Annotated in this window: 198 protein-coding genes, 1 tRNA gene, 1 other RNA gene, 3 pseudogenes and 1 other annotated feature (2 of these 204 cut by a window edge); of the genes and pseudogenes, 111 read left to right on the top strand and 92 right to left on the bottom strand. The window is 52.1% G+C overall.

Going from position 1 to position 230,686, the window contains the following annotated elements:
- The 3 genes from ppiD to fadM all read left to right on the top strand — a co-directional run.
- On the top strand, positions 1-1,139 hold the 3' portion of the coding sequence (gene ppiD / locus GHC22_RS17675) for a peptidylprolyl isomerase (RefSeq protein ID WP_003831016.1). The gene continues 736 nt to the left of window position 1, outside the view; only the last 1,139 of its 1,875 coding nucleotides appear in the window; its start codon lies off the left edge, out of view; its stop codon occupies positions 1,137-1,139.
- Positions 1,140-1,285: 146 nt separating this feature from the next.
- Entirely contained in the window at positions 1,286-1,660 is a 375-nt protein-coding gene (locus tag GHC22_RS17670; RefSeq protein ID WP_008783945.1) for a helix-hairpin-helix domain-containing protein, read from the top strand.
- A 106-nt stretch (positions 1,661-1,766) separates the two neighbouring features.
- On the top strand, positions 1,767-2,165 hold the full coding sequence (gene fadM / locus GHC22_RS17665) for a long-chain acyl-CoA thioesterase FadM (protein ID WP_003021636.1): 399 nt from the start codon (positions 1,767-1,769) through the stop codon (positions 2,163-2,165).
- 105 nt (positions 2,166-2,270) lie between these two features.
- Here the strand turns inward: fadM and queC are convergent, their stop codons facing one another.
- The gene (gene queC / locus GHC22_RS17660; RefSeq protein WP_153753653.1) at positions 2,271-2,966 is read right to left on the bottom strand and encodes a 7-cyano-7-deazaguanine synthase QueC; all 696 of its coding nucleotides are present in this window, start codon (positions 2,964-2,966) and stop codon (positions 2,271-2,273) included.
- Between the two features lie 65 nt (positions 2,967-3,031).
- Positions 3,032-4,732 carry an SgrR family transcriptional regulator gene (locus GHC22_RS17655; protein ID WP_153753652.1) on the bottom strand — a complete coding sequence of 567 codons (1,701 nt, stop codon included), beginning with the start codon at positions 4,730-4,732 and terminating at the stop codon, positions 3,032-3,034.
- Between the two features lie 144 nt (positions 4,733-4,876).
- Here GHC22_RS17655 and cof point away from each other — a divergent pair, with 144 nt between their 5' ends.
- Positions 4,877-5,695, top strand: coding sequence for an HMP-PP phosphatase (gene cof / locus GHC22_RS17650; protein WP_048235970.1), 819 nt, complete (start codon positions 4,877-4,879; stop codon positions 5,693-5,695).
- 49 nt (positions 5,696-5,744) lie between these two features.
- Here cof and GHC22_RS17645 read toward each other — a convergent pair whose 3' ends face one another.
- Positions 5,745-6,800 carry a PLP-dependent cysteine synthase family protein gene (locus tag GHC22_RS17645; RefSeq protein ID WP_224759886.1) on the bottom strand — a complete coding sequence of 352 codons (1,056 nt, stop codon included), beginning with the start codon at positions 6,798-6,800 and terminating at the stop codon, positions 5,745-5,747.
- Positions 6,801-6,916: 116 nt separating this feature from the next.
- On the opposite strand from GHC22_RS17645, the gene decR reads away from it, so the two are divergent.
- From decR to amtB, 5 genes are all read left to right on the top strand, one after another.
- Positions 6,917-7,375 (top strand): DNA-binding transcriptional regulator DecR, encoded by a 459-nt coding sequence (gene decR / locus GHC22_RS17640; protein ID WP_003831023.1) that lies wholly within the window; start codon positions 6,917-6,919, stop codon positions 7,373-7,375.
- A 44-nt stretch (positions 7,376-7,419) separates the two neighbouring features.
- Complete coding sequence (locus GHC22_RS17635) at positions 7,420-9,192, top strand: SmdA family multidrug ABC transporter permease/ATP-binding protein (RefSeq protein WP_153753651.1); 1,773 nt, start codon at positions 7,420-7,422, stop codon at positions 9,190-9,192.
- Positions 9,185-10,963: a SmdB family multidrug efflux ABC transporter permease/ATP-binding protein gene (locus tag GHC22_RS17630; RefSeq protein WP_008783952.1), complete on the top strand. Its 1,779-nt coding sequence runs from the start codon at positions 9,185-9,187 to the stop codon at positions 10,961-10,963. The genes GHC22_RS17635 and GHC22_RS17630 overlap by 8 nt, the downstream gene beginning before the upstream one ends.
- 248 nt (positions 10,964-11,211) lie before the next feature.
- The gene (glnK, locus tag GHC22_RS17625) at positions 11,212-11,550 is read left to right on the top strand and encodes a P-II family nitrogen regulator (RefSeq protein WP_003021657.1); all 339 of its coding nucleotides are present in this window, start codon (positions 11,212-11,214) and stop codon (positions 11,548-11,550) included.
- 31 nt (positions 11,551-11,581) lie between these two features.
- On the top strand, positions 11,582-12,868 hold the full coding sequence (gene amtB, locus GHC22_RS17620) for an ammonium transporter AmtB (RefSeq protein ID WP_008783954.1): 1,287 nt from the start codon (positions 11,582-11,584) through the stop codon (positions 12,866-12,868).
- A 50-nt stretch (positions 12,869-12,918) separates the two neighbouring features.
- On the opposite strand, the gene tesB is transcribed toward amtB, so the two are convergent.
- Positions 12,919-13,779, bottom strand: a complete 861-nt coding sequence (tesB, locus tag GHC22_RS17615) for an acyl-CoA thioesterase II (RefSeq protein ID WP_003831027.1) — start codon at positions 13,777-13,779, stop codon at positions 12,919-12,921.
- A gap of 212 nt (positions 13,780-13,991) precedes the next feature.
- Between tesB and GHC22_RS17610 the strand changes: the two genes are divergently transcribed.
- Entirely contained in the window at positions 13,992-14,561 is a 570-nt protein-coding gene (locus GHC22_RS17610) for a YbaY family lipoprotein (protein ID WP_003021666.1), read from the top strand.
- 31 nt (positions 14,562-14,592) lie between these two features.
- Here GHC22_RS17610 and GHC22_RS17605 read toward each other — a convergent pair.
- Positions 14,593-14,982, bottom strand: a pseudogene (locus GHC22_RS17605) (MGMT family protein).
- A gap of 84 nt (positions 14,983-15,066) precedes the next feature.
- On the opposite strand from GHC22_RS17605, the gene ffs reads away from it, so the two are divergent.
- The 3 genes from ffs (at position 15,067) to GHC22_RS17590 (ending at position 15,828) form a co-directional block, all read left to right on the top strand.
- Positions 15,067-15,163: signal recognition particle sRNA small type (ffs, locus tag GHC22_RS17600), an RNA gene on the top strand.
- Between the two features lie 198 nt (positions 15,164-15,361).
- Positions 15,362-15,613 (top strand): hypothetical protein, encoded by a 252-nt coding sequence (locus GHC22_RS17595; RefSeq protein ID WP_003831029.1) that lies wholly within the window; start codon positions 15,362-15,364, stop codon positions 15,611-15,613.
- On the top strand, positions 15,610-15,828 hold the full coding sequence (locus GHC22_RS17590) for a hypothetical protein (protein WP_008783956.1): 219 nt from the start codon (positions 15,610-15,612) through the stop codon (positions 15,826-15,828). Before GHC22_RS17595 ends, GHC22_RS17590 begins: the two co-directional genes overlap by 4 nt.
- A gap of 59 nt (positions 15,829-15,887) precedes the next feature.
- Here the strand turns inward: GHC22_RS17590 and GHC22_RS17585 are convergent, their stop codons facing one another.
- Positions 15,888-17,312: a PLP-dependent aminotransferase family protein gene (locus GHC22_RS17585; RefSeq protein WP_153753650.1), complete on the bottom strand. Its 1,425-nt coding sequence runs from the start codon at positions 17,310-17,312 to the stop codon at positions 15,888-15,890.
- 86 nt (positions 17,313-17,398) lie between these two features.
- On the opposite strand from GHC22_RS17585, the gene GHC22_RS17580 reads away from it, so the two are divergent.
- On the top strand, positions 17,399-18,028 hold the full coding sequence (locus GHC22_RS17580; RefSeq protein WP_032942547.1) for a YitT family protein: 630 nt from the start codon (positions 17,399-17,401) through the stop codon (positions 18,026-18,028).
- Between the two features lie 64 nt (positions 18,029-18,092).
- Positions 18,093-18,446: a DUF1428 domain-containing protein gene (locus GHC22_RS17575; RefSeq protein WP_008783959.1), complete on the top strand. Its 354-nt coding sequence runs from the start codon at positions 18,093-18,095 to the stop codon at positions 18,444-18,446.
- A gap of 51 nt (positions 18,447-18,497) precedes the next feature.
- Here the strand turns inward: GHC22_RS17575 and GHC22_RS17570 are convergent, their stop codons facing one another.
- A complete protein-coding gene (locus GHC22_RS17570) occupies positions 18,498-20,051 on the bottom strand; it encodes an EAL domain-containing protein (RefSeq protein ID WP_153753649.1) in 1,554 nt (517 codons plus the stop codon).
- 188 nt (positions 20,052-20,239) lie between these two features.
- Between GHC22_RS17570 and GHC22_RS17565 the strand changes: the two genes are divergently transcribed.
- Positions 20,240-20,500: a type B 50S ribosomal protein L31 gene (locus GHC22_RS17565; RefSeq protein ID WP_153753648.1), complete on the top strand. Its 261-nt coding sequence runs from the start codon at positions 20,240-20,242 to the stop codon at positions 20,498-20,500.
- A 1-nt stretch (position 20,501) separates the two neighbouring features.
- Entirely contained in the window at positions 20,502-20,642 is a 141-nt protein-coding gene (ykgO, locus tag GHC22_RS17560; protein WP_005125190.1) for a type B 50S ribosomal protein L36, read from the top strand.
- Between the two features lie 77 nt (positions 20,643-20,719).
- On the opposite strand, the gene GHC22_RS17555 is transcribed toward ykgO, so the two are convergent.
- The 6 genes from GHC22_RS17555 to acrA form a co-directional block, all read right to left on the bottom strand.
- A complete protein-coding gene (locus GHC22_RS17555; protein WP_020996574.1) occupies positions 20,720-21,190 on the bottom strand; it encodes a YlaC family protein in 471 nt (156 codons plus the stop codon).
- A gap of 116 nt (positions 21,191-21,306) precedes the next feature.
- On the bottom strand, positions 21,307-21,858 hold the full coding sequence (gene maa, locus GHC22_RS17550; protein ID WP_003835924.1) for a maltose O-acetyltransferase: 552 nt from the start codon (positions 21,856-21,858) through the stop codon (positions 21,307-21,309).
- A 181-nt stretch (positions 21,859-22,039) separates the two neighbouring features.
- Complete coding sequence (locus tag GHC22_RS17545) at positions 22,040-22,258, bottom strand: HHA domain-containing protein (RefSeq protein WP_002892050.1); 219 nt, start codon at positions 22,256-22,258, stop codon at positions 22,040-22,042.
- 27 nt (positions 22,259-22,285) lie between these two features.
- Entirely contained in the window at positions 22,286-22,660 is a 375-nt protein-coding gene (gene tomB, locus GHC22_RS17540; protein ID WP_003021733.1) for an Hha toxicity modulator TomB, read from the bottom strand.
- Positions 22,661-23,148: 488 nt separating this feature from the next.
- On the bottom strand, positions 23,149-26,298 hold the full coding sequence (acrB, locus tag GHC22_RS17535) for an efflux RND transporter permease AcrB (protein ID WP_008783964.1): 3,150 nt from the start codon (positions 26,296-26,298) through the stop codon (positions 23,149-23,151).
- Positions 26,299-26,320: 22 nt separating this feature from the next.
- Positions 26,321-27,514 carry a multidrug efflux RND transporter periplasmic adaptor subunit AcrA gene (gene acrA, locus GHC22_RS17530; protein WP_020996573.1) on the bottom strand — a complete coding sequence of 398 codons (1,194 nt, stop codon included), beginning with the start codon at positions 27,512-27,514 and terminating at the stop codon, positions 26,321-26,323.
- A gap of 141 nt (positions 27,515-27,655) precedes the next feature.
- Between acrA and acrR the strand changes: the two genes are divergently transcribed.
- Positions 27,656-28,306: a multidrug efflux transporter transcriptional repressor AcrR gene (gene acrR, locus GHC22_RS17525; RefSeq protein ID WP_003831045.1), complete on the top strand. Its 651-nt coding sequence runs from the start codon at positions 27,656-27,658 to the stop codon at positions 28,304-28,306.
- A gap of 128 nt (positions 28,307-28,434) precedes the next feature.
- Positions 28,435-31,800: a mechanosensitive channel MscK gene (gene mscK / locus GHC22_RS17520; RefSeq protein ID WP_032942551.1), complete on the top strand. Its 3,366-nt coding sequence runs from the start codon at positions 28,435-28,437 to the stop codon at positions 31,798-31,800.
- Positions 31,801-31,839: 39 nt separating this feature from the next.
- Here mscK and GHC22_RS17515 read toward each other — a convergent pair whose 3' ends face one another.
- From GHC22_RS17515 to priC, 3 genes are all read right to left on the bottom strand, one after another.
- A complete protein-coding gene (locus tag GHC22_RS17515) occupies positions 31,840-32,763 on the bottom strand; it encodes an Rpn family recombination-promoting nuclease/putative transposase (protein WP_048214781.1) in 924 nt (307 codons plus the stop codon).
- A gap of 69 nt (positions 32,764-32,832) precedes the next feature.
- Positions 32,833-33,000, bottom strand: a complete 168-nt coding sequence (gene rsmS, locus GHC22_RS17510; protein WP_065772037.1) for a pleiotropic regulatory protein RsmS — start codon at positions 32,998-33,000, stop codon at positions 32,833-32,835.
- 14 nt (positions 33,001-33,014) lie between these two features.
- A complete protein-coding gene (gene priC, locus GHC22_RS17505) occupies positions 33,015-33,542 on the bottom strand; it encodes a primosomal replication protein N'' (protein ID WP_008783968.1) in 528 nt (175 codons plus the stop codon).
- Positions 33,543-33,611: 69 nt separating this feature from the next.
- On the opposite strand from priC, the gene GHC22_RS17500 reads away from it, so the two are divergent.
- The 8 genes from GHC22_RS17500 (at position 33,612) to hemH (ending at position 41,852) form a co-directional block, all read left to right on the top strand.
- Entirely contained in the window at positions 33,612-33,989 is a 378-nt protein-coding gene (locus tag GHC22_RS17500) for a DUF454 family protein (RefSeq protein ID WP_008783969.1), read from the top strand.
- A gap of 193 nt (positions 33,990-34,182) precedes the next feature.
- A complete protein-coding gene (apt, locus tag GHC22_RS17495) occupies positions 34,183-34,734 on the top strand; it encodes an adenine phosphoribosyltransferase (RefSeq protein WP_003021759.1) in 552 nt (183 codons plus the stop codon).
- Positions 34,735-34,944: 210 nt separating this feature from the next.
- Positions 34,945-36,873 (top strand): DNA polymerase III subunit gamma/tau, encoded by a 1,929-nt coding sequence (gene dnaX, locus GHC22_RS17490; RefSeq protein WP_003831049.1) that lies wholly within the window; start codon positions 34,945-34,947, stop codon positions 36,871-36,873.
- Positions 36,206-36,270: a sequence feature (DnaX frameshifting element), on the top strand. Its footprint overlaps the gene before it by 65 nt.
- Before the next feature lie 57 nt (positions 36,874-36,930).
- On the top strand, positions 36,931-37,260 hold the full coding sequence (locus GHC22_RS17485) for a YbaB/EbfC family nucleoid-associated protein (protein ID WP_003021764.1): 330 nt from the start codon (positions 36,931-36,933) through the stop codon (positions 37,258-37,260).
- Positions 37,260-37,865 (top strand): recombination mediator RecR, encoded by a 606-nt coding sequence (gene recR / locus GHC22_RS17480; protein WP_003831050.1) that lies wholly within the window; start codon positions 37,260-37,262, stop codon positions 37,863-37,865. The genes GHC22_RS17485 and recR overlap by 1 nt, the downstream gene beginning before the upstream one ends.
- A 110-nt stretch (positions 37,866-37,975) precedes the next feature.
- Complete coding sequence (gene htpG / locus GHC22_RS17475) at positions 37,976-39,850, top strand: molecular chaperone HtpG (RefSeq protein WP_032942554.1); 1,875 nt, start codon at positions 37,976-37,978, stop codon at positions 39,848-39,850.
- 231 nt (positions 39,851-40,081) lie between these two features.
- Positions 40,082-40,726, top strand: a complete 645-nt coding sequence (gene adk, locus GHC22_RS17470) for an adenylate kinase (RefSeq protein WP_003021773.1) — start codon at positions 40,082-40,084, stop codon at positions 40,724-40,726.
- Between the two features lie 163 nt (positions 40,727-40,889).
- The gene (gene hemH / locus GHC22_RS17465) at positions 40,890-41,852 is read left to right on the top strand and encodes a ferrochelatase (protein WP_003831052.1); all 963 of its coding nucleotides are present in this window, start codon (positions 40,890-40,892) and stop codon (positions 41,850-41,852) included.
- On the opposite strand, the gene aes is transcribed toward hemH, so the two are convergent.
- Positions 41,849-42,808 (bottom strand): acetyl esterase, encoded by a 960-nt coding sequence (aes, locus tag GHC22_RS17460; RefSeq protein ID WP_153753647.1) that lies wholly within the window; start codon positions 42,806-42,808, stop codon positions 41,849-41,851. The genes hemH and aes overlap by 4 nt on opposite strands.
- A 152-nt stretch (positions 42,809-42,960) precedes the next feature.
- Here aes and gsk point away from each other — a divergent pair, with 152 nt between their 5' ends.
- The gene (gene gsk, locus GHC22_RS17455; protein ID WP_003021781.1) at positions 42,961-44,265 is read left to right on the top strand and encodes an inosine/guanosine kinase; all 1,305 of its coding nucleotides are present in this window, start codon (positions 42,961-42,963) and stop codon (positions 44,263-44,265) included.
- A 45-nt stretch (positions 44,266-44,310) separates the two neighbouring features.
- Here gsk and ybaL read toward each other — a convergent pair whose 3' ends face one another.
- Entirely contained in the window at positions 44,311-45,990 is a 1,680-nt protein-coding gene (ybaL, locus tag GHC22_RS17450; protein ID WP_048214776.1) for a YbaL family putative K(+) efflux transporter, read from the bottom strand.
- Positions 45,991-46,215: 225 nt separating this feature from the next.
- Positions 46,216-47,436 carry an MFS transporter gene (locus GHC22_RS17445; RefSeq protein ID WP_088902648.1) on the bottom strand — a complete coding sequence of 407 codons (1,221 nt, stop codon included), beginning with the start codon at positions 47,434-47,436 and terminating at the stop codon, positions 46,216-46,218.
- A 174-nt stretch (positions 47,437-47,610) separates the two neighbouring features.
- Here GHC22_RS17445 and ushA point away from each other — a divergent pair, with 174 nt between their 5' ends.
- Positions 47,611-49,263 carry a bifunctional UDP-sugar hydrolase/5'-nucleotidase UshA gene (ushA, locus tag GHC22_RS17440; RefSeq protein WP_057067773.1) on the top strand — a complete coding sequence of 551 codons (1,653 nt, stop codon included), beginning with the start codon at positions 47,611-47,613 and terminating at the stop codon, positions 49,261-49,263.
- Positions 49,264-49,370: 107 nt separating this feature from the next.
- Here the strand turns inward: ushA and ybaK are convergent, their stop codons facing one another.
- The 10 genes from ybaK to GHC22_RS17390 all read right to left on the bottom strand — a co-directional run bounded on the left by ybaK (position 49,371) and on the right by GHC22_RS17390 (position 60,917).
- On the bottom strand, positions 49,371-49,850 hold the full coding sequence (gene ybaK, locus GHC22_RS17435; protein WP_003831056.1) for a Cys-tRNA(Pro)/Cys-tRNA(Cys) deacylase YbaK: 480 nt from the start codon (positions 49,848-49,850) through the stop codon (positions 49,371-49,373).
- 201 nt (positions 49,851-50,051) lie between these two features.
- Positions 50,052-50,846, bottom strand: a complete 795-nt coding sequence (locus GHC22_RS17430) for a TraB/GumN family protein (protein WP_153753646.1) — start codon at positions 50,844-50,846, stop codon at positions 50,052-50,054.
- A gap of 153 nt (positions 50,847-50,999) precedes the next feature.
- Entirely contained in the window at positions 51,000-53,501 is a 2,502-nt protein-coding gene (gene copA / locus GHC22_RS17425; RefSeq protein WP_153753645.1) for a copper-exporting P-type ATPase CopA, read from the bottom strand.
- A gap of 147 nt (positions 53,502-53,648) precedes the next feature.
- On the bottom strand, positions 53,649-54,419 hold the full coding sequence (locus tag GHC22_RS17420) for a heme ABC transporter ATP-binding protein (RefSeq protein WP_153753644.1): 771 nt from the start codon (positions 54,417-54,419) through the stop codon (positions 53,649-53,651).
- Positions 54,416-55,408, bottom strand: coding sequence for an iron ABC transporter permease (locus tag GHC22_RS17415; protein ID WP_048235958.1), 993 nt, complete (start codon positions 55,406-55,408; stop codon positions 54,416-54,418). Before GHC22_RS17415 ends, GHC22_RS17420 begins: the two co-directional genes overlap by 4 nt.
- Positions 55,409-55,459: 51 nt before the next feature.
- On the bottom strand, positions 55,460-56,083 hold the full coding sequence (gene chuY / locus GHC22_RS17410; protein ID WP_153753643.1) for an anaerobilin reductase: 624 nt from the start codon (positions 56,081-56,083) through the stop codon (positions 55,460-55,462).
- A complete protein-coding gene (gene hutX, locus GHC22_RS17405; protein ID WP_032942563.1) occupies positions 56,083-56,577 on the bottom strand; it encodes a heme utilization cystosolic carrier protein HutX in 495 nt (164 codons plus the stop codon). Before hutX ends, chuY begins: the two co-directional genes overlap by 1 nt.
- A 12-nt stretch (positions 56,578-56,589) precedes the next feature.
- Entirely contained in the window at positions 56,590-57,927 is a 1,338-nt protein-coding gene (gene hutW / locus GHC22_RS17400; protein WP_111465977.1) for a heme anaerobic degradation radical SAM methyltransferase ChuW/HutW, read from the bottom strand.
- A gap of 18 nt (positions 57,928-57,945) precedes the next feature.
- On the bottom strand, positions 57,946-58,770 hold the full coding sequence (locus GHC22_RS17395) for a hemin ABC transporter substrate-binding protein (RefSeq protein WP_111465976.1): 825 nt from the start codon (positions 58,768-58,770) through the stop codon (positions 57,946-57,948).
- Between the two features lie 2 nt (positions 58,771-58,772).
- Positions 58,773-60,917 carry a TonB-dependent siderophore receptor gene (locus tag GHC22_RS17390; protein WP_153753642.1) on the bottom strand — a complete coding sequence of 715 codons (2,145 nt, stop codon included), beginning with the start codon at positions 60,915-60,917 and terminating at the stop codon, positions 58,773-58,775.
- A 290-nt stretch (positions 60,918-61,207) separates the two neighbouring features.
- On the opposite strand from GHC22_RS17390, the gene cueR reads away from it, so the two are divergent.
- A complete protein-coding gene (cueR, locus tag GHC22_RS17385) occupies positions 61,208-61,618 on the top strand; it encodes a Cu(I)-responsive transcriptional regulator (RefSeq protein WP_008783984.1) in 411 nt (136 codons plus the stop codon).
- On the opposite strand, the gene GHC22_RS17380 is transcribed toward cueR, so the two are convergent.
- The 4 genes from GHC22_RS17380 to GHC22_RS17365 are packed head-to-tail and all read right to left on the bottom strand — an operon-like array spanning position 61,615 to position 65,837.
- The gene (locus GHC22_RS17380) at positions 61,615-62,331 is read right to left on the bottom strand and encodes a DUF3142 domain-containing protein (protein ID WP_153753641.1); all 717 of its coding nucleotides are present in this window, start codon (positions 62,329-62,331) and stop codon (positions 61,615-61,617) included. The genes cueR and GHC22_RS17380 overlap by 4 nt on opposite strands.
- Positions 62,301-64,445, bottom strand: coding sequence for a hypothetical protein (locus tag GHC22_RS17375; RefSeq protein WP_153753640.1), 2,145 nt, complete (start codon positions 64,443-64,445; stop codon positions 62,301-62,303). Before GHC22_RS17375 ends, GHC22_RS17380 begins: the two co-directional genes overlap by 31 nt.
- A gap of 19 nt (positions 64,446-64,464) precedes the next feature.
- Complete coding sequence (locus GHC22_RS17370; protein ID WP_032942572.1) at positions 64,465-64,923, bottom strand: NfeD family protein; 459 nt, start codon at positions 64,921-64,923, stop codon at positions 64,465-64,467.
- On the bottom strand, positions 64,920-65,837 hold the full coding sequence (locus tag GHC22_RS17365; RefSeq protein ID WP_003831073.1) for an SPFH domain-containing protein: 918 nt from the start codon (positions 65,835-65,837) through the stop codon (positions 64,920-64,922). The genes GHC22_RS17370 and GHC22_RS17365 overlap by 4 nt, the downstream gene beginning before the upstream one ends.
- A gap of 133 nt (positions 65,838-65,970) precedes the next feature.
- Between GHC22_RS17365 and fetA the strand changes: the two genes are divergently transcribed.
- Together fetA and fetB are read left to right on the top strand one after the other, a co-directional pair.
- Positions 65,971-66,648, top strand: a complete 678-nt coding sequence (fetA, locus tag GHC22_RS17360) for an iron ABC transporter ATP-binding protein FetA (RefSeq protein WP_057067790.1) — start codon at positions 65,971-65,973, stop codon at positions 66,646-66,648.
- Positions 66,635-67,414 (top strand): iron export ABC transporter permease subunit FetB, encoded by a 780-nt coding sequence (gene fetB, locus GHC22_RS17355; RefSeq protein ID WP_008783989.1) that lies wholly within the window; start codon positions 66,635-66,637, stop codon positions 67,412-67,414. Before fetA ends, fetB begins: the two co-directional genes overlap by 14 nt.
- Positions 67,415-67,519: 105 nt before the next feature.
- Here the strand turns inward: fetB and GHC22_RS17350 are convergent, their stop codons facing one another.
- From GHC22_RS17350 to tesA, 3 genes are read right to left on the bottom strand one after another with little or no spacing between them, the layout of a single operon-like run.
- Positions 67,520-68,374 carry a co-chaperone YbbN gene (locus tag GHC22_RS17350; protein ID WP_032942575.1) on the bottom strand — a complete coding sequence of 285 codons (855 nt, stop codon included), beginning with the start codon at positions 68,372-68,374 and terminating at the stop codon, positions 67,520-67,522.
- A gap of 58 nt (positions 68,375-68,432) precedes the next feature.
- Entirely contained in the window at positions 68,433-69,203 is a 771-nt protein-coding gene (locus tag GHC22_RS17345; protein ID WP_003835790.1) for an SDR family oxidoreductase, read from the bottom strand.
- 28 nt (positions 69,204-69,231) lie between these two features.
- The gene (tesA, locus tag GHC22_RS17340; RefSeq protein ID WP_003021850.1) at positions 69,232-69,858 is read right to left on the bottom strand and encodes a multifunctional acyl-CoA thioesterase I/protease I/lysophospholipase L1; all 627 of its coding nucleotides are present in this window, start codon (positions 69,856-69,858) and stop codon (positions 69,232-69,234) included.
- Between tesA and ybbA the strand changes: the two genes are divergently transcribed.
- The 6 genes from ybbA to GHC22_RS17310 all read left to right on the top strand — a co-directional run bounded on the left by ybbA (position 69,826) and on the right by GHC22_RS17310 (position 77,066).
- Positions 69,826-70,512 carry a putative ABC transporter ATP-binding protein YbbA gene (gene ybbA / locus GHC22_RS17335; RefSeq protein WP_008783992.1) on the top strand — a complete coding sequence of 229 codons (687 nt, stop codon included), beginning with the start codon at positions 69,826-69,828 and terminating at the stop codon, positions 70,510-70,512. The two genes, tesA and ybbA, sit on opposite strands and share 33 nt — an antisense overlap.
- The gene (gene ybbP / locus GHC22_RS17330) at positions 70,509-72,923 is read left to right on the top strand and encodes a putative ABC transporter permease subunit YbbP (protein WP_153753639.1); all 2,415 of its coding nucleotides are present in this window, start codon (positions 70,509-70,511) and stop codon (positions 72,921-72,923) included. The genes ybbA and ybbP overlap by 4 nt, the downstream gene beginning before the upstream one ends.
- A gap of 186 nt (positions 72,924-73,109) precedes the next feature.
- Positions 73,110-74,243: a porin gene (locus GHC22_RS17325; RefSeq protein WP_153753638.1), complete on the top strand. Its 1,134-nt coding sequence runs from the start codon at positions 73,110-73,112 to the stop codon at positions 74,241-74,243.
- A 260-nt stretch (positions 74,244-74,503) separates the two neighbouring features.
- Positions 74,504-75,334, top strand: a complete 831-nt coding sequence (locus tag GHC22_RS17320; protein ID WP_003831083.1) for a MetQ/NlpA family ABC transporter substrate-binding protein — start codon at positions 74,504-74,506, stop codon at positions 75,332-75,334.
- 63 nt (positions 75,335-75,397) lie between these two features.
- Positions 75,398-76,414, top strand: coding sequence for a virulence-associated ABC transporter ATP-binding protein SfbB (sfbB, locus tag GHC22_RS17315; RefSeq protein ID WP_032942581.1), 1,017 nt, complete (start codon positions 75,398-75,400; stop codon positions 76,412-76,414).
- Positions 76,407-77,066: a methionine ABC transporter permease gene (locus tag GHC22_RS17310; protein WP_003831085.1), complete on the top strand. Its 660-nt coding sequence runs from the start codon at positions 76,407-76,409 to the stop codon at positions 77,064-77,066. The genes sfbB and GHC22_RS17310 overlap by 8 nt, the downstream gene beginning before the upstream one ends.
- On the opposite strand, the gene mnmH is transcribed toward GHC22_RS17310, so the two are convergent.
- Positions 77,067-78,161, bottom strand: coding sequence for a tRNA 2-selenouridine(34) synthase MnmH (gene mnmH / locus GHC22_RS17305; protein WP_153753637.1), 1,095 nt, complete (start codon positions 78,159-78,161; stop codon positions 77,067-77,069). It lies immediately after the preceding gene.
- A 69-nt stretch (positions 78,162-78,230) separates the two neighbouring features.
- Positions 78,231-79,157 (bottom strand): HTH-type transcriptional activator AllS, encoded by a 927-nt coding sequence (gene allS / locus GHC22_RS17300; RefSeq protein WP_003831088.1) that lies wholly within the window; start codon positions 79,155-79,157, stop codon positions 78,231-78,233.
- A 227-nt stretch (positions 79,158-79,384) separates the two neighbouring features.
- Here allS and allA point away from each other — a divergent pair, with 227 nt between their 5' ends.
- The 10 genes and pseudogenes from allA (at position 79,385) to glxK (ending at position 91,238) form a co-directional block, all read left to right on the top strand.
- A complete protein-coding gene (gene allA / locus GHC22_RS17295) occupies positions 79,385-79,867 on the top strand; it encodes an ureidoglycolate lyase (RefSeq protein ID WP_153753636.1) in 483 nt (160 codons plus the stop codon).
- 75 nt (positions 79,868-79,942) lie between these two features.
- Complete coding sequence (allR, locus tag GHC22_RS17290) at positions 79,943-80,764, top strand: HTH-type transcriptional repressor AllR (protein ID WP_228553195.1); 822 nt, start codon at positions 79,943-79,945, stop codon at positions 80,762-80,764.
- An 84-nt stretch (positions 80,765-80,848) separates the two neighbouring features.
- A complete protein-coding gene (gene gcl, locus GHC22_RS17285) occupies positions 80,849-82,630 on the top strand; it encodes a glyoxylate carboligase (RefSeq protein WP_128317156.1) in 1,782 nt (593 codons plus the stop codon).
- A 12-nt stretch (positions 82,631-82,642) separates the two neighbouring features.
- Positions 82,643-83,419, top strand: coding sequence for a hydroxypyruvate isomerase (gene hyi, locus GHC22_RS17280; RefSeq protein ID WP_153753634.1), 777 nt, complete (start codon positions 82,643-82,645; stop codon positions 83,417-83,419).
- 101 nt (positions 83,420-83,520) lie between these two features.
- Positions 83,521-84,399 (top strand): 2-hydroxy-3-oxopropionate reductase, encoded by an 879-nt coding sequence (gene glxR / locus GHC22_RS17275; RefSeq protein ID WP_137377108.1) that lies wholly within the window; start codon positions 83,521-83,523, stop codon positions 84,397-84,399.
- Positions 84,400-84,467: 68 nt separating this feature from the next.
- The gene (locus GHC22_RS17270) at positions 84,468-85,718 is read left to right on the top strand and encodes an MFS transporter (protein WP_153753632.1); all 1,251 of its coding nucleotides are present in this window, start codon (positions 84,468-84,470) and stop codon (positions 85,716-85,718) included.
- 97 nt (positions 85,719-85,815) lie between these two features.
- Positions 85,816-87,276 (top strand): annotated as a pseudogene (locus GHC22_RS17265) (putative allantoin permease).
- 74 nt (positions 87,277-87,350) lie between these two features.
- Positions 87,351-88,712: an allantoinase AllB gene (allB, locus tag GHC22_RS17260; RefSeq protein ID WP_153753630.1), complete on the top strand. Its 1,362-nt coding sequence runs from the start codon at positions 87,351-87,353 to the stop codon at positions 88,710-88,712.
- Between the two features lie 58 nt (positions 88,713-88,770).
- Entirely contained in the window at positions 88,771-90,069 is a 1,299-nt protein-coding gene (locus GHC22_RS17255; protein ID WP_153753628.1) for a uracil/xanthine transporter, read from the top strand.
- A gap of 20 nt (positions 90,070-90,089) precedes the next feature.
- Positions 90,090-91,238 carry a glycerate 3-kinase gene (gene glxK, locus GHC22_RS17250; protein WP_153753995.1) on the top strand — a complete coding sequence of 383 codons (1,149 nt, stop codon included), beginning with the start codon at positions 90,090-90,092 and terminating at the stop codon, positions 91,236-91,238.
- A gap of 79 nt (positions 91,239-91,317) precedes the next feature.
- On the opposite strand, the gene allE is transcribed toward glxK, so the two are convergent.
- From allE to allD, 3 genes are read right to left on the bottom strand one after another with little or no spacing between them, the layout of a single operon-like run.
- Complete coding sequence (allE, locus tag GHC22_RS17245; RefSeq protein ID WP_153753626.1) at positions 91,318-92,103, bottom strand: (S)-ureidoglycine aminohydrolase; 786 nt, start codon at positions 92,101-92,103, stop codon at positions 91,318-91,320.
- A 10-nt stretch (positions 92,104-92,113) separates the two neighbouring features.
- A complete protein-coding gene (gene allC, locus GHC22_RS17240) occupies positions 92,114-93,349 on the bottom strand; it encodes an allantoate deiminase (RefSeq protein WP_128317151.1) in 1,236 nt (411 codons plus the stop codon).
- A gap of 21 nt (positions 93,350-93,370) precedes the next feature.
- The gene (gene allD / locus GHC22_RS17235; RefSeq protein ID WP_137377115.1) at positions 93,371-94,420 is read right to left on the bottom strand and encodes an ureidoglycolate dehydrogenase; all 1,050 of its coding nucleotides are present in this window, start codon (positions 94,418-94,420) and stop codon (positions 93,371-93,373) included.
- Positions 94,421-94,736: 316 nt separating this feature from the next.
- On the opposite strand from allD, the gene GHC22_RS17230 reads away from it, so the two are divergent.
- From GHC22_RS17230 to GHC22_RS17215, 4 genes are read left to right on the top strand one after another with little or no spacing between them, the layout of a single operon-like run.
- Positions 94,737-96,404, top strand: a complete 1,668-nt coding sequence (locus tag GHC22_RS17230) for an acyl-CoA synthetase FdrA (protein WP_153753624.1) — start codon at positions 94,737-94,739, stop codon at positions 96,402-96,404.
- A 9-nt stretch (positions 96,405-96,413) separates the two neighbouring features.
- Positions 96,414-97,673, top strand: a complete 1,260-nt coding sequence (locus GHC22_RS17225) for a DUF1116 domain-containing protein (RefSeq protein WP_071692488.1) — start codon at positions 96,414-96,416, stop codon at positions 97,671-97,673.
- An 11-nt stretch (positions 97,674-97,684) separates the two neighbouring features.
- Positions 97,685-98,494, top strand: a complete 810-nt coding sequence (locus GHC22_RS17220) for a DUF2877 domain-containing protein (protein WP_153753622.1) — start codon at positions 97,685-97,687, stop codon at positions 98,492-98,494.
- 3 nt (positions 98,495-98,497) lie between these two features.
- Entirely contained in the window at positions 98,498-99,391 is an 894-nt protein-coding gene (locus GHC22_RS17215) for a carbamate kinase (RefSeq protein WP_126955892.1), read from the top strand.
- Between the two features lie 35 nt (positions 99,392-99,426).
- Here the strand turns inward: GHC22_RS17215 and purK are convergent, their stop codons facing one another.
- The 4 genes from purK to ppiB all read right to left on the bottom strand — a co-directional run bounded on the left by purK (position 99,427) and on the right by ppiB (position 102,458).
- Positions 99,427-100,494, bottom strand: a complete 1,068-nt coding sequence (gene purK, locus GHC22_RS17210) for a 5-(carboxyamino)imidazole ribonucleotide synthase (protein ID WP_008783999.1) — start codon at positions 100,492-100,494, stop codon at positions 99,427-99,429.
- On the bottom strand, positions 100,491-101,000 hold the full coding sequence (gene purE / locus GHC22_RS17205; RefSeq protein ID WP_153753620.1) for a 5-(carboxyamino)imidazole ribonucleotide mutase: 510 nt from the start codon (positions 100,998-101,000) through the stop codon (positions 100,491-100,493). The genes purK and purE overlap by 4 nt, the downstream gene beginning before the upstream one ends.
- Before the next feature lie 238 nt (positions 101,001-101,238).
- Positions 101,239-101,961: a UDP-2,3-diacylglucosamine diphosphatase gene (lpxH, locus tag GHC22_RS17200; RefSeq protein ID WP_153753619.1), complete on the bottom strand. Its 723-nt coding sequence runs from the start codon at positions 101,959-101,961 to the stop codon at positions 101,239-101,241.
- Between the two features lie 2 nt (positions 101,962-101,963).
- A complete protein-coding gene (gene ppiB, locus GHC22_RS17195; protein ID WP_003021875.1) occupies positions 101,964-102,458 on the bottom strand; it encodes a peptidylprolyl isomerase B in 495 nt (164 codons plus the stop codon).
- Positions 102,459-102,631: 173 nt separating this feature from the next.
- On the opposite strand from ppiB, the gene cysS reads away from it, so the two are divergent.
- Positions 102,632-104,017, top strand: coding sequence for a cysteine--tRNA ligase (gene cysS, locus GHC22_RS17190; protein WP_153753617.1), 1,386 nt, complete (start codon positions 102,632-102,634; stop codon positions 104,015-104,017).
- Positions 104,018-104,094: 77 nt separating this feature from the next.
- Here the strand turns inward: cysS and GHC22_RS17185 are convergent, their stop codons facing one another.
- The 3 genes from GHC22_RS17185 to folD all read right to left on the bottom strand — a co-directional run bounded on the left by GHC22_RS17185 (position 104,095) and on the right by folD (position 105,825).
- Positions 104,095-104,619, bottom strand: a complete 525-nt coding sequence (locus GHC22_RS17185) for a metal-dependent hydrolase (RefSeq protein ID WP_153753615.1) — start codon at positions 104,617-104,619, stop codon at positions 104,095-104,097.
- A 125-nt stretch (positions 104,620-104,744) separates the two neighbouring features.
- Positions 104,745-104,957: a ribosome-associated protein YbcJ gene (gene ybcJ / locus GHC22_RS17180; protein WP_003831111.1), complete on the bottom strand. Its 213-nt coding sequence runs from the start codon at positions 104,955-104,957 to the stop codon at positions 104,745-104,747.
- Position 104,958: 1 nt separating this feature from the next.
- Positions 104,959-105,825, bottom strand: coding sequence for a bifunctional methylenetetrahydrofolate dehydrogenase/methenyltetrahydrofolate cyclohydrolase FolD (folD, locus tag GHC22_RS17175; protein ID WP_153753614.1), 867 nt, complete (start codon positions 105,823-105,825; stop codon positions 104,959-104,961).
- A gap of 575 nt (positions 105,826-106,400) precedes the next feature.
- Between folD and fimA the strand changes: the two genes are divergently transcribed.
- From fimA to sfmF, 6 genes are all read left to right on the top strand, one after another.
- Positions 106,401-106,955 (top strand): type 1 fimbrial major subunit FimA, encoded by a 555-nt coding sequence (gene fimA, locus GHC22_RS17170; protein WP_032934356.1) that lies wholly within the window; start codon positions 106,401-106,403, stop codon positions 106,953-106,955.
- Between the two features lie 77 nt (positions 106,956-107,032).
- Positions 107,033-107,566, top strand: coding sequence for a type 1 fimbrial protein subunit FimI (gene fimI, locus GHC22_RS17165; protein WP_048214759.1), 534 nt, complete (start codon positions 107,033-107,035; stop codon positions 107,564-107,566).
- A gap of 41 nt (positions 107,567-107,607) precedes the next feature.
- A complete protein-coding gene (gene fimC, locus GHC22_RS17160) occupies positions 107,608-108,300 on the top strand; it encodes a type 1 fimbria chaperone FimC (protein ID WP_008784004.1) in 693 nt (230 codons plus the stop codon).
- 7 nt (positions 108,301-108,307) lie between these two features.
- Positions 108,308-110,929, top strand: a complete 2,622-nt coding sequence (locus GHC22_RS17155) for a fimbrial biogenesis usher protein (protein ID WP_153753612.1) — start codon at positions 108,308-108,310, stop codon at positions 110,927-110,929.
- Between the two features lie 4 nt (positions 110,930-110,933).
- A complete protein-coding gene (fimH, locus tag GHC22_RS17150) occupies positions 110,934-111,941 on the top strand; it encodes a type 1 fimbria D-mannose specific adhesin FimH (RefSeq protein WP_153753610.1) in 1,008 nt (335 codons plus the stop codon).
- A 34-nt stretch (positions 111,942-111,975) separates the two neighbouring features.
- Positions 111,976-112,470, top strand: a complete 495-nt coding sequence (gene sfmF, locus GHC22_RS17145; RefSeq protein ID WP_153753994.1) for a fimbria assembly protein — start codon at positions 111,976-111,978, stop codon at positions 112,468-112,470.
- A 49-nt stretch (positions 112,471-112,519) separates the two neighbouring features.
- On the opposite strand, the gene fimZ is transcribed toward sfmF, so the two are convergent.
- The 3 genes from fimZ to fimW form a co-directional block, all read right to left on the bottom strand.
- Positions 112,520-113,152, bottom strand: a complete 633-nt coding sequence (fimZ, locus tag GHC22_RS17140; RefSeq protein ID WP_003831119.1) for a fimbria biosynthesis transcriptional regulator FimZ — start codon at positions 113,150-113,152, stop codon at positions 112,520-112,522.
- 586 nt (positions 113,153-113,738) lie between these two features.
- On the bottom strand, positions 113,739-114,461 hold the full coding sequence (locus GHC22_RS17135) for a fimbriae Y protein (RefSeq protein WP_100272813.1): 723 nt from the start codon (positions 114,459-114,461) through the stop codon (positions 113,739-113,741).
- A 386-nt stretch (positions 114,462-114,847) separates the two neighbouring features.
- Positions 114,848-115,441: a fimbria biosynthesis transcriptional regulator FimW gene (gene fimW / locus GHC22_RS17130; protein ID WP_008784010.1), complete on the bottom strand. Its 594-nt coding sequence runs from the start codon at positions 115,439-115,441 to the stop codon at positions 114,848-114,850.
- A 34-nt stretch (positions 115,442-115,475) separates the two neighbouring features.
- On the opposite strand from fimW, the gene GHC22_RS17125 reads away from it, so the two are divergent.
- Both GHC22_RS17125 and GHC22_RS17120 read left to right on the top strand, forming a co-directional pair.
- Entirely contained in the window at positions 115,476-115,655 is a 180-nt protein-coding gene (locus tag GHC22_RS17125; protein ID WP_048235938.1) for a hypothetical protein, read from the top strand.
- 39 nt (positions 115,656-115,694) lie between these two features.
- Positions 115,695-115,771: transfer RNA gene (locus tag GHC22_RS17120), tRNA-Arg, on the top strand.
- Positions 115,772-115,808: 37 nt separating this feature from the next.
- Here the strand turns inward: GHC22_RS17120 and torS are convergent.
- The gene (torS, locus tag GHC22_RS17115; RefSeq protein WP_153753608.1) at positions 115,809-118,574 is read right to left on the bottom strand and encodes a TMAO reductase system sensor histidine kinase/response regulator TorS; all 2,766 of its coding nucleotides are present in this window, start codon (positions 118,572-118,574) and stop codon (positions 115,809-115,811) included.
- 82 nt (positions 118,575-118,656) lie between these two features.
- On the opposite strand from torS, the gene torT reads away from it, so the two are divergent.
- Positions 118,657-119,688 carry a TMAO reductase system periplasmic protein TorT gene (gene torT, locus GHC22_RS17110; RefSeq protein WP_153753606.1) on the top strand — a complete coding sequence of 344 codons (1,032 nt, stop codon included), beginning with the start codon at positions 118,657-118,659 and terminating at the stop codon, positions 119,686-119,688.
- On the opposite strand, the gene torR is transcribed toward torT, so the two are convergent.
- The gene (gene torR / locus GHC22_RS17105) at positions 119,661-120,353 is read right to left on the bottom strand and encodes a two-component system response regulator TorR (RefSeq protein ID WP_020996565.1); all 693 of its coding nucleotides are present in this window, start codon (positions 120,351-120,353) and stop codon (positions 119,661-119,663) included. The two genes, torT and torR, sit on opposite strands and share 28 nt — an antisense overlap.
- 131 nt (positions 120,354-120,484) lie before the next feature.
- Between torR and torC the strand changes: the two genes are divergently transcribed.
- Genes torC through torD form a run of 3 tightly spaced genes read left to right on the top strand, consistent with a single transcriptional unit; the run spans position 120,485 to position 124,804 of the window.
- On the top strand, positions 120,485-121,663 hold the full coding sequence (gene torC, locus GHC22_RS17100) for a pentaheme c-type cytochrome TorC (protein ID WP_003831126.1): 1,179 nt from the start codon (positions 120,485-120,487) through the stop codon (positions 121,661-121,663).
- Positions 121,653-124,193: a trimethylamine-N-oxide reductase TorA gene (gene torA, locus GHC22_RS17095; RefSeq protein WP_153753604.1), complete on the top strand. Its 2,541-nt coding sequence runs from the start codon at positions 121,653-121,655 to the stop codon at positions 124,191-124,193. The genes torC and torA overlap by 11 nt, the downstream gene beginning before the upstream one ends.
- A complete protein-coding gene (torD, locus tag GHC22_RS17090) occupies positions 124,190-124,804 on the top strand; it encodes a molecular chaperone TorD (RefSeq protein WP_020996563.1) in 615 nt (204 codons plus the stop codon). The genes torA and torD overlap by 4 nt, the downstream gene beginning before the upstream one ends.
- A gap of 55 nt (positions 124,805-124,859) precedes the next feature.
- Here the strand turns inward: torD and uspF are convergent, their stop codons facing one another.
- Positions 124,860-125,288, bottom strand: a complete 429-nt coding sequence (gene uspF, locus GHC22_RS17085; protein WP_003831130.1) for a universal stress protein UspF — start codon at positions 125,286-125,288, stop codon at positions 124,860-124,862.
- A gap of 530 nt (positions 125,289-125,818) precedes the next feature.
- Between uspF and GHC22_RS17080 the strand changes: the two genes are divergently transcribed.
- Positions 125,819-126,913 carry a NapC/NirT family cytochrome c gene (locus GHC22_RS17080; protein ID WP_153753602.1) on the top strand — a complete coding sequence of 365 codons (1,095 nt, stop codon included), beginning with the start codon at positions 125,819-125,821 and terminating at the stop codon, positions 126,911-126,913.
- A 20-nt stretch (positions 126,914-126,933) separates the two neighbouring features.
- The gene (locus GHC22_RS17075; RefSeq protein WP_032942601.1) at positions 126,934-129,378 is read left to right on the top strand and encodes a trimethylamine-N-oxide reductase 2; all 2,445 of its coding nucleotides are present in this window, start codon (positions 126,934-126,936) and stop codon (positions 129,376-129,378) included.
- Between the two features lie 69 nt (positions 129,379-129,447).
- Here GHC22_RS17075 and GHC22_RS17070 read toward each other — a convergent pair whose 3' ends face one another.
- The 5 genes from GHC22_RS17070 to cusR all read right to left on the bottom strand — a co-directional run bounded on the left by GHC22_RS17070 (position 129,448) and on the right by cusR (position 133,787).
- Complete coding sequence (locus GHC22_RS17070; RefSeq protein ID WP_153753601.1) at positions 129,448-130,251, bottom strand: MBL fold metallo-hydrolase; 804 nt, start codon at positions 130,249-130,251, stop codon at positions 129,448-129,450.
- Between the two features lie 83 nt (positions 130,252-130,334).
- Positions 130,335-130,838 carry a hypothetical protein gene (locus tag GHC22_RS17065; protein WP_008784020.1) on the bottom strand — a complete coding sequence of 168 codons (504 nt, stop codon included), beginning with the start codon at positions 130,836-130,838 and terminating at the stop codon, positions 130,335-130,337.
- A 372-nt stretch (positions 130,839-131,210) separates the two neighbouring features.
- Positions 131,211-131,537 (bottom strand): copper-binding protein, encoded by a 327-nt coding sequence (locus GHC22_RS17060; protein WP_153753993.1) that lies wholly within the window; start codon positions 131,535-131,537, stop codon positions 131,211-131,213.
- Between the two features lie 125 nt (positions 131,538-131,662).
- The gene (locus GHC22_RS17055; protein ID WP_032942607.1) at positions 131,663-133,114 is read right to left on the bottom strand and encodes a Cu(+)/Ag(+) sensor histidine kinase; all 1,452 of its coding nucleotides are present in this window, start codon (positions 133,112-133,114) and stop codon (positions 131,663-131,665) included.
- Positions 133,104-133,787 carry a copper response regulator transcription factor CusR gene (gene cusR / locus GHC22_RS17050; protein WP_003831137.1) on the bottom strand — a complete coding sequence of 228 codons (684 nt, stop codon included), beginning with the start codon at positions 133,785-133,787 and terminating at the stop codon, positions 133,104-133,106. Before cusR ends, GHC22_RS17055 begins: the two co-directional genes overlap by 11 nt.
- A 195-nt stretch (positions 133,788-133,982) precedes the next feature.
- Between cusR and GHC22_RS17045 the strand changes: the two genes are divergently transcribed.
- The 4 genes from GHC22_RS17045 to GHC22_RS17030 all read left to right on the top strand — a co-directional run bounded on the left by GHC22_RS17045 (position 133,983) and on the right by GHC22_RS17030 (position 140,270).
- On the top strand, positions 133,983-135,365 hold the full coding sequence (locus GHC22_RS17045; RefSeq protein WP_048226188.1) for an efflux transporter outer membrane subunit: 1,383 nt from the start codon (positions 133,983-133,985) through the stop codon (positions 135,363-135,365).
- A 32-nt stretch (positions 135,366-135,397) separates the two neighbouring features.
- On the top strand, positions 135,398-135,745 hold the full coding sequence (gene cusF / locus GHC22_RS17040; protein ID WP_057068636.1) for a cation efflux system protein CusF: 348 nt from the start codon (positions 135,398-135,400) through the stop codon (positions 135,743-135,745).
- 77 nt (positions 135,746-135,822) lie between these two features.
- Positions 135,823-137,115 (top strand): efflux RND transporter periplasmic adaptor subunit, encoded by a 1,293-nt coding sequence (locus GHC22_RS17035; RefSeq protein ID WP_153753600.1) that lies wholly within the window; start codon positions 135,823-135,825, stop codon positions 137,113-137,115.
- 11 nt (positions 137,116-137,126) lie between these two features.
- Positions 137,127-140,270: a CusA/CzcA family heavy metal efflux RND transporter gene (locus tag GHC22_RS17030; protein WP_153753599.1), complete on the top strand. Its 3,144-nt coding sequence runs from the start codon at positions 137,127-137,129 to the stop codon at positions 140,268-140,270.
- A gap of 52 nt (positions 140,271-140,322) precedes the next feature.
- Here the strand turns inward: GHC22_RS17030 and rclR are convergent, their stop codons facing one another.
- Positions 140,323-141,177: a reactive chlorine-specific transcriptional regulator RclR gene (gene rclR, locus GHC22_RS17025; RefSeq protein WP_137377130.1), complete on the bottom strand. Its 855-nt coding sequence runs from the start codon at positions 141,175-141,177 to the stop codon at positions 140,323-140,325.
- Between the two features lie 237 nt (positions 141,178-141,414).
- On the opposite strand from rclR, the gene rclA reads away from it, so the two are divergent.
- From rclA to GHC22_RS16995, 6 genes are all read left to right on the top strand, one after another.
- On the top strand, positions 141,415-142,740 hold the full coding sequence (rclA, locus tag GHC22_RS17020) for a reactive chlorine resistance oxidoreductase RclA (protein WP_153753598.1): 1,326 nt from the start codon (positions 141,415-141,417) through the stop codon (positions 142,738-142,740).
- A gap of 172 nt (positions 142,741-142,912) precedes the next feature.
- Complete coding sequence (gene rclB / locus GHC22_RS17015; RefSeq protein ID WP_063941373.1) at positions 142,913-143,143, top strand: reactive chlorine resistance periplasmic protein RclB; 231 nt, start codon at positions 142,913-142,915, stop codon at positions 143,141-143,143.
- An 11-nt stretch (positions 143,144-143,154) separates the two neighbouring features.
- Positions 143,155-143,715, top strand: a complete 561-nt coding sequence (gene rclC / locus GHC22_RS17010) for a reactive chlorine resistance membrane protein RclC (protein ID WP_008784029.1) — start codon at positions 143,155-143,157, stop codon at positions 143,713-143,715.
- Positions 143,716-144,285: 570 nt separating this feature from the next.
- Positions 144,286-144,981, top strand: a complete 696-nt coding sequence (locus GHC22_RS17005; protein WP_008784030.1) for a flagellar brake protein — start codon at positions 144,286-144,288, stop codon at positions 144,979-144,981.
- Between the two features lie 21 nt (positions 144,982-145,002).
- Positions 145,003-145,584: a LuxR family transcriptional regulator gene (locus GHC22_RS17000; RefSeq protein WP_194841949.1), complete on the top strand. Its 582-nt coding sequence runs from the start codon at positions 145,003-145,005 to the stop codon at positions 145,582-145,584.
- 100 nt (positions 145,585-145,684) lie between these two features.
- Entirely contained in the window at positions 145,685-146,452 is a 768-nt protein-coding gene (locus GHC22_RS16995; RefSeq protein WP_003831149.1) for a bifunctional diguanylate cyclase/phosphodiesterase, read from the top strand.
- 144 nt (positions 146,453-146,596) lie between these two features.
- On the opposite strand, the gene GHC22_RS16990 is transcribed toward GHC22_RS16995, so the two are convergent.
- The 3 genes from GHC22_RS16990 to GHC22_RS16980 form a co-directional block, all read right to left on the bottom strand.
- Positions 146,597-155,917 carry an autotransporter outer membrane beta-barrel domain-containing protein gene (locus GHC22_RS16990; RefSeq protein WP_153753597.1) on the bottom strand — a complete coding sequence of 3,107 codons (9,321 nt, stop codon included), beginning with the start codon at positions 155,915-155,917 and terminating at the stop codon, positions 146,597-146,599.
- A 197-nt stretch (positions 155,918-156,114) separates the two neighbouring features.
- Entirely contained in the window at positions 156,115-156,693 is a 579-nt protein-coding gene (locus tag GHC22_RS16985; protein ID WP_008784033.1) for a LuxR C-terminal-related transcriptional regulator, read from the bottom strand.
- A gap of 617 nt (positions 156,694-157,310) precedes the next feature.
- The gene (locus GHC22_RS16980) at positions 157,311-158,486 is read right to left on the bottom strand and encodes a DnaJ family molecular chaperone (protein WP_032942620.1); all 1,176 of its coding nucleotides are present in this window, start codon (positions 158,484-158,486) and stop codon (positions 157,311-157,313) included.
- A 299-nt stretch (positions 158,487-158,785) separates the two neighbouring features.
- Between GHC22_RS16980 and GHC22_RS16975 the strand changes: the two genes are divergently transcribed.
- From GHC22_RS16975 to GHC22_RS16950, 6 genes are all read left to right on the top strand, one after another.
- Positions 158,786-159,871: an SMP-30/gluconolactonase/LRE family protein gene (locus GHC22_RS16975; protein ID WP_153753596.1), complete on the top strand. Its 1,086-nt coding sequence runs from the start codon at positions 158,786-158,788 to the stop codon at positions 159,869-159,871.
- Positions 159,872-160,017: 146 nt separating this feature from the next.
- Positions 160,018-161,412 (top strand): phenylalanine transporter, encoded by a 1,395-nt coding sequence (gene pheP / locus GHC22_RS16970; protein ID WP_153753595.1) that lies wholly within the window; start codon positions 160,018-160,020, stop codon positions 161,410-161,412.
- A gap of 180 nt (positions 161,413-161,592) precedes the next feature.
- The gene (locus GHC22_RS16965) at positions 161,593-162,834 is read left to right on the top strand and encodes an MFS transporter (RefSeq protein ID WP_153753594.1); all 1,242 of its coding nucleotides are present in this window, start codon (positions 161,593-161,595) and stop codon (positions 162,832-162,834) included.
- Positions 162,835-162,849: 15 nt separating this feature from the next.
- Positions 162,850-163,878 (top strand): sugar phosphate isomerase/epimerase, encoded by a 1,029-nt coding sequence (locus GHC22_RS16960; RefSeq protein ID WP_057066485.1) that lies wholly within the window; start codon positions 162,850-162,852, stop codon positions 163,876-163,878.
- Positions 163,875-165,026, top strand: coding sequence for a Gfo/Idh/MocA family protein (locus GHC22_RS16955; RefSeq protein WP_153753593.1), 1,152 nt, complete (start codon positions 163,875-163,877; stop codon positions 165,024-165,026). The genes GHC22_RS16960 and GHC22_RS16955 overlap by 4 nt, the downstream gene beginning before the upstream one ends.
- Before the next feature lie 77 nt (positions 165,027-165,103).
- Entirely contained in the window at positions 165,104-166,084 is a 981-nt protein-coding gene (locus GHC22_RS16950) for a LacI family DNA-binding transcriptional regulator (protein WP_003831159.1), read from the top strand.
- A 3-nt stretch (positions 166,085-166,087) separates the two neighbouring features.
- On the opposite strand, the gene GHC22_RS16945 is transcribed toward GHC22_RS16950, so the two are convergent.
- The 4 genes from GHC22_RS16945 to GHC22_RS16930 all read right to left on the bottom strand — a co-directional run bounded on the left by GHC22_RS16945 (position 166,088) and on the right by GHC22_RS16930 (position 169,120).
- Positions 166,088-167,332, bottom strand: coding sequence for a mechanosensitive ion channel family protein (locus GHC22_RS16945; protein WP_153753592.1), 1,245 nt, complete (start codon positions 167,330-167,332; stop codon positions 166,088-166,090).
- Between the two features lie 65 nt (positions 167,333-167,397).
- Positions 167,398-168,051, bottom strand: a complete 654-nt coding sequence (nfsB, locus tag GHC22_RS16940; protein ID WP_003831162.1) for an oxygen-insensitive NAD(P)H nitroreductase — start codon at positions 168,049-168,051, stop codon at positions 167,398-167,400.
- 119 nt (positions 168,052-168,170) lie between these two features.
- A complete protein-coding gene (locus GHC22_RS16935; protein ID WP_008784040.1) occupies positions 168,171-168,539 on the bottom strand; it encodes an MmcQ/YjbR family DNA-binding protein in 369 nt (122 codons plus the stop codon).
- Entirely contained in the window at positions 168,539-169,120 is a 582-nt protein-coding gene (locus tag GHC22_RS16930) for a TetR/AcrR family transcriptional regulator (RefSeq protein ID WP_071445801.1), read from the bottom strand. Before GHC22_RS16930 ends, GHC22_RS16935 begins: the two co-directional genes overlap by 1 nt.
- 190 nt (positions 169,121-169,310) lie before the next feature.
- Here GHC22_RS16930 and GHC22_RS16925 point away from each other — a divergent pair, with 190 nt between their 5' ends.
- Both GHC22_RS16925 and GHC22_RS16920 read left to right on the top strand, forming a co-directional pair.
- A complete protein-coding gene (locus tag GHC22_RS16925; protein WP_153753591.1) occupies positions 169,311-170,423 on the top strand; it encodes an MBL fold metallo-hydrolase in 1,113 nt (370 codons plus the stop codon).
- Positions 170,424-170,440: 17 nt separating this feature from the next.
- Positions 170,441-170,782 (top strand): RamA family antibiotic efflux transcriptional regulator, encoded by a 342-nt coding sequence (locus GHC22_RS16920; protein ID WP_003021996.1) that lies wholly within the window; start codon positions 170,441-170,443, stop codon positions 170,780-170,782.
- A gap of 21 nt (positions 170,783-170,803) precedes the next feature.
- On the opposite strand, the gene GHC22_RS16915 is transcribed toward GHC22_RS16920, so the two are convergent.
- Both GHC22_RS16915 and GHC22_RS16910 read right to left on the bottom strand, forming a co-directional pair.
- Positions 170,804-171,052 carry a DUF1158 domain-containing protein gene (locus tag GHC22_RS16915; RefSeq protein ID WP_008784044.1) on the bottom strand — a complete coding sequence of 83 codons (249 nt, stop codon included), beginning with the start codon at positions 171,050-171,052 and terminating at the stop codon, positions 170,804-170,806.
- 66 nt (positions 171,053-171,118) lie between these two features.
- Positions 171,119-172,237: a YbdK family carboxylate-amine ligase gene (locus GHC22_RS16910; RefSeq protein ID WP_153753590.1), complete on the bottom strand. Its 1,119-nt coding sequence runs from the start codon at positions 172,235-172,237 to the stop codon at positions 171,119-171,121.
- A 143-nt stretch (positions 172,238-172,380) separates the two neighbouring features.
- On the opposite strand from GHC22_RS16910, the pseudogene GHC22_RS24720 reads away from it, so the two are divergent.
- Positions 172,381-173,070 (top strand): annotated as a pseudogene (locus GHC22_RS24720) (GNAT family N-acetyltransferase); the annotation flags it as partial.
- Positions 173,062-174,078: an alpha/beta hydrolase gene (locus tag GHC22_RS24715; RefSeq protein ID WP_370458820.1), complete on the top strand. Its 1,017-nt coding sequence runs from the start codon at positions 173,062-173,064 to the stop codon at positions 174,076-174,078. The pseudogene GHC22_RS24720 and the gene GHC22_RS24715, both read left to right, overlap by 9 nt.
- Here the strand turns inward: GHC22_RS24715 and entD are convergent.
- Together entD and GHC22_RS16895 are read right to left on the bottom strand one after the other, a co-directional pair.
- Positions 174,068-174,721, bottom strand: a complete 654-nt coding sequence (entD, locus tag GHC22_RS16900) for an enterobactin synthase subunit EntD (RefSeq protein ID WP_153753588.1) — start codon at positions 174,719-174,721, stop codon at positions 174,068-174,070. The two genes, GHC22_RS24715 and entD, sit on opposite strands and share 11 nt — an antisense overlap.
- Positions 174,722-174,770: 49 nt before the next feature.
- Positions 174,771-177,065 carry a TonB-dependent siderophore receptor gene (locus tag GHC22_RS16895; protein WP_153753587.1) on the bottom strand — a complete coding sequence of 765 codons (2,295 nt, stop codon included), beginning with the start codon at positions 177,063-177,065 and terminating at the stop codon, positions 174,771-174,773.
- A gap of 253 nt (positions 177,066-177,318) precedes the next feature.
- On the opposite strand from GHC22_RS16895, the gene fes reads away from it, so the two are divergent.
- The 4 genes from fes (at position 177,319) to wzz(fepE) (ending at position 184,035) form a co-directional block, all read left to right on the top strand.
- Complete coding sequence (gene fes, locus GHC22_RS16890; protein WP_153753586.1) at positions 177,319-178,536, top strand: enterochelin esterase; 1,218 nt, start codon at positions 177,319-177,321, stop codon at positions 178,534-178,536.
- A gap of 30 nt (positions 178,537-178,566) precedes the next feature.
- Positions 178,567-178,785 carry an MbtH family protein gene (locus GHC22_RS16885; RefSeq protein ID WP_109421421.1) on the top strand — a complete coding sequence of 73 codons (219 nt, stop codon included), beginning with the start codon at positions 178,567-178,569 and terminating at the stop codon, positions 178,783-178,785.
- Positions 178,782-182,672 (top strand): enterobactin non-ribosomal peptide synthetase EntF, encoded by a 3,891-nt coding sequence (gene entF / locus GHC22_RS16880; RefSeq protein WP_153753585.1) that lies wholly within the window; start codon positions 178,782-178,784, stop codon positions 182,670-182,672. Before GHC22_RS16885 ends, entF begins: the two co-directional genes overlap by 4 nt.
- A 229-nt stretch (positions 182,673-182,901) precedes the next feature.
- Positions 182,902-184,035, top strand: coding sequence for an LPS O-antigen length regulator Wzz(fepE) (gene wzz(fepE), locus GHC22_RS16875; protein WP_153753584.1), 1,134 nt, complete (start codon positions 182,902-182,904; stop codon positions 184,033-184,035).
- 46 nt (positions 184,036-184,081) lie between these two features.
- Here wzz(fepE) and fepC read toward each other — a convergent pair whose 3' ends face one another.
- Genes fepC through fepD form a run of 3 tightly spaced genes read right to left on the bottom strand, consistent with a single transcriptional unit; the run spans position 184,082 to position 186,872 of the window.
- Positions 184,082-184,879 (bottom strand): iron-enterobactin ABC transporter ATP-binding protein, encoded by a 798-nt coding sequence (gene fepC, locus GHC22_RS16870; RefSeq protein WP_032941813.1) that lies wholly within the window; start codon positions 184,877-184,879, stop codon positions 184,082-184,084.
- On the bottom strand, positions 184,876-185,868 hold the full coding sequence (gene fepG, locus GHC22_RS16865) for an iron-enterobactin ABC transporter permease (protein WP_194841948.1): 993 nt from the start codon (positions 185,866-185,868) through the stop codon (positions 184,876-184,878). The genes fepC and fepG overlap by 4 nt, the downstream gene beginning before the upstream one ends.
- Positions 185,865-186,872 (bottom strand): Fe(3+)-siderophore ABC transporter permease, encoded by a 1,008-nt coding sequence (gene fepD / locus GHC22_RS16860; protein WP_032942654.1) that lies wholly within the window; start codon positions 186,870-186,872, stop codon positions 185,865-185,867. Before fepD ends, fepG begins: the two co-directional genes overlap by 4 nt.
- A gap of 109 nt (positions 186,873-186,981) precedes the next feature.
- Here fepD and entS point away from each other — a divergent pair, with 109 nt between their 5' ends.
- Positions 186,982-188,217, top strand: coding sequence for an enterobactin transporter EntS (gene entS, locus GHC22_RS16855; RefSeq protein ID WP_003831193.1), 1,236 nt, complete (start codon positions 186,982-186,984; stop codon positions 188,215-188,217).
- A 60-nt stretch (positions 188,218-188,277) separates the two neighbouring features.
- On the opposite strand, the gene fepB is transcribed toward entS, so the two are convergent.
- A complete protein-coding gene (gene fepB, locus GHC22_RS16850; protein ID WP_153753582.1) occupies positions 188,278-189,234 on the bottom strand; it encodes a Fe2+-enterobactin ABC transporter substrate-binding protein in 957 nt (318 codons plus the stop codon).
- Positions 189,235-189,421: 187 nt separating this feature from the next.
- Here fepB and entC point away from each other — a divergent pair, with 187 nt between their 5' ends.
- Genes entC through entH form a run of 5 tightly spaced genes read left to right on the top strand, consistent with a single transcriptional unit; the run spans position 189,422 to position 194,281 of the window.
- Positions 189,422-190,597, top strand: a complete 1,176-nt coding sequence (entC, locus tag GHC22_RS16845) for an isochorismate synthase EntC (protein ID WP_153753580.1) — start codon at positions 189,422-189,424, stop codon at positions 190,595-190,597.
- Between the two features lie 31 nt (positions 190,598-190,628).
- Entirely contained in the window at positions 190,629-192,239 is a 1,611-nt protein-coding gene (entE, locus tag GHC22_RS16840) for a (2,3-dihydroxybenzoyl)adenylate synthase EntE (RefSeq protein WP_153753578.1), read from the top strand.
- 13 nt (positions 192,240-192,252) lie between these two features.
- Positions 192,253-193,110 (top strand): isochorismatase, encoded by an 858-nt coding sequence (locus GHC22_RS16835; protein ID WP_153753576.1) that lies wholly within the window; start codon positions 192,253-192,255, stop codon positions 193,108-193,110.
- The gene (gene entA, locus GHC22_RS16830; protein ID WP_153753575.1) at positions 193,110-193,865 is read left to right on the top strand and encodes a 2,3-dihydro-2,3-dihydroxybenzoate dehydrogenase EntA; all 756 of its coding nucleotides are present in this window, start codon (positions 193,110-193,112) and stop codon (positions 193,863-193,865) included. The genes GHC22_RS16835 and entA overlap by 1 nt, the downstream gene beginning before the upstream one ends.
- 2 nt (positions 193,866-193,867) lie before the next feature.
- Positions 193,868-194,281: a proofreading thioesterase EntH gene (entH, locus tag GHC22_RS16825; protein ID WP_003022055.1), complete on the top strand. Its 414-nt coding sequence runs from the start codon at positions 193,868-193,870 to the stop codon at positions 194,279-194,281.
- Positions 194,282-194,319: 38 nt separating this feature from the next.
- On the opposite strand, the gene GHC22_RS24840 is transcribed toward entH, so the two are convergent.
- Positions 194,320-198,729, bottom strand: a complete 4,410-nt coding sequence (locus tag GHC22_RS24840; RefSeq protein ID WP_153753574.1) for an autotransporter outer membrane beta-barrel domain-containing protein — start codon at positions 198,727-198,729, stop codon at positions 194,320-194,322.
- Between the two features lie 498 nt (positions 198,730-199,227).
- Between GHC22_RS24840 and cstA the strand changes: the two genes are divergently transcribed.
- Together cstA and GHC22_RS16810 are read left to right on the top strand one after the other, a co-directional pair.
- A complete protein-coding gene (gene cstA, locus GHC22_RS16815; RefSeq protein ID WP_008784063.1) occupies positions 199,228-201,333 on the top strand; it encodes a pyruvate/proton symporter CstA in 2,106 nt (701 codons plus the stop codon).
- Between the two features lie 63 nt (positions 201,334-201,396).
- Entirely contained in the window at positions 201,397-201,594 is a 198-nt protein-coding gene (locus tag GHC22_RS16810) for a YbdD/YjiX family protein (protein ID WP_008784064.1), read from the top strand.
- Between the two features lie 109 nt (positions 201,595-201,703).
- On the opposite strand, the gene GHC22_RS16805 is transcribed toward GHC22_RS16810, so the two are convergent.
- On the bottom strand, positions 201,704-202,792 hold the full coding sequence (locus GHC22_RS16805) for an oxidoreductase (RefSeq protein ID WP_153753573.1): 1,089 nt from the start codon (positions 202,790-202,792) through the stop codon (positions 201,704-201,706).
- Between the two features lie 132 nt (positions 202,793-202,924).
- Here GHC22_RS16805 and GHC22_RS16800 point away from each other — a divergent pair, with 132 nt between their 5' ends.
- Entirely contained in the window at positions 202,925-204,085 is a 1,161-nt protein-coding gene (locus GHC22_RS16800; protein WP_153753572.1) for a pyridoxal phosphate-dependent aminotransferase, read from the top strand.
- Here the strand turns inward: GHC22_RS16800 and GHC22_RS16795 are convergent, their stop codons facing one another.
- The 4 genes from GHC22_RS16795 to dsbG all read right to left on the bottom strand — a co-directional run bounded on the left by GHC22_RS16795 (position 204,086) and on the right by dsbG (position 207,929).
- On the bottom strand, positions 204,086-204,703 hold the full coding sequence (locus tag GHC22_RS16795; RefSeq protein ID WP_032942666.1) for a ParB/RepB/Spo0J family partition protein: 618 nt from the start codon (positions 204,701-204,703) through the stop codon (positions 204,086-204,088).
- A complete protein-coding gene (locus GHC22_RS16790) occupies positions 204,688-205,911 on the bottom strand; it encodes a phosphoadenosine phosphosulfate reductase (protein ID WP_032942667.1) in 1,224 nt (407 codons plus the stop codon). Before GHC22_RS16790 ends, GHC22_RS16795 begins: the two co-directional genes overlap by 16 nt.
- Positions 205,912-206,076: 165 nt before the next feature.
- Positions 206,077-206,979: a LysR family transcriptional regulator gene (locus GHC22_RS16785; protein WP_153753571.1), complete on the bottom strand. Its 903-nt coding sequence runs from the start codon at positions 206,977-206,979 to the stop codon at positions 206,077-206,079.
- Between the two features lie 203 nt (positions 206,980-207,182).
- Positions 207,183-207,929, bottom strand: a complete 747-nt coding sequence (dsbG, locus tag GHC22_RS16780) for a thiol:disulfide interchange protein DsbG (protein ID WP_032942669.1) — start codon at positions 207,927-207,929, stop codon at positions 207,183-207,185.
- A gap of 374 nt (positions 207,930-208,303) precedes the next feature.
- On the opposite strand from dsbG, the gene ahpC reads away from it, so the two are divergent.
- The 6 genes from ahpC to GHC22_RS16750 all read left to right on the top strand — a co-directional run bounded on the left by ahpC (position 208,304) and on the right by GHC22_RS16750 (position 214,953).
- Positions 208,304-208,867: an alkyl hydroperoxide reductase subunit C gene (gene ahpC / locus GHC22_RS16775; RefSeq protein WP_002894394.1), complete on the top strand. Its 564-nt coding sequence runs from the start codon at positions 208,304-208,306 to the stop codon at positions 208,865-208,867.
- Between the two features lie 154 nt (positions 208,868-209,021).
- Positions 209,022-210,587 carry an alkyl hydroperoxide reductase subunit F gene (gene ahpF / locus GHC22_RS16770; RefSeq protein ID WP_020996553.1) on the top strand — a complete coding sequence of 522 codons (1,566 nt, stop codon included), beginning with the start codon at positions 209,022-209,024 and terminating at the stop codon, positions 210,585-210,587.
- 223 nt (positions 210,588-210,810) lie between these two features.
- Positions 210,811-211,365, top strand: coding sequence for a molecular chaperone (locus GHC22_RS16765; RefSeq protein WP_153753570.1), 555 nt, complete (start codon positions 210,811-210,813; stop codon positions 211,363-211,365).
- A complete protein-coding gene (locus GHC22_RS16760) occupies positions 211,362-213,632 on the top strand; it encodes a molybdopterin-dependent oxidoreductase (RefSeq protein ID WP_048235898.1) in 2,271 nt (756 codons plus the stop codon). Before GHC22_RS16765 ends, GHC22_RS16760 begins: the two co-directional genes overlap by 4 nt.
- A complete protein-coding gene (locus tag GHC22_RS16755) occupies positions 213,629-214,186 on the top strand; it encodes a 4Fe-4S dicluster domain-containing protein (RefSeq protein WP_008784074.1) in 558 nt (185 codons plus the stop codon). Before GHC22_RS16760 ends, GHC22_RS16755 begins: the two co-directional genes overlap by 4 nt.
- The gene (locus tag GHC22_RS16750) at positions 214,186-214,953 is read left to right on the top strand and encodes a DmsC/YnfH family molybdoenzyme membrane anchor subunit (RefSeq protein WP_153753569.1); all 768 of its coding nucleotides are present in this window, start codon (positions 214,186-214,188) and stop codon (positions 214,951-214,953) included. Before GHC22_RS16755 ends, GHC22_RS16750 begins: the two co-directional genes overlap by 1 nt.
- Positions 214,954-215,022: 69 nt before the next feature.
- On the opposite strand, the gene uspG is transcribed toward GHC22_RS16750, so the two are convergent.
- Positions 215,023-215,451 (bottom strand): universal stress protein UspG, encoded by a 429-nt coding sequence (gene uspG, locus GHC22_RS16745; protein WP_003022101.1) that lies wholly within the window; start codon positions 215,449-215,451, stop codon positions 215,023-215,025.
- Positions 215,452-215,634: 183 nt separating this feature from the next.
- Positions 215,635-216,045, bottom strand: coding sequence for a nucleoside diphosphate kinase regulator (gene rnk / locus GHC22_RS16740; protein WP_003831264.1), 411 nt, complete (start codon positions 216,043-216,045; stop codon positions 215,635-215,637).
- Positions 216,046-216,320: 275 nt separating this feature from the next.
- Between rnk and GHC22_RS16735 the strand changes: the two genes are divergently transcribed.
- On the top strand, positions 216,321-217,151 hold the full coding sequence (locus tag GHC22_RS16735) for an alpha/beta fold hydrolase (RefSeq protein WP_153753567.1): 831 nt from the start codon (positions 216,321-216,323) through the stop codon (positions 217,149-217,151).
- A 96-nt stretch (positions 217,152-217,247) separates the two neighbouring features.
- Positions 217,248-217,871, top strand: coding sequence for a flavin reductase family protein (locus tag GHC22_RS16730; protein ID WP_153753565.1), 624 nt, complete (start codon positions 217,248-217,250; stop codon positions 217,869-217,871).
- Positions 217,872-217,912: 41 nt separating this feature from the next.
- On the opposite strand, the gene rna is transcribed toward GHC22_RS16730, so the two are convergent.
- From rna to citC, 8 genes are all read right to left on the bottom strand, one after another.
- The gene (gene rna / locus GHC22_RS16725; protein WP_153753563.1) at positions 217,913-218,719 is read right to left on the bottom strand and encodes a ribonuclease I; all 807 of its coding nucleotides are present in this window, start codon (positions 218,717-218,719) and stop codon (positions 217,913-217,915) included.
- Between the two features lie 110 nt (positions 218,720-218,829).
- On the bottom strand, positions 218,830-220,293 hold the full coding sequence (gene citT, locus GHC22_RS16720) for a citrate/succinate antiporter CitT (RefSeq protein ID WP_003831271.1): 1,464 nt from the start codon (positions 220,291-220,293) through the stop codon (positions 218,830-218,832).
- Positions 220,294-220,318: 25 nt separating this feature from the next.
- Positions 220,319-221,224: a triphosphoribosyl-dephospho-CoA synthase CitG gene (citG, locus tag GHC22_RS16715; RefSeq protein WP_153753562.1), complete on the bottom strand. Its 906-nt coding sequence runs from the start codon at positions 221,222-221,224 to the stop codon at positions 220,319-220,321.
- Entirely contained in the window at positions 221,193-221,747 is a 555-nt protein-coding gene (gene citX, locus GHC22_RS16710) for a citrate lyase holo-[acyl-carrier protein] synthase (protein ID WP_153753560.1), read from the bottom strand. The genes citG and citX overlap by 32 nt, the downstream gene beginning before the upstream one ends.
- A gap of 3 nt (positions 221,748-221,750) precedes the next feature.
- Positions 221,751-223,283, bottom strand: a complete 1,533-nt coding sequence (gene citF, locus GHC22_RS16705) for a citrate lyase subunit alpha (RefSeq protein ID WP_008784078.1) — start codon at positions 223,281-223,283, stop codon at positions 221,751-221,753.
- Positions 223,284-223,292: 9 nt separating this feature from the next.
- Positions 223,293-224,201 carry an aldolase/citrate lyase family protein gene (locus GHC22_RS16700; protein ID WP_003831275.1) on the bottom strand — a complete coding sequence of 303 codons (909 nt, stop codon included), beginning with the start codon at positions 224,199-224,201 and terminating at the stop codon, positions 223,293-223,295.
- The gene (citD, locus tag GHC22_RS16695) at positions 224,198-224,494 is read right to left on the bottom strand and encodes a citrate lyase acyl carrier protein (protein WP_003831276.1); all 297 of its coding nucleotides are present in this window, start codon (positions 224,492-224,494) and stop codon (positions 224,198-224,200) included. The genes GHC22_RS16700 and citD overlap by 4 nt, the downstream gene beginning before the upstream one ends.
- Entirely contained in the window at positions 224,491-225,567 is a 1,077-nt protein-coding gene (gene citC, locus GHC22_RS16690) for a [citrate (pro-3S)-lyase] ligase (RefSeq protein WP_003831277.1), read from the bottom strand. Before citC ends, citD begins: the two co-directional genes overlap by 4 nt.
- Positions 225,568-225,958: 391 nt before the next feature.
- Here citC and dpiB point away from each other — a divergent pair, with 391 nt between their 5' ends.
- On the top strand, positions 225,959-227,620 hold the full coding sequence (gene dpiB, locus GHC22_RS16685; protein WP_153753558.1) for a sensor histidine kinase DpiB: 1,662 nt from the start codon (positions 225,959-225,961) through the stop codon (positions 227,618-227,620).
- Positions 227,589-228,269, top strand: coding sequence for a two-component response regulator DpiA (dpiA, locus tag GHC22_RS16680; protein ID WP_003831279.1), 681 nt, complete (start codon positions 227,589-227,591; stop codon positions 228,267-228,269). The genes dpiB and dpiA overlap by 32 nt, the downstream gene beginning before the upstream one ends.
- Positions 228,270-228,385: 116 nt before the next feature.
- Here the strand turns inward: dpiA and dcuC are convergent, their stop codons facing one another.
- Positions 228,386-229,771, bottom strand: a complete 1,386-nt coding sequence (dcuC, locus tag GHC22_RS16675; RefSeq protein WP_003022136.1) for an anaerobic C4-dicarboxylate transporter DcuC — start codon at positions 229,769-229,771, stop codon at positions 228,386-228,388.
- Between the two features lie 462 nt (positions 229,772-230,233).
- Between dcuC and pagP the strand changes: the two genes are divergently transcribed.
- Positions 230,234-230,686, top strand: the 5' portion of a protein-coding gene (gene pagP / locus GHC22_RS16670; RefSeq protein WP_003831280.1) for a lipid IV(A) palmitoyltransferase PagP. The gene runs 111 nt beyond the window's last position; 453 of the gene's 564 nt are visible here — the first part of the coding sequence; the start codon lies at positions 230,234-230,236; its stop codon lies beyond the right edge, outside the window.

Below are 230,686 nucleotides of genomic sequence, written 5' to 3'. Positions count from 1 at the left end.
CGGCCAGCGATGCTGATATTCAGTCTTACTATGACCAGCATCAGGATCAGTTCACTCAGCCGCAGCGTAACCGCTACAGCATCATTCAGACCAAAACGGAAGATGAAGCCAAAGCGGTACTGGACGAGCTGAACAAAGGCGGTGATTTTGCTGCGCTGGCGAAAGAAAAATCTGCCGATATCATCTCTGCCCGTAAAGGCGGCGATATGGGATGGCTGGAAGATTCCACCACCCCGGATGAGCTGAAAAATGCTGGTCTGAAAGAAAAAGGCCAACTGTCTGGCGTAATTAAGTCTTCCGTTGGTTTCCTCGTTGCGCGTCTTGACGACGTACAGCCTGCGCAAGTTAAACCGCTGAGCGAAGCCCGTGACGAGATTGCGGCAAAAGTGAAGCAGGAAAAAGCGCTGGATGCGTACTATGCGCTGCAGCAGAAAGTCAGCGACGCGGCCAGCAATGATAACGAATCTCTGGCGGGTGCAGAGCAGGCTGCGGGTATGAAAGCGGTTGAAACGGGCTGGTTTAGCCGTGACAGCCTGCCGGAAGAACTGAATTTCAAACCAGTCGCTGACATCATTTTCAATGGTGGTCTGGTTGGTGAGAACGGTACGCCTGGCAGTAACTCCGATATCATCACCGTGGACGGCGATCGTGCGTTCGTGCTGCGTATTGCAGAGCACAAAGCCGAAGCCGTGAAGCCACTGGCTGAAGTGAAAGAGCAGGTAACTGCGCTCGTTAAGCACAATAAAGCAGAGCAGCAGGCGAAGCTTGATGCCGATAAACTGCTGGCGGATCTGAAAGCCGGTAAAGGCGATGAAGCGATGAAAGCGGCGGGTCTGAGCTTTGGTGAGGCGAAAACGCTGAGCCGTACGGGTCAGGATCCGCTGAGCCAGGCTGCCTTTGGTCTGAGCCTGCCGGCGAAAGACAAACCGAGCTACGGCGTCGCGAACGACATGCAGGGTAACGTTGTTCTGTTGGCGTTGGACGAGGTGAAAGCTGGTTCTATGCCTGAAGCGCAGAAGAAAGCGATGGTTCAGGGGATCACTCAGAACAACGCGCAGATTGTCTTTGAAGCGCTGATGAGCAACCTGCGTAAAGCTGCAAAAATTAAAATCGGGGATGCGCTGGAACAGCAGCAATAACCGAGGCAGTTCGCAAAAAATTGCAAAAAGTTGTATCTACCAAAGGCCGCTTTCGCGGCCTTTTCCATTTCTGATATTTGCCGTTTGTCTGCCGTTCTGCACCTCGCTATCGTGATTCCACTGTTAACAAACAAGGAGAAAACAGTATGAAACATGGAATCAAAGCTCTGCTTATCACTCTTTCATTGACCTGCGCTGGTATGGCCCAAACCGCATTGGCGGCTGAGCCTGTCGCCAAAAGCCAGGCGACTCAAACCAAAGCGGAAAACCCAGGGGCGGCACAAAGCAAAGCCACACAGCCCGCTAAAGCAAGCGACGATGAGGGCACCAGGGTAAGCATCAACAACGCTTCTGCGGAGGATTTAGCGCGAGTTATGAATGGCGTGGGTCTAAAGAAAGCGCAGGCGATTGTGAGCTATCGTGAGGAGTACGGGCCGTTTAAAACGGTGGACGATTTAAAGCAGGTGCCGGGCATGGGCAGTTCACTGGTTGAGCGTAACCTGGCAGTTTTAACACTTTAATAACTTGCAGAGCGCTGAAAGTTTGCCAGACTGTAGAGGTCATACCAGTTATGACCTCTTTACCCAAAAATCTGTTCCTATAAAAACAACGTAAGGCTCCTGCGCTATGCAAACACAAATCAAAGTTCGTGGTTTTCATCTTGATGTCTATCAGCACGTTAACAATGCCCGCTATCTGGAGTTTCTGGAAGAAGCCCGCTGGGATGGTCTGGAAAACAGCGACAGCTTTCAGTGGATGACAGCACACAACATCGCTTTTGTGGTCGTGAATATTAATATCAACTACCGACGACCTGCGGTGCTGAGCGACCTGCTGACTATCACCAGTCAGGTTCAACAGTTAAATGGCAAAAGTGGTGTGTTAAATCAGACCATTACTCTGGAGCCGGAAGGGCAGGTGGTGGCAGACGCGCTGATTACGTTCGTCTGTATTGATTTGAAAACGCAAAAAGCGTTGCCGCTGGAAGGGGAGTTGCGCGAAAAACTGGAGCAGATGGTGCAGTAGTGGCTGCGACTGCCGGAAGGCGACGCTCAAGCGTCTTATCCGGCCTACAAGAGTTGCTGCAACTTCATGTAGGCCGGATAAGCAAAGCGCCATCCGGCAATACAATCACTTTAACCCGGTTTTCTGCTTCATTGCCTCCATCACTGCCGGTTTATCCGCCAGATAATGGTTCAGGCCGTTGGCACGCAGATTACACGCCGCACAGTGACCGCAACCGTCACCTTTGATGCCGTTATAGCAGGTCAGCGTTTCTTCGCGTACCAGGTCCAGCTTGCCCCAATAATCGGCCAGTGCCCAGGTTTCGGCTTTATCGATCCACATCAGTGGGGTTTCAAAGCGAATATCTTTCGCCATCCCCAGGCTTACAGCATGGTTCAGGGCTTTAACGAACTCATCGCGACAGTCCGGATAGCCGGAGAAATCGGTCTCACAAACGCCGGTAATGACCGCCTCTGCCTGCACCTGGTACGCGTAAATTGCTGCCAGCGTTAAGAACAGAATATTGCGTCCTGGCACAAAGGTATTGGGAATGCCGTTCGCATCCGGTTCGTAATCGGGTACCGGAATGTTATCGCGGGTCAGGCTGCTGACAGCCAGTTCACTGAGCAATGTGACATCAAGCACTTTGTGCGCGCGCGCGCCAAGTTTTAAGGCCAGGTCACGTGCGACATCAATCTCAGCGCGATGGCGCTGACCATAATCAAAGGTCACGCAGTGTACTTCATCATACTGATGCAGCGCTTGCGCCAGACAAGTCGTGGAGTCCTGACCTCCACTGAATACAACAACGGCACGTTTCATGGCTTTTCCTGACAAAATAACGAAGCCCTTATGGTAGCGCCTGGGCGTGCCGTCGACCAGCTTCTTCACGCGGAAGGAGGTGGCAGCCAGGCTTCGGTAAACTCGAACCAGCCACGAGGATTCAGGCGTACGCCGTTCACGCCCGGTGGCGCGCTGATGCGATAGTGATAATTGAACAGTGGCGTCAGGGTAGCGTCATGCATTAGCGTGGCGAAAACTTGTTGTAAAGCCGCGTGGCGATCGTCCTCATCGGCCTGAATTTGAAGGGCATCCAGGGTCGTTTGCAAATGTGTGTATGTTGGCGCATTCAATACATGTGACCAGAGCTGATCGCAGCGCAACCACTGTTCGAGAGTATATTCAGGTGCCTCACCAATCAGCCTGTCGCCCATCATCAGGTCGGCCTGGGCTAAGGGATGATCGCCATCCCAGTTTTTAGCATTATGAAAAATAAGCGTTAATTCACAGCCGAGCAGCGCCAACGCCTGGCGAAGCTGTTCAGCCATAGCGTGAAGTTCTACCGGCAGGTGATAAGCCAGCGTCAACTTTTCCGGCAGCGCTACCTCGTCGAGTTCATCCCATTGCGGGATAGTCCATCCGGGGAGCAGTGCATTGCTTGGCGTGATCAGATTTTCATCCACTTCAAGCGTTTGTAGCAGGGAAGAACGGTGGATGATATTTATTAGTCTACGGGCCTGCTGCGTATTCAGGCGCGCGCTTTTTCTGAGCGTGAGATAGCAAAAACCAAGACTGATCCCGCTGCTTACCTGGCTTAGCATAGGCAACTCTTCGGGTTTACCAATCGCAATTTGCACCGGATGGCGACAGCTGGTGCCCAGATCCTGGGAGAAGAGCTGCGGGGTTATCCAGTATTCAATGGCTTTTAGCAGCGGATGACTCAGATGGTAGTGATCGTGACTCTCGATACGCACCAGCTCAGGAGTAAACAGCGTCAGCCGGAACGGGCCGGTACCCACAAACGGGTGCTCAGGATGCGCCAGGTGACTGCTGTAGCTTGCCAGACGGTGCGCCAACCAGAAGTCGGGACGATGCAGAATAAAGGTCAGACACTGGGGATGCGTCACCTCAATGCGCTTTACGCTGATAAACAGCTTATTCAGCGCGGGGAGTTCTAACAGCTTCAGCAACTGCTGATGTAGCTGTGTGCTGCTGACCGCATCGCCGTTATGCCAGTACAGGGTGGAACGAATATAGAGATCCCAGCGCAGGCCGTCAGCGGAGATATTCCAGTGGTGGGCTAAGTCTCCACAGGGACGTTGCGTAGTGCTGTCAAACCGGGTCAGGCCAGAGAAAACTTGTCCAGCGAGGTGTTGCTCCGCGCGACCGGGGAGAAAACCGGGGTGCAAGGGGTCGAGCGGGCGGTAATAGGGTATACGCAGGGTTGGCGTGTCGTTTTGCCACTGACCGCCCATAAACGGTTGTAACAGTGTTCTTAATTCACCCGGCGCCAGCTGAGCCAGTTCCAGTACGCTAAGCTGCTCGCCCTTTTGCAGGGCCTGTTCCATCATGGTGTTGCGCAGTGAATCTGGCGTCACTAAAAACCGCAGCTGCCCGCGTTTCCCGCGCCCCGACTGGGCATGCCACTCCAGCCAGCCTGCATCCTGCGCTTGCTTTAGCAGGGTACGCACATGGCGTTCGCTACAAAAACAGCGTTCGGCCAGTTCCCCGACGGTCACCGACTGCGGTTCGCCGTTCGAGGGCAGCCACAGGCGTTGGTACTGGTTCAGGCGATTAAGCAGACGCATTGATACTTTTTCCTTCAGGATGTTCGTTAACGGTTTATGCGTAGAGAAACCCGGAACAATTCATTTTATCTATTCACTATTACTTCCGTATATCTCAGGTGATACTGGATCACAAGTTAACCGCGTCACAGTGTGGAGAAAGAAATGGCTCGTCTGGCTGCATTTGATATGGATGGCACCCTTTTGATGCCGAATCACCATTTAGGTGACGAAACGCTTTCAACGCTGTCGCGCCTGCGTGAACGCGATATTACTCTGACATTTGCTACCGGTCGCCATGTGCTTGAGATGCGTCATATTTTAGGCTCGATCTCACTGGACGCCTTTTTGATCACGGGTAATGGCACGCGCATTCACTCTCTTGAGGGCGATGTGTTACACCGTCAGGATCTGGATCCGAATGTCGCGGACATTGTGTTGCATCAGAAGTGGGACACTACCGCCAGCATGCATGTCTTTAATGACAATGGCTGGTTCACCGGACAAGAGATCCCCTCGCTGCTGCAGGCGCATGTATATAGCGGATTTCGCTATCAGATCGTCGATGTGAAACGTATTCCGGCGCATCAGGTCACCAAAGTCTGCTTCTGCGGCGATCATGACTCTCTTATCCAATTGCGCATTCAACTGAATGAAGCGCTGGGTGAACAGGCGAATCTCTGTTTTTCCGCGTTTGATTGCCTTGAGGTGCTGCCGCTGGGCTGTAATAAAGGATCGGCATTGGCGGTGTTGAGCGACCATTTAGGTTATTCAATGGCCGAGTGTATGGCGTTTGGCGATGCCATGAACGATCGCGAAATGTTAGGCAGCGTTGGGCGCGGGCTGATTATGGGTAACGCGATGCCGCAACTGATTGCTGAACTGCCTCATTTATCGGTGATTGGGCATTGCCGTAATCAGGCAGTGTCACACTTTTTGACGCATTGGCTGGACAATCCACATCTACCTTATTCCCCCGAATGAGAGATCCCTTCCAGCAAGCCAGACTTCGCGTCTGGCTTTTTTTATCCCATTAATGGGTGTTCAGTAGTTGGGCAAGCTCCGCTTTCCACGGCGTTAAATCACCGATGTGTGCATCGACCCACTGTGGGTTGTAGTAGGTTTCCAGATAGCGTTCGCCGCTGTCACACAACAGCGTCACCAGTGAGCCGCTTTCTCCGGCATCGCGCATACGGGCGGCAAGTTGCAGCGTTCCCCACATATTGGTGCCAGTTGAAGCGCCGACCTTGCGGCCCAACTGCGTTTCCAGCCAGTGTGCGGTGGCCACGCTTGCGGCATCCGGCACGCGCAGCATTTCATCGACCACGTCAGGAATGAAAGACGGTTCGACACGCGGGCGGCCAATGCCTTCAATTTTACTTCCTACCGGACTGCGTAACGTGGCATCGCGATCCTGCCAGAAGGGCAGAAAGACCGAGTTTTCCGGGTCTACCACCATCAGTTGAGTATCGTAGCCCTGACAGCGAATATAGCGGCCAATGGTTGCTGAGGTGCCACCGGTTCCGGCGCTCATCACAATATGGCGGGGAACGGGGTTGGGCTCGCACTGCATCTGACGAAAGATGCTGTCGGCGATATTATTATTGCCGCGCCAGTCGGTGGCGCGCTCAGCGTAAGTGAACTGGTCCATGTAATGACCGTTCAGCTCACGCGCCAGTTGCTCAGAGGCCGCATAGATTTCGCAGGCGCTTTCCACGAAATGACAGCGACCGCCGTAAAATTCAATCTGTTCAACTTTACGTTTTGCCGTACAGGAAGGCATGACGGCAATAAATGGCAACCCTAACAGTCGAGCGAAATAAGCCTCAGAGACCGCCGTTGAACCGGACGATGATTCAATGATGGTGGTGCCTTCTTTGATCCAGCCATTGCACAATCCGTACAGAAACAGTGAGCGTGCCAGACGATGCTTCAGACTCCCGGTCGGATGCGTGCTCTCATCTTTTAAATAGAGCTGAATGCCCGGGAACGCCGGTAGCGACAGGCGAATGAGATGCGTATCCGCAGAACGCTGATAATCCGCGTTGATTTCATTGATGGCGTTTTTAACCCAGGAGCTATTCATCATTAATAGATATCCATTTGTCATTTTGTGCCCAGAATAGCGAAAAGCACGGAAAAAATTGTTGCCATTTAGCCTTTAAAATAGAATGTAAGGAGAAAATTCTTCTCTGTGGAGTGGATATGTTAGACAAAATTGACCGCAAGCTACTCGGCTTACTGCAACAGGACTGCACCCTTTCTTTGCAGGCATTAGCAGATGCCGTTAATCTGACTACCACCCCTTGCTGGAAACGTCTCAAACGACTTGAGGATGACGGTATCCTGCTGGGCAGAGTCGCCCTGTTGGATCCAGAAAAACTGGGGCTGGGACTCACCGCGTTTGTGCTGATCAAAACTCAGCATCACAGCAGCGAATGGTATTGCCGCTTTGTCACTGAAGTGACCGGAATGCCCGAGGTTCTGGGGTTCTGGCGTATGGCAGGGGAGTATGACTACCTGATGCGAGTGCAGGTTGCTGATATGAAAAGCTATGATGAATTCTATAAGCGCCTGGTGAACAGCGTACCGGGCCTGTCTGACGTCACCTCCAGCTTTGCCATGGAACAGATTAAATACACAACTGCTCTACCTATTGAATAATTCTCCCGGCGCTTATTGCCGGAAATCTTGTCAGGATATAACGCGTGCGATTATTTGCTCAATTAAGCTGGTACTTCCGCCGGGAGTGGCGTCGCTACCTCGGGGCAGTGGCCTTGCTTATCATCATCGCTATCCTTCAGCTTATTCCGCCGAAAGTGGTCGGGATCATTGTGGATGGCGTGACGACTCAACGCTTCACCACCGAGCGGCTGCTGATGTGGGTGGGGACAATTGCCCTGATTGCCGTGGTGGTTTATTTGCTGCGTTATGTCTGGCGCGTGCTGCTGTTTGGCGCATCCTACCAACTGGCGGTTGAACTGCGGGAAGATTATTACCGTCAGTTGAGTCGCCAGCATCCAGAATTTTATCTGCGGCACCGTACGGGCGATCTGATGGCACGGGCAACCAACGATGTCGATCGCGTCGTATTTGCCGCCGGAGAAGGGGTGCTGACGCTGGTGGATTCGCTGGTAATGGGGTGTGCGGTGCTGATCGTGATGTCAACGCAGATAAGCTGGCAACTGACGCTCATTGCGCTGCTGCCGATGCCGGTGATGGCGTTGATGATCAAACGTTACGGCGATCGACTCCATAACCGTTTTAAGCTGGCGCAGGCGGCGTTTTCCAGTCTCAACGATCGTACTCAGGAAAGCCTGACCAGTATTCGTATGATCAAGGCCTTTGGGCTGGAGGATCGGCAGTCGGCATTATTTGCCGCTGATGCTGAAGATACCGGTAAGAAAAACCTGCGTGTGGCGCGCATTGACGCCCGCTTTGATCCTACGATTTATATCGCCATTGGTATGGCTAACCTGCTGGCGATTGCCGGGGGAAGCTGGATGGTGGTTCACGGCTCGCTGACGCTCGGGCAGCTCACCAGCTTTATGATGTATCTCGGTCTGATGATTTGGCCGATGCTGGCGCTGGCCTGGATGTTTAACATCGTCGAACGCGGCAGCGCCGCGTATAGCCGAATTCGCGCCATGCTGGCAGAAGCGCCGGTAGTGGATGACGGTACTGAACCGGTGCCGGAAGGACGCGGCGAGCTGGCGGTGGCGATTCGCGAATTTTGTTACCCGCAAACCACCCTCCCGGCGCTGGAAAATGTGAATTTCCAGCTCAAACCTGGACAGATGCTGGGCATCTGTGGTCCGACCGGCGCGGGAAAAAGTACGGTGCTGTCGCTGATCCAGCGTCATTTTGATATCACCCAGGGCGATGTGCGCTTTCATGATATCCCATTAACGCGCTTACAGCTGGATAGCTGGCGCAGCCGACTGGCGGTTGTCAGCCAGACGCCATTCCTGTTTTCCGATACCGTCGGTAATAACATCGCCTTAGGACGTCCGCAGGCCACGCAGGAAGAGATCGAGCATGTGGCGCGCCTTGCCAGCGTTCATGAGGATATTTTACGTCTTCCTCAGGGCTACAACACCGAAGTGGGCGAACGCGGGGTGATGCTGTCTGGCGGGCAAAAACAGCGTATTTCTATCGCTCGAGCGTTATTGCTGAACGCTGAAATTCTGATTCTGGATGATGCGCTGTCGGCGGTGGATGGTCGTACCGAACATCAGATCCTACATAACCTGCGCCAGTGGGGCGAAGGCAGAACCGTGATTATCAGCGCACACCGTTTATCGGCTCTGACGGAAGCCAGCGAGATTATCGTGATGCAGCATGGGCATATTGCTCAGCGCGGTGAGCATGAATCTTTAGTGCAACAGCCCGGTTGGTATCGCGACATGTACCGCTATCAGCAACTTGAAGCGGCGCTGTCTGATGCACCAGAGATAAACGAGGAGGCGGCTAATGCGTAGTTTCGGGCAATTATGGCCAACTCTGAAAAGACTGCTGGCGTATGGTTCCCCATGGCGAAAACAGCTGGCGATTGCGGTAGTTATGCTGTGGGTGGCGGCTGCGGCGGAAGTCAGCGGTCCGCTGCTGATTAGCTATTTTATCGATAACATGGTGGCGAAGAACAATCTGCCATTGGCGATGGTTGCCGGGCTGGTTGCGGCTTATGTCGGTCTGCAACTGCTGGCGGCAGGTCTGCATTACGCGCAGTCATTGCTGTTTAACCAGGCGGCGGTTGGCGTAGTACAACAGTTACGCACCGACGTAATGGACGCTGCGCTGCGCCAGCCGCTCAGCGCTTTTGATACTCAGCCCGTCGGGCAGCTTATCTCCCGCGTGACCAATGATACTGAAGTTATTCGCGACCTTTACGTGACGGTGGTCGCAACGGTCCTGCGCAGCGCGGCCTTAATCGGCGCGATGTTGGTGGCAATGTTCAGCCTGGAATGGCGCATGGCGCTGGTGGCAATGGCCATTTTCCCAGCCGTGCTGGTGGTGATGGTGATTTACCAACGCTACAGCACCCCGATTGTGCGTCGGGTGCGCGCTTATCTGGCGGATATTAACGATGGCTTTAACGAAGTCATCAACGGCATGAGCGTTATCCAGCAGTTCCGCCAGCAGGCAAGGTTTGGCGAGAGAATGGGCGAGGCCAGCCGCTCGCACTATATGGCGCGTATGCAAACCCTGCGACTGGATGGTTTTTTGCTGCGTCCGCTGCTGAGCCTGTTCTCGGCACTGATCCTCTGCGGTTTGCTGATGCTGTTCAGTTTTACCTCTGGCACCTCCATCGAGGTTGGCGTGCTGTACGCGTTCATCAGCTACCTCGGCCGTTTGAACGAACCGCTGATCGAGCTGACCACCCAGCAATCAATGCTGCAGCAGGCGGTTGTCGCTGGTGAGCGAGTGTTCGAACTGATGGACGGGCCTCGTCAGCGCTATGGTGAAGACGATCGCCCGCTCAAAAGCGGAGACATTGAGGTGGATAACGTTTCATTTGCCTATCGCGACGACAATCTGGTGCTGCAAAACATCAGTCTGTCTGTGCCTTCGCGCAGCTTTGTGGCTTTGGTCGGACACACAGGCAGCGGCAAAAGCACGCTGGCAAGCCTGCTGATGGGATATTACCCGCTGACGCAGGGGGAAATCCGCCTTGACGGACGTCCGTTGTCTTCTCTGAGCCACGGTGCGTTACGTCAGGGCATCGCGATGGTGCAGCAGGATCCGGTGGTGATGGCGGATACCTTCCTGGCAAACGTCACGCTGGGGCGCGATATCTCAGAAGAGCGGGTCTGGCAGGCTCTGGAGACCGTGCAACTGGCAGAACTGGCTCGGGGTTTGAGCGAGGGGATTCATACCCGGCTGGGCGAGCAGGGCAATAATCTCTCCGTTGGGCAGAAACAGCTGCTGGCGCTGGCGCGGGTATTGGTTGAAACGCCGCAGGTGCTGATTCTCGATGAAGCCACGGCCAGTATTGATTCCGGTACTGAACAGGCCATTCAGCACGCGCTGGCGGCGGTCCGTGAACACACTACGCTGGTGGTGATTGCGCATCGGTTATCGACGATTGTCGATGCGGATACCATTCTGGTGCTGCATCGCGGTCAGGCGGTTGAGCGTGGTACGCACCAGCAATTACTGGCGGCGCAAGGCCGTTACTGGCAGATGTATCAGCTGCAGCTGGCGGGGGAAGAGTTAGCCGCCAGCACACAAGAGGATTCTGTTATCGCCTGACGGCGCAGTGCTTATCCGGCCACGCGGTATCGTAGGCCGGGTAAGGCGTTTACGCCGCCATCCGGCAATCAACAATCTGGTGCAAAAATGTAACGCACTATGCACCGTTATAGTGCGTTTTTTCTTTTTCTCTCCCGGCAGTACCCGGCGAACCTGAATCATTCCGCGTTTTTCATTCCTGGCACACCCCTTGCAATATTCCTCTCGTGTATCTGCAGCCACTACTGAATTCTGACTGGAGGGGATCTATGAAGCTGGTTACCGTGGTAATCAAACCGTTCAAACTGGAAGACGTCCGTGAAGCACTGTCGTCTATTGGTATTCAGGGGCTGACCGTCACCGAAGTGAAGGGGTTTGGCCGACAGAAAGGTCATGCTGAGCTGTACCGTGGGGCTGAATATAGCGTCAATTTTCTGCCAAAGGTGAAGATTGATGTGGCGATTGCCGACGACCAACTGGATGGCGTGATTGATGTCATCAGTAAGGCGGCATACACCGGAAAAATTGGCGACGGCAAAATCTTCGTCGCCGAGCTGCAACGTGTGATTCGTATTCGTACCGGCGAAGCCGACGAAGCCGCACTGTAACTTCTGGCACACAGTGATAGGAAACCAAAAAATGAAGATAGCAACGATGAAAACGGGTATTGCTTCACTGGCGCTACTGCCGGGACTGGCAATGGCGGCACCGGCGGTTGCGGATAAAGCAGATAACGCTTTTATGATGATCTGTACCGCGCTGGTGCTGTTTATGACTATCCCTGGCATTGCGTTGTTCTACGGCGGTTTGATTCGCGGTAAGAACGTACTGTCGATGCTGACTCAGGTGACGGTGACATTCGCTCTGGTTTGTATTCTATGGGTGGTTTATGGCTACTCACTGGCCTTTGGCGAAGGGAATAATTTCTTCGGCAACTTCAACTGGGTATTGCTGAAGAACATCGCGCTGACGGCGGTCACGGGGAGCTTCTACCAGTACATTCACGTTGCTTTTCAGGGATCTTTTGCCTGCATCACCGTTGGGCTGATTGTCGGGGCGCTGGCTGAGCGTATTCGTTTCTCTGCGGTGCTGATTTTTGTGGTGGTGTGGTTAACGCTGTCGTACATCCCCATTGCACATATGGTCTGGGGCGGCGGATTGCTGGCTTCTCACGGCGCACTGGATTTTGCGGGCGGGACGGTCGTGCACATCAACGCAGCGATTGCCGGTCTGGTTGGCGCGTATCTGATTGGCAAACGCGTCGGTTTTGGCAAAGAAGCCTTTAAACCGCATAACCTGCCGATGGTCTTCACCGGTACCGCTATTCTCTACATTGGTTGGTTTGGCTTTAACGCCGGTTCAGCGGGAACGGCGAATGAAATTGCTGCACTGGCCTTCGTCAATACCGTGGTCGCCACCGCTGCCGCCATCCTCGGATGGATCTTCGGTGAATGGGCGCTGCGTGGTAAACCGTCTCTGCTGGGCGCCTGTTCCGGTGCTATTGCAGGTCTGGTGGGCGTAACACCTGCATGTGGCTACATCGGTGTCGGCGGGGCGCTGATTATCGGTGTGGTTGCGGGGTTGGCTGGTCTGTGGGGCGTAACCATGCTGAAGCGTTTTCTGCGCGTGGACGATCCGTGTGACGTGTTTGGCGTGCACGGCGTGTGCGGTATTGTTGGCTGCATCCTGACCGGGGTTTTCGCTGCCAGCTCTCTGGGCGGCGTGGGATTTGCTGAGGGTGTTACCATGGGGCATCAGCTGCTGGTGCAACTGGAAAGCGTGGCGATCACCATCGTCTGGTCCGGCGTGGTGGCCTTCATTGGCTATAAGCTGGCGGATATGACGGTGGGTCTGCGCGTACCGGAAGAGCAGGAACGCGAAGGTCTGGATGTGAACAGTCACGGCGAGAACGCTTACAACGCTTGATGTTTCAATCTGCCGGATGGCAACGCTTTTGCGCCACCATCCGGTAATTCTTAATTGCGATTACGCATTACCCCTTCCTGCACGGTAGAGGCTACCAGCACGCCGTCCTGTGTATAAAACTCCCCGCGTACAAAACCTCTGGCACCGGAGGCAGAAGTACTCTCGACGTTATACAACAGCCACTCATTAATATTGAACGGACGGTGGAACCACATTGAATGGTCAATGGTGGCGATCTGAATCCCTTTTTCCAGAAAACCAATCCCGTACGGTTGCAGCGCTACAGGCAGGAAGTTCAGGTCTGAGGCATAACCCAGCAGATATTGATGGACGCGCAGATCGTCCTGCAGCTCGCCGTTTGCGCGGATCCATACCTGGCGTGCCGGAGGTGCGACGTGACCTTTTAAGGGGTTATGAAATTCAACCGGGCGCACTTCCAACGGACGATCGTTGATAAATTTTTCTTTCAACAGCGGCGGCAGCAAATGCGCCACTGAGCGGGCAATTTCTGTTTCTGATTTCAGCTCATCGGGACCCGGCGCATCCGGCATGGTTTTCTGATGTTCAAATCCGTCTTCCGGTGCCTGGAAAGAGGCGGTCATGTAAAAAATGGGTTTACCATTCTGAATTGCGGCAACGCGGCGCGCGCTGAAGCTGTTACCATCACGCAAGACTTCTACATCATAGATGATGGGTTTTTGGCTATCGCCGGGGCGTAAAAAGTAGCTGTGGAAGGAGTGCACCAGACGCTCTTCCGGTACGGTTTCTTTGGCGGCATACAGCGCCTGACCGACAACTTGTCCCCCAAAAACCTGACGTAACCCTAAGTCTTCACTTTGGCCCCGAAAGAGTCCTTCTTCAATTTTTTCCAGATTTAACAATGTCAGCAAATTTTTCAGCGCCAGACTCATACGTGCTCTCCAGGTTATATCGATCTCGCAGCGAGGTAGGCAGAGTATAACGCAATTTTGAAAGTGGTCCGATGGGTGCAATTGTCTGAATTAAAGGCCTATTACAGGCAAAAACAGCTGTCTTGTGCCACACTTAGTCACGTTATGTTTTTGTTAACCACTCTTCTGGCGAGGAAAGTTCTCGCTGGTGCATAGATGATAAGGAGAATTTAATGAAACTCGTGCACATGGTAAGTGGTTTAGCGGTTGCGGTCGCTCTGGCGGCCTGTGCTGATAAAAGTGCAGATATTCAGACACCTGCGCCAAGCCCTAATACGTCAATTGCTGACACACAGTCTAAAATTCAACAGCCAAATGTTTCTGGTACGGTATGGATCCGCCAGAAAGTGGCCTTGCCACCCGATGCGGTGCTGACCGTCACGCTGTCAGATGCGTCGCTGGCCGATGCACCGTCAAAAGTGCTGTCGCAAAAAGCAGTCCGTACTGAAGGTAAGCAGGCGCCATTCAGCTTTGTATTACCATTTAACCCGGCAGATATTCAGCCTAACGCCCGTATTCTGCTGAGTGCGGCAATTACGGTTAATGACAAACTGGTCTTTATTACTGATACCGTTCAGACGGTCATTAATCAGGGTGGTACGAAAGCCGATCTGACGCTGGTTCCTGTACAGCAAACAGCAGTACCGGTTCAGGCAAGCGGTGGGGCAGCCACCACGGTGCCGTCAACGTCACCAACCCAGGTGAATCCTTCTTCTGCCGTTCCTGCTCCCACGCAGTACTAAGGCAGTCGTAACCCTCTCCGCCTGGAGAGGGTTAGTACACCCAGCGATAGCGCTGTAAATCGATCTGCCCGCTTCCTGAAACCACTATTCCTTCTGCCAGCAACGCCTGACGCTGCCGTTGTAAGTCGGGGCCGGTCAGCGAAATGGCACCATGACGATTAACCACCCGATGCCAGGGCAAAGTGCTGCCTTCGGGGAGACGCTTAAGCACGCCGCCGACCTGGCGCGCAGCGCGCGGCGAACCGGCAAGCCTGGCAACATCGCCATACGTGGTGACGAAACCTTCGGGGATTGACGCGACGATTTGCCAGACGCGTTGGGGGAAAGTGTCTTGTATATCCATTATTTATTCCTGCGCTAATCCTCCAGCATAATGCCGAATGGCGAGGGAGTGAAGCCGCATTGCACAAGAAAACAGCATCCGATGCTGGATGGGTTGCAATTACAGGGTGCAGCAGTGATAATGCGCCTGCGCGTTGGTTAACAACGCTCTCAATGGGGGCTCTGTTGGTTCTCCCGCAACACTACTCTGTTTACCAGGTCAGGTCCGGAAGGAAGCAGCCAAGGCAGATGACGTGTGTGCCGGGATGTAGCTGGCAGGGCCCCCACCCAATTCTGCCGTCCGGCAATTTCCCTTCTTCTTATCTTCTTTTCTTTGTCATCGTATTGTCATTTTATTGTCATCAAATGCTGTCAATGTGTTTCGGGGATGTTATTTGTTGCTTTTGCCGCCGCCATCGCGCTGTAACGACAGGGTCTTACATCCGGTGTGTTTTGGCTGACCACAAGGATTTTCTACGATGTCGACCGCTGTATTGAATGTCAAAATTGATGAGGCGCTAAAAGAAAAGCTTCGCCATTACGCTGAAGTGCATAACGAAAATTTAAGTGTTGCGACGGAAAAACTGCTGCTGATTGCGTTTACCGCCGTTGAAGAGGCAGGAGTCTCCGCTGAGGATATCGATAGCCAGCATACGGAAGAGTCCGTAGTTGAAGCACTGACTCCTAAAGAAATCAAAGCATTGCGCAGACTACTGAAGAAGAAAAAATGAAACAACAACCGCTCTCAACCGCCAGTAATTACGGCGAAGCTTGTGATTTACTACGCTCCGGTTATGTGAAACATGTCCGCCTGAGCTGGAATGTCGGCAGCGACGAGTTCTTCCGTATTGCCTCCGACTGGTGTGATGCTGGGGCAAAAATTAAGAAAGACGGTGAAAATTTCGTGATTTCACTGAAGGGTTTTCCGGTTCCCCCTCAGCGGTAATATCACCGGGACTCTTTCATCCATCCCGGCTTATAAGGGCGAGTCCTTTGACTCGTCGCTTAGATTATTTTGCGTACTTTCCCGCTGCTGGCCTGCAAACGCAGGTTATCCCAAATGGGTTGTAACACCCTGAAGGCGGCACGCGCTGTGTCATCCGGCAACGTGAAAGGCATACGCAAAAAACGATCGAATGCGCCATCAAGCCCAAACCGCGTACCGGTTCCTAATTGAATGCCTACGCTTTCGGCGCGCGTAGCGAATAGCGTTGCCAGCGTATCGGGCAGTTCAACCCAAAAAGAGAGTCCTCCCTGTGGCTGGGTAAACTGCCACTCCGGGAAATGTGCGTTCATCAGGCTCGAGCACAGATCGCGCTGCGATGTGAGTAGCCGTCTTCTGTCAGGAAGAAAGTCGGCGGCGTTATCCAGCAGCCAGCTGGTGGCAAGTTGTTCAAGCACCGGGGAGCCTAAATCGAAGGTGTCGCGGGTTTGTACCAGCGCCGCAATGGTTCGCGCCGACGCCCGGATCCAGCCCAGACGTAATCCCCCCCAAAAGCTTTTCCCGGCTGAACCCAATAGAATGATCGGCGCGTCGCGATTGAATGCGGCAAGCGGCGGCGGCGGGGCGTCATACCACAGGTTCACCATCGTCTCATCGACCACCAGGGTAGTGCGGGTTCGTTCGGCAATATCCGCCACGACCTGGCGAGTTGCAGCGTCCATGCAACGCCCGGTCGGATTGTGAAAGTCCGGCATCAGGTAGGCCATTCTCGGTGCGGTTTGCGCGATGGTGGCGACCAGACCCGCGGTATCCCAACCGTGCTCGGGTAGCGACACGCCGACGGGGCGACAGGATGCGCCTTGAATCGCGGCAATCGCCAGCGGATAAGTGGGGTGATCGACCACTACGCGATCGCCGGGGCCGGTGAGCAAACGCAGGATCAGCGCCAGGCCGCTGACTGCACCATTCACGACCATGATTTCATCGGGCTGCGTCGGGAGCCCGCGATCGCAATAATGCTGAGCGATGGACTCACGCAATACCGACAGCCCCTGCGGCAAATACCCGGAGCTCAGCAAATGCTGTGGCATAGCAAACAGCGCCTGCTGGTAAGCCTGATGAATTTCGGGACCGGCACTTAGTGCCGCCGTGGACAAATCAAGCGCTGTGCCGGTGCTGGTCCGGGTTGGCACATGGCGAATATGTTCCGGCAGGATCACCCGTGAGCCGCTACCATGACGGCTTTCCAGATATCCCTCTTCACGCAGTTGCGCCATAGCGCTGGCGACGGTAGTTCGACTTACTTGCAGGACGACGGCGAGCTCGCGTTCACCCGGTAAGCGGCTATCCAGCGCCAGCCGACCATCGAGAATAAGCAGACGTAACGCTTCTGCCAGCTGTCGCCAGATGGGCGTTCGCGAGGGGCTTTCCAGCCAGTGTCCGAGCAGGCGTTGCAAAGACTGACTTCCATAACGGCGAGATGACATAACAGTCCACTTTTTGAAAACTGGACATTAATCATAGTGCCAATTGCGGTGAAGATGAAAGTTATCCGAGAGTGGGAGGGAAATGCATGCTGCGTCGTTTACTTCAGTTATATATCGGGCTGGCGCTGTACGGTGTATCGACGGCCATGTTTGTCCGTGCTGATTTAGGGGCCGATCCGTGGAACGTGTTTCACCTGGGTGTAGCCAATTTATTGTCGATGAATATCGGCGTGGTGATTATTGCCGTTGGCGTGTTGGTGTTGTTGGCGTGGATACCGCTGCGCCAGCGTCCAGGCTTTGGCACGCTGAGCAACGTGATTATGATCGGGCTGGCGGCAGATGCCGCGCTGCTGGTGATTCCTGGATTTGAATCTCTGCTGGCGCGCAGCGGGCTGCTGGTGTCAGCGGTAATATTGAATGCGTTAGCAACCAGCCTGTACATTGGCGCAGGTTTTGGCGCCGGTCCGCGTGATGGTCTGATGACCGGTATCCACGCGCGTACCGGCTGGCCAGTACGACGAATTCGAACCGCAATCGAAGTGTCGGTGCTGCTTATCGGTTGGCTGCTGGGGGGAACCGTGGGGGTTGGTACGGTGCTGTATGCCTTGGCAATCGGGCCGCTCATTCAGCTTTGCCTGCCGTGGTTTCGGCATCAGCCGCAGTCACGTACGCGTATCAGGAATGCACCTGGGGCGCGATCGCCTACTGGCGACTAAACTTAACCTCGACTGACGCGGCCGGAATCGGCTTGCCGCGCAGTACACTTCGGAGGTTTTTCTCATGAAGTATGTTGATGGCTTTGTGGTTGCCGTACCCGCTGAAAACAAGGAGGCGTACATTGCGATGGCGGCAAAAGCAGCTCCGCTTTTCAAGGAGTTCGGTGCATTGCGCGTAGTGGAGTGCTGGGCAGATGATGTCCCCGACGGCAAACTGACCGATTTTCGCATGGCTGTGAAAGCACAGGAGCATGAAGAAGTGGTATTCAGCTGGATTGAATACCCTTCCAAAGAGGTCCGCGATGCGGCGAATCAGAAGATGATGTCCGATCCCCGTATGAAGGAGTTCGGTGAATCTATGCCATTTGATGGCAAGCGAATGATCTACGGTGGATTTGCGCCCATTATGGAAGAGTGATGTGACTGGCTGTGCGGCGTGCCGCCAGCCATCTCAACATCAACAGCAATGTTAAAGCCGTTTTTCTGCCCACAGAATAAATTCCGCCTTCGGCAGGGCTTTGCTGTAAAGCCAGCCCTGACCGTACTGGACGCCGTGCTGGCGTAGCCAGGCTTCCTGATTCTCGGTTTCGATACCTTCCGCCACCATCTCCAGCTTCAACGTTTTCGCTATCTCGATAATATGTGGCGTCACGTTGTTGTACTCCAGTGCATCAACGAACGATTTGTCTATCTTCAGGATATCGACATCCAGATCCTGTAAATAGCTCAGGCTGGAATAGCCGGTGCCAAAATCATCGATATAGATCGAGTGGCCTGCCTGACGGTATTTAGCAATAAACGGCGCGCTGTTTTTCGGGTCGGCAAACTCGCGTTCGGTTAGTTCCAGCGCGATTTGCGTAGGCTTAAGTTGCCAGTGGTTCACTTTCTGACTTAACAGAGCAGGAAGCGTTTCGGAGGCCAGATCGGCTGACTCAAGGTTGATGGATATATGCTGCTCCGGATGCTGACGCAGCCATTTACCTAAATCTTCAAATACGCTTTCAATAATCAACCGTGTGAGAGGCTCTGTCAGCCCGGTTTCTTGCGCCAGCGCGACGAAAATTTCCGGCGACAGATAACTTCCGTCAGCCTGTTGCCAGCGAGCCAGTGCTTCAGCCCCGACGACTTTTCCCGTTTTGAGCGAGATAATCGGTTGGTAGTAGACCTTGATATCCCGATGCTGGATAGCGTCCTGTAATTGGTGATGGGGCGACTGTAAGCGGCGCAAAATGCGCAAAACAAAGGCGGCGGTGAGCAATCCGATAAGAATGCCTGCCGGAAGCCAGATCAGCGCCTGTCGGTGCCAGGTTTTTTGTAACGGCTGGGTAGATGCCCAGGTTACGATCGTGATACCCAGTTCCGGGAAGGGGCGAGCGTTAAAAATATTACCATCCTTCTGAAAATGGGTAATCGAGCTCTCTTGTTTTACATGCTGCAAAACGTCCGATGGCAGATCGGCGCTACTGGCAACCACGACGTTGCGCACGGTGCCAATGATAGTCACTTCAATCGGCCATGAGCCAAAAGGGATGACGTCAATGAAAGAACCCGGATCGACCATCACAACATAATGTTCGCTCCCTAATGCTGCCATAAAGCGCTTGATGCCCAAATCATTTTGCGTGGTAAGCCATGCGCGATATCCATCAGGCGTGACTTTCATTGCGGGTGGAAATGCGTCTGCCTGGCTTCTTTTTTCCAGAGATGAGCATTGCGGAACATTATCTTTGAGGTACAGCACTTCCTGAATATAGCGGTAGCTATAGGACAAACGACGCATTTCCAGCAAATGCTCGTCACTGCAAGGCACTCCCTGAAAAGCTTCAATATTGCGTAATGCTTTTTTCGCCTGCTCGCCTACGCGTTCCGTACGTAATGCGACTCGAGTTGAGAACATATCGAGTTCATCGATAAATTTCGTTTCGACCTGACGATGTGCCAGCCACAGGCTTAAACCTACAGGCGCGAGGATGGAAAGGAACAGTACCCCAGCCACCAGGCTTATCAAATGTCGTGTTGTCACAGTGATATCCTTATTTACACAGCGTAGGGAAAGTATATCCGAAACCCCAAAAAGCTATTCGATTGGCATCATATATTTACGGCCACTTATCCTCCCGTTTGACTCCCTGTAGCGTAAATCAGGTTGTGGTTTGTACAAGAGAGGTGTATTTTGATAGTTATGTTATAACGTAACAAATTGAGGTTGCCATGAAACCGGATATTCATCCTTTTTACCGTACCGTCGTGTTTCACGATACCAGTGCCAATGAATTCTTTAAGGTCGGTTCGACCATCAAGACTGAGCGTGAAATTGAGTTTGAGGGGAAAATGTACCCGTACGTGACCCTCGATATCTCTTCTAAATCACATCCGTACTATACCGGGAAACAAAAAAACTTTGATAATGAAGGTAGTGCAGCACGTTTCCAAAAACGTTTTGGTCATTTTATTGGCGTTAAGCGGGGTTAAAATGCAGGTACTCAATTCACTTCGCAGCGCAAAACAGCGCCATCCTGACTGCCAGATAGTAAAACGCAAAGGGCGTTTGTACGTTATCTGCAAAACGAATCCGCGCTTTAAAGCAGTACAGGGGCGTAAAAAAAGACGTTAGTTTCTTTGCCAGCATTTCAGGGATTAAAGTGCGTTACCTTCGCAGGAACGCACTTTTTTATCTGTGCTGAGATGCCGTTACTGGCTGGTCTGGGCGCGGGTAAGCGTAAAAACATCGTAAAACGAGAGTTCGCCTTTGCGCGATATCATCTTTTGCAGCTGTGCTTTATGTTCGCTATCCACGGACGGTGAGTGCAGGATAGTATCGATGAGAGAGGAGGGGACAAAGCGAGTGTTGTACCATTCTCCGTTATAGCAAACTCTAAAATCCAGAACGTCGATATCTTCAAAGCGGTATCGTGGCGCAACGTCGAAAAAGAAAAAGCCGTTGAGTACAACGAACAGCACCACCAGCAGCCATACTGAATCGACTAACGTTTCTGACTGTAGCATCACCGCCAACGTGGCAAACCACGCAACATACATGCCGATAAACAGCCCTGGGTGTTTGCGAATAAAGCTGATGCTAAAGCGCGGTTTGTTGTCGCGCTTCTCGCGAATATTTAAGTCGTCGATTGTTTCAGTAAGCAGGCGCTGTATTTCTGTCATCTCTTGCCTTCGTGATATCTGCAAAATTCAGGAGGGATCGCCCTATTTTAAAAGGGGATACCCTTTGATGAAAGTAACAGATTAACCGCAATTTAGCATAACAGTTACATTTAAGATCACAGCGTTTTGATGATCCTTGCGGGATTGCCCCCAACCACGGTGTTTGCCGGAACGCTTTTAGTGACCACTGCGCCTGATGCCACAACCACGTTATCGCCCAGCGTGACGCCGGGATTGATCACTGCACGGCCACCTATCCAGACATTATTGCCGATAGTCACGGGCTTTCCGAACTCCAGGCCACTGTTGCGCTCGGTAGCATCCAGCGGATGGGTCGCGGTGTAGATATGAACGCCTGGTGCCAGCATGCAGTTGTCGCCAATATGAATTGGACAAACGTCGAGCATAACGCAGTCGAAATTAGCGTAAAAGTCTTTACCAAGATAGATGTTATAACCGTAATCACAACGGAAAGAGGGTTCAATATAGGCTCCCTCACTCTGACCTAACAGATCGTGCAGGATTGCCTGACGCTCATTTTTTTCATCGGGAGCGGTGAGGTTGTAGCGATGGATCAACTGACGAGCGCGTAGTCGGTCACTGCGCAGCGTTTCATCTGCCGGGCGATAGTATTCGCCGGCGATCATTTTTTGCTTTTCATTACGCATTACGAATTCCCTGTGTACTGAAGGTTATTTCAGCACAGTAAAACGTAATGCAAACAAGGGGAACGTTCCCGCTTCTTTGCTGTGATCATAGTCACGCGATTTGAATTAAATAACCATTGTAAATACGAAAATGGTCAGCCAGACAACGGTACCGCTATACCTGACTTAACCTTGAGTGCAATTAGCGAATGAATTTCCAAACAGAAGTTGGAATCTTGTCGTAAAGCTTATTCATGGTCAATTCAGCAAGGCGATGATCTGCTGCTGAGTAAAATACAGCCAGTTCGTTGTCGGACAATTCATATTTATTTTTTTCAATAACGCGCTCTAGCGTATCAATTGTCTGGCAACGTCGCAGGCGCATCAAATAATCTGTTTTAGTTAATGGTTTATCGGACATAACTCTTACCTATGATTGTAATAATTTTTAACAAGACAAACTAACAGGATTAGCCCTGGTGGCATTGACAAAACAGCGAAACAGTCGATTACCTGACTTCCGCCATTTCTGCAGATCCTGCGTATTAATACCATAACTGCTGAACAACATAAAAGTGTCATCCAGGTATTCATCTATCTGCGCGATCAGCTTATTGTCCTCATTGTACTTAATTTTATAATTAAGTGCGAAGGTTGCAATATGCTCTATCAGTTCATTGAGCTGCAAGCTGGTTGCAGAGGTAGGGTCATTAACCCAGCCATGGTTACTTTGTTCAAGGTTTGCAAGACAGTCATGATACAGAGTTTCGCAGAGAAATTTAAGCTGCGCGATATCATGTCTTTTGGGTGAGTATTCATCCATAACGCATCCCCTTCTTAGTGGCTTAAACTAACCGAACACCTTTCGGGATGGATACAACAACTACCTGGAACTTGCCCGCGACTCCTGATGATTTAACTATAATCTACTCTAAAAAAGATTTCATCGTCATATCACGAAAAATTACAATTATGTAAAATTATGATGCTACGTCATTTTTACATTTTAACAGATAAATGCCGCTATTCGAAATGGGACAATTTCTTTATTCTTCGGGCAATCATCGGGTTATCTTGTTTAGGTTTAGCAACGAAAGGCAACAACCGACAATGTGAACCAGTGGATAGGATTAATCTTAATATTTATTAAAGTAAATAAGAACTCTCGCTGTTTTTTTAAGAATAGCCTTTAAGGCTGCAAGGATTATATCGCTTATTTATCCGATAGAAAATAAACGGAATGGCAATAAGTGATTTTTATGATTTTTCCAGAAAAAAGGCCGCTTGCGCGGCCTTATCTTTAGAGATGTATCAATGATGCTCTACTGAGTGGCTATGCTCAATATCTTCATTTTTGCGGCTAAAGCGGCGGCGTACCACCACAAAGAACACCGGAACAAAGAAGATCGCCAACACGGTTGCCGTCACCATCCCGCCCATTACGCCAGTACCAACGGCGTTCTGTGCACCGGAACCTGCGCCGGAACTGATGACCAGCGGCATTACGCCCAGAATAAAGGCCAGTGACGTCATCAGGATTGGACGTAAACGCATGCGTACTGCGTCCAGCGTCGCCTCTATCAGACCTTTACCCTCTTTATCCATCAAGTCTTTGGCGAATTCGACGATAAGTATCGCGTTCTTCGCCGACAACCCAATGGTTGTGAGCAGGCCTACCTGGAAGTAAACGTCGTTGGTCAGGCCGCGGAACGTTGCTGCCAGCAATGCACCGATAACACCCAGCGGTACAACCAGCATTACGGAGAACGGAATTGACCAGCTCTCGTACAGCGCTGCCAGACACAAGAACACGACGATCAATGAAATGGCATACAGGGCAGGGGCCTGGTTGCCGGACAGTCGTTCCTGGTAGGACATACCGGTCCAGTCATAACCGATACCGGATGGCAGTTTGCTGGCCAGTTGCTCCATCATGGCCATGGCTTCACCGGTACTTTTACCCGGAGCGGCCTGACCTAAGATTTCCATGGACGGCAGACCGTTATAGCGTTCCAGACGCGGTGAACCGTATTCCCAACGTGAGGTAGAGAAGGCGGAGAACGGTACCATCTGTCCATCGCTGCCGCGGACATACCAGTTTCCAATATCTTCCGGCAACATACGGTATTTCGCTTCAGACATGACGTAAACTTTCTTCACACGACCACGGTCGATGAAGTCATTCACGTAGCTTCCGCCCCATGCTGCACCCAGCGTTGTATTAATATCACTAATGGAAACGCCCAGAGCCTGCGCTTTTTCCTGATCGATATCGATCTTGAACTGCGGCGTATCTTCCAGACCGTTAGGACGAACACCGACCAACAGATCAGGATGCTTCGCGACTTCACCAAACAGTTGGTTACGCGCCTGAGTCAGCTTCTCATGGCCCAGACCTGCCTGGTCAATCAACTGGAAGTCAAAACCGGTCGCGGTCCCTAACTCCACAATCGCTGGCAGGTTAAAGGCAAAGACCATCGCGTCTTTGATCTGCGAGAATGCGCCCATTGCACGTTGAGTAATCGCTTCAACTTTGTTCTCTTTACCTGGACGTTCACTCCAGTCTTTCAAAGAGACGAATGCGATACCGGTGTTCTGACCACGACCTGCAAAACCGAAGCCGTTAACGGCAAACACCGATTCAACGTTCGCTTTTTCTTTGGTCAGATAGTAATCCGTCATTTCGTCCAGCACCTTCTGGGTACGCTCTTGCGTTGCACCCGCTGGCAACTGAGCCATAGACAGGAATACCCCCTGATCTTCATCTGGCAGGAACGAACTTGGCAGACGAACGAACAGATAGGCCATGCCCACAACGATGATCAGATACAGCGCCAGATAACGACCGGTGCTGCGCAGAATACCGCCTACGCTATCGGTGTAATGGTGCGTACTCTTATCGAACATGCGGTTAAACCAGCCGAAGAAGCCTTTTTTGCCTTCTCCGTGATCGCCTTTAGCAATCGGTTTGAGCATGGTCGCACACAGGGCAGGGGTCAGAATCAATGCCACCAGTACAGACAACGCCATCGCGGAAACAATGGTGATGGAGAACTGACGGTAAATTGCACCGGTAGAACCCCCGAAGAACGCCATTGGGATAAATACCGCTGACAGTACCATCGCGATACCCACCAGTGCGCCCTGAATCTGGCCCATTGATTTACGCGTTGCTTCCTTCGGCGGTAGTCCTTCCTCAGCCATTACACGTTCAACGTTCTCGACCACAACGATGGCATCATCCACCAGCAGGCCGATGGCGAGCACCATCCCGAACATCGTCAGGGTGTTTATCGAGAAGCCGAAAATCGCAAGGACGGCAAACGTACCCAAGAGCACCACCGGCACGGCGATAGTCGGAATCAGCGTCGCGCGGAAGTTCTGCAGGAACAGATACATTACCAGGAACACGAGGATGATTGCTTCCGCCAGCGTTTTCACTACTTCGTGAATAGAGATTTTCACGAACGGCGTGGTGTCATACGGGTAAACGATCTTCAGACCTGACGGGAAGAACGGTTCCATCTTCTTCAGTTCATCGCGGATAGCGTTTGCTGTATCCAGGGCGTTAGCACCTGTCGCCAGCTTGATACCCAGACCGGATGCCGGTTTACCGTTGAACTTCGCAATGATGTCGTAGTTCTCACCGCCCAGTTCCACTTTCGCCACGTCACGCAGACGAACCTGGGAACCATCCTGATTCACTTTCAGCAGAATTTTGCTGAACTCATCAGCGGAGGTCAGACGGGTTTGCGCGATGATTGACGCGTTAAGCTGTTGGCCTTTCACCGGTGGTGTACCACCTAACTGACCGGCTGCAACCTGGGCGTTCTGCGCTTTGATGGCGCTGATTACATCAACCGGCGTCAGCTGGAAGTTGTTCAGTTTGTTCGGATCCATCCAGATACGCATCGCGTACTGAGAACCGAACAGCTGAACATCACCCACACCTGAAGTACGGCTGATGGCATCCTTCATGTTGGCGCCAACGTAGTCGGAAATATCCTCCTGCGTCATGGTGCCGTTGGTGTTGATAACACCGACAACCATCAGGAAGCTGCTGGATGACTTCTCAACGCTAACCCCTTGTTGCTGTACTTCCTGAGGCAGCAACGGCATGGCCAGCTGCAGTTTGTTCTGCACCTGTACCTGCGCGATATCCGCATCAGTACCAGACTGGAAGGTTAGGGTGATCTGCACGGTACCCGTGGAGTCACTGTTAGAGGACATGTACATCAGGTTATCGATACCGTTCATGTTCTGTTCGATAACCTGCGTAACAGTATCCTGTACTGTTTTGGCATCAGCGCCAGGGTAGGTCGCGGAGATCGTCACTGCTGGCGGTGCAATAGTTGGATATTGCGCTACCGGCAATTTGAGGATCGCGAGCCCCCCTGCCAACATGATGATAATGGCGATCACCCACGCAAATATTGGGCGATCGATAAAGAAATTAGGCATGTCTTAACGGCTCCTGTTTAAGTTAAGACTTGGACTGTTCAGGCTGGCTACCGCTTTGGCCTTGCTGGTTGTTATCAGCGGTGATTTCCTGCGCTTTTACCTGCGCGCCAGGACGTACTTTCTGCAGCCCAGTGACAATCACGCGGTCGCCCGGCTTAAGTCCATCAGTGACTAACCATTTGTCGCCAATCGCTTGTGCGGCGACAATTTGACGAGTTTCAACTTTATTGTCTGCACCGATAACCAATGCACTGGCATCGCCACGCGGTGTACGGGTAACGCCTTGCTGTGGAACCAGTAATGCCGTTGGGTTAATCCCTTCTTCCAGACGTGCGCGGACGAACATACCCGGCAGTAAGGTGTGATCCGGGTTAGGGAAGATGGCGCGTAACGTAATCGACCCGGTAGTTTGATCAACCGTAACATCAGAAAACTCCAGCGTACCGGACTGCGGGAATTTAATGCCGTCATTGGTTACCAGTTCGACTTTCGCTTTGCCGTTCTCTTGCTTCAGCGTGCCGTTGGCCAGCTCTTGCTTCAGGCGCAGGAAGTCGTTGCTTGACTGCGTCACGTCCACGTAGATCGGGTCCAACTGTTGAACGGTCGCCAGCGCGGTCGCTTGACCGTTTTGCACCAGAGCACCTTCCGTAACGGATGATTTACCAATGCGGCCGCTGATCGGCGACGTCACTTTGGTATAGGCCAGATTGATGCGTGCAGTTTCTACCGCGGCTTTCGCGGCGACAACGGCGGCGTTTGCCTGCTGTGCGTCTGCCTGCGCGCTATCGTAATCCTGTTGACTGATGTACTTGGTACCCAACAGTTTCTGATAACGTTTAACCGTCAGTTGAGCGATATTTGCTGCGGCTTGTGCTTTGGCCAGATCACCTTTTGCGCTTTCATAAGCGGCCTGGTAAGTCGCAGGATCAATCTGATAGAGAGATACACCCGCTTCGATATCGCCACCTTCCGTGAAATTACGCTTCAGGATAATACCGCTAACCTGAGGACGAACTTCTGCAATGCGAAACGCACTGGTGCGACCCGGAAGCTCAGTTGTTATCTGTAGAGGTTCAGTTTTGAGCGTAACAACTCCAACCTCTGGCATCTGCTGGCCCCCTTGTTGGGCCTGTTTGTCGTCACATCCTGTTAGCGCTAAGCTGCCTGAGAGCATCAGAACGACTGCCAGAGGCGTTAACCCTCTGTTTTTGTTCATATGTAAACCTCGAGTGTCCGATTTCAAATTGATCAATGGCTTAAAGCCCATAAACCCATTGCTGCGTTTATATTATCGTCGTGCTATGGTACATACATTCACAAATGTATGTAAATCTAACGCCTGTAAATTCACTGACATATGGCACGAAAAACCAAACAACAAGCACAGGAAACACGACAGCATATTCTCGATGTTGCTCTGCATTTGTTTTCGCAACAAGGGGTATCATCCACCTCGCTTGCGGAGATCGCAAAAGCCGCTGGTGTCACGCGCGGCGCAATCTATTGGCATTTCAAAAACAAGTCGGATTTATTCAGTGAAATCTGGGAGCTAGCAAAACCTAACATTGATGAGTTAGAGACTGAGTATCAGGCAAAATTCCCCGACGATCCACTATCAGTATTAAGAGAAATTTTAATTTACGTTCTTGAAGCTACCGTGACAGAAGAACGCCGACGTTTGTTGCTGGAAATTATATTCCACAAATGCGAATTTGTCGGGGAAATGGCCTCTGTTCAGTTAGCTCAACGCCATCTTTGTATTGAAAATTACGATCGTATTGAACAAACATTGCGGCACTGTATGGATGCCAATATGCTGCCGGAAAACCTGAACACCCGTCGCGTGGCGGTCCTGTTGCGCAGCTATATTACCGGAATCATAGAAAACTGGTTATTTGCCCCCGAATCGTTTGATCTGAAAAAAGAAGCTCGGGAATACGTGGCTGTGCTGCTGGAGATGTGCCTTATGTGCCCAACTCTGCGGCTTGGCGTGGCGGAAATCCACTAAACGTTTTGGGCCTGTACCAGGAATTCTCCTGGTCGTTTTGCCTGCTGCTATTCTACCGGTCACAGCCGTGATATTCTTGCCGCTTGACTATTTTCGGTCACTTTTCCGGTTCAGAAACGTTCATTCTCATGACTATGTTGCAGCTCTATAAACGTTCACAGCATCTTATTGCTATTACCATTCTTTTCTTCATTCTCTTGCTATCTTGCCAGTCGTCTGCTTTTGCGCGGGCGCAACAGAGTGGTGAACTGCCGACGAAAGCGGATATTCAGAGCCAACTGGACGCACTGAGTAAACAAAAAGATCTCTCCGCGCAGGATAAGCTGGTCCAACAGGATCTCATCGATACCATCGCCACGTTGGATAAAATCGATCGCGTGAAAGATGAGACCGTACAGCTTCGCCAGAAAGTTGCCCAGGCACCGGAGAAAATGCGTCAGGCGACGGATGCGCTGAATTCGCTCAGCGATGTCGATAACGACGATGAAACGCGAAAAACGCTGAGTACACTCTCCTTGCGACAGCTTGAGTCGCGCGTGGCACAGGTTTTGGATGACCTGCAAAGTGCGCAAAACGATCTTGCAGCTTACAACAGCCAACTGGTGTCGCTCCAGACGCAGCCAGAGCGTGTGCAGAATGCGATGTACACCGCGTCGCAGCAAATGCAGCAAATTCGTAATCGACTCGATGGCAACAATGTGGGAGAGGCTGCGTTACGCCCCAGTCAGCAGGTGTTGCTGCAGGCACAGCAGGCGCTGCTGAGTGCGCAGATCGACCAACAGCGTAAGAGCCTCGAAGGTAATACTGTTTTGCAGGATACCTTGCAAAAACAACGTGATTACGTAACAGCTAACAGTAACCGGCTTGAACATCAGCTCCAGCTTCTGCAAGAAGCGGTGAACAGCAAACGACTGACGTTAACCGAAAAGACGGCTCAGGAAGCGGTAACGCCGGATGAAGCCGAACGTATTCAGTCAAACCCGTTAGTGAAGCAGGAACTGGACGTTAACCATCAGCTCAGCCAGCGTCTGATTGCCGCGACCGAAAACGGCAACAACCTGATGCAGCAGAATATCAAAGTCAAAAACTGGCTTGACCGCGCGCTGCAATCCGAACGCAACATTAAAGAACAGATCGCCGTCCTGAAAGGCAGTCTGCTGCTGTCGCGTATTCTGTATCAGCAACAACAAACACTGCCGTCGGCGGATGAACTTGCCGATATGACTAACCGGATCGCTGATTTGCGTCTGGAGCAGTTTGAAATCAACCAGCAGCGTGATGCGCTATTCCAGAACGATGCGTTTGTCGCCAAACTGGAAGAAGGGCACAGCAACGAAGTGAATGGTGAAGTCCATGATGCCCTGCTGCAGGTTGTGGATATGCGCCGTGAACTGTTGGATCAGCTGAACAAGCAGCTGGGCAACCAGTTGATGATGGCGATTAACCTGCAAATCAATCAACAGCAGCTAATGAGCGTGTCGAAGAACCTGAAAGGGATCCTCACGCAGCAAATCTTCTGGGTTAATAGTAACCGTCCGATGGACTGGGACTGGATCAAAGCCTTCCCGCAAACGCTAAAAGACCAGTTTAAGTCGATGAAAATCACGGTGAACTGGGAAAAAGCCTGGCCCGCCGTCTTTATTGCGTTCCTGGCGGGGCTACCGCTGCTGCTTATTGCCGGGTTAATCCGCTGGCGTTTGAAATGGTTGAAAGAGTATCAGGCGAAATTAGCCGCCGCAGTAGGGAATCTGCGTAATGACAGTCAGCTCAATACGCCAAAAGCGATTCTGATCGATCTGATCCGAGCGTTGCCGGCGTGCCTGATTATCCTCGCCGTGGGCCTGATTCTGCTTACCATGCAGTTGAATATCAGCGACCTGCTGTGGGCGTTCAGTAAGAAGATGACAGTCTTCTGGCTGGTGTTTGGTCTGTGCTGGAAGGTGCTGGAAAAAGATGGCGTGGCAATTCGTCATTTTGGTATGCCAGCGAAGCAGACCAGCCACTGGCGCCGCCAGATCGTGCGTATTAGCCTGGCGCTGTTACCGCTCAACTTCTGGTCGGTCATTGCTGAGCTGTCACCGCTTAATTTGATGGACGATGTGCTGGGTCAGGTAGTTATTTTCCTCAACCTGCTGCTGATCGCCTTCCTGGTATGGCCAATGTGTCGTGAAAGCTGGCGCGACAAAGAGTCGCATGGCTTGCGTCTGGTTACCATTACTGTCCTCTCAATTATCCCGATTGCATTAATGGTGCTGACGGCGACAGGGTATTTCTACACCACGTTGCGCCTGGCCGGTCGTTGGATTGAAACGGTCTATCTGGTTATCCTCTGGAACCTGCTGTATCAGACGGTACTGCGTGGATTGAGCGTGGCGGCACGGCGTATCGCCTGGCGCCGTGCCTTAGCGCGTCGTCAGAACCTGGTGAAAGAAGGGGCGGAAGGAGCCGAGCCGCAGGAAGAACCGACCATTGCGCTTGAGCAGGTGAACCAGCAAACGCTGCGCATCACCATGCTGGTAATGGTTGCCCTGTTTGGTGTTCTGTTCTGGGCTATTTGGTCTGATTTGATAACTGTATTCAGCTACCTCGATAGCATTACGCTCTGGCATTACAACGGCACCGAAGCGGGAGCTGCGGTGGTGAAAGACGTCACCATGGGCAGCCTGCTGTTTGCGATTATTGCGTCAATGGTCGCGTGGGCGCTGATCCGTAACTTACCCGGCCTGCTGGAAGTGCTGGTGCTGTCGCGACTGAAGATGCGTCAGGGCGCTTCGTATGCGATCACCACGATCCTTAACTACGCGATCATCGCCATCGGCGCGATGACGGTCTTCGGATCGCTCGGTGTTTCATGGGATAAGCTACAGTGGCTGGCAGCAGCCCTGTCGGTTGGTCTTGGTTTTGGCTTGCAGGAAATCTTCGGTAACTTTGTTTCGGGTCTGATTATTCTGTTTGAACGCCCGGTCCGCATCGGCGATACCGTGACTATCGGTACGTTCTCAGGAACGGTCAGCAAGATCCGTATCCGTGCCACCACCATTACCGACTTCGATCGCAAAGAGGTGATCATCCCGAACAAAGCATTTGTGACGGAGCGTTTGATCAACTGGTCGCTTTCCGATACCACCACGCGCCTGGTGATCCGCATCGGCGTGGCCTACGGTTCGGATCTGGATAAAGTGAAGAAAGTGCTGTTGCAGGCGGCGATGGAACACCCGAAAGTGATGCACGATCCAGAGCCTGCGGTGTTCTTTACCGCCTTCGGCGCCAGCACGCTGGATCATGAACTGCGATTATACGTACGTGAACTGCGCGATCGTAGCCACACGGTTGATGAACTGAACCGTGCGGTCGATCGTTTATGCCGTGAAAACGACATTGATATCGCCTTTAACCAGCTCGAAGTGCACCTGCATAACGCGAAAGGTGATACCGTGACCGAGGTTAAGCGTGACATCATTAAAGGTGATGATCCGACGCCTTCGGTAGGTTAAGTTGCAATCAGGGCGGCATATTTGCCGCCCTGATTGCATTTAGTGCGCCAGCGCGACCAGTTCTTCCTGCGTCAGGCCTGTAAGGTGCGTAATCAGCTCCAGTTCCAGGCCGCGGGCGAGCATTTTTTGTGCGATATTACGCGCTTCAACCTGCCGACCTTCTTCTAACCCTTTTTCCAGCCCTTGTTGTATGCCTTCCACTCTGCCTTTTTCTTCCAACCATTCGGCAATCGTCATCAGCTGTTCCTTGTACTGTGGCGCACTCTGCGCCAGATGGCGGACAAGTACGCCGGGTTCCGTGGTATTTCCTGCTTTAAGCATGTAATTAATCAAAACGTCGATTTGATATTCTGTCAGATGCTCTTGTGTTAAGAGTGTGACCAGTTGATCCAATAGCTCACTCAGATCCCGTCGACGAATATGTTTTTGCAGGAGTTCCAGCATCGCTACCCGTTGATGCTGCAAGATCTGATTATCTGGCATTACGGTCAGGTCTACCAGTGTAAATTCATTGCCGTAAAGCGCTTTCGCAAGCTTTGGTTCGCTAAACAGGTGATGCCAGTTAAGGGTATAAGGCCACGGACTTTCCATACCATGGTAAAACAGGATAGGAACGACCAGAGGTAATGTCTTATGCCCGGCGTTAAGATGGTGTTGCATGGCGGCAATTGCGTAGCGCATCAGGCGAAAGGCCATGAATTTATCGGGCTTACTCTGATGTTCAATCAGTGCGTAAACGTAGCTGGGTCCATGTGTTGTTTGCAGGGAATAGAGGATATCTGAATAGCTGGTATGTAAATCGTCCTCAATAAAGCTGCCTGATTCCAGCGTTAATGTATCCATATCGCATATATTGAGAAATGCTTCAGGCAAATGGATCTGCAAAAAATCTCGGGCAACTTCCTTTTGCGTCAGCATTTGCCGAAAGACCGCGTCGTGGGGTGTGGTGGGGAGTCGTTCCATGATCTGTCCGTTATCGTCGTGATGTTGCGACGACTCTGACACCGAAGCCAATGGCAGACCAGAGGGCAATTAATCAGTTTGCGAGGTGCCTTCCGCAGTTTTAAGTTTGTTTTCATAATCACGCATGACGATCTCCAGCGCGCGTAGCACCGTTCGTGCTGGTAGCTGATTTTCCTCAAGTAAAACAATCAAATCGACGGCCAGTTTGACCTCGTCCGGGGCGTTCTCTAATGACATAAATTCTCCGGGGATTAACGGGTTAAACGCGCCAGCACGTTTTCTATTCTTGCCAGAGCATGGCGACAGCGCGCCAGTCGCGCCTCGAATGCTTCTACTTCACGATGCAGTTTTTGCTGTTCTTCAAAGCCGGTAGCCTGAGCCAGGCGCTCTTTGCGTTCTCGCGTCATTTCAACCAGACGGCGTTCAAACTCCTGGTGTTGTACTCGCTTGCGCTGCCAGCGCGCAAGACCTGGAGATGCGCTGTCCCACTCTCGAAGGGACCAACTGGCGGTTTCACGTGAAATCGCCTCTAACTGTGAGGCAAGGTGTTCCGCAAGCCAGGTGATTTGTGGGAGTTGCTGCTGCTCAACGGCGCGACGCAGGGCAGTAAGATTATCGTCAGCCTCATCCAGACAGGCCTGCAGCAACGTACTGCGCGTGTGAAACAGATGCCTGTCAAAGCGGGCGCTAAGCGTTGTGTGGTGCGCCAGCGGGGCGCAATGTTGTCGCAAGCGGTTAAGCTGGTTTTCGAGCGTCTGTAACAGCATGGCGGTTTTCACAACAACACTCCGATGAAAATGAGAACCGTTATGCTAAAGTAGCGATTCTCTGTGTTAAGTACTCATATTATGCAACGCATTATTCTAATCATCATTGGCTGGATAGCGGTAGTGCTAGGTACGCTGGGCGTAGTATTGCCTCTGTTGCCGACGACGCCGTTTATACTGCTGGCTGCCTGGTGTTTTGCCCGCTCATCGCCGCGTTTTCACGACTGGTTGCTTTACCGTTCGTGGTTCGGCGGGTATTTGCGCCACTGGCAAAAACACCGTGCGATGCCGCCGGGAGCAAAACCGCGCGCTATTTTGTTGATCCTGGTGACGTTTGGTATTTCGCTCTGGCTGGTCAATATGATGTGGGTGCGCGGCCTGCTGCTGGTTATTCTCGCCTGTTTACTGATTTTTATGTGGCGGATCCCGGTGATTGATGAAAAACAACAAAAGCAGTAAAGCGCAATAATCGCTGTTGCAATTGTCTCTCACAGCCAGTAAATTCGACCGTTTTCGAGCACAGGCGCAGGTGGTCAAAGGTTAAGCAAGTGTAACCTTGGCTCTTATATAGACACAAAATCATTCAAGATTCGTCGAGGATGAAGTGTTTAGTGCGCCGTGAAGTAATACTGTATTAATCAGGCACAAACTTATGACCGCGACAGCACAGCAGCTTGAGTTTCTCAAAAATAGCATCAAAAGCATCCACGACTACCCAAAACCGGGCATTCTCTTTCGTGATGTCACCAGTTTACTGGAAGACCCGAAAGCCTACGCCCTCAGCATTGAATTGCTGGTTGAACGCTACAAAAATGCGGGTATCACTAAAGTGGTTGGCACCGAAGCGCGTGGCTTCCTGTTTGGCGCGCCGGTAGCGTTGGGTCTGGGCGTCGGCTTTGTTCCGGTACGCAAACCCCGTAAGCTTCCGCGTGAAGTTATTGCTGAGACCTATGAGCTGGAGTACGGCACCGATCAGCTGGAAATCCACGTTGATGCCATCAAACCTGGCGATAAAGTGCTGGTTGTGGACGACCTGCTGGCAACTGGTGGCACGATTGAAGCGACCGTGAAGCTGATCCGCCGTCTGGGTGGTGAAGTTACCGATGCTGCTTTTATCATTAACCTGTTTGATCTGGGCGGCGAACAGCGTCTGGAAAAACAGGGGCTGACCTGTTATAGCCTGGTTCCATTCCCGGGCCACTAATTTAGGGCTATCTTTTTTGCCATTTTGGCCCCGGTCAGTGCTCGAAATCCTCACGTACTGCGTGTACGCTCCGGTTTCTGTGCGCTGCCCGAAACCAAACTGACTGCAACGATAACGCCCGAATATAACGTGTCAACCTCGCCGTCGCTGCGAGGTTGTGTTAGCATTATCCCCCTGTGAATCCACCCTCCAGCCTTTCAGAGCCTGCCAATGAGTTATCAGGTCTTAGCCCGAAAATGGCGCCCACAAACCTTTGCTGACGTCGTCGGCCAGGAACATGTGCTGACGGCACTGGCGAACGGCTTGTCGTTAGGGCGTATTCATCATGCTTATTTGTTTTCCGGCACCCGTGGCGTCGGGAAAACCTCTATCGCCCGCTTACTGGCGAAGGGATTAAACTGTGAAACCGGTATCACCGCTACGCCGTGCGGCGTGTGCGATAACTGCCGGGAAATCGAGCAGGGGCGTTTTGTCGATCTGATTGAAATCGACGCCGCCTCACGCACCAAAGTCGAAGACACCCGTGACCTGCTGGATAACGTCCAGTATGCGCCTGCGCGCGGTCGCTTTAAGGTCTACTTGATCGACGAAGTGCACATGCTGTCGCGCCACAGTTTTAATGCCTTGCTGAAAACGCTCGAAGAGCCGCCCGCGCACGTTAAGTTCCTGCTGGCGACTACCGATCCGCAGAAGCTGCCGGTGACTATCCTGTCGCGCTGTCTGCAATTCCACCTTAAAGCGTTGGATGTCGAACAGATTCGCCATCAGCTTGAGCATATCCTCAAAGAAGAGCATATCGCCCATGAACCACGTGCACTGCAACTGCTGGCTCGCGCCGCGGACGGTAGCCTGCGTGATGCGCTGAGCCTGACCGATCAGGCGATCGCCAGCGGCGATGGTCAGGTCTCGACCGAGGCGGTCAGCACCATGCTCGGCACGCTGGATGACGACCAGGCGCTCTCGCTCGTTGAAGCTGTTGTGGCTGCGGACGGCGAACGCGTTATGGCGCTGGTAAACGACGCCGCCGCGCGCGGTATCGAATGGGAAGCGCTGCTGGTTGAGATGTCGGCTTTGCTGCATCGTATTGCCATGGTTCAGCTTTCGCCTGCCGCGCTCGGCAGCGATATGGCCGCCATTGAACAGCGTATGCGTGAACTGGCGCGAATTGTTCCGCCAACTGATGTGCAGCTTTACTACCAAACTTTGTTAATCGGGCGCAAAGAACTGCCGTATGCGCCGGACAGGCGAATGGGCGTCGAAATGACGCTGCTGCGTGCGCTGGCTTTTCATCCGCGCATGCCGCTCCCGGAACCTGAAGTTCCACGACAGTCGTTTGCCCCGGTCGCACCCACTGCGGTGATGACCCCGACGCAGGTGCAGCAGCAGCCTGCGCCTGCACAACAGCAACAGAATGTACCGCTCTCCGATGCCACCAGTCAGGTGTTGGCGGCGCGTAGCCAGTTGCAACGCGCTCAGGGAGCAACCAAAGCAAAAAAGAGTGAACCGGCAGCCGCTTCCCGCGCGCGGCCGGTGAATAATGCTGCGCTGGAAAGACTGGCTTCGGTGTCGGAACGTGTTCAGGCGCGTCCGGCGGTCTCTGCGCTGGAAAAAGCACCGGCGAAGAAAGAAGCGTATCGCTGGAAAGCGACCAATCCTGTTGCAGAAGTTAAAGAAGTCGTTGCCACGCCGAAAGCGCTGAAAAAAGCGCTTGAGCATGAAAAAACGCCTGAACTGGCGGCAAAGCTTGCGGCTGAAGCCATTGAACGTGACCCGTGGGCCGCCCAGGTGAGTCAGCTCTCGCTGCCTAAACTGGTGGAGCAGGTGGCGCTTAATGCCTGGAAAGAAGAGAATGGCAACGTAGTTTGCCTGCACCTGCGTTCCACGCAGCGGCACCTAAATTCCAGCGGCGCGCAGCAAAAACTGGCTGAAGCACTGAGTTCCTTAACGGGGTCAACGGTTGAATTGACCATCGTTGAAGATGATAATCCAGCGGTGCGTACGCCGCTGGAGTGGCGTCAGGCCATTTATGAAGAGAAACTCGCGCAGGCGCGTGAGTCGATTATTGCGGATAATAACATCCAGACGCTGCGTCGTTTTTTCGATGCGGAGCTGGACGAAGAGAGTATTCGCCCCATTTGATCGTGAGCCTAATGGTTTGACGGTCGTCATCCCTTAACGTGATTGAGAGAGAAGCCTATGTTTGGTAAAGGCGGTCTGGGTAACCTGATGAAACAGGCCCAGCAGATGCAAGAAAAAATGCAGCAGATGCAGGAAGAAGTCGCCAAGCTGGAAGTGACCGGCGAATCTGGCGCGGGTCTGGTAAAAGTGACCATTAACGGCGCGCACAACTGCCGTCGCGTGGAGATCGATCCAAGCTTGCTGGAAGACGACAAAGAAATGCTGGAAGACCTGGTTGCTGCGGCATTCAACGACGCGGCGCGTCGCATTGAAGAGACGCAGAAAGAGAAGATGGCCTCTGTTTCCTCCGGAATGCAGCTGCCGCCTGGCTTTAAGATGCCGTTCTGATGCAAACCAGCCCGCTGTTAACTCAGCTTATGGAAGCACTGCGCTGTCTGCCGGGCGTTGGCCCGAAGTCGGCGCAGCGCATGGCGTTCACGCTACTTCAGCGCGATCGCAGCGGCGGGATGCGTCTGGCACAGGCGTTAACGAAGGCAATGTCGGAAATCGGCCATTGTGCCGATTGCCGCACCTTCACAGAGCAAGACGTCTGCAACATTTGCTCGAACCCGCGTCGCCAGGAAAACGGTCAGATTTGTGTGGTGGAGAGTCCGGCGGACATCTACGCCATTGAGCAAACCGGGCAATTTTCCGGACGTTACTTCGTGCTGATGGGACACCTGTCGCCGCTGGATGGTATTGGCCCTGATGATATCGGGCTGGATCGTCTCGAACAGCGACTGGAGTCTGAGCAAATCAACGAACTGATCCTGGCGACCAATCCCACGGTCGAAGGAGAGGCGACCGCCAACTATATTGCTGAGCTTTGCATGCAATATGGCGTTGAAGCCAGCCGTATCGCCCATGGCGTTCCGGTAGGCGGCGAGCTGGAAATGGTCGATGGCACCACGCTGTCGCACTCTCTGGCAGGGCGACACAAGATTAAATTCTGAACAAACGGAGGCCGCGACGGCGGCTTCCGCTTGAAATCCTTCCCGCTTGTCCCCATTTCACCCTCAACGTGTTTTTACCATTGAAAATGGCATTGTTGAGGTAGATCTACATGAAAGGACAAGAAACTCGTGGTTTTCAGTCAGAAGTAAAACAACTTCTGCACCTGATGATCCATTCTCTGTATTCCAATAAAGAAATCTTCCTGCGTGAGCTTATCTCTAACGCCTCGGATGCGGCAGACAAGCTGCGTTTCCGCGCCCTGTCTAACCCGGACCTGTATGAAGGCGACGGTGAGCTGCGTGTACGTGTTTCCTTCGATAAAGATAAACGTACGTTGACCATTGCCGATAACGGCGTGGGGATGAACCGTGATGACGTTATCGATCATCTGGGGACCATTGCGAAATCCGGTACTAAATCTTTCCTCGAATCCATGGGATCCGATCAGGCGAAAGACAGCCAGTTGATCGGCCAGTTCGGGGTGGGTTTCTACTCTGCGTTCATCGTGGCGGACAAAGTCACCGTGCGTACCCGCGCTGCGGGCGATAAGCCGGAAAACGGCGTGTTCTGGGAATCTGCGGGCGAAGGTGAGTACACCGTTGCCGATATCACCAAAGACGATCGCGGCACCGAAATCACCCTACATCTGCGTGAAGGCGAAGATGAGTTCCTTGATGACTGGCGCGTACGTTCCATCATCAGCAAATATTCCGACCATATCGCGCTGCCGGTAGAGATCGAAAAATCCGAAGAAAAAGACGGCGAGACCGTGGTTTCCTGGGAAAAGATCAACAAAGCGCAGGCGCTGTGGACCCGTAACAAGTCGGAAATCAAAGACGACGAATACAACGAGTTCTACAAGCACATCGCCCACGACTTCACTGACCCGCTGACCTGGAGCCATAACCGTGTGGAAGGTAAGCAGGAGTACACCAGCCTGCTGTACATCCCGTCCCAGGCTCCGTGGGATATGTGGAACCGCGATCACAAGCATGGTCTGAAACTGTACGTCCAGCGTGTGTTTATTATGGACGACGCCGAGCAGTTCATGCCGAACTACCTGCGCTTTGTGCGCGGTCTGATAGATTCCAACGATCTGCCGCTGAACGTTTCCCGTGAGATCCTGCAGGACAGCACCGTCACCCGTAACCTGCGCAGCGCGCTGACCAAACGCGTACTGCAGATGCTGGAAAAACTGGCGAAAGACGACGCGGAAAAATACCAGACCTTCTGGAAACAGTTCGGCCTGGTACTGAAAGAAGGCCCGGCGGAAGATCACGCCAACCAGGAAACGATCGCTAAGCTGATGCGCTTCGCGTCTACGCACACTGACTCCTCCGCACAGACCGTGTCGCTGGAAGACTACGTGTCGCGTATGAAAGAAGGGCAGGAGAAAATCTACTACATCACCGCAGACAGCTATGCGGCAGCGAAGAGCAGCCCGCACCTGGAACTGCTGCGTAAGAAAGGCATCGAAGTGCTGCTGCTTTCTGACCGCATCGATGAGTGGATGATGAACTACCTGACCGAGTTCGACGGTAAGGCATTCCAGTCTGTTGCCAAAGCTGACGAGTCCATCGACAAGCTGGCGGATGAAGTTGATGAATCGGCAAAAGAAGCGGAAAAAGCGCTGACGCCGTTCGTTGAGCGCGTGAAAACCCTGCTGGGCGACCGCGTGAAAGAAGTGCGTCTGACGCACCGTCTGACCGACACGCCAGCCATCGTCACCACCGATGCGGATGAAATGAGCACCCAGATGGCGAAACTGTTTGCCGCTGCGGGCCAGGCCGTACCGGAAGTGAAATATATCTTTGAACTCAACCCGGACCACGTGCTGGTAAAACGCACGGCAGATACCCAGGACGAAGCGCAGTTCAAAGAATGGGTCGAACTGCTGCTGGATCAGGCGCTGTTTGCTGAGCGCGGCACGCTGGAAGACCCGAACCAGTTCATCCGTCGTATGAACCAGTTGCTGGTGTCCTGATACCCGTAATGTAATGCCGGATGGCGTTAACGCTTATCCGGCCTACAGCATCTCGTAATAGTATGCCGGATACGGTGTTTCCACCGCCATCCGGCATTTTCTCGCCTTATTTTTAATTTTCCCACCGTTAACCGTTTCAGCGTCGGGCGTCTTTCTTGAGCCAATTGCGTGATGGTGGTATCGTTTAGCGCTTTTTAAAAAATATCGACAACCTTTAAGGGGATTTTCGTAATGCGTATCATTCTGCTTGGCGCTCCGGGCGCGGGTAAAGGAACTCAGGCTCAGTTCATCATGGAGAAGTATGGTATTCCGCAAATCTCCACCGGTGATATGCTGCGTGCCGCCGTGAAATCTGGCTCCGAGCTGGGCAAACAAGCGAAAGACATCATGGACGCCGGTAAGCTGGTGACTGATGAGCTGGTGATCGCGCTGGTAAAAGAGCGTATTGCTCAGGAAGACTGCCGTAATGGTTTCCTGCTGGATGGCTTCCCGCGTACTATTCCGCAGGCAGACGCCATGAAAGAAGCGGGCATCAACGTGGACTACGTTCTGGAGTTCGATGTTCCTGACGAACTGATCGTTGACCGTATTGTAGGTCGTCGCGTACACGCTGCTTCTGGCCGCGTTTACCACATCAAATTCAACCCGCCTAAGGTTGAAGGTAAAGACGACGTGACCGGCGAAGAGCTGACCACCCGTAAAGACGATCAAGAAGAAACTGTACGTAAGCGCCTGGTGGAATACCATCAGATGACCGCTCCGCTGATCGGCTACTACTCTAAAGAAGCGCAGGCGGGTAACACCAAATACGCGAAAGTTGACGGCACCCAGGCCGTTGCTGACGTGCGCGCAGCGCTGGAAAAAATCCTCGGCTAATTTTTTCGCGTAATAAACCTCTTATCAGGCCTGCCATTATCGCGTAGGCCTGATAAGCGTAGCGCCATCAGGCAAATTCTCGTCTTACCTCTCACAGCAATTAGTTCTTCTTTATCGCTTTTCCGCTACAATTATCAACAATTTGAATCGATAAGAGGCGGTAATGCGTCAGACGAAAACCGGTATCCTGCTGGCAAACCTCGGCACTCCCGATGCCCCAACCCCCGAAGCCGTTAAGCGCTACCTGCGCCAGTTTTTAAGCGATCCACGCGTAGTTGATACGTCACCTGCACTGTGGTGGCCGCTGCTGCGCGGGGTGATTTTACCGTTGCGTGCGCCACGCGTAGCCAAGCTGTACCAGTCAATCTGGATGGAAGACGGTTCTCCGCTGATGGTTTATAGCAAGGCACAACAGCGGGCGCTGGCAGAACGCCTACCAAATACCCCTGTCGCGCTGGGAATGAGCTACGGTTCGCCGTCGCTTGAAAGCGCGGTCGATGAACTGTTGGCAAGCGGGGTTGAACACATGGTGGTGTTACCGCTGTACCCGCAATATTCCTGTTCGACGGTAGCGGCCGTCTGGGACGAACTGGCGCGTATCTTAGCGCGTAAACGCGGTATTCCTGGCGTTTCATTTATTCGTGATTACGCCGATGACAGCAGCTACATTGATGCGCTGGCGAAGAGTGCCAGGGATTCATTTGCTCAACACGGTGAACCTGATTTGCTGCTGCTCTCCTACCACGGCATTCCGCAGCGTTACGCCGATGAAGGCGATGACTACCCGCAGCGCTGTCGCGATACCACCCGAGAGCTGGTTTCAGCGCTTGGTCTGCCGCCAGAAAAAGTAATGATGACCTTCCAGTCTCGCTTTGGTCGCGAACCGTGGCTGACGCCGTATACCGACGAAACGTTAAAAATGCTGGCGGAGAAAGGGACACAACATATCCAGGTTATGTGTCCGGGCTTCTCGGCAGATTGCCTCGAAACGCTGGAAGAGATAGCGGTACAAAACCGGGAGATTTTCCTCGAAGCTGGCGGTAAGCAATATGAGTATATTCCGGCGCTTAATGCCGCACCGGAACATATCGAAATGATGGTTAAACTGACCGACGCTTACCGTTAAAGCTGGGCTCTGAAGTAACGAGCGCCTTCCCGTAACGCATCGTCGGCGGTTTTCATCATTCGCGAATAGTGCAGGAAGGCGTGCAGCGTACCGGGGTACATTTTGTACTGGCAGGGCTGCTGATGCGCCTGCAACGTCTGGAATAGTAAGCGGCTATCGTCAATCAGCGGATCAAACTCAGCGCCAGCGATAAAACACGGTGGCACGTCACGTGTCAGATCGTTATTAAACAGGCAATAATACGGTGACTCGCGATCGTCAGCGCTACGCAGGTACGCGTTTTCGTACATCTGCAAGTCCTCGCGGGTTAACCCATCCCACGCTCCGCCCATCAGCCGTCGGCTCAGTGAATCCTGCAGGCCGTAAAGCCCATACCACAACAGCACCCCAGCCACCTTGCCGCAGACAATGCGTTTATCCCGCAGCCACAGCGCACTGGCAAGCGCCAGCATGGCTCCGGCGGAATCGCCCGCAAAACCGATATGATTCACATTAAGAGAATAGTCGCCAGCGTGCTGATGAAAATACTGGCAGACGGCGGCAATCTCTTCGATGGCTTGCGGGAAACGGGCTTCTGGCGCAAGCGAATAGTCGATACCAAGTACCGTGCACTGCGTATAGCGCGCCAGCAAGCGCATAATACGGTCGTGGGTATCCAGATTACCGAGAATAAAACCGCCGCCGTGCAGATAATACAACGTTGCCAGGCTATGAGGCTGCGGTGAGTAAATACGTGTGGCCACGGGGCCGCATGCGGTAGAAATAACGCATTCGCGGGTATTCATCTCTGGGGCATCGGCATTCCACAACTGCCGTTCATGAATGTAGTGTTGGCGCTGGGCCACGAAGTCATCTGCAGCGGGCCACGGCGGCAGATCGTCGCGATGAAAATTCACCACGCTTTTCATTTCATCCGAAATTCTGTCGAGTACGGGGATCTTGTTTTCCGGCTTCATAAAACGCTCCTTGTGAAGGTGAGTTATTGTAGAAATTAATCCCGTATAAACTGCGATCTCACCGTCTGATATTGAAACTTAGCGCCGCATCGCATGCGTGGCAGGGAATGTGCTACCATGCATCGCTCAGTTAACCACCCGTAAAATCGACCATGAAATTTCCCGGTAAACGCAAATCCAAACACTATTTTCCCGTCAGCGCGCGCGATCCGTTGCTGCAACAAATTCAGCCAGAAAATGAAACCAGCGCAGCCTGGGTGGTAGGTATCGACCAGACGCTGGTGGATATTGAAGCCAAAGTGGATGATGACTTTGTAAAACGTTATGGATTAAGCGCCGGGCATTCTCTGGTGATTGCCGATGATGTCGCAGAAGCGCTCTACCAGGAACTGGTACGTGAAAATTTGATCACCCATCAGTTTGCGGGCGGTACTATCGGTAACACGATGCACAACTACTCTGTGCTGGCGGATGACCGCTCGGTGCTGCTGGGCGTGATGTGCAGCAATATTGAGATTGGCAGCTATGCTTACCGCTATTTATGCAATACCTCCAGCCGTACCGACCTGAATTACCTGCAAGGCGTTAACGGACCGATTGGCCGCTGCTTTACACTGATTGGCGAGTCAGGTGAGCGTACCTTCGCAATCAGCCCTGGGCATATGAATAAGCTACGAGCTGATAGCATCCCTGAATCAGTGATTGCCGGAGCGTCCGCGCTGGTGCTGACGTCCTATCTGGTGCGCTGCGAACCGGGTGAGCCGATGCCGGAAGCGACCATGAAGGCGATTGAATATGCCAAAAAACACAATGTGCCGGTGGTTCTGACCCTGGGCACCAAATTCGTCATTGCCGATAACCCGCAGTGGTGGCAGGCATTCCTGAAAGAGCATGTCTCTATTCTGGCGATGAATGAAGAAGAGGCTGAAGCGCTGACCGGCGAGAACGATCCGCTGCTGGCATCTGACAAGGCGCTGGATTGGGTGGATCTGGTGCTGTGCACGGCGGGTCCGGCGGGTCTGTATATGGCGGGCTTTACGGAAGAAGAAGTGAAACGTAAAACCCAGCATCCGCTGCTGCCAGGTGCTATTGCCGAATTTAACCAGTACGAATTCAGCCGCGCCATGCGCCATAAAGACTGTACCAATCCGCTGCGCGTGTATTCGCACATCGCTCCGTATATGGGCGGGCCTGAGAAGATAATGAACACCAACGGCGCAGGTGACGGCGCGCTGGCGGCATTGCTGCATGATATTACCGCCAACAGCTATCACCGCAGCAACGTGCCTAACTCCAGCAAGCACAAGTTCACCTGGCTGACCTATTCGTCGTTAGCCCAGGTGTGTAAGTATGCTAATCGCGTGAGTTATCAGGTGCTGAACCAGCATTCACCGCGCCTGACGCGCGGTTTACCGGAACGTGAAGACAGTCTAGAAGAGTCGTACTGGGACCGTTAAATCTTGTATAGGCCGGATAAGCGATAACGCTATCCGGCATGGACATTAACTGGCCGTAGCAACTTCACCTGCAGGCGGTGTTTCAATCAGCTCCAGCATGGTGCGGGCGATTTCACGCTCACCCATGACGACCTGGTTGGCGCCGCGTTCGGTAATATATTCCACCTCATCGTCATAATGTGCGCGGGCGATAATCTCAATCGACGGGCATTTCTCACGTGCAGAAGCGACAATTTCACCCGCTTCATAACCATTGGGGATGGTCAACAGCAGCCAGCGCGCGCAATCCAGATGCGCCAGATTCATAATCTCTTCGTTGGCGGCATTTCCCAGTACCGCGCGGATCCCACGCTCGCGCAGTTCATCCACCCGGGTACGCGAGGTTTCGATCACCACCAGCGGGATCCCTGCAGCCATCAATTTCTCACCCAGCAGGCTGCCGACGCGACCAAAGCCAACCAGCAAGGCATGATTGCAGATATCCACCGGAATTTGCTTCTCTTCTTCGATAGCCTCTTCCAGCGTCTGCTCCTCCAGCGTTTCTGTTTTGGCGAGGTATTTTTCTAACACCGCAAACAGCACCGGGTTGAGCATGATGGACAGGATTGCCCCCGCCAGCACCAGATTCTGTCCGGCCTGTGGCAGCAGGTTCAACGCCATTCCCAGACCCGCCAGGATAAAGGCAAATTCACCAATCTGCGCGAGGCTGGTGGCAATGGTGAGCGCCGTGCGTTGGGAGTGACCAAACAGGCGCACCAGGAAATAGGCGGCAAGGGATTTACCAAAGATGATAATCGCCAGCGTGCCCAGTACCGCCAACGGCTGCTGGATCAGAACTAACGGATCGAACAGCATCCCGACGGAGACGAAGAACAGCACGGCGAACGCATCGCGCAGCGGCAGAGTATCATGCGCCGCACGGTGGCTTAGTTCAGATTCATTCAGCACCATACCGGCGAAGAACGCGCCCAGCGCAAAGGAGACATCGAACAGCTCTACTGCGCCAAAGGCGATACCTAAGGCGAGGGCGAGGACAGAGAGGGTAAACAGTTCGCGTGAACCGGTTGCGGCGCTGCGGGCCATAATCCACGGTACCAGGCGACGACCCACCAGCATCATAATCGCGATAAACGCCACCACCTTACCGATGGTAATGCCCATATCGACGGCCAGCGAGGCGAAGCCGACGTCTTCTTTTTCCAGCATCCCGGCGACGGCTGGCAGGAGAACCAGCGTCAGCACCATCATCAGATCTTCGACAATCAACCAGCCAATGGCAATTTGCCCGCGCTGGCTGTCAATGAGCTGTCGTTCTTCAAGCGCGCGCAGTAGCACCACGGTACTGGCGGTTGAAAGACACAGACCAAACACGATCCCCACCATCAGTGACCAGCCCAATATGGCGGAAAGCGCCATACCCAGCAGCGTTGCCACCGCTATCTGGGCAATCGCGCCGGGAATGGCGATAGACTTTACCGCCATCAAATCCTTCAACGAAAAGTGCAACCCCACGCCAAACATCAGCAGAATAACGCCAAGCTCGGCCAGCTCTGGCGCGAGCTTAGTATCAGCAACAAAACCAGGTGTAAATGGACCGGCCAGAACGCCCGCTAACAGATATCCCACCAGAGGAGAAATACGCAGTTTATTGGCAATCATGCCTAATATAAAAGCGAGCACAAGGCCGCCGACAATGGTGGTGATAAGCGGGGTGGCGTGATGCATTCCGTCTCCTTTGGTTGCTGTGATGATCCTGAAAACCCAAACTACGAGTAATAGTTTATGACAATTTTAATGTTTATGTTTATGAATAATTATTGAATTTTGAAGAAAACGGGATTTTAAGCGTAAAAAAGCACGGATCGGAAAAGTATGGTGATATGTGAGAGGTAAAGGCTGATGGCTACTGCAAGTAATGACGGCCAAAATTTACTTTTGGCCGTCAGAAAATCAGGCTTTGTGTCGGTTATCAGGTAAGAATATGGTCAGTATCCCCAGAAGTGGCAGGAAAGCACATATTTTGTAGACCAAATCGATGCTGGTATGGTCGGCTATCAGCCCTAGCACCGCGGCTCCCAAGCCGCCCATGCCGAAGGCAAACCCGAAAAATAGCCCAGAAACCATGCCGATACGCCCAGGAAGCAGCTCCTGCGCGTAGACCAAAATAGCAGAAAACGCCGATGCGAGGATAAAACCAATGATCACGGTTAAAATCCCGGTCCATTCCAGAGTTGCGTAGGGTAAAACGAGGGTAAATGGCGCAACGCCGAGGATAGAGCCCCAAATAACATATTTTCTGCCAATTTTATCGCCTAATGGTCCGCCAATCAACGTCCCGGCCGCGACGGCAAACAGGAAGGCAAACAGATGAAACTGGGCATTTTGTACCGATAATCCGAATTTTTGCATCAGATAAAAGGTGTAATAGCTGCTGATGCTCGCCATATAGAAATATTTGGAGAAAATCAGCACCAGCAGGATGCTTACCGCCAGCACCACTTTATTGCGCGGTAACGGATTTACGATGGCAACTTTCGGTTTTCCTTTACTCATCCGATGCTGCGCGGCATACCAACGGCTGATTTGTGCCAGGACGACAATCGCTAATAACGCAGCCAGAACAAACCAGGCCACATTACCCTTACCATATGGCGCGATGATGACAGCTGCCAGCAAGGGTCCCAGAGAGCTGCCGAAGTTGCCGCCAACCTGGAAAATTGACTGTGCCAGGCCGTGACGACCACCGGAGGCCATGCGTGCCACGCGGGACGATTCCGGATGAAATACCGAAGAGCCGGTGCCAACCAGCGCCGCGGCGAGCAACACCATATGGAAGCTGCCGGCCATAGCCAGCAAAACAAGCCCGCTCAGCGTGAAGCACATCCCTATGGGCAGCGACCACGGCATCGGGTATTTGTCCGTCCAGTAACCCACCACCGGTTGCAGCAGCGAGGAAGCAAGCTGGAAGGTTAGGGTGATCATCCCGATCTGCATGAACGTTAGCGAGAACTCTGACTGCAATAGCGGATAAATCGCCAGGATCAGCGACTGAATCATATCGTTTAGCAGATGGGAGAGGCTGATCGCTCCTAAAATGCCAAATGAGGTGCGTGCTTTAGCAACCGACGCTGACGCGCCAGCCACAGGCTGGGTTGGTTCACTTATTGCCATAGAAAGTCACTTCTGTTTGGGTTGCGATTATGAGGGTAATCTATTTTGTTATTATTACCTGACTAACATACCTGCGGAAGGTGTTTGAAGGAAGTCTCATTTCTGAAAACATTTTCGACTATTATTTCATATCATTGTAATTTCAGTCGTTGATTTTGGCTCAGGGAGAGAAATATGAAGTTTTTAAAACGGGGCGTGGCGCTGGCGTTATTAGCCGCATTTACGCTGGCAGGTCAGCCTGCACAAGCGTACGAAAAAGATAAAACCTACAAAATTACCATTTTGCATACCAACGATCATCACGGTCACTTCTGGCGCAGCGAATACGGAGAATACGGACTGGCGGCGCAAAAAACGCTGGTGGACGGTATTCGTAAAGAGGTGGCAGAGGAAGGGGGCAGCGTACTGCTGCTTTCCGGTGGCGACATTAATACCGGCGTACCGGAGTCTGATCTGCAGGATGCGGAACCTGATTTTCGTGGGATGAACCTGATTGGCTATGACGCGATGGCGGTCGGAAACCACGAGTTTGATAATCCCATGACCGTATTGCGTCAGCAGGAAAAATGGTCCAAATTTCCGTTTCTCTCGGCCAATATCTATCAGAAAAGCACCGGCGAGCGTTTATTTAAGCCGTGGGCCATCTTTAAGCGCCAGGATTTAAAAATTGCTGTACTCGGTTTAACCACCGACGATACGGCGAAAATAGGCAACCCCGAGTTCTTTACCGATATTGAGTTCCGTAAACCTGCTGATGAAGCCAAACTGGTTATCCAGGAACTGAATATGGGTGAAAAGCCAGACATCATTATCGCGACCACCCATATGGGACATTATGACAACGGCAACCACGGCTCGAACGCCCCTGGCGATGTCGAAATGGCGCGTAGCCTGCCGGCGGGATCGCTGGCGATGATTGTAGGTGGTCACTCGCAGGATCCGGTGTGTATGGCTTCAGAGAACAAGAAGCAGGTTGATTACGTACCAGGTACGCCGTGTGCGCCAGACAAGCAAAATGGGATCTGGATTGTGCAGGCGCACGAGTGGGGGAAATATGTGGGCCGGGCGGACTTTGAGTTCCGTAACGGCGAAATGAAAATGGTCAACTACCAGCTCATTCCCGTCAACCTGAAGAAAAAAGTGACCTGGGACAACGGTAAAAGTGAGCGCGTACTCTACACCCCGGAAATAGCTGAAAATCAGCAAATGCTTTCGCTGCTGACGCCGTTCCAGAATAAAGGTAAAGCGCAGCTCGACGTGAAAATCGGTAGCGTCAATGCGCGCCTCGAAGGCGACCGAAGCAAAGTCCGTTTCGTGCAGACCAACATGGGACATTTGCTGCTGGCTGCGCAAATGGCGCGAACCAGCGCTGATTTTGGCGTGATGAGCGGCGGTGGCATCCGTGATTCCATCGAAGGCGGCGATATCACTTATAAGAGCGTGCTGAAAGTACAGCCGTTCGGAAACATCGTGGTGTATGCCGACATGAGCGGGAAAGAGGTGATTGACTATCTGACCGCCGTGGCGCAAATGAAGCCGGACTCCGGGGCCTATCCACAGTTTGCCAACGTCAGCTTTGTGGCGAAAGACGGCAAGCTTAACGATTTGAAAATCAAAGGCGAACCCGTTGACCCAGCCAAAAACTATCGTATGGCAACGCTAAGCTTCAACGCAACCGGCGGCGATGGCTATCCGCGAATTGATAACAAACCAGGCTATGTGAATACCGGGTTTATTGATGCAGAAGTGCTGAAAGAGTTCGTGCAGAAGAACTCACCGCTGGATGCCAGTGTGTATGAGCCGAAGGGGGAAGTTACCTGGCAGTAACAGGGCGGAGTGCCGGATGGCGGTGCGGGCACCTTATCCGGCCTACAGGTCAGTGCGATTTGTAGGCCTTAAAGCTGCGCGCCATCAGGCAATCATTCTATAACCGCTTAATCGCGGCGTGCGATGTCGGCGAATTTCGCATCCAGAATTTTCGCCAGATCGCCCGCTGCCAGTTCGATATCCAGCCCGCGTTTGCCGCCGGAAACATAAATGGTGTCAAACGTCTGGGCAGGGGCATCAATGAGCGTTGGCAATCTCTTTTTCTGTCCTAATGGGCTGATCCCCCCCACCAGATAACCGGTAGTTCGTTGCGCAACCATTGGATCGGCCATATCAACCTTTTTAGCCCCCAGAGCCTTAGCGACCTTTTTGAGATCCAGTTGACCGGCTACAGGCGTGACCGCAACTGCCAGATGCTTCATATCGCCATTCACGGCAACCAGCAGCGTTTTGTAGACCTGGTCCGCATTCAGACCTAACTTGCGCACCACTTCATCACCAAAGTTCGTCTCGGACGGATCGTGATCGTAGGTGTGGATCTGGAAAGAAATTTTGTTTTTTTCGAGTAATTTAACGGCGGGTGTCATAGCAATTTTCCTGGACCAGACAAAATACGACTCAAGCATACGCCTGATGTCTGTCTAAAAAATAGTACCATCTTGCGCAATAGTATTGGCAGGATGATGACTTTGAGCGACAATCGAACTACACCGATGCTTTAAGCATTGGGATCATAATAATGATGAAATTCCTCTTTGACGGGCCAATAGAAATATTGGCCATTTTTTTTACCGTAACATCTCCGGCAAATTTCCCTCTCCGTACAGATGCAACGCGCCAACGGCCACGACGTAATGACCAGCAGGCATCGCCCTGAGCCGATCGCGCCAGGCTGTGTTGCGTTGATGCATCAAAACGTCATACAACGACTGGCTAAAGGTATTGGGAAGCGTCAGTTCGCTATTGCGTGGCGGTGTTTTAAGCCACCAGCCCATCATTTGTTGCAACAATCTGGCATTGGTATGCCAGTGCGTCAGAGTATCGTCCAACAGGGCCAGCCCGTTATCAGGCAACTGACATAACAGCTCGATTTGACTGGATGCGCCCTCCAGCTCGATAACGGGTTTATGCGCTTGTTTTGCCGCTTTCAGCAATTGGTAATCAATTCCGTATTCTGCCCGTAGACCCAACTGCTGTGCCTGTGTCGCCTGTAATACCATGGCGATTTGCCACAACGGTTGAGTAGATAACAGCGATGGGGAAATGCCCAGTTCGTTGGTGACTTTACGCAGGTTTTCTAACTGCTCCGGGCTGATTCGTTCTTCGAGTGCGGCAAATGTAGGAAGGTTAGCAAACGGCGCGTCGTCACCGGAAACATCCGCTTCGACAATCAGCGCGTCGGCATGGTTGATTTTTTTGAGTAATTTGGCAGGCAGAGGTGCCATATCGCGACTGCCCATGTGAATACTGCCAATCAGATGAAAATGGCGGTTGCCGGGCAATGAAATGTCGATGGCAGGCCAGGTATAGTGGTTGCCGCGTAGCGCGGTGAAAAATGTTTTTACCCGGTATAACAGATCCATACGACCTCCCTAAGTAGACTTTCATGCTAGCGCGTGGTCCAGGAAGGTGCAATGCGAGAATCGCCGGATGGCGACGCGAAATCGTCTTATCCAGCCTACAATGTTACCTGCACTTTGTAGGCCGGATAAGCGTGAGCGCCATGCGGCAGAGGGTTACTCTTTCGGTTTGAAGCGCAGCAGTCGGTTAGCGTTGCTCACCACAGTAATGGAGGAGAGTGCCATCGCCGCCCCTGCAACGACCGGATTCAGCAGTGTTCCGGTGAACGGCCACAGGATCCCAGCGGCAACGGGAATACCGATGCTGTTATAAATAAACGCGCCGACCAGGTTCTGCTTCATATTACGCAACGTTGCCCGGGAGATAGACAGTGCATCCGCAACGCCCATCAGGCTATGACGCATCAGCGTAATCGCGGCGGTTTCAATCGCCACATCGCTGCCGCCACCCATGGCAATTCCGACATCGGCCTGAGCCAGCGCAGGCGCATCGTTAATACCGTCACCCACCATGGCAACCTGACGCCCCTGGCTTTGCAGACGTTTAATCGCCTCGGCTTTACCGTCCGGCAGAACACCGGCAATCACCTCATCAATACCGGCTTCTTTGGCAATAGCGTTAGCCGTGGTCGGGTTGTCACCAGTAAGCATCACCAGACGATACCCGTTGCGGTGCAGGCGCTGAAGTGCTGCCACGCTGTCGCTACGTAGCGGATCACGCACCGCTAACAGCGCCGCCGCTTTACCATCAATCGCCAACAGGACCGGGGTTGAACCCTGGGATGCCTGAGCGGTGATTTCAGCTTCCATTTCAGTGGTATCAACCTGTTGCTCATTGAGCAGTGCCTGGTTGCCCAGCAGCAACGTATGACCTTCCGTTTCACCGCTTACGCCTAAACCGCGCAGCGTACGGAAACCATTGACCTGTGGCAGCGTAACATCACCGGCTTTGTCCAGAATCGCCCTGGCCAGCGGGTGACTGGAACCCTGTTCAAGGGCCGCAGCCAGACGAATCGCCAGCGCTTCATCGGTATTGCCAAACGTTTTGATGGCGACAACTTGCGGTTTACCTTCAGTCAATGTCCCGGTTTTATCAAATACGACGGTATCAAGCGTACTGGCGCGCTGCAGCGCATCGGCATCACGTACCAGAACCCCAAACTCAGCGGCACGACCTACACCGGAAATAATCGACATTGGTGTAGCCAGGCCCAGCGCACAAGGGCAGGCAATAATCAGTACGGTAGTGGCAATCACCAGCGTATAAACAATTTGTGGTGCCGGCCCGAAGAAATACCAGATTGCCGCACTCACCAGCGCGATGACGACGACAATCGGAACGAACACTGAGGAGATACGGTCGGCTAGTTTACCAATCTCCGGTTTACTGCTTTGCGCCTGGCGCACCATACGAATAATGCGTGACAGCGTGGTGTGGCTGCCAACGGCACTGGCGCGGAATAGCACGCTGCCGTCCTGTACGACCGTACCGGCGTGGACGCTATCGCCTTCGCCTTTTTGTTGCGGAATAGGCTCTCCGGTCAGCATGGCTTCATCCAGCCAGGCTTCGCCCTGAGTGATTTCGCCATCTACCGGAACGCGGTCACCGGTGGTCAGGCGCAGCAACATTCCCGCCTGAACGTCTGCCAGCGGCACGTTCTTTTCACCTTCGTCGGTAACAACACGCGCGGTCGGCGGCGTCAGATCGAGTAATTTTTCCAGTGCTTTGGACGAACGCTGGCGAGCCCGCGCTTCCAGCATGTGCCCGAGGTTAATCAGACCGATAATCATCGCACTGGCTTCATAATAGAGGTGTCGCGCTTCCATCGGGAACCATTGCGGCCAGAGGTTGACGCTCATGGAATAAAGCCATGCCACCCCCGTACCCAGCGCCACCAGCGTATCCATAGTCGCGGTGCCGTTCATCAGGCTTTTCCACGCGTTGCGGTAAAAATGACCGCCCGCGAAAACCATCACGGCAAGCGTTGCCAGACCAATCGTCAGCCACAGGCTGCGGTTGTCGGCAGTGACCATCATGTTTTCGCCAATCATTCCCCATACCATGACAGGGATACCCAACAGCAGCGCGACGGCCGCCTGCCAGCGAAAACGTTTCATGGTTGCTATGGCGGTTTCTTGCTGACGCTCGCGGCGCTTAACATCATCTTCAATGGCTTCTGCGCCGTAGCCCGCTTTTTCCACCGCTTTCACTAACTGGTCGGCGGACGCACTGCCCATTACCAGCGCAGTACGTTCCGCCAGGTTTACCCGTGCCTGCGTGACACCCGGTACGCTTTGCAGAGCATCTTGTACGCGGATAACACAGCTGGCGCAGCTCATGCCGTTTAACAGCAACTGTTGGCTGTCATCATCAGCCGTAGCTGCCGGAAGCTCGGAAGGGACCGCTGCCAGTGCTTCCGACGGGATTGATGACTCCGTCAGCGGTTTAGCCTTTGGGTGGCTTAACTCCGCGCCGTAACCGGCTTGTTTGATGGTTTCAATCAGCGCTTCAGCACTGGCGCTCCCGGTGATGTGCGCTTCAGTCACAGTGACATCCGCTTGCTCAACGTCCGGGCGTTGCTCCAGACTTTCTTTAACGCGTTTTACGCAGTGACCACAGGACAAGCCGTCCAGGGTTAGATCGATTGTTTGAGACATAACCAACTCCTTTATTGCAGGATTAACTGACTGTGATAAAGGTTAAACCTTCCATCTAGGGGAAGGTCAAGGGAGTTTTTAGAAAAGGTGCAAAAAGGGCGTAAAGGAAGAAAAACGGGAACGTCAGGTCAGCACGTTCCCGGTCTGTTATTGATTGAGAACGATAAGCGGCGTTCGATGCTGCGGTTCATTCATCACCGTGAGATCGGCGCCGTACAGTGCATTTAGTGACGATTGCTGCAGAACATCCTGCGGACGACCGTTATCAACTATCCTGCCGCGTTCCATCAATACAACGCGGTCAGCATAGCGCGCCGCAAGGTTGAGATCGTGCAGGACGCAGCAGACGCTGAACTGTCGTTCACCTACCAGACGACGCAGCAGACGAAAAAGATGCTGTTGGTGGTGAATATCCAGGGCGGAGGTGGGTTCATCGAGAAACAACCATTTTGGCCTGGGTTCGGGCTCCCAAAGTTGAACCAGCAGACGCGCCAGCTGTACCCGCTGTTGTTCTCCTCCCGACAGGTGCCGGTAATCGCGCGCGGCCAGCGCCTGGCAGTCACACAACGTCATGATGTGCTCCGTTTCATCGCCCGTGTTGCGCGTACGATACGGATGCCTGCCCATGCGGATGACCTCCTGCACGCTAAACGGGAAGGCCATATGACTGTTCTGGCGCATCGCAGCACGGGTTTTTGCCAGCTCGGTGATTGACCACTCGTTCAGCGGCTTGCCAAACAAGCTGCAACGTCCGCTATGGGGCTGCAGATAGCCCGTAAGCTGGCGAAGCAGCGTCGATTTTCCGGCACCATTCGGGCCAAGAATCGCGATGATTTCTCCATCAGGTAGCGTCAGGGAAACGTCATCGGTCAGTCGTCTGCCCTGAATGTGGTAGACCAGATTTTCAGCGACGATCATGACATCCTCCGGCTACGCAGTATTAACCACAGGAAATACGGTCCACCGATCAGGCTGGTTAACAGACCAACGGGCATTTCGGCAGGCTGAACAAGTGTGCGGGCCAGCGTGTCGGCAATCAGAAGTAAACAGGCACCGGCCAACGTAGAGCAAGGAATCAACCAGCGATGATCGGCGCCGGTAGTCATTCTGATCAGATGCGGGATCACCAGGCCAATAAAGCCAATCACGCCGCTGACGGAAACGGCAGCGCCAACCAGGAGCGAGCTGAGCAACAGTAACTGCTGGCGCTTACGTTTGACGTTTACGCCGAGGTAATGCGCCTCTTCATCACCCAACTGCAGCAAATTAAGCGTTCCCGCCATACAGACGGTGACTGCAATGGCTGGAAGAACAAACGTGCTGGCAACCAGCAGCGTTGGCCACTGGGCCTGGCCGAGATTCCCCATCATCCACAGTGTAAGTTGACGTAGCTGCTGTTCGTCGCCCACATAGCTCAGCACACCAATAGCCGAACCGCACAGAGCATTGATAGCGATACCTGCTAACAGTAGTTGCATCATTCCGCCGTGGTTATGACGCTGACTTATCAGGAAAATAATCGTGCAGACCACCATGCTGCCCGCGACGGCAAAAATCATCTGCTCATACAACACCAGCACTACGGGGAATGAAAATGGGATAACTATCGCGATGCCGACCATCAGCGCGGAGCCGCTGCTGACGCCAAGCAGGCCGGGATCGGCCATTGGATTGCGAAAAAGTCCCTGCATAATGACCCCTGCCGTAGCCAGCGCAGCACCGACCAAAACGGCCAGCAGTACGCGGGGCAGGCGGATGTTCAACCAGATATCTCGGTATTCGTCGTTGAACAGGGCGCTGAAGCTAATGTTCAACGCCCCCTGGCTGGCACCGAACAGCATCAGAGCGACCAGCAAGAGAGAAAGGCCCGTCAGAATGCTGACGGAAGAAAGCGAGTCCTTAAGCACGCAACGCTCCATAACGTCTTTGCGGCGCGAAGTTTCCGCGCCGCGAGGGGTTTACGCGGGTTTTAGTCCCGGCTCAACTAAACTGTAAATCTGGTTTTTGAGTGTCGGCGCCGTGGCCAGTTCGTGAATGTGCCTGGCAACATCCGCGCGCATCACAAAGCCATGACACTCCTCGGCCTGTATGCGTTGCGCCAGACCTGTGGCTTCACCATTCAGCAAACCGCCGGGGCGGAGAATGGCGTAGTCCAGTAGACTGGTTTGTAGCCAGCTTTCAGCCAACGATTTTTCCCGTACGGCCTGGCCAAATGCGGCCCTGGCGCGTGGGGACAAAAAGGGCCAACTGTCGCCACAGCCCAGAGAGGTAACCAGAATCATGCGTTTGATCTCAGCTTTTTCTGCTTCATCAATGACGGTTCTGTGCGCCAGATAATCCTGGGCACCGCCCATGGAGGAGATCACCGTGGCATGCTGACCCGCTGCGCGACAGGCGCAGGCGGTGACCTGGCTGTCGCAGGCGTCGCCAATAAAGACCTGCACACCTTTTTCCTGCAGCCCGGCAGCAACCTGGGGATTGCGAACGACAGCAATCACCGGACGACGCTCCGCCAGTGCGAGCTCCAGCGTTTTCGCGCCGACGCCGCTTCCACCTGCACCAAAAATAAGCCATGGAGCCATCAGGCATGTTCCTTTAAAGATGAAGACAACGTGTGAAAGGCGCTGACCTGTTCGGCCAGCAGCTGTCGATGCTCATCGCGACCGAGGAAAATTTTGAACATAGCGCTACCCGCCTGGTTGAAGAAGAGAATGGACGCAGTGTCCATTCCCATAAATTTGCGTTCAATCAGGGCAATATGCGTGCAGTTTTCTGCCTTGATATGACCGGTCATGCCTTTTTTGCCGCGCAGGTTGAAGTAACCGTGGCGGTGGAATCCGGAAGGTAATTCACCGGTGAATTCCAGAATGACATCAGCAGTATGGACCAGGGTGGTGACTTTGCCCCATTCGCAGACGGTTTCCCAGACGGTATCAAATTGACTGCCGGAAACCAGCGTTGGGGAAGGGAGGTTTTTCACCACCTCCAGCAATGTAGTGTTGTACTGGGCTGCGATAGCTTCCAGCGTACCGTCCGGCTCAGTTTTCAAAAAATCCTGTAAAGAGACATGGCTCATTATTCACTCCTTTTATGGTTGCTCTACCGCAATGCGCGGCGCGTTAAGTTCCTGAATCAGTTCATCAAGAGACTGCAAAATATTGCTCGCCCAAAAACGCCCTTCATTGGTCAGGCGTACACAGGTGCTGGCATCTCGCGTCAGTCCTGCGTGATGCCATTGGGTCAGTAGCGGGGCCAGTTTTTGTGCATGAGGCGTCAGCTCATCCAGCGGAACGCGGGCCGTCTCAATACCGGCCTGGAGAGTGTGTCGCCACTGGAAACCACGCTCGGCGGTGCGCATCATCATCATTAGCGGTTTTTTTCCGGCGGCGATAGATTCATGCCATGTATTCAGGTTGCGCTCGACCATCCAGGAATAGCCATTGACTGACCCTCCTGCGCCAGAGCCGAATGCCAGACAGTCTGCACCCTGTTTAATCAGCAGGTTGTACAGATTGCGTTCCCGTGTGGTACGCGCCCAGTGGCTGTTGCTGATGCAGCGCCAGCCCGCGCTGTCCATGAAATCGCAGCCCTGAAGATAGAGATCGCGGCGTTCGGCGGGAGAGGGAACGGTTGTGCGCCCGGTTTCAACCGCTTTGCCAAGCGGTGTATTAGGGATCAGATTCAGCGCATAAAGATCTACGCCGTCGAGGCCGATGTCGCGGGCAATCGCCAGATCCTCGCCCCACAGTTTTGCGTCTTGTCCTGGCAGACCAAACAGCAGATCGCACACCACGGCGGCACGATCTCGTTTTACCAGTCCCTGCATAAAGGCCGTCGCGGTCGGGCCGTCCGAAGTACGCGCCATTTTCTTGCGGATTCGGCTGTTAAAAGACTGAATACCGATTGAAAATCTATTGGCGCCAGCGTCAAGGCAGGCATCAATTCGCGCATCGTCAAAATTGAGCACCCGTCCCTCAATGGTGATTTCGCAGTCCGGCGCCAACGGTAGCTTGTCACGCAGCGCGGTAATGATTCTGGCCAGGTCCTGTGCAGACAGCGCAGAAGGCGTACCGCCGCCAAAATAGACGGCGTGAATGGGGGCCGACTGATGTAATGCGCTATCAGCTTCCATCTCTATTTCGCGCAACAGCGCGTTGGTGTAGAGGGCGCAGTTGTCTTCTTCAAATCGGTTTTGATAAAAACCGCAGAAAGTACAATGTGTTGCACAAAAAGGAATATGCAAGTACACCAGCCGTTTACGCGGTGGGGTTGGCTGGTTGATGACCTCCTGCCAGGTCTGTGACAATAGCTCTTTGGCAACCGGGATCGCCCCACGCCAGGGCATCGTGGCGCGGCGATCCTTAAATGGCTGACTTCCCTCGAGCGCAAAATGCGCGGTGAGATCCAGCGAATGTTCAGTTTTCATTCTTCTTAATAAATCCAATTAGTGAGGCCAGAATTGCTGGTGCAGGGCTTCAACCGCATCGGCGACGCGTGGTCCCATTCCCAGAATCAGCGCCTGGTCTACCGCCACAATGCGCTGGTTTTTCCAGGCCGCAGTGTGGGTAATACCGGCAATCGCGCTCAGGCGAGCCAGACCGCCATCGACCATTTGTGATGTCACCACGATCACCTCCGGGTTGGCGGCGATCAGTGACTCCGCGCTGTAGCTTTTATACTGCGCATGGGTGGCGACATTTTGTGCGCCTGCGAGGGCCATAATGGCATCGGCAACGCTGCCTTTTCCGGCGATCTGAGGTGCGCTGCCGCCAGCAGAGAGAATGAACATGGCTTTGACCGGCGCGTTTTTCGCCGCCACGCTGTGCTTAATACGCTCCAGACGTTGCTGCAGGCGATTGACTAGCGCCTCACCTTGGTCAGGAATGTGCAGTGTTGTAGCCAGTTCTTGAATGTTGGCGTACATCTGTTCGACGGTGGCCGGTACGCGCGGCAACGTCACGACGTTAACCTTTTGCGCCCGCAACTGATCCAACACGATTTGGGGACCTGCATCCTGCCAGGTGATAAAGCTGTCCGGATGGAGCGACAAAATGCCCTCGCTGCTTAACTGCTTCCAGTAGCCGATATGCGGGAGTGCGGCAGTTTCGGGCGGATACGAGGTGGTTTCATCAACGCCAACCACCCGGTTGCCGACGCCCATGGCGTATACCAGTTCACTAAGCGAGCCGCCCGCCACCACCAGGCGGTCGGCGGACTGGGCACTGAAAACGCAGGCGAGGCTCAGTAAGCCAATCATGAGCTTTTTCATCGTCAGAAATTCCACGCAAAGCCAACGGCGGCATTGAAACCAGCATCTGGAATAGATTCATGTGCGGTTCTGTAACGCTTATCGGTCAGGTTGTTGAGCGCGAGGTTGACCTGATACTGGTCCTGTGGACCGAACTCGGTGTTGAATGCGAGGTTAAGTGTGGCCCAGCCTGGGTAGTTGATTTCCGTGGTGCCGGTATTATCTTTAGCGCTGGACGCCGCGCGGATAAAGGCATCGGACGTCACGTTAGCGACATTCATCAACCAGGTATGTTTCAGGCCGACACGCCCGGTCAGCGTGGGTTCGCCGGTATCCCAGGTTTTTAGGGTATTGCCTTCGTACTGACGGCGAATGAGATTACCGCTCAGGTAAGGTGAAACCGCCCAGCCGTTGTATTCTGCGGTGAGTTCCATGCCCCAGGTTTTGGCCCGATCGATGTTTTCGTAGTAGTAATAGCCGCCCCGTGAAGAGGTGGTATTACCGCTGCAAACGGGTTGGCCTGAACAGGCCAGGCTGGCGATATAGTCTTTGGCTTCGGAGTAATAAATGGCGCCGTCAATCAGCCACATATTCCCTTTATACCGTGCGCCCAGCTCATAGTTATTCGAGTGTTCCGCCTTCAGGTTTGGGTTGCCGTAGGTCACGCTTCCGCCTGCGGACGTCTGCATAAACAGCTGAGTCAGCGTGGGGAAAACATAGCCCTGGGCATATGCTGCCCGGAGTTCAAGATCTTTAAAACCGGAATAGCGTAGGCTGGTTGAGGTCACCAGTTCATCATCGTGTACTGAATTTCCCCCGGTGGAATTCCAGGTGCTGCCGCTGCTTTGCAGGGTTTGCGTATCGTTGCGATTGAGCTTCGAAGACAGCCAGTACTGGCGTGCGCCTACGGTCCAGGTCCAGTCATCGGCAAAGCGCCAGTCGTTTTGCGCGAACAATGAGGTGTTGCTTTGCTCCGCTTCGTTGTATGACAGGGTGCGGGTTTGCGTATCGAAGAAGCCGGTAGCTGCGGTCTGGCGCGTACTGCCGTCCGTGTCCTGTTTGATTTTGTCATGCTGATATTGAGTGCCAATCACCAGCTCGTTGTTCGCGGGAAGGGAGAAATTGCCCTGCAGCGTTACCCCCTGGGTATACTGTTTGTCGTTGGTATTGGTTTGATTGTTTATCGTCAGCGCTTTAATCGCCGGGCTGGGGATTACCTGAGTCGTTTTGACCCGGTTTTCAAATTTGCGCTCTATTGTCTGGGTGTATGCGTCAACATGGATTTTCTTCAGGTAATCCCCGCCAGCCGCGTAGTCGTAGAAAAGACCGATTTTCTCGCGTTCCAGCTTAGGTATTTTGACGCTAAAGTCGTCGAACTGGCCCTCTGGATCGTCAAACCAGGTTTGAGTAGACAGTTTGTAACGATCGAGGGAGAGTCCGATTTTATGGCGATCGAAATTGTAGCCAAGCCACACGCCCTGGCCGTTATTACGGAAATTGGTGTCGGACAATCTCCCGTCAGGCGTATCGCGGTCCCCCTGGTCGGAGTAGCTGCCATTGATGCGGTAGTCAAAGTTTCCGATGCTGCCCCAGGCTGCTGCTGATTCTTCCCATCCTGCCGTTGCGGAGTTATAAACGGCCTTAACGCTGCCGCCGAGAGGCTTATCGCCGCCTTTTTTCGTAATAAAGTTTACGACACCGCCAATCGCCTGCGAACCGTAAAGGACAGAGTAGGGGCCTTTTACTACTTCAATCCGTTCCAGCGCGGATTCGTCAATCAGCAAACCGGCCCCGTAGTTTTGCCCGGCGCGCTGGTAGCTGACGACCTGGCCGTCGATCAAAATCAGCACCCGCGAAGAGGCTTCGCCACGGATATGAATTTGTTTCCGGCCAGCGAGGGCGTTATCGGTGACTTCGACGCCGGGAATATCTTGTAAATCATCAGCAATAGAAACGCTGGTGGAGTTTTGCAGCGTCTGGCGATCGATAACCTGAATAGTTGCCGGGCTATCCCAGAGACTACTTTCAGAGCGGTTAGCCGTGACGATCACCGTATCATCGTCGGGCGCTGAAGCGTGTGTTGTAGAGGTAGCTGCAGAAGCAGCGCCGGACATGCATAATGTCAGGGCTGAAAGAATAAATGGCCTTTGGTTAATCCGTGGCAACATAAGAGAACCTTTATTAAATGTAAATGATCATCATTATCATTCGTATTTGTATATAAAAATGTTTCCCTTTGTTCAATATGAAAGATGCATAACCAATATATCTTTTGATTTGAGTCAATTTTGTACGGTCAATAAATACTGAAATGTGATCTGTATCGGGTATAACAATGTGAATAGAAAGGATTTATTCATCTCTTTGTTGGCTTATAATGTGCAGATTTCTCGGGTAAATGATTACGGCAATCTGGGCTATAATGTGGCTCAGCACCAACAAGCACCGCGGGGGAAATGTGAATATTAGCGATGTTGCGAAAAAAACCGGTTTAACCAGCAAAGCCATTCGCTTTTATGAAGAGAAAGGACTGGTGACGCCGCCGCTGCGTAGTGACAATGGCTATCGCACTTACAACCAACAGCATCTGAATGAACTGACGTTGCTGCGTCAGGCGCGGCAGGTTGGATTTAATCTGGAAGAGTGCGGCGAGCTGGTAAACCTGTTTAACGATCCGGCGCGTCACAGCGCGGATGTGAAAAAGCGCACCCTGGAAAAGGTGGCGGATATTGAGCGGCATATCAGTGAGCTGCAGGCCATGCGCTTGCATTTACTGGCGCTGGCGGACAGTTGCCCGGGTGATGACAGCGCTGAATGTCCGATTATGGATAATCTCTCCGGCTGCTGCCATCACAAAGCGAAGGCTTAACGGCGAGAAGGATTAAGCATAAACACCACCGTGCCGCGGTACCACGGAGATTTCTCAAGCTGCGCTTCAGCCAGTGGATCTCGGCTACCGTTTTGCACCAGTCCCAGCTTAAATGGAATGCGCAGGCGGCTCAGCGCGGGTAGATACGCCTGATAATTCGTCACCGTGCGACGCCCCTGATAGCTTTGCACCACCAGTTCATCGACCGCCAACGCGTTCAGCGTAGCGACGTCGCCCGTTTTTGCCCAATCCAGTAGTCCGGTTACGCCTAGCGCAAACTCGGCCGGGAGCTGTTGGCGCAGTTGCTGCAGAAAGCGGGCGTAGTCGGTCAGTTGATGGGTCGCAGCGTCAAAATCAACCTGCAGGCCGACGACGTGATTCCCGGCGGTCTGCCAGCGCTGCATCAACCGTATGATACGCGCCGGGATCTCTTCCGGTACGTCGAGGGTTGTAAAGCGTACGGTCAGCCAGATTGAGGGAAAAGACAGACGACTGACCGGCAGTCCGAGGCGCTGGAACACCACGTTACCGGAACGAACCAGTACCTCGCCCTGGTGCAGATAAACCGTTTGCGCGTCTTTCAGCTCGTCACTGGCTTTCACCCCAGACCACAGCCAGAAGGCTGAATGTTCACGGGCGGCGACGATATCCGCCGCCTGTGCCTGGCCGAGAAGCAGTGCGGTTACCAGTAATATTTGAGTTTTTGCGCCCACGGGCTTCCCGGATACTGCGTTTTCAGTTGGGTGAACCAGCCCTTACGCTGCAATTTGTCCACGTCTTCTCCGCCACATTCGTTAGCGCCTGATGGCGCATAGCACATGATGGCGCGATACAGCGCGAAGCTCTTATCTTCGACTTCCGCGGTGGGTGAGGTGATTACCTGCTGGTAGTAGCTCTGTCTGTCGAACTGGCCGAACGGTTTCTTGCGCGAGATAGCTGATTCAAGCACGTCGTTGCCAGCGCTGCTTTTCCACAGGTCGACATGTGTTTGCGTGGTGCGGAAGAATTCGCCAAGGCAGTTCAGCGCGTGAGCATCATCCGCTTTTTTGCTCAATACCGTTACCGTTTCATTGAGGCTGCGGCACGTATAACCCGCCTGCGCCGTGTCGCCATTCCAGTCGAATATGCTCAGGTTAACGTCATCAAACGCTTCGCCAATGACCGGTGATGTAATCGCGCTGGCCAGCTTTCTGTCAGTAAGCCAGTCGCCAAAACGATTCTCTGTTAGATCCCGCACCAGCAGCGTATGCAACGCAATGGTACGCTCTTCGTTATTCGGGCCATGAACGGCCTGCTGGCGCAGCAGTTCTGGTGTGGCCTGCGTTTTCAGTACCTGCGAACGAAAGCGCAGGTTGGTCACCGCGCTATTCGGTGCGAAAACTGCCGCCACGTCGCCGCTATATACCAGCGTCGCAGTGAGCTTAGCCTGCACATATTGCTGCTGTTCGTTATCCTGGCTGAGTTTTAACAACTGCTGCCAAAAATCGCGCGCCTCGGCCCATTTCTTCTGGCCCATCAACGCTTCGCCGTACAGCACCTGTTCGCTGAAGGCGAGGGTATCGTGAGCGGCAAGTTTCTGCGCTGGCGTAACTGCCTGAATAATTGCCGCGTAGTTGCACGTTGCCAGCCACAGATTCAGTTGCAGATCGCGCCATAGCGGCAGTTTTTGGCTTTGTTCAAACACCGGTTTGCTGGCGTCGAGCTGTGCCTGCGTCAGTGTCGGTTTGTTATTGTTATCCAGGCGCAGCGCGCGTAGTAGCTCGATATAGCTGACTCGCGGCGCGTCGGGGAAGGCCTCAACGACGGACTGGTCGTAGAACGCCATGCCATAGACATTATCGTATTCGATGACATTTTCGCGCAGTTGCCGTGCGTCTGCCGACTGCTGCAAAGTCTGTTCATACAACCCGGCCAGCTGCGGCCATGACTGTAAATACCAGTTGATGCGACGCAACATGCCTCGTGAAGAGTCAGCGTAGAGTCCTTGGGGAAAACGCTGCAGATAGGCCTGCGCCAACTCTTGAGCCTGAGTGGCATCCTCGCGGTTAATTTTCGCAATATCAAAATCGCCGTACTCGCCCACACTGTTCTGACTGCTCTTGTTCAACGCCGTGCGCATCAGCATGTATTGCGCGGTCTCTGCTAACCACGGACGATCGCTTTTGGCAAGCTGAGTGAAATCCCGTTCGGCACTGGCATAATCACCGGCATAGAAACTGGCGGCTGCTGCCAGATAGCTTTTATAGGGCAGAGCTTGAGAATCTGCCGGGAAGGTGGCAAGAGAAGACTCAATTTGCTCGCGGGTTGCCCCAGAAAGCAGTCCCGTACGCGCCTGGGCTAAAGCCTGACGCTGTTCCGCTGTTAATGTGGAATCAGCCAACAGCGCGGCAAAAAAGGCGCTAACGCTCTCGGCGTTATTCGAAACATGACGGTTCTCTAGCTCAGCGTCATTGATGTTTATTTCGTCGGCGCTAATGTTCAGCTCGGCCATCTGTCGGGAGAGAGGACTGTCCGCGGCGGATGCCTGAGCTGCCGCTGTTTGCGGGGCAGCCTCATCCCATTGCGGGTGATAGGCAAAATAGAAATCGCGGGAGCGAGTGATGTCTGCGGGCATCGACTGCACGGGCAGAGCAAATGATTTTTCCTGGCTCAGCAGCCGCAGCAGGTTGTCGCGGCTGTCGTTTTCAGGGTTAAAGGTCGGCGTTCCCTTCAGCAGGCAGCTGTCGTCGCTCCATTTGCAGTCTTCCATATCGAACGAAGCGAATGCCTGCGGGGCGGCGGTCAGCAATGTGCAAAGGGCAAAGGCAAGGGGTGTCTTCCTGACCATAGTCTTATTTCCTGTCTTTTTAGTGTGATACCGCTTTTATAATCAGGGTGATTCCCTCAACGGCAATGACTTCAACCTGCGTTCCGGCGCTCAAATCGTCACGGGCGCTAACGGGCCAGGAACTGTCGCCGACGCGCATATGTCCGCGACCATTGACCAGGTTAGTTTCCAGAGTAAATCGACGGCCAACTAACTGTTGTCCACGTTGGTTAAGATGGCTGTCGGCCGGCTGCTGCTCCTGAACGCGTCTTGCCAGCCACTTCCACCACAGCCAGGCCGCCAGCAGGGTGAGGGCGGCGAACATCGCCCCCTGCCACGCCCAGTCTAGCGGAACGAGCCAGACGACCAGACCGGTAATCACCGCTGCCACGCCGCTCCACAGCAGATAACCGTTGCCGCCCAGCATCTCGGCGGCCAGTAACAGACCACCGAGGCTGAGCCAGAAAATATGCGGGTGCACCAGAATCATCGCTATCATGATTTTTTCCGCTCGCTGGCGCTGTCCTTAACCAGTTCGGCGATCCCGGCAATGGAGCCCATCAGGCTGCTGGCATCCAGCGGCATCATCACCACTTTGCTGTTATTCGACGAGCCGATATGCTGCAGCGCTTCGGTGTATTTCTGTGCCACGAAGTAGTTCACGGCCTGAATATCCCCGGCGGCAATGGCCTCAGAAACCATCTGTGTTGCGCGGGCTTCTGCTTCTGCGGAACGTTCACGCGCTTCAGCCTGTAAAAATGCGGACTGACGTTCACCTTCCGCGATGAGGATTTTCGACTGCTTCTCACCTTCGGCCTTGACGATTTCCGCCTGGCGGATCCCTTCGGCTTCCAGAATGTAGGCGCGCTTGGTACGTTCGGCTTTCATCTGCGCGTTCATGGCGTCAATCAGTTCCGCCGGTGGACGCACGTCACGAATCTCAATACGGGTGATTTTGATGCCCCAGGGATTGGTGGCCTCATCAACAATATGCAGCAGGCGCGTGTTGATGTTGTCACGCTGGGAGAGCATTTCATCGAGCTCCATCGAGCCGAGAACAGTACGAATGTTGGTCATGGTCAGGTTGATGATCGCCAGTTCCAGGTTGCTGACTTCATATGCGGCTTTCGGCGCGTCGATCACCTGAATAAAGCACACAGCATCAATCGAGACGTTGGCGTTATCTTTGGAGATGACTTCCTGAGAGGGGATATCAAGCACCTGTTCCATCATATTGATCTTACGACCAATGCGGTCCATGAACGGTACAACAAGGCTTAAACCCGGTTGCAGGGTTTTGGTGTAACGGCCAAAACGCTCTACCGTCCACTGATATCCCTGCGGGACGATTTTGACGCCTGCGCCGACGATCACCAGCGCGACAAAAATAAGAATAGGAATAAAAATGAGCATTGATGAAACCTCCTGTTGTGCTGTCCTTTACTGCCTCATTAGTCAAATTATACCCGATTTATCAAGGTGGGCTCCCCTATAATAAATTACAGGGATAGACTATCTGCACGAAAGATGTAAAAAGGGATTGGTAATGGAAGAAAGCAGCATTCTGCTTCAGTTAAAAAATGTCGCATGGCAGGCAGGGGCGACGCAGGTTCTTAATAACATCTGTTTTGATCTCCACGCCGGAGAATTTAAGCTGATTACCGGCCAGTCCGGCTGCGGTAAAAGTACGTTACTCAAGATAGTCGCGTCGTTAATTAGCCCGAGTTCTGGTGAAATCCTTTTTGAGGGTAAGGAGATATCAACGCTTAAGCCTGAAGCTTATCGCCAGCAGGTCTCTTATTGCGCGCAAACGCCCGCTTTGTTTGGTGACACCGTTTACGACAATCTCATTTTCCCCTGGCAAATTCGCGACAAACGTCCGGATCCGGATGTGTTTCTGGCCGATCTGGCCCGCTTTGAGTTACCCGAGACGATCCTCAAAAAAAATATCAATGAGCTATCCGGCGGCGAAAAGCAGCGCGTCTCGTTAATTCGTAATTTGCAGTTTCTGCCGAAAATTCTGCTGCTTGATGAAATCACCAGCGCGCTGGATGAATCCAACAAGCGTAATGTGAACGAATTAATTCACCACTATGTTCGCGATAAGAATATTGCTGTGCTGTGGGTGACGCATGACAAAGATGAAATTGATCATGCGGATAACGTCATAACCCTTCAACCGCACGCCGGTGAAATGCAGGAAGTAAGTAATGAACGAGCATAATATTACCAATGAATCCCTGGCGTTAGCGATGATGCTGGTGGTGGTCGCGATACTGATCAGCAACAAAGAAAAGCTGGCGCTGGAAAAAGATATTCTCTGGAGCGTTTGCCGGGCAGTGGTTCAGCTTATTATCGTGGGCTACGTGCTGAAATATATTTTCGGCGTCAACCATAGCATTCTGACCTTATTGATGGTGCTGTTTATCTGCTTTAACGCGGCCTATAACGCGCAAAAACGCAGTAAATATATTGATAAAGCTTTTCTCTCGTCGTTTATTGCTATTACGGTGGGAGCGGGGCTAACGCTTTCGGTGCTGGTTCTTTCAGGCTCTATCGAGTTCACGCCGATGCAGGTCATCCCGATCTCCGGCATGATTGCAGGCAATGCGATGGTGGCGGTGGGGCTGTGTTACAACAATTTGGGGCAGCGGTTTAACAGCGAGCAGCAGCAAATTCAGGAAAAACTCAGCCTCGGCGCAACGCCGAAGGTGGCTTCTGCACCGCTTATTCGCGACAGCATTCGCGCCTCGCTGATCCCGACGATTGATTCAGCGAAGACCGTAGGACTGGTGAGTTTACCGGGAATGATGTCAGGACTGATCTTTGCAGGTATTGACCCGGTAAAAGCAATTAAGTATCAGATTATGGTGACGTTTATGCTGCTATCAACCGCCAGCCTGTCGACCATTATCGCCTGCTACTTAACCTATCGAAAATTCTATAACTCACGTCACCAATTAGTGGTAACGCCATTAAAGAAACCGTGATGTGATGCCGTATGGCGGCTACCGCCATATCCGGCCGACGGGAATGAGGTGTTGGTTGTGTTTGTAAGCCCGATAAGCGTAGCGCCATCGGGCATGATGAACCAATTAGTACAACAGCGCGTACAGCTGGCGGCGATACTTCGAGGCCAGCGCATCACCGGTACCCAGTGCGGCAAGGATCTCCTGGAAAGTCTTACGTGCCTGACCATCGGCAGCCGTAAGATCTTTCTTCAGGTGGCTGAACAGTAATTCCAGCGATTCCTCGTTACGTCCGACCTGGTGCAATTGAATAGCCAACTGCGTTGCCAGCGCCGCATCCTGTGGATTGCTGGCGACCTGCTGCTGCAACTGTTGGATTTCCGGTGTATCAGCGGCCTGCTTCAGTAATTCGATCTGTGCGATAAGCCCTTGATAGCGGGTGTCCTGATCCTGCAACGGAATGGTTTTCAGCACCGCTTCGGCTTCGTCAGAACGGTTCAGGGCGATTTGCGTTTCCGCCAGCAGCAGACCGATTTCGCTGCTCTGGTTGGAGATCTGCCAGGCTTCTTTCAGCAGCGGCAGCGCATCCGCGTGATTACCGGCTTCGATGAATTCGATAGCCTGGCGTGCTTTCAGCTCTTCTTCGCTCGGCAGCACTTTCTCCAGCAGCGCGCGAATAACCTCTTCCGGTTGCGGACCCTGGAATCCATCTACCGGCTGGCCGTTCTGGAACAGATAAACCGTAGGGATCGCGCGCAGACCAAACTGGGAGGCGATCATCTGCTCGGCGTCGCAGTCCAGCTTAGCGAGAATAAACTGACCGTTATACTGGGCGGCAAGGTTCTCCAGTACCGGCGTTAATTGCAGACAATGCTGGCTGCGCTCAGACCAAAAATAGAACAGGACCGGCGTGGTCATCGACTGTTCGAGGGTCTGCTGTAGGTTCGATTCGTTAATGTTAACAATATTCTGTGTGGACATGGAGTTACTCTCTTTTGTCGATTTCTTGTTACATGGGGGCTGACGCGCGAGCTTCAACTCAACCCTGTAAAATTTTGTCCATTATGCGGCCTGGCAACAGGCGTTTAAGCAGCATCACTGCCCAGGTCACCAGCGTAACCGGATAACGTAGCTTTGGTTTATCGCTCTCAAACGCATGACGCACTTTGGCGACAACCGCTTCTGGTCCCAGCGTAAAACGCGCGGCAATGCCGGGATTTTCAACGGGAGCATCGCTCTGGGTCTGGTTGACGTTTTCGGTAAAGCGGGTACGGATGGGGCCGGGTTCAATCAGGCTGACCTTAATCCCGCTGTGGCGCAGTTCCATACGCAGTGCGTCGGACCAGGCTTCCAGTGCATATTTGCTGGCGGCATAGGCGCCGCGTCCCGGCGTTGAGATCAATCCCATCACCGATGAGGTCATCACAATGCGCCCTTCGCCGTGGGGTAACATGGCAGGTAACAGGCGCATGGTAAGCTGATGTGCGCCAAAGAAGTTGGCGGAAAACTGCTGTTCCATCTGTTCACGGCTGATGGTGGGCAGGGGACCATAGACACCGTATCCGGCGTTGTTAAAGATCCCATATAAACGATTATCGGTCAGGGCGATCACTTCATCGGCGGCACGATCCACGCTTTCGGGTGAATCCAGATCCAGCAACACGCCAGTGAATCCCATGCTGTTCATACGCGCGACATCGTCAGGTTTGCGACAGCCTGCCAGAATTTGAAAACCCTGGCGCTTTAGCTCAAGCGCACTTTCCAGGCCGATTCCGCTGGAACATCCTGTTATTAAGACCGATTTTTGCATAACTTTACCTGTCAGGATCTCCGTTGAATTACGAGTCGTGATTTACTAGAGGTGTGAGATGTTGCGCCATCCAGTCGGCGATAAACGGCTGGGCGTCACGGTTAGGATGAATACCATCATCCTGCATCCACTGGGGTTTCAGATAAACCTCTTCCATGAAAAATGGCAGCAGAGGGATATCAAACTCTTTGGCGAGCTTTGGATAAATCGCGCTAAAGGTTTCATTATAACGGCGACCGTAGTTTGCCGGCAGACGAATTTGCATCAGCAGTGGTTCGGCATTTGCCGCTTTCACGTCCTGCAAAATTGTTCGCAGGGTTTGTTCGGTTTGCGCAGGCGCGAAGCCGCGCAGGCCGTCGTTGCCGCCAAGTTCGACCAGCACCCAGCGCGGCTGGTGCTGCTTGAGTAATGCAGGCAGACGGGCCAGACCTTGCTGCGAGGTGTCGCCGCTGATGCTGGCATTCACCACCGGCGTTTTGGTTTGCCATTTATCATTAAGTAGCGCAGGCCACGCGGCGCTGGCGGACATTCGGTATCCGGCGCTCAGGCTGTCACCCAGAATTAATAACGTGTCCGCTGCGGCGGCGCGGAAAGTTAACAGGACCAGGAACAGGAAAGGCCAATGCCAGCGGAAAACATTGTTGAAGTTCATCATCTTAAGAAATCCGTCGGTCAGGGTGATCATGAGCTATCCATCCTTACCGGAGTTGAACTGGTTGTCAAACGCGCCGAGACCATTGCGTTGATTGGCGAGTCGGGATCGGGGAAATCCACGCTGCTGGCGATTCTCGCCGGGCTTGACGATGGCACCAGCGGTGAAGTCAGCCTGGTGGGGCAGGCGCTGCACACCATGGACGAAGAAGCCCGGGCGCAGCTGCGGGCGCGGCACGTGGGTTTTGTCTTCCAGTCATTCATGTTAATTCCGACCCTCAACGCGCTGGAAAACGTCGAACTGCCCGCGCTGTTGCGCGGCGAAAATAGCGGAAAAAGCCGCGACGGGGCAAAAACGCTGCTCGAGCAACTTGGGCTGGGAAAACGTCTCGATCATCTTCCGGCCCAGCTTTCCGGCGGGGAGCAGCAGCGCGTGGCGCTGGCGCGGGCCTTTAACGGTCGCCCTGACGTGCTGTTTGCCGATGAACCAACGGGCAACCTCGATCGCCAGACCGGAGACAAAATAGCCGACCTGCTGTTTTCTCTGAACCGGGAACACGGCACCACCCTGATTCTGGTGACGCATGACCCGCAGTTGGCGGCGCGTTGCGACAGGCGCTTACGTCTGGTGAATGGACAGTTGCAGGAGGAGGCATGATTGCACGCTGGTTCTGGCGCGAATGGCGCTCGCCTTCACTACTGATTGTCTGGCTGGCGCTGAGCCTGGCGGTAGCTTGTGTGCTGGCGCTGGGCAATATCAGCGATCGTATGGAAAAAGGGCTGAGCCAGCAAAGCCGTGAGTTTATGGCGGGCGATCGGTCACTACAAAGTTCGCGTACCGTGCCGAAAGCGTGGATTGACGAGGCGCGACAGCGTGGCCTGAAGGTGGGCGAACAGTTGACCTTTGCTACCATGACTTTTGCCCGGGATACGCCGCAGCTGGCGAACGTCAAAGCGGTAGATGATGTGTATCCGATGTACGGCACACTGCAAACCAACCCGCCGGGACTGAAACCGCAGCCGGGCTCGGTGCTGCTGGCCCCACGTCTGATGGCGCTACTCAACTTAAAAGTCGGTGATTCCATCGACGTTGGCGATGCCACGCTGAGCATTGCCGGGGAGGTGGTGCAGGAGCCGGGCTCTGGTTTTAATCCGTTCCAGATAGCACCGCGTCTGATGATGAACATGGCGGATGTCGAAAAAACGGCGGCGGTCCAGCCGGGAAGCCGCGTGACCTGGCGCTATAAATTTGGCGGGACGCCATCGCAACTGGAAGCCTATGAAAAGTGGCTGCTGCCACAGTTAAAGCCTGAACAGCGCTGGTATGGGCTGGAGCAGGATGAAGGGGCGCTGGGGAAATCACTTGAGCGTTCGCAACAGTTCTTGCTGCTGTCGGCGCTGTTAACGCTGTTGCTAGCGGTCGCCGCGGTTGCCGTGGCTATGAGCCATTATTGCCGCAGCCGTTACGATCTGGTGGCTATTCTGAAAACGTTCGGTGCGGGCAGAGCGCAACTGCGCAGGCTGATTGTTGGTCAATGGCTGATGGTGCTGGCGCTGTCTGGCGTGACCGGCGGACTATTCGGACTGTTATTCGAGCGCGTGCTGGTGCTGCTGCTCAAGCCGGTTCTGCCTGGAGAACTACCGCCTGCCAGCCCCTGGCCGTGGTTATGGGCACTAGGCACCATGACGGTGATTTCGCTATTGGTGGGGTTACGCCCTTACCGCCTGCTGCTGGCAACGCAGCCGCTGCGGGTGCTGCGCCGTGACGTGGTGGCAAACGTCTGGCCCCTGAAGTTTTATTTGCCGGTGGTCGTGATAGTCGTGATTGCACTGCTTGCTGGACTGATGGGCGGAAGTCCACTGCTGTGGGCGGTACTGGCTGGTGCGGTGGTACTGGCGCTGTTGTGCGGGGTGCTCGGCTGGATGCTGCTCAACGTGCTGCGTGGTCTGACGCTCTCCTCACTGCCGCTGCGTTTGGCGGTCAGTCGACTGTTACGCCAGCCGTGGTCAACGCTCAGCCAGCTATCGGCATTTTCGCTTTCCTTTATGCTGCTGGCGTTGTTACTGGTGCTGCGCGGCGATCTGCTCGACCGCTGGCAGCAGCAAATGCCGCCGGAAAGTCCGAACTATTATCTGATTAACATTGCCACCGAGCAGGTGGTTCCGCTGAAGGCTTTCCTGTCCGAGCATCAGGTGATCCCGGAATCGTTCTATCCGATTGTGCGGGCGCGTCTGACGGCTATCAATGAGAAGCCGACCGAAGGCAATCAGGATGAGGCGCTGAACCGCGAGCTTAACCTGACCTGGCAGGATACCCGACCGGATCATAACCCGATAACCGCCGGAAGCTGGCCGCCAAAAGCGGGCGAAGTGTCGATGGAAGAGGGGTTAGCGAAACGGCTGAACGTCAAACTCGGCGATCGGGTGACTTTTATGGGCGATACCCAGGATTTCAGCGCCACGGTCAGCAGTCTGCGCAAAGTGGACTGGGAAAGCCTGCGGCCCAACTTCTTCTTTATCTTCCCTTCCGGCGCGCTGGATGCTCAGCCGCAAAGCTGGTTAACCAGCTTTCGCTGGGAGAATGGCAACGGCATGCTAACGCAGCTTAACCGCGAATTCCCGACCATCAGCCTGCTGGATATTGGCGCCATCCTCAAACAGGTGAGCCAGGTGCTGGATCAGGTGAGCCGCGCACTGGAGGTGATGGTGGTACTGGTCACCGCCTGTGGCATGCTGCTGCTATTGGCGCAGGTCCAGGTCGGGATGCGTCAACGTCATCAGGAGTTGGTGGTCTGGCGCATGCTGGGAGCAGGTAAGAAGCTGCTGCGTACCACGCTGTGGTGCGAGTTCGCCATGCTCGGGATGGTTGCCGGACTGGTGGCGGCCATCGGTGCGGAAACAGCGTTGGCGGTACTGCAAACCAAAGTGTTTGATTTCCCGTGGGAGCCAGACTGGCGACTGTGGGTAGTATTACCATTTAGTGGAGCATTGCTGCTCTCTTTATGCGGCGGATGGCTCGGTTCACGTCTGCTAAAAGGTAAAGCGCTGTTCCGTCAGTTCAGTAGTTAATTCATATTCGTGATGATTACGCACCGGTTTTAAAATCGGTGCGTCTTTTTTTCTATGTAGCACAAATTGATAACTCCTTGATATTTAACAGCACAGAACAATAAAAACCCAACAACACGAGAGTATTAATAAACGTTAATATTTGTGTGCTGAATAATTGGCAGGCTATCTATCAAGGTATAAATAATGACTATAAAAAAAACAGCGCTGGCGGTATCGTTCGGCGCAGCAGTGGCATTAACGACTTTCGCTTCACAGGCGGAAATCACGGTCCTGAAACAAGATCCGCAGGCGGGCAACCCGCTGAGCCGTCTTAACTTCACCGTCGGCGGCAGTATTCGTCCGCAGTTCCAGAATATGGCCGGTGACGATGGTAAGAATGGCTACAAACGTAATGGCTTCGATGGCGGTACACGTTTCCGCTTCGCCGCTGACTACTATCTGTTTGATGATATCAGTTGGGTGAGCTACTACGAGCTGGGCGTTAACTTCCCGGCGATGTTCAACTGGGATAACCACTACGCTGACGGTGCCAACGATACCACGCGTCGTATGCTGTACACCGGTCTGAAGAGTGCAACCTGGGGTACGCTGACCTTCGGTCAACAAAACAGCATTTACTATGATGTAGTCGGTGCGAAAACGGATATCTGGGACTATGACATGATCGGTCAGGCGCCAGGTAACGGTATTAATGGCGACTATGATGGTTCCTATCGTACGCGTAACTCACTGAAGTATAAGAATACCGTTGGTGATGTGGATCTCTACGCCTCTTATCTGTTCAGTGATGATTACAACCCGAACAACGGTCTGCGCTACAAGCGTAAAGGCGGCGGCTCACTGGGTGTGGATTATCACATTACCGATGACCTGACCTGGGGTACGGCGTGGAACTACACTCGCGCGGAAATGCGTGGCAACACCAGCAAAACCTACGATCAAAACATCGTCGGTACCGCGCTGAGCTGGAAACCGGACAACTGGACCTTCTCGATGGGCGGCGGTTGGTATCAAAACTTCATGACCACCAAAAAAGTCTCTGTTAACGACTACTTTGCCGGTGACGCCTGGGGTCTGGAATACTTCGCCGGTTACACCTTCCCGGTGGGTCAGTATGCGCTGAAATCCGTTCAGCCGTACTTTATGGGCGACCGTATTGAGTACGTGAATGGCCGTAACTACCTGCGTACCGACAACGGCGTAGGGATCAGCTTCCAGCTGGATTACGGTTTCCGTGTTGATTACGAACACGTCTTTACCTCCAGCACCGACAATCTGGGTGACATGAACCTGGTGCGTCTGCGTTACGACTTCTAATCGACGCCTGCCGCCCGATATGCTTGCGTTTATCGGGCCTAAGAAAGCAGTTGTAGGCCGGATAAGGCACTTGTGCCGACATCCGGCTTTTTCATACCTTCTCACATTTAAAAACATACTCTGCAACATCATGAAATAATTTCAAGGACAGCAGGTTGTGATCTGTGTCATGTTAGAAATCTGCCTGTTATCAGGCCAACGAGAACAACGCCGCATGAACGGCGTGAGACATGACACCACAACGTTAAAATGGAGAAAATATGGGATTGCGTCAGAGTTTACGCGTCGCGACCGGGGCGCTGTTACTGGCCTGCGGCTTACAATTTGCTCATGCGAACAGTGACCCGCACACAATCGTGTTTGGCGTCGCGCCTGGGCCATATGGTGATATGGTGAAACAGGCCATTGCCCCCACGCTGAAAGAGAAAGGCTATAAGGTAGTGGTGCGCGAATTCAGCGATTACGTGCAGCCAAACATGGCGCTCTCCAACGGTAGCATTGATGCTAACCTGTTCCAGCATTCGCTCTATTTTGACAAATTCACCGCCGATAAAGGCCTGAAGCTGAGCAAGCTGATTGTGGTCCCGACGGCCGGGATGGGGTTTTACTCACATAAAATCAAAAGCCTGGATGAGTTGAAAAAAGGGGATGTGATCACGCTTTCCAACGATCCCACCAACCTGGCTCGCGGTCTGCGTTTCCTGCAGTCTATTGGCCTTATCACCATCAAAGACAATATTGATCCAACTAAAGCCTCCGAGCGCGATATCGCCAGCAATCCCAAAGGGCTGGTGTTTAAACCGCTGGAAGCGGCACAGCTGCCGCGTACGCTGGACGGTGTGACCGGTGCGCTGGTCAACGGTAACTTTGCCGTGGCGGCAAAAATGGATCTCGCCAGCGCCATCAAGCAGGAACACCTGGACGAAAATCTGAAAAATATCATCGCGGTACGCAGTGAAGATGCGGATAAACCGTTCGCAAAAGATATTGTTGAGGCGGTGAAATCTCCGGCGTATCGCGCGGTGATCGACGATCCGCAAAATATCTACAGCGCCTTCCAGAAACCGGAATGGATGTCGACAGCCCAATAATCGCTGCGCACAAGGGTTAACAGGGGCAGCGACGACTGCCCTTTTCGCATTTCTGAGGTGGCTATGATTGAGATTGAGAAAGTTTGCGTGGATTTTAGCGCAGGCCGTGGACCATCAACCCGGGCGGTTGATGACGTTAGCTTGCGCATTGGCGCAGGTGAGATATTTGGCATTGTCGGGACCAGCGGCGCGGGGAAAAGTACGCTGCTGCGCACCCTGAACGCCTTAACGCGTCCGAGCCAGGGAAGCGTGAAGGTGAACGGCGTAGAAATTTCCGCGCTGGAAGGGGGGCATCTACGTAAAGCCCGTCAGCGTATCGGTATGATTTTTCAACATTTTAACCTGATGCATACCCGTACCGTGGCGCAAAACGTCGCCTTTAGTCTGAAGGCTGCCGGATGGGAGCGCAGTAAAATTGGTCCGCGCGTGAGCGAAATCCTGGCGCTGGTGGGGCTGTCCGACAAGGCGAACCGCTTTCCGGTTCAGCTCAGCGGTGGGCAAAAGCAGCGTGTGGGTATTGCCCGCGCGATTGCCAATCACCCGGATGTGCTGCTGTGTGATGAACCTACCTCGGCGCTGGACCTCGAAACCTCAGCCACGATTCTGGCGTTGCTTAAGCAGATCAACCAACAGTTGGGGATCACGATCGTGCTGATCACTCACGAGATGAACGTGATCAAATCGATTTGCGATCGCGTGGCGGTAATGTCCGGCGGCAAGGTGGTGGAGTCTGGTGAGGTGTTTGACGTTTTTGCTCACCCGCAGCACGCGTTTACGCAGCAGCTGGTGTCGCATACCCTCAATTTGACGCTGCCCGAGCGTCTGCGCCAGCATCTGCCTGGTCAGTTGCTAAAAATTCTGTTCATCGGCGATTCGGCGGAACAGCCGGTGTTGTCAGAAGTCGCGGTTAAATTTGGCGTGGCGGTGAACATTCTGCACGGCAAAATTGAATATATTGGCGAACGTGCGCTGGGGATTCTGGTCGTGCAGCTGACCGCGCCGCATAACCCTTCAGCGGTGGAAGTCGCCGTGGAACATATTCGTCAACGTACTGCACAGGTGGAGGTGATTCGTGGATGATTTATTGCCTGATTTAACGCTGGCGTTTAATGAAACCTTCCAGATGCTGAGCATCTCTACGGTGCTGGCAATTATTGGTGGTCTGCCGCTCGGTTTTCTGATTTTCGTCACCGACCGGCATTTATTCTGGCAAAACCGTTTTGTGTATCTGCTCAGCTCCGTGCTGGTGAATATCATTCGTTCGGTACCGTTTGTGATCCTGCTAGTTCTGCTGCTGCCGCTAACCCAGTTTTTGCTCGGGAATACCATTGGCCCGATTGCGGCGTCGGTCCCGCTCTCGGTGGCGGCAATCGCTTTCTATGCCCGTCTGGTTGATAGCGCGTTACGTGAAGTCGATAAAGGCATTATTGAAGCGGCGGAAGCGTTTGGTGCCAGCCCGATGCGCATCATCTGCACCGTTCTGTTACCTGAAGCGAGCGCGGGTCTGCTGCGTGGGTTGACGATAACGTTGGTGAGTCTGATCGGTTACTCCGCGATGGCCGGGATCGTTGGCGGCGGTGGAGTCGGCGACCTGGCGATTCGCTTTGGTTATTACCGCTACGAAACCCAGGTCATGATCGTCACCGTGGTGGCGCTGATTATTTTGGTGCAGGTCGTTCAGGTGCTGGGTGACTGGCTGGCAAAACGCGCAGATAAGCGCGACAGACACTGATCACTGTGCGTTAAGCCACTCGGCAACGTCCTGCCATGTGCCGCGAAAGACGATTTTCGCGGCTTTCTTTTCCAGCTGATAACGATACATCGGGTCGTAATACTCATTGAGCAACGGCACCAGCCAGCCCATATGGGCGTCGGTGCTGCCCGTTGCCTGCTGTTCGCGCAGAGCCTCGTCGAGCAGGGTGGTCAGCTCGGCAAAACGTTGTAAACCCAGACGACGGCGGATAGCAAACAGGCCGTGGTGCAGATACTCGCTGTACTCCTGCCAGCCCTGGCTCTCGCCATAAGCGTGGGTAAAATCGTGGTGCATCTTCACGAAATACTCTTCACGTAGTCGCTCCAGACGACGCTCAAAAGGATCGTCCACCACCGCAATTGATGCCTGGGTCATGCGCTCGCGCAGGCATTCGGGCAGATGATTAGCCCCGATCATGCGGCCTTCATCTTCCAGTACCCACAGACGTAAATCCTGACGGCTATCGGTTTTGAGCATTTCAACCGCCAGCAGGTTTTCAAAACTCGCCTGACTCAATTGAGGTTCAACGGTGCGCCCAAACGAGGAGCCGCGATGGTGCGCCAGACCTTCGAGATCCACACCGTTTGGCTGCTGTTGCACCAGTTGCGTTTTACCGTTCCCGGTACAGCCGCCAATTAAGACGATCGGCTTTTGCACTAATTCTTCAGTCAGCTGTATCACTGCCTGGCGCAGGGCTTTGTAACCGCCTTTAATCAACGGATAGTCAATGCCGGACTCATGCAGCCACTGCTGCACAATATGCGAACGCTGACCGCCGCGCGCGCAGCATAAATAGCCCGCAGGATGTTGACGGCAGGCATCCAGCCAGGCGCTCATGCGCTGTTGACGGGTTTCACCCGAAACCAGTTGATGACCAAGCGCGAGGGCAGCTTCAGGTCCCTGGCGTTTGTAACAGGTACCCACGGCGGCACGTTCGTCATCGTTCATTAAGGGAAGGTTGGTTGCGCCCGGCATTGCGCCTTGCTGAAATTCGACGGGGGCGCGTACATCGATTAAAGGCGTACCGGCAAGCAAAATTGCGCGGTAGTCTTGTATTGTTTGTGTGTCTTGCATAGTAAAAAACGAAACCTCAAATCATCCTGCGTACTATTTTACGCGCCAAATGAAAGGATGACTTGATTTTCAATCGCGTGCATTGTTGAAAATTGCCAAAAATCCGGCAATTTCCGGTTTTCGCTGGGTAAACAGCGTCACAATATCGTCAACTGCTTTACCTGCGCCAAACTTATGCCATGCGAGGCTTAAGGGAGAGGGGGGACGCATGGTCGGGATGATGCTACTAACCAGTTGCCCGCTATCCAGCAGCGGCTGGCAGAGCGGCTGCGGAACGAAGCCGATACCCACCCCCGCAAGATGCGCTGCAAGCTTGGTTTCCATGTCGGGGACGATTATCTCTTTTTGACCTGGAAGACGCCATGCGACCCGTTTGGTCAGGGTCCGCGCACTGTCTTCAATGTTGATAGCCGGGAAACGGCGCAGTTGCGCTTCCGTTAATGGACCGCTGATGTTTGCCAGCGGATGATCTGCCGACATGACAAATCGCCACTGAACAGAACCCAAAGGATCGAGGGTAAAGGTGTTTGCCATTGGTTCAGTGCCGGTGACGCCGATAGCCAGTGAAAATCCTTCGTACAGCAGAGAATCCCACACGCCCATATAAATCTGCCGGGAAAAGTGAAACTGAGTAAAGGGGTAGCGTGCGTTAAGCCAGGATAACAGGCGAGCGACGGCTTCAGGGCTGTACAGCAGATTGTTGACCACAATATTCACCTGGCGCTCTACTCCGTCGTTCACTTGTTGCAACTCGCTGGGCATGCTGTCCAGCCAGGCGAGCCAGTCTTTTGCCTGAGAAAGGAGATGAGAACCGGCGGCGGTTAACGTCACGCTTCGGGTGGTGCGAAAGAACAGCGCGACGCCGGTATTTTCTTCCAGAAGTTTAATACGGTAGCTGATGGTGGCTGTGGTTTTACACAAGCGGTCCGCCGCCCTGGAGAAACTTCCCGTTTCGGCGACGCCGATAAAGGTACGCAGTGTTTCCGGGTCAAACATCGTCAGCTACTCCCTCAATGATCTTCTACAAGCCTGATTTCTTGTTCTCTGATTTATAAGTATTTTTGCATAATGGCCTTGTTTAAATTGTGGTCTAAATCTAGTTTTGGAAAAATTTTCCAATTTTTGTATTGATGTTAAATCACGAAGGTTTTAGATTGCATGGTATTGAAACCGCCACGTGTTCTGACTGCGGTTCAGCGGAATTCAGTTACGAGGAAATGATGATGAAACTTGAGGTATTACCGTTAAATCAGCATACGTTCAGCGCTTATGGCGATGTCATAGAAACTCATAAACGTGATTTTTTTCATATCAATGATGGGCTCGTTGAGCGTTATCACGACCTGGCCAATGTCGAGGTCCTGGAGCAGGATCGTACGCTCATCAGTATTAATCGCGCGCAACCAGCGGCTATGCCGATTGTTGTGCATGAACTGGAGCGCCACCCGCTAGGCACCCAGGCATTTATGCCTATGAATGGCGAAGCGTTTGTGGTGATTGTCGCGCTCGGCGAGGACAAACCCGATCTTTCCACCTTAAAAGCTTTTATCACCAATGGCCAACAGGGTGTGAATTACCACCGAAACGTCTGGCATCACCCGCTGTTCGCCTGGCAAACCGTGACCGATTTTCTGACCGTCGATCGCGGTGGTAGCGATAATTGCGATGTTGAAAGTATCCCTGCTCATGAACTCTGTTTTGCGTGACGCTATCGGCCTTCTTGCTTAATATGAGCATATTGTTCATTGTTTATGCTCATATTTTGGGCCGGAGTAAATGTAGTGGTAACGGAAGTAAGACGGCGCGGCAGGCCAGGACAGGCGGAGCCGGTTGCGCAGAAAGGCGCTCAGGCGCTCGAAAGAGGCATTGCGATTTTGCAGTATCTCGAAAGAAGTGGAGGTAGTTCGTCAGTGAGCGATATTTCCGGCAGTCTGGATTTGCCGCTCTCCACGACTTTTCGCCTGTTGAAGGTTTTACAGGGTGCTGATTTTGTCTATCAGGATAGCCAGTTAGGTTGGTGGCACATCGGTTTAGGCGTATTCAACGTGGGCTCAGCGTATATTCATAATCGCGATGTCCTGTCGGTTGCCGGACCGTTTATGCACCGATTAATGCTGCTTTCGGGCGAAACAGTTAATGTCGCGATTCGCAATGGCACCGAAGCGGTGTTGATTGGTCAGAAGGAGTGCAAATCGATGGTCAGAATGTGCGCACCTTTGGGTAGTCGTATGCCGCTACATGCTTCTGGTGCGGGAAAAGCACTGCTTTATCCGTTGATGGAAGAAGAGCTAATGGACATCGTCGTGAAAACGGGTTTGCAGCAATTTACGCCGACCACGTTGGTAGACTTTCCGACTCTGCTGCGCAATCTGGAACTGGCGCGCGAGAATGGCTATATCGTCGATCACGAAGAGCATGTTATTGGATTGAATTGCATCGCTTCGGCTATCTATGACGATGCAGGCAGTGTCGTCGCTGCCATCTCTATTTCGGGGCCCGCATCCAGACTGACGGAAGATCGTTTTATCAGTCAGGGGGAACTGGTACGGGATACCGCACGAGATATCAGTACGGCGCTTGGCTTAAAAGCCCCCGTAGCGTAAGTCGTAACCCGCTCAAAGGAGCGGGACTTTTTTGGATTTTTTTAAAGTTGGAAAATCTTTCCAATAAATAGAGGTAGAAAGAAAATGGCAAAAATGAGAGCTGTTGACGCGGCAATGTATGTGCTGGAAAAAGAAGGTATCACCACCGCATTTGGGGTCCCTGGAGCCGCAATTAACCCGTTCTATTCCGCAATGCGTAAGCACGGAGGCATTCGTCACATTCTGGCTCGCCACGTTGAAGGTGCCTCCCATATGGCGGAAGGCTACACGCGTGCAACGGCAGGTAACATTGGTGTCTGCCTTGGCACTTCCGGTCCGGCAGGTACTGACATGATCACCGCGCTGTATTCCGCTTCTGCCGATTCTATTCCTATTTTATGCATCACTGGCCAGGCCCCTCGCGCCCGCTTGCATAAGGAAGATTTTCAGGCTGTAGATATTGAGTCTATTGCCAAACCGGTTAGCAAAATGGCGGTAACGGTGCGTGAAGCGGCGCTGCTTCCTCGGGTTTTACAGCAGGCATTCCATGTTATGCGCTCTGGTCGTCCTGGCCCGGTGTTGATCGATTTACCTTTTGATATTCAGGTTGAAGAAATCGAATTCGATCCAGAAATGTATGAGCCTCTACCGGTGTACAAACCTGCAGCCAGCCGCAAACAGATTGAGAAAGCGCTGGAAATGCTGATTCAGTCTGAGCGTCCGGTCATCGTAGCTGGAGGTGGGGTGATTAATGCGGATGCTTGCGAACTGCTGCAACGCTTTGCTGAACTAACCAACGTACCGGTAATTCCTACGCTGATGGGCTGGGGATGTATCCCGGACGATCATGAGTTAATGGCCGGAATGGTGGGATTACAAACGGCGCATCGTTACGGAAACGCCACGTTGCTTGCTTCCGATATGGTGTTCGGTATTGGTAACCGCTTTGCTAACCGACACACCGGTTCCGTCGCGAAATATACTGAAGGGCGCAAAATCATTCATATCGATATTGAGCCGACGCAAATTGGCCGCGTTCTTTGCCCGGATTTAGGTATCGTTTCCGACGCCAAAGCCGCGCTCACTTTGCTGATTGACGTTGCTCAGGAGATGCAGAAAGCCGGACGTTTGCCTTGCCGGAATACCTGGGTTGATGAATGCCAGCAGCGTAAGCGGACGCTACTGCGTAAAACCCACTTCGACAACGTTCCGGTTAAACCGCAGCGTGTGTATGAAGAGATGAATAAAGCCTTCGGTCGTGATGTTTGCTATGTCACCACCATCGGGTTATCGCAAATTGCCGCTGCGCAAATGCTGCACGTATTTAAAGACCGTCACTGGATCAACTGCGGTCAGGCTGGCCCTCTTGGTTGGACGTTGCCGGCGGCATTAGGGGTTTGTGTTGCCGATCCTTCGCGCAATGTCGTTGGGATTTCCGGCGATTTTGACTTCCAGTTTTTGATCGAAGAGCTGGCGGTGGGTGCGCAGTTCAACATTCCTTACATCCATGTGCTGGTCAACAACGCCTACCTGGGGTTGATTCGCCAGTCGCAGCGCGCGTTTGATATGGATTACTGCGTGCAACTGGCGTTCGAAAACATCAACTCCAGCGAAGTAAACGGCTACGGCGTCGATCACGTCAAAGTAGCTGAGGGGTTAGGCTGTAAAGCCATTCGCGTGTTTAAACCTGAAGAGCTTGCTCCGGCGTTTGAACAAGCCAAAGCTCTGATGGCGCAGTATCGCGTTCCGGTTGTTGTCGAAGTGATCCTTGAACGTGTAACGAATATTTCCATGGGCAGTGAACTGGATAATGTTACCGAGTTTGAAGAGATTGCAGACGGTGCTACCGATGCACCAACCGAAACCTGTTTTATGAAATACGAATAGAGGGAGTGACAAATGTTACGTTTCTCAGCCAATCTTTCCATGCTGTTTCTGGAATACAGTTTCCTTGAGCGCTTTGATAAAGCGGCACAATCGGGCTTTCGTGGCGTAGAGTTTATGTTTCCCTACGATTACGACATTGATGTATTAAAAGAAAAGCTGCAAAACAACCAACTGGAACATACGCTGCATAATCTTCCTGCCGGAGACTGGGCTGCGGGTGAACGTGGTATCGCCTGTATTCCTGGTCGCGAAGAGGAATTTCGTGACGGTGTGGCAGCGGCGGTTCGTTATGCGAAGGGACTTGGCAATAAGAAAATTAATTGCCTGGTGGGTAAAACGCCTACGGGGTTTTCTGCCGAACAGATCCAGCAGACGCTGGTGGAAAACCTGCGCTATGCGGCAAATATGTTAGCAAAAGAAGATATTTTATTGCTGATTGAGCCGATCAACCATTTTGATATACCGGGTTTCCATCTTACCGGAACTCATCAGGCTCTGGCGTTAATTGACAGCGTCGGCTGCAATAATATCAAGATTCAGTATGATATTTATCACATGCAGCGCATGGAGGGAGAGTTAACCCAAACTATGACCACATGGGCAAATAAAATAGGTCATTTGCAAATTGCAGATAACCCTCGTCGCGGAGAACCAGGGACCGGGGAAATTAATTATGACTTTATTTTTAAGTTTATCGATAAATCAGGTTATGACGGCTGGGTTGGTTGTGAATATAAACCGCTGACCACCACCGAAGCGGGATTAACGTGGATTAATCAATATCGATAATTTGTAAGGAATTTCAGGCATCGCTATTTTTTTCCACTTTGTTGGAAGGGGGTTGTGTTGCCTGAATTCGGGAAAACCGGCAGATATATAAGAGGTTAAAAATGAAACTGGGATTTATTGGCCTGGGTATTATGGGATCGCCAATGGCGATTAATCTGGCTCGCGCCGGACATCAGCTACATGTGACGACCATTGGTCCAGTAGCGGAAGAACTGCTGTCATTAGGCGCGGTAAATGTTGAAAATGCACGTCAGGTAACTGATTTTGCAGATATTATCTTCATAATGGTTCCGGACACGCCGCAGGTCGAAGAAGTGCTTTTTGGCGAGCACGGCTGCGCTAAAACCTCATTGCAGGGAAAAACAATTGTCGATATGAGTTCTATTTCTCCTATCGAAACCAAACGTTTTGCTAAGCAGGTTAATGAACTGGGCGGTGACTATCTGGATGCGCCAGTCTCTGGTGGGGAAATTGGCGCTCGCGAAGGTACCTTGTCTATTATGGTTGGCGGTGAGCCAGAGGTATTTGAACGGGTCAAACCGCTGTTTGATATTCTGGGTAAGAATATCACTCTGGTAGGTGGTAATGGTGATGGCCAAACCTGCAAAGTGGCTAACCAAATTATCGTTGCCTTAAATATTGAAGCTGTTTCTGAAGCGCTGGTATTTGCCTCAAAAGCGGGGGCAGATCCGGTTCGCGTGCGCCAGGCCCTAATGGGTGGGTTTGCCTCTTCTCGTATTCTGGAAGTTCATGGTGAGCGCATGATTAAACGCACCTTTGACCCCGGCTTCAAAATCGCACTGCATCAAAAAGATCTCAATCTGGCATTGCAAAGTGCAAAGGCGCTTTCACTGAATTTACCTAATACGGCAACCTGTCAGGAATTATTTAACACCTGTGCAGCGAATGGTGGTAGCCAGTTGGATCACTCGGCAATGGTTCAGGCTCTGGAATTAATGGCAAACCACAAATTGTCATGATCGTTAGTATCGCTGTGATCTTTGCAGCGATACATTTTAATAAGGCACACTTTGGAAAGGTGCATGTCATGAGTGAAAAGAATAAATCCGGTATTGAATACTGGAAGAAGATCGTCGTCGTAATGAGTCTGGGTTGGGTTGCGATATGGATTTATCGCACCGTATTGACTCCAATTTATCCTGAGATTCAGGCATCCCTGGGTAATGTCAGCAATGCTGAAATTGGCGCCATTGCCAGCTTTTATTTCTTCGCCTATTGCAGCATGCAGATTCCCTGCGGAATTTTGGTCGATAAGCTCGGCCAGAAAATTATGCTGATGTGTGGGTTTACGCTCTTTATTATTGGCACGCTTTGTATCGCGAAAGCCACAGGACTGGCGATGATCTATGCTGGTTCGCTGATGGCTGGAGCGGGCTGTGCCTCTTTCTTTAGTTCAGCGTATTCACTTTCTTCGGCAAATGTCCCGCAGGCTCGTCGTGCACTGGCAAACGCTATTATTAATAGCGGCTCAGCGATTGGGATGGGGATAGGTTTAATTGGTTCCAGCGTGCTGGTAAAAAGCATGAGTATGGCCTGGCAAAACGTTCTGTTCCTTGTTGCCGCTGTGCTGGTTGTGATGCTATGCGTATTTACACTGGTTATCCGTGGCAAGGCAAAAAGCGAAACCACTGCGTCAGATCAGAAAGCGCAGACGGTAACGACGACTGAAGAGAAGAATCCGCCGCTGTTTTCGGGTCTGTTGTGCAGCGTGTACTTCCTCTATTTCTGCACTTGCTATGGTTATTACCTGATCGTGACCTGGCTTCCGTCTTATCTGCAAACTGAAAGAGGATTTGACGGTGGTGCAATTGGAGTGGCCTCGGCGCTGGTTGCTGTAGTGGGTGTCCCTGGCGCATTGTTCTTTAGCCATCTGTCCGATAAGTTTCGCAACAGCAAAGTCAAAGTTATTCTTGGACTGGAAATTATGGCCGCAGCCATGCTGGTATTTACAGTGTTATCACCAAATACCACTATGCTGATGGTCAGCCTGACTCTGTACGGTTTACTCGGCAAAATGGCGGTGGATCCGATTCTGATCTCCTTTGTCTCTGAGCAGGCATCGTCGAAAACGCTGGGCAGAGCATTCAGCCTGTTTAACTTTTTTGGTATGAGTTCAGCGGTTATCGCACCAACATTAACCGGATTTATTTCTGATTTAACGGGCTCAAAAGAGATAAGCTTTGTCATCTCCGCTTGTCTGGTTGTTACCGGAACGCTTATTTTTGCTGGCGTTGCGCTATATAAAAAGAAAGCAACACCTATTATTGCTTCAGCTTAAAATATAATAAAAATTAGTTGTATTATTTTCTTTATTGTTTTTGTTCCGCATAGCTAAACCCATTACAACGTTATCCGATACGTGACAAGAGGGATTTATGGAACATCAAAGAGATCTATACCAACAACGTGGTTATAGTGACGACTTATTACCAAAAACGGTAGCACAAAGAAACTGGAAAACATTCAACTATTTTACTTTATGGATGGGTTCTGTGCATAACGTACCTAATTACGTTATGGTTGGAGGGTTCTTTATTCTTGGACTTTCCACATTCAGTATTATGCTGGCTATTATTATTAGTGCATTGTTTATTGCGTTAGTCATGGTAATGAACGGTGCCGCCGGAAGCAAATATGGCGTACCTTTTGCAATGATTCTCCGTGGATCGTATGGCGTACGTGGAGCACTCTTCCCGGGACTATTGAGAGGAGGGATTGCAGCAATTATGTGGTTCGGTCTGCAATGCTATGCCGGATCGCTGGCATTTCTTATTCTCATTGGCAAAATATGGCCAGGTTTTTTAACGTTGGGTGGTGACTTTACATTACTAGGGTTGTCTCTGCCGGGGTTAATCACATTTCTTATTTTTTGGCTTATCAACGTCGGTATTGGTTTTGGTGGTGGTAAAGTATTAAATAAATTCACCGCAATCCTCAATCCCTGTATTTATATTGTATTTGGCGGGATGGCCATTTGGGCGATATCGTTGGTAGGGATTGGACCGATTCTCGACTACATTCCCAGCGGGGTGCAAAAAGCGGGGAACAGCGGATTCTTGTTCCTTGTCGTCATCAACGCAGTCGTTGCTGTATGGGCTGCTCCGGCAGTAAGTGCATCCGACTTCACGCAAAACGCCCATTCATTCCGTGAACAGGCGTTGGGTCAAACACTAGGACTTATAGTCGCATATGTATTATTTGCTGTTGCCAGCGTGTGCATTATAGCCGGTGCTAGTATTCATTACGGAATGGATACCTGGAATGTGCTGGATATTGTACAGCGTTGGGACAGTCTGTTCGCCTCATTCTTCGCGGTGCTTGTTATTCTGATGACGACAATCTCGACAAATGCCACAGGGAATATTATCCCAGCCGGTTATCAGATTGCCGCCATTGCACCCACTAAATTAACATATAAGAATGGGGTGTTGATTGCCAGTATTATTAGTTTGCTAATTTGTCCGTGGAAGTTAATGGAAAATCAGAACAGTATTTATCTGTTTCTGGATATCATTGGTGGGATGCTTGGTCCTGTTATTGGAGTTATGTTAGCCCACTACTTTGTGGTTATGCGTGGCCAAATCAATCTTGATGAATTATATACCGCGAGCGGTGATTACCAATATTATGATAACGGGTTTAACCTGACTGCATTCTCCGTAACGTTAGTTGCCGTAATTCTTTCACTGGGTGGCAAGTTTATTCCATTCCTTGAGCCTTTATAGCGAGTGTCGTGGTTTGTTGGGGTTATTGTCGCTTTCGTGGCATATGCCTTACTGAAAAAAAGAACGGGTGCGCAGCCAGCCGGCGTACAAAAAGTTACAGGCCAGATGTGATGAAATCAGTAAGCGCATTTTATTAAAAGTGCGTTATTTATAAAAACTATCTGTATCCATACAAGGAGTTTGTTATGTCTTTTGATTTAATTATTAAGAACGGTACTGTTATTTTAGAAAATGAAGCTCGTATTGTTGATATTGCCGTACAGGCAGGACAAATCGCCGCCATTGGCGAGAATCTGGGTGAGGCAAAGCAGGTCATGGATGCGACGGGTCTGGTGGTTTCACCGGGCATGGTTGATGCGCATACCCATATCTCTGAGCCGGGCCGTACGCATTGGGAAGGCTATGAGACCGGAACGCGTGCCGCGGCAAAAGGCGGTATCACCACGATGATCGAAATGCCTCTCAACCAGCTGCCAGCGACGGTGGATCGTGAAACCATCGAACTGAAATTTGATGCGGCTAAAGGCAAGTTGACCATCGATGCCGCGCAGCTTGGCGGTCTGGTCTCTTACAACCTCGATCGCCTGCACGAGCTGGATGAGGTCGGTGTCGTCGGCTTCAAATGCTTTGTTGCCACCTGCGGTGACCGCGGTATCGATAATGATTTCCGTGATGTTAACGACTGGCAGTTTTACAAAGGCGCACAGAAGTTGGCAGAAATGGACCAAACTGTACTGGTGCATTGTGAAAATGCGCTTATCTGCGATGAGCTTGGTGAGGAAGCTAAACGCGAAGGCCGTGTGACGGCGCATGATTATGTGGCCTCACGCCCGGTATTTACCGAGGTGGAAGCTATTCGTCGCGTGTTGTATCTGGCAAAAGTCGCCGGTTGTCGCCTGCATGTCTGCCACATCAGCAGCCCGGAAGGTGTAGAAGAAGTGACCCGCGCCCGTCAGGAAGGTCAGGATGTGACCTGCGAATCTTGTCCACATTATTTCGTGCTGGATACCGATCAGTTTGAAGAGATTGGTACCCTGGCAAAATGCTCTCCGCCGATCCGCGATCAGCAGAACCAGCAGGGTATGTGGGAAAAATTGTTTAACGGTGAGATTGACTGCCTGGTATCCGACCACTCTCCATGTCCTCCAGAAATGAAGGCCGGAAATATCATGCAGGCGTGGGGCGGCATTGCCGGACTGCAAAGCTGCATGGACGTTATGTTTGATGAAGCCGTGCAAAAACGCGGTATGTCACTGCCGCTGTTTGCAAAATTGATGGCAACCAATGCTGCAGATATTTTTGGTCTGAAGCAGAAAGGACGTATCGCCCCGGGTAAAGATGCTGACTTCGTCTTTATTCAGCCGGACAGCAAATACGTTCTGAAAAATGAAGATCTGGAATATCGCCATAAAGTCAGCCCGTATGTTGGCCGTACAATTGGCGCGCGCATTACGAAAACCATTCTGCGTGGTGATGTTATTTATGACATCGAGCAGGGTTTCCCGGTATCGCCAAAAGGTCAATTTATCCTTAAACATCAACAATAATGTGATGTGAATTAATGCCCGTCATGCTGGCGGGCATTCTCTATTTTAAGGTATGAATATGCTTCCTGTTATTAACCGAGAAAGTTTGTTATCCGGCTTTCAGTGGTTTTTCTTTATTTTTTGTAATACGGTCGTGGTCCCGCCAACGCTGGTTTCTGCTTTTCATCTCCCCGCGAACAATCTGCTAATGCTTACGCAGTACGCTTTTTTAACGACGTCGCTGGCCTGTCTTGCCCAGGTAATTTGTGGCCATCGCCGTGCCATTATGGAAGGACCAACCGGTTTATGGTGGGGAACCATTCTGACGATTACTCTGGCTGAGGCGTCACGAGGAACCCCGCTCAATGATATCGCCACCAGTCTGGCCGTTGGAATTGTGATTTCCGCTGTTCTGACGATGATTATCGGCTTTAGTGGCTTAGGGCATCGATTAGCCCGGCTTTTTACCCCGACGGTTATGGTCTTTTTTATGCTGCTGCTCGGCGCGCAGCTGACCACCATCTTTTTTAAAGGCATGCTGGGTTTACCCTTTGGCATTGCTGATACCAGCGTCAAAATTCAACTGGCTCCCTTTAGCCTGGCAGTTGCCGTGATGTGCTTCATCCTTGCGATGATTATCTTTTTACCGCAGCGGATCTCACGCTATGCCCTGTTGGTGGGCGCAGTCGTAGGGTGGGGGCTTTGGCGATTGTGCTTTCCATCGACATCCCTGCCGTCCAGCGAATTAAGCTGGCAGTGGTTCCCGTTAGGCAGCCATGGCAGACTGTTACCAGGTATTATTCTGACTGCGGTTATCACCGGTCTGGTGAATATCAGTAATACCTATGGAGCGGTGCGCGGCACAGATGTTTTTTATGCGCAGCAAGGCTCCAGCAGCTCGCGTTATCGTCGCAGTTTTATCATTTCCGGCTTTATTACGCTGGTGACAGTACCTTTTGCGGTGATTCCATTTTCACCTTTTGTCTCTTCTATCGGCCTGTTAACACAGACAGGTGACAGCTCGCGAAAATCATTTATTTGCGGCAGCGTATTATGTTTATTCGTGGCGATAGTAACGCCGCTAACCCGCTTATTTTGCGCGATTCCACTGGCGATCAGCAGCGCTGTGATGCTGGTTTCTTATCTTCCGTTGCTTTATTCCGGTCTGGTATTTAGCCAGCAAATCACATTTACCGCGCGAAATATTTATCGACTGGCGCTCCCGCTGTTTGTCGGCATTTTTTTGATGGGGCTGCCTCCGGTTTATTTACAAGATCTTCCGCTGACTATTCGGCCATTACTGAGCAATGGTTTGCTGGTGGGGATTTTACTGGCAGTGCTTATGGAAAATCTCATTCCATGGGAACGCATTAAATAACACGATGAAAAGGATTGATGATGAAAATTGTAATTGCGCCAGATTCATTTAAAGAGAGCTTAAGCGCCGACCAATGCTGCCAGGCAATTAAAGCCGGATTTTCAGCCATATTCCCTGATGCAGAATATATTTGTTTGCCGGTTGCTGACGGTGGAGAAGGAACCGTGGATGCAATGGTGGCGGCAACAGGGGGAAAAGTTATCTCTGTGGAAGTCTGCGGGCCGATGGGGGAAAAGGTCATGGGGTTTTATGGCCTGACTGGTGACGGAAAGACCGCAATTATTGAAATGGCGGCGGCGAGTGGGCTGATGTTGGTCGAACCGCAGGCGCGTAATCCTCTCCTGGCCTCAAGTTACGGTACCGGTGAGCTGATTCGGCATGCGCTGGATGCAGGTATTCGTCATATTATTCTTGGTATTGGCGGGAGTGCCACGGTTGATGGTGGTATGGGGATGGCTCAGGCGCTTGGCGTGCGTTTTCTTGATGCACAGGGCGTGTCATTAAATGCAGGAGGCGGTAGCTTGTCTCGTCTGGCGAGCATCGACCTGCAACAGTGCGATCCGCGAATGAAAGCATGTCGCATTGACGTTGCCTGTGATGTGGATAACCCGTTGGTTGGCCCGCGCGGTGCCGCAAGGGTATTCGGACCGCAGAAAGGGGCGACGCCTGAGATGGTTGAGATACTGGAAGAAGGGTTACTCAACTATGCCCGTGTGCTGCAAACACTGACCGGTGAGGACGTTGCTCAGGTTGCGGGCGGTGGGGCGGCCGGTGGACTGGGGATTGCAGCGGTTATCTTCCTGCAGGCCAGCATGAAGCCAGGTATTGAGATTGTGTTGCAGGCAGTACAGCTGGAGCAATCCATCAAAGACGCGGCGCTGGTTATCACCGGCGAAGGGCGTATTGATTCACAAACGGTCGGCGGTAAAGCGCCCATTGGTGTAGCGTCGGTGGCCATGCAGCATAACGTTCCCGTTATTGGTATCGCTGGGGTGCTGGGGGAAGGCGTGGAGGTGGTTCACGATCACGGTATTGATGCGGTATTCAGTATTTTGCCGCGCCTCGCTCCGTTAGCCGAAGTGCTGGCTAGCGGCGAAACCAATCTCTATCACTGTGCGCGTAATATCGCCTGTGCAATGAAACTGGGCCAGGTTGTGAATCAGCGTTAAGCATAAAAAAAGCCACGGTATTAACCGTGGCAAAACCCAACATAGCTAAATAAAAAATTATCAGGCGGGCTGTACGCCGTTAGATCTCAACATCCCGGTTGCAATCTTTAGAATAGATATAGCTAAATGCTTCACCACGACCCACGCCGTATCCGGCCTGCAGGGAATAAGCGCCCATAAAGATGTAGTCGCCTTTTTTCACAGGTATCCACTGATTGTCGAGGTTATAAACCCCCAGGCCTGAGAGAATATAGGCACCGTGTTCCTGTACGTGCGTTTCGATATAACCGTGGCTGGCGCCCGGCTCGAACGACAGAATGTGCATATTCATATCGAAGCCCAATTCTTTAGGCAGGAAATCCAGCAGGATCACGTCATCCATGCCTTCATAATGAATACGTTCTAACTGGTTGGCGTTACCGGAAACCAGCCACGGCGAATGACCTGCTACTGGTGTATAACGACGTTTATATAAAAACAGCTGGCTGTCTTCTGTTTGGGCATTGCTAAAGGTGAGCAGCTCGCCAGGCGGGCAATAAAGGTATCCACCCTGAGTTAAAGCGAACGTTTTACCCTCTGCTTTTGCCTCAATTTTTCCGGAAATAACATAAACGAACGTTTCAATGCCTTCACCACCGAAACCACTCTGGTTGCCACCGTTCTGGTGCAACGTCACCAGATAATCAACAAACGATGCGCCCAGTTTTGGCGTTGACAGGATGGTGACGTCACAGTTTTCAAAACCCGGAATGATATTTTTAACCAGTCCATCGGGGGTTAAGAGGGCGAAGTTGCCGTGTTTTACAATTGCGCGGTTAGCCAGTAAATCATCGCGGTAACCCGTGACGTTATTCAGATATCCCATTGTTGACTCCTTATTTCTGCCAGGCAAGTTGATGAAGCATTAATGCCAGAGTTTTGACCCCTTCGGCAAGGTCGTTAATATTTGTTCGTTCAGCGGGGTTGTGGCTGATACCGTTAATGCTGGGCATGAAAATCATGCAGGTCGGCACACGGGGAGCGAAAATTTGCGCATCGTGGCCCGCACCACTGTGCATCACCCGGTAGTTCAGCTGTTCCTTTTCACACAGCTCAGTCAGAGTGGCGACCAGTTTTGTGTCCATCGGGACCGGCGTTTCGTCCATCCACAAATCGATATCAATGCCGATATCCATTTCATCGCAGATGGCGCGCATGTCATTTTCCAGTTGCTGAGTAAAATCACGCAGCACTTCGGCGTCGGTATGACGGCAATCGATCGTGAAAGTCGTTTTTCCTGGCACCACGTTGACGGTGTTTGGCTGCGGCTCAACTTTGCCAAAGGTTAGTACCAGAGGATCGCCATGTTTTTTGGCTTTCTCAATCGACTGGCTACAGATACGGCTGAAGGCGTAAACGGTGTCGCGACGGTAGCTCAGCGGCGTTGTCCCCGCATGGTTGGATTCGCCGTTCAGCGTTACCGTATAGCGGCGCTGCCCGACAATCGCGCTGACAACGCCGATGGACTGACCATTGCTTTCAAGCACGCACCCTTGCTCGATGTGCAATTCAACAAAGGCTTTGATGTCAGTGCGAGCGTGAAGTGGTTCTGCGGGGAGCGTAAAGCCGCAGGCGTTCATCGCATCAACAAAACGTGTGCCTTTGGCATCCTGGATGTTGCGAACGTCATCGGGATTTGCCAGCCCAAAGATGTTCTTACTGCCCCAGAAGACATACGGGAATCGACTGCCTTCTTCTTCTGCCATAGAAACTACTTCGACCGTTTTCAGCGGCGCGCCGTAGGTGGTCTTAAGCCAGTCAATCGCTAGCCACGCAGCCAGTGCGCCAAACTGGCCGTCAAGATTGCCGCCGTTGACGACGGTATCAATGTGCGAGCCACTTAAAATTACCTGTTCCGGGGATTCGCTCCCGCGCAGGCGACCGTATAAATTGCCCACTTCATCAAAACGCGTTTCCAGACCGCTGGCGTCCATCCGTTTTTTGAATTGCTGTTGTGTTTCAAGCCATTCTGGCGAGTACAGCAAGCGTGTCATCCCACCTGTAGGATCTGCGCCAAAGGAAGAGAGCCAGGGGAGGGTTTCTTCTATTGCGTGACGAAAATGGTTGATCATATGAAATTCCTGTTTCAATAATTATTGCGCAAAGGGATTTTTGGTTTCGTATGACTTCAAATAAAGGGCATCGGAAATCAGGTATTGATAGATATCGTCAACGATGTCGATACCATGGGCCGCAGCATTGCGTTGATTAATATCTTGATCTTGTCCAGGGTAATAAACTTGTTTAAAACCAGGTGCAGGCGTAACGGCATTTAACTCTTGCATGGTTTGGCTGAGATGCTGACGAAATAATTGGCTGGAGGAGAAAAACTCGGGATTAATAACCAAATGCAGTTGGCCTAAATTACGCCCCGCATGCAAATCTTCATACATGGAACTGACCTGACGACCAAATGGTAATCCCAGCAGAATGCCGGATAGCACATCGATCATCATCATCAGACCATAGCCTTTTGGCCCAGCAGCAGGTAGCAATGCATTGACAGCAAAAGGGTCGGACGTCGGCGCACCGTTTTTATCGACAGCCCAGGTATCGGGAATCGGTTCGTTACGCGAGCGGGCATCGAGAACTTTACCCCAGGCTTGCACCGTTGTGGCCATATCAAATGTCATGACATCGTCACCTTCTCCAGGTGCCGCGAAGGCTAATGGGTTGGTTCCGTAGTAAATATCCGCGCCGCCGAAAGGTACAACCATCGGGTCGGACTGGCAAACGGAGAGGCCGATAAGTCCAGCATGGGCGGCTTGTTGCACGAAGTAGGAAATGGCTCCGCTGTGTCCCATTCGGCTAATTCCGACAACGGCGACACCATTTTTTTTAGCAATTTCAATTGCATGCTCCATACCCATCTTTGCAGCGACTTGCCCGGCGGCGTTATCGGCATGCAAAATTGCTGTGCAGGGACCGGTATCTTCAAAACGAAATGTGGGTTCGCGGTTGGTACCGCCTTTTGAAATGCGCTCGGCATAGTATTCAACGCGTACGGCGCCATGAGAGTGAATGCCTCTGGCATCGGCATAAACCAATACCTCAGCAACCGTTGCGGCGTGCTCACGTTTTAGTCCGGCCTTGCAAAGCTTATTCTCGATAAGCTGGTGGAGTGTTTCCCGACTGATTTTCATCTGTCTTCCTTTTTAACGACGGTGTGAAGCATGACTGCCGTTAACATACCGGGAATATAAACAGATTATGTGATCCAGATACGCAAAAAAATATAGTTAGAATTTATTTGATAATCAGAGCCGATTTGCCATTTCTTTTTAAATAAATATTGCCGTTAGAAAATAACATGTAATCCTCTGGTGGTTATTAAAATTCTTTTGCTAATAAATTGTATGTGATATTAGTCACTCTATTTGTGATGCCGGATATATACCTTGAGCGACACATTAACACTACTCGTGCAATTGCCATGGGTGCAATTATTAAGGGGTTGTTATGATTCACGCCTTTATTAAAAAAGGGTGTTTTCAGGACTCTGTCAGTTTAATGATTATTTCACGCAAGCTGAGTGAGTCCGAAAATGTAGATGATGTATCGGTCATGATGGGAACGCCAGCGAATAAATCGTTGTTGGAAACGACCGGGTTCTGGCATGACGATTTTAATCAGGCGACGCCGAATGATATTTGCGTGGCGATCCGAACTGAAACTGCCGATCAAAGTATTACCCAGGCTATTTCGCAGCAACTGGATGAGTCGTTGCAGCAGTTGGCGCAGGCCACCGGGGGGAGTCAAGCGCTCCTGCAGGTCAGACGCTGGGAAAGCGCGTGTCAGAAACTGCCTGAAGCGAATATGACATTAATTTCTGTTGCTGGCGAATATGCGGCGGAACTGGCGAACCAGGCACTGGATCGCAACCTGAACGTCATGATGTTCTCCGACAACGTCACGCTGGAAGATGAAATTAAACTGAAGCGTCGCGCACAAGATAAAGGTCTTCTGGTGATGGGGCCGGATTGTGGAACTGCCATGATCGCCGGTACGCCGCTGGCTTTTGCCAACGTGATGCCGGAAGGTAATATCGGTGTAATTGGTGCCTCCGGTACAGGAATCCAGGAACTCTGTTCGCAAATTGCGTTGGCCGATGAAGGTATTACTCATGCTATTGGCTTGGGGGGGCGCGATCTGAGCGCCGAGGTGGGCGGGATTAGTGCACTTACCGCACTGGAGATGCTTGGGGCAGATGACAAAAGTCAGGTGCTGGCTTTTGTGTCAAAACCACCGGCAGAAGCTGTTCGTCAGCGTATTGTTACTGCGATGAAAGCTACGGGAAAACCTGTTGTAGCGCTGTTTTTAGGTTATACCTCTGCGGTTGCCAGAGACGAGAACGTCTGGTTTGCAGCGACGCTGGATGATGCAGCCCGTCTTGCCTGTTTACTGGCGCGAGTGACTGCGCGACGCAGTGCGCTTTTCGCTACAGGAGATGGCGTAATCAGGGGGCTGTATACCGGAGGTACGCTGGCTGCTGAAGCGGCGGGGTTGCTGGCCGGTCACCTGAATGTCCCGGCGGATGCGGAACACCACCACGGGATGATGCTGGATGCCGCCGGGCATCAGATTATCGATCTGGGTGATGATTTTTACACTGTCGGGCGTCCGCATCCGATGATCGATCCCGCATTACGTAATCAGCTTATTACAGATCTGGGTTCGCAGCCGCAGGTGAGGGTGCTGCTGGTGGATGTTGTGATTGGCTACGGTGCGACAGCCGACCCGGCTGCATCACTGGCCCAGGCCTGGCAGAAAGCATGTGCTGCGCGAGCTAGCGAGCAACCGCTGTTTGCCATTGCGACGGTCACCGGCACCGAGCGCGATCCGCAGTGCCGTTCACTGCAAATTGCCACGCTGGAAGATGCCGGTATCGCCGTGGTGAATTCACTGCCTGAGGCAACACTACTTGCCGCTGAACTGATTCGACCAGTTCAATCGTTATCTCATCAATCCGCACCTGCGCTACTGGAAAAAGTGGCGGTTATTAATGCCGGGTTACGCAGTTTTGCACTGGATTTACAGGCGGCAGAAAAGCCTGTGGTGCATTACCAGTGGGCGCCTGTCGCTGGCGGTAATAAAAAACTGGCTCGTTTATTAGAACGTTTGCAATAAGGGGTTCCAATGTTTACATCAGTGGCGCAAGCCAATGCTGCAGTAATCGAACAAATTCGTCGTGCGCGTCCACACTGGCTGGATGTGCAACCCGCGTCCTCGTTAATCAGCGAACTCAATGAGGGGAAAACACTGCTTCATGCAGGACCGCCAATGCGTTGGCAAGAGATGACCGGCCCGATGAAAGGGGCCTGCATTGGTGCATGCCTGTTTGAAGGATGGGCCAATGATGAAATAGGCGCGCTGGCTTTACTGGAGCAGGGAAAAGTCAATTTTGTACCTTGCCATCATGTTAATGCCGTGGGCCCAATGGGCGGAATCACCTCTGCCAGCATGCCGATGCTGGTGGTGGAAAATATCACCGAAGGGAACAGGGCTTACTGCAATCTCAACGAAGGTATTGGCAAAGTGATGCGCTTTGGCGCGTACGGTGAGGATGTCCAGCAGCGTTTACGTTGGATGCGTGATGTTCTGATGCCGGTCTTAAGCGCAGCGCTGGGCACTCTGGAGCAAGGTATTGACCTGACCGCCATGATGGCACAGGGCATTACGATGGGCGATGAGTTCCATCAGCGCAATATTGCCTCTTCAGCCCTGTTGATGCGTACGCTGGCACCACAAATTGCCCGTCTGGAACATGATAAGCAGCAGATTGCTGAGGTGATGGATTTCCTGAGTGTAACCGACCAGTTCTTCCTCAACCTGGCGATGGCTTACTGCAAAGCGGCAATGGACGCCGGGGCGCAGGTGCGTTCTGGCAGTATTGTGACGGCAATGACCCGTAATGGCGACATGTTCGGTATTCGCGTGAGCGGACTTGGCGATCGCTGGTTTACCGCGCCTGTTAACACCCCGCAGGGACTGTTCTTTACCGGTTTTTCGCAGGAACAGGCTAACCCGGATATGGGTGATAGCGCCATCACTGAAACCTTTGGTATTGGCGGTGCGGCGATGATTGCCGCGCCTGGCGTAACGCGTTTTGTCGGTGCCGGAGGAATGGAAGCCGCAAAATCCGTCTCCGAAGAGATGGCGGAAATCTATCTGGAGCGCAATATGCAGCTACAGATCCCCGGCTGGGATTTCCAGGGGGCCTGTCTGGGACTCGATATCCGTCGCGTGGTCGAAACGGGGATCACGCCGCTGATCAATACTGGTATTGCCCATAAAGAGGCCGGTATTGGCCAGATCGGTGCAGGTACAGTCCGTGCGCCGCTCGCTTGCTTTGAGCTGGCGCTGGAAGCGCTGGCGGAAAGCATGGGCATTAGCTAAAAGAGGTGCGCATGATGATCATCCATCCTCTAATGGGCAGCCAGCAGTCTGCGGATTTTCGCCAGTCATGGCAATTGTCTGGTGTCTGGCGACGCTCGATTAACCTTGTAGCCGAAGGGGGCGCACTGTTAACGCTGCACCGCCAGGGAAGCGGCTTTAGCCCAGGGGGATGGGTGATCCGCGCTCATGACTTTGATGCGCTGCGTACGTCGTTAAGTGGTAGTGAAACCCCTCTGGCTGTCCCCGAGGGGATTGTGTTGGGACCGTATCTTTTACGTCAACCTCAGCGCTGCTGTTCATTGCAAATAACCTATCGTCCTCATGCCGCGCGCCTTGCACCGGGCTGGATGGAGCGCGGCGAGGAAACGGGATTATTCGGACCGTTAATGCTGGCCACAAGCCTGCCTTTGTGTCCCGAGCTGCGTCAGTTCCGCCACTGCTTCTTCTCGGCGCTTGCCGGTTTGTCGACAGACTGGCGGCAGTGGTTGGGCAAGGGGCCTGGTTTAACGCCCAGCCATGATGACACGTTGACTGGCATGCTGTTGGCCGCCTGGTATTTTGGTGCGTTGAATAAGGATTCCGGTCACCGTTTCTTTGATTATTCCGGCAACCTTGAACAAGCGACGACCGTGGTTAGCGTGAGCTACTTGCGCTATGCGGCGCTAGGGTACTTCGCTTCACCTTTACTCCACTTCACCCATGCTCTGCGCCGCCAGGAAAGGCTGGATGCGGCGATAAATTCGCTGTTGGCGCTTGGGCATACCTCCGGCGCAGACACCTTGTTGGGGTTCTGGCTTGGACAACAAATCATAGAAGGATAGGGAATGAAAACGCTGGTTGTTGCTCTTGGTGGCAACGCATTATTGCAGCGCGGTGAGGCGCTAACGGCAGAAAATCAATATCGTAATATTGCCAGCGCCGTACCCGCTCTGGCGCGTCTGGCGCGCTCGTATCGCCTGGCTATCGTACATGGCAACGGACCGCAGGTTGGCTTGCTGTCGTTACAGAACCTTGCCTGGAAGGAGGTCGAGCCTTATCCGTTAGATGTGCTGGTGGCCGAGACGCAGGGCATGATTGGTTATATGTTGGCACAGAGCCTGACCGCAGAACCGGAGATGCCGCCAGTGACCACGGTGTTAACGCGGATTGTGGTATCCGAGGACGATCCTGCATTTATGGCACCTGAAAAATTTATCGGCCCGGTGTATTCGCCCGAAGAACAAACGCAACTGGAAGCGACATACGGTTGGCATATGAAGCGTGACGGCAAATACCTGCGGCGTGTTGTCGCTTCGCCAGAACCTCGCCAGATCGTAGAAAGCGATGCTATTAAGCTCTTACTCAAAGAAGGGCATGTGGTGATTTGTAGCGGGGGCGGCGGCGTGCCCGTCACTGGCGAAGGATTAGGGTCTGAAGCGGTCATTGATAAGGACCTGGCGGCGGCGTTGCTGGCTGAACAGATCGATGCCGATGGTCTGGTCATTCTGACCGATGCCGATGCGGTCTATGAAAACTGGGGGACGCCGGAGCAACGCGCGATCCGTCAGGCCTCTCCTGATGAGCTGGCGCCGTTTGCTAAAGCTGATGGTTCGATGGGGCCTAAGGTCACAGCCGTAAGCGGATACGTGAAACGACGGGGAAAACCAGCATGGATTGGCGCGCTGTCACGCATTGAAGATACGCTGGCGGGCAAAGCCGGAACCTGTATCCGTCTGTAAAAAAAGGGGGCGTTTATATGCACGCCCCTATTTTCTTATTTCAGCTTTGACTGCGCCCAGATAATACCGCTGGCATATTCCGGCGGCAGCAGGGGGATAAGCGCTTCCAGCGTCGCGCTAAGGCGCGCGGTATCGCTGTCGCTCAGGTTCAGGTGACCCACCTTACGCCCTTCACGCACCTCTTTGTCATACCAGTGCAGATGCACCAGCGGCAGCTTCAGCCAGTCGTAGTTCAGGTCGCTACCAATCAGGTTTACCATCACCGAAGGGTGGTTCACCACCGGCGTCGGTAATGGCAGGTTGGTAATGGCACGTAGATGCAACTCAAACTGGCTGATGCTGGCGCCGTTTTGCGTCCAGTGGCCACTGTTGTGCACGCGCGGAGCCAGTTCGTTAATCAGCAGACCTTCCGGGGTGATGAAACACTCCATCGCCATCACGCCGACATAGCCCAGCTCCTGCATGATGGCAGAGAGCATTGCTTCAGCCTGTTCCTGCTGTCTGGCGTTAGCCTGCGGGAATACCACGCTGGTGCGCAGAATACCGTCCTGATGGAGGTTATGGGTCAGCGGATAGAAAACGGTGCTGCCGTCGTGCGCACGAGCGCCAACCAGGGAGACCTCACCGGAGAAGTTGATTCCCCGCTCGACGATGCACTCGCCGTAGCAGTCGTCCGGCAGTTGCTCAGTTTCATTTGCGCGCAAGCGCCACTGTCCACGTCCATCGTAGCCGCCGACGCGACGTTTCACGATCGCCAGCTCGCCAAGTTTGTCGAATACCGCAGACCATTCGCTTTTATCTGCCAGCAACTGCCACGGCGCGGTCGCCAGACCGAGCTTGTCAAAAAGCTGCTTTTGCGTCAGACGGTCGGCAATAATCGGGAAGACGTCGCGGTTAACAAACGCCGGGTGGCGTGCCAGTTCGCGGGTGAGTGCCGTTTCCGGCCAGCGCTCAATCTCAGCGGTGATCACGCTTTGCTGAAAAGGGACCGCAGCCGGTTCAGCGTCCAGCCCGACGGGCCAGACCGCTATGCCCAGTGGCTCACCGGCCTGGCGCAGCATGCGCCCTAGCTGTCCGTTGCCAAGTACGCAGACCTGCTTCATGCGACACCTCGCGGGTCCGGGTTCTCCAGCACCTCATCGGTTTGCGCTTTGCGCCAGTCGTTCAGACGCTGGTGTAATGCTATGTCGTGTGTTGCCAGAATTTGTGCTGCCAGCAGGGCCGCATTTGCCGCGCCCGCTTTGCCGATAGCCAGCGTGCCGACCGGAATACCGCGCGGCATTTGAACGATAGAGTAGAGGCTATCTACGCCGCTCAGCGCTGCGCTTTGCACCGGAACGCCCAAAACTGGCACCAGCGTTTTCGCTGCAATCATGCCAGGCAAATGCGCTGCGCCACCGGCCCCGGCAATAATCACCTGATAACCGTTCTCTTCAGCGCTTTCGGCGAAGCTAAACAGTTTGTCTGGGGTGCGGTGGGCGGAGACGACTTCAACATGATGCGGAACGTCCAGGATTTCGAAGATTTCGGCGGCGAACTGCATGGTAGCCCAGTCGCTTTTGGACCCCATCACGATGGCGACACGCGCCGGATTATTGCGGGAAGACATGCGTCTGAAAACTCCTGTGGTGCACTACACTCGACTTTTGAGGCCACAGAGAATAGCATAATTCACCGCCAAGGAAAACGATTGCGCGCTTTGCGCTTCACTCTTCAAGCTGCCTCTTTGTTGGCTGCATCTGCTCACCCCAGTCACTTACTTTTGTAAGCTCCAGGGGACTCACAGATTTGCCGCCTCGATGCAACTCGAATAGTTTTGTGTAAAGAGGAACTGGGTATCTGCAGAATTAAAACGGAAAGGCGATCAGTTCAACGTCGTCAGGGGTGACTTTGATCATCGAACCTTCGGTGTGCCATGCGCCTAAAACCACGCGGAAAGCGGGTTGCTCATTGGCCGTAAGTTCGTGGACGGCAGGGCGGTGGGTATGGCCGTGAATTAACCACTGAACCTGATGTTTTTCCATCTCGCTAATCACGGCCTGCTGATTCACATCCATGATTTCCAGCGATTTGGTGTTGTTGGCTGCTTTGCTGTTGGCACGCATTTTCGCAGCGATTCGCTGGCGAACGAACAGCGGCAGAGCGAGGAACAGCTTCTGTAACCAGGGTTGATGCACTTTGGCGCGAAATGCCTGATAGCCTGCGTCGTCGGTGCATAAGGTGTCGCCATGCATGATCAGCACCTTGCGGCCATACAGGTTGAGCACTTTTTCTTCGGGAAGCAAGATCATGCCGCTCGCACGGGCAAAACGTTTACCGAGCAGAAAATCACGGTTGCCGTGAATAAAAAAGCAGGGAACGCCGGAATCAGTCAGTGATTTTATCGCCGCGGCCATTTCACGATGCAGCGGATTAGGATCGTCGTCGCCAATCCAGGCTTCAAACAGGTCGCCAAGAATGTATAGCGCATCGGCCTTTCGCGCATCACCGGCTAAAAAACGCAGAAAACCGGCGGTGATCGCCGGTTCTTCTGTGCAGAGGTGAAGATCTGCAATAAACAGTGTCGCCACGATTACTCGCTGACGGTCACGTTTTCGATGATAACGTCTTCTTTTGGCACATCCTGATGCATACCGCTGCGACCAGTGGAAACGCCTTTGATTTTATCAACCACGTCCATACCTTCAACAACTTCAGCGAACACGCAGTAACCCCAACCCTGCATGCTTTCGCCGGAGAAGTTCAGGAAGTCGTTGTCTGCAACGTTGATGAAGAACTGTGCGGTTGCGGAGTGCGGAGCCTGAGTACGCGCCATCGCCAGCGTACCACGGGTATTTTTCAGACCGTTGTTCGCTTCGTTTTTGATCGCTTCTTTCGTGGCTTTTTGCTTCATGCCTGGCTCGAAACCGCCGCCCTGGATCATGAAACCGTTAATAACACGGTGGAAAATGGTGTTGTTGTAAAAACCTTCGCGGCAGTAGTCCAGGAAGTTTTTAACTGTTTCAGGCGCTTTATCATCAAACGTTTTGATTACGATATCGCCGTGATTAGTGTGGAAAGTAACCATTTTTGCATCCTGTTCCGATAGATTGGTGCTTCGACCCCGTCAAGGGTCAGAGTTAGGGGTGTGTTATAGCATAACCGCAAGCTGCGATCACCTCGCAAAGTGTGCTGCTTCCGGTCTAAATTATGGGTATTATACAGACTTTGCTATCCACACACGTCTACACGGAATCTTCGATGTTAAAAATCTTTAATACACTGACGCGCCAAAAAGAGGAATTCAAACCTATTCATGCCGGGGAAGTCGGCATGTACGTGTGTGGTATTACCGTTTACGATCTCTGTCATATTGGCCACGGACGTACCTTCGTTTCTTTCGACGTCGTTGCGCGTTATCTGCGCTTCCTCGGCTATAAGCTGAAGTATGTGCGCAACATTACCGATATCGATGACAAAATCATCAAGCGCGCGAATGAAAACGGCGAAAGCTTTGTGGCGTTGGTCGACAGAATGATCGCGGAAATGCACAGCGATTTCGATGCGCTGAATATTCTGCGCCCGGATCTGGAGCCGCGTGCTACGCACCATATCGCTGAAATTATCGAAATCACTGAACAGCTGATTGCCAAAGGTCACGCTTACGTTGCTGATAACGGCGACGTGATGTTCGACGTGCCGACTGACCCGAACTACGGCCAGCTGTCGCGCCAGGATCTGGATCAGCTGCAGGCAGGCGCGCGCGTTGACGTGGTTGATGTGAAGCGCAACCCGATGGACTTCGTGCTGTGGAAAATGTCCAAAGAAGGCGAGCCGAGCTGGCCGTCTCCGTGGGGCGCGGGCCGTCCGGGCTGGCACATCGAATGTTCGGCGATGAACTGCAAACAGTTGGGCAACCATTTCGATATTCACGGCGGCGGTTCGGACCTGATGTTCCCGCACCATGAAAACGAAATCGCTCAGTCCACCTGTGCGCATGACGGTGAGTACGTTAATTACTGGATGCACTCAGGGATGGTGATGGTTGACCGCGAGAAAATGTCCAAATCGCTGGGCAACTTCTTTACCGTTCGTGACGTGCTGAAATACTACGATGCCGAAACCATCCGTTACTTCCTGATGTCCGGTCATTACCGTAGCCAGTTAAACTACAGCGAAGAGAACCTCAAGCAGGCGCGTTCTGCGCTGGAGCGTCTGTATACCGCGCTGCGTGGCACCGACAAATCCGTTGCGCCAGCCGGTGGCGAAGCCTTTGAAGCGCGCTTTATTGAAGCGATGGACGATGACTTCAACACCCCGGAAGCCTACTCCGTACTTTTTGATATGGCACGTGAGGTTAACCGTCTGAAGGGTGAAGATATGGCGGCGGCTAACGGCATGTCTGCGCATCTGCGTAAGCTTTCCAGCGTACTGGGCCTGCTGGAACAGGATCCAGAAGCGTTCCTGCAAAGTGGTGCGCAGGCGGATGACGGTGAAGTTGCTGAAATTGAAGCGTTAATCCAACAGCGTCTGGATGCCCGTAAGGCGAAAGACTGGGCGGCAGCTGACGCCGCGCGTGACCGTCTCAACGAGATGGGCATCGTGCTGGAAGACGGCCCGCAGGGTACCACCTGGCGTCGTAAGTAACTCTGTAATGCCCGGTGGCGCTTACGCTTACCGGGCCGTGTAGGCCGGATAAGACGCAGCGCGTCGCATCCGGCAGATTAATATTTCCGATACCACCACAGCACACCCATCATTACGATTCCCGGCAGCCATACCCACATCAACTCCGACATGATCACCTGGTGCCCGTATGGCGTGGCGTAGCGTGATAGCGCAAACGGCGCGACTTTAATCACCTGCCAAGGCGCGAAAAAGCGTTCATCCGACCACGGCCACAGCCAGCCGACGCCTTTGCCGCCGGTGGTGACAGAATCCAGCAGACTGTGCGACAGCAGTGAAACCGTCAGGAATAGCCAGCAGCGAATCAATCCCGCCTTAAACCATCGTCGGCCAATCAAGACGCAGAGCAGCGGTACCACGAAGGCGAACAGCAGTGAGTGGGTAAAACCCCGGTGACCAAACACATTGCCGTAGGCGACGCCGAACTTAATTGACAACACGTCGGCATCTGGCAGCATGGCCAGAACGACGCCAGCAAACAGTAATCGTGGGGGGATGACTTTAAGTCCGAGACCTAACCCTAAACAGAGCGGAACGGCCGCGTGGGTAACGATAGTGGGCATGATGATCGCTTCGTGAGGAAAAACAACATGCTATCAGTTCACTGTGAAGTGGGTATGAAGTCATTATCTGAAAACGAGAGGGGGAAGTGGCCGGATACGGTGTTAACCTCATCCGGCACTTAGGGTCACGCCACGACGTTAATGCTGTGGCCTTCAAAGCTGACGGTCTGTCCGGCAACGATTTTGCAGCGTTTACGCGTTTCAACAACGCCATCGACCTTCACTAACCCTTCACCAATAGCAATTTTTGCCTGGGCGCCGCTTTCGCTCCAGCCTTCCAGCTTCAGCAAATCGCAGAGTTCAACGTGTGGGTGTTTACCCAGTGAAAATGTGGCCATCTTAAACGTCCTTTACATCATGATATTCAACACACGCCTGCAGCGTGTTTTCGATAAGTGTGGCGACCGTCATTGGGCCTACGCCGCCGGGGACCGGCGTGATATATGACGCTCGTGCGGCCGCATCGTCAAAGACCACATCGCCAACAACCTTACCATTCTCCAGACGGTTGATGCCGACATCAATCACAATTGCACCTTCTTTGATCCACTCACCAGGAATAAAGCCCGGTTTACCGACGGCAACAATCAGCAGGTCAGCATTTTCTACGTGGCGGCGCAGATCTCTAGTGAATCGGTGGGTGACGGTGGTGGTGCAGCCCGCCAGCAGTAGCTCCATACTCATTGGGCGACCGACAATATTCGAGGCACCAATGACCACGGCATTCAGACCGTAGGTATCGATGTTGTAACGCTCAAGCAGGGTAACGATACCGCGCGGAGTACATGGGCGCAGACGCGGCGCGCGCTGGCACAGGCGACCGACGTTATACGGGTGGAAACCGTCAACGTCTTTATCCGGTGCAATACGTTCCAGCACTTTCACGTTGTCGATACCCGCCGGCAACGGCAGTTGTACCAGGATACCGTCGATGGTGGTATCTGCATTGAGCGTATCGATCAGCTCAAGAAGCTCCGCCTCGCTGGTGGTTTCAGGCAGGTCATAGGAGCGGGAGACAAACCCCACTTCGTCACAGGCTTTGCGTTTACTCGCAACATAAATCTGCGAAGCCGGGTTGCTACCTACCAGCACAACAGCCAGGCCTGGGGCGCGTAATCCAGCCGCTAAACGCGCCTGAACTTTTTGAGCAACCTCAGAGCGCACCTGCTGCGCAATCGTTTTACCGTCAATAATCTTTGCTGCCATCAGAGAGAGAATTCCGTCTGTTACGTTAAACCGAAGGGGATGTCACTATTTTGTCAGAAGCGGGGCGTGCTGTCAGTTTTCGTTTGCGTTTTTACGTGCGATAACGGGTGTCATGGTCAGAGAATGGGAGCAGCACAGAGGCTGAAGTCCCCCGGGTAATTAATGAGCATGCGAATTAAAATTAACGTGAATGAAACAATTCATCACCCTGGTGTTTTCAGGGGTAATGCGCCATAAACCAGTCTGTTACGTACCTTTATGGGAGCATTTAAGTAATATTCACCCAGATTTTTCTTAGGTCCCAATAAGAATTGGCCAGGGTCAATAAAAGGATTTGCAGGTATTTTTCATTAATTGAAATGTTTAATTTAACCCTGTGACGAATAGTCATATTCGCGAAGATTAATTAGTGAATCAAATACTCAGGAGAGTTGGGGTAAAAGGTTAGCTAATTCTCTTGCGATATATATCTTTACAGGATGCAGAGATAATTAGCCTGACATTTAATGTCGATAATGATTCAAACGGATCCCGCAGGACGCCGGAGCCGGATGTGTGTATTTCAAGGGAAATCCATGAAACGTAAATTAATGACCTCTTCTGTTATTGCCAGCCTGATGTTAGTTGCAGGTGCAGCGGTTGCAGCCGATCCGGTAAGCGTTAGCGGCGGTACTGTGCATTTTGAAGGTGAACTGGTCAATGCAGCCTGTGCAGTCAGTACTCAGTCATCCGATCAGGTTGTCACCTTAGGCCAGTATCGTACCGCCAGTTTTACCGCAGTTGGCGATACAACGGCGCAAATTCCGTTCTCAATCGTGCTAAACGACTGTGACCCGAAAGTTGCCGCAACCGCAGCCGTGGCTTTCTCTGGTCAATCCGATATTACCAACAACAACCTGCTGGCTGTCACTTCTGCAGATAACGGTACTACTGCCAGCGGTGTCGGGATTGAAATCCTGGACAATACGTCCACCGCGCTGAAGCCGGATGGAGCCACCTTCTCTACAGCTCAGGCGCTGGTAGAAGGGACCAACACCCTGCGTTTCTCTGCGCGTTACAAAGCCACAGCCACCAGCGCTACGCCGGGTCAGGCAAATGCCGACGCGACGTTCATTATGAAGTACGAATAAGCCGTTCTGATTTGCGCAAGGATGACGTTCGCCTCACTGGATGAGGCAATTTCCGGGGATGATGAAGGATGCGGCAGATGATAGGGAAAGGCGTGGCGCTGGCGGGAATGCTGTGCGTACTGCCTGTGTTTGCACATACGGTAATACTGGAAAGTGGCCGCCTTCACTTACGGGGGCAGCTCGTCAATGGTGCCTGTACGGTCGCTACCGACAGCCAAAATTTGCGGGTGCAAATGGGGCAGTATCGCACTAATGCTTTCTCCGGGACGGGAAGCTTTGCCTCTACCAGCGTGCCGTTTTCACTGCGCTTAACGTCATGCAGCTCCGATGTTTATGACCACGTAGGGATTGCGTTTGCAGGTGTGACACCAGCAGAAGATCCGCAGGTTTTTCTTGCTAGTGGTGATGCGTCTGCGGCTTCGGGGATCGGTCTGGCGTTATTTGATGAGCGTCAACAGCAAATTATTCCGAATGCGCTGCCACTTCATTATGCGCCGATTATAACGCAAGAGATGACGTTTCATTTCACTGCTCGTTATCGGGCTGTCTCGGAAAATATAACGCCGGGAACGCTTCGTTCAGACGTGTGGTTTACGTTGGTTTATCCCTGATTTATTTCCCAACGATAATCACACCAAAGGTATTTGTAGCTATGTTTAATTATCTAAAATCAGGTTTTATCCTTTTACTGGCCTTATTTTCTGCTGCCAGTGTTCAGGCTGCCGGCGGTATTGCATTAGGCGCTACCCGCGTTATTTATCCAGCTGATGCCAAACAAACGTCCCTGTCTATTAGCAATAGTGATACCAAAGAACGTTACCTGGTCAATTCATGGATCGAGAATAGCGCAGGCGTTAAAGAAAAATCGTTTGTGGTTACGCCTCCGCTGTTCGTCAGCGAACCCAAAAGCGAAAACACGCTGCGTATCATCTATGCAGGTGTTCCGCTGCCCAAAGACCGTGAATCGCTGTTCTGGATGAATGTGAAAGCCATTCCGTCAGTCAATAAAAACAGCCTTGAGGGTAAAAACGTTCTGCAACTGGCGATTCTGTCCCGCATCAAGCTTTTTGTCCGTCCGAATAATCTGCCGCAAATTCCGGAAGATGCGCCCGGGATGCTGAAATTTTCCCGTACCGGCAACCACCTGAAAATCAATAATCCGTCAGCGTATTACGTCACCTTGGTCAATCTCAACGTGGGGAAAACGAAGGTTGATAACGTGATGGTCGCGCCGAAAAGTGATGCGCAGGTACTGCTACCAACGGGCGTTCAGGGCAACGTCACGTTCCAGACGGTCAATGATTATGGCGCCGTGACTCCGGCCCAAACGGTTAGCGTGCGTTGAGATAACGATGAATAAGACAACGTATTTTCCTGGCCTGTTACCGGGGGTTACGCCACCGCTGGCGGGGGTGGCGTTGTCCACGCTGGCGGCGCTCTTTCCCTCTTTAAGCCATGGGGAAAGCTATTTTAATCCGGCCTTTTTATCTGCGGATACGGCGACCGTGGCGGATTTATCACGTTTTGAAAAAGGCAATCATCAGCCTGAAGGTGTTTATCGTGTGGATATCTGGCGCAACGATGAGTTTGTTGCTACTCAGGATATTCGTTTTACGAGCAGTGCGGGAAAAGCCGGGGAGAAGTCTGGTGGGTTGATGCCGTGTTTTGGACTCGACTGGGTGAAGCGCCTTGGCGTCAATATCACCGCATTTCCGGCACTCAGTAAGGATCCGAACGATACCTGCATCAATCTACCTGAGGCGATTCCAGGCAGTGAGATTGCATTTGATTTTTCTACCCTGCGCTTAAACGTCAGCCTGCCGCAGGCGTCAATGTTAAACAGCGCGCGTGGCTATATTCCGCCGGAGGAGTGGGATGAAGGGATCCCGGCTGCGCTGGTCAACTACAGCTTTACCGGCAGCCGCGGCAGTGACACTGACAGCTATTTCTTAAGTATGCTCAGTGGCCTGAACTATGGCCCCTGGCGCTTGAGAAATAACGGCGCATGGAGCTATTCCAAAGGTGACGGATACCACTCACAAAGCTGGAAAAATATCGGTACATGGCTTCAGCGCGCGATTATCCCGCTGAAGGGTGAACTGGTGATGGGCGACAGCAACACCGGCAACGACGTTTTTGACAGCGTCGGGTTTCGCGGGGCGCGGCTCTATTCCTCAGACAGTATGTATCCCGACAGCTTACAAGGCTACGCGCCTACCGTTCGCGGTATTGCGCGTACCGCAGCGAAACTGACCATTCGTCAGAATGGCTATGTGATTTATCAAAGCTATGTTTCACCAGGCGCTTTTTCGATAACCGATCTCAACCCGACGTCATCCAGCGGTGACCTTGAGGTGACGGTGGACGAAAAGGACGGCAGCCAGCAGCGCTATACGGTGCCGTACTCCACGGTTCCCTTGTTACAACGAGAAGGGCGTTTCAAATACGACGTGGTTGCCGGGGATTTTCGCAGCGGCAATAGCCAGCAATCTTCACCGTTCTTTTTCCAGGGAACATTAATTGCCGGGTTACCAGAAGGCTATACCGCTTATGGCGGTACGCAGCTGGCCTCACGTTACACCGCGGTAGTTTTAGGCACCGGCCGAAACCTGGGGGACTGGGGGGCGGTTTCTGTGGATTTAACCCATGCGCGCAGTCAGCTGGCGGATGACAGTACGCACCAGGGGCAGTCTTTGCGTTTTCTGTATGCAAAATCGCTGAACAACTTTGGTACAAACTTCCAGCTGTTGGGATATCGCTACTCAACGCGCGGCTTCTATACCCTCGACGATGTCGCGTATCGCAGCATGGAAGGGTATGAGTATGAATACGACAGCGAAGGCAATCGCCACGACGTGCCCGATGTGAAGAGTTACCACAACCTGAGTTACAGCAAAAAGGGCCGCTTCCAGATTAACATTTCGCAGAACCTGGGAGACTACGGCTCGCTGTATGTTTCGGGGAGTCAGCAAACGTACTGGAATACCTCAGACACCAATACCTGGTATCAGGTGGGCTATGCCAGCGGCTGGCAGGGAATTAGCTATTCACTCTCCTGGTCGTGGAATGAATCGGTAGGCATCTCCGACACCGACCGTATTCTGGCATTCAATATGTCAGTGCCGTTCAGCCTGCTAAGCGGACGGCGCTACTCGCGTGATAACGCGCTCGATCGCACCTACGCCACTTTTAATGCCAACCGCAACAGCAACGGACAAAACAGCTGGCAGAGCGGGATCGGCGGTACGTTACTGGATGGACGCAACCTGAGCTACAGCGTGAATCAGGGGCACAGCAGCACCAACGGTTACAGCGGAAACGCCAGCGCCAACTGGCAGGCGGCTTATGGCACGCTGGGTGTGGGATACAACTACGATCGCGATCAACATGACTATAACTGGCAGCTCTCCGGCGGCGTGGTGGGGCATGCGGACGGTATTACGCTCAGTCAGCCGCTGGGGGACACCAATGTGCTGGTTAAAGCACCTGGCGTGCAGGGTGTGCGGATAGAAAACCAGACCGGCGTGCAAACCGACTGGCGCGGATACGCGGTGATGCCGTATGCCACCGTTTATCGCTATAACCGCGTCGCGTTAGATACCAATTCAATGAACAACAATACCGATGTGGAAAATAACGTTAGCAGCGTCGTGCCAACGCAAGGAGCATTGGTGCGAGCGGCGTTTGATACACGTATCGGTGTGCGGGCGCTGATAACTGCGAAATATGCAGGTAAACCTGTGCCATTTGGATCCGTTGTGCGTGAAAACACCAGCGGCGTGACCAGTATGGTGGGCGAAGACGGGCAAATCTACCTGAGCGGCTTACCGCTAAAAGGCGAATTGCTGATCCAATGGGGGGAAAGCGCTAACGCTCGCTGCGTGGCGCACTATGCCTTGCCTGAGGAGAGTCTGAAACAGGCGGTGACGCTCACGAACGTGACGTGCGAATCTCCAACGGCACGACAGGAATAATACGATGAAACGACAAACAGGTTTGTTACTGGGAAGCGCTTTACTGCTGATGGCTCATTCGTCCTGGGCGACGGTCTGCCAAAACTCGAATGGCACACCAACGGATGTTTTTTACGATCTGTCTAACGTCTTTAACAGCAGCAACAACCAGCCAGGACAGGTGGTGACATTACCGGAAAAATCAGGATGGATTGGCGTTAATGCTACCTGTCCGGCCGGGACGACGGTGAATTACACCTATCGAAGCTACGTTACGGAACTCCCTGTGCAAAGTACAGAAAATGGTTTTCAGTACCTGAAACTCAATGACTACCTGCTGGGAGCCATGAGCATCACCGACAGCTACGCCGGGTTGTTTTATCCTCCGCGCAATTATATCCGTATGGGCGTTGACTCGAACGTTTCGCAGCAGAAGCCTTTTGGCGTACAGGATTCAAACCTGGTGTTTAAACTCAAAGTGATCCGCTCGTTTATTAACATGGTGCCGATCCCTCGGCAGACGATGTTCAGAGTCTACGTTACCACCAGTACCGGAGATGCGTTAAGCACACCGGTTTACACCATCAGTTACAGCGGCAAGGTGGAGGTTCCACAAAACTGCGAGGTGAATGCCGGGCAGATTGTCGAGTTTGATTTTGGTGATATTGGTGCATCGTTGTTTAGCAAGGCGGGGGCAGGAAACCGGCCCGAAGGCATTAATCCGCAGACCAAAACGGTGGCGATAAAATGCACCAACGTCGCTGCACAGGCCTACTTAACCATGCGTGTAGAGGCCGAGAAAGCCAGCGGGCAAATGATGGTATCGGACAATCCTGACTTAGGATTTATTGTCGCCGACAAAACCGGTAGACCGCTGACGCCCAATAATCTGTCCAGCACTATCCCGTTTCAATTGGATGATAACGCCGCTGCAAGCGTGGGTATTCGGTCATGGCCGGTCAGCGTGACGGGGAATAAACCTACCGAAGGGCCTTTTACTGCCCGTGGCTATCTGCGAGTAGATTATGACTAACAAGCAAACGCCAACTGTATGGGCACTTCTGGTGATGCTGCCCATACTGACATTCAGCTCGTTGTGCCATGCGTCCTCGTCGCTGGGTGAAATCAATATTGAACTGCGCGGAAACGTGGTGGACTTTACCTGTGCGGTGATTGCCAGTGACAGCAATAAGTCGGTTGAATTGGGCACCTGGCCGACAAAACAGTTACAGACCAGCGGGGATACTACCCAACCAGTCGCGTTTACGCTGAAGCTGGAAGGCTGCCCGCCGGGCTCCGCATCGATAACGTTTTCTGGTACTCCGGCCCCCGGCACGACGTTGCTGGCGCTCGACGATGTGGTGATGGCGCAAAAGGTGGCGATCGAACTGCATGACAGCGACCGTACGCGATTACCGCTCGAGCAGGCCAGCCAAACCGTAGGGATTGATGAAAGCGGCAATGCCACGCTGACCTTTTTCGCCAACTATATCGCGTTAGCAGGTGGGGTTCAGCCTGGCCTCGCCAGGGCCGATGCCACATTTATGATTAACTATAACTAATCAATGCGCGGATAAAACGCTCCCGAACGAAGTCTCGCCGGGAGTGCAATTACATTAATTCATGCATTTTTGCGTAATCGATCAGCTCAACGATAGTGTGCAAGCCGAGTTTGGCGTAGATGTTAGCTTTGTGAGCACTAATCGTTTTATTGCTGAGTAACAGCTGCTCAGCAATTTCCTTATTAGAGAGGCCATTTGCCAGATAACGCAAAACCGTAACTTCGCGATTAGAGAGCGGCATGTCATTCAATACACCTTTTTTCATATTTATATTGTTAATGAAGTTAAGGGTGTCTGAAGGGAAAAAAGAATATCCCGATAAAATCATTTTTACCGCATTGTAGATATCATTCAAATCCTTTCGTTTACTGACAAAACCATTTGCACCGGCCCGGATAGCACGCCCGGCATAAAAAGACTCCGATTTGGAGGAGAGAAACAACACCCGAGTATTCTCCTGCAGAGACTTTATTCTCTTGAGTAATGTAAATCCATCTGAACCAGGTAGTTCAATATCCAGAATGACAAGATCGACAGGGTAAGTGCGCAGGTGCTCTATTGCCGTACGGCTGTCATCGGTCTTCAACACAACCTGGATATTACTGTTTTTTTCAAGTAGTACTTCTATCGACATTCTGACAATAGGGTGTTCGTCCATAATGATAACGGATGCTGGTTTCATTGTTGTATGCCTCAAACTGTATGCGTATCTTGATAATTTTATAAAACATCAGGCGTTATAATATTGTCAAATAGCCAAGGGTTGTTCTGAGGGAGAGTCGAATAAATATTATTTCATCCTTGTTTATTCGGTTGCTCTTCTACAGAACAATGAATTTGTGGAAAATCCATTTCACACTGGGAAAACTAACAATTAATCAGAAAACTATGGGGATTATACCTGCTCTGTTCTTTCGGAAAAGGCTTACAACATTCAGGTTGTTAATGTCAGTTAGGATGTTCTAAAAGATCCAGATGTGTTAATGACTATTGGCATTATTTTACTGCTGTTTGAATTATGGCAGACTGAAAAAAATTTTTAAATGGTAAAAACAATACAATAAACTAATTGTTTAGGATTTGTTAAGGTGGGAATGACGCTATTTGTGCTGATATGCACAGAACCAGTATGGTTTACTGGGGTGGTGGAAGTTAGCATAATACCAGGAATAGTTGTAAATATTAAATAGTTGTGAAATTTAGATCTTTTATCTCATATAAAAATAAGTAATTTCCTAAAAAATCTTATGGCACATAGGGTTAGGGTGTTAAATTAAATGAGCAGAGGTAACGCTGAGGCGATGTATCAGGTGCAAAAAACGCTGCCGGTTTGCTAAGCCCAGACGCGCAATCAGCTGGTTCAAGCGATAGATGATACGGTGGTAGGGGCGAGCTTGTAACAAAGCAATCTCTTTTAAGGAGTTACCTTGTAAGAGTAATTCCACCATCTCCCAATCGAGCTGGTTTATGTGCCTGGAGTGAATATAGTTAAGGACTGGCGACAATAAAGCGCGGCGCATCTCCGGGAGGCGCAGGCTACGTGACAAGATATAAAATGGACCGGACAGAGAAATAAAAGGGATTAGGTCTTCATCGTGGCGGGAAAGCAATATGAAGATTTGGATGTTATTCCGCGGTTTAATTAGCTGGCGCAGATACTCCAGAACATCAAAATAAGAGATTGTTAAACCTTCCATATCAACCACTAACTGACTAATTACCGACGATCGCAGGCTGACTTTGGCCGATTCAATGGTCTGGAAGATTGCGGTACGTGCTCCTGAAAATAAATGTCGACCCAGCGCATAGGCCAGATAGTAATCTGTCGTAATAATCGCCTGAGATATAGTGTCACTCGGTAATGTGTATTCGAGTTTTTGCGTCAGATACTCAAGTTGGTCAAATACCTGTGATGTGTAGTGAGGATATTGCCAGGTACAGTTTGTGTTTCGTATACGGCGAAGTCGATCCCGGCGTTTTGCGCTGTGCATCCTTTTCCATTCCATTTCTGTTGCGGCAGGTCTGGATAAATTGCCGACTATAAACATCCCTGACCCAAATTTTCTCCAGCATAAAGGCGAGTTTCCTTGTGCTGTTGGGTTTCAATGCTTCAGCAATCATCAGACTGGCAATTGCGTATCCCATCAGAATAATCTGCCGGAAGTTTTCTGATGTCTTACTCAATGCCCAAAAAGTCGTTTTATCCAGTTCAACCTCTCTATGGGATTAGATAAAATATTACCGGGTGTGTCTTTCTGTTACCCCGGAAATAGTAAGCCAAGATTATTCTGGCAGCATGGAGATAGGTACAGTAGGTGCCGATACTTAATTGGTGATGAGATTTTTCTCAATAAAAAACCAGGCAGAGAGATGCCACCTAATTTTGTAGAAAGTTCAGATGCGCCCGGATGTATCTTAAGAATTGCTGATCGTTTTTCACATGCAGCTTTTTCATAATGCTGCGACGGGTGGCTTTGGCCTGAATTTCGCTTACCGAGAGTAAGTGAGCTGTTTCGGCTAAGGTATAGCCGCTGGCGAGAAACATTAAGAACTGACGTTCTTCGATAGAAAAGTTGCGAGTGGTGCAGTAATGGCAGATAGTTGCGGGCACGTTGTTGCGCAGCGCACGTTTTTGCAGGATGAGGACTAATTTTTTAGTCATTTCCTCAACGTCATCTTCCCGATAGATCAGTGGCAACATGTACAGGCAGGGCCGGAACATCAGCTTATCTTTATCGTTTCTGTTGCAGATGACAACCCGGTGTTGGCGGCGGGTATGGACCGGAATCTGATAGCAATCGGCGCTGAGCCAATCTTCATCCAGGGAAATAAACGCGATGTCAGCGCGATCGATATCCTCGACAGGCAAAAAGCAAATCTCCTGATGCCACTGGTTTGCCAAATGGGAGATGATAATTTTTAGTCCATGTTCGAAGTGACTGTTTTCTTCCTTGATGGCGATACTTAACATTAAAGAGTTCCTGAACCGCTGGAGGGGTAAGGGAATGTTAAGCAAAATCATAAATATTCTAAATACATGTATCCCTAAATCTGGCGTTTCGTGGGCTGAGTTGTTACCAGGCGATTTCCTGGATACCCTTGAACCAGCAGAAAAAATCAACATTCGTTCACTTCGCCAGCAACTGAAACAAAAGGCATTGACTCAGCAGGCGCTGACCGTATAATTCACGCGTTTCATCTGCATGAAGTAATCACTTCGCAATGCGCCCTTAGCTCAGTTGGATAGAGCAACGGCCTTCTAAGCCGTAGGTCGTAGGTTCGAATCCTACAGGGCGTACCATTCAAAATCAGTCCCTATGCTCAGCTTCAACGTACCGTTACGCGCGGGACGGTTTTTCTTTTTCCAGCCAACGTTCTACCTCATAAAGACTTTGTTGGATCTCCTCTCTGAGTGAAAAATCACCCAACGGCTGCTGTTCAAGTGCTGCACACATCGTGCTGGCTGAGCGCATTCCCATGCTGGCGCAGCTGCTTTTTAGCTGATGCGTCAGACGTTTTATCCGCTCGTCGTCATGTGCTGCGCGGGCAGCGTCAATCTCATCTAATACAGGAAGAGTGTGTTGCTTAAAGAGCGCTAACCATTCGTGCACCTTTTGCCATCCCATAACCTGGATATCTCCAGACAACTGCTGAAAATCTAACCGTTTGTTGTCATTTTCTGATGCAAGCGGGAGAGTCGCACTACCGTGCAGATAATGCGTAATAAGTCGACTGAGTTCATCCCGGGGGACTGGTTTTTGAATAATGCCGAGGAACAGGGTGCTGGTTCTTTGGCTTAGCGTTTCGTCGATGACGTGCGCGCTAAAGCCGATCAGGCTAAGTGCCGGATAGTCGTGGGCTAACTGCTGCGCCAGCGTGATCCCGTCGATATCAGGAAGATCGAAATCAACCAGAGCAGCATCGTAGCGTGTATCTTCCTGCAATATTTTTAGCGCCTCAGCGGCGCTGCTGGCAGCAGTAACCTGTGCGCCATTGAGGATGAGCATTTCAGTACTGATACGTTGTGTAAGAGGATTATCCTCGATAAGCAATAAGCGTAAGCCCTGTAACGATATGGAGCGTTGTGCGGGTTTCATGATGGGCATCGTGGTTGCCCGCAATGGCAGACGCAGCTGGAAACAACTCCCGACGCCGGGCGTGCTGGTGACGCTCAGCTCTCCCTGCATTGCCTGAGCGAGACTGGCGCTGATGGTTAGTCCGAGTCCGGTTCCACCTCGTTTACTGCTTACCTGAACAAACGGCTGAAAAATATCGTGCTGGCGGGCAGGGTCAATACCACATCCCGTATCTTCAACCTCGATGTACCAGTTTTTGCCCTCACATCGGCTACGCAGGATGATGTGTCCCCGATCGGTAAAGCGTAGTGCGTTGTTTAATAAATTAGTAATGATTTGCCGAATGCGGCGCGGATCGCCACGCAGGGAAGCGGGAACGTCATCGGCAAAATCCGCAACCAGCACGACCGGGCGACCAGCAACGCGGCTGTTCATGAGTTGAAGCGTACTTTCCAGCAAGGGTTTGGGTTCAAAAGGCTCATCGCCTATTGCCACATTTTTTCCACCGGCTTCGATGGCGGAATAGTCCAGAATATCGTTGAGGATGGTCAGCAAAGACTCGCCCGAATCGGTGATTGCGCGTAGATTTTCCCGATGCTGTGCCAGGGAGGGATTGTCTGAGAGCAACTGCGCAGTGCCGAGGATACCATACAGTGGGGTGCGTATTTCATGGCTCATGGCGGCAAGAAACGCCGATTTTGCCTGGTTAGCTTTTTCAGCTTCTGCACGGGCCTGTCGGTGTTCAGATACCATAGAACGCAGCTCGGCGGTGCGAGCTTTAACCTGTGCGGCCAGATGTTCGCGATGGCTATTGAGGGCGTGAACACTGCCGCGAAAGGCATCCATCAACCGCCCGATGGTATCCAGTTCACGAACGCCTGCGGTTTCCGGGAATGGGGAGTCAATATCCCCCTCCAGCAGACGCTGTAACGCCTGGGTTTGCTGTGCCAGTGGTCGAGTGACTGAGCGATAAACCACACGCCAAAGTATAAGAATCAGCAAACATAATGACACGCCACTTAACAGCAGCAGCAAGTGTTGCCCGCGCTGGCTGGCCTGTTTGAGATGCGCCAGTCCACTTTGATTACGCTGGCCGATGGTTTCCACCAACTGGCTGACTTCGCTACTGAAACGGGTAAATTGCTCGATATTATTCTGCGATAAGATCTGCAATTGGGTCGTGATGTCATTATCCTGGCGATACAGGGACAGCAGCTCAACATATTGGCTAATCGTATTGACGGTGTTGGCCACCTGAGTGCGCACCACGGGATCTTCAATACGTATTTGTCGGCGCTGAAGTACTCTGACGGCGGCATTCAACTGGTTTTCCAGCGCAGCCAGGTTATTCTGCGCCTGGTTATTCCCCAGGTTCATGACCATTTGCTGCACGCGTAGCGCACTCAGGCGCAGTTCATTCATCTGGTTATAATATTCCAGATCGATATCGATGAGCCTGTCCAGCGCGTGTTCAGCGGCCTGTCCCTGATGGCTCTCAATCAAATCATAAATGCTGGCCTGTGTCGCACCCGCCGACGTGGCGGCATTACTGGCCTGACCGCGTGCCATTTCGGCAACGTCAGCGGTGGCCTCAGTAATTTGCTGGCTGAGTTGTTGCTGTTGAGCGCGTAATTTCAGGCGTTCGCCAACCATCTCCCCCTGGTGGCTTAACGACCGGGCGATTTCTTTCTCCTGCTGTTCAATGGCAGAAGTATCAAAGCCCTGTTCTCGAAGGGTTCTGAGTAATGTGGTTATTTTCAGGCTCTGGGCGGTTAGCATTCTCCCCTGAGCCAGCCACATATTTTCATTGTCTGCGGTGGTCAGATTTTGTGCGGAAAACAGTTCCCAGGCACTGGCCTCGCTGAGCTGGCGCGCCATATCCATGGTTGGAATTAGCGCCTGGGTATTGGCCTGCTCAACCTGGCTGACAAAACGCAGGTTATACCAGCCTGTCAGCGTACTGATGAGAGTCAGTGCCGCCATCAGCGCAAAGCCTATCCACAGTCGTTTGGTCAGAGATAAATTCACTGTCTGGTCGCCACAGATTAAAAAGGTTGAGTCCAAAAGAGGAAAGCAACTAGGATAAAGCCTTATCAATGTTGAGGCTATCATGCGCGTATTGGTTTTCCTGTTAATCATGCTTTTTCCCGGTTTGAGTTATGCGGCCGGGTCCGCATTGCTGCGCTGGCAGGATACGCAGCAGGCAGTCCCGGAACTGCAATCGGACGTTACTGCAAACAAAGTCTGGAAACTGTGCGCACTGTATCCCAGCCTGAAAGACTCCTATTGGCTTTCCGTGAATTACGGCATGCTTGAGGCGGCGAGAAAATACGGGGTAAGTCTGAAGGTGTTAGAGGCGGGAGGGTATCGTCAGTTCTCCACGCAAAAAACACAAATCGCCCAGTGCCAGCAATGGGGAGCAGATGCCATATTGCTGGGTAGCAGCACGACGACCTTCCCGGATCTTTCCGCGCAGGTAGGCGCGTTGCCGGTCATTGAGGTAGTGAATGCGATACACGATCCGACGGTGAAAGCACGGGTCGGCGTTCCGTGGTTCCAGATGGGGTACCAGCCGGGCCGCTATCTGGTCAAGTGGAGCGGCGGCAAACCGTTAAAGGTTCTGCTATTGCCAGGACCTGATGACGCCGGAGGCAGCCGCGAAATGGTGGCAGGATTCCGTCAGGCGATTGCCGGTAGTCAGGTGAACATCGTGGATGTGGCGTTGGGGGATAATGATATTGAAGTTCAGCGCAACCTGTTGCAGGAGATGCTTGAGCGTCACCCGGATGTCGATGTGGTTGCCGGTACGGCAATTGCTGCGGAAGCGGCGATGGGAGAGAAGCGGAATCCGGGGACGCCGCTCACCGTGGTCTCTTTTTACCTGTCGCATCAGGTATATCGCGGACTTAAACGCGAAAGAATCATTATGGCTGCCAGCGATCAGATGGTCTGGCAAGGTGAACTGGCGATTCAACAGGCGATCAGGGTACTACAAGGGCAACCGGTACCGGAAAATATCAGTCCGCCGATCCTGGTGCTCACCCCGAAAAATGCCGACAGCCAGCATGTTCAACGCTCGCTGTCTCCTGGCGGGTTCCGTCCGGTTTATCTGTATCAGTACACGTCGGCCGCTAAAAAATAACCTTCGCCGTGCTGCGTCACCAGTAAATCAGCCCGTAGCTTGTGGCGCAAACGGCGGATCAGTACATCTACGGTGCGTAAGTCTGGATTGTCTACCCGTCGTGCCGAAAGCATACGCAGTAAACGTTCGCGGCTGAGAATTTCCCCCGGATTGGTGACAAAGGCGACCAGCATTTCATACTCGGCGCGGGTGAGTTTGATCGTCTCATCGCCCAGCTCCAGGGTATGCCGGGAGACATTCAGACAGTATCCGGCAAACTGATAGCAGTTATCTTTGGTCTCCGGCTGTGCCTGGCGGGCAAGATCGATACGCCAGAGCAAATTTTTAACCCGAACCACCAGTTCACGTAGCTCCAGTGGCTTGGTGACATAATCATCAGCGCCCATTTCCAGGCCAACGATCCGGTCAATTTGATCGCTACGACCTGTCACCAGAATGATCCCCACCGTTGAGCGTTCGCGCAGGGCGCGGGTCAGCATTAAGCCATTTTCGTCCGGGAGGTTGATATCCAACAGAATGAGATCGACAGGATGTTGTGACATGATTTCACGCAGACCAGCTCCGCTGGCGGTGACAGAGACATGATAACCTTCCTGTTCAAAATATGCCTGTAACCTCGCCTGGGTGACGGGTTCATCTTCAACAATGACAATGTGATGCGGCATTTTGATGGCGTTCTCTTTCTGTTCATATCTGTTCACATTGTGCCGTAAGCCATTCATCCTGACCAGTGTTGCTGTTCACATTTGAGAAATAAGATCCTCTGTAACTAAACCATAATATTACAGGGGCTATTATGCGGAAACTATGGAGGGCGCTGCTCAGACCGAGCGCACGTTGGTCAGTGTTGGCGCTGGTCGTTATCGGGATTGTGGTCGGTATTGCGCTGATCGTCTTGCCGCACGTTGGTATTAAATTAACCAGTTCTACCGAGTTTTGCGTGAGCTGCCACAGTATGCAGCCGGTTTACGAAGAATATAAACAGTCTGCGCATTTTCAGAATGCCTCCGGGGTGCGCGCAGAATGTCATGACTGCCACATTCCATCCGATATTCCAGGCATGGTGAAACGTAAGCTGGAGGCCAGCAACGATATTTACCAAACCTTTGTTGCCCACTCTATTGATACTCCAGAGAAATTCGAAGCCAAACGCGCTGAGCTGGCGGAGCGCGAATGGGCGCGAATGAAGGAGAACAACTCCGCGACCTGTCGTTCTTGTCATGACTATGATGCGATGGACCACGCGAAACAACATCCTGAAGCTGCGCGCCAGATGAAGATTGCGGCCAAGGACAACCAATCCTGTATCGACTGCCATAAAGGTATTGCACACCAGCTTCCCGATATGAGCAGCGGTTTCCGCAAGCAGTTTGATGAGTTACGCGCCAGGGCGAACGACGATGGCGAGACGCTCTACTCTCTGGACATCAAACCTATTTATGCCGCCAAAGGTGATAAAGAACCTGCAGGCTCACTGCTGCCCGCTTCTGAAGTGAAAGTGTTAAAGCGTGATGGTGACTGGCTGCAAATTGAAATTGTGGGCTGGACCGAGAGTAATGGGCGTCAGCGCGTGTTGGCGCAACTGCCGGGCAAGCGCATTTTTGTGGCTTCCATTCGTGGCGACATCCAGCAGCACGTGAAGACGCTGGAGCAAACCACCGTTGCGGAAACGAATACGCCATGGAGTAAATTGCAGGCCACTGCCTGGATGCAGAAGGGCGATATGGTTAACGATATCAAACCTATCTGGGCTTATGCCGACTCGCTCTATAACGGAACCTGTAACCAATGCCACGGTGCACCAGAGAAAGAACACTTTGATGCTAACGGTTGGATTGGCACGTTGAACGGCATGATTGGATTTACCAGTCTGGATAAACGTGAAGAACGTACCTTGCTGAAATATTTGCAGATGAATGCCTCTGACACTACGGATAAGCCGCATGGCGATAAGGGAGAAAGCAATGAAAAATAACGATCTCTTTCAGGCATCGCGCCGACGTTTTTTGCTGCAACTGGGCGGCTTGACCGTAGCTGGTATGTTAGGGCCTTCGCTGCTCACGCCGCGTAACGCTAATGCCGCAGAGGTGCAGGGGGCAGGCGTCAAAGAGGGGATTCTGACCGGTTCTCACTGGGGGGCCATTCGTGCCACCGTGGTTGACGGTCGTTTCATTGAAGCCAGGCCGTTCGAGCGCGATAAATACCCGTCAAAAATGATCGCCGGACTCCCGGATCACGTACACGGTGGAGCGCGTATTCGCTACCCGATGGTCCGCGTGGACTGGTTGCGTAAACGCCATCAGAGCGATACCTCGCAACGTGGAGATAACCGCTTTGTGCGCGTTTCGTGGGATGAAGCGCTGGATTTCTTCTATCAGGAGCTGGAACGCATTCAGAATACTTATGGTCCGAGCGCGCTGCTAACGGCCAGCGGCTGGCAATCGACCGGGATGTTCCACAATGCTTCCGGGATGCTGGCACGTGCCATTGCGCTGCATGGCAACAGCGTGAGTACGGGGGGCGACTATTCCACCGGTGCCGCTCAGGTCATTCTGCCGCGCGTGGTGGGTTCAATGGAGGTATATGAACAGCAGACCTCCTGGCCACTGGTACTCGAAAACAGCAAAACCATTGTGCTGTGGGGTTCTGACCTCATCAAAAACCAGCAGGCGAACTGGTGGTGCCCGGATCATGATGTCTACGAATACTACGAGCAACTGAAGGATAAAGTGGCTCGGGGCGAGATTTCGGTCATCAGCGTTGACCCGGTCGTCACCTCGACTCATGACTACCTGGGCCGCGACAAGGTTAAGCACATCGCCGTAAACCCGCAGGCTGATGTGCCACTACAGCTGGCGCTGGCACACACGCTGTATACCGAGAAGCTCTACGATAAGCATTTCCTCGAGAACTACTGCGTTGGGTTTGAGCAATTTCTGCCTTATCTGCTGGGAGAAAGTGACGGACAGCCTAAAGATGCTCAGTGGGCGGAAAAAATCTGCGGGATTGATGCTGAGGCAATCCGTGAACTGGCTCGGCAGATGGCGGGGGGCAGAACGCAAATTATTGCTGGCTGGTGCGTGCAGCGTATGCAGCATGGGGAACAGTGGGCGTGGATGATCGTAGTGCTAGCCTCAATGCTTGGGCAAATTGGCTTACCCGGGGGGGGGTTTGGCTTTGGCTGGCATTACAACGGCGCGGGCACCCCAGGTCGTAAAGGCGTTATCCTGAGCGGATTTTCTGGTTCTACCACCGTTCCACCGGTACATGACAGAACCGATTATAAGGGCTACAGCAGTACCATTCCGATCGCGCGTTTTATCGATGCGATTCTGGAGCCGGGCAAGAGCATTAACTGGAACGGTAAAACCGTCAAGCTGCCACCGTTGAAGATGTGCGTTTTTGCCGGGACCAACCCTTTCCATCGTCACCAGCAGATCAACCGTATTATTGAGGGCTGGCGTAAGCTGGAAACCGTTATCGCCATCGACAATCAGTGGACCTCGACCTGTCGATTCGCCGATATCGTATTGCCGGCGACGACCCAGTTTGAACGTAACGATCTCGACCAATATGGCAACCACTCCAACCGCGGCATTATCGCTATGAAGCAGCTGGTGCAGCCGCAGTTTGAAGCGCGTAATGATTTCGATATTTTCCGCGATCTTTGCCGCCGCTTTAATCGTGAAGAAGCCTTCACCGAAGGGCTGGATGAGATGGGTTGGTTAAAACGGATCTGGCAGGAAGGTAGCCAGCAGGGGAAAGGGCGCGGCGTCCATCTCCCGGCTTTCGACGTTTTCTGGAATCAGCAGGAGTACGTTGAATTCGAACATCCGCAGATGTTTGTCCGTCATCAGGCCTTCCGCGAAGATCCCGACCTTGAGCCTCTGGGGACGCCGAGCGGTTTGATCGAGATCTATTCGAAAACTATTGCCGATATGCAATATGACGATTGTCAGGGGCATCCAATGTGGTTTGAGAAAATCGAACGTTCACACGGTGGGCCTGGATCGCAACGTTGGCCGCTGCATCTGCAATCCGTCCACCCGGATTTCCGTCTGCATTCACAGCTCTGCGAGTCCGAAGCGCTGCGCAAGCATTACGCGGTAGGTGGCAAAGAGCCGGTGTTTATTAACCCGCAGGATGCCAGCGCCAGGGGGATCCGCAACGGCGATATAGTTCGTGTATTTAACGCGCGTGGACAAGTGCTGGCCGGCGCGGTTGTCTCCGATCTCTACTCGCCGGGCGTGGCGCGCATCCATGAAGGTGCCTGGTACGATCCTGATAACGGTGGAGAAATCGGAGCGCTGTGTAAATACGGCAATCCGAACGTGTTAACCCTAGATATCGGTACGTCTCAGCTGGCGCAGGCGACCAGTGCGCATACTACGCTGGTGGAAATTGAGAAATATACCGGTAAGGTGGATAACGTGACGGCGTTCAGCGGCCCGATAAAAATGGTGGCGCAGTGCGAATATGTCCCGGCGGAGAAGGTGACGTCATGATGAAACACACCTCCCTGACGACAGAACAGATGGCCTGTGTTTATGCATGGTTGGCGCAAATGTTTTCCCGGGAGCGTGACGGTGAGGGATTAGCGCAATTGCAGTCCAGCGAAATGACTGAGTGGTTCACCGTACTCAAAGGTGAACCGTCGCTTGAGGCGGATGTTCTTTTGCTGGAAGCGAAAATTGCCGCGCTCAAGGTACGTGAAGACGCTACCCTGGAACTGGCGGCTGATTTTTGCAGCCTGTTCCTGATGTCGGATAAACACGCCGCGTTACCCTATGCGTCGGCTCATCTTGAAGAAGGGCCAAACTACGGGGTCATTAAACAACTGTTATCTGATGCGGGCATGCAGGTAAGCGATACGTTTAGCGAATCAGCCGATCATCTGGCGATTTTTATCGAACTGCTGAGCCATCTGCATTTTTCTCTTGGTGAGCCAGGGGTTAGCCGTCAGCGTATTGATGCGTTGCGCAGAGAAACGCTGGCGGGGCTGTTACGCTGGTTACCGGAGTTCACCGCTAAATGCCGCCGATATGATGACTTTGGTTTCTACGGTGCGTTGAGCCAGCTGCTGCTGGCATTTGTCAGGCTGGATCATCAGAACTGAGTGATGGCCTGAGCCACAGAAAAACGGGAGCACATTCGCTCCCGTTTTAACCCTATCACCGTACAACCAGCACCGGGCATTTCGCGTGGCGGACTACGGCTGCCGCCGTTGAACCCAGTAAATAAGTGCTAAACCCCGGTTTGTGTGAGGCGATGACGATAAGCTCGGCGTCAACCGCCTCCGCCAGCTTGAGGATCTGATCCTTCGGCGGGCCGTAAACGACGTGGGTCTGAGTCCTGCCGGCAGGAATATTGAACTGCTTAATAATTTCTTCGAGTTTTTCGCTGGCTTTGGCCTGCAGACCACTTCTGTCCGGAAATTCGGTAGAGTAGGCCAGTCCCAGCGAGGCATAGAACGGAACGGTAGGAATAACGGCTAAAAAGTGGACCTTCGCGGTTTTGGCATGCGCCTGGACCTGCGGCACAACATGACGAGTGAGATCGGCTTCAGAGATATCAATGGGCACCAGAATTGAGCGATACATATTCACTACCTCCTGTTTGTTTTACCTCTACTCTGATTGTAGCGAAAGTTGTTTCTGTATAATAAGTGACCAGATCAAGGATGTGTGCATCAGTGCGGGCCAATGAAATGTGTGTGTGTCGTATGTCTGGCCGTAATGTATATGTGAGCGAAATAGTAAGACAGGTATCTTCATTAATACGTGTAATCGCAAAATAGAAAAGGGTTCTTTTTTATATGCTTTCATTGTATATTTAATTATATAGCGAGTGTTAACGCGGGATTAACTTCAGCGACTTTTACTGTTTATAGAATTTTTATTCTGAAGTTTGTGTGGTTAATGGATAATCAAACCTTGCGTGTAGAATAAAACTCTAATTTTAAACGAAATTTGATATTTACATTTCATTCTCACTAATTATGCGAGCCCCTTCAAACTTACCCATTGGCTGATTCTTATTTCTCTCTTTGCTTGATGAATATCAATAAATAGCTGCTTTAGGATATTTATTGTCTACCTCTAAAAGGGTATTCGCCTGATGGAAATAAAAGATGAGAAAAATAAATAAAACTATCCTATGGACGATGCTGCTGTGCATTGTTCTTGGCGCAGTTATTGTTTTGGCGGGGCAATGGACATTACATAAAACCTCGAGTACAGAATTCTGTTTGTCTTGCCATACGATGCAGGCGCCCTACGAAGAATATACCGGCTCGGTTCACTTCCAGAATCAGAAAGGCATTCGCGCAGAGTGCGCGGACTGTCATATCCCGGAGGGCGGTCTGGATTTTCTGGTGGCTAAGCTGCGGGCCTCAAAAGATGTTTATCATCAGTTCATCACCAAAAAGATCGATACCCCGGAAAAATTTGAAGAACACCGTCTGGAGATGGCGCAAACCGTTTGGGCACAGCTCAAGGCTAATGATTCTGCGACCTGCCGTAGCTGCCACAGTATGGACTCCATGGATCTTGCCGCACAAAGCGCGGATGCTCAGAAGATGCACAAAATGGGCATCGCGGAAAAGCAAACCTGTATTGATTGCCATAAAGGCGTCGCCCATTTCCCACCTGAAATAAAAATGGATGACAGCGCGCTTAAAGGGCTTGAAGCGCAGTCAGCCTCCACCCTAGCTTCAGCAACTGAACTTTATGCTGTAAGCAACACCGCGTTGGGCGATCTGGGAACCGTTTACCCGGCAACTAAAATGCAGGTCCTGAAAACAACGGACAACGCGCGACTGGTCGAGATTCGCGGTAGCCAGATGCAAGGAAGTGAACAGGTTATTTACTACGCAGCAGGGCAGCGTTTGATTCTTGCCAGCCTGAGTGAAAAAGGTCAACAGTCGCTGAAGATCCTCTCCGACTGGAAAAAAGATGACTACGGCAATGCGTGGCGAGATGTCGTGCTACAGGGGGAATGGAGCGGTTCCGCTCTCGCCAGCCGCGAACCAATGTGGGATTACGCGCGCAAACTCGACAATGTGTACTGCGCAGGCTGTCATGCGCCAATTCCGGCGAATCATTTCACGCTCAACGCCTGGCCTTCAGTAGCCAAAGGGATGGGCGCTCGCACCAATATCAGTGAAACCGAACTGGATATCCTGAGCCGTTACTTCCAGTACAACGCTAAAGACATGAATAAATAAGCGATCAATCAGGAGAAATCATGAAACTCACAAGACGTGACTTTATTAAGACGGCTGGCGCGGCAACCGGGACAATGGCGATTTCTTCGGTGATCCCAATGCCAGCCTGGGCCGAAGGCCAGAATGGCGGAGCAATCTTGACGGCAGCACGTTGGGGTGCGGTATACGTGGAAGTAAAAGACGGAAAAGTGGTTTCCTCAAAAGGTGCGTTGCCGAAAACGGTGCCGAACTCATTACAGCAAACTGCGCCAGATCAGGTTCATACCAATATCCGCGTGAAGTATCCGATGGTGCGCAAAAGCTATTTGGAAAACCCGGGTAAAGCGGATGGCAAACGCGGTAACGATCCTTTCGTGCGGGTCAGCTGGGAGCAAGCGCTGAAGCTCATTCATGAACAGCACAGCCGGATCCGCAGCAGCTATGGTCCCGCTTCGATATTTGCCGGTTCTTATGGCTGGCGATCCAGCGGCGTTCTGCATAAGGCGCAAACCTTACTGCAACGTTATATGAGCATGGCCGGTGGCTACGCTGGGCATACCGGAGATTATTCAACCGGTGCCGCGCAGGTGATCATGCCTTATGTTGTGGGATCGGTTGAGGTCTATGAGCAGCAAACCACCTGGCCGATGGTGCTTGAGCACAGTCAGGTCGTGGTGCTGTGGGGGATGAACCCGCTCAACACCCTTAAGATTGCCTGGAGCAGCACGGATGAACAAGGGATCGAATACTTTAATCTGCTGAAGAAATCAGGGAAAAGCGTCATCGCCATCGATCCGATGCGTTCTGAAACTATCGAGTTCTTTGGTGATAATGCGACCTGGATTGCGCCACATATGGGGACCGATGTGGCAATGATGTTAGGGATTGCCCATACGCTGGTGAAGAAAAACCTTCACGACAAAGCCTTCCTGGAAAAATACACTACCGGATATCCGCAGTTTGAAGAGTACCTGCTCGGCAAGAGCGATAAAGTAGAGAAAACCGCCGAGTGGGCATCTGGCGTGTGTGGCGTGCCTGCTGAGCAACTGGAAAAGCTGGCGGAAATTTTCTCCAGCAACAAAACCATGCTCATGGCAGGTTGGGGGATTCAGCGCCAGCAATACGGTGAGCAAAAACACTGGATGCTGGTGACTCTGGCGGCGATGCTGGGGCAAATTGGTACCGAAGGCGGCGGCTTCGGGTTCTCTTATCACTATTCCAACGGCGGTAATCCAACGCGCATCGGTGGAGTCTTACCGGCGATCTCCGCCAAAATTGAGGGTGGGTCATCGGCAGGTAATGACTGGGCGGTTTCCGATGCGGTGACCAGCCTGCCGGTAGCGAGAATTGTCGAGGCGCTGGAAAACCCAGGCGGCAAATATCAACATAACGGTAAAGAGCAAACCTTCCCGGATATCAAAATGATCTGGTGGGCGGGCGGCGCTAACTTTACCCATCATCAGGATACCAACCGCTTAATCAAAGCCTGGCAGAAGCCTGAACTGGTTGTCATCTCTGAATGCTACTGGACCGCTGCGGCCAAACACGCCGATATCGTTCTGCCAATCACCACCTCGTTTGAGCGTAACGATCTGACCATGACCGGTGATTACAGTAACCAGCATCTGGTACCGATGAAGCAGGTCATTGAGCCGCAGTTTGAAGCGCGTAGTGATTTTGACGTCTTTGCCGATCTGGCTGAGATGCTCAAGCCGGGGGGGAAAGCTGTCTACACCGAAGGCAAAGATGAAATGGCGTGGCTGAAGCAGTTCTATGACGTCGCGCAAAAAGCCGCCCGCGCCCAGCGTGTTGCCATGCCTCAGTTCAACGCGTTCTGGCAGCAGAATAAACTGATCGAAATGCGTGAGAATGAAAAGAATAACAAATATGTGCGCTACGCGGATTTCCGCAGCGATCCGGTGATGAACGCACTCGGAACGCCGAGCGGCAAGATAGAAATCTACTCGAAAACGATTGAAGGCTATCAGTATAAAGACTGTCCGCCGCATGCGTCCTGGATTGAACCGGATGAATGGAAAGGAACTGCGGATAAAGATCAGCTGCAGCTACTGACGGCGCACCCGGCACATCGTCTGCATAGCCAGCTGAACTACGCGTCGCTACGTAAAGAGTACGCGATTGCCAATCGTGAACCGGTGACGATTCATCCGGATGACGCAAAAGCCAGAGGGATTGCCGAGGGCGATCTGGTCCGCGTATGGAATGCTCGTGGACAGGTTCTGGTTGGGGCGCACGTCAGCGACGGCATCAAACCGGGCATCATCTGTATTCATGAAGGCGCATGGCCGGATATTGAAAACGGTATCTGTAAAAATGGCGGCGCGAACGTGCTGACGGCGGATATCCCGACTTCAAGACTGGCGAACGGCTGTGCCGGGAATACCAGCCTGGTATACGCAGAAAAATACACCGGTGAAGCGCCAAAACTCACCGTCTTTGATGAGCCAGCAATTGTCACCATGTAATGATGACTGATAAACGGGGGCCGTAAGGCTCCCGTTTTTTATTGCTGTTTGGGCAACGTTTTACTGTTGTTACTCAGCCAGCACTATCACATCTCCCGTTGCCGGGGCGTCAGTTCCCGGTAGCCACAATCGCCCCCACGAACCGGTGCAATGACAGCCGAGCAGTTTTTCGGGTTGTTGTTGCTGAATAAATTGTCGGGTCCGCCATAGCTTAGCGGGGGAGGCGGCGCGTAAATGAAAGCCACCGATCAGGGCGTGAATTTTGGTAACCCCGGTGATTTTCTGGCAATGGCGTACGATGTTTTCTATTCCCCGATGCCCGCAACCGGTAATGATGACTAACCCGCGTGCAGATTTATAGATCAATACGCCTTCGTCACTGATGTAATCTGGCTGGAGTGTTTTCTCGCTAATCACGCCATAGGACTGTGGCGTGGGGACACTGATTTCCCCGGACCACAAAAAACGATCGCTGATAGCCAGCGGCTCGCGGGTGTATTCCATTATGAATCGAGAGTAGTTGTTATCACGCGAGAGTTTTTTAATTTTTCGTGGTGTTCCCGCAACCGTAACTGAGGCGTACCGTTCGCAGGCTATTTGGGGATGGCAAATGATACGGCTGTTATCCGCAAGCCACGGCACGCCGCCGCAGTGATCATAATGACCGTGCGATAGCACTACGGCGGTTAATTGGGTCAGGTCTACGCCCATTTGCGTAGCGTTGTGCATGAAGCTGCCATCCGGCCCGGTATCAAACAATATTGTGGTTGTTTCATCCTGAACTAACAGACTTAATCCAGGCTTGGCCAGTATTGATTTTTCTGCGCCAGCAGCGCGTCGGTTTTCAAGCAGCACTGTGAGGGTTAAAGCCATGCCTGACTCCCGTATTAAAACGGCATACTGTAATGCATCGCTTTTGAGAGCGCTGTGATCGCAGCGCTCTTTAGCGTTATCCGTTATTCACGCACAATTTTGCCTGCGTTTCCTGCATCGCTGTCATTCCAGCTACCGTGACCATTTGTTTTAATCGTATAGGTGGCATAGCCGACACGGAAGGTCATCGTATCCTTATAGGTATTTACGTCACGCACTTCATTACCATTGACGTAAACGCCGGAATCTTCGACGTGAATATCAACGCTGCGTTGACCATTGGCAAATTTGGCTACGTAATTTCCGCTGAATTTGCCATCAATACCGGCATTATCGTGGTTATCCGTGTTAGTGGTATTTTGCTGTTTTTCACCATGATGATGACGATTCTGCTGGCCGTTGCTGTTCTCAATAAAGCCATGATCGCGGTTCCACTGATAGGATTTATTCACATCGCAGCCATTGAGTTCACTCATCTGCGTACAACCTGAACGTTCATACTTTTTCTGCATTGCCGGGGTAATTGCACATGCTGTTGTGGCAGTTGTCAGGCCAAGGACAAGGAGGGTTAGCAGACGTTTATTCATTTTTTACTCACTATCATCATTAAATTTATTTATAGGAATGCGAACTTTTTGACTGTCATGTTTACGACGACGGCAGTCTCCCATTAAATATTAATGAAGCATACCAGGGGGAATCCTAATTTATAATTAGGGTGGGGTGGTGAATGCTGTAATACGCAACATAATAAGCTGTTTATTTACTTATTTTATACAATCCGGGTAGAGAGCTAAGATGTATTTACTTTTAGAAGAAGGATTTAATGAATTATTAATATTGACATTAACGATGAAGTGGGACGCGGGCTTGTATATAAACAGGCCCGCGTGGGGAGAGTAGTCCACAATATTCAAACTTCGCGTATTTATGGATGTCGTTGTCAATATAGTTCGTCTTTACCCCTGAGTGGAGATCTGCGCGCGGTGCTGCTCGGCCTGTACCTCATGAGCAAATGAATGGCCGTTGTTTACCGATTGGTGAACAACCATCGCTTTTTCATGTTCATTCATTTGTGAAAATGATTGCGCATTGGTTGATGTTGACGATGAATTATTTGCCTGCGCGGCGTGTGCTTGTGCCATTTGTTGATGTGCAGGGGCATCGCTGTTATTCATCATTTCATGAGCCATTGCGGCCTGCTGATGCATTTGGGCTGTTTCTGCCGCATTAACGCCAGCTGAAATAAAAAACGCGATAGCTAAAAAAGAGGACATCTTATTCATCATATTTCTCCTGTTTGGGTTTACGGAAGAAAGTATAATTAATAGGGGCTGTCAGTGGCGTGACAGGATTATGACGGTTGTGTCAGACAACAGGTGATGACGGGTATAAACGTCATCACCATAAATTAAATCGCGTGCTTGGGCAGCGTCAGAATAAAGCGAGTGGCATGAGGGTCGGAAGTCACCGAGACTTTTCCTTGATGGGCAGTCACAATTGATTTCACAATCGCCAGACCAATGCCGCTGCCTTCGCCCTTACGCTGTCGTGAAGGGTCCACTCGATAAAAGCGGTCAAAGAGTCGCGGAAGATGTTGCGGGGGAATGGGGTTTCCGGGATTCTCAACGACTATCTGCACCTGGCCATCCGCCTCTTTCACCCGCACGGTTACCGACTCGCCTTTTGGCGTATAGCGCATGGCATTTGACAGCAGATTACTCATTGCCCGGCGTAACATTAATGGGTCGCCTGAAACCCAGCATGCGCGTCCTTCAAACCGTAAACCAACCTCACGCTCTTCAGCCCAGGCTTCGAAAAAGTCGAACACTTTACCGACCTCATCAGCCAGATTGAGCGCTTTTTTTTCTGGGATCAGCTGATTGTTATCCGCCTGCGCCAGAAACAGCATATCACTCACCATCTTCGACATACGGCCAAACTCTTCGAGATTGGAATACAGCACATCTTCCAGCTCTTTTTGGCTGCGGGTCTGGCTGAGCGCAATCTCCGTTTGGGTGACGAGGTTAGTTATTGGCGTGCGGATCTCATGGGCAATATCCGCTGAGAAGTTCGACTGGCGTTTAAATACGTCTTCGATGCGTTCGATCATGTGATTAAACGAACTCACCAGTTGTTCCAGTTCAATAGGAACAGCTTGCGGATCGAGGCGTACATCGAGATCTTTCGAGGTGATATTTTGGATGCGACGACTGACGTTACGAATCGGTTCATGACCTTTGTATACGGCGAACAACACGATAAAAACAATCATCATGCTAATCAGCGATGCTGTCATAATCAGCTTGTTTTTCAGATCGTTAATATAGTGCAGATGAAAGTCGATCGATAATGCCAGATACAGCGTATACGCTGGTTTTCCATCGGCAAGTTGTCCTACCGGCAGGCGAATCATTCGCCAGTTAGACGATGTTTTCTGTCCGTGGATATGTTTGGAGGTTTGCAGTGTGGGGCCTGAGATAATAAAAACATCGCTGGCATGAGCATTTTTATCCGGCCTTGCACTGGCGATAAACTGCCGGAGATCCGGCGCATTGGGCGAATGGAAAATGGCCTTTTGGTTGTTATCTTCCAGAGAAATAATGACGTTCGAATAACCCGCCACCACATTTTTTAGCGTTTCCAGGCGGCGTGATTCTGGCTCGTTGGGTTGGTTAATAATCCTCTCCAGCGTGGCGCTAATCTCTTGTAAATCGTTGATGTCCTGCTCGGCGAAGTGGACTTTCACGGAGTGGATCATTATCCATGCAAAGGCGAAAAATGAAGCAATTGTCGCCAGGCTGATAAAAAAGGTCAGTCGTGTCGCCAGTGAAAAAGGGCGTCGCCATCGTTTACTGGTCATCAGGAACCTCAAGCATATATCCCACACCGCGCACGGTCTGAATCAGTTTCGGCTCAAAATCGTTATCAATTTTGGCGCGCAGACGCTTAACGGCGACGTCGATGGCATTAGTATCGCTGTCAAAATTCATATCCCAGACCTGGGAGGCGATCAGCGAGCGGGGTAAAACTTCCCCCTGATGGCGCAGGAAAAACTCAAGCAGCGTAAACTCTTTGCTGGTCAGGGTGATGCGCGTACCGCTGCGGGTGACTTTCCTGCTGACCAGATCGACCATTAAATCTGCGACCTGAAACTGGCTTTCAACAATCACCGCAGCGCCCCGGCGCAGCAGCGTTCTGACCCGTGCCAGCAGTTCGGCGAAGGCAAACGGTTTAACCAGGTAATCATCAGCACCCAATTCCAGACCTTTAACCCGATGTTCAATGGTACCCAGTGCGGTGAGGAGAAGAATGGGCATTCCTTTGTTGGCGGAACGCAGCATCCGCACGATATCCCAGCCGTTTACATCCGGCAGCATGATGTCGAGTATGAGCAGGTCGTAATCGCCGGTCATCGCCAGGTGATACCCGTTCAGGCCGTTATCCGCTAAATCCACGACAAAACCCGCTTCCGTCAGGCCTTTCGTCAGGTATTCACCGGTTTTTTTCTCATCTTCGACTATCAAAACCTTCATCGCATTCTCCTTCTCGCACTGGTTGTGCGGACTTTCAATTCTAGGGAAGCGGGATCGGATAGCAATCTGTTATTGGGAAAATGACAGTTTTGTCATTTTCCTGTCACCGGTTAAACAGAGTCACTTCGTTAAAGTACAAGACTATAAATTCCTACTTATTTTAGGGACATCAGTCCGGTCAGGACGAGAAGAACTATGAGCAAATTTAAGCTTCTTACTCTCAGCGCTATATTCGTGCTCGCTGGTTGTTCATTGGCGCCGGACTATCAGCGCCCGGCCTTGCCGGTGCCACAGCAATTTTCTTTAAGCCAGAATTCCCTGGTGTCGGCTCCTGGTGAATACCAGGACACGGGGTGGCGAACCTTTTTTGTTGACGACCAAGTGAAGGCGTTGATTGGTGAAGCGCTGATCAATAACCGCGATTTACGCATGGCGACGCTGAAGGTTCAGGAAGCGCGAGCGCAGTATGGCGTCACGGACGCTGACCGTTATCCGCAAATCACGGCAGGCTCCAGCGGTACCTACAGCGGTAAATTAAAAGGTGATAGCAGCACCGATCGTCAATTCGAAGCTGGACTCAATCTCAGTTTCGACCTGGATTTCTTTGGACGGCTTAAAAATATGAGTGAAGTCGAACGGCAGAACTTCTTCGCCAGCGAAGAGGCGCGTCGGGCGGTGCATATCTTATTAATTTCCAACGTATCGCAAAGTTATTTCAACCAGCGTCTGGCTTACGCGCAGTTGCAAGTTGCCGAAGAAACGCTGCAAAACTATCAGCGCTCTTACGCTTTTGTAGAGAAGCAACTGGTAACCGGTAGCACCAACGTACTGGCGTTGGAACAAGCGCGCGGCGTGATTGAAAGTACGCGTAGCGAAATTGCCAAGCGTAAAGGTGAGTTGGCACAGGCCAATAACGCGCTGCAACTGTTGCTGGGTACATACGGGAAATTACCCGATGACCAGGCGCGCAGCCGTGGGGATATTAAACCGGTAACGCTGCCGCCATCGCTTTCGTCGCAAATACTGTTGCAGCGCCCGGATATTATGGAAGCTGAGCACGGATTATTGGCGGCAAATGCCAATATCGGTGCTGCACGGGCGGCATTTTTTCCGTCGATAACGTTGACCAGTTCCGTGTCCAGTAGCAGTAGCGATCTTTCCAATTTATTTAATGCCTCCAGCGGCATGTGGAATTTTGTCCCCAAAATAGATATTCCAATCTTCAATGCCGGACGTAATCAGTCCAATCTCGACCTGGCAGAAATTCGCCAGCAACAGTCGGTAGTGAATTACGAACAAAAAATTCAGAACGCGTTTAAAGAAGTGGCGGATGCACTGGTGTTACGCCAAAGCATTGCCGATCAAATTAGTGGGCAGCAGCGTTATCTGGATTCATTGCAAATCACACTACAGCGCGCCAGAGCGCTTTATCAGAATGGCGCAGTTAGCTATATCGAAGTATTAGACGCAGAACGTTCTTTATTCGCTACGCGGCAATCGCTGCTCGATCTTAATTACGCCCAACAGGTTAATGAAATTAAACTGTTTGCTGCCTTAGGCGGCGGTTGGGTGGAGTAATCCTTAATATTAACTTTTCAGGAGCATGATGTATGAATACTACCGCCAAAGCCGTACTGTTTAGCCTTTTCTCTGTGGTTATGTTTAACGCCCAGGCCAATGAAAATCAGCATGGCGAGATGATGAATATGCAGCCAGCGGCTCAACAGGAACAACTCATTAGCGCTAACGGGGTGATTGAAGCTGTTGATATGGAGAGTAAAAAAATCACGATTAAGCATGACCCTATTCCAGCGGTGAACTGGCCGGCCATGACGATGCGCTTTACGCTGGTTGCTGATACGAAGGCTGATGATATTAAGCCAGGCGATAAGGTCGCGTTTACGTTTGTTCAGCAGGGAAATCTCTCTGTGTTACGCGATATTCACATCAGTAAATAACGTTCTCGCTGGTCTCTTTTATTCTTGCCCGAGTTTTTTGCGAACGCGGGTGAGACTATCGCGCAATGGAAATCACTATGGCGTCTTTAAATATTAAAAATACCGCGCTTATTCTCGGTAGCATGATTGCCGGCGGGATTATTTCTGTCGGTGTTTATACTTATTATTCATCGGCAAAAATATCGTCTGTAGCCGGGCCAGTTCAGCAAAAAGAAGCCAGAAAAGTGTTGTTCTGGTATGACCCCATGTATCCGAACACGCGCTTTGATAAACCGGGTAAATCGCCGTTTATGGATATGGATCTGATCCCGAAATATGCCGATGAAGAGACCGCGAACGCGTCATCGCCTGGCGTGCGCATCGATCCTACACAGACCCAGAACCTGGGGCTGAAAACAGAGCCAGTGCGTCGTGGACCACTGCACTACGCGCAAACTTTCCCGGCCAACGTTAGTTATAACGAATACCAGTTTGTTATTGTCCAGGCACGCTCTGCGGGCTTTATCGAGAAGGTTTACCCGCTGACCGTGGGGGACAAAATTAAGAAGGGTTCGCCGCTGATCGACCTGACTATTCCTGATTGGGTTGAGGCGCAGAGCGAATATTTATTGCTGCGGGAAACGGGTGGTAGCGCGACGCAGGTGGAAGGGATTCTGGAGAGATTACGTCTGGCTGGAATGCCTGAAGCAGATATCCAGCGCTTAAAATCGACGCGTAAAATTCAGACTCGCTTTACCCTGAAAGCGCCTATCGATGGGGTGATCACCGCATTCGATTTGCGTACCGGTATGAACATTTCCAAAGACAATGTGGTCGCGAAAATTCAGGGTATGGACCCGGTATGGGTTAGCGCGTCGGTCCCGGAATCTATCGCCTGGCTGATTAAAGATGCCTCGCAATTTACCATCACCGTGCCCGCCTGGCCGGATAAGCCTTTCACCATCAGCAAGTGGAGTATCTTACCAAGCGTTGATGCTACCACGCGTACGCTCCAGCTCCGTTTACAGGTCGATAACCCCGACGAGGCGCTCAAGCCCGGGATGAATGCTTACCTGCAACTGAAAACACAAAGCGAGCCAATGCTGCTGATCCCGTCTAAAGCACTGATTGATACGGGTACCGAGCAGCGGGTCATCACCGTTGATAACGAAGGCCGATTTGTGCCGAAACAGGTTGCGGTATTCCATGAATCCCAGGGGCTGACGGCTATCCGCTCCGGCCTGACCGAAGGCGAAAAAGTGGTGTCCAGTGGCCTGTTCCTGATTGATTCTGAAGCGAATATCTCTGGCGCACTGGACCGTATGCGCGCCCAGAACAGTAAGGCGCAAGACACAGCCGCCATGCCAGCCCAGGCGACCCATTCACACTGAGGACATGATAAATGATTGAATGGATTATCCGTCGTTCGGTGGCAAACCGTTTTCTGGTGATGATGGGGGCGCTGTTTCTTAGCGTCTGGGGAACCTGGACCATCATCAATACGCCGGTTGATGCGCTGCCCGATCTCTCTGATGTTCAGGTGATCGTCAAAACCAGCTATCCGGGGCAGGCGCCGCAAATTGTTGAAAATCAGGTGACCTACCCGCTGACCACCACCATGCTGTCGGTACCCGGCGCGAAAACCGTGCGCGGTTTCTCGCAGTTTGGTGATTCCTACGTGTACGTCATTTTCGAAGATGGTACCGATCCTTACTGGGCGCGCTCGCGCGTACTGGAGTATCTCAACCAGGTTCAGGGAAAATTACCGGCTGGCGTTAGCGCGGAAATGGGACCGGACGCCACGGGCGTTGGCTGGATATTTGAGTACGCGCTGGTGGATCGCAGTGGGAAACATGATCTGGCGGAATTACGTTCTCTTCAGGACTGGTTTTTAAAGTATGAGTTAAAAACGATTCCTAACGTGGCGGAGGTCGCCTCGGTAGGCGGCGTGGTTAAACAGTATCAGGTCGTTATCGATCCAATGAAGCTGACGCAATATGGCATCAGCCTGGCGGACGTGAAATCGGCGCTGGATACGTCGAATCAGGAAGCGGGCGGCTCATCTGTTGAGATGGCTGAAGCGGAATATATGGTCCGCGCCAGTGGATATCTGCAAACGCTTGATGATTTCAATAACATCGTCCTGAAAACAGGGGCCGACGGTGTACCTGTTTACCTGCGCGATGTGGCGCGCGTACAGATTGGACCGGAAATGCGCCGTGGGATCGCCGAACTGAATGGCGAAGGCGAAGTCGCGGGCGGGGTGGTTATCCTGCGTTCCGGTAAAAATGCGCGTGAGGTGATCTCTGCCGTTAAAGCCAAGCTCGATACGCTGAAAAGCAGCCTGCCGGAAGGCGTAGAGGTAGTTACAACATACGATCGCAGTCAGCTCATCGATCGCGCCATTGATAACCTCAGCTACAAGCTGCTGGAAGAGTTTATCGTCGTGGCGCTGGTGTGTGCGTTGTTCCTGTGGCATCTGCGTTCGGCGCTGGTGGCGATTATTTCCCTGCCGCTGGGGCTGTGTATCGCGTTTATCGTGATGCATTTCCAGGGGTTGAACGCCAACATCATGTCGCTAGGGGGAATTGCCATTGCCGTCGGGGCGATGGTTGATGCCGCAATCGTGATGATTGAAAACGCCCATAAGCGGCTGGAAGAGTGGGGGCATCATCATCCGAATGAAAAGCTCGATAACGCAACGCGCTGGAAGGTTATTACTGACGCCTCGGTAGAAGTCGGCCCGGCATTGTTCATCAGCCTGTTGATCATCACGTTGTCGTTTATCCCCATTTTCACGCTTGAGGGGCAAGAAGGGCGACTGTTTGGCCCGCTGGCGTTCACCAAAACGTATGCCATGGCAGGCGCGGCATTTCTGGCGATTGTGGTTATTCCGATCCTGATGGGATTCTGGATCCGTGGAAAAATACCGGCCGAAAGCAGCAACCCGCTTAACCGTTTTCTGATCCGTATTTACCATCCGTTGTTGCTGAAGGTGTTGCACTGGCCCAAGACCACCATTCTGGTGGCGGTGCTTTCAATACTGACGGTTGTCTACCCGCTGAATAAAGTCGGTGGTGAATTCCTGCCGCAGATTAACGAAGGCGATCTGCTGTATATGCCTTCGACATTGCCGGGGATCTCAGCGGCGCAGGCAGCGGATATGCTGCAGAAAACCGACAAGCTAATCATGACCGTTCCGGAGGTGGCGCGCGTGTTTGGTAAAACCGGTAAGGCAGAAACCGCAACAGACTCCGCGCCGCTGGAAATGGTTGAAACGACGATCCAACTGAAGCCGCAGGACCAGTGGCGTCCGGGGATGACGATGGACAAAATCATCGCCGAGCTGGACAAAACAGTACGCTTGCCGGGCCTGGCGAATCTGTGGGTTCCGCCGATTCGTAACCGTATCGACATGCTCTCTACGGGGATCAAAAGCCCAATTGGCATTAAGGTGTCGGGTAATGTTCTGGCAGATATCGACGCCACGGCGGAGCAAATTGAAGAGGTGGCCAGAACCGTGCCGGGTGTCTCTTCGGCGCTGGCCGAGCGTCTGGTGGGCGGACGCTATCTCAACGTAGATATTAATCGTGAAAAAGCAGCCCGGTACGGCATGACCGTAGGTGCTGTGCAGCTGTTTGTCACTTCAGCGGTAGGAGGGGCAATGGTGGGCGAAACGGTGGAAGGGATTGCACGCTATCCTATCAACCTGCGCTATGCGCAGAGCTATCGTGATAGCCCGGAAGCATTGCGTAATCTGCCGATTCTGACGCCCATGAAACAGCAAATTACGCTGGCGGATGTCGCCGATGTGACGGTGGTTTCGGGGCCTTCGATGCTGAAAACCGAAGATGCGCGACCAACCAGTTGGATTTACATCGACGCCCGAGATCGTGACATGGTCTCAGTGGTGAACGATCTGAAAAAGGCTATTGCTGAAAAGGTCCAGTTAAAGCCGGGGACCAGTGTGGCGTTTTCGGGGCAATTCGAGCTGCTTGAGCGCGCCAGCCATAAGCTCAAGTTGATGGTGCCAATGACGCTGATGATTATCTTCGTATTGCTTTATCTGGCCTTCCGTCGCTTTGGCGAAGCGCTGCTGATTATCACCAGTGTGCCTTTTGCGCTGGTGGGCGGCATCTGGTTCCTTTACTGGATGGGTTTCCATATGTCGGTCGCAACCGGAACCGGATTTATCGCCCTGGCAGGTGTTGCTGCGGAGTTTGGCGTGGTGATGCTGATGTACTTGCGCCACGCTATTGAAGCCGAACCCGCGCTGGAAAATCCGCAAACCTTTACGGCGGACAAGCTGGATGAAGCGTTATATCACGGTGCCGTGCTGCGCGTGCGCCCAAAAGCGATGACCGTGGCGGTGATTATCGCGGGTCTGTTACCTATCTTGTGGGGGACGGGAGCTGGCTCAGAAGTCATGAGCCGCATCGCCGCGCCGATGATTGGCGGCATGATCACCGCGCCATTGCTGTCGCTATTCATTATTCCGGCTGCGTATAAGCTGATGTGGCTGCACAGACACCGCGGTCAAAAATAATGCTCTAAAGCGCGCGCCTGCATTCGGATTTGTTGCCGAAGCAGGCGCCGCGTTATACCTCCAGTGCCTTCACGCGTTTGCGGTACTCGCCCGGCGTGCAGCCAAATTCCCTTAAAAAGACTTTATGGAATGACGATTCGCTGGCGTAGCCCACCGACTCGGCCACCACAACCAATGGCTGCGACCCGCGAGACAGCATCTGGGCAGCGAATTGCAGGCGTAATGTGGTTAATACTGCGAGCGGCGTGGAGTTTGAGACTTCACGAAATAGCTGCGCGAAGCTGGCCCGCGACATATGCGCACGTTTCGCCAGTTCTTCGACGGTCCAGGCAAACGCCGGTGACTCCAGCATCATGAAGACGACAGCCCCTAGTTTGGGATGAAGCAGTAGATTTAACACGTTCTGAACGGGGGTCGCCTTGGTTAACCATTCGCGAACGGCTAAGGCGAACAGTGTGGCGCATTGTTGACTGCAGACTACACTGGAACCTGGCAGAGTACTCAAGGATTCCTGTTGCATCAATGCAATCATGGCCTTGAGCCAATAGCTGACAGGGCTATTTTCATCAGGTGCCAGAACCAATACTTCCGGTAACGCAGTTAAAAAATAGCGTGAGGAAGCGTGCAATCGAAGGCTGCCACAAACAATGTGTGTTTGTTCATCGCCAGACTGGCAGAGCCGATGTGCGGAGTTTTGCGGCAGGATCACGATAGTACCGGGCCGCAGAGTAAAAGATGTCCCATCGGGCATGTCCAGTTGGGCTGCCCCTTGTGTGACCGTATGCCAGCGGATAATGGACAATTCACCTGCTGCGTGAGGCAGTTGCCAGTCCCTGCTCAGTAGGCAGTTTTGGTCAATTGAGCCTTGTGGGTCGTTAAGCATCAGTAATCGGCTAAGGGCATCCATGGAGACTCCTGAACATTTTTTGTTGTCGTTTATTGAAACGATATTATCTCTTTATTTCATTATTATATTAATACCTTCAAAGTGTTAGTGTAATAATTCATTCTCGAAATGTTAGTCATCTTTAAGGCTAATTTAGACGATCTGACAGTTATCTGCGAGTTGTGGATACATTGTTTCGGCAGAGTTAGAGCTATATTTCAGTTCATCAAACGAACAGTGACTTGGCGGAGAGACAGCATGAATCAGTATCAGGCGATTATTATTGGATTTGGCAAAGCGGGTAAAACGCTGGCGGCAACACTGGCCAAAACGGGTTGGCGGGTAGCGATTATTGAACAGTCAAACACCATGTATGGCGGGACATGCATCAACGTCGGCTGTATCCCAACCAAAACCCTGGTACATGATGCTGAACTTCAGCATGACTTTGCCGAAGCAATGCAACGCAAGGCCTCTGTTGTCAGTTTTCTGCGCGATAAAAATTTCCATAATCTTGCCGATCTGGAAAACGTGGATGTGATTGAAGGTCGTGCTGAATTCGTTGATAACCATACTGTGCGAGTCGTGCAGTCAACAGGCGAGATTGAGCTGAGCGGCGAGAAAATCTTTATTAATACTGGCGCCCAGTCAACGATTCCAAACGTTGAGGGATTAACCACGACACCTGGCGTATTTGACAGCACCGGGCTGTTGAATTTGACGCAACGTCCAGAGCGTCTGGGCATTTTGGGCGGTGGGTATATCGGCGTTGAATTCGCATCGATGTTTGCCAACTTTGGTAGCAAAGTCACTATTTATGAAGCAGCTCCGCAGTTTTTGCCTCGTGAAGACCGGGATATTGCTGACGCTATCGCCAACATTTTACGCGACAAAGGCGTCGAGCTGATCCTCAATGCCAACGTGCAGTCGGTCTCCTCTCATGATGGTGCAGTACAGCTGCACATGCCGGAGGGTGCCCAGACGGTGGATGCGCTGTTGGTAGCATCAGGTCGCAAACCGGCGACAGAAAACCTGCAATTGCAGAAAGCGGGTGTGGATGTAAACGATCGTGGTGCCATTGTTGTGAATAAATATTTGCGTACATCGGCAGATAACATTTGGGCAATGGGCGATGTCACTGGTGGATTACAATTTACCTATATCTCACTGGATGACTTCCGTATTGTGCGTGACAACCTGCTAGGCGAGGGGGTACGTAACACGGGCGATCGCCAAAACGTACCGTATTCCGTCTTTATGACGCCGCCGCTTTCCCGCGTCGGAATGACTGAAGAACAGGCTCGCGCCAGCGGTGCGGCGGTGCAAGTCGTGACGTTGCCGGTAGCGGCTATCCCGCGTGCACGTGTGATGAATGATACGCGTGGTGTTCTTAAAGCGGTGGTGGATAGCGAAACGAAACAAATATTAGGCGTGTCGCTGCTGTGCGCGGATTCTCATGAAATGATTAATATCATCAAGACGGTTATAGATGCGGGGTTACCTTATACCACATTGCGTGACCAGATATTTACCCATCCAAGTATGAGCGAATCATTAAACGATCTCTTTTCTCTCATAAAATAATAATAGCGTAGTCTGCATATTTGCCCCACCCGTGTGGGGCTTTTTTTTATTTGTTTTTTATATTCCTGATACTAATTGACAGTTATTCTGGCGTTACGGATGAAATAAAATAAGGTGGCATGTTTTATTATATTCCCACTGAAATAACTCGTTAATGGAAATAGAAATGAACATGCTTAAAACTACGTTACTAATGACTGCGTTACTGACTGCTCCGGTGACATTTTCCGCGTTAGCGCAAACCGAGGTTGCCCACGTTAGCGTATCAGCCGTGTCTGGCTCTCCTTCCGTGGTGGAAGAAGCCATTGCGAAACTGGCGCAGGAAAAGAATGCGACTTCCTGGAAAATTACCTCAATGCGCATTGATAGCAGCACTCACGCAACGGCAATTTTGTACAAGTGAGGAGAGCCGGGATGGAAAAGTATCTTCGTATATTGGGCAAAGGCGATAGAGTTGGATTAACCTTGATTCGCCTGAGTATCGCGATTGTTTTTATCTGGATTGGTTTATTAAAATTTGTACCTTACGAAGCCGACAGCATTACGCCGTTTGTCGCCAATAGTCCGGTAATGTCATTTTTTTATGAGCATCCAGAAGAATACAAACAACATTTAACCCACGAAGGTGAATTCAAACCGCAGGCTCGTGAATGGCAGACAGCGAATAACACGTATACGTTCTCAAATGGCCTGGGCGTAGTCGAAGTTCTTATCGCTTTGCTGGTGCTGGCTAATCCTGTTAGCCGTTGGTTGGGATTAATTGGCGGCGTTCTGGCATTTGCCACACCAATTGTTACCTTATCATTTTTAATAACCACGCCAGAAGCATGGGTAATGCCTCTGGGTGATTTACACCACGGATTTCCGTACTTGTCAGGCGCCGGGCGGTTGGTGTTAAAAGATACGTTAATGTTGGCGGGAGCAGTGATGATTATCGCAGATTCATCCCGATCAATAATTAAGCAGCGGTATTGAATTTTTAACGTTGTGCCCTCTGTAAGATAGCAAGCCACTATAGTTCGATTCGGTACTTACCGGGCCAGCAGGATGCTGGCTTTTTTTCTGACTTAAGGTAAATTTATTAAGCATATATAAATTGCAATTATTCAATTTAGAAGCATAACGAGTCAGGGCTATATTTTAGTTAATGATAGAGTGCAGTAAACATCTTCTCTTATCCCCCGCGATAGCACGCCAACCCGCATGTTGCGTAGCCCCTCCATCATGATTGCTTTATTTTTTTTCTGTACAATTCTTGCTATTTGTTATCTCAAAACCTCATTTTAAAAATTTTGTTATTCGCTTTTGTTATAGCCAGTACGCAAGTTCGCGTGGTTTTAGGCCTGGCTTGAGCTAGAATTAATCCTGATTAAATGTTTTTACGTATCAATAACTGACTAAAGATAGTTAAAAACTTAATTTTTAACCAACTGTTTGACATGGAATCCACTATGGTAATTAAGCACCAGGGGTGGATGCTGATCTCGCGTTTTGTGAGTAACCAAAGGCGGGACATATCTTAAATATGGAAATAAGGGTTTTAGAATGAGCTTTGGCTTAGCAAAGGAAGACAAGTTTGAAATCATCGCTATCCTTCGTGAAGAGCTTCATAAGAAAACGAAACTGGAAATCCTGTGTGGAGACAGTAGCGTTATCACGCAGTTAGAGAAGATTGATTTCGAACGGTTTGTCATCTCCGGACACGGAGACATTGTTCCTGAAAAGGTCCAATACTTTATCCTGCACAGTGAAAGCGGGATTGTAAAATTTAGTGCCAGGTTCGAACAAACCTCGTCAGCAGGTGCGGAAGCAGGATTATCCTACTTCATCCCGGATATGATTTTCTTTGCCCAGCAGAGACAAAATCAGCGTTTTTCATTCCTGAAGGGTTATGACTTTTTCTGTTTTGGTCGTTACAAAAATGGAGAAAACTACTCTCTCAAGATTAAAAATATCTCGCAGGGTGGTTGTGCGTTAATCGTTAAAGATGTAAACGCCCGTTTTCTTTATAAAGATGCGGTGATTAAAAATGCATCTCTGGATTTCGATACCTTTGGCAGTTTACAACTGGACTTAAAAGTGATCGATGTCGTCCCGATCAATGAATTTGATGAGGATAACCAGTTGTATTCCTGTCATCAGATCTCATGTGAGTTCGACTTTAAAAATCGTCGTGAAGAGACTGAAGTCGAGAAAATCATTATTAAATTTTTAATGAGTAACAAGATTAGAAGCTTATAAGGAACGGTGAACAGGATGTTGATGTGTGGCAGTGATAATTTTGTGGGCAATGGTATGTTTGCCTACCTGACCAGCAAACATGTACCGATACAAACATTCCAGTTTGAGGATATGTTGCATCAGTCATCATTATGCCAGCATCAAACCATGGTTTTTAATATCATTGATAATGAACAAGCGTGTTCAGACATTGTTCAGTTTTTGAATAAAAACCGATTCAAATTTTATAATAACGTCGTGGTGATTGTTGCTGATAGTTTGGTGGCGAAATTATGCGTAGAGTTATTATATGTCGAAAAAACAATAGTTTTGACTGAAAAATCTTCACTGCGCGATTTTGGTCAATTGGCGAAATTATCAGTCGGGAAATGGAACCCCCGACTGTATCGTTCGCAGAAGAGATTAACCGAAAGAGAACAGCAGATCCTGAACTTACTGGTAAGTGGTTATACAGCCAAAGAAATTTCTGAGTTAGTTAGCCTGAACTATAAAACGATTCAGGCACATAAGATGAGAGTCGTCGCCAAACTTGGCCTGACCCATACCTCTGATTTAAATAAGTTAATTGTCAGATTTACCCATCGTATGTCTTTTTTACCCTAACCTGACCATTCTTTTCTGATGTAATACACCTAATAGTAGATACAATTTGGGAGTGATTTTGACTGGTTTTTAATTTTATGATTTGTAGAGGGAGAGGGGAATGTTTAATTCCAATGAGGTGCTAACTGCGCTTGAAAAGGCTTTGAATACCAGTCAACTTTATATGGTTTATCAGCCTATTTTCAATTTGCATGCCCAGCGTATAAGCGGATTTGAAGCATTAATGCGTTGGAATAGTCCTCAGATGGGTATGATCTCTCCCGATGTTTTTATTACCTTACTGGAAGATAGCGGCAATATTATTTCCATTGAAGATATGGTTACTCACTCTCCGTGGGATGTTGCAACTTCCTGGCCTGACCCCATTGTATTATCCGTCAATATTTCCGCGCTTGAATTCTGCGATCCTCTGCTACCCCAACGCGTCAGACAAAATCTTGCCACTTCCGGGCTGCCGGTCCATCGATGCCAAATAGAGGTCACGGAAACGTCACCGCTGTGTGACAGCCAGATTGCGGCTAAAAATATGACGGAATTAAAGGCGATAGGGGTCAAGCTTGCACTTGATGATTTTGGAACCGGCCATGCTAATCTTAATTACCTGTTGAAATATCCTTTTGACACTTTAAAAATTGATAAGGAATTTGTCACCGGTATTGAGCCCGACACCCGATCAACGAAGATTGTTGAGGGTATTATTTCACTGGCGCATAATTTTGGCATTGAAGTTCTTGCCGAAGGGGTGGAAACCCAGTCCCAGCTGGAGCGGTTGATGCAGATTGGTTGTGACAAAATTCAAGGCTTTTTCATTTCTCCCCCGGTACTGGCAGAAGAGATCCCTTCACTCTTAGCACAATATAATCGTTAATCCCTCCTTTTCACGTTTCCCAACCCCTTGGTTGTTCCGCGTTGCTGTTAAGTCTGTAGGCCTGATAAGCGTAGCGCATCAGGCGGCTTTGAACGGCAAAAAAAAGCCCCCTGCAGAACAGGGGGCTGGTGAGTTTATGTCAGCTTAGAACGATTTCTTAAAGCCGATAGAGGCATTGACCGGCGCTTCTACCTGCGATTTACTGCCGCCGTTGCTGAATTGCGTACCCAGCTCACCGTAGACCTGCAGGTTTCTGTCGATGGACCATGACAGGCCGGCTGCAACTTCAGTGCTGGAGTACTGCTGTGAAGATTCCAGCGTGGTGGTGGCTACCGCATTGGTAAAGTGCGTTTTGTCTTTTGAACCCAGACCCTGCCAGACGTTTACCCTGCCATACGGCTGGAATTTGCCATGGTTGGTGTCATAGTCAGCGACCAGACGCACGCCCAGACGCGCGGTAAAGGAATCCGCAGTATCCATTTTCACTTTCGTTGGGGTCACACCATCCAGCGTGCTGTTATCAAAGTCGCTGTACTGGTAGATCAACTGAGCCTGAGGTTCCAGACTCCATGCGCTGGCACCTAAACGGAACGATTTACCTACCTCTGTCGACGCCGTCAGCGTGTTGCCTCTGACCGTATACGAGCCGTTGTTACCGGTCGCCTCCAGGCGGGATTTATGGTTACCGTACTGCAGGACGTTATCAACATACATACCGTCACCCGAGAACCAGGTAGCATAGCCGCCGACGTAAAATGCGTTGTCGTCGATGTTACCGCCTTTGCCATCGCTGCCTGTCTTCGTGCCTTTCACGTTGCTGTCGATATCAAGGATGCTGGTATACATCCCGGCTTTCCAGCTTTCGTTAGCATACATATCAACGCCGACCTGAATGCCCATGGTATGGGAGCTGGTTTGTGTACCGGCCGCGTCATCCAGTTTGGTTTTACCGGAGTAGCCAATCATTCTTGCCCACGCGCGATTGTCTTCATCAATGCCCGGTTTAACCTCGTCACCCATACGTTGGTGCATGTTACCCAACAGGCTAAGATCACCCTGACGTACGACGCTGGCGAGGCCAGAATACAGCATGGTTTCTGGACGGTATTCACTTCTCAGATACCAGTTTTCACCCTGGCCCTGAGCATTACCCGCATGCAGTTGGTACTCAAACGCACCTGCAGCCATACGATCGGCGGCAAGATGGAAGGCATCCCGCGACGTTTGTGCGGTGGTGGTTGCGCCATTGAGCGCTGTCACCACTTCGATACCATCCCCAATGGTCGGCGCGCCGAGACCAGAACCATCGACATCCAGCAGCGTGCTACCGCTGGCTTTACCGCCATCGATAATCAGACGGTCGGCAATGCCTGCGCCGCTACCATTCTGGATAGCCGCCATGTTGATAGTCCCTTTTTCGCCGGTGTAATCCCCTTTGACGGTTAAGGTTGTGCCAGTCTGCTGACCGATGAGCGAGACATCGCCACCGTTGCTCAGGCCCGCTACCGTTTGGTTGTAACCCTGAGTGTTCAACGTGGTGTCTGCGACCACATAGTGGTGCGATGCGCTACTCAGGGTGTTGGCATTACCCGCTTGCAACACGCCGTTGGCGATCAACGTCGCGCCGCTGTAGCTGTTTTCGCCTTGCAGCTCGGTAATGCCGCTACCGGTCTGATGCAACTGGCCTTTACCACTGATATTGCCGGTCAGCGCCAGGGTATCGCCACGATTGACGTTGAGTACGCCGTTATCAACGACATCCCCCTGAATGCTGCCGATATCACCGCCGTTACCCAGCTGTAAAACGCCTTGTTCGATGGTGGTGCCACCGGTGTAGGTGTTATCCAGCGTCAGGGTGAGGGAGCCTTTACCGGTTTTGGTCAGTTGACCGTTACCTTCGACTTCAGTCAGCAGAGAAACGTCATGTCCGTTGGTGTCGAATGTCCCGCCGCCGGATTCCAGCGTCACCTGACGGGCAGTATCAAACGCTTCGCCATACTTCAGCGTACCGCCATTAAAGGTAATTCCCGTATCTGCCGCACCCAGGTTGGTATCGCCCGCTACCTGCAGCGTCCCGGAGGTGATGGTCGTTCCGCCGCTGTAGGTGTTGTCGCCCGTGAGGATGAGGGTACCGAGATCGCCTTTATTCAGGCCGCCGGTACCGCGGATAACGCTGTCGATAGTCGCGGTGTAGTTGGCGCCGTCTACTGTGCCATCGCCAACGCGAATCAGGGTGTTGGCCGTATCGGTGGTAATGGCTTCGCCACCCACGCGATAACCATCGGTGGCGAACTGCGCGCCGCTGATGATGACGTCGCCTTTGCTGTTATCGACGGTCACGTTGCCTGCTTCACCCTGGAAGACGGCAAACGCGGCATCGGTAAACGGTGCGTTCAGCGCGCCTTCCGGCGTTGATTCATCGGTAGTCCAGTTGTCGTTACCCTGGCTGGATTGCCAGATACCGTCGCCGCCGTTGATGACGCCGTTGTTTTTCAGCTCGCCATTCTCACCGCCGGTGCCGTCCCAGAAGCGCAGCGTTAGTCCTGCGTGGTTGACCAGGTTGACCTGATTTTTCACCGATGTCTGCACGTACAGGCTGTCAGCCGCTTCCGGCGCGTTAGCAATATCCATCACATTGTTGGTCAATGTGCCGGTGTAGTTGATGACGCGATAGACGCCGACATCAAAGCTGCCGCCCGGTGAGGTTTCAATGTTGAGCTTACCGTCGAGCGTCAGATCGCCATTTACATCAATCAAGTCGTTGAAAGCACCGCCCGGGGTGTAAGCCTGACCAAACTGATAATCCAGCTGTGCGTTATCACTGAGCGTCAGCGAACCGGTAGTCAGTTTACCCACGCTGTTGATGGCCGCACCTGCGGTAATATGAGCGTCGTCCAGCACATCAACCGCGCCGCCAATAATTCCGTTTCCGCCAAGCGTTGCCCCGGATTTCACCGTCACCTGGCCGGTAGCCGCAGACTGATTACCGTTGACCAGCAGCACGCCTTCATTGACGTCCGTGGTGCCGGTGTAAGTATTGTCGCCGGTCAGCGTTAACGTACCGTCACCGATTTTCACCAGGCTACCGTCGTTGCCGCTGATAATGCCGCTGATGGTGTCATCAAGATGCAGATTACCCAGTGACAGCTCTTTATTGCCCAATTCGACATTACCTGCGCCGGACAACGAGCCGATCGATGTTGCGCTGTCGACTGCGCTGATATCGACCTTACCGCCCGCCAGGTTTTTAACGACGGTATTTTCTGCCATCGCCTGGTCAGCAAAGGTCATCAGTCCGCTGTTGTTCACGGTGGCATTACCGCCGCTGGCGTCTTCTTCCAGCGCCAGAGTACTGTCTTTTGACACGTTAACCGTCGCGTTGCCCGCGGTGGCGTTGTTGGTTAACACCGCTTTCGCCGTGCCCGTCAGGTTCAGCATTGCGCTCGCTGCGGTGACGTTATCTGCCAGCGTTAACAGGCTGTCGGCGATGTTCATGGTCAGGGATTTCAGGCTGGTATCTGTCCCGCTGACATTGAGCGTCGCGCCCTTATTGACATTCACGGTGCTGCTTTCGTTACTGCCAAAGGCTCCGGTTTTGCTGACGTTGACCGTCACATTGTTGGTGTTTCCGGTACCGGCAATTTCTGTGTCGCCTTTGTAGCTGTTTGCGCGGTCGAGCGACAAGGTGCTGCCCGCATCGCTAGAGCTGCTGGTGACTTTCAGTTTACCGTCGCCGGTAATCTCACCGGTTGGCGTGAAGTGGTGCGAATTGAGATCGAACACCGCTGCGTTCTCATTCGCTCCCAGCTCGATGGTGCGATTGCTGGTCAGGTCCGCGCCCAGTTGCAGCGTTGAACCGTTATTGATTGCCAGGTCAGTTCCGCTCTGGCCGAGATTGCTGTCGGAGGAGATCTGCAACGTGCCGCCATCAATGCGCGTGCCGCCGCGATACTCGTTATCGCCGCTGAGGATCAGACGGCCAAGGTCGGTTTTCACCAGCGTCAGCTTGTCAGCAGTACTGGCTTCGCGGATAACAGACTCAATGGTCGCGGTATAGTTTTGCCCCGCGCCACCGGCGCCAACGCGCAGCAGCAGTTCGCCTGTTCCCGGCGTCTGGCCTGCGTGGGTCGCGTTTTCAGTGGTGGCATACGCGTTAAGCGCATCGCCTTTAACGACATAGCCATCGGCATCAAACTGTGCCCCGGAGAAGTTAACTTCTCCCGCGGCGTTGTCCACGGTAACTTTACCGCCTTTGGTGGTGAAGACGGCGAAGGACTTCTGTGCCCAAGGGGCGTTACCTTCACCGGTTGCGGTGGTCCAGTTGTTATCACCCTGGCTGCCGATTGCCATCCATTTGCCATCGCCACCGTCAATTTTGCTGTCGCCTTCAATACCCGACGCGCCGTGGCTCTGATTGACGGTTGCGCCGTCCCAGAACTGCAGGATAACGCCGTTGGCGTTCACCAGGTTGACCTGTTTGTCGATGGAGGTCTGGACAAAAATATTGCTCTTATCCTGACTGTCCGGTATTGCGCCTAATTCCAGCGTCTGGTTATCCAGCGTGCCGCCGTAGTTATAGATACGGTACACGCCCGGTCCGAAGTTACCGCCCTGTGAAGTGGTGACATCCAGAGTCCCGTCCAGTTGCAGATCGCCCGCGACGTTAATCAGATCGTTTAGCGCGCCGCCTGGCGTATAGGCCTGACCCAGTTCGAAAGCGGAAGTCGTTTTGCTGCCAAGCTGCAGATTACCGTTAATGGATAACGTACCCGCACCACCGTCGCCTGCGCTGAGGGTCGTGGCATCGTTCATCAGCACGTTGCCGCCGATAGTGCCATTACCGCCAAGTGTGGACGTGCCGCTAACGGTGGTGGCACCGCGCGCCGCGCTTTGATCGCCATTCACCAGCAGTGTGCCGTTGGTAACGGTGGTGTCGCCGGTGTAGATGTTGTTACCGTTCAGACGGGTAATGCCGCCACCGATTTGCTGCAGCGCGCCAATACCGGAGATCACGCCGTTGAGCCAAACTTTATCAGCTCGATTAACGATGAGTACGCCGTCATCGAGAATATTCGACACGGCGCTGACTTCGCCTGTATTTCCGCCGTCACCCAACTGCAGCGTACCGGTTTGAGCGATAGTGGTAGAGCCGGTGTAGGTATTGTTAGCGGTGAAGATCGTGGTACCGCCCGCCGCACGTTCGAACTTCCCGTCACCGCTGATGATACCGCGATAAATTTGCGCCGCTGAAGCATCACCCTGGGTATCGAAGATAACCCGGCTGCCTGTGCCCTGGGTCGTAACATTGTAATCGCCAATGCTTGCGGCAGTACTGGTCGGCTCGACGTGGTCGCCGGTGCTCAGGGTTGCGCCATTGTTTACGGCAATGGTTTTGCTTGCCAGCGTCAGGTTTTCTACGACCCGGACATCTGCGTTTGAGCCGCTGATGGTCAGCGAATCCCAGCCGGTGCCGATGTTGGTGCCAGTGGTCAGGTTGTCGCTAGCCAGCGTACCAATCTTCGCACCTTTTGTATCGGTGAAGGTGAGGGCGTTGCCGCTACCTGCTTCAGTAGTGATGTGGCGTGTTTTATCCAGCGTCACATTGCCGATGTTGGCTTTATTGTTACCGCCAGTACCGGCGAAATTCACTTCACCCGCATAGGAGCCACTACGCCAGTTAAAGATGTCCGCACCTTCGCCGGTATTGATTACGCCGCTGGTTACACCGCCGCTGATATCAATGGTGTCATTGCCTTTGCCGGACTGAATGGCCACGGCCGTGTCGTTGATGGCCTGCAGGGTTCCCGTGTTGGTAATGGTTTTACTGCTGTCGCCGCTGGCGTCAATAACCGGTGAGGTGGTGCTGGCAGAGATAATCTTGCCGCTGTTGGTCAAGGCGCTGACGTTTTTCGCGATGATCGCCGAACCGCCTGCGTCGTTATGCACGTTAATGTCGGCATTGGTGGTGACATTACCGTTGGTATTAGCGCGGATACCGCTGCCTTCGCTGTTCAGCACCTCAATGGTGTAGCCTTTGCCGATGGTCAGATCGCCCGTCACCGAGCCGCCATTGCGTTGTTCAAAAGCGAAGCCGGTACCTTTCCCGTTAACGTTGAGGATATTGTTCAACCCATCGTTCATGTTCAGCGCCACGCTAGTCCGAATCCCCGGACCATCGTTGGCATTGATGGTCACGTCGTTGAGCGTGATATCGGTGTTGTTGGCATCGTTCTGAATACCTGCACCCGTACCCAATGCGCTGATGGAAACTCCTCTGGCGGTCAAAGAGCCTGCGCCCGCATCCCGACGAATACCGTCTGCTGAACCATTGGTCGTGATGGCATCGCCGGCATCACCGGTAATACTCAGGCTTGCACCATTGGTCAGCAGAACCCCTGCGGTTCCATCATCAACGGCTACCTGGCCTAGTCTTTTTATCTGGGCGCTGGCACCTGAAGCCAGTACGCCAATACCGTTGCTGACATGCAGGGCTCTGGAAGAGTTGTTAGTTAAGCTCCCGCCTTCTTGCACATCAACGCCGATGCTGTTTACGCTGGCCAGATCGATAATCGAGTTGGTGTTGAGGATTAGGTTACCCAGATTCCTCGCAACATAGGCGATAACCTTGTTGCCGCTAGCTTCAGAGGTAATGCTGGCATCAGAGGTGAGGGTAGTCTCCACCGGTTTACCCTGTTCAGAGCCGTTTAAATTATGCGCCTTGCCGTCAACAATCCCGGCAGTGGTTCCTACACCGGTCAAATTGATGATGGTTTTATCGCTAATATTACCGCTTGCACCGCCTTCAATCACAATGGCAGTTGCGCCCATCCCCCCAATGTTGAATGTCGCTTCACCGGTGACAACGTCAGTACCTTTCCCTGTACCCAGTACACCAACAGAGTTGTTACCGCTGAGTGATAGTTTAAGATCGGAGTAAGCTCCGCTCACGGGGTCCTTACTGTTACCGGCAAATTTGGCGCCCTCAGCAACACGGAAGATAGTGGTATTAACCTGACCATTATCATTCATCTCCGTCTTGCCAATGTTAGCGATCGCATTGGCGCCGTATAAAAAATAGCCTATCTGGTCGGTGCTGTTAAATATAGGGCTACTGTCGTTATTGATATTCGCCGTCGCACTGCCACGAACGTGCACCCCGATGTCCCCGGTGCCCTTCAGTGTAATACCGGAAGAGATATCCGCAATCGCCTGCTTTCCAGCTGAGCCTTCAACCCAAATAGCGTAGTTACGCTCGTTGGTACTACCTTCACCGTTAACTGTAATTTGACCGGCCTGGCTGGTGGTGACTTTGGCATCCGAGCTGTCTGCACGAACATGAATGCCAATATTACTTTTGCCGTTAACATTAATCTGGCCGTCATTACGAATAGTTTGACCAGCATTTGCGCCGCTGTTATGCACCGACATCCCGTAGTTTGACAGTCCGGATGTCGCACCATTAACTGAGATTTCGCCGGAGTTGATAACATTCCCGCTCGCACCAGCGACCAGTAAGCCGGCTGCGTTACGTACGCCGGTTCCGAGGGTAATTTTCCCTTCGTTAGTCACAGTCCCTGCGCCGCGCACATGGATACCTGCGCTGAGGTTAGCGCCGCCAGTCAATTCGACATCCTGTGCGGTGTTAGAACCATCACGACCGAGATAAATCGTGGCGTCAGTACTGTTAGTGAAATTGGCATTTTCAGCCACTTCAACGCCATAAGCGGTACCTTTCCCGAAGGAGGCACCGTTGGCGTTGCCGTCCACCACATTGATCGTTTTGTTGTTAACCCCAGTGGAGTCTCCTGACAACAGCATCCCAATGGCCAGCGTAATTGGCGTCGTTACCGTGGTATTGGTATCCCACGGGTTGGCCGCAGAGGCGGTACCATAGTTACCTGTTGTGACAGCCTGGTTTATGATGCCATCGTTGGTGACAGTACTGGCCCCTTTGCCCTGCATACCGATAGCGCCGTAGCTATTTACAGACTGTCGTCCATCTTTATCGATGAACAAACCGGAGTTGATGGTGCCGGTGTTGGTTGCCGTAGCATTTTCCGCCAGCATACCAATCGCCAGACTGTGGCCTGTGGAAGTACGCAGTGCGTTGAGGGAACCCTGGTTCGTAATGACAGCGCCATCTGCGCCTTTCATCACACCATTAATGCTGCCATCTACCGCCAGCACAGAATCTTTGGTCACAGTGCCGGTCGCGCCCGCGCCATGCGCGTAAACGGCGTGCAGCTCGGTATTACCGATCGTGGCATTATTGGTATGGCTTTTACCATCCTTCCAGACCTGGTATTGCCAATCAACCGAGCCGGTTACGGTATCGGATTGTAAAACGCTGCTAATCAGATCCGCATACCAGTCTTCAACGTCTTTGAGCGACATCGTGCCGCGATTGGCATCCAGCATCAGCTGTAGTTGACTGACCTTTTGCCCCTGCGAATTTAAAACCGTTGCATCACTTTCGCCCAGCAGCCAGTCGTTAAGATCGCCCAGTTCTTGAGTATTGGTGATATCAAACTCCTGAGTGCCGGTTTTCACTGCATCACCGTTGCTATCGTATCCGTAGGTATCGATAGTCAATACTTTGCCGAACTGGTCCATTGTCTGAGAACCGTTAAAGGTTTCGTTCGGGACGACGGGAGCGGCGCCAAAAGAGATGTAGTTATCGGAAATCCAGTTAACCTTGCTGCCTGTACCGCTGGCTTCAAGCAAGGCGCTATTTTTGGCAAGGAGTTTGATGGTGTTTTCTGCATCGCGGGCATTTTTCTGATCGTTACCAATGTTCAGATTGGCCGTCGAACCGTTGCTGGCCTGCGCAATGCCAAAGTTGTTGTAGATTTTAGAAAGGGTTGAGTCATAGGTATTTAACGTTATGCCATCTAACGGAGTTTCGGTCAGATAACGAACCAGTTCATCGGTGTTGTAGACCTGCATAGCCGCCGGGGTTTCTAATGCAGGATCGATGATGGGAATTTCTTTATCTTGCGTAGGTGTCGTTGTTGGCTGGTTGAAGTAATACTTTTTCAGATCTTCAACTTCGGTAATCGGGGTGCTAACGCCCCCAATGTTCGCTGTGAGCGTAATCTTCTTTTGATCTAGCAACTGCTCAATAGTCGCTGATTCGACCAGTCCGGTTTGGCCTTGTTCAATTTGCGGCAATGCGCCAGTGACGTTTAACACTGCACCGTTAGTGGTGTTCTGGTAGAGGAAGCCATCATTGTGGATGTTGTCCTTCGTGCCCGGTTGAATAACAATATTGTTATAATCAACGGAAATATCATGATCGCCAGTATTATCCGCCATAACAAGCGGAGAGGTGCTGAGTAATGCCGTTGCTGCTAATACCGCAACCGTTTTACGCGAGCTGCTTTTTTTCTTTCCTTTGGTTAATTCAGAAACGACCACCCAGATACCGAGCGCCGCGTTCCAAATAATGCTGTAAACTTTGTTCATATATAACCCTCGTCTACATTCCTGTTATGCATGTGTTAATACATTGAGTTGTTGGCTATGGTTGGCACGCGGATGTGCTACCCGGTAATAGATTTTTGGGAATAGGGTTTCCTTCCGTGCGATGCGGAATTAAAAAGCGAGTCGAAAGAAAACTTTTTTTAAATAATAACCGTGATAATTGTCCTTAAATAAGTCAGTTACGGCTGGCTATAGTGAGAAATGGTGTACTTGAGCCGGGTGTTATTTTTGCCGAGTTTTCTGGCAATATTGCTTTTGTACGCCCCGATGGTTTTTTCACTTTTTTGTGATGCCCCGGCGATTTGTGTCAGTGACCATCCTCGGGCAAGCATCATCATTACGTTGAATTCGTTTGCTGTGATCTTGTTGTGTAATGCTTTGATATTTTGTTGGTTATTGTTTTTTGTGATACGTGTAACGGCATGGTGTAGCCGATCAAGACTGGCATCTTGATCAAGAAACAGCATGTTCTTCCCACAAACGGTTTGAAAAAGAGTAAAAGTAGCTTCATCTGCCAAAACAATAATTTTGGTGACAGGTCGTAAAGCCATGTTGCGGATAATCCTGGCATATTTTAAAAAATCTGATTTGTCAGGATTAATGATGATGCAATCCGTTTCATAAGGAAGCATTTTGACAGCAGAGAGCGTCTGGGAGGAGTAATACGCGATATCAATATATAATGATGAGCCACGTAGGATTTCTCGCATGCCTAGCCAAGGGTAAATTGAGTCACCCAAAAAAATAGCCTTTGACATAACGATCTCCTTGAAATTTTGGTGCAAGCAGCCGCCTCTTTTTGTAGGTTAAAAAAGAGTTTCTTGCGACGCGTGAAATGTTAATTAAATCTCGTATTACGTTCTGTGCTGTGAACGTATCCTTATTAATTCCAGATTAAACAGATATTCTCTGTATTTATTAGAATCATTAACTATTCTTAAAGTAGATATTACACTTTGTTAAAATTTAAGATAAATCGTTTATTTCAGCTCTGCGTAAATGATTGATAGATTTCGCTTATGAATCGCATGAATAATGATTGAGTGGTTTCTATAAAGACAGGGTATTCCAATCTGTTTTGGAGGGGATTTATATGAAAAACATTATATTTCAGATGGATACCCGTTTTTCTTAATGGGCTTACTGGTTGGTAGGAGAATTCTTAATCAAGACCAGGACAAAGAGAAGGCGCGTCGAGGGGAAGAGAGAAATATCGCTAAATTTGCAGTTATCGACCTGAAACTCGAGTATTCAGGTTGATAATTCTTAGTGTTGTGAATTTTTTAGGGAATTATCCTATTTTTGGCTTTTTGTGCTTAATTTTAAAAACTCACTTGAAGAGGTTATTTTTTCTGATTGCTATTGCTGATAGGGCTTAGCCCGCCAACAGTTCCTGTTCAACCTGATGCACCTGCTGTTCCAGCGTATTGCGGATTTCCGTAAGCGCCCGTTGTTGATCGGAGAAGTAGGCTTCTTTATCAGTCACGGAGGTGGCAAGCCGCCAGGCGTTCTCGGCTTCCAGTTCGGTAATCTCTTTGAGCAGCGCGTTAATTTGTTCTCTGAGCTGCTGTATTTTGCTGCGTAAATGCTGCAAATCGTTCAATCGGTCACTCGCCATCATCGGTTCGAGGCCGCTTTGCAATTGAGTCAGTAGCGCCCGGACGGCAGCAAGATCGGCATTTTGGCGCGCCTGGTTTAGCTGTACCATCATCTGATGCGCTTTCTCTTTCAGATCATCGGCTACCACGTCCGGGTGGCAAAGACGGCTTGCCTGACGCCACAGGCGTTTTAACTCATTACGTTCATCAGAGGAAAGCCGCTGGTCACGGCTAAAACGATGCTGTGCATCCTGCTGCTGCTCCTGATATTCATCATATTCATGGCTGGCCTCTTCCTGTGCCTGACGGGTTGCGCTGTCGTCCTGGCGAGAAAAGTCGTTTTCCAGCTCACGAATCTCCGCCAGCAGGGCGGTAATCAGTTCAGTTTGCTGCTGAATGCGTTGGCGTGTTTCCACCGATTCGCGCGAATCTGAATTCTGGTTCATCCAGTGCTGCTTGAGCCTGGCCAGTTGATCAACAGCCTGGGAAATATAGTGCTGACAGGATTGATAGTCTTTTTCCCGGCGTTTTCGCTCCGCTTCCTGTTTGCGCTGGGCACTAGCGGCGAGCTGTTTACGCAGTTCGAGAATGCGGCTCATCAGCGGTCCAAGACGAAGGTGATACAGATCGTTGAAATCATCGAGGATTTGAATGCGCGTGTTACGCTTATCGATCAGGTCACGCAGCTGAGTTTCGAGTGCTTTGAGTTCCAGCTTACTGGCGGCAATGGCGGGATCCTGCCACGTAGAGACTGCCCGTTGAGATTGCAGCCAGGCCGAGATTTCACGCAGGGCATCACCAAAGCGTCGTTCTTCGATCGCCTGCACAATGGTGCCAGGTACGACTGACAAAGGCTCATTTTTAAGATGCGCCACCTGCTGGAAAATAATCTCCTCATCTTCCAGTTCAATAGCGCTTTTGACGATTTCCAGTCGTTTGATGATCTTATTCATGACAGTCGTTGCCTGGCCTGGCTAAAAAACGAGTGGCTGAAGTACAACAGGTTCACCCGTTTGAAAATGTTAGAAAAACAGTAAAGCGCATTCTGTGGCCTGCGATGCCTTTTCGTCCAGAATAATTCACTGTAATTATGAAAAACCGGAAGTCGCGCGCACCTGTCTGCATCTTCAAACCTCTGTTTCATGTTTTTTACTCTCGGGTAATTATTCTTGATTCAGTAAAGATAATGCGTATAGTTCTCATTCTCTTTTGTTATTAACTCCCTGTATTACTTCTGGTAAGGATCCCGACAATGAAAAAAACAACATCCGCGCTGGCATTGCTGATTGCTGCGGCGTTAAGCGGTTGTGCGGCGCATACCACACCAGCCAGCAACGCCAGCGTTACGGAAAAAACAGCGCAACCTGCCGTCAGTGATATGCAACAACGCGCGCTGGCGGATGGGTTATATGAAATGGCGCTTAGCCCGGTAGGGGATGCGTTGTACGTTGCCAGCGCCGAAGGATTTAAAGATGTGCAGGGCGGCGTGGTTTACAAGCTGGATCCAAAAACGCTTAAAACGCTCGGCTTGAGTCATACCGATATGAAAAACTTTGGTATGGCTATCTCGCCGGACGGTAAAACAGTGTATGTCACCAACTCACTGGATGGTGGCCTGAGCGCGCTGAATACCGCTGACGGCAAAGTGAAAAATCGCGTACTGTTCCCGGAACGTAACCCAGAAGGTTTCCCGTATGGTGCGCGCCAGGTGCTGCTGCATAACGGTTTGCTCTATATTGGTGCCGTGGCGGATCCAGCGGTGATTTGGGTGGTTGACGCTGAAACCCTGAAGCTAAAAACCCGCATTAAAAATACGGGTAAATGGATGACCGGACTGCATTATTCAGAAGTGACGCAGCGAATTTATGCAGCTAACGGCGGCGGTGAAATTCTTGTTATCAACCCGCGTAATCAGCGCGTAGAAAAACGCTGGCAACCGCTGGGAGAACAACCTGCGCTGTTGCTGAATATGGCGGAGGACGCACAAACGGGTCGCCTGTTTGTCACCGACAACTCGAAAGCGAAGACTACCCTGGTGCTGGATATCCATACCGGTAAGCTACTGAAAAAATTGGATGTGGGTGATTCGCTAGCGGTGAAATTTAACGCAAAACGCAACGAAATCTATATTACCCAGCGTGATTCAGGGAAATTGCTCAGCCTGAATGCGACCGATTACAGCGTGAAGAAAAGCTGGGATTTACCACCAAACCCTAACAGCTTGCTGCTCTCGGCGGATGGGCAAACCCTGTTTGTCACCGTGAAACAGAAATTTAATAAAGACCACTCTACATCTGCGCCAGATAACGTGGTACGTATTGACCTGAATAAACAATAACAGCTCGCCTTCTTTCTATTGTTTTTCTCCCGAGCCTCGGTGCGTTGGGCAAGGAAGCCCGGCGTATCCAATCGATTGCGCCTTGCGACAACCAGGTTGAAATGTTAAAAGAAGCCCCTTCAATAAAAACCACACAGGGGAAGGGCGTGAAAAACGCGTCAACTGCATCTGACACCAGCGTGTCTGATGCCGCGTCGACGAACGAGCCGACGCTTCAACGAGGGTTGCAAAACCGCCATATTCAGTTAATTGCGCTGGGCGGCGCAATTGGTACCGGCCTGTTTTTGGGCATTGGCCCGGCTATTCAGATGGCGGGACCTGCGGTGTTACTGGGTTACGGCGTTGCCGGGATCATCGCTTTTTTGATTATGCGTCAACTGGGCGAAATGGTGGTCGAAGAACCCGTTTCCGGATCGTTTGCCCATTTTGCCTATAAATACTGGGGACCGTTCGCGGGTTTTCTGTCCGGCTGGAACTACTGGGTGATGTTTGTGCTGGTCGGCATGGCAGAACTGACAGCGGCAGGGATCTACATGCAGTACTGGTTGCCCGATGTTCCAACCTGGATTTGGGCCGCGGCATTCTTCGTGATCATCAACGCCGTCAATCTGGTCAACGTACGTCTGTATGGCGAAACGGAATTCTGGTTTGCGCTGATTAAAGTACTGGCCATTATCGGCATGATTGGTTTTGGCGTGTGGATGCTGTTTTCCGGTAACGGCGGGGAACATGCAAGCATCGATAACTTGTGGCGTTACAACGGCTTTTTTGCTACCGGCTGGAACGGATTAATTCTGTCGCTGGCAGTGATTATGTTCTCCTTTGGTGGGCTGGAGCTTATCGGGATTACTGCCGCGGAAGCGCAGGATCCGCAGAAAAGCATTCCAAAGGCGGTAAACCAGGTGGTGTACCGTATTCTGCTGTTTTATATCGGTTCTCTGGTGGTGCTGTTGGCGCTGTACCCGTGGGTGGAAGTGAAATCCAACAGCAGCCCGTTCGTAATGATTTTCCATAATCTCGACAGCAACGTAGTGGCTTCTGCACTGAACTTTGTCATCCTGGTGGCTTCACTGTCGGTGTATAACAGTGGCGTCTACTCTAACAGCCGCATGCTGTTTGGTCTTTCGGTTCAGGGTAACGCGCCGAAGTTCTTAACCCGCGTCAGCCGTCGCGGCGTACCGGTGAACTCACTGATCCTTTCCGGTGCTATTACGTCGCTGGTGGTACTCATCAACTATGTGCTGCCGCAAAAGGCCTTTAGCTTGCTGATGGCGCTGGTGGTGGTGACGCTGCTGCTGAACTGGATTATGATCTGCCTGGCACATCTGCGATTCCGGGCGGCGATGCGTCGTAAGGGACGTGACACGCAGTTTAAAGCGCTGCTGTATCCGGCAGGGAACTACCTGTGTATTGCTTTCCTTGGCATGATTCTGGTGCTGATGTGTACGATGGATGAGATGCGCCTGTCAGCTATCCTGCTACCGGTGTGGATCCTGTTCCTGTTTGTTGCCTTCAAACTGCTGCGTCGTAAGTCCCGCTAAGTTTCTACCGATCTTGTTATTACCGATCCCATCGTCAGGATGGGATCGGATCCTCACTCAACGTTTATCGTGACCGTTCTCGCAATTTTGCTGCTGTTGACAGGATCTTTGTTTTGTAATCGATTACTTTTCTATTGAATCTATTTTGTAATCGATTACTTTTTAAGGATGGGGCAAAAAATGGTGTCAACAACCGAAAGTAGTGGAAAACAGAGCGTACAGTACCGGCTGCTGGTACCCCGGCTGTCGCTAATGATGTTCTTACAGTTCTTTATCTGGGGAAGTTGGTCCGTCACGCTGGGGCTGGTGATGAGCCAGCACAACATGTCGCTGTTGATTGGCGATGCGTTTTCAGCCGGGCCCATTGCCTCTATTCTGTCGCCATTCGTCTTAGGGATGCTGGTAGACCGCTTTTTTGCCTCGCAAAAGGTGATGGCGGTGATGCACCTTGCTGGCGCGGCAATCCTGTGGTTTGTTCCGCAGGCATTGGTGGCGCAAAACGGTGCACTGTTGATTGGTCTGCTGTTTGGCTACACGTTGTGCTACATGCCAACGCTGGCGCTTACCAACAATATTGCTTTTCATAGCTTGTCGGATAAAGACAAAACTTTCCCGGTGGTGCGGGTGTTTGGCACCATTGGCTGGATTGTCGCGGGGATCTTTATCGGTGTAACCGGGATTTCGGACACCACCGGCATCTTTACGCTGGCGGCGATTATCTCTGTGGTTCTGGCGCTCTACAGCCTGACGCTGCCCAACACGCCAGCACCGGCGAAAGGACTGCCGGTAAAAGTTCGCGATCTGTTTTGTGCGGATGCTTTTGCTTTACTCAAGGTCCGTCACTTTTTTGTCTTCTCGCTCTGCGCGACGCTTATCTCTGTACCGTTGGGAACCTATTACGCGTATACCGCGTCGTTTCTTGCTGATGCGGGCGTCGGCGACGTCAGTACGGCGATGTCGTTTGGTCAGATGTCTGAAATATTCTTCATGCTGGTGATCCCGTTCCTGTTCAGACGTTTGGGCGTGAAATACATGCTGTTAATCGGGATGTGCGCCTGGTTCGTGCGTTATGCCTTCTTTGCCCTCGGCATCAGCGAAGAGGGCCGATTCCTGCTGTATCTCGGCATTCTGCTGCACGGCGTGTGCTACGACTTCTTCTTCGTAGTCGGCTTTATTTACACCGATCGTATCGCCGGGGAAAAAGTAAAAGGTCAGGCGCAAAGCATGATCGTCATGTTTACCTATGGGATCGGTATGCTGCTGGGCTCGCAAATTTCAGGCGCACTTTACAACCGGCTGGTGGCGGGGCAAACCGTGCCTCAGGCGTGGACCACATTTTGGTGGATCCCGGCAGTCGCTGCCGCAGTGATTGCCCTGATTTTCCTTTTCTCTTTCAAGTATGACGACAAAGAGCAGGCGTAATTTTCAGGAGGGGTTATGAAAACCATCAAGGGGCCAGGCATTTTTCTGGCGCAATTTATTGGGGATCGCCCGCCATTTAACACCCTGGAAGGCGTGGCAAAATGGGCGGCGGAGCTGGGCTATAAGGCATTACAAATCCCGTGTAATCACAAGTCGCTGTTTGATGTCGAACAAGCTGCTGTAAGTCAGGCCTATTGTGATGATATTCGCGGGATGCTGGCCGGATATGGGTTAGTGATTAGCGAATTATCTACCCATCTTGAAGGTCAACTGGTTGCCGTCCATCCGGCTTACGATGACGCTTTTGACGGATTTGCTCCGCCGTCTGTACGCGCTAATCCGCAGGCCAGACAGGCGTGGGCCATCGAAACCCTACACCAGGCCGCTGCGGCTTCGCAAAGACTGGGGCTGACGGCACATGCCACGTTTTCAGGTTCGCTCGCCTGGCCTTTCTTTTATCCGTGGCCACCGCATAATCGTCAGCGCTTTGAAGAGGCTTTTCTGGAGCTGGCGCGCCGCTGGAGACCGATACTCGATCGCTTTGATCACCATGGGGTGGATGTTTGCTTTGAGATCCATCCCGGCGAAGATCTGCACGATGGCATGACGTTCGAGCGTTTTCTTGCGCTGGTTGATAATCATCCTCGCTGCAACATTCTCTATGACCCGAGCCATCTGTTATTGCAGCAGATGGATTATCTTGGGTTTATCGATGTCTATCACTCGCGTATTAAAGCGTTCCACGTCAAGGACGCTGAGTACCATGCCAGTAGCCGCAGCGGTGTCTATGGCGGTTATCAGCCGTGGCTCGATCGCGCCGGGCGCTTCCGTTCTTTGGGGGACGGGCAGGTCGATTTCAAAACGATCTTCAGCAAGCTCACACAATATGATTTCCCTGGCTGGGCGGTGCTGGAATGGGAGTGTTGCCTGAAAGACGCGCAAACCGGGGCGCGTGAGGGGAGTGATTTTATACGGCGCCATATTATTCCGGTTTCTGCACGTGCATTTGATGATTTCGCCGCTGGCGATGAGGTACGCAAATGATACAGGTTGGCATTATTGGCAGCGGATTTATTGGGCCTGCACATATTGAGGCGTTGCGTCGACTCGGCGGTGTGAACGTGGTGGCGCTCTGTGATAGCTCACTGGCGGTTGCCCAGGAACGCGCAGATGCTCTTCATATTCCTCATGCCTACGGCAGCGTTGAAGCGCTGCTGGCGCATCCCGGACTGCAGGTAGTGCATAACTGTACACCGAATCATCTGCATGCCGACATCAATCGGCAGATTTTACGCGCGGGTCTGCACGTGTTTTCAGAAAAGCCGCTGTGTATGACGCCGGATGAGGCTCGTGAACTGGAAACGCTGGCACAGCAGGCTGGAGTGGTGCACGGCGTGAGCTTTGTCTATCGCCAGTTTGCAATGGTGCAGCAGGCGGCCAGTATGGTCAGAAGCGGCAGCGTGGGCAGTCTGTTTGCCGTACAGGGGAGCTATCTGCAGGACTGGATGCTGCTGGAGACTGACTACAACTGGCGGGTCGATGCCGCACAGGGCGGCGATTCACGGGCGGTAGCGGATATCGGTTCGCACTGGTGTGATACGGTGCAATTCGTGACTGGAAAACGTATTGTCGAGGTGATGGCCGATTTGGCTATCGTCTGGCCGGTACGTAAAGCCAGCATTGCCAGTAACGCCACGTTTGGCCAGCAAACGGCTGATGTGCAATTTGAGGATAAAGCGGTTACGACAGAAGATCGTGGATCGGTGCTGGTACGTTTTGATGATGGCAGCAAAGGCTGCTTTAGCGTTTCGCAGGTGAGTGCCGGGCGCAAGAATCACCTGAGCTTTGAAATTAACGGTAGCCACTGTTCACTGCACTGGGATCAGGAAACGCCGCAACAGCTTTGGGTCGGGCACCGTCAGCAGGCGAACCAGATCCTGACGGACGACCCTGGATTGATGAATGCTGATGTAGCTGCCAGTGCGCACTTTCCGGGGGGGCATATTGAAGGCTGGCCGGATGCGTTCAAGAATATGATGCAGCAGTTTTATCAGGCTGTGTTGGCAGGCAAAATGCCCGCAACGGCGGAGCGTCGATTTGCGTCTTTTTCTGATGGTGCGGATGTGATGTATATTATTGATGCAATTATAAAAAGCCATCAGCAGCAGCGTTGGATATCAGTACAGCGCTAAACACACATCCGGTTCGCCAGTCGGTGATTTTATGGTAGCCTCAACGCAAAGCGTAAACCGCAGGATGTGTCGTCGTTATGTCTATTCAAAAAATCGCCCAGCTTGCCGGTGTGTCGGTGGCGACGGTATCGCGTGTGCTGAATCACAGTGATACCGTCAAAGCCAAAAATCGTGAGCGCGTGCTACAGGCTATTAAAGAAAGCAATTATCAGCCCAACCTGCTGGCGCGTCAGCTGCGTACGGCACGTAGTTCGATGATTCTGGTGATGGTTTCCAACATCGCCAATCCTTTTTGTGCAGAGGTTGTTAAAGGCATTGAAGAGGAGGCGGAGAAGAATGGCTATCGCATTTTACTGTGTAATTCCGGCTCAGATACAGCCCGCTCAAAATCGGCGTTGAAGCTCCTGTCGGGGAAAATCGTCGATGGCATTATCACCATGGATGCATTCTCCAAATTACCGGAACTGACTACGCTGATTGGCGATGCGCCCTGGGTTCAGTGCGCGGAATATGCTGACAAAGGCGCGGTTTCCTGCGTGGGGATTAACGATGTTGACGCCGCACAGTCGGTAATATCTCACCTGGTGGATAAGGGCTACCGACGAATTGCCTTAATCAATCATGACCTGAGTTATAAATATGCTCGTTTGCGCGAACGCGGCTATAAAGCGGCGCTGCATGCGCTGTCGCTTGAATATCAGGCTGTGGAATATGCCAGTGAATTAAGTTCCAGTGCAGGAATTGCGGCGATGAAAACACTACTTGCCGCAGAGGTGAAACCCGACGCGGTGTTTGCCGTATCGGATACGCTAGCCGCTGGTGCGATGCGCGCTATTTTCGATGCCGGATTACAGATCCCGCAGGATATCGCCGTTGTTGGTTTCGACGGTACGGAACTGGCAGAAATGGTTTCTCCACAGCTTTCGACCATTGAGCAGCCCTCACGGGATATAGGCCGCAAAGCGGTAGGATTATTGCTGAATAAAATAGAAAATCCTGACGCGCAGACGGAAAGGGTGATGATGGACTGGCGCTATATTTCACGCGCCAGTACCTGAGCTTTATCGCTGAAACGCGCCAGATAGCGCACGAATATCGTTTCCGGTAGGCGACTGATGAATGCGCAATCCAAACTCTTCGACTACGGCAAATATATGGTCGAAGATATCAGCCTGAATACTTTCATATTCAAGCCAGACCACCGTATTGGTAAAGGCATAAATTTCGATCGGTAAACCATGATCGTCCGGCGCAAGCTGGCGCACCATTAACGTCATATCTTTGCGAATACGCGGATGATGACGCAAATACTCGTTCAGATAAGCGCGGAAGGTACCAATATTGGTCATCCGGCGGTGATTCAACACCGATTCAGGCGCATCTAACTGCTGATTCCACTCGTCAATTTCCTGGTGACGTGTTGTTAAATACGGTTTCAGCAGGTGGGCTTTATGCAGACGCTGGCGCTCATCCTCATCAAGAAAATGGATGCTGGTGGCATCGATGCTGATGCTGCGTTTTATTCTCCGCCCACCGGAAGCTGACATTCCACTCCAGTTTTTAAAAGAGTCTGATACCAGGGACCAGGTGGGGATAGTGGTGATGGTGTTATCCCAGTTGCGCACTTTGACGGTGGTTAAGCCAATATCAATGACCGCGCCATCGGCACCGTATTTCGGCATTTCCAGCCAGTCACCCAACTTCAACATATCGTTGGCTGAAAGTTGTATTCCGGCAACCAGTCCGAGGATTGGATCTTTAAACACCAGCATTAACACGGCGGCCATGGCGCCCAGACCGCTTATCAGTATTGCCGGTGACTGACCAATCAGCAGGGAAATCATCAATATTCCGACGAGGATTGCGCTGATTAGCTTGATGCCCTGAAATATACCTTTTAGCGGCAATTGCGACGCAGCAGGGAGTTTTTGCGACAGATTGAGAATAACGTCCAGCAGGGAAAACAGTGACAGCAGGGCGTACATCATGATCCACAGCTGTGCGCAGTTCACTAATATTTCTGCGGCTTCGCTGCCTTTCTGTAGCCAGAGTGCGGCCTGTATATTGACAATGATACCCTGCAGGGTGAATGCCAGCCGGTGAAATAACTTGTTCTGCGTGATGATTTGTAGCCACAGGCGGGAGCTGGCGTTGGCGCGCTTTTCAAATGCGCGTAATACCACCCAGTGCAAAATAACGTGAACAATAATGGCGGTGATAAAAATAATGCCAAAAATCATCACCAGCGAGGTGGTGTGATTTATTTCAATGCCGAGTTCTTCTACCTGAGATATCAATTCCTGCATAATGTCTCCTTAATAAACAGCGGTCTATGATGACCGCTGTGCGGAGCTTATGCAAATGCGGAGGATTAGACTTCCGTCAGCGTCGTTTCCAGCGGCAGACGAGATTTCGGCAGCGCGGCGTTGAAATCTTCTACGCTGTGATGACCCACAGGAACCACCACTACGCTGGTGAAACCTTTTTCTTTCAGGCCAAATTCTGCATCCATGACTGCTGAATCAAAGCCTTCGATCGGCACCGCATCCAGGCCCATCGCCGCAACGCCCAGCAGGAAGTTACCGACGTTCAGGTACACCTGTTTTGCCATCCAGTGGTTGTCATCTTTCAGTTCTTTGCGATGCATGTCGGCAAAGAAGGTGCGGCCTTTGTGGTTTGCAGCTTTCGCTTCAGGCGTGGCGAAACGACCATCGCTTTCTTCTTGATCCACCACGCGTTCCAGCCACGCATCGTCCATCGCCGTTTTGGCGCAGAACACCACGACGTGGGAAGCATCCAGCATTTTACGTTCGTTGAATACAAAGCCGCCGGCTGCGGATTTAGCTACACGCGCCTTACCTTCGTCAGTGCTGGCGACAATAAAGTGCCATGGCTGAGAGTTGGTGCTGGACGGGCTAAACTGCAGCAGCGTTTTTAATTTTTCGGCCTGCTCAGCGGTCAGTTTTTTATTCGGATCAAATGCCTTAGTGGAGTAACGTTTTAAGGCGACAGAAACAATATCCATAACTACTCCTGGTGATTTTCCATACCCTGCGGGTGCGTTTTGTTTCAGCAGGGTACAGGGTTAGCAGGAAAAAGATAAGACAGGAAAATGCAAAAACACTTATCGGGGTTAGCGATAAATCAACCTGGACGCAGGCGTTTTTGATCCCGTTTCGGCAAGCCGTCGACGACGCGGTGCCAGGAATCATTCACCAGCTCTGCCAGTAATGACTCGGTAATATCGTCACCAGGATAGACCGAGATCCAGTGCTTTTTATTCATGTGATAGCCGGGCTTAATGCTGGGGTAGATCTGCTGGTTTAACAGTGATTTTTGCGGATCGGATTTCAGGTTAATAAGCGGCCGTCCGCGAAGCTCCGTGACCAGCATAAAAATTTTACCGCCAACCTTGAAGACATCGTATTCCGGGCCGAAAGGCCAGCAGTGTTCGGTAAAAGGTAGTTCGAGCGCAAGGCGTTTCGCACAGGCAGGAAGGGTCTGGCCGTCCATTATTGTTCCTCGCGGGTCAGGGCGCGCCACATGGCTTCAAACCCCATCGAAATATATTCATTTGCGCGGGCAGCGTCGCGGGCGGCGAACTCCATGGTGGTTTCTGCCAGAGAAAGGAATAGCCCGTCGCCAAAGGCGCGATATTCATCAGACATAAACTCGGGTCGTACGGAACGATGACAAAGATCGCGCAGTTCCGGGAACATATCGTCAGCCTGTTGTTCGGTTTCCTTGCTTATTTTCTCGCTGACGGCCAACTGACGAATCGTGCGATGCCCGCAGGTGTGGTTCAGGCCCCAGCTAATGTAGCTGTTCCAGATGTAGTGAGTCATGGTTTTGGCATCGGTCACTGAACGATCCAGGTTTGCCATCATCGACTGACAAAGGTCTTGCTTCAAAAAGAGGTAAAGCTCGTTGATCAAATCATCTTTGGTCGCGAAATAGCGAAACAACGTTCCCTCCGCAACCCCTGCATTACGGGCTATCACGGCGGTCGAAGCCGCAACACCTGATTGTGCAAATGCTGTGGTTGCAGCTTCCAGTAATGCCAGTTTTTTGTCTTCACTCTTCGGACGAGCCACTACACTTTACCCTTAAGTCTGTAAAAAACATGATTGAATCACGGCGTTTGCTGCGCCGCAACGGCGAATGTCAAAGATTGAAAATCATCTTGACGGAGAACTTTCGATTTCTATAATGAGTGCTTACTCACTCATAATCAAGAGTCAGTCGCGCAAACCAGCGGAAAGGGGGCGCGTTTAAGGTCAGGATATGAAGCGTCTCACAGTTTGTGTGGTTGTTATTATGCTTATTGCTGCAGCTGCAAGTTTACCGTTTGTACTCAATGCCGGGTTTGGTCAGGCGCCGCAAGGGGCACAACTGAGTCAGGTTGAACAGTCACCGCACTATCGTGATGGACAGTTTCATAACCAGGTGCCGACACCGGGCTATACCGGCAACAAAGGCATGCTGGCGGCCTGGTGGGAGTTTCTGGTCGCTAAGCGTGAAAATGCACGACCAGCACAACCGTTACCTATGGTCGCGACCGATCTCGCCGGGCTTTCGCCGCAGCAGGATACCCTGGTCTGGCTGGGCCATTCTTCGTGGTATTTACAGCTGGCGGGTCAACGTATCCTGATTGATCCGGTTTTCAGCAATTATGCCGCACCGTTCTCGTTCCTGAACAAGGCCTTTGCCGGTGATTATCCGTGGACCGCACAGACGATGCCGGAGATAGACCTGCTCATCATCTCGCACGATCACTATGACCATCTGGATCTCGCCACTATCAAGGCGCTAATGCCGAAAATTAAGCGGGTGATTACGCCGCTTGGCGTCGGGTCGCATCTGCGTTACTGGGGGATGCGCAGCGAGATAATCGAAGAACGGGACTGGAATCAGTCCGTCAGAGTGACGGATTCGCTGATCGTTCATGTGCTGCCCGCCCGTCATTTCTCGGGGCGCGGTATCAAACGCAACCAAACGCTATGGGCGAGCTCCATGTTCGAAACGCCGGAGCAGAACGTTTATTACAGCGGCGATTCCGGCTATGGACCGCATTTTAAAGCCATCGGCGAGCAGTTTGGCTCTGTCGATTTGGCGATTATGGAGAACGGTCAGTATGACCAGGACTGGAAGTTTATTCACATGATGCCGGAAGAGACGGCGCAGGCTGCGGCAGATCTGCATGCGAAAGCCGTGTTGCCAGGGCATGCCGGCCGTTTCGTTCTGGCGAAACATACCTGGGATGATCCTTACAAACGACTGGCGCTTGCCAGCCGTCATCAGGATTACCGACTGCTGACGCCAATGCTGGGTGAACCGGTAATACTGTCCGAACCGGACCAACCGTTTACGGCCTGGTGGCAACAGGTGACTCAATGAATACAGGGGAGAGCATGATGACGATTTCTGCTCAGGTAATTGATACGATTGTTGAATGGATTGATGATAATTTGAATCAACCATTGCGCATTGATGATATTGCACGCCATGCGGGATATTCCAAATGGCACCTGCAGCGTCTTTTTATGCAGTACAAAGGCGAAAGTCTTGGGCGTTACATCCGCGAGCGCAAGCTGCTGTTGGCGGCGCGCGATCTACGCGATACCGACCAGAAAGTGTACGACATCTGTTTGAAATACGGATTCGATTCGCAGCAGACCTTTACGCGTATTTTCACCCGTACGTTCAGCCAGCCGCCGGGAGCTTATCGCAAAGAAAATCATAGCCGAACGCATTAACAGCAGAGGGTTCTCGCGGGCCTAATCCGCCAGCGAGAACCAGCGCCGCCAGATGAAGCGCAGCACCAAATATTCAATCACGCCCAGCAGTAAAAACCACAGGCAAAACAGCAAAGTATAAAACTGATTGAGATCCATCAGATGAAAAATGGCGACGAGTTTTTGCGCCAGCACCAGGCCAAGCGAGGGGGCGGGTAGCAGCAGGCAAGACAAAAAAGCCAGTAGCAGGATCCCTGCGACAGTCATCAGTGATTCAAGCGGGTGTTTCATGGCATTGTTAAACTTGAGTTAAAAAACCATTGTCCGGGATCTCAGCGGGCAACGCAAATCCCACGCTTACAACCCCGCCCAAATCTCACAATGCTTTTTCACCAGACCACTCAACGATCCCCCTTCCGCCACGAAATCACGCATATTCTGTGCTTCGTCATGACCATGTTTAACCTGTAGGCGTAAGGCTTCAATCGCGCTGATTGCGCCTACTTTATCTGCAGAGGTAGCGATATTCTCCAGGAGTCGCAATGTGTCTTCTGACAGGCGGCAGCCGTCGCCGGTATTGACGTCGGTGACGATTCCCGCCATACCAAAGCGACAGGCCTGAAAACGATTGAATTTATACAACAGGTAATCACGCTCCTGGTGCATGAATGGACGTTTGGTGAGTAACCAGTGGGCGGTAGCCTGAATAAGTCCTGCCATATTGACCGCATGATCAAGGGTCAGCGGCGTATCCATGACCCGAACCTCTACCGTGCCAAAGTGCGGGCTGGGGCGGATATCCCAGTGTAAATCTTTAATGCTATCAATCATGCTGGTGTAAGCCAGTCGACGGAATAACCCCTCGAATTCCTGCCAGTTATTCACCCATGGCATCGGGCCATTATCGGGAAATCCGGAGAAAATATTCAGGCGCGCGCAAGCAAACCGCGTGTCGGAGGTCTGCATATAAGGTGAAGCGGCAGAGAGCGCAATAAAATGGGGAACAAATCGCGACAGGCCGTGTAGCAGGTAAATGGCATCATCGCCGTTTGCGCAGCCGATATGCACATGCTGGCCGAATACCGTCGCTTGCTGGATAAGATAGCCAAAATTTTCCAGGTTGCGCCGATAGCGTTCGTCATCGCAGACTTCCTGACGTTGCCATTTTTGAAATGGATGTGTGCCACCGCCACAAATGGCGAGGTGATGCTCTGCAGCAACTCGCATAATTATCTGCTGCATAGCGGACAATTCAGCATCAGCCTGGTCGATATTTCGGCAAACTCCGGTCGCCATCTCCAGCATACTTTCGGTGATATCGTGCTTCACTTCTCCGGCGGTGAGCTGCGGTTTTACGGCGTCAATCAGCCGGGAAGAATCCTGACTCAGGTCGTAACCTGGCGGATTGACCACCTGCATTTCCAGTTCAATGCCTAACGTAAAAGGGTCGGAAACATGAAAATCAGGTAGTGGCATAAGGCTCTCTTCTGCGTTGATTTTTAATCAGTATAGAAGGACTGCTGATTTTCTGTTCGTCGTCAAAATCACCCTTGCGACGCTTTGAAGGTGTAATGGCCAGTGTTATAACTATTTTTTTACTTCGCTACTGGGGTTGAATCGTGCCGGAAATAAATCTTTATGGGCAGACCGTCGGCGATGTCGTGCCGGACTGGAATGGCGCTGCCGTACTGCCACGGGAAACGCTGATAGGGCAATATTGTCGACTGGTTCCCCTGGATGCCGACAGCCATGCCGCCGATCTGTTTGATGCCTACGCGCAGGCGCCGGACGATCGCGACTGGACCTGGCTTGCAAGTTCTCGCCCCACAAGCGTCGAGGCCACAGCTTGCTGGGTGCAGGGGAAAGTTACTGATGCATCTCTGGTTCCCTATGCCGTCATTGAACAGCGTTCAGGACGAGCTGTCGGACTGGTGTGCTTTATGGCGATTGAACGAGAGCACGGTTCGGTCGAAATTGGTCATGTGACCTGGTCACCGCGTATGAAAAATACGGTTCTTGGCACCGAAAGCATCTGGCTGCTGTTACGCCAGGCATTTGCGTTGGGCTATCGTCGCGTGGAGTGGAAATGCGATTCTCTGAACACCGCTTCTCGACGGGCAGCGGAACGCCTTGGGTTTATCTTCGAAGGTCGCTTTCGCCAGAAGATTGTGCGCAAGGGGCGTAATCGCGACAGCGACTGGTTATCAATGATTGATAGCGAATGGCCCCAGTGTGACGCCGTGTTACAGCGCTGGTTGGCCGCAGAGAACTTTGATGAAAACGGACGGCAACGCCAGTCGATGGCAGAGTGCTTTTCCTGTGAGACTGCCAACGTTGAGACTGTGCAGACGCAACAGCAAGGTTATCAACAGCGCTGGCAACAGGAACACGGCTCGCTGACGCAAACACCGCCTGCGCTTCTGGCTGATTTACTCGCAGCACAACCTCGCTATCCCAACCTTTGCTACGACACGCTCTGCTCAAGAGCAGGGTTAGCAGCACTGACAAAAGCAAATGTGTCCACCTCAGAACCGATGGCGGCAATTATCAATACGGAAGTGGATACCGGAGAGCGTCGCATCCCGGTACGGATTTATCTCCCGGCACTGACCGGAGAGCCGAAGGTGGTGGTGTTTATCCATGGCGGTGGGCATCTGAGCGGTTCGGTGGAAGTGTATGACCCGGTTGCCCGTCATCTGGCGATGGCGACAGGAAATATCGTTGTGTCGGTTGATTATCGACTTGCGCCAGAAAACCCGTATCCGGCTGGTCTTTCTGATGCAAAAGCAGTAATAGAAAACGTCTGGTCGCTGCTCGACAGTCAGCATATTCCTTACACTCGCCAACTCACGCTTATCGGCGACAGCGGTGGCGGCGCATTTAGCACGACGCTGGCGGCCTACTTTTCCCGCGAGCAGCCAGGATTTATTCATCGCCTGGTGCTGATTTATCCGAGCCTGGACTACACGCTGAACTGGCCATCGGTGCAGGAGAACGGTACCGGAAAGCTACTGGATGAAAGCAAAATACGCTGGTATTTTCAGCAATATTTCCGCAATGAAGAAGATCGTAAACAGACGTCTCCGCTTTACCTGCCGTTGAGCCAGGATTTTCCACCCACTCTGGTAGTCAGTGGTGGGTTGGATCCGTTGCGGGATGAAGATTTTGCTTTTGTCGCCAGACTGCAAGCTGAGGGGATACCCGTACAGCATGTTCACTTTCCTGGGATGACGCATGCTTATCTGATGCTGGAGGATAAAGTCCCGCAGGAAGCAAAAGCCACCTATCTGGCGATTGGTGACTTTGTTAAAAAGTAACGTCGCACAGAGTAATGACATGGTAATCGCGTTGAAACCAATGCACGTTAATTTCCTGATTGGCGAGGTTAGGCGAAAATGATGGCATGATTTGCAATGTTAATTGCTGATTCGTGAGTGCGGTAATTTTTGCGCTGGTGAAACCTGGTAACCCGGATGCCTGAGTGGAAAACGCCTTATACAGGCTCTCCTTGGCGCTGAATGCCAGAGTTAAGGCGAGTGGAAAGGGCAATTCAGAATGATGCAAAATCGGTCGTTCGTGGTTATCGATAATACCGTCAGCCAGCTCAACTGCGGTTTGTTGCGTAAAAATAGCTTCTATATCCAGCCCAACGGGATGCGTCGATACTACCGCCAGCGCAGTTGATGCACTGTGGCTGATGCTGCCAAACAACTTTTGTGGCCACAGCGGTTGTCGCTGCCCGCCGATGCCAGGTACAGTTTTGATACCGTATTCACGTAATGCATGTACTGCGGCAATACGCCCTGCTAAGTGCTCAGCTTTGCGCTTACGTCCACAGGATTGAAGTTGAGAGTGGTGGGGGAGCCAGAGCAGGTCGCGCTCATGGAAGCTGTCGGGATCGAACTCGACCATGTGCAGCGTGTGGTCTGCGAAAGTGAGCGGTGTGTGCGTGGTGTGCATGATAGTTATAATTTCCCTCTCCCCGTCGCGAGGAGAGGGAACAACGCTATCAGAAGTGGGTGTTAACGCTCATATACCACGTACGACCCGGTTCGTTATAGGTGTACGCGCCAGCGCCCGCCATATAGTCGCCAGTTTTGATATCGCTGGTGGTTTGGGCATTACCTTCACGCCACAGACGTTTGTCGAAGACGTTATCCACGCCGCCGGTCAGGCTGACGTTTTTCGTCACATCCCAGGTCGCGCTCAGGCCGACGATGCTGTACGGGCTGACTTCACTCGCCGAACTACCGGTTACTGGTTTACCCTGGTAATCGTATTTCTTCGGCTGCTGTTTGCCGTACCAGGTGAAGGTGGACTGCAGCGACAAATCTTCGCGTGCCTGCCAGCTCAGCGTTGAGTTCAGGGTATATTCAGGAATAATCGACAGGCGCTCGCCGGTCTCTTTATTCTTACTTTGCAGCATGTAGGTAATGTTGTTGGTCCAGTTAACGGTTTCGCTAACCGGCACGTTCAACGTCCCTTCCAGGCCTTCCACCACAGCTTTAGGTACGTTTTCCCACTGATAGATATCGGTGTAGGTTGTTGTTTCTTTACCCGTAGTCGGGTTTTTCTGGGTAATTGACGTTCTGCTTAGCGGTACAGTCCCCGCTTCGATCTTGTTACGGTAATCGTTGCGGAACCAGGTTACGCCAGCCAGCCAACCGTCACGTTTGAACTCCAGACCAATCTCTTTGTTGATACTGGTTTCGGCCTTCAGGTCATCGTTGCCCATCATGTAGCAACCAATGCCCGTCGCAGATCCGGTGGCATAGCAGCCCTGGCCTTTGCTGTACAGAATATAGTTCGGGTTAGTCTGGTACAGGCTAGGTGCTTTATAGGCCCGTGCGATACCCATTTTCAGCGTAAAGTCGTCGCCCAGACCTTGGGACAGGTTCAGGGACGGGCTCCAGTTGTCGCCAACGACGCTGTGGTGGTCGAAGCGCAGACCCGGCGTCAACATGGTGCTGTCGGTCAGCTCCATGTTATTTTCAGCAAACAGGGAGAAAATTTCAGCCTGTGAATATGGGCTACGATCGGTGCTGCTGGCACCAGGTATGTTCCCGCCCATAAAGGTCTGGGTATTGGAACTCATGTCTTTCATTCGCTGCTGGTTCCATTCGGTACCGAGCGTCAGGTTCTGGTTAACTAACAGGTCGAATGGAATGCTAATTTCGCTGTGCAGGGTGACATCCGCCAGGTCAGTGTCGGTAAATTGATTACTGTTAAATAACCCTTCAAGGCCACCTGCCAGACCTTCACCCAAACGGGAGTTACGGGTGTGTTCGTATTGCGCCCAGTTGCTGGTGGTAATGCCGTTGTCCCAGCCGCCGTTCCACGTCAGCGCATAGTTCTGGCGGTACATACGGTTGGTTTCTTTACCGTAGTATTTTTTTACCAGCCCGTTAGTTTTGTTATCGTTGTTGGTGTTTTGAGTGTCACCCGCATACAGGTTGCCCTGACGGCTGTAGCCAGCTTCAAACTCCAGCGATTGCATTGGGGCAAAATCCCAACGCAGCAGGCCGTTGATATCTTTGTTTTTTACCCCTTCACGACCCGCAGGCATCGTATCGGCATATGACCCTGTACGTGCTGACTGGTGACCGTCGTTAATGTCCCAGGCATCGGCCTGGGTTTTGTCGAGGTTACCGTTCAGGCGGAAGCTGAAATCTCCGCCCAGCGGTCCATTCAGACTAAAGTTGGTTCGCTTGGTTGAACCTTCCTCTTTGTGTTCCGGGGCGTTGAAATAGGTATTCCAGGAACCATGCCACTCATCGCCGCCTTTCTTGGTGATGATGTTCACCACACCGCCAGCTGCACCATTGCCATAGCGTGCTGCGGCAGGACCGCGCAGCACTTCAATACGTTCAATCATTTCCGGAGCAACCCAGGCGGTATCGCCGCGGGTATCACGCTCGCCGCGCCAGCCCTGACGCACGGAGTTACGGCTGGTAACCGGTTTACCGTCGATCAAAATCAGGGTGTTTTCTGGCCCCATGCCGCGAATATCGATCTGGCGGTTGTTGCCACGCTGTCCGCTGGTTGAGTTACCGGTCAGGTTAACGCCTGGCATGGTACGGATGATTTCCGACACATCGCGAGCGGGAGGGTTCTTACGAATTTCATCAGCGGTAATGGTTGAAACGCCCGGCGCCTGCAGGTTCTGCTGGGCGGCGGTAACGACGATGGTGTCTTCATGGGAGACAGCGACGCTATCGGTTTGATCTTCTGCCATTGCTGGCAGGGCTACCCCGTAAATCCCTAAATTGACCAATAAGGCCAGTGAATGAATCTTGTTGTTCATTGTATGTCCTGCTGTTCTTTTAGCCACGAGTACCAATGTGCCGTGGTGCGGCATTTGGCCTGATGTCGCCCGCATCTGCGTAAACTATCCATTCCAGAAAAAGTACGCAGCGCCAGGTCGGTTAATAAGTGGTGAAAAACTGTACGCGCTTCCCACAGCGCGACAATACGCTATTGCAAATGCAAATAGTTATCAATAATATTATCAATATATTTCACGATAGATCATAAAATTTCACAATAAACATGGGGTTATGGCTGTGACGACGTTAAAGATGGGAAGCGAGGCGTGGTGGCAGTCGAAAAAAGGCCCGGAGTGGGAGCGTGAAGATAACGGAAATTATCGGGTAACCTTCTGGTGGCGTGACCCGCAGGGAACGGAAAATGAGTCAGCCATTCATCGCGTTTGGGTTTATATCACCGGCGTCACCGACCACCATCAAAATGCCACCCCTCAGTCGATGCGACGCATTGATGGAACAAATGTTTGGTGCTGGAGTGTTTCCCTCAGCGCCAACTGGCGTGGCAGTTACTGTTTTATCCCAACAGAGCGCAACGATATCTTTTCCTCGCTTGTGGCAGGCGAAGCGCCTGACCGAAACGTGCTGCGTGAAGGCTGGCGGCAATTGCTGCCACAGGCCATTGCTGATCCCCTTAATCCGCAGAGCTGGCGGGGCGGTCGTGGCCACGCGGTGTCTGCGCTGGAAATGCCGGAGGCACCCGTACAGCCCGGATGGGATCAACCTGAACCCCCCAAATCCCCCGCAGTGTGCCTGCAATGGCATAGCGCCAGGCTCGGCAATTCGCGTCGCGTATGGGTGTTTACCACCGGTGATGCTCAACCCGAAACGCGTCCGTTGGCTATCCTGCTGGACGGACAGTTTTGGGCACAGAGTATGCCGGTCTGGCCTGCGTTGACTTCACTCACGCATCGCGGACACCTTCCTTCTGCCGTTTATCTCCTGATTGATGCCATTGATACGGCTCACCGCAGCCATGAGCTACCGTGTAATGCGGATTTTTGGTTGGCGGTGCAGGAGGAGTTATTACCACTGGTGAAGACAACGACCGCGTTTAGTGACGATCCGCAGCGCACCGTGGTGGCTGGGCAAAGTTTTGGCGGGTTGTCATCGCTGTATGCTGGACTGAACTGGCCCGCGCGCTTTGGCTGTGTGCTTAGCCAGTCGGGCTCTTACTGGTGGCCGCATCGTGGTGGTCATCAGGACGGGGCGATCGTCGAGCAACTGAAGACCGGGACCGTCAGTGCTCAGGGGCTGCGTATTGTCCTGGAAGCGGGGATCCGCGAGCCCATTATTTATCGCGCTAATCAGGCGCTATATGCCCAGTTACCTTCTGCACCACAGTCTATTTTCTGGCGTCAGGTTGATGGCGGACACGATGCGCTTTGCTGGCGCGGCGGTCTGATGCAAGGGCTAATGACGCTCTGGCAACCGCTTACCGACACGATTTAACCGGACGATGTTCCACGACAGGAGTTGAGTATGGAATTCAGTAACCCCTTCGATAATCCGCAGGGCCAGTTTTACATTCTGCAAAATCCCCAACGTCAGTTTAGCCTTTGGCCGCAGCAGTGCTCGCTTCCTGCTGGCTGGCAAATTGCTTGCGAACCTCAATCCCAGGAAGCCTGCCAACAATGGCTGGAAGCAAACTGGACCACGCTGACGCCCGCGAACTACATCGATGTGCAGGAGGCTCCATGACTCAGCGTTTACCGTTAGTGGCGGCTCAGCCGGGGATCTGGATGGCGGAAAAACTCTCCGCATTGCCCTCGGCGTGGAGCGTGGCGCACTACGTAGAATTAACTGGCGAACTGGACGCGTCGTTGCTGTCAAAAGCGATTGTGGCGGGCCTGGAGCAGGCCGATACCCTGCGGATGCGGTTTAGCGAAGATAACGGTGAGATCTGGCAATGGGTGGATTCTGCGCTCGCCTTTGCGCAACCTGAAATTATCGACCTGCGCGCAAAATCAAATCCACATGAGGCGGCGCGTGCGTTGATGCAGGCAGACCTGCAGCAGGACATACGTGCTGATGGCAATAAACCGCTGGTTTTTCACCTGCTTATACAGGTGGGAGAAAAGCGTTGGTATTGGTATCAGCGCTACCATCATTTGCTGGTCGATGGGTTCAGTTTTCCGGCCATTACCCGCCAGATAGCCGCAATTTATCGCGCATGGCTACACGGCGAGCCTACGCCAGACTCGCCTTTTACGCCGTTCGCCGAGGTGGTGGAAGAGTATCAACAGTACCGTCAAAGCGATGCCTGGCAACGAGACGGCGCTTTCTGGAGCGAGCAGCGAAAGCAACTCCCGCCTCCTGCTTCGCTGTCGAACAATCCGTTGCCGGGACGATCGGCCAGCGCGGATATTATTCGTATGAAGTTAACCGCGCCTGAAGGGGCGTTTCGTCGGCTTGCGGCACGTATGCCTGATGTTCAGCGTGCGGATCTGGCCCTCGCGCTGGTGGCATTGTGGCTGGGACGTTTATGCAGCCGAATGGATTATGCCGCCGGGTTTATCTTTATGCGGCGCATGGGGTCGGCGGCGTTGACCTCCACTGGACCGGTTTTAAACGTACTGCCATTTGGTGTGAGGCTGGATGCGGCAGAAAGCTTGCCTGCGCTTGCACAACGACTGGCCGGACAGTTGAAGAAAATGCGTCGGCATCAACGTTATGATGCCGAACAAATCGTTCGCGACAGCGGGCGTGCAGCCGGTGCCGAGCCGCTGTTTGGCCCGGTGCTGAACGTGAAAATATTCGACTATCAGCTGAATATTCCCGGCGTTCAGGCGCAAACCCACACGTTGGCGACAGGGCCGGTGAACGATCTTGAACTGGCGTTATTCCCGGATGAAAACGGTGGGCTGAGTATTGAAATTCTGGCCAATAAACAGCGCTACGATGCAGAAACGCTAGCGCAGCATGCCTCGCGTTTAATCGGGCTTATCGAGCAGTTTGCCGACAATCCGGCGCTATGCTGCGGCGACGCCGGGATGCTGTTGCCAACAGAACATGAGCGGCTGGCGAAGATTAATGACACCACCGTCGAGATCCCGTCCACTACGCTGAGCGCGCTGGTGGCACAGCAGGCCGATAAAACGCCGGATGCCCCGGCGTTGGCCGATGCCCGCTATCAGTTTAGCTATCGCGAAATGCGCCAGCAGGTCGTGGCGCTGGCGAGCCTTTTGCGTGCACGCGGCGTCAAGCCTGGCGACAGCGTCGCCGTGGCATTACCGCGTTCCGTGTTCCTGACGCTGGCGCTGCACGGTATCGTTGAAGCCGGTGCAGCCTGGCTGCCGTTGGATACCGGATACCCGGACGATCGCCTGCGGATGATGCTCGAAGACGCGAAGCCAAAATTGTTGATCGCGACCAATGAGCAACTGGCGCGCTTTAGCGATATTCCTGGGCTGGAAAGTCTGTGCTATGACTCGCCCCTGCCAGCAGAAGATGCTGCTCCGCTGGCGCTATCTCAGCCCAATCATACTGCCTATATCATTTTTACTTCCGGTTCTACCGGTAGACCAAAAGGGGTGATGGTTGGGCAAACCGCCATCGTTAACCGTCTGCTGTGGATGCAAAATCACTATTCGCTGACCGCGGATGATGTGGTGGCGCAGAAAACACCGTGCAGTTTTGACGTCTCGGTATGGGAGTTTTTCTGGCCGTTTATTGCCGGGGCAAAGCTGGTAATGGCAGAGCCTGAGGCGCACCGCGATCCGCTGGCGATGCAGCAGTTCTTTGCCCAATATGGGGTGACGACCACGCACTTTGTTCCCTCTATGTTGGCCGCTTTTGTCGCTTCACTGACGCCGGAAACCGCGCGGGAGAGTTGTGCCTCGCTGAAACGGGTATTTTGCAGCGGCGAAGCCTTGCCTGCAGATTTATGCCGTGAGTGGGAACAGTTAACTCATGCGCCACTGCACAATTTGTACGGACCAACGGAAGCGGCGGTTGATGTGAGCTGGTATCCGGCCTGGGGGGAAGACCTTGCTGCTGTAACCGGCAACAGCGTGCCGATTGGCTATCCGGTATGGAATACCGGTTTACGTATCCTGGATGCCATGATGCGCCCGGTGCCTTTCGGCGTGGCTGGTGACTTATATCTGACGGGGATCCAACTGGCGCAAGGTTATCTGGGCCGTCCGGATCTGACTGCAAGCCGCTTTATCGCCGATCCGTTTAACGCTGGCGAACGCATGTACCGTACCGGGGATGTGGCGCGCTGGCTGGAAAATGGCGCGGTGGAATACCTCGGGCGCAGCGATGACCAGCTTAAAATTCGCGGACAACGCATTGAGCTCGGCGAGATTGACCGGGTGATGCAGCAGTTGCCTGATGTCGAGCATGCCGTTGCCCACGCCTGCGTATTCAACCAGGCGGCGGCGACAGGCGGCGATGCGCGTCAACTGGTGGGGTATCTGGTGTCACAATCGGGTTTACCGCTGGATACGTCAGCGTTGCGGGAAAAGCTGCGTGAAAAACTGCCTGCGCATATGGTGCCGACGGTATTGTTGCAACTGGCGGAGCTGCCGCTTAGCGCGAACGGTAAACTGGATCGTAAAGCGCTGCCGATGCCTCAGTTGACGTCGCGTGTTTCCGGGCGCGCACCGCGAGCAGGGACTGAAACCACCATCGCGCAGTCTTTTGCGGCTTTGCTGAATTGCGAGGTGAATGACGTGGCGGCAGACTTCTTTGCGCTTGGCGGACATTCGTTGCTGGCGATGAAGCTGGCGGCACAGTTGAGCCGGGTTTTTGAGCGTCAGGTGACGCCGGGGCAGATTATGGTGGCCTCTACCGTTGAACAACTGAGTGCTCTGTTGGAGAGCACTGATGATGAGCAGTCGCAGCTTCTGGGATTTGAGGCACTGCTGCCGCTGCGTGAAAGTCACGGCCCAACGCTGTTCTGTTTCCATCCGGCGTCGGGTTTTGCCTGGCAGTTTAGCGTGCTGTCACGATATCTCAGCCCGCAGTGGTCGATTATTGGCATTCAGTCGCCACGACCGGATGGCCCTATGCAGGCGGCGGAAAATCTTGATGCGGTATGCGAACATCACCTGGCAACGTTGCTCAGTCAACAGCCTCACGGACCTTACTATTTATTAGGTTATTCGCTGGGTGGGACGCTGGCACAGGGGATCGCCGCGCGCTTACATGCCAGAGGAGAGACGGTTGCATTCCTCGGACTGTTGGATACCTGGCCGCCAGAAACGCAAAACTGGCAAGAAAAAGAGGCCAATGGATTGGATCCAGCGGTACTGGCGGAGATCGAGCGTGAACGCGAAGCGTTTCTGGCGGCGCAGCAGGGGAATGCGTCAGAGGCTTTATTTAACGCAATCGAAGGCAACTACGCCGATGCGGTTCGCCTGCTTACCACGGCGCACAGCGTGCCGTTTGCAGGTCATGCCACGCTGTTCGTCGCTGAGCGTACGTTAGTACCGGGTGTCAGCCCTGAGCGCAGCTGGTTACCGTGGATATCCAGTCTGGATGTTTACCGCCACGACTGCGCGCATGTTGATATTATTTCCCCCACCGCGTTTGAGGCGATAGGGCCTGTAATAAATACACTGATTAATAAATCTGTGTAACAAGACGAATATTGCTATCGCGGTGATCGAACAATTCCATAGTGTAAATAATATGTTATGGAATTGTTCTTTTTTGTGCGGTGCAAGGTGATGAAAGGGGTGAATAAATTCCGAATATAATATTTGGTAGGCCTCCATGTGCAAACAGTGTTTCGGATAATTCTGACAAGCTGGTAGACTTCTCTCACGGAAATGTTTTTCTTTTGGGAAAGTATTCAGGCTACGCAACATGTCATCATTAAATATAAAGCAAGATAACGTTTCGGAATTTACTGGGTATCCTCAGCCAACGGCAAACGCAAATGAAATCGATTTAGTGAATCTAATCGAAATCTTATGGCGTGCAAGAACCAAAATTATGGCGACCGTTTTCGCCTTTGCCTGTGTGGGTATTCTGGTCTCTTTCCTGCTTCCGCAAAAATGGACCAGTCAGGCCATCGTGACGCCGGCAGAAGCGGTTCAATGGCAGGGACTTGAGAATACACTGACCAAATTGCGCGTGCTGGATATGGATATTAGCGTTAGCCGTGGTGATGTGTTTAACCTGTTTATCAAAAAATTCCAGTCGCCTTCATTGTTAGAAGAATATCTGCGCTCTTCGCCTTACGTAATGGATCAATTGAAAGGTGCTGATATCGACGAAATGGAGTTGCATCAGGCAATTGCCAGACTCAGTGAGAAAATGAAAGCGGTTGACGCCAACCGCGATAAGAAGAACGAAACTTCGCTGTATACCGCATGGACGCTGAGTTTTACCGCGCCTCAGGCCGAAGAAGCCCAGTCAGTGCTGAAGGGATATATCCAGTATATTTCTGCCCTTGTGGTGAAAGAAACGCTGGAAGATATTCGTAATAAGCTGTTCATCAAAACCAGCTATGAGAAAGAAAGACTGGAGATGGATCGCGTCAGGCTTAAGAATCAGTTGGAAGCAAAAATCCAGCGACTGAACTACTCGCTGGAGATCGCCAATGCCGCCGGGATTAAAAAACCGGTCTACAGTAATGGCCAGGCCGTGAAGGATGACCCCGATTTCTCTATTTCACTGGGTGCTGACGGCATCGAACGTAAATTAGAAATAGAAAAATCAGTGACCGATGTAGCTGAAATTAACGGTGACTTGCGTAATCGCCAATATCACGTTGAGCAGCTGTTAGCGATGAATGTGAGCGACGTAAAATTCACACCGTTTAAATATCAACTTTCACCTTCGCTGCCGGTGAAAAAAGACGGTCCGGCTAAATCGATGATCGTTATTCTGGCCGCATTACTGGGGGGGATGGTGGCGTGTGGTGGTGTTCTGTTGAACCATGCCATGATGTCGCGTAAGCAAAAAATGACGTTTATTGATCAGCAACTGGTGTGATGAATTGTCGTATGGCGGCAAGCTGGCCGCCATACTGTAACGCGTGTTATTTGTTGCGTCCAAGCGGCACCACTAACGGCGTTCCGGCAACCGGATCGTCGATAATCATACAGCGCAGTCCATAGATTTTTTCAATAAGCTGCGCGGTGACGATCTCCTTCGGTGCACCCTCGGCAATAATTTTTCCGTCACGCAGCGCGATCAGGTGTGTTGCATAGCGACAGGCCTGATTCAGGTCGTGCAAAACGGCGGCCAGCGTGTAACCTTTTTCCCGGTTTAGCTCACTCAGCAGTTCCAGCAGATCGATCTGATGACTGATATCCAGCCAGGTGGTGGGTTCATCGAGCAGCATAATTGACGTTTCCTGCGCCAGCACCATCGCAATCCATGCACGCTGACGTTGTCCGCCGGAAAGGGTATCCACACTTTGTGATGCCAGGTGGGTGATACCCGTCGCCTGCATGGCGTTTGAGACCGCAATTTCATCCTCTTGCCGCCAGCGGGTAAACAGCGGCTGGTGTGGGTAGCGTCCGCGGGCAACCAGCTCCTGTACCGTAATATCCCCCGGCGTGGTGGCGTTTTGCGCCAGCAAACCTATTCTGCGGGCGACTTCTTTGCTGGCATAGTGCTGAATATGCTCGCCATCGAGCCAGACCTTGCCGTGCGCGGGCGTCATCAGACGACTCAGCGTGCGCAGTAGCGTTGATTTCCCGCAGCCGTTTGGCCCGATAATCGCGGTGAAATGGCCGTCGGGAATCGATACATTGAGGTTTTCCGCCACGGTAAACTTGCCATAACCCAGCGTTAACTGGTCGCCACGCAAACGGGCTACTGATTCGATCATTTTTTGCGGGACTCCTGAATTAACAAGACGATAAGATAAATACCGCCGAGGCTTACGGTGACAACGCCCACCGGAAGCTGATAAGGCATAAACAGCTGTTGGGCGCATAAATCCGCCATCAGCAACAGCAACGCGCCGCACAGCGACGACAGGGTTAATCCCCAGCGCGATGTACCGCTTATACGTCGCGCGATATGCGGCGCGACAAGAGCAATAAACGAGATAGGACCGGCCAGCGCGGTGGCGGCAGCGGTCAGTACCACCGCAACCAGCATCATCATCAGACGTGAGCGCTCAACGCTGACGCCAAGCGCACAGGCGCTGTCATCACCCATTTCCAGTAAGCGCATCCGGCGTACCAGCAGCGCGGCGCACACCAGCATGATGATAATCAGCGGGGCAGAAGGCCAGGTTTTGGCCCAGGTCAGGCCATTGAGCGATCCGGCGTTCCACAGCCCAGCCGTCAGCGCGGTTTCTAATGATGCTTTCAGCAGTAGCCAGGTGTTGAACGCCACCAGCATGGCGCGAATGCCGATACCAATAATAATCAGCCGGAAGGTGTCGATCCCATTGCGCCAGGCGAGCGCCCAGACCACCAGAGAGGTCAGAATCCCACCCAGCATGGCCGCCAGCGCGATAGCGGTGAGATGCTGTCCGAACAGCACCATTGCCACCAGCACACCGCTCCAGGCTCCGGTATTGAAACCCATCACATCCGGGCTGCCCAGCGGGTTGCGCATCAGCGACTGAAATATTGCGCCGCTCACGCCGAGAGCCGCGCCAATCAATAGCGCCATGAGCACGCGTGGCAAGCGCCATTCGGTCACCACCAGCGTAATACTGCGCGGCGCATCGCCAAGCAGGGCGGCAATAATTTGCTGGGTTTCCAGCGTAACAACGCCGCTACGCAGGCTCCACAAACCAATGACGAGACAACCTGCAACCAGCAGCAGGCTGCTGATTATCAGGCGGCGGGAGAGGTGCATCATGCGCCACCCCCGCGCGATTTACGGCGTACCAGAAAGATAAGCACCGGTGCACCGATAAACGCACTGACTACCGACACGCGCAGCTCGCCGGGGACAATCAGGCGACCGATTATATCGGCAATCAGTAACAGAGTAGGCGTTGCCAGTAGGGTTACGGGCAGTGACCAGCGGTGATCCGCCCCCACCAGCCAGCGCGCCATGTGCGGCATCATCAGGCCGATAAAGGCGATAGGACCGACAATCGCGGTCGCGCTGCCGCACAGCACGGTAATAACCAGCAGGCCAATAAACTGCGTGCGAGCGACTTTACTGCCAAGCGCGGTAGCGGTGTCGCTGCCGAGGCTCAGACTATTCAGAGCGCGACTGAGGAACAGTGCGACAGCCGCGGCAATCAGTACCGGTACCAGCACAACTTTCAGCGTTTGCAGGCTGCGGATATCCAGTGAGCCGGCTTGCCAGAAACGCAGCTGATCGTAAACGTCCGGGTTGAGCAGGGCGATGCCGGTGGATAATCCTTCCAGCACCGCGCCCAGCGCGACGCCCGCCAGGGTCAGACGTACCGGGCTTAACTGCCCGCCGCCCTGACTACCGGTAAAAGCTACGATCAGCGATGCAGCCAGCGCACCGCAAAAGGCCATCAGCAGCTGTTCTTGCGCAGAGGAAAAGCCGAACAGCGCGGCCCCCAGCACAATAGCGAAGCTGGCGCCGGAGTTGACACCCAGAATGCCGGGATCGGCGAGAGGGTTACGCGTGAGCGTTTGCATAAGTGCGCCAGCCAGGCCCAGCGCGCCACCGGCGAGCAGCCCCGCCAGCGTGCGCGGCAGGCGCGCGTCCAGCACGATGGTGCAATCAGCACTTTGACAACTGCCGGTGAGCGCATCCAGCACCACGGAGGCAGGTAGCGACTTGGCGCCAATAACCAGACTTAATACCGTGGTGAGAACAAGTAATAACAATAGTCCGGGCACGGCGAAGGCACGTGTCGCGGAAACAGAGCATGACATATCAACTTCCCTGATAATGATAGTAATTATCGTTATCGATCTTATTTGAATATGTTAGCATGTGCAGCCATCGAATGGATATTGAAAAAGTACCTGGTAAGGCTCTGTAATGAATCGACAATCCTGGCTGCTCAATCTCAGCCTGTTAAAGACCCACCCAGCATTTCGCGCTGTCTTCCTCGCCCGTTTTATTTCCATTGTCTCTCTGGGGCTACTCGGCGTGGCGGTTCCGGTACAGATCCAGATGATGACCCAGTCGACCTGGCAGGTGGGTTTGTCGGTGACGTTGACCGGTAGCGCAATGTTTATTGGCCTGATGGTGGGCGGAGTGTTGGCCGACCGCTATGAGCGTAAAAAAGTGATCCTGCTGGCGCGTGGAACCTGTGGTATTGGCTTTATTGGCCTGTGTCTGAATGCGCTGCTGCCCGAACCGTCGTTGCTGGCGATTTATCTGCTTGGCTTATGGGATGGTTTCTTTGCCTCTCTGGGCGTGACCGCATTGCTGGCTGCGACGCCAGCGCTGGTTGGGCGCGAGAATTTGATGCAGGCAGGGGCGATTACCATGCTGACGGTGCGTCTGGGATCGGTAATTTCACCGATGCTTGGCGGGGTGCTGCTCGCGACTGGCGGCGTGGCCTGGAACTACGGACTGGCGGCGGCGGGAACCTTCATTACCTTACTACCGCTGCTGAGCCTTCCTGCGTTGCCGCCTCCGCCGCAGCCGCGCGAGCATCCGCTGAAATCGCTGCTGGCAGCATTTCGCTTTCTGCTTGCCAGCCCGCTGATTGGCGGCATTGCGCTGCTCGGTGGTCTGTTAACCATGGCGAGCGCCGTGCGTGTGCTGTATCCGGCATTGGCGATTAACTGGCACATGTCGAGTGCGCAAATTGGCCTGCTGTATGCGGCTATTCCGCTGGGGGCAGCCGTGGGCGCATTGACCAGCGGACAACTGGCGCACAGCGTTCGCCCGGGACTGATTATGCTGGCATCGACCGTGGCTTCATTTCTGGCTATCGGCCTGTTTGGCTTGATGCCCGTCTGGCAGCTTGGTGTGGTTTGTCTGGCGCTGTTTGGCTGGTTGAGCGCGGTCAGCTCTTTGTTGCAGTACACCCTGTTACAGACGCAGACGCCGGAAGCGATGCTCGGGCGAATTAACGGTTTGTGGACGGCGCAAAACGTCACCGGCGATGCGATTGGCGCGGCGTTGTTAGGTGGTCTGGGCGCGATGATGACGCCGGTTGCTTCGGCAAGCGTGAGTGGATTTGGGCTGGTGATTGTCGGTCTGTTACTGCTGCTGCTGTTGGGAGAAGTGCGCCGATTCCGGCAGGTCCCCGTGAATGTCTGATCGCGTTGTGCTCTACGGTTGTAGGCCGGATAAGGCGTTAGCCGCATCCGGCGCTGAACATTAAAACAGAGCCGACAGACGTTGCAGCAGCAGCGTGGCGCTGTAGTAGTCGAGACGGAAGGTTTCCGTACCCAGGGCGTAAACGCGTTTATTCTGCACGGCTGGCAGATGCGCCAGAAGCGGATTGGCGTAAATAGCGTCGGCATCTTTGCTGTCGCCAGCAAACAGGAACAGCGCTTCGCCGTTCAGGCCTGCTGCCAGGTTCTCACCGCCAAGCTGGATGATATCGTGGCGTTTGCCCTGACTCTGGCTGGTGTGCAAGTTGGCAGGCAGCGTTGCCAGCGTGAACCCTAACTGCTCCATCAGCTTGCCTTGCGCTGACTCAGGCGTCCACAGGTTGGCGCTGTACGCCGCGGCGGTATATACCAGCGCGCTGACCGGCTGTGGTGGCAGGGTAATATGTTGCTTAACCGCCTGAAGTTGCTTATCAAACTCGGCAATTCGCGCAGCTGCCTGTTGCTCCTGACCGGTAATTTCACCTAACTGGGTCAGCAGCGACTGCCAGCTTTTATCGTCGTAATTAATGATGAGCGTTGGCGCAATGGTGGACAGCTGATCGTATAGCGCGAGGGCAGAATCTCCCCCAGTGGCGCTTACCAGAATCAGATCCGGCATTTGAGCTGCGACGGCTTCGGCGCTCGGTTCGCCGATATACAGGCGGCTCACTTTGCGTTCTTTTGCTACTTCGCTCCACTGACGTAAAAAGCCCTGCGCATCGCCGATGCGATTGTTCGGCGTAGTGGCACCGCTGGCAATGACCGGGGCATCAATCGCCAGCAGCGAGCCGGTGAGGGTCACGCTGGTGGAGACAATTCGCTGCGGCTTATGCTCAAGCGTATGCGTGCCGCGGCTGTCAGTAACCTGACGCGGCCAGTCGGCGGCGTGACCTGAAGAAATTCCTGAAAGAGATAAACCTGCCAGTAAGAGCACGGTGCGGCAAAAAGAGGGGAGACTCACGAATCGGCTTCCTGTTATCAGTATGAGTAATGCTTCTCATTTTCATTGTTAGCGAGCAAGGATGCAAGCCAAAGTCGCACATTGTGCTACCACAAGAGTTGACATACCGCCGCTTTACTTTTAGGTTAGCGACCGAAAATATAAATGATAATCATTATTAGAGCCTTTATCATTTTTGGAGGATGATATGGATACGTCACTGGCCGAGGAAAAAACGCAGACTATGCCGACGCTCGCTCCCGACAGTTTTTTCTTTATGTCGCCGTACCGTAGTTTTACGACGTCAGGATGCTTCGCCCGCTATGCGGAACCGGCAATTGATGGCGATTCGCCAGACAGCCCTTTCCAACAGAAAATGAACGCACTGTTTGCTGATGCCAAATCGCAGGGCATCGCGAACCCTGTCATGGTCGGGGCGATTCCCTTTGATACCCGCCAGCCATCATCGCTGTTTATTCCCCAATCATGGCAGAGCTTCTCTCGTACGGCGAAGCAGCAATCATCACGTTACTTTACCGCGCATCAGTCGCTGAACGTCGTTGAACGTAAATCGATCCCGGAACAGGACTTTTTTGAAGATATGGTCGCCCGGGCGGCTGCGCTGACGTCCACTCCGGAAGTCGACAAAGTGGTGTTGTCACGCCTGATCGATATCACCGCCGATGCCAACATTGACAGCGGTGCGCTGCTGGAGCGTCTGGTGGCGCAAAATCCAGCGAGCTACAACTTCCATGTACCGATTGAAGACGGCGGCGTATTGATTGGTGCCAGCCCGGAACTGCTACTGCGCAAAGAAGGCGATCGTTTCAGTTCTCTGCCGCTGGCGGGCTCTGCACGTCGCCAGCCTGATGATGTGCTGGATCGCGAAGCAGGGATCCGCCTGCTGGCGTCTGAGAAGGACCGCCATGAGCACGAACTTGTGACGCAGGCGATGAAAATGGTATTGCGCGATCGCAGCCGTGAATTGCAACTGCCTTCTTCTCCGCAGCTGGTTACCACGCCGACGCTCTGGCACCTCGGCACGCCGTTTGAAGGTAAAGCCAACCCGCAGGAAAACGCCCTGACGCTGGCGTGCCTGCTGCATCCGACGCCTGCGCTAAGCGGCTTCCCACATCAGGTTGCGCGCAAGCTTATCGCCGAGCTGGAGCCGTTCGATCGCGAATTGTTCGGCGGTATTGTCGGCTGGTGTGATGCCGAAGGTAACGGTGAGTGGGTGGTGACGATCCGCTGTGCGAAGCTGCTGCGCAATCAGGTGCGTTTTTTTGCCGGAGCAGGAATTGTTCCAGCCTCTTCCCCGGTTGCGGAATGGCGTGAAACGGGGGCCAAGCTCTCCACAATGTTGAATGTTTTTGGACTGCATTAAGAGCCTTGTGGACTGGCTTTAAGGAGCAATAATGAGTATTCCTTTCACCCGCTGGCCGGAAGAGTTTGCCCGCAGGTATCGTGAAAAAGGTTACTGGCAGGATTTGCCGCTGACCGACATTCTGACCCGTCACGCCGACAGCGACCATACGGCGATTATTGATGGTGAATTCCATCTGAGCTATCGCCAGCTGAATCAGGCCGCTGACAATCTTGCCTGCAGTTTGCGTTGCCAGGGGATCAAACCCGGCGAAACCGCGCTGGTACAACTGGGCAATGTGGCTGAGCTGTATATCACCTTCTTTGCGCTGCTCAAGCTGGGCATAGCTCCAGTGCTGGCGCTGTTCAGCCATCAGCGTAACGAACTCAACGCCTACGCCAAACAGATTGAGCCGGCACTGCTGATTGCCGATCGCCAGCATACGCTGTTTAGCGGCGACGATGTTCTTAACGCTTTTGTGGCCGAACACAATTCAGTGCGCGTGGTGTTACTGCGTAATGATGAAGGTGAACACAATCTGCAAACGGCGATAAACCAGCCTGCGACAGATTTTTCCGCCACGCCATCGCCTGCTGATGAGGTGGCGTACTTCCAGCTTTCTGGCGGGACGACCGGGACGCCAAAGCTGATTCCTCGCACTCATAACGATTACTACTACAGCGTGCGTCGCAGCAATGAGATTTGCCGCTTCACCGGGGAAACGCGTTATTTATGCGCAATCCCGGCGGCGCATAACTACGCCATGAGTTCGCCAGGCGCGCTGGGCGTATTCCTGGCCGGTGGCACCGTGGTGCTGGCGGCTGACCCGAGTGCCACTCTGTGTTTCCCGCTGATTGAACAGCATCAGGTTAACGTCACGGCGCTGGTGCCACCTGCGGTGAGCCTGTGGTTGCAGGCGATTGCGGAGTGGGGCAGTAATGCGCAACTGGCTTCGCTGAAACTGCTTCAGGTCGGTGGCGCGAGACTTTCCGCCACGCTTGCGGCACGTATTCCAGCCGAGATTGGCTGCCAGTTGCAGCAGGTCTTCGGCATGGCGGAAGGGCTGGTGAACTATACCCGTCTGGACGACAGTCCTGAGCGCATCATCAATACCCAGGGGCGCCCGATGTGTCCCGATGATGAAGTCTGGGTAGCAGACGCTGACGGCAACCCTTTAGCCCAGGGAGAGACCGGACGCCTGATGACGCGTGGTCCATACACCTTCCGCGGTTATTTCAAAAGTCCTGAGCATAATGCCAGCGCCTTTGACGCCAATGGCTTTTACTGTTCCGGCGATCTGATCGCTATCGATCCGGATGGCTACATCACCGTTCAGGGGCGTGAAAAGGATCAGATCAACCGCGGTGGGGAGAAAATCGCCGCTGAAGAGATTGAAAACCTGCTGCTGCGCCATCCAATGGTGATCCATGCCGCGCTGGTCAGTATGGAAGACGAACTGATGGGTGAGAAAAGCTGTGCCTGGCTGGTGGTGAAAGAGCCGCTGCGCGCGGTGCAGGTGCGCCGTTTTCTACGCGAACAGGGCATAGCGGAATTCAAATTACCCGATCGTGTTGAGTGCGTTGAGTCATTACCGCTGACTCCAGTGGGGAAGGTAGATAAAAAACAATTACGTCAGTGGCTGGCATCACGTTCACTGGCCTGAAGGAGAAATAGAAATGGCAATTCCTAAACTGCAGGCTTATGCGCTACCAACGGCGCTCGATGTTCCGGTGAACAAAGTCGACTGGGCATTTGACCCTGAACGCGCCGCGCTGTTGATCCACGACATGCAGGATTATTTTATCGGCTTTTGGGGCGATAACTGCCCGATGATGGAGCAGGTCGTCGCGAACATCGCCGCGCTGCGCCAGTACTGCAAAGAGCATAACATTCCGGTGTATTACACCGCTCAGCCGAAAGAACAGAGTGATGAAGACCGCGCTCTGCTCAATGATATGTGGGGACCGGGCCTGACGCGTTCCCCGGAACAACAAAAGATCGTTGAGGCGCTGGCGCCGGATGAAGCGGATACCATTCTGGTGAAATGGCGTTATAGCGCATTTCATCGTTCCCTGCTGGAACAGATGCTCAAGGAAACCGGGCGTAATCAACTGATCATTACCGGGGTGTATGCGCATATCGGCTGTATGACCACCGCAACGGACGCCTTCATGCGTGACATCAAGCCGTTTATGGTTGCCGATGCGCTGGCGGACTTTAGCCGTGACGAACACCTGATGTCGCTGAAATACGTGGCGGGACGTTCCGGGCGTGTGGTAATGACCCAGGAATTATTGCCGACACCGGTCCCGACCAGTAAAGATGCGTTGCGCAGCGTTATTCTGCCGTTGCTGGATGAATCTGAAGAGCCGATGGATGACGAAAACCTGATCGACTACGGGCTGGATTCCGTGCGCATGATGGCGCTGGCGGCGCGCTGGCGTAAGGTTCATGGTGACATTGATTTCGTGATGCTGGCGAAAAAACCGACCATTGACGCATGGTGGGCGCTGCTCTCCCGCGAGGTGAAGTAATGGCTGGATTTGATTTTGCCGGGAAAACCGTCTGGGTAACCGGCGCGGGTAAAGGGATTGGCTACACCACGGCGTTGGCATTTGCGAATGCTGGCGCTGAGGTGACAGGATTCGATCGCGAATTTCCTCAGGATAACTACCCGTTTGCGACCGAAGTGCTGGATGTGGCGAATGCCGGACAGGTAGCTGAGGTGTGCCAGCGCGTCCTCAAAGCGCGCGAGCGTTTGGATGTGTTGGTCAATGCCGCAGGTATTTTGCGTATGGGGGCCACCGATGCGCTGAGCGCTGAGGAGTGGCAGCAGACGTTTGCGGTTAACGTTGGTGGGGCGTTCAATCTGTTTCAGCAGACGATGGCGCAGTTTCGTCGCCAGCAGGGCGGGGCGATCGTGACCGTCGCGTCGGATGCGGCGCACATGCCGCGTATCGGCATGAGTGCTTACGGCGCGTCAAAAGCCGCGTTGAAAAGTCTGGCGCTGACCGTCGGACTTGAACTGGCGGGCAGCGGTGTGCGCTGTAATGTGGTGTCGCCAGGCTCGACCGACACCGATATGCAGCGCACGCTGTGGGTTAGCGATGACGCGGAGCAACAGCGCATTCGTGGATTTGGCGAGCAGTTTAAACTCGGGATTCCGCTGGGGAAAATCGCCCGGCCGCAAGAGATCACCAACACTATTTTATTCCTCGCTTCCGATCTGGCCAGCCACATTACGTTACAGGATATCGTGGTGGACGGCGGTTCCACGCTGGGGGCATGACGATGATCTGGAAGCGTCATTTAACGCTGGATGAACTCAATGCCACCAGTCAGAACACGATGGTGGCGCATTTAGGCATGGTCTATACCCGGCTGGGTGATGATGTGCTGGAAGCCGAAATGCCGGTGGATAGCCGCACGCATCAGCCATTTGGCCTGCTGCACGGCGGCGCATCCGCGGCCCTGGCGGAAACGCTGGGTTCAATGGCGGGTTATCTGATGACCCGAGACGGGCAATGCGTAGTGGGGACGGAACTCAACGCCACGCATCATCGGGCGGTATCGCAAGGGAAAGTGCGCGGCGTTTGCCAGCCGCTGCACCTTGGGCGTCAAAATCAAAGCTGGGAAATCGTCATCTTTGATGAGCAGGGACGACGCTGCTGCACCTGCCGTTTAGGCACTGCGGTGATGGGGTGAAGATAAGCGCGTCGTTTAGACGCGCTTCGTGACACCAGTTACCAGCTATAGCGCAGATTAAAACTCCCGTTGAGATCGCGGTAGTCGTTATTACCTTTCTGACCCGCCGCCTGGACGCTGACGTTCCACTGACTATTGAGATTCGCCTGAATTCCTACTTTTAGCTCGCTGCGATCGGCAGGAAGATCCTGTTTTACCGTTGCGTTATCAAATGATACGGCCAGATCGTCGGTGGAGTGTAGCCAGTTAATCTCTGCGAATGGCCGGACGGTAGCATCGACGAATGAAAGCTGGCTATCAATTCGCAGACCAAGACGTGTAGTCCAGCTATCGCCATTTTGCCCGTCTATGCGTGTACCATTTGTCTCAACGCTATCTGCCTCGTAGCGTTGCCAGATAACCTGCGCCTGTGGCGTCAGGCTTACTGTGTTAGCGCTGCTCAAGTTAATGTTGTAGCGGTAACCGCTTTCCAGCGAAATCGCGTGAGCCAGGGAGTCGTAATGCGTTGAACCGGCATTGCCATTCTCGACGCTGTTATTGTAGAAGCCATACTGATACCACGTATCAACATACCAGCCGCGATGTTGCCGGGCATCAGAGAACCAGGTGGCATACGCGCCAAGATTGTAACCGTCGATATCGCCTGTGGCTGTAAACTGACTGCCATCCGCGCCGCGATTTCCGGTGCTGTCGGTACTGCCGTCAAGGTAACTGGCCATCAGGCCAAACGTGATGCTTTGTTGTTCATCGCGCCAGATAGCAATATCGCTGCCAAGCTGAAACTGGGTGTAATCGCTGTCCATGTCGATATTGCCGTTGACAGCTGATGTGTCCGTTTTTCCGCCTTTAATTCGCATCCAGAAGCTTCCTTCGGCCGAGCGGTACTGGCTACCTTCACGATCGAATAGTGTTTGCATCTGCAGGTTACGCGCCAGCCATTGGTTGCCCAAATAAGCGCCGATGTCGGCGCGATATTGTGGATTCGATGGGGTTACGTCGCTGCCGCTGTCGTCAGGATCGACAGGTGTCACGTCGCTACCGCCGTCATCAGGATCAACCGGTGTCACGTCGCTGCCGCCATCGTCAGGATCAACTGGCATCACGTCGCTGCCGCCGTCGTCAGGGTCGACAGGTGTCACGTCGCTGCCGCCGTCATCAGGATCGACTGGTGTCACGTCGCTGTCGTCAGGATCGATCGGAGTGACGTCATCATCCGGGTCATCAGGCGTTTCTGCTTTGGAACGCAAATACCAGCTTTCGTTATCTTCATACAGACGATACTCATACAGGCCGATTTGAATCTGATTGCCAAGAGAAAACGCGTTATCTGATGACACCCCACCGACGTCGACAATCTCGATACCTTGATCGGTATATGCACCCACGCCATCCACATTATTGATGTAGAGTGTGGTGCTGCCGTTAACATTACCCGAGACAATGAGCTGGTCGGTTGGTGAATTATCATCGCCTAAAATGGCGTTAAGTGAGAGCTGACCGCCGTTGCCCGTGTAGTCGCCGTTGATGATTAACGCATTCCCGGGAGTCGTGCTACTGCTGCGGATTACACCTTGATTGGTTACGTTACCATTAACGATAAACTGGCTATCTGGCGTTGTACGATCACCAAAGCTTAGCAGGCCGACGTTGTTCACAGCACCGTTGATTACCCCGTTACCGCCGAGAGTGGCTCCAGTTTCAACATCGATGCTCTGCTTGCTCCCTTCAGAGCCAATAGCGCCAGAACTAGTCAACCACAGCGTTCCCTGCTGAATGTCTGTGATTCCGCTCCAGGTATTCTTTGCGGTAAGGGTGAGCGTGCCGTCTCCTTTTTTGGTCAGACTTTTACCGTCCCATCCCGTGGTGGCGTTGGGTGAGGTATCTGCAAGCAACCCATTGACGGTAAATGCCTGGCCCGCGTTCAGGGTGAACGTACCGTGTGCAGGCGTAGAGACCGCGGCGGAGTCTCCGGCGTACCAACTGAGCCCCACGCCCAATTCATATTGGGTATTATCAAGGGCATTAACCTGACCAGAAATCGCGATATAGTCGGGCAGGGTATCCGGATCGGTTGAGATCGAAGCGAAATCGCTCACGATTGCGGAGTTGGCATCAATTAGCGTAACCGTGTCGATGTCTGCCAGTTGATTGTCTGAGGTCAGCGCGTTGAGATCCAGCGCATTACCCGAATTGCTGATGTGTAGATCGCCGCCTGGATTAACCTGCCCGCCGGTAATTAGCGGGTTAGCGGACCGACTGGCCAGCGCCGCGGCGCTTAAATCGACGCTGAGAATACTGCTTTCTTTCAGCGTGACCTCGTCAGCATGCACGGTGCTGTAAGTTCCGGCTGCGTGGTCTGCCGCCAGCTCAAGGGTTCCTGCGTTAGTCAGCGTCGTGAGCGTGGAATCATCGGTAACCCGCCACAGGCTCTGGTCGGCAAGGTTAAGGTTGAGGATTGAATCAATACCCTGGTCGTTGAAGCTTTCATTAACCGAGGTTGCCCCAGCGAAATAAGAATCCGCGTCCATATTGAGGTTGATATATCCCCAGCCGCTGTTAACGATGTCGCCGGTTATGGTCATTTTCCCTGAGCCATTTACCGTCCCGCCAGGTAGAACATTCCCGCCCGAAGAAACTTTCGGATTCCAGATGGCAACGCCGCCGTCGGCGATAATGGTGGTATCGCCCGTCAGATTCATGATACCGCCTTCTTGCATCACCACGCCGTAACCACTGCCGTTAGCGCCGGTCATATCAATGGTCAGATTCTCACCATTGATGATGCCTGCATGGGTAAAATCCCCATCGCCGATGGCCCAAAGACCGTAAGGATTTTTACCGCTCATGATGATATCCGTATTGGATATATTGATCGTCGCGCCACTGTATTGGGCTGATGCGCCATAGCCGTTAACCGCGTAGATAGTGTTTCGCTGCTCTGCGGAACCGTTGAAATTTATGGTTGTCGGTGCGGTGTAAGGGGTGTTGGCCACAATACCGTTGGTCGTGTGGCCTGTGGAATTTCTTCCATCAATGCTGCTGCCTTCACCAATGTTGGCGACGGCGGCATGCATGCTGCTCATTAGTGTAAGAGCGGTGGACTGCGCGGTCGTGACGGTCAGATTTCTGGCATTGAATTCACTGTATCCTCGGCCGGTCAGGTAAATTGTTGATGCAGTCCCGTTTGCGCTAATGGCGCTGTCTGACCCTAAATCAACCACGCCGCCTTCTATTCGAAGCCCTTCCGTCTTCTGGCCGGTGACGTCAATGGTGAGGTGGTTGGCCTTTACTGTTCCGATGGTATCATCTTTACTGGTTGCCGAATAATCCTCAACAATCATCCCGTATCCTTCGGAGAAACCGTACACGGTAATGGTGGAATCATTGCCAAAATCCACGTTGCCGCTGATGTTCGCACCTGTACCGTTTGCGCGCTCGTTAGAGGTTGTGGAAAGGGTGATATCAAGGTTATCTGCCGTAAAATAACTTTGTGAACCAGAAACAAGTCCATATGCCGTACCTCCAGGCGTTGAGAGCGTAATTGCGCTGTTCTTGCCCAGATCAATTTGGCTGTATTGCCCCTCCTGGATACCATAAATCGTGGTGCCTGTTCCTGCCTCTGATACGGTGAAATCAATGTTCAGCCCGTTCGCGTTAACCTGGGTGTATTTTCCAAGATAGAGCGCGCTGCCGCCGGCTGTGCCGCTGGTTAATTCTATGCGGCTGTCATCCCCAAAATTGAGCGTGGTACCATTTGCCCAGTATGTGTCGATACCTACAGCCTTACCGGTTGCATCGGTGTTAACCTGGATTAATCCAGCGTTCATGGTTAACGTATTATTGTCGTCATAGAAATAGACACCCGTCGCATTACCATTTTGGGATTCGGTGATAATTTTACTCTTGTTGCCGAAGTTCAGCGTGGTGTTTTCTGTATGAACGTTAATTCCGTAAGCATCTTTTTTACTGATGGTGTTAATTGATATATTCTCGGCGTCTATATTTGTGCCTGGACTGGTGTTGTTAATATAAAGACCTGTGGTTGATGCTGCTTTCGCCGTTCCTGTGTCTGTAACGTTAATCTGTGTACCGGTACCTAAATTATTATTGGCGCTGTTATCAAGTTTTACCCCAATAGAACCACTATCACCGGTAACGTTAATGGTGGTTTTACCATTAATCTGTACGCCTTGCCCCCCTGAGGACAGACTTTCGATACCCGTGGTTCCATCGACAGATGTCACGGTATCGCCATCATTTAAGTTGATGGTTTCACCGCTAAGCGGGCCGTAGTCGCTGGCATGAACGCAATTTGCCATTAATCCAACTGCCGATAACACCAGGCCTGCGACGGTTGCGCGAACCCGTTGATCGCCCTGCGAGAGTTCTGACGTCACCACAAACATATTTCTCGCGATATTCCAGACGATGCGATAGCATTTATTCATAATTTATATCCTTATACGGCCATCCTGAACAACCTGGCGCTGAAAAATTCTGCTGAATTAATTTTATTTTTTTATGTGGGGTATTTTGTCATTAAAACTGGTGCTGCAGGTATATTCTTTGTTTTGAAATTGGTGATTAAGGTGAAATAAAGCACTTACTGCATACAAAATCAGGATGGTCTGAATCTCTAAGAGCAATAACCGTTAAGCTGAGAAATTCAGTTTAATATTGTTAATTAATATCCTTATTAATAATAAAAATATTAAGTGGCACGCTCAGCATCATGCTGAGAGGAGAATTGGATAAAACATAGAGGTGTTGGCACATACTGCGCAATTTTTTCAGTTGTCTCTGCGTTGATAGTGATCAAGTTAACAATACAATGTAAAAAATCAGTGATATATCTGCTTTGCATGGTTGTCAGGTTGTTAAATTCAGAAAAGATGTTATAGAAACAAAATGTAACATCTCTCTGGATCGGACAACGGATAACAACTATGAACAAATCAGGGAAGTACCTCGTCTGGACAGTGCTCTCCGTTATGGGAGCATTTGCCCTCGGCTATATCGCATTAAATCGTGGTGAACAGATCAACGCGTTGTGGATAGTCGTGGCGTCGGTCTGTGTCTACCTTATCGCTTACCGTTTCTACGGCCTGTACATCGCGAAAAATGTACTGGCGCTTGACCCGACGCGTATGACGCCAGCCGTGCGCCATAACGACGGTCTGGATTATGTTCCCACCGATAAAAAAGTACTGTTTGGTCACCATTTTGCGGCGATAGCCGGAGCGGGTCCGTTAGTTGGACCAGTGCTGGCGGCGCAAATGGGCTATCTGCCGGGGATGATCTGGCTGCTCGCTGGGGTGGTACTGGCGGGTGCGGTGCAGGACTTCATGGTGCTGTTTGTTTCTACCCGTCGCGATGGTCGTTCCCTTGGCGAACTGGTGAAAGAAGAGATGGGCCCAACGGCGGGCGTTATTGCGCTGGTGGCCTGTTTTATGATCATGGTGATTATTCTCGCGGTACTGGCGATGATCGTCGTGAAAGCGCTGACCCACAGTCCGTGGGGAACCTACACCGTGGCGTTCACCATCCCGCTGGCGATCTTCATGGGGATTTATCTGCGCTATCTGCGCCCGGGCCGCATTGGCGAAGTGTCGGTCATCGGTCTGGTGTTCCTGGTGTTTGCCATTATTTCCGGCGGCTGGGTGGCTGAAAGCCCGACCTGGGCACCGTACTTTGACTTTACCGGCGTACAGCTGACGTGGATGCTGGTGGGCTACGGTTTTGTTGCCGCCGTCCTGCCTGTGTGGCTGCTGCTGGCCCCGCGTGATTACCTCTCTACCTTCCTGAAAATCGGCACCATTGTTGGTCTGGCGGTAGGGATTTTGATCATGCGTCCAACGCTGACCATGCCAGCGCTGACCAAGTTTGTTGACGGTACTGGCCCGGTCTGGACCGGTAACTTGTTCCCGTTCCTGTTTATTACCATTGCCTGTGGTGCGGTATCTGGCTTCCATGCGCTGATCTCCTCCGGCACCACGCCGAAGATGCTGGCAAATGAAGGGCAGGCCTGCTTTATCGGCTACGGCGGAATGCTGATGGAATCCTTTGTCGCCATTATGGCGCTGGTTTCCGCGTGCATCATCGATCCGGGCGTGTACTTTGCAATGAACAGCCCGATGGCGGTGCTGGCTCCTGCGGGCACGGTTGACGTAGTGGCTTCTGCGGCACAGGTAGTCAGCAGTTGGGGCTTTGCCATTACGCCAGACACCCTGCATCAAATCGCCAATGAAGTGGGTGAGCAATCCATCATCTCCCGCGCAGGTGGTGCGCCGACGCTGGCCGTCGGGATGGCGTACATTCTGCATGGCGCACTGGGCGGCATGATGGATGTGGCATTCTGGTATCACTTCGCCATTCTGTTTGAAGCATTGTTTATTCTGACGGCGGTAGATGCCGGTACACGCGCCGCGCGCTTTATGCTGCAGGACTTGCTGGGCGTGGTATCACCGAGCCTGAAACGTACCGATTCGCTGCCTGCAAACCTGCTGGCTACAGCGCTGTGCGTGCTGGCCTGGGGTTACTTCTTACACCAGGGCGTGGTGGATCCTCTGGGTGGTATTAATACCCTGTGGCCGCTGTTTGGTATCGCTAACCAGATGCTGGCCGGTATGGCGTTGATGCTCTGTGCTGTGGTGCTGTTCAAGATGAAACGCCAGCGCTACGCGTGGGTGGCACTGGTCCCAACCGCCTGGCTGCTGATTTGTACCCTGACCGCTGGCTGGCAGAAAGCGTTTAGCCCGGATGCGAAAATCGGCTTCCTGGCTATCGCCAACAAGTTCCAGGCGATGATCGACAGCGGTAACATTCCGGCGCAGTACACCCAGTCGCAGCTGACGCAACTGGTGTTTAACAACCGCCTGGATGCGGGTCTCACCATCTTCTTCATGGTCGTCGTTGTGGTGCTGGGTCTGTTCTCCATCAAAACTGCGCTGGCAGCATTGAAAGAGGACAAACCAACTTCGAAAGAGACACCGTACGAGCCGATGCCTGAGAATGTCGAAGAGATCGTGGCGCAGGCGAAAGGCGCGCACTAATATTCTCTTAACCAACCAGCCCTCTCCTGAACGGGGAGGGCGTTTGTACGACAGGGAAACACTATGTTTGAAACACTCGCCAAAGCCGGGAAGTATTTAGGTCAAACCGCCCGATTAATGATAGGTATGCCGGATTACGACAACTATGTTGAACATATGCGCGTCACGCATCCGGACCAGACGCCAATGACCTATGAAGAATTTTTCCGTGAGCGCCAGGATGCACGATATGGCGGGAAAGGTGGCGCGAAGTGCTGTTGATTTTTTGCCGGATGGCGCTGACGCTTATCCGGCCTACAACATCGTATTGGCGTAATTTGCGTCGTAGGCCTGATAAGGCGAAGCCGTCATCAGGCAACCCGCACCATAATCACACCGTAAACGACTCTACCTTTTCGAATGCTGCGCGCAGTGTCTCCGGCGTTAACGTTACCGGCAGGGCGTGAATGGACTCCACCGGGCGCAGAGTGTGCGCAATCACTTTGTCGATTTCGGCGCGGTTATTGATGTCCACTTCCAGTTGAGCTAATCGGGTTGGCAGGTTGAATCGCTGATAAGCGGTAATTAACTGCGCCAGCACGTCATCTTGTCCCAGCAGCGCGCTCTGCACCAGGATGCCGTACGCCACTTTGGTGCCGTGTAAAAACTTCTCGGTTTGTGGGAGGACGGTCAGGCCATTGTGAACAGAATGCGCCGCCGCCACGCGTGTGTAGCGCTCACCCAGACCACCAACCATGCCGCCTCCGGCAATAATCGCATCCACCACATCGCAAAACGTGCGGCTTAGCGTGCCTTGTTGTTTGTCTGCCAGCGCCTGCTCGCTGCTTTCCAGCAGGACGTCGCGGATGGTCTGCGCGGCTTGAATACCCAGACGTACTGTCAATGGCAGTGTTTCCGGCTGAGGTGCGAGCACGACGGCTTCATACCACTTTGCCAGCGTGTCGCCGATCCCCGCCAGTAAGTATTCTTCTGGCGCATTGAGAACGATCCCGGGTTCGACCAGCACGAGGAAGTTCGCGTCAGGGAAAATTTCGAAATGTAGTGCCTGGCCCGCATCGTTATACCAGACGGAGAGCGGCGTCCAGGCAGCGCAGGTCGCCGCGATAGTAGGAATACCGACAAACGGCAGATCCAGACGACGGGCCAACGCTTTAGCGGTGTCGAGCAATGTACCACCACCCACGCCAATCACCACACTGCGATCCTCTCCCGACTCTTTTGCCAGTTGGGCAACATCGGTTTCGCTGCAATGTCCCGTAAACAGCAGGCGTTTAGCCTCGGCAAGATGAAAAGCCTCTGGCAGGTAAGGGCGGGCCGCTTCGATGGCGCGTTCACCATAAACCCACACGGCGCGTGAAAGTTGGTCTGCAGTGAAAAAATCGTTCAGTCTCGACAGGCTGCCAGGATGGGAAAAATAGTTGGCTGGGCCGGTGACGACGCGAATTTCGGTATTACTCATGTTGTGTTGTCCTTTTGGCTGTCCTGTCCAGGCAGGTTATTTTTATATAGACGTCTGAACGTCTTGATTGCCAAATACTAGCATCGTGCTATAGTGGCTTCAACCACAACATCACACGCTGGGATAACAATAATGAGTAATAACCCGCTGATTCCGCAAAGCAAACTGCCTAATCTGGGCACCACTATCTTCACGCAAATGAGTGCGCTGGCGCAGCAGCATCAGGCCATTAACCTCTCGCAGGGGTTTCCTGATTTTGACGGTCCACTCTTTTTGCAAGAGCGTCTGGCGTATCACGTCGCGCATGGCGCAAACCAGTATGCGCCGATGACCGGCGTGCAGCCGCTGCGCGAAGCCATCGCGGATAAAACGGCAGACCTGTACGGCTATAAACCTGACGCGAATAGTGAGGTGACTATCACGGCGGGGGCAACGGAAGCATTGTATGCCGCGATCACTGCGCTGGTGCGCCCTGGTGATGAGGTGATTTGTTTTGACCCGAGCTACGACAGCTATGCGCCTGCGGTTGAATTATCCGGCGGTGTGGTTAAACGTATCGCCCTGCAACCACCGTCTTTTCGCGTCGACTGGCAGGCGTTTGGTGCCTTACTCAGCGACCGTACCCGATTGGTTATCCTGAACACGCCACATAATCCTTCTGCCACCGTGTGGCATCACGCCGATTTTGACGCGCTGTGGCAGGCGATTAAAGAACGCGAGATCTTTGTCATCAGCGACGAAGTTTATGAGCATATCTGTTTCGCCAAACAGGGGCATGCCAGCGTGCTGGCACATTCAGAGCTGCGAGAACGCGCTGTTGCTGTTTCATCGTTTGGTAAGACCTACCATATGACTGGCTGGAAGGTCGGATACTGCGTTGCGCCAGCCGCCATTAGCGCTGAGCTACGAAAAGTGCACCAGTATCTGACGTTTTCCGTCAACACGCCGGCTCAGCTCGCACTGGCGGATATGCTACGAGAAGATCCGGCACACTATCGCGAACTGCCCGCGTTTTATCAGAAAAAACGCGACGTGTTAGTGAACGCGCTGCGTGACAGCCGACTGGAAATTCTGCCGTGTGAAGGCACATACTTTTTACTGGTCGATTACAGCGCCGTTTCCTCGCTTAACGACGTGGAGTTTTGCCAGTGGCTGACCACTGAAGTGGGCGTTGCGGCAATTCCGCTGTCGGTGTTCTGCGCCGATTCTTTCCCGCATAAACTGATTCGCCTCTGTTTTGCCAAGCAAGAATCGACGCTGTTAGCGGCAGCCGAGCGTCTGGTTTCGTTGTAGCTATTTCACAGTCCAGGCTTTGGAGAATCGACGGTCAGCAAACAACGCTTGCAGGCCGTTGATTTGCTTCAGGCGTAACACCTCGTCGCTGTCCATACCAAGATCCTTGCCAATTCTTTCTTCACTCCATCCCAGTTGCGATAGCTCGCGGACAATCTCGGACATGGCGTGGATTTGATGACGCCCGCGAGCGCGGTTGTGGCGAATGGTTGCCGCCATACGCTCATGGCGTTCGCGTTCTAAACAGGCAACCGGCAGATATCCTTTCAGCCTGGGCCTCAGTGAGGCTTTGGCTTTACCTAACTCGTGGCGGTGGAAACCGTCGACAATTTCGTATTCTTCAGCCGTTGAGTGAACCACTACAATGGGCTGCGTAAACCCGTCAGCTTCGAGGGACTTCAGCAGCAGCTTTTTCTCCGGTGGCGCAACGTTATTGGGGTTGTAGTCATTGGGTGAAATATGATCATTTTTAACCCAAAGAACGCAATCTACGGGCTCCTCGCGAAAGGGACTGACGCTGTGTATTGCCTTTCTGAATTCATTTATGGCTTCAATTCTCTCTGGTTCTGATAAACCAGAAAGAAAGCCGAGGAGTTCCTGAGTTAATCGCTGTTGCATAAGAGTCCCCATTCCTGGCGTTTTGTTTTCATGCGCTCATTGTAGCGTTGATAGTTTTTGGGTTTCGTTGGACTAAATGAGAGAGCCCGGCACCAATAGTCGTTATTCAGCAGGACCTTACAGATACGCCGCCATGACGGAATATCCACTGAACCAATATCTCTTTCCTGGGTTTGTGGGATATTCTCCATGCCTTTTTTCTTATACCACTGTAAATAGACGGCGATTTTATTGCGGTAATGTTCGGCGGTCGTTTCCGGCATACTCTTCAATAACAGCATGGCGTATTCCTGCCAGCTTAAATGTTCGGGTTTTAATATTTTGCGGTGACCGTAAAAATGGTTGTCCTGACCAGCATATATCCCGCCACTTTTTACCCCGCTGACGCGGGAGCACATCATTGCCCAGCGTTCAGGCTCAATAACATGGTAAAGCCACAGCCCCTGGCGTTGTTCTGGTCCAAAGGGTTCGCAGATACGCATGTATCGCGTGGGAACCCCCGCCTGATACATCAGGTTGTACAGGGGATTACACGGGAGCGTTGACTTGGCAAACCACGTCCAGATGTCAGCAGTTTTCCAGTCATAAATCGGATAAATATACCAGGTATGCCCGCCGGGGGCGCTGGTGGTCCAGGGTTTGTCATCGGCAAAACGCTGTTTTTTCGAGTTCGCAATGGCGACAAAACGATTATATGACTCATCGGCGCGGATCCCGACCATCATGGCGGCTGGTCGTTTCTGCGAAAACCATTCAGCGAACTCACGAACAAATTGCTCGAAAGTCATACCGGGTTGATAGAAAGAGAAAAACTCGGGATCGGTAATGGCATCTGCAGGCGGTTGGCGAACCCATTGAGTACCCGGTTCCCAGCATTGCCATTCAGGCTGAAATTGTGACAGTGAATTTTGTGTCGTCAGCGGCAATGCAACCCAATAAAATTCTTCGATGACATCGGAATAATTCTCGCGTAGCGCCTGGACATAGTCGATAGTGCAGGAAAACTGAGCCTCCCAGTCGATAAATAAGACGTTTATTTTTTTCTGTAACTGGCGGGCAATGGCGGCGGTCAGATGTAACATTAACCCCGAATCTTTACCCCCAGAGAAAGAAACGCAGACACGCGGTAGAGTTTCAAGCGTCCAGGTAATGCGTTCCTGTGCTGCTTGCAGAACATTTTTATCCAACGGTATTTTATAAACAGACATATCAAATCCATATCGAATTTTTATTATTTGCAGCCATAATAAATGTCCGTAATAGGATAAGCTTTTTCTTGCAGCATGCAATATTTAAATATATTCATTATCTGCATGCTATTTTGTTATTGTATATTTTATATGAATTATAATGTGCTTTTAATCATGTTATCCTTAACTATCCAAGGATAGTTTGCTTATGTATTCTGCGAAGGCTTTGTTATTCAAGGATGCCCGGTTATACATTATAAATAATTTTACTTTTGGTAATTCAAAATCGGTTTTAATTTCTTTAAATTTCAATGCTGGCTGATAAATTTCATAAATTTGTCTGGGGATCACACCAATAATATCCGTACTGGCGATAACGTTAGCAATCGAGAGTAAGGAGTCGCTACTAAAACCTACTTTATGGAATGCCATCGATTCGCTGGCACGGGAGCGATAATCTTTAATGCCCTGATCTTCAGAGGAAAAATATGTAAATTGCTCTTGTTGGATTTGTTCGAGTGTGCTCGTTTCATTTATTCTTGGATGGTTGCCACTGCACACTAAAACACAGTCAATGGTCTTGAATTGAGTACATACAATAGAACGATTGTGAACTGGCGTTGTTGTAATCACCAGATCGGCTTTACGATAGGCAAGGATGTTTTCGGCCGTTTCTGCCGACATTAATATATCATGATGCTCAATTTCAATATCTGAGTTTTCTCTGAGGCTATTAATTAAAGATGTCACATTCAGGTTGGTTGTAATTTGTGGACTGTAGATGACGAATTTATTTTTCAGGCTGGAACCGTGCATGATATTGATGGTTTGTTCCAGATTATTGAGATTTTTTTCAAGGTGAAGATGAAGGTTTACCCCTGTGACCGTAGGCGTAATGCCTTTGCCTGAGCGAATAAACAGGGGGTCGTTAAACTGTGTACGCAGTCGCTGTAATGACTGGCTGACGGCTGAAGGGGTGATATACAGTGTTGCCGCAGCTTTACTGATGCTCAAATGTTGATAAATACATTCAAAAATTACCAACAGGTTAAGATCGAATTTTTTGAGGTCATAGAGGTTAGCCATGCATACCTTCCTGTGATGGTAATGTATAGGATAATTCAATTGTTGAATAATTTAAATTCTAATCATTCTTAGAGTTTATGTTTATGGCTTAATGAATAATTAACTTAAACTAAAATAACACAGATTGCTTGATGGTTACGATAAAAATACATTTTAAAGAGTGATTGAAATGAGAACCATAACAATCACTCATTCTGTTACCTTTATTTATTTCCCATAATAATATTTAATTTATCTTTATCGGGTAATCCCACTTCCTGTTGTAACGTATCGTCTTTGCTCATGTAGTAGATCGCGGGCGTCACATTAGCACCTAAATCATCCATGAGTTTTTGGTTGATATTCAGTACTTTCATCTGTTCTGGATGGACAGACGTGGGGATTTCCAGCTTCATTTTCCCGCCCGATGCTTCATAGTCATGCCAGGTTTTGGCCGGATCTTTGGATGCCAGGATTGCAGCAGCGGTTGCCGGGCTTTCGGGTTTGATCACGCCAACCAGCAGCGTACGCAGCTGAACTTTACCGGAATCTACCCATGGGCGCGCCTGCTGCCAGAACTGTTTGCAATAAGGACAGAAGGGATCGGCAAACACGTAAACGATGACCGGGGCTTCTTTTTTCCCGTCCAGAATCCACGACGCTTTTTCCATTCGCTGCCACATCTCACGTCCGGCAGGGGCATAGATCTCTTTTTCTATGAGCGCATTACTGAGGTTTTCTCCTTTTTCATTATACATGTAGCCGGAGATGGCATGTTTACCGTCAGGCGTGACATAGATAGTGACCCCCATGTCCTGGTATTTTCCCAGATAGCCTTTCATTCCACCCGGTGCGTCGAAGGGCTTCAGGATCGTAATTCCCTGTTTCTCAATGGCTTTAACAGGGGCAGGGAGCTCCTCTGCGTGCACGATAGCGGGGAGAAGAGTTAAGAGTAAGGTGCGTTTAAACATTGATTTTCCTTATAAAATCAGCAGGAAAGTGGGCTTAATTGCAAAACCTATCACAGCCATAGGTAAGATCGACGGTCTGTCGATTGCCCTTTCTTTAGTTGGGTGATGTAATCCCCATCGCTGTTACGACCTTTGTTAAGGTAATGTAGAGCGCAACACATAGCCAGCCCTGCTGGCACTGACGTTACCTGCGGGTAGCTCGGGTAATGAGGCTCCCTGCAAAGGGGGCCTTTTTTACTTTTATCTTTAGGTTCACAACATGAGTTTGAGTGGGTTGTTAGTTAACGCTTATTGATTTGATAAAGGAAACGCATTAGCCCTGCGAAGAGATTTTCGTTAACTTATCTCTCAACGAAAACACGGAGGAAGTACAGATGTCTTTGATTAATACCAAAATTAAACCTTTCAAAAACCAGGCGTTCAAAAACGGTGAGTTCATCGAAGTAACCGAGAAAGATACCGAAGGTCGCTGGAGCGTCTTCTTCTTCTACCCGGCTGACTTTACTTTCGTATGCCCGACCGAACTGGGTGACGTTGCAGACCATTACGAAGAACTGCAGAAACTGGGCGTAGATGTGTATTCCGTGTCTACCGACACCCACTTCACTCACAAAGCATGGCACAGCAGCTCTGAAACCATCGCGAAAATCAAATACGCGATGATCGGCGACCCGACTGGCGCCCTGACCCGTAACTTCGACAACATGCGTGAAGATGAAGGTCTGGCTGACCGCGCAACCTTCGTTGTTGACCCGCAGGGTATCATCCAGGCAATCGAAGTTACTGCTGAAGGTATCGGCCGTGATGCGTCTGACCTGCTGCGTAAAATCAAAGCCGCACAGTACGTCGCTTCCCACCCAGGTGAAGTTTGCCCGGCAAAATGGAAAGAAGGTGAAGCAACCTTAGCGCCATCTCTGGACCTGGTTGGTAAAATCTAAGTCGCATAGTTTGTAGGCCGGATAAACGTAGTGCATCCGGCATTCCACAGGCGCAAATTTGCGCCTGTTTCATTCCAGCACCATGACGCAAGTTGCATTAATGCAGTCCTGCAAAATCGGCTTGCATGATGATGTTTTCAGAGAGGGAAGAAGAATGCTCGACACAAATATGAAAACCCAGCTCAGGGCTTACCTTGAGAAACTGACCAAACCTGTTGAGCTGATTGCGACGCTGGATGACAGCGCTAAATCGGCAGAAATCAAGGAACTGCTGACTGAAATTGCTGAACTGTCAGAAAAAGTCACCTTCAAAGAAGACAATACTCTGGCGGTGCGTAAGCCATCGTTCCTGATTACCAATCCCGGTTCTCACCAGGGACCGCGTTTTGCCGGTTCTCCGCTGGGTCATGAGTTTACCTCTCTGGTGCTGGCGCTGTTGTGGACCGGTGGTCATCCGTCAAAAGAGGCGCAGACGTTGCTGGAGCAGATCCGCGATCTCGACGGTGATTTTGAATTTGAAACCTATTATTCACTTTCCTGCCATAACTGCCCGGACGTGGTGCAGGCGCTGAACCTAATGGCGGTGCTGAACCCACGTATCAAACATACGGCGATTGACGGCGGTACTTTCCAGAACGAAATCACCGATCGTAACGTGATGGGCGTTCCGGCGGTATTTATGAACGGCAAAGAGTTCGGTCAGGGGCGTATGACGCTGACTGAGATCGTGGCGAAAGTGGATACTGGCGCAGAAAAACGTGCGGCTGAAGAGCTGAATAAGCGCGATGCTTATGACGTATTGATTGTCGGTTCTGGTCCTGCTGGTGCAGCGGCAGCGGTGTACTCTGCACGTAAAGGCATTCGCACCGGTCTGATGGGCGAACGTTTTGGCGGTCAGGTCCTTGATACTGTTGATATTGAAAACTATATCTCAGTACCGAAAACTGAAGGTCAGAAACTGGCAGGCGCGCTGAAAGCACACGTTGATGATTATGATGTCGATGTGATTGACAGCCAGAGCGCAAGCAAACTCATTCCAGCAGCGCAGGAAGGCGGTTTGCATCAGATTGAAACAGCCTCCGGCGCGGTGCTGAAAGCACGTAGCATTATCATCGCCACCGGCGCGAAATGGCGCAACATGAACGTTCCGGGCGAAGATCAGTATCGCACCAAAGGCGTAACCTACTGCCCGCACTGTGATGGCCCGCTGTTTAAAGGCAAGCGTGTTGCGGTGATTGGCGGCGGTAACTCCGGCGTTGAAGCGGCTATCGACCTGGCAGGTATTGTTGAACATGTGACGCTGCTGGAGTTTGCTCCTGAAATGAAGGCCGACCAGGTGCTGCAAAATAAGCTTCGCAGTCTGAAAAACGTCGACATCATTCTGAATGCGCAAACGACAGAAGTGAAAGGCGATGGCAGCAAAGTTACTGGCCTGGAGTATCGTGACCGTGTGAGCGGCGATGTTCACAATGTGGAACTGGCAGGTATCTTTGTTCAGATTGGTCTGCTGCCGAACACCAACTGGCTGGAAGGCGCCGTTGAACGTAACCGTATGGGTGAAATCATCATCGATGCCAAGTGCGAAACCAGCGTGAAAGGCGTTTTCGCTGCCGGTGACTGCACCACCGTACCGTATAAGCAGATTATCATCGCGACCGGTGAAGGCGCGAAGGCCTCGTTAAGTTCGTTTGATTATCTGATTCGCACGACAGTAGCATAAAAAAAGTAAGACTCACCTGCAATGCCAAAACCGCCAGTCATCCGCTGGCGGTTTTTTATTTCCATACACTTAAATTGTCAATTCTTGAAACAATAAACCGTTTAAAACATTCACTTAATTAGCCTGATCATTATTTTCATCAAAGAAATAGAGGGCGTTATCTTTATTATATTAACCTGCATTATTTTTTCATTTGCTGTGTGAATAAATGGTTGGTTAATTCATGGGTGAAATATATGAAACCCTGACGATCTTTGAATCGACAGGGTTATTGTTACGTGATTTTTTTATCTCTCACGATAGTTACACGCTGAAAGCGGCTTATTCAGCTTTAGATACAAATGCCTCAACGCTAACAGAGCAGGAGTGGCTGGAGGCGGAGTACGACTTCAATGCACTATTTGTTGGGCCGCAGACGCTAAAAGCCCCGCCGTTCGCTTCGGTATACCTTGAAGAAGATGCCCTCGTAATGGGTAAATCAACCTTAAGCATTCGGGAATTCATGGCAAATATAGGTCTATCTATAAACCATGTAAATAATATGCCGGATGATCATATTTCCTGCGTATTGGAATTAGCAGTTTTATTATCGGCTAATGCCAGGATATCAGCAGAATACCAGATCATTATGACTCGATATGTGATTGAGTATATAGCGATGTGGATGCCCGCGTATATAGAAAAAATACATATAAATGCACAAACCGTTACGTTGAAAAACGTCGCGGAAAGGTTGTCTTTTTGGCTTGATGAATTAAACACGAGAGTATCAATATGAGTAATGAACCGGGAGTTCTGAACAGACGTTCATTTTTGAAAGGGTTGATTGCCCTTGGAACGGTGGCTGCCCTGCCAGGGGGATTGCTGACTTCACGCTGTGCATTGGCGCAACCGCCAATTCCGTTTAATCCCAAAACCTACAAAATCTATCGTAACGCCTGTCCACGTAACTGCTATGACACTTGTAGCCTGAAAACCTGGGTGAAGGATGACGTCATCACCTTTGTGGAAGGCGCGCCTGAATCAACGTTTACGCATGGAACTCCGTGTGTGAAGGGATTGAGCTATCCACGTAGGGTATACAGCCCGGACCGCATTAAATATCCGATGGTTCAGGATGTTCGCGGCAGCGGTAACTGGCGTCGTATCTCCTGGGATGAAGCAATGCAGCGCATTGCGACCAAGATGCTGGAGATTAAAAAGAAAGATGGTTCAATGTTGGGTCTGGCGCTGACCAAGTACTCAGGCAAATTTGGTGTATTGAACTATGCCGTTGAAGGGATGATGTCTTCACTGGGTTACACCACCCGTTTTGCCGGAACACCTTGCTGGCCAGCCGGTATTGACGCGCAAAACTACGACATGGGCGACATGTGGTGTAACGACCCGGAAGATATGGTGAAAGCCAAATACATTATTATCTGGGGCGCTAACCCGGCCTGGTGCTCTATGCACACCATGAAGTACATCTATCAGGCGCGGGAAAAAGGCGCAAAAGTGGTCGTTATCGATCCACTGTTAACCCAAACCGCTGCGAAAGCCGATCTCTATTTACGCGTTCGCCCAGGATCAGATGGCGCTCTGGCGCTGGGCATGGCACGCCACCTGGTGGACAAAGGATTGGTTGATCAGGATTTCGTTAACAACTATTCCCATGGTTATGCTGAATTTGAAGAGTATTTGCGTAATAACGTTACCGTAGAGTGGGCATCTGAGATTTGCGGGCTGTCGGCGGATGTTATTCGCCAGTTGGCGGAAGAATTTACCGCGGTTAACCCTGCTACCGTGTGGATTGGCTACGGCATGCAGCGCCATGTCAACGGCGGCGCTAACGTACGGGCGATCGATGCCTTTGTGGCAATGACCGGCAATATTGGCATTGAGGGCGGTGGCGCTCGCTACGGTCATTTGCATACCTGGGGCTTTAACTACAATGCCATGTTGCAGAAGCCACCGGTAGGCTCTATCGGGATGCCGGGAGCGGCGGGCACAACCAGCGAGTTTGGTTCTGCGGGGGAAGTCGCACAGTATTCCGATCGCTCGTTGAATATCAACCAGACCGCAAAGGGAATTCTGGAAGCCAATGAGCCGCCTGTCCGAATGCTTTGGGTTGCCTGTAAGAACCCGTTTGCTCAGGATTTTGATCGCAGCAAGATGGAAAAAGCATTCGAAAAACTGGAAATGGTGGTGTGCGCCGACCAATTCTTTAACGAGACCGTCCAGCATGCCGATATCGTTTTGCCTGTCACCACAGCCTTTGAAGAGTGGAACGTAGACGCCTCATATTGGCACTACTGGCTCTCAATCAACCAGCCTGCAATTAAGCCAATGTATGAGGCAAAATGCGATCTGGAAATCGCCGTTTTACTTTCCCGCACAATCAACAAGCTGGAGCCGGGTTCTTGCACATTCCCGCAGGAGTTCGATCATAAGCGCTGGCTGGACCAGGAGTTCAATGACGGAATGGCCAAAATGTTTGGTATCTCCTCCTGGGATGATTTACTGGAAGGGCCGAAAAAAGCCATTCTGCCAAGTTCTGCGGCCTGGTATGACCGTAAGTTTAAAACGCCCTCTGGAAAGTTTGAGTTCAAATCTGAGCTGTGTGAGAAAAATGGTCATACGGCGCTGCCGGAATACAAACCGGAGGCAAAAAGCACGTTGCCATTCCACCTGTTTACGCCGCATGTCCAGTTCGGTATCCATTCCCAATTCATCAACCTTGACTGGATGCAGGTCTTCTATCCTGAACCGTTTGTTTATATGCACCCGGTTTCCGCCGGGAAAAGAGGCATCGCTGAAAATGACCTGGTGAAAGTGTTTAACACCGCAGGTGAGGTGGAGTTACGTGCGAAGGTAACCGCTAACGTTCCGGAGGATTTCCTGGTGATGTACGAGGCTTGGTTCCCGAAACGGAAATACAACGTTCAAAACGTAGTGGCGGATACTCCAGCCGATATGGGCTTGATGAAAACTGGTGCGCCAGGTGCGGCCATCCATAGTCAGTTTGCGGACATCATTTTAATCGATAAAGGAGCAGCGGCATGAGGCGCGCGTTTTTAGTTAATAGCGATAAGTGTATCGGCTGCCGTGGCTGTGCGATGGCGTGTAAGAGTTTTAACCAGCTGGAGCCAGAACGTTTCTGGCGCTACGTCTACCCGCTGGATAAAGAAATTTATCCGCATGAAGAGCGAGCGTTTTACTCGCTGGCCTGTAACCACTGCGAAAATCCGGCCTGCCTGGCGGCTTGTCCGGTAGAGGCGTACACCAAACGTGAGGATGGCGTTGTAGTGCATAACCCGGAACGTTGTATCGGATGCAAAAACTGTATTCGCAACTGTCCATACGGTGCGCCGCGCTTTAATGAAGAGACGAAAAAAGCGGAAAAATGCAGCATGTGCTATGAGCGTCTTGATGTTGGCATGCAGCCGGCGTGCGTGAATGCCTGTCCGGTAGGTGCGCTGACGCTTATCGATCTGGATGCCGATCCTATACCTGATAATGCGGTGCAGTATCCGCCGGGATTCCCGCGTATGCCGCAGCTTAATCCTGGCACGCGTTTTATCCTTGCGCGTCAACCAAAGCAGCCGGAGGCCAAGTAATGGAAAAGTATGAACTTCCTCTGGTCATTTTTACCGTATTAAGCCAAATGTCGGTTGGGATCACGCTCATTCTGACGCTGCGTGTGCTGCAAGGAAAACTGGAGAGCAAGCGCCTGTACTGGCTGGTAAGTGGACTGGTTCTGGCGGCGGCGTCCGTGGCGGCGATATTACACCTTGCGCATCCGGATCGCGCCTACGATGCCTTGATCAACCTGCAGCACGCCTGGCTGAGCCGAGAGATTCTGGGCGCCACTTTATACGGTGCAGCTGTCGGGGTGACGTTTTTGGCAAAAGGGCACAAAGCACCAGCTGTTCTGGCCTCTGTTCTCGGTATCGCACTGGTGGCGGTACAGGGGATGACCTATGCCGCCCCGGCAATGGTGGCGATCGCCAACGGTCTGACAATGCTGTTGTTCTTCATCACGGTGTGGGTGATGGGGTGTGCTGCGATTCCACTTCTTAACCTCGTACCTGCCGTTGCTGCATTGCGCCAGGGGATTGTCGTGTGTATGGCAGTCATGATCGCCGCACCCATTATCTGGCTAAGCGGTGGCACCATCATGCAGATGACGGCGCATGCCTGGCTGACGTCGCCACTTTATCTGGCGAGTCTGGTGTGTCTGGCGGTGGCCTTTGTGCTTAGCCGTCAGGGCGAGCGTCGCGCAAAAGCGCTTTTCGCCCTGCTGTTTGTTGGCGTATTCCTGAGCCGTCTGACGTTTTTTGGCGATACGATCAGCTCCATCGTGAATATCGGCCATTTGTATTAATCGTGAGGTAATAAAAACCCCTGTCAGGCGTTAACCTGGCAGGGGTTTTCTTTAGCAAATCAGTGGCTGTTAACGAACAACCAGCACTGGCAAAGTCGCGTGTCGAACAACGCTGGAAGCGTTTGAGCCGAGCAGATGGGTGCTGATTGATGGGTTACGCGACCCAATGACAACGACATCCGCATTCAACTCTTCACCCAACTCGTTGACCACGTCACGGACGCTGCCAAAGCGGACATGTTGTTTAATACGGGAAGGATCGATGCTGAAGTGACCGACCATCGTTTGCAGACGGGTTTCCGCTTCGTGTTGCAGATGCTCTTCAAAACGACGGACATCGGCTGCAAAGCGGTGCAGGCTTAAGCTCGCTGAGCCTGGCAGCACATGCAGCAGATGGATAACCCCTTTATCCTGGGCCAGAAATTCTGCATGGCGAATAGCCTTGTCGCTCAGTTCCATTTCGAATACATCAACTGGCATTATGATTGTGTTGTACATAAACATTCTCCTTGTCATTACATGAACACATAACAGCATAGTATTAAAAATGATTCTGTCAGTCACGACACAGATTTATGTTTTGCGAACAGGAAAGAAAGCGAGGAGCAGGGAGATCTAACCGGAAAGAGGATGCGGATGCATCCCCTGTAAGATAAAGCGAGTGGCTTTGATAAGACAGAGTTAGCGCAGGTAGTCGCCTGCAGCTTCAGGCTGGTACTCAAGCTCGATAACTTCGAGGTGCGTTGAGGTCCCGCCTGGCAATTCCCAGTGAATGGTATCACCAACGCGCAGCCCCAGAAGTGCAGCGCCGACAGGTGCCATTACCGAAAGCTGTGTGTTGCTGTCAGTCATAGTGGCCGGATACACCAGGGTACGCACACGGACTTCGCCATCACTCAGATTGCGGAATTTCACGCGGCTGTTCATGGTCACGACGTCGTGCGGCATGGTTTCTGGAGAACACATTTGGGCACGATCCAGCTCGGCGTTAAGGGCGTCGGCAATCGGTAAACCAGCAAACGCAGGTTGCTCCAACAGGCGGTCAATGCGTTCCGCATCGAGGTCGTTAATGATGATAGTTGGTCTGGACATTTATTACTCCATGTCGTCGATACTGCGGGTGCGCAGGTAAATAATCCCAAAAGAAAACCCTCACCGTCAGGCGGCAAGGGTTTAGCTTTTATGATGATACTGAGACTTACCCCATGTTTGAAGTGATTTAGTTCACATTCAGGTAAATCATCAACATTGTCGCATATGGTGTGATTTTAGCCGAAAAACGTGATCGTTCTCCAATTTGCATTATGCTTTTTAAGCGCTCGCTGCGGGCGCGTCAAACAACTCAGTGTTCCGCGACAGGAGATCTCATGAGCCAGTACGACAAACTTACCTTGAAAGACGGCAGCTATTTGCATTTTAAAGACTGGGGAAGTGGACAACCTATTGTGTTTAGTCACGGTTGGCCGCTGACGGCAGACGCGTTTGAAGATCAGATGCTGTTCCTTGGATCGAAAGGATTTCGTGTGATCGCCCATGACAGGCGCGGACATGGGCGTTCGGCCCAACCCTGGGATGGACATCATATGGATCAGTATGCTGACGACCTGGCTGAACTTACCGCGCATCTCAATCTTAAAGATGCCGTACATGTTGGGCACTCTACCGGCGGTGGGGAAGTGGCTCGTTATATTGGCCGGCATGGGACGCAGCGGGTGGCAAAAGCGGTGTTAATTGGCGCGGTGACGCCCATCATGATCAAGACTGACTTTAACCCAAATGGCGTGCCGAAAGAGGTATTCGATGGCATCCGTGAGGGGGTTGTGAACGATCGCGCCGCCTTTTTCTATGAGCTGACCGCTGCATTCTATGGCTACAATCGTCCTGGCGCAAAAGAGTCGAAAGCCGTCAGGGAAAGTTTTGTTGAACAAGGTTTACAAGGTTCCATCAAAGCGTTGTACGACTGTATACACGCGTTTTCGGAAACAGATCTGCGTGAAGACCTCAAAAAGATGACCATCCCGACGCTGGTGATCCACGGTGATGACGATCAGATTGTTCCGTTTGAAACCTGCGGAAAGGTCGCGGCGGAAATGCTGCCGGACTCGCAGTTGAAGGTATATGTCGGCGGCTCGCATGGCATTTGCACCACCCATAAGAAACAGATCAACGGTGACCTGCTCAACTTTATTCAGTCGTAATCGTTGGCAGATTGTTCTACGCTGATCTTCTTTTTCCAGGGGGATGAGCGAAGCATAATTTGTGCTGCGCTGACGTTAACTTCAACAGGGAACGCTATGTATTTCTATCAACCGTCACAGGGACACGGCTTACCGCATGATCCGCTAAATGCCATCATTGGACCGCGCCCGATTGGCTGGATTGCGTCGCGTGACGGCAACGGTCGGCACAATCTGGCACCATACAGTTTCTTTAACTGTTTTAACTATCATCCGCCGATTATCGGTTTCGCCAGCAGCGGCTGGAAAGACAGCGTGCAGAATATTATCGAAACTGGTGAATTTGTCTGGAACCTGACGACTCTTGAGCTGGCCACTGCGATGAACGAAACGTCAGCCAGCTTGCCGCACGGTGAGGACGAGTTTTTTGCCGCCGGGCTTAGCAAGGCAGATAGCCGGATAGTCAACGTGCCGCGCGTGGCGCAAAGCCCGGTCAATTTTGAGTGTCGCTTATCGCAAAGCCTGCAACTGACTACCGCTGATGGCTCACCGGTTGATACCTGGCTGGTGTTGGGGGAAGTGGTAGGCATTCACATAGATGAAACGCTCCTGGAAGACGGCATCTATCAGACGGCGAAAGCGAAGCCGGTACTGCGTGCAGGTGGGCCAACGGCGTATTATTCGATCAGTGAAACACACCGTTTTGATTTAGTTCGCCCGGATGCCCGTGTAAAACGCTAAGCTTACGAACCGACGCCATCTTGCAGCGTCGGTCACGAGTTTCAGTATCCCACTTTGTCGATAATAAACTGTTTACCGCAGTTACCCGGATGCGGTTGCGGTAAGAATGACTGGGCAGATAACGTCTGGTTGATGTTGTCGGCTTTCAGGGATAACTGGATCTCAGTGAGATACGCTGGATTGCCGTGGCAGCTTAGCTTCACCGCTTTGACGTTCTCTTTGCCCCAGCTTTTGGCAACGGCGGCGTCAAATGCGTTACGGTTGACGGTTTTGCCGTAGTTTTCCGCCAGGAATTTGCCCACCTCGCTGTCCTTAACCTCATTATTCAGCCGTACCATCGTGCCGAAGTACGCGTCGGGATCAAAACCGAAACACGCGCCATGTTTGGCATACTCGTAACGTTCCAGACAGGATCTTCCACCAGCACCAGGCATTACGGCGCTGAGTTTTGCCGCGCTTTCCAGCGACAGCCCGGTTTCGGGGGCCGCGCATTTACGGCTGGCGCGCGCTTCAGGCAGGTTAGGAATAGGGCGAGTCGCGCAGCCAAAACGCATCCAACGGCGATTGTCTACTCCACGGGCGGCAATGGATTTAGGCAGGCTGGGCCATAAACCGTGAACGGTCAGGAAATCAGCTTTGTCTGCGCTCTCTTTTTGCAAACGACATTCGTCAGGCTCCTGACGATTACGCTCGTGTTGGCTCTGACAAAATCCGGTTTGCCAGGAGAGAGCCAGCACGTAGCTGTCAAAATCAGCGTACTGTTTTGCCTGAAGTTCATCGGCCTGAGCTGCAGAAACTGGTAGCAGGAGTGCTGCCAGCAACGAAGAATAACGCCATGTTGATGTCATGATGATTTCGGACACTTATATAAATTCTGAATATCATCTATTTAATCATAAAAAATGCCAGTCAGGTTTAGCTGACTGGCATCATTTTCATCAAGCGTGAACGGGAATGATTAGCTCCACATTGCCAGAATCGGCCAGCCGACCAGCAGAAGCATAGCGATGTAGATAACGCCGAAGATAGCACCCAGACGCCAGTAGTCTTTGGACTTTACATAACCACAGCCGTAGATGATAACGCCTGGGCCTGTTGCATATGGAGTCAGACAGCCCATGATACCGATGGACAGTACCAGCAGGATACACAGGTGTTCCATCGGCACGCCCGGGATGCCTTTACCTACAGCCAAAATAACCGGCAGCATGGTGGCCGTGTGTGCAGAAAGGCTGGCAAACAGGTAGTGAGCAAAATAGAACACCAGCACCAGTACGATCACGGTCGCGTTAGGCGAGAAGCCTTCCAGATGCGTGCTCATGGTGTTGGCGAACCAGTCGATGAAACCTGAACGGGTTAAACCATTCGCCATAACGACCAGCGTGGCGAGGTTAACCAGAGTGTTCCATGCGCTGTTATAACGGGTAATGTCTTTCCACGGTACAACGTGCAGCGCCAGCATCAGGGAAACAGCCAGCAGGCCCACTGCGGTTGCATCAATCAGTTTACCACCGAAGACCCACAGACCCAGACTGAGCAATACCAGACCGATCAGCGTTATCTCTTTACGGGTCAGTTTACCCATGCCTTTCAGTTCATCACCGGCCCAAGCGGCAACTTCAGCACTGTGAGTAACTTCTGGTTTGTACAGAACGTATGACAGCCACGGAGCAACGATCAGCAAAATAATACCGACCGGCAGGAAGCTGAGGAACCACTGCAACCAGCTGATTTGAATACCGGCAATTTTGTTGACGAATTCCAGACCCAGCACGTTAGGCGCAGCGCCGGTCACGAACATCGAGGAACTCAGGCTGGTACTGATGACCATCATCCACATCAAATATCCACCGATACGGCGCGCGGAAGGATCGTTCGGGAATGATTTAAACAGCGGCGGCAGGTTTTTGATAACTGGGAATACGGTGCCACCGGTACGCGCAGTGTTAGATGGAGTAAACGGTGCCAGCAGAATGTCGATGATAACAATCGCATAGCCCAGCGTCAGGGTACGTTTACCCATGAATTTCACCAGGAACAGCGCGATACGACGACCCAGACCGGTGACTTCATAACCCAGTGCGAAGATAAACGCACCAAACACCAACCACACGGTGGTGCTGGAGAAGCCCGCCAGGCCCCATTTCAGCGCTTGCTTACCCGCTTTAAACGCCGGGTCGGCCAGTTCTGAAGCATCAAACAGCAGATAGTTGCTGCCGATAACGCAGATCGTTACGGCGATAAAGCTGATCGCTGTTGCCGGAATTGGCTCCAGGATCATACCGACGATCATCGCCACAAACACGGCAAAGTAGTGCCAGGCCTGTGGAGGCATTCCATCAGGGACGGGGATTAGAAACATGACACCCATGACGACCAGGGGGGCCAATAACTTCCATATTTTATCTTTTGCTAAAGACATGTGTGTGATTCTCCGGAAAGGATCTTTAATTGTGATAATGATGAACTTGTGAAATCTGAGCTAAGAACCAGGTGACGATCAGCAGATCGGCGCAGCCTCCGGGACTGAGGTTGCGTTCAATGCACTGTTGGTCGAACTGGTATAGATATTCGAGATCGGCAGGGGTACGAATCCCCCCTTGCTGCATCAGGGCGGTGGCCTGCTGCTGTAGCCAACGCAGACCTTCTGCGCCGCCACGTGAAGCCACGTTGGTGTCGCCGTTGATAGACATCAGCAGCAATAATGTGTCGAGTAACGCCAGTTCAGGGTCGCGGCCCTGAGTCAGCAGTGCGCGGTAGTGCGGCAGGGCATGCTGGATGACAAGCGGATATCCCGCTTCGGCTTCGCCCCGTGCGCCGGTTAATCCCAATTGCTGATAAAGACGTTGGCCAGCCGTGAGTTGTTGATTGTTCTGGCGCAGTTCGCGCTCGGTCAGGCCACGGCAAAATGTTGCTGCCGTAGAGCAAATGGTTTCAGCGGTAACAGTGAGTTGGAGCTGGTGCAGGCGGCCAATGGCGGCGCACAGCAGTCCCAGTGAAAAGATGCTCCCTTTATGGGTGTTCACCCCGGCGGTGGCGCGGAACATATCGGCTTCGCAGGCCATGCCCAGCGGGCGCAGTCCTTTCAATACATCTTCAGGCGACAGCTGTGCGCTAAACGCCCCATACTCAATAAAACGTGGTAGCCACGACTGAATCGCTTCAGCGCTGCGATGAAAATCTTCCAGCGCCATATCTTTATGCGCGCCGTTGTTAATACGATCTACCAGACCGGGTTTGGGCGACAGGTTGACTTCAGTCAACATGGCGCGCCACGCAAGCGTTGCGTAAGCATCAGGCAGATCCAGAGGGAGGACTGCGTTATTGGTTGATGTTGCGGGAATCGGCATCATGCAGCAGTGCCTCCATCTGAGTGAGTAAGTCGGAAAGCGCGTGGGTTTTACCCCGCGCACAGTCGGCAGCACTTTGCTCGCACAGCAGACAGCGGCGGGCAGGGAGTGCGAAATGACGCCGGGACAGAATTTCCCCTTCAGGGGTCAGGACATCGATGTCCCATAGGCGTCCCAGCGGGTGTGAATGCTCAAGTTCAATCGTGGCGAGCTTGAGGTCGTGGGCCGGAGCCTCAATAGACAAAAGACCTTCTGGACCGCTGGCAGAAACCAGCGCTGTTTGCTCCCTGACAATCCAGGTGGATTGTTTCGCCAACGCGAGCAAGGCGGTTACGCCATGATTAAAGATGTGACGAGTTAATTCGCTGTCTTTAATCGGACCCGGTGCGACGACGGTAAACGAGACCAGCGGCGCAGAGTGGCGTGTCAGCCACTCCTGTTGCCTTGCCTGTCTCTCATCGCGGCTGGCTAGCAGCTCGGGAATGGAAACCGCGTGTTGGGTGGCGTATTCAGGGAGCAGGTGCATGGTTTATTCCTTCACCTGATGCACAACGTCAATCACTGAACCATCGCGGTAACGCACAACAGCAATCACGCGGTCAGTGAATTCGATAGCGCGTGGCTGACCGGTGAGCTGCTGTGCACGTTCGCGCAGCCATTCAATGGACACCACTTTCATACCGGCTTCTTTCAGACGTTCTGCCAGTTCCGGACGTGCAGGGTTGACGGCGATACCGTGGTCAGTGACCAGAATGTCAACGCTGGAGCCTGGGGTTACGCAGGTCAGCACGTTATCAACCAGGGTCGGGATGCGTCCGCGAACCAGCGGCGCGACGATGATAGACAGCGCAGCGGCAACCGCGGTATCGCAGTGACCGCCGGATGCGCCGCGCAGTACGCCGTCAGAACCGGTCAGTACGTTAACGTTGAAGCTGGTATCAACTTCCAGCGCGCTGAGCACCACGACGTCCAGACGATCGACGGATGCGCCTTTTGAGCCCCAGTTGGCATACTGGTTGGCACTGATCTCAATGTGGTTTGGATTGCGGGCCAGCGATTCCGCGGCGTTACGGTCAAAACTCTGAACGTCCAGCAGTTTGCGAATCAGGCCTTTTTCGTGCAGGTCAACGATGGTAGCGGTAATGCCGCCCAGCGCGAAGTCGGCACGGATATCGCGGCTGCGCATTTTGTCTTCCAGGAAACGCGTAACAGCCAGAGAAGCGCCGCCGGTTCCTGTCTGCAGTGAGAAGCCTTCGTTGAAGTAGCCGGAATTAGCAATGACCTCAGCCGCGCTACGGGCGATTAACAGTTCACGCGGGTTGGTGGTCATGCGGGTCGCATCGGCACCAATTTTGTCCGCATCGCCGACCTGATCGATCTGCACGATCAGATCTACCTGATCCTGCGTAATGCTGGCCGGGTTATGCGGATAGGTCAGCAGCTGTTCAGTCAGCAGGACAACCTGTTTCGCGTTTTCGGCGTCTACGCGGGCATAGCCCAGTGAGCCGCAGCACGCTTTACCGGTATAACCGTTGGCGTTGCCAAACTGGTCGCAGGACGGCACGCCGAGGAACGCCACATCAATGCTGAGCTCGCCACTTTGCACCAGGTGCACACGGCCACCGTGGGAGTGAATTTGTACCGGTTCGGCCAACAGGCCACGTGAGATTTCTTCCGCCAGCGGACCACGCAGACCGGAGGTATAAATGCGGCTAACCACGCCCTGACGGATGTGCTCAACCAGTGGAGCATGGCAGTCGCTCAGAGAGCTGGAGGCCAGCGTCAGATTTTTAAAGCCCATATTGGCGATGGCGTCCATCACCAGGTTAATCGTCAGATCGCCACCACGAAAAGCGTGGTGGAAAGAGATAGTCATACCATCCTGTAAACCTGAACGACGAATAGCGTCTTCCAGGTTAGCGCACAGCTTTTTGTCGCGCGGTTTTTGCGCCTGCAATTCTACTTTTGCGGTGCTCTGATAAGCGGAAAGCTCACTTTCTGCATGACGGCTCCAGGTCGCCACGCGATCCTGGCGTTGAGACTGTTCGATTTTCTGCGTCATTTTTTTGCCTTATTCTTCGCGAATGCCGGAAAGTTCTGCACGGGAGATAACCAGAAGGGCGCGCTCGATAACCGGGCTGTCGACCATTTTGCCGTTCAGGGAAACTACGCCACGACCTTCGCGAGCAGCGGCTTCAGCGGCTTCCACAACCAGACGGGCGTGAGCCAGTTCTTTGCGCGTTGGGGCGTACAGGTTGTGCAGGAGTTCGATCTGGCGCGGGTTGATGAGCGATTTGCCGTCAAAACCCAGTTGCTTGATATGTGCGGCTTCGTGCAGGAAACCCGCTTCGTTGTTGGCATCGGAATACACGGTGTCGAACGCCTGAATACCGGCAGAACGTGCAGCCTGCAAAATAGAGCAGCGGGCAAACAGCAGTTCAGTACCTTCCGGTGAGCGCTCAGTGCGCAGGTTACGTACATAGTCTTCCGCACCCAGGGCAATACCGATCAGACGTTCGGAAGCATGGGCAATTTCTACCGCGCGGGTAATGCCTAACGGCGATTCGATGGCGGCTAACAGACCGGTGCTGCCTGGCTCACGGCCACAGGCGTTTTCGATACGCAGAATTTCGCTTTCGATGTCGATGACATCCTGCGCGGTATCGGTCTTCGGTAAACGTACGATGTCAGCACCGCCACGTACCACGGCTTCAAGGTCGTTGATGCCCCATTCGGAGTCGAGGGCGTTTACACGCACGATGGTTTCAACGTCGTGATACAGCGGATGCTGCAGCGCGTGGTACACCATGCGGCGAGCGGTATCTTTTTCACGCAACGCGACGGAGTCTTCCAGGTCGAACATCAGCGCATCTGCCGGGTAGATGAACGAGTTGCTGACCATGGCGGCATTGGCGCCCGGTACGAACAACATGCTGCGGCGAGTACGGGTTTTACGTTGTTGCAAAGATTCGGAAATCACTGGCAATCCTCCCATGGCAGTGCCGGAATACCGCCAGCGCGGGCCAGTAGTGCTTCCAGTCGCGCACGTAAAATGCAGTCCAGTGCGCCTTTATCATCAACATTCAATTGCACGCCGCGTACGTTGTAGCGGGACAGAACGTCCAGAATGGTGGCCCGGATGGCATCACCGAACTGCTTTTCGACGCTACTGTTAACCTGCAGGTCAATATCCTGCGAATCGAGTGGGGCGATGCGAATCATCACATCACCGGACTCGAGTGTGCCTGCGACGGCTGCCTGGTTTATTTTCATTTTTCACCTGTTGCTAATGCGGGGGTATTTTGGCGGACTGCCGCACCCGATGAGGCTCGCTCAACCATGCTTTGCAGATACTGCAGCGTGGCGTCAGGGACCAGGGATGCGATAGCCGTGAGATCTTTTTTAACCAGCAGCTTGCGCACCCAGGAGGCGGAAATCGGCATCTCCTGGAAACACAGCCGCTCAATTTCCACCAGTTCAATCGGTGGGGCGGGAAGCGTTGGGGTCTCCAGCCAGTAACGCATATCGTTGTTGTACTGGGAGGTGACGGTGCAATACGGCTCAGTACCGACGAAGCGGTGCGTGACGCCGAGAGCCGGAGCCAGATACTGGCGGAAGATTTTCAGGTCTATTTCGGTGTAGCAGTGGTTAATAACGCTCTGCTCTTTGATGAAGTAACACGGGAACGTGGCGCGGGAAATGATGTACTCCGAACCGCGATGCACGGTTAAACGTGGAATATCTTTTGTTCCTTTAAGCACCAGATCCAGGCGGTCTTCATACGGAAAACGTGAGGTATCTTCTTTCACCAAAAACAGATGCAGCCAGTCACATTGCGCGGCCGCCTGTTGGATCAGAAAACGGTGTCCGTTGGTGAAGGGGTTGGCGTTCATGACGATACAGCCAATTTTTTTCCCATCATGACGCTGTTTTGCCAGTGATTCGGCGTAGCGTTTCAGACGTGTGGTGCTGTTTTCCATCAATACCATAATGCCGGGAACGCTGGTGAGCGTAGAAAAACCGCACTGTTTAAACAGCGATTCGTACTCGGTTTTGGTATAGATGAAGAGGTGCGTACAATGGCGTTCATAGGCAAGGTTGATTAACTCGGTCGCTAGCGTCAGCGCTAAACCCTCGCCGCGGACAGATTCACAGATTGCGACACACTTAATAATATTCCCAGCGATACCACCGCAGGCAATCAGACGGTCGTCACGGGTGACGGTGATAAATACTTCGACGGTCGTATCTACGCTCAAATCATTCTCTTTCAGAAATTGCGCGATAGCCGCCATCTTTTTATTTTCTGAGCGTTTAACTTGCGTGAATATATTATTACCGAACATAGTGAATAGAGCCCCGATGCTATATTTGTTACTGGGTTTCTGTTTTTGTTGCTCTGTTTAGCAACCTGATAACGTTTTGTTTGCAATTGAAGGGAATGGTTTTTTATTACGGAGTATTTCTTTTTTTCCCTGCTGCATACATCGTAAGGGGTATTTTGGAGGTAATTTTTGATTTATTTCACAATAAGTTAGAAGGTTTTAATGTGTTTTATGGTTTTAAGTTTTTTAATTAATTTAACCCTAAAATAAGGTGTGGTTTTAATTTGTTTAATTGATTTAAGGTGGGGAATCTGCAACGATCTTGTTTTATACCATAACGTGTAAATAGAACATTTTAATTACAACTACAATGAGAAATTAGTTTTAGTTAACGTCGGTGAGGAAAAATGTGATGGCAGAACAGAAAAATAAAACACGGTTTCCTTTTTTCCGCAGTCTGGCGTTTCCTTTACGTATCTTTCTGCTCATTCTGGTCGTTTCTGTTTTTATCATTGCCGCCCTGGCACAATACTTCACCGCCAGCTTTGAAGATTATCTGGCAACGCATGTCCGCGATATGGCAATGAATCAGGCCAAAATCATCGCCTCTAACGACAGTATCATCACGGCGGTTAAGCATCGTGATTACAAGCGATTGGCGACGATTGCCGACAAACTGCAGAGCGGAACTGACTTCGACTACGTGGTTATCGGGGATACCAACTCCATTCGTCTATATCATCCGAACCCGGAAAAGATTGGCTATCCGATGCAGTTCACCAAACCCGGTGCGCTGGAAAAAGGCGAGAGCTACTTTATTACCGGTAAAGGGTCCATCGGGATGGCAATGCGCGCTAAAACGCCCATCTTTGATGACGATGGCAAAATCATTGGCGTAGTCTCAATTGGTTATCTGATCAGCAAAATCGATAGCTGGCGATCGGACTTCATACTTCCGATGGCCGGCGTGTTTATCCTCCTGTTGCTGGTACTTATGCTGCTCTCCTGGTTTTTCGCTGCCCATATTCGTCGGCAGATGTTGGGTATGGAACCGAAACAAATTGCGCGTGTGGTACGTCAGCAGGAAGCGTTGTTCAGCTCGGTATATGAAGGATTGATTGCCGTGGATCCTGATGGATATATCACCGCAATAAACCGCAGTGCGAGGAAAATGCTGGGGCTGTCTTCACCTGGGAGAAAGTGGCTTGGAAAACCGGTGAGTGAGGTGGTTCAGCCAGCGGACTTTTTCACCCAACAGATTGCGGAAAAACGACAGGACGCGATGGTCAACTTTAATGGACTGAGCGTTATCGCCAACCGTGAGGCGATTCGCTCCGGTGACGAACTGCTTGGGGCAATCATCAGTTTTCGTAGTAAAGATGAAATTGCTACTCTTAATGCGCAGTTAACGCAAATCAAACAGTATGTAGAGAGCCTGAGGACGCTGCGTCATGAGCACCTGAACTGGATGTCGACCATCAATGGTCTGCTGCAAATGAAAGAGTATGACAAGGTTCTGGCCATGGTGCAGGGAGAATCCCAGGCGCAACAGCAACTGATTGACAGCCTGCGCGGCGCGTTTGCCGATCGTCAGGTAGCCGGTCTGTTGTTTGGCAAGGTGCAGCGCGCGCGGGAACTGGGTCTCACCATGACTATTGTTCCGGGCAGCCAACTGCATCAACTCCCCGAGGGGCTGGATAGCACAGAGTTTGCAGCAATTGTTGGCAATCTGCTTGATAATGCATTTGAAGCGAGCTTGCGCACCCAGCAAGGCAACAAGGTCGTCGAACTCTATTTGAGCGATGAAGGGGATGACGTGATCATCGAAGTTGCCGATCAGGGATGCGGTGTGCCGGAAGCATTGCGTGAAAAAATATTTGAACAGGGTGTGAGCACCCGTACCGATGAACCAGGTGAACATGGCATCGGTTTGTATCTTATTGCTAGTTATGTGAGGCGCTGTGACGGGGTGATTACGCTCGAAGATAACTCCCCCTGCGGCACCTTATTTTCTTTATTTCTTCCGAAAGTGAAAAAAAACAATGACGGAACCATTAACGCTATTGATCGTTGAGGATGAAACGCTACTGGCGGAAATGCATGCTGAATATATCCGCCATATACCCGGCTTCAGCCAGATTTGGCTGGCGGGTAATCTTGCGCAGGCGAGGATGATGATTGAGCGTTTTAAGCCCGGTTTGATTCTGCTCGATAACTACTTGCCGGACGGCAAGGGAATTACCTTATTGCATGAGCTAACCCAGGCGCGTTATCCGGGCGGTGTGGTGTTTACCACGGCGGCCAGCGACATGGAAACAGTCTCCGAAGCTGTGCGCAGCGGCGCGTTTGATTACCTGGTCAAACCCATTGCCTACGAGCGGCTGGGGCAGACCCTGACGCGTTATCAACAGCGGCGACGCATGTTGGCCGGTAATGATAGCGCCAGTCAAAAGCAGATTGATGAGATGTTTAATGCCTACGCGCGGGGCGAGCCGAAAGGGGATTTACCGACCGGGATTGATGCGTTAACACTGAATGCAGTGTTGAAATTATTTGCCGATCCGACGGTACACCATACAGCAGAAACGATCGCCCAGGCGCTCACCATCAGCCGAACGACTTCCAGACGCTACCTGGAGTACTGTGCCAGCCGTCATTTGATTATTGCGGAGATTATTCACGGTAAGGTGGGTAGGCCGCAGCGTATCTATCACGGCGGCTAAATGCTGATATCTGACGTAGGCCGGATAAGATGCTTTAGCATCGACATCCGGCAACGTTGCAATCGAAATGCCGGATGCGGCGTGAATGCCTTATCCGGCCTACATTTCTCTGAGTATCAGCCGCCAACGACGGCTGAAGAAGAACCTGGTACCATCACTTCAGTTGCGATAATCACAACCAACAACCCAACCAGAACCGGAACCGAGGTACGTTTCACCACTTCGAACGGAGAAATCTTCGCCATACCAGCAACAGCAACCACCACGCCGGAGACCGGGGAGATTGTGCGTCCAAGGTTTGACGCCTGCAGCATCGGGATAACAAGGTAAGCTGGGTTAATGCCGGAGGAATGCGCCAGCTTAGGGATCATCTCAACGAAGGCATAGAACGGGGCGTTACCGGAACCCGTAGTCATTGCCGCCAGCATAGTCAGGATCACCAGCACCATCATCAGAATAATGCTCGCCGAACCAAACGAGGTAGCGATAGAAATCAGACTCTGAATAAAGCCGATTGTGCTCAGGCCCTGGGCAAAAACACCCGCAGCGACTAACAACATCACCACGTTAGCAAAGGCATCCGCCATGCCACGGTAAGCGACTTCCAGACCAGAGAAAACCTTTTGGGTATTGAACCCACGTACGAACTCCAGAATAGCCGCGATGAGCATGCACAGTACCAGAATCGTAATGATATGCAGCTGTGGACCCCATTTACCATCAAAAATCAGGACGCCAACAATCGGGGTAAACGGCAGAATGGCGTAAAATGACGGGGCAGTCGTGGTGATTTCAGCCACATCTAACATTTCATGAGAAATGTTCTCTTTTTTATCCAGAAAACGCTGCCAGAAAAAGTGGGCAATCGCCATAGCAATGATGGCGGCAATGGAAATTGGCAGCGTGGTTTTAAAGGCGAAATCGATCAGCGGCATTTCCGCAGCTTTTGCCGCCAGCACCACATCACCGGATGTTGGTGAAAGAATAATTGCAGCAGGGGAGGCACAAATGGCCGCTGCGGCGCCACGGCTGATCCCAACGTTAACCATGACCGGGAATAGTGTTGCCATCAGCAATACACCCAGACCGGTTGCTGAAGAAACCGCCAGTGACATCAGGCAGGCGACAAAATAGGCGGCAATCATTAGCAGGTAAGGAGAGTTGATGTATTGCAGAGGCTTGGAGGCCAGCTTAACGACCATATCGTTCGCGCCAATGTGGGTCATATAAGCGGCAAAACCACACAGCATCATGATCATCATGCCGAGATCGCCACCACGGCTCATCAGCAAAATTTTAATATATTCAACAATGTCTGTTGCCGTATAGCCCGTTGATGCCGCGCTGGACGGCAAAACTTTATGCCCCATCAGCGCACTGATAATCAGCAAAACCAGACCACCAACAAACAGTACGCCTGTCGCGGAATAACCTTTAATGATGTAGCGCGCTACACCCACAATAACCACAACCCCAATAAGGAGTTCAATAAATGTCAACATCGTTTCCCCTGTCGCATTGCTGCCCAGAAAGTAAAAAAACTAAAAAAAGTAAAAAGTGGTGACAGAATGTGCCTAATAAACCGATAACTCTTGCTGATTAAAATCAATAAAAATACGGATTCAAGCGATGGTTAAGCCGTTTTTTCAGCATCGCGGTTTAAAAAAGAATCTCACAATAAGAAACTGTGAAGCGCAGCGCTGATGTGTGTGTTTTGTGGCGATGATGAATATTGATTGTTAATTTATTGTGATGATATTTAACTTTTTTCGCAGGAAAGAACAATTTATTGGCAATAAAGAGAAAATAGTTCCTATTAGATGGCTCAATAAACTCATGGATAATTATCTTAAAAATTATAGGCTGAGGATTATTCTGATTTTTTAGCTGCGCATTTTTGTTAAGCTAACATTAAGGTTGGGTTTGCTACAATTAATAATAAATCCCAGGATGGTAATTAAGTTGTGATTGTCGCTAAACGATATTTTCTCATTTTTTCATTTCTTTTTATTCAGTTAGCTTTCATTCCCCAGGGCGCTGCTGAAGATAAAGGCTGGTTCGCTACTTTTAAAGACAACGTCAGTGAAACCTGGCAGCAGCCAGAACATTATGATCTGTACGTGCCGGCTATTACCTGGCATGCACGCTTTGCCTACGATAAAGAAAAAACGGATCGCTACAATGAACGTCCATGGGGGGCGGGCTTTGGTCAATCCCGTTGGGATGATAAAGGTAACTGGCACGGGCTTTATATAATGGCCTTTAAGGATTCCTACAATAAATGGGAACCCATTGGTGGTTATGGCTGGGAAAAAACCTGGCGACCGCTGGCAGATGAAAATTTTCATACAGGTCTCGGTTTTACCGCTGGTTTTACCGCGCGCGATAACTGGAACTACATTCCGGTTCCCGTGCTG

Source organism: Citrobacter sp. H12-3-2, from assembly GCF_009649895.1.
Classification (GTDB): domain Bacteria; phylum Pseudomonadota; class Gammaproteobacteria; order Enterobacterales; family Enterobacteriaceae; genus Citrobacter; species Citrobacter portucalensis.
This window is presented reverse-complemented; position numbering and strand designations above follow the sequence as displayed.

Bases quoted from the DNA above. Each gene is read 5' to 3' on its own strand.
- GHC22_RS16805 (WP_153753573.1), bottom strand. From the start codon at position 202,792: ATGAGTAATACCGAAATTCGCGTCGTCACCGGCCCAGCCAACTATTTT.
- GHC22_RS17185 (WP_153753615.1), bottom strand. From the start codon at position 104,619: ATGCCCACTATCGTTACCCACGCGGCCGTTCCGCTCTGTTTAGGGTTA.
- dsbG (WP_032942669.1), bottom strand. From the start codon at position 207,929: ATGTTTAAACGCACCTTACTCTTAACTCTTCTCCCCGCTATCGTGCAC.
- cusF (WP_057068636.1), top strand. From the start codon at position 135,398: ATGAATACTACCGCCAAAGCCGTACTGTTTAGCCTTTTCTCTGTGGTT.
- hutW (WP_111465977.1), bottom strand. From the start codon at position 57,927: ATGAAAACTGAACATTCGCTGGATCTCACCGCGCATTTTGCGCTCGAG.
- allB (WP_153753630.1), top strand. From the start codon at position 87,351: ATGTCTTTTGATTTAATTATTAAGAACGGTACTGTTATTTTAGAAAAT.
- glxR (WP_137377108.1), top strand. From the start codon at position 83,521: ATGAAACTGGGATTTATTGGCCTGGGTATTATGGGATCGCCAATGGCG.
- GHC22_RS17545 (WP_002892050.1), bottom strand. From the start codon at position 22,258: ATGTCCGATAAACCATTAACTAAAACAGATTATTTGATGCGCCTGCGA.
- entH (WP_003022055.1), top strand. From the start codon at position 193,868: ATGATCTGGAAGCGTCATTTAACGCTGGATGAACTCAATGCCACCAGT.
- GHC22_RS17325 (WP_153753638.1), top strand. From the start codon at position 73,110: ATGACTATAAAAAAAACAGCGCTGGCGGTATCGTTCGGCGCAGCAGTG.
- GHC22_RS16965 (WP_153753594.1), top strand. From the start codon at position 161,593: ATGGTGTCAACAACCGAAAGTAGTGGAAAACAGAGCGTACAGTACCGG.
- GHC22_RS16975 (WP_153753596.1), top strand. From the start codon at position 158,786: ATGAAAAAAACAACATCCGCGCTGGCATTGCTGATTGCTGCGGCGTTA.
- cof (WP_048235970.1), top strand. From the start codon at position 4,877: ATGGCTCGTCTGGCTGCATTTGATATGGATGGCACCCTTTTGATGCCG.
- queC (WP_153753653.1), bottom strand. From the start codon at position 2,966: ATGAAACGTGCCGTTGTTGTATTCAGTGGAGGTCAGGACTCCACGACT.
- cusR (WP_003831137.1), bottom strand. From the start codon at position 133,787: ATGAAGGTTTTGATAGTCGAAGATGAGAAAAAAACCGGTGAATACCTG.
- fetA (WP_057067790.1), top strand. From the start codon at position 65,971: ATGGAAGAAAGCAGCATTCTGCTTCAGTTAAAAAATGTCGCATGGCAG.
- GHC22_RS16945 (WP_153753592.1), bottom strand. From the start codon at position 167,332: ATGCAGGAATTGATATCTCAGGTAGAAGAACTCGGCATTGAAATAAAT.
- rna (WP_153753563.1), bottom strand. From the start codon at position 218,719: ATGACATCAACATGGCGTTATTCTTCGTTGCTGGCAGCACTCCTGCTA.
- GHC22_RS16980 (WP_032942620.1), bottom strand. From the start codon at position 158,486: ATGAATAAGATCATCAAACGACTGGAAATCGTCAAAAGCGCTATTGAA.
- GHC22_RS16790 (WP_032942667.1), bottom strand. From the start codon at position 205,911: ATGTCTGTTTATAAAATACCGTTGGATAAAAATGTTCTGCAAGCAGCA.
- copA (WP_153753645.1), bottom strand. From the start codon at position 53,501: ATGTCTCAAACAATCGATCTAACCCTGGACGGCTTGTCCTGTGGTCAC.
- GHC22_RS17390 (WP_153753642.1), bottom strand. From the start codon at position 60,917: ATGTTGCCACGGATTAACCAAAGGCCATTTATTCTTTCAGCCCTGACA.
- GHC22_RS17350 (WP_032942575.1), bottom strand. From the start codon at position 68,374: ATGTCCACACAGAATATTGTTAACATTAACGAATCGAACCTACAGCAG.
- allD (WP_137377115.1), bottom strand. From the start codon at position 94,420: ATGAAAATCAGTCGGGAAACACTCCACCAGCTTATCGAGAATAAGCTT.
- GHC22_RS17375 (WP_153753640.1), bottom strand. From the start codon at position 64,445: ATGGTCAGGAAGACACCCCTTGCCTTTGCCCTTTGCACATTGCTGACC.
- chuY (WP_153753643.1), bottom strand. From the start codon at position 56,083: ATGGCTCCATGGCTTATTTTTGGTGCAGGTGGAAGCGGCGTCGGCGCG.
- citT (WP_003831271.1), bottom strand. From the start codon at position 220,293: ATGTCTTTAGCAAAAGATAAAATATGGAAGTTATTGGCCCCCCTGGTC.
- gsk (WP_003021781.1), top strand. From the start codon at position 42,961: ATGAAATTTCCCGGTAAACGCAAATCCAAACACTATTTTCCCGTCAGC.
- maa (WP_003835924.1), bottom strand. From the start codon at position 21,858: ATGCGTAATGAAAAGCAAAAAATGATCGCCGGCGAATACTATCGCCCG.
- GHC22_RS17035 (WP_153753600.1), top strand. From the start codon at position 135,823: ATGGCGTCTTTAAATATTAAAAATACCGCGCTTATTCTCGGTAGCATG.
- torC (WP_003831126.1), top strand. From the start codon at position 120,485: ATGCGGAAACTATGGAGGGCGCTGCTCAGACCGAGCGCACGTTGGTCA.
- GHC22_RS16935 (WP_008784040.1), bottom strand. From the start codon at position 168,539: ATGGACGGCCAGACCCTTCCTGCCTGTGCGAAACGCCTTGCGCTCGAA.
- GHC22_RS17590 (WP_008783956.1), top strand. From the start codon at position 15,610: ATGAAACAACAACCGCTCTCAACCGCCAGTAATTACGGCGAAGCTTGT.
- GHC22_RS17630 (WP_008783952.1), top strand. From the start codon at position 9,185: ATGCGTAGTTTCGGGCAATTATGGCCAACTCTGAAAAGACTGCTGGCG.
- fimA (WP_032934356.1), top strand. From the start codon at position 106,401: ATGAAACGTAAATTAATGACCTCTTCTGTTATTGCCAGCCTGATGTTA.
- dcuC (WP_003022136.1), bottom strand. From the start codon at position 229,771: ATGTTGACATTTATTGAACTCCTTATTGGGGTTGTGGTTATTGTGGGT.
- GHC22_RS17395 (WP_111465976.1), bottom strand. From the start codon at position 58,770: ATGAAAAAGCTCATGATTGGCTTACTGAGCCTCGCCTGCGTTTTCAGT.
- purK (WP_008783999.1), bottom strand. From the start codon at position 100,494: ATGAAGCAGGTCTGCGTACTTGGCAACGGACAGCTAGGGCGCATGCTG.
- GHC22_RS17670 (WP_008783945.1), top strand. From the start codon at position 1,286: ATGAAACATGGAATCAAAGCTCTGCTTATCACTCTTTCATTGACCTGC.
- GHC22_RS17595 (WP_003831029.1), top strand. From the start codon at position 15,362: ATGTCGACCGCTGTATTGAATGTCAAAATTGATGAGGCGCTAAAAGAA.
- GHC22_RS17585 (WP_153753650.1), bottom strand. From the start codon at position 17,312: ATGTCATCTCGCCGTTATGGAAGTCAGTCTTTGCAACGCCTGCTCGGA.
- torA (WP_153753604.1), top strand. From the start codon at position 121,653: ATGAAAAATAACGATCTCTTTCAGGCATCGCGCCGACGTTTTTTGCTG.
- adk (WP_003021773.1), top strand. From the start codon at position 40,082: ATGCGTATCATTCTGCTTGGCGCTCCGGGCGCGGGTAAAGGAACTCAG.
- fepC (WP_032941813.1), bottom strand. From the start codon at position 184,879: ATGATCGAATCAGTAGCCCGTTTGCGTGGCGACCAGTTAACGCTGGGT.
- fimC (WP_008784004.1), top strand. From the start codon at position 107,608: ATGTTTAATTATCTAAAATCAGGTTTTATCCTTTTACTGGCCTTATTT.
- tomB (WP_003021733.1), bottom strand. From the start codon at position 22,660: ATGGATGAATACTCACCCAAAAGACATGATATCGCGCAGCTTAAATTT.
- GHC22_RS17610 (WP_003021666.1), top strand. From the start codon at position 13,992: ATGAAACTCGTGCACATGGTAAGTGGTTTAGCGGTTGCGGTCGCTCTG.
- cysS (WP_153753617.1), top strand. From the start codon at position 102,632: ATGTTAAAAATCTTTAATACACTGACGCGCCAAAAAGAGGAATTCAAA.
- GHC22_RS17580 (WP_032942547.1), top strand. From the start codon at position 17,399: ATGCTGCGTCGTTTACTTCAGTTATATATCGGGCTGGCGCTGTACGGT.
- GHC22_RS17065 (WP_008784020.1), bottom strand. From the start codon at position 130,838: ATGAATAAACGTCTGCTAACCCTCCTTGTCCTTGGCCTGACAACTGCC.
- ybbA (WP_008783992.1), top strand. From the start codon at position 69,826: ATGCCAGCGGAAAACATTGTTGAAGTTCATCATCTTAAGAAATCCGTC.
- GHC22_RS24715 (WP_370458820.1), top strand. From the start codon at position 173,062: ATGGCAGAGTGCTTTTCCTGTGAGACTGCCAACGTTGAGACTGTGCAG.
- GHC22_RS24840 (WP_153753574.1), bottom strand. From the start codon at position 198,729: ATGAATAAATGCTATCGCATCGTCTGGAATATCGCGAGAAATATGTTT.
- entE (WP_153753578.1), top strand. From the start codon at position 190,629: ATGAGTATTCCTTTCACCCGCTGGCCGGAAGAGTTTGCCCGCAGGTAT.
- decR (WP_003831023.1), top strand. From the start codon at position 6,917: ATGTTAGACAAAATTGACCGCAAGCTACTCGGCTTACTGCAACAGGAC.
- glxK (WP_153753995.1), top strand. From the start codon at position 90,090: ATGAAAATTGTAATTGCGCCAGATTCATTTAAAGAGAGCTTAAGCGCC.
- GHC22_RS17575 (WP_008783959.1), top strand. From the start codon at position 18,093: ATGAAGTATGTTGATGGCTTTGTGGTTGCCGTACCCGCTGAAAACAAG.
- GHC22_RS17070 (WP_153753601.1), bottom strand. From the start codon at position 130,251: ATGGCTTTAACCCTCACAGTGCTGCTTGAAAACCGACGCGCTGCTGGC.
- nfsB (WP_003831162.1), bottom strand. From the start codon at position 168,051: ATGGATATTGTTTCTGTCGCCTTAAAACGTTACTCCACTAAGGCATTT.
- htpG (WP_032942554.1), top strand. From the start codon at position 37,976: ATGAAAGGACAAGAAACTCGTGGTTTTCAGTCAGAAGTAAAACAACTT.
- entF (WP_153753585.1), top strand. From the start codon at position 178,782: ATGACTCAGCGTTTACCGTTAGTGGCGGCTCAGCCGGGGATCTGGATG.
- GHC22_RS17555 (WP_020996574.1), bottom strand. From the start codon at position 21,190: ATGACAGAAATACAGCGCCTGCTTACTGAAACAATCGACGACTTAAAT.
- torD (WP_020996563.1), top strand. From the start codon at position 124,190: ATGATGAAACACACCTCCCTGACGACAGAACAGATGGCCTGTGTTTAT.
- dpiA (WP_003831279.1), top strand. From the start codon at position 227,589: ATGACGGAACCATTAACGCTATTGATCGTTGAGGATGAAACGCTACTG.
- torT (WP_153753606.1), top strand. From the start codon at position 118,657: ATGCGCGTATTGGTTTTCCTGTTAATCATGCTTTTTCCCGGTTTGAGT.
- GHC22_RS16735 (WP_153753567.1), top strand. From the start codon at position 216,321: ATGAGCCAGTACGACAAACTTACCTTGAAAGACGGCAGCTATTTGCAT.
- GHC22_RS16755 (WP_008784074.1), top strand. From the start codon at position 213,629: ATGAGGCGCGCGTTTTTAGTTAATAGCGATAAGTGTATCGGCTGCCGT.
- fes (WP_153753586.1), top strand. From the start codon at position 177,319: ATGGCTGTGACGACGTTAAAGATGGGAAGCGAGGCGTGGTGGCAGTCG.
- citC (WP_003831277.1), bottom strand. From the start codon at position 225,567: ATGTTCGGTAATAATATATTCACGCAAGTTAAACGCTCAGAAAATAAA.
- fimH (WP_153753610.1), top strand. From the start codon at position 110,934: ATGAAACGACAAACAGGTTTGTTACTGGGAAGCGCTTTACTGCTGATG.
- GHC22_RS16760 (WP_048235898.1), top strand. From the start codon at position 211,362: ATGAGTAATGAACCGGGAGTTCTGAACAGACGTTCATTTTTGAAAGGG.
- hutX (WP_032942563.1), bottom strand. From the start codon at position 56,577: ATGAGCCATGTCTCTTTACAGGATTTTTTGAAAACTGAGCCGGACGGT.
- GHC22_RS16730 (WP_153753565.1), top strand. From the start codon at position 217,248: ATGTATTTCTATCAACCGTCACAGGGACACGGCTTACCGCATGATCCG.
- entS (WP_003831193.1), top strand. From the start codon at position 186,982: ATGAATCGACAATCCTGGCTGCTCAATCTCAGCCTGTTAAAGACCCAC.
- GHC22_RS17005 (WP_008784030.1), top strand. From the start codon at position 144,286: ATGAGCTTTGGCTTAGCAAAGGAAGACAAGTTTGAAATCATCGCTATC.
- GHC22_RS16920 (WP_003021996.1), top strand. From the start codon at position 170,441: ATGACGATTTCTGCTCAGGTAATTGATACGATTGTTGAATGGATTGAT.
- uspG (WP_003022101.1), bottom strand. From the start codon at position 215,451: ATGTACAACACAATCATAATGCCAGTTGATGTATTCGAAATGGAACTG.
- GHC22_RS17365 (WP_003831073.1), bottom strand. From the start codon at position 65,837: ATGCTCATTTTTATTCCTATTCTTATTTTTGTCGCGCTGGTGATCGTC.
- GHC22_RS16785 (WP_153753571.1), bottom strand. From the start codon at position 206,979: ATGGCTAACCTCTATGACCTCAAAAAATTCGATCTTAACCTGTTGGTA.
- amtB (WP_008783954.1), top strand. From the start codon at position 11,582: ATGAAGATAGCAACGATGAAAACGGGTATTGCTTCACTGGCGCTACTG.
- GHC22_RS17225 (WP_071692488.1), top strand. From the start codon at position 96,414: ATGTTTACATCAGTGGCGCAAGCCAATGCTGCAGTAATCGAACAAATT.
- GHC22_RS17080 (WP_153753602.1), top strand. From the start codon at position 125,819: ATGAGAAAAATAAATAAAACTATCCTATGGACGATGCTGCTGTGCATT.
- GHC22_RS17125 (WP_048235938.1), top strand. From the start codon at position 115,476: ATGTTAAGCAAAATCATAAATATTCTAAATACATGTATCCCTAAATCT.
- rnk (WP_003831264.1), bottom strand. From the start codon at position 216,045: ATGTCCAGACCAACTATCATCATTAACGACCTCGATGCGGAACGCATT.
- fimW (WP_008784010.1), bottom strand. From the start codon at position 115,441: ATGTTAAGTATCGCCATCAAGGAAGAAAACAGTCACTTCGAACATGGA.
- GHC22_RS16950 (WP_003831159.1), top strand. From the start codon at position 165,104: ATGTCTATTCAAAAAATCGCCCAGCTTGCCGGTGTGTCGGTGGCGACG.
- purE (WP_153753620.1), bottom strand. From the start codon at position 101,000: ATGTCTTCCCGCAATAATCCGGCGCGTGTCGCCATCGTGATGGGGTCC.
- mnmH (WP_153753637.1), bottom strand. From the start codon at position 78,161: ATGCAAGACACACAAACAATACAAGACTACCGCGCAATTTTGCTTGCC.
- recR (WP_003831050.1), top strand. From the start codon at position 37,260: ATGCAAACCAGCCCGCTGTTAACTCAGCTTATGGAAGCACTGCGCTGT.
- GHC22_RS17430 (WP_153753646.1), bottom strand. From the start codon at position 50,846: ATGGATCTGTTATACCGGGTAAAAACATTTTTCACCGCGCTACGCGGC.
- fepD (WP_032942654.1), bottom strand. From the start codon at position 186,872: ATGTCATGCTCTGTTTCCGCGACACGTGCCTTCGCCGTGCCCGGACTA.
- sfbB (WP_032942581.1), top strand. From the start codon at position 75,398: ATGATTGAGATTGAGAAAGTTTGCGTGGATTTTAGCGCAGGCCGTGGA.
- GHC22_RS17055 (WP_032942607.1), bottom strand. From the start codon at position 133,114: ATGACCAGTAAACGATGGCGACGCCCTTTTTCACTGGCGACACGACTG.
- GHC22_RS17345 (WP_003835790.1), bottom strand. From the start codon at position 69,203: ATGCAAAAATCGGTCTTAATAACAGGATGTTCCAGCGGAATCGGCCTG.
- dnaX (WP_003831049.1), top strand. From the start codon at position 34,945: ATGAGTTATCAGGTCTTAGCCCGAAAATGGCGCCCACAAACCTTTGCT.
- GHC22_RS16750 (WP_153753569.1), top strand. From the start codon at position 214,186: ATGGAAAAGTATGAACTTCCTCTGGTCATTTTTACCGTATTAAGCCAA.
- GHC22_RS17565 (WP_153753648.1), top strand. From the start codon at position 20,240: ATGAAACCGGATATTCATCCTTTTTACCGTACCGTCGTGTTTCACGAT.
- GHC22_RS17220 (WP_153753622.1), top strand. From the start codon at position 97,685: ATGATGATCATCCATCCTCTAATGGGCAGCCAGCAGTCTGCGGATTTT.
- GHC22_RS16910 (WP_153753590.1), bottom strand. From the start codon at position 172,237: ATGCCACTACCTGATTTTCATGTTTCCGACCCTTTTACGTTAGGCATT.
- acrA (WP_020996573.1), bottom strand. From the start codon at position 27,514: ATGAACAAAAACAGAGGGTTAACGCCTCTGGCAGTCGTTCTGATGCTC.
- GHC22_RS17445 (WP_088902648.1), bottom strand. From the start codon at position 47,436: ATGGCAATAAGTGAACCAACCCAGCCTGTGGCTGGCGCGTCAGCGTCG.
- allA (WP_153753636.1), top strand. From the start codon at position 79,385: ATGAAACTTGAGGTATTACCGTTAAATCAGCATACGTTCAGCGCTTAT.
- GHC22_RS17075 (WP_032942601.1), top strand. From the start codon at position 126,934: ATGAAACTCACAAGACGTGACTTTATTAAGACGGCTGGCGCGGCAACC.
- GHC22_RS17515 (WP_048214781.1), bottom strand. From the start codon at position 32,763: ATGGAACGACTCCCCACCACACCCCACGACGCGGTCTTTCGGCAAATG.
- ahpF (WP_020996553.1), top strand. From the start codon at position 209,022: ATGCTCGACACAAATATGAAAACCCAGCTCAGGGCTTACCTTGAGAAA.
- GHC22_RS16915 (WP_008784044.1), bottom strand. From the start codon at position 171,052: ATGAAACACCCGCTTGAATCACTGATGACTGTCGCAGGGATCCTGCTA.
- acrB (WP_008783964.1), bottom strand. From the start codon at position 26,298: ATGCCTAATTTCTTTATCGATCGCCCAATATTTGCGTGGGTGATCGCC.
- ybaL (WP_048214776.1), bottom strand. From the start codon at position 45,990: ATGCATCACGCCACCCCGCTTATCACCACCATTGTCGGCGGCCTTGTG.
- allS (WP_003831088.1), bottom strand. From the start codon at position 79,157: ATGTTTGACCCGGAAACACTGCGTACCTTTATCGGCGTCGCCGAAACG.
- GHC22_RS17420 (WP_153753644.1), bottom strand. From the start codon at position 54,419: ATGATCGTCGCTGAAAATCTGGTCTACCACATTCAGGGCAGACGACTG.
- entD (WP_153753588.1), bottom strand. From the start codon at position 174,721: ATGCACACCACGCACACACCGCTCACTTTCGCAGACCACACGCTGCAC.
- acrR (WP_003831045.1), top strand. From the start codon at position 27,656: ATGGCACGAAAAACCAAACAACAAGCACAGGAAACACGACAGCATATT.
- GHC22_RS17060 (WP_153753993.1), bottom strand. From the start codon at position 131,537: ATGAATAAGATGTCCTCTTTTTTAGCTATCGCGTTTTTTATTTCAGCT.
- GHC22_RS16955 (WP_153753593.1), top strand. From the start codon at position 163,875: ATGATACAGGTTGGCATTATTGGCAGCGGATTTATTGGGCCTGCACAT.
- cstA (WP_008784063.1), top strand. From the start codon at position 199,228: ATGAACAAATCAGGGAAGTACCTCGTCTGGACAGTGCTCTCCGTTATG.
- GHC22_RS16995 (WP_003831149.1), top strand. From the start codon at position 145,685: ATGTTTAATTCCAATGAGGTGCTAACTGCGCTTGAAAAGGCTTTGAAT.
- sfmF (WP_153753994.1), top strand. From the start codon at position 111,976: ATGCTGCCCATACTGACATTCAGCTCGTTGTGCCATGCGTCCTCGTCG.
- citD (WP_003831276.1), bottom strand. From the start codon at position 224,494: ATGAAAATAAACCAGGCAGCCGTCGCAGGCACACTCGAGTCCGGTGAT.
- GHC22_RS17230 (WP_153753624.1), top strand. From the start codon at position 94,737: ATGATTCACGCCTTTATTAAAAAAGGGTGTTTTCAGGACTCTGTCAGT.
- rsmS (WP_065772037.1), bottom strand. From the start codon at position 33,000: ATGTCATTAGAGAACGCCCCGGACGAGGTCAAACTGGCCGTCGATTTG.
- ppiB (WP_003021875.1), bottom strand. From the start codon at position 102,458: ATGGTTACTTTCCACACTAATCACGGCGATATCGTAATCAAAACGTTT.
- rclR (WP_137377130.1), bottom strand. From the start codon at position 141,177: ATGGATGCCCTTAGCCGATTACTGATGCTTAACGACCCACAAGGCTCA.
- hemH (WP_003831052.1), top strand. From the start codon at position 40,890: ATGCGTCAGACGAAAACCGGTATCCTGCTGGCAAACCTCGGCACTCCC.
- GHC22_RS17000 (WP_194841949.1), top strand. From the start codon at position 145,003: ATGTGTGGCAGTGATAATTTTGTGGGCAATGGTATGTTTGCCTACCTG.
- allC (WP_128317151.1), bottom strand. From the start codon at position 93,349: ATGATCAACCATTTTCGTCACGCAATAGAAGAAACCCTCCCCTGGCTC.
- GHC22_RS17500 (WP_008783969.1), top strand. From the start codon at position 33,612: ATGCAACGCATTATTCTAATCATCATTGGCTGGATAGCGGTAGTGCTA.
- GHC22_RS17655 (WP_153753652.1), bottom strand. From the start codon at position 4,732: ATGCGTCTGCTTAATCGCCTGAACCAGTACCAACGCCTGTGGCTGCCC.
- rclA (WP_153753598.1), top strand. From the start codon at position 141,415: ATGAATCAGTATCAGGCGATTATTATTGGATTTGGCAAAGCGGGTAAA.
- hyi (WP_153753634.1), top strand. From the start codon at position 82,643: ATGTTACGTTTCTCAGCCAATCTTTCCATGCTGTTTCTGGAATACAGT.
- GHC22_RS17045 (WP_048226188.1), top strand. From the start codon at position 133,983: ATGAGCAAATTTAAGCTTCTTACTCTCAGCGCTATATTCGTGCTCGCT.
- GHC22_RS16800 (WP_153753572.1), top strand. From the start codon at position 202,925: ATGAGTAATAACCCGCTGATTCCGCAAAGCAAACTGCCTAATCTGGGC.
- GHC22_RS16810 (WP_008784064.1), top strand. From the start codon at position 201,397: ATGTTTGAAACACTCGCCAAAGCCGGGAAGTATTTAGGTCAAACCGCC.
- ushA (WP_057067773.1), top strand. From the start codon at position 47,611: ATGAAGTTTTTAAAACGGGGCGTGGCGCTGGCGTTATTAGCCGCATTT.
- mscK (WP_032942551.1), top strand. From the start codon at position 28,435: ATGACTATGTTGCAGCTCTATAAACGTTCACAGCATCTTATTGCTATT.
- fimI (WP_048214759.1), top strand. From the start codon at position 107,033: ATGATAGGGAAAGGCGTGGCGCTGGCGGGAATGCTGTGCGTACTGCCT.
- allE (WP_153753626.1), bottom strand. From the start codon at position 92,103: ATGGGATATCTGAATAACGTCACGGGTTACCGCGATGATTTACTGGCT.
- GHC22_RS17320 (WP_003831083.1), top strand. From the start codon at position 74,504: ATGGGATTGCGTCAGAGTTTACGCGTCGCGACCGGGGCGCTGTTACTG.
- entC (WP_153753580.1), top strand. From the start codon at position 189,422: ATGGATACGTCACTGGCCGAGGAAAAAACGCAGACTATGCCGACGCTC.
- fepG (WP_194841948.1), bottom strand. From the start codon at position 185,868: ATGATGCACCTCTCCCGCCGCCTGATAATCAGCAGCCTGCTGCTGGTT.
- GHC22_RS16960 (WP_057066485.1), top strand. From the start codon at position 162,850: ATGAAAACCATCAAGGGGCCAGGCATTTTTCTGGCGCAATTTATTGGG.
- GHC22_RS17255 (WP_153753628.1), top strand. From the start codon at position 88,771: ATGCTTCCTGTTATTAACCGAGAAAGTTTGTTATCCGGCTTTCAGTGG.
- GHC22_RS16895 (WP_153753587.1), bottom strand. From the start codon at position 177,065: ATGAACAACAAGATTCATTCACTGGCCTTATTGGTCAATTTAGGGATT.
- entA (WP_153753575.1), top strand. From the start codon at position 193,110: ATGGCTGGATTTGATTTTGCCGGGAAAACCGTCTGGGTAACCGGCGCG.
- GHC22_RS16795 (WP_032942666.1), bottom strand. From the start codon at position 204,703: ATGCAACAGCGATTAACTCAGGAACTCCTCGGCTTTCTTTCTGGTTTA.
- ybbP (WP_153753639.1), top strand. From the start codon at position 70,509: ATGATTGCACGCTGGTTCTGGCGCGAATGGCGCTCGCCTTCACTACTG.
- fadM (WP_003021636.1), top strand. From the start codon at position 1,767: ATGCAAACACAAATCAAAGTTCGTGGTTTTCATCTTGATGTCTATCAG.
- GHC22_RS17135 (WP_100272813.1), bottom strand. From the start codon at position 114,461: ATGCACAGCGCAAAACGCCGGGATCGACTTCGCCGTATACGAAACACA.
- aes (WP_153753647.1), bottom strand. From the start codon at position 42,808: ATGAAGCCGGAAAACAAGATCCCCGTACTCGACAGAATTTCGGATGAA.
- GHC22_RS16835 (WP_153753576.1), top strand. From the start codon at position 192,253: ATGGCAATTCCTAAACTGCAGGCTTATGCGCTACCAACGGCGCTCGAT.
- citF (WP_008784078.1), bottom strand. From the start codon at position 223,283: ATGACGCAGAAAATCGAACAGTCTCAACGCCAGGATCGCGTGGCGACC.
- GHC22_RS16885 (WP_109421421.1), top strand. From the start codon at position 178,567: ATGGAATTCAGTAACCCCTTCGATAATCCGCAGGGCCAGTTTTACATT.
- fimZ (WP_003831119.1), bottom strand. From the start codon at position 113,152: ATGAAACCAGCATCCGTTATCATTATGGACGAACACCCTATTGTCAGA.
- GHC22_RS16925 (WP_153753591.1), top strand. From the start codon at position 169,311: ATGAAGCGTCTCACAGTTTGTGTGGTTGTTATTATGCTTATTGCTGCA.
- glnK (WP_003021657.1), top strand. From the start codon at position 11,212: ATGAAGCTGGTTACCGTGGTAATCAAACCGTTCAAACTGGAAGACGTC.
- dpiB (WP_153753558.1), top strand. From the start codon at position 225,959: ATGGCAGAACAGAAAAATAAAACACGGTTTCCTTTTTTCCGCAGTCTG.
- ybaK (WP_003831056.1), bottom strand. From the start codon at position 49,850: ATGACACCCGCCGTTAAATTACTCGAAAAAAACAAAATTTCTTTCCAG.
- folD (WP_153753614.1), bottom strand. From the start codon at position 105,825: ATGGCAGCAAAGATTATTGACGGTAAAACGATTGCGCAGCAGGTGCGC.
- GHC22_RS16990 (WP_153753597.1), bottom strand. From the start codon at position 155,917: ATGAACAAAGTTTACAGCATTATTTGGAACGCGGCGCTCGGTATCTGG.
- citX (WP_153753560.1), bottom strand. From the start codon at position 221,747: ATGCACCTGCTCCCTGAATACGCCACCCAACACGCGGTTTCCATTCCC.
- GHC22_RS17030 (WP_153753599.1), top strand. From the start codon at position 137,127: ATGATTGAATGGATTATCCGTCGTTCGGTGGCAAACCGTTTTCTGGTG.
- gcl (WP_128317156.1), top strand. From the start codon at position 80,849: ATGGCAAAAATGAGAGCTGTTGACGCGGCAATGTATGTGCTGGAAAAA.
- rclB (WP_063941373.1), top strand. From the start codon at position 142,913: ATGCTTAAAACTACGTTACTAATGACTGCGTTACTGACTGCTCCGGTG.
- rclC (WP_008784029.1), top strand. From the start codon at position 143,155: ATGGAAAAGTATCTTCGTATATTGGGCAAAGGCGATAGAGTTGGATTA.
- tesA (WP_003021850.1), bottom strand. From the start codon at position 69,858: ATGATGAACTTCAACAATGTTTTCCGCTGGCATTGGCCTTTCCTGTTC.
- ykgO (WP_005125190.1), top strand. From the start codon at position 20,502: ATGCAGGTACTCAATTCACTTCGCAGCGCAAAACAGCGCCATCCTGAC.
- ybcJ (WP_003831111.1), bottom strand. From the start codon at position 104,957: ATGGCCACATTTTCACTGGGTAAACACCCACACGTTGAACTCTGCGAT.
- citG (WP_153753562.1), bottom strand. From the start codon at position 221,224: ATGATGCCGATTCCCGCAACATCAACCAATAACGCAGTCCTCCCTCTG.
- GHC22_RS16985 (WP_008784033.1), bottom strand. From the start codon at position 156,693: ATGTCAAAGGCTATTTTTTTGGGTGACTCAATTTACCCTTGGCTAGGC.
- GHC22_RS17645 (WP_224759886.1), bottom strand. From the start codon at position 6,800: ATGATGAATAGCTCCTGGGTTAAAAACGCCATCAATGAAATCAACGCG.
- tesB (WP_003831027.1), bottom strand. From the start codon at position 13,779: ATGAGTCTGGCGCTGAAAAATTTGCTGACATTGTTAAATCTGGAAAAA.
- ahpC (WP_002894394.1), top strand. From the start codon at position 208,304: ATGTCTTTGATTAATACCAAAATTAAACCTTTCAAAAACCAGGCGTTC.
- GHC22_RS17155 (WP_153753612.1), top strand. From the start codon at position 108,308: ATGAATAAGACAACGTATTTTCCTGGCCTGTTACCGGGGGTTACGCCA.
- GHC22_RS17215 (WP_126955892.1), top strand. From the start codon at position 98,498: ATGAAAACGCTGGTTGTTGCTCTTGGTGGCAACGCATTATTGCAGCGC.
- fetB (WP_008783989.1), top strand. From the start codon at position 66,635: ATGAACGAGCATAATATTACCAATGAATCCCTGGCGTTAGCGATGATG.
- GHC22_RS17370 (WP_032942572.1), bottom strand. From the start codon at position 64,923: ATGATAGCGATGATTCTGGTGCACCCGCATATTTTCTGGCTCAGCCTC.
- apt (WP_003021759.1), top strand. From the start codon at position 34,183: ATGACCGCGACAGCACAGCAGCTTGAGTTTCTCAAAAATAGCATCAAA.
- uspF (WP_003831130.1), bottom strand. From the start codon at position 125,288: ATGTATCGCTCAATTCTGGTGCCCATTGATATCTCTGAAGCCGATCTC.
- GHC22_RS17270 (WP_153753632.1), top strand. From the start codon at position 84,468: ATGAGTGAAAAGAATAAATCCGGTATTGAATACTGGAAGAAGATCGTC.
- GHC22_RS17485 (WP_003021764.1), top strand. From the start codon at position 36,931: ATGTTTGGTAAAGGCGGTCTGGGTAACCTGATGAAACAGGCCCAGCAG.
- GHC22_RS16765 (WP_153753570.1), top strand. From the start codon at position 210,811: ATGGGTGAAATATATGAAACCCTGACGATCTTTGAATCGACAGGGTTA.
- torR (WP_020996565.1), bottom strand. From the start codon at position 120,353: ATGCCGCATCACATTGTCATTGTTGAAGATGAACCCGTCACCCAGGCG.